The sequence below is a fragment of the Paenibacillus sp. MBLB1832 genome, from assembly GCF_032271945.1.
Lineage (GTDB): Bacteria > Bacillota > Bacilli > Paenibacillales > NBRC-103111 > Paenibacillus_E > Paenibacillus_E roseopurpureus.
This window is the reverse complement of record NZ_CP130319.1, coordinates 3,845,563-4,076,248: the sequence shown is the minus strand read 5'-3', so window position 1 is coordinate 4,076,248 and position 230,686 is coordinate 3,845,563. Positions and strand designations below refer to the sequence as shown.

At 45.3% G+C, this 230,686-nt stretch carries 174 protein-coding genes and 4 pseudogenes (2 of these 178 running past the window's edge); 150 read left to right on the top strand and 28 right to left on the bottom strand.

The window, feature by feature from the left end; translation table 11 throughout:
• From MJB10_RS18195 to MJB10_RS18030, 34 genes and pseudogenes are all read left to right on the top strand, one after another.
• Nucleotides 1-594 carry the final stretch of an alginate lyase family protein gene (locus MJB10_RS18195; RefSeq protein ID WP_314796966.1) on the top strand. It extends 1,365 nt beyond the left edge of the window, so the window shows 594 of its 1,959 coding nt (coding positions 1,366-1,959); its start codon lies beyond the left edge, outside the window; it ends in the stop codon at nucleotides 592-594.
• A gap of 1,644 nt (nucleotides 595-2,238) precedes the next feature.
• The gene (locus tag MJB10_RS18190) at nucleotides 2,239-6,963 is read left to right on the top strand and encodes a CBM96 family carbohydrate-binding protein (RefSeq protein ID WP_314796964.1); all 4,725 of its coding nucleotides are present in this window, start codon (nucleotides 2,239-2,241) and stop codon (nucleotides 6,961-6,963) included.
• Between the two features lie 252 nt (nucleotides 6,964-7,215).
• Nucleotides 7,216-8,349 (top strand): annotated as a pseudogene (locus tag MJB10_RS18185) (glycoside hydrolase family 88 protein).
• A 111-nt stretch (nucleotides 8,350-8,460) separates the two neighbouring features.
• Entirely contained in the window at nucleotides 8,461-10,818 is a 2,358-nt protein-coding gene (locus MJB10_RS18180; protein ID WP_314796962.1) for a helix-turn-helix domain-containing protein, read from the top strand.
• A gap of 220 nt (nucleotides 10,819-11,038) precedes the next feature.
• On the top strand, nucleotides 11,039-12,673 hold the full coding sequence (locus MJB10_RS18175) for a type 2 periplasmic-binding domain-containing protein (protein WP_314796960.1): 1,635 nt from the start codon (nucleotides 11,039-11,041) through the stop codon (nucleotides 12,671-12,673).
• A 144-nt stretch (nucleotides 12,674-12,817) separates the two neighbouring features.
• The gene (locus MJB10_RS18170; protein ID WP_314805715.1) at nucleotides 12,818-13,708 is read left to right on the top strand and encodes an ABC transporter permease; all 891 of its coding nucleotides are present in this window, start codon (nucleotides 12,818-12,820) and stop codon (nucleotides 13,706-13,708) included.
• Between the two features lie 15 nt (nucleotides 13,709-13,723).
• Nucleotides 13,724-14,605 (top strand): carbohydrate ABC transporter permease, encoded by an 882-nt coding sequence (locus MJB10_RS18165; RefSeq protein WP_314796958.1) that lies wholly within the window; start codon nucleotides 13,724-13,726, stop codon nucleotides 14,603-14,605.
• A 13-nt stretch (nucleotides 14,606-14,618) separates the two neighbouring features.
• Nucleotides 14,619-16,514, top strand: coding sequence for a heparinase II/III family protein (locus MJB10_RS18160; protein ID WP_314796957.1), 1,896 nt, complete (start codon nucleotides 14,619-14,621; stop codon nucleotides 16,512-16,514).
• A 604-nt stretch (nucleotides 16,515-17,118) separates the two neighbouring features.
• Nucleotides 17,119-17,340: a hypothetical protein gene (locus tag MJB10_RS18155; protein WP_314796955.1), complete on the top strand. Its 222-nt coding sequence runs from the start codon at nucleotides 17,119-17,121 to the stop codon at nucleotides 17,338-17,340.
• 64 nt (nucleotides 17,341-17,404) lie between these two features.
• Nucleotides 17,405-17,629 carry a hypothetical protein gene (locus MJB10_RS18150; RefSeq protein WP_314796953.1) on the top strand — a complete coding sequence of 75 codons (225 nt, stop codon included), beginning with the start codon at nucleotides 17,405-17,407 and terminating at the stop codon, nucleotides 17,627-17,629.
• A 12-nt stretch (nucleotides 17,630-17,641) separates the two neighbouring features.
• Nucleotides 17,642-18,112: an extracellular solute-binding protein gene (locus MJB10_RS18145; RefSeq protein ID WP_397386642.1), complete on the top strand. Its 471-nt coding sequence runs from the start codon at nucleotides 17,642-17,644 to the stop codon at nucleotides 18,110-18,112.
• Between the two features lie 306 nt (nucleotides 18,113-18,418).
• Nucleotides 18,419-20,263, top strand: coding sequence for a CBM96 family carbohydrate-binding protein (locus MJB10_RS18140; protein WP_314796949.1), 1,845 nt, complete (start codon nucleotides 18,419-18,421; stop codon nucleotides 20,261-20,263).
• Nucleotides 20,264-20,345: 82 nt separating this feature from the next.
• Nucleotides 20,346-20,597, top strand: coding sequence for a hypothetical protein (locus MJB10_RS18135; RefSeq protein WP_314796947.1), 252 nt, complete (start codon nucleotides 20,346-20,348; stop codon nucleotides 20,595-20,597).
• An 886-nt stretch (nucleotides 20,598-21,483) separates the two neighbouring features.
• Nucleotides 21,484-23,040, top strand: a complete 1,557-nt coding sequence (locus MJB10_RS18130; RefSeq protein WP_314796945.1) for a type 2 periplasmic-binding domain-containing protein — start codon at nucleotides 21,484-21,486, stop codon at nucleotides 23,038-23,040.
• Between the two features lie 138 nt (nucleotides 23,041-23,178).
• Nucleotides 23,179-24,192, top strand: a complete 1,014-nt coding sequence (locus MJB10_RS18125) for a response regulator transcription factor (RefSeq protein ID WP_314796943.1) — start codon at nucleotides 23,179-23,181, stop codon at nucleotides 24,190-24,192.
• Nucleotides 24,189-26,006: a sensor histidine kinase gene (locus tag MJB10_RS18120; protein ID WP_314796942.1), complete on the top strand. Its 1,818-nt coding sequence runs from the start codon at nucleotides 24,189-24,191 to the stop codon at nucleotides 26,004-26,006. The genes MJB10_RS18125 and MJB10_RS18120 overlap by 4 nt, the downstream gene beginning before the upstream one ends.
• A gap of 97 nt (nucleotides 26,007-26,103) precedes the next feature.
• Nucleotides 26,104-27,060 carry an ABC transporter permease gene (locus MJB10_RS18115; protein WP_314796940.1) on the top strand — a complete coding sequence of 319 codons (957 nt, stop codon included), beginning with the start codon at nucleotides 26,104-26,106 and terminating at the stop codon, nucleotides 27,058-27,060.
• Between the two features lies 1 nt (nucleotide 27,061).
• Nucleotides 27,062-27,931: a carbohydrate ABC transporter permease gene (locus tag MJB10_RS18110; protein ID WP_314796938.1), complete on the top strand. Its 870-nt coding sequence runs from the start codon at nucleotides 27,062-27,064 to the stop codon at nucleotides 27,929-27,931.
• Nucleotides 27,932-27,941: 10 nt separating this feature from the next.
• A complete protein-coding gene (locus tag MJB10_RS18105; protein ID WP_314796936.1) occupies nucleotides 27,942-29,144 on the top strand; it encodes a Gfo/Idh/MocA family protein in 1,203 nt (400 codons plus the stop codon).
• Entirely contained in the window at nucleotides 29,141-30,166 is a 1,026-nt protein-coding gene (locus MJB10_RS18100; protein ID WP_314796935.1) for a sugar phosphate isomerase/epimerase family protein, read from the top strand. The genes MJB10_RS18105 and MJB10_RS18100 overlap by 4 nt, the downstream gene beginning before the upstream one ends.
• Nucleotides 30,167-30,287: 121 nt before the next feature.
• Nucleotides 30,288-30,515, top strand: coding sequence for a hypothetical protein (locus MJB10_RS18095; protein ID WP_314796934.1), 228 nt, complete (start codon nucleotides 30,288-30,290; stop codon nucleotides 30,513-30,515).
• Between the two features lie 1,364 nt (nucleotides 30,516-31,879).
• The gene (locus MJB10_RS18090) at nucleotides 31,880-32,518 is read left to right on the top strand and encodes a TnsA endonuclease N-terminal domain-containing protein (protein WP_314796933.1); all 639 of its coding nucleotides are present in this window, start codon (nucleotides 31,880-31,882) and stop codon (nucleotides 32,516-32,518) included.
• An 11-nt stretch (nucleotides 32,519-32,529) separates the two neighbouring features.
• The gene (locus MJB10_RS18085; RefSeq protein ID WP_314796931.1) at nucleotides 32,530-34,659 is read left to right on the top strand and encodes a Mu transposase C-terminal domain-containing protein; all 2,130 of its coding nucleotides are present in this window, start codon (nucleotides 32,530-32,532) and stop codon (nucleotides 34,657-34,659) included.
• An 11-nt stretch (nucleotides 34,660-34,670) separates the two neighbouring features.
• Nucleotides 34,671-35,654: a TniB family NTP-binding protein gene (locus tag MJB10_RS18080; protein WP_314796929.1), complete on the top strand. Its 984-nt coding sequence runs from the start codon at nucleotides 34,671-34,673 to the stop codon at nucleotides 35,652-35,654.
• A gap of 48 nt (nucleotides 35,655-35,702) precedes the next feature.
• Nucleotides 35,703-36,554 (top strand): TniQ family protein, encoded by an 852-nt coding sequence (locus MJB10_RS18075; RefSeq protein ID WP_314796927.1) that lies wholly within the window; start codon nucleotides 35,703-35,705, stop codon nucleotides 36,552-36,554.
• 451 nt (nucleotides 36,555-37,005) lie between these two features.
• Entirely contained in the window at nucleotides 37,006-38,760 is a 1,755-nt protein-coding gene (locus tag MJB10_RS18070; RefSeq protein ID WP_314796925.1) for an AAA family ATPase, read from the top strand.
• Nucleotides 38,757-40,154 (top strand): UvrD-helicase domain-containing protein, encoded by a 1,398-nt coding sequence (locus MJB10_RS18065; RefSeq protein WP_314796924.1) that lies wholly within the window; start codon nucleotides 38,757-38,759, stop codon nucleotides 40,152-40,154. Before MJB10_RS18070 ends, MJB10_RS18065 begins: the two co-directional genes overlap by 4 nt.
• 759 nt (nucleotides 40,155-40,913) lie before the next feature.
• A complete protein-coding gene (locus MJB10_RS18060; protein ID WP_314796922.1) occupies nucleotides 40,914-42,695 on the top strand; it encodes an ATP-dependent nuclease in 1,782 nt (593 codons plus the stop codon).
• On the top strand, nucleotides 42,676-44,205 hold the full coding sequence (locus MJB10_RS18055; RefSeq protein WP_314796921.1) for a UvrD-helicase domain-containing protein: 1,530 nt from the start codon (nucleotides 42,676-42,678) through the stop codon (nucleotides 44,203-44,205). Before MJB10_RS18060 ends, MJB10_RS18055 begins: the two co-directional genes overlap by 20 nt.
• Before the next feature lie 249 nt (nucleotides 44,206-44,454).
• Complete coding sequence (locus MJB10_RS18050) at nucleotides 44,455-45,435, top strand: TniQ family protein (RefSeq protein ID WP_314796919.1); 981 nt, start codon at nucleotides 44,455-44,457, stop codon at nucleotides 45,433-45,435.
• A gap of 56 nt (nucleotides 45,436-45,491) precedes the next feature.
• Nucleotides 45,492-46,463: a site-specific integrase gene (locus tag MJB10_RS18045; RefSeq protein ID WP_314796917.1), complete on the top strand. Its 972-nt coding sequence runs from the start codon at nucleotides 45,492-45,494 to the stop codon at nucleotides 46,461-46,463.
• Nucleotides 46,464-46,704: 241 nt separating this feature from the next.
• Nucleotides 46,705-47,265, top strand: coding sequence for a TnsA endonuclease N-terminal domain-containing protein (locus MJB10_RS18040; RefSeq protein WP_314796915.1), 561 nt, complete (start codon nucleotides 46,705-46,707; stop codon nucleotides 47,263-47,265).
• Between the two features lie 88 nt (nucleotides 47,266-47,353).
• Nucleotides 47,354-49,420: a hypothetical protein gene (locus MJB10_RS18035; protein ID WP_314796913.1), complete on the top strand. Its 2,067-nt coding sequence runs from the start codon at nucleotides 47,354-47,356 to the stop codon at nucleotides 49,418-49,420.
• Nucleotides 49,421-50,470 carry a TniB family NTP-binding protein gene (locus MJB10_RS18030; RefSeq protein WP_314796910.1) on the top strand — a complete coding sequence of 350 codons (1,050 nt, stop codon included), beginning with the start codon at nucleotides 49,421-49,423 and terminating at the stop codon, nucleotides 50,468-50,470. It abuts the gene before it with no gap.
• Between the two features lie 37 nt (nucleotides 50,471-50,507).
• Here MJB10_RS18030 and MJB10_RS18025 read toward each other — a convergent pair whose 3' ends face one another.
• Entirely contained in the window at nucleotides 50,508-50,849 is a 342-nt protein-coding gene (locus MJB10_RS18025) for a helix-turn-helix domain-containing protein (RefSeq protein ID WP_314796909.1), read from the bottom strand.
• A 150-nt stretch (nucleotides 50,850-50,999) separates the two neighbouring features.
• Between MJB10_RS18025 and MJB10_RS18020 the strand changes: the two genes are divergently transcribed.
• Genes MJB10_RS18020 through MJB10_RS18010 form a run of 3 tightly spaced genes read left to right on the top strand, consistent with a single transcriptional unit; the run spans nucleotide 51,000 to nucleotide 53,903 of the window.
• A complete protein-coding gene (locus MJB10_RS18020) occupies nucleotides 51,000-51,329 on the top strand; it encodes a hypothetical protein (protein ID WP_314796908.1) in 330 nt (109 codons plus the stop codon).
• Nucleotides 51,319-53,085, top strand: coding sequence for a TniQ family protein (locus tag MJB10_RS18015; protein ID WP_314796906.1), 1,767 nt, complete (start codon nucleotides 51,319-51,321; stop codon nucleotides 53,083-53,085). The genes MJB10_RS18020 and MJB10_RS18015 overlap by 11 nt, the downstream gene beginning before the upstream one ends.
• 5 nt (nucleotides 53,086-53,090) lie before the next feature.
• On the top strand, nucleotides 53,091-53,903 hold the full coding sequence (locus tag MJB10_RS18010; protein WP_314796904.1) for a hypothetical protein: 813 nt from the start codon (nucleotides 53,091-53,093) through the stop codon (nucleotides 53,901-53,903).
• Nucleotides 53,904-54,022: 119 nt separating this feature from the next.
• On the opposite strand, the pseudogene MJB10_RS26740 reads toward MJB10_RS18010, so the two are convergent.
• Nucleotides 54,023-54,130 (bottom strand): annotated as a pseudogene (locus tag MJB10_RS26740) (transposase domain-containing protein); the annotation flags it as partial.
• A gap of 361 nt (nucleotides 54,131-54,491) precedes the next feature.
• Here MJB10_RS26740 and MJB10_RS18005 point away from each other — a divergent pair.
• The 4 genes from MJB10_RS18005 to MJB10_RS17990 all read left to right on the top strand — a co-directional run bounded on the left by MJB10_RS18005 (nucleotide 54,492) and on the right by MJB10_RS17990 (nucleotide 57,138).
• Nucleotides 54,492-54,794, top strand: coding sequence for a hypothetical protein (locus tag MJB10_RS18005; protein ID WP_314796902.1), 303 nt, complete (start codon nucleotides 54,492-54,494; stop codon nucleotides 54,792-54,794).
• A gap of 188 nt (nucleotides 54,795-54,982) precedes the next feature.
• Entirely contained in the window at nucleotides 54,983-55,636 is a 654-nt protein-coding gene (gene lepB, locus MJB10_RS18000) for a signal peptidase I (RefSeq protein WP_314796900.1), read from the top strand.
• Nucleotides 55,633-56,406: a hypothetical protein gene (locus tag MJB10_RS17995; protein ID WP_314796898.1), complete on the top strand. Its 774-nt coding sequence runs from the start codon at nucleotides 55,633-55,635 to the stop codon at nucleotides 56,404-56,406. Before lepB ends, MJB10_RS17995 begins: the two co-directional genes overlap by 4 nt.
• A gap of 354 nt (nucleotides 56,407-56,760) precedes the next feature.
• Entirely contained in the window at nucleotides 56,761-57,138 is a 378-nt protein-coding gene (locus MJB10_RS17990; RefSeq protein ID WP_314796896.1) for a hypothetical protein, read from the top strand.
• Here MJB10_RS17990 and MJB10_RS17985 read toward each other — a convergent pair.
• From MJB10_RS17985 to MJB10_RS17965, 5 genes are all read right to left on the bottom strand, one after another.
• Nucleotides 57,122-58,663, bottom strand: coding sequence for a response regulator (locus tag MJB10_RS17985; protein ID WP_314796895.1), 1,542 nt, complete (start codon nucleotides 58,661-58,663; stop codon nucleotides 57,122-57,124). The two genes, MJB10_RS17990 and MJB10_RS17985, sit on opposite strands and share 17 nt — an antisense overlap.
• Nucleotides 58,660-60,423: a sensor histidine kinase gene (locus MJB10_RS17980; RefSeq protein ID WP_314796894.1), complete on the bottom strand. Its 1,764-nt coding sequence runs from the start codon at nucleotides 60,421-60,423 to the stop codon at nucleotides 58,660-58,662. The genes MJB10_RS17985 and MJB10_RS17980 overlap by 4 nt, the downstream gene beginning before the upstream one ends.
• 105 nt (nucleotides 60,424-60,528) lie before the next feature.
• Nucleotides 60,529-61,881, bottom strand: a complete 1,353-nt coding sequence (locus MJB10_RS17975; protein WP_314796893.1) for an ABC transporter substrate-binding protein — start codon at nucleotides 61,879-61,881, stop codon at nucleotides 60,529-60,531.
• A 142-nt stretch (nucleotides 61,882-62,023) separates the two neighbouring features.
• Complete coding sequence (locus MJB10_RS17970) at nucleotides 62,024-62,812, bottom strand: carbohydrate ABC transporter permease (protein ID WP_314805712.1); 789 nt, start codon at nucleotides 62,810-62,812, stop codon at nucleotides 62,024-62,026.
• Nucleotides 62,813-62,863: 51 nt separating this feature from the next.
• Complete coding sequence (locus tag MJB10_RS17965) at nucleotides 62,864-63,808, bottom strand: carbohydrate ABC transporter permease (protein ID WP_314796892.1); 945 nt, start codon at nucleotides 63,806-63,808, stop codon at nucleotides 62,864-62,866.
• Between the two features lie 292 nt (nucleotides 63,809-64,100).
• Here MJB10_RS17965 and MJB10_RS17960 point away from each other — a divergent pair, with 292 nt between their 5' ends.
• From MJB10_RS17960 to MJB10_RS17950, 3 genes are all read left to right on the top strand, one after another.
• Nucleotides 64,101-65,969: a heparinase II/III domain-containing protein gene (locus tag MJB10_RS17960; protein ID WP_314796891.1), complete on the top strand. Its 1,869-nt coding sequence runs from the start codon at nucleotides 64,101-64,103 to the stop codon at nucleotides 65,967-65,969.
• 238 nt (nucleotides 65,970-66,207) lie between these two features.
• A complete protein-coding gene (locus MJB10_RS17955; protein ID WP_314796889.1) occupies nucleotides 66,208-67,668 on the top strand; it encodes a hypothetical protein in 1,461 nt (486 codons plus the stop codon).
• 16 nt (nucleotides 67,669-67,684) lie between these two features.
• Nucleotides 67,685-69,670, top strand: coding sequence for a sialate O-acetylesterase (locus MJB10_RS17950; protein WP_314796888.1), 1,986 nt, complete (start codon nucleotides 67,685-67,687; stop codon nucleotides 69,668-69,670).
• Between the two features lie 368 nt (nucleotides 69,671-70,038).
• On the opposite strand, the gene MJB10_RS17945 is transcribed toward MJB10_RS17950, so the two are convergent.
• On the bottom strand, nucleotides 70,039-71,112 hold the full coding sequence (locus MJB10_RS17945; protein WP_314796887.1) for an ABC transporter substrate-binding protein: 1,074 nt from the start codon (nucleotides 71,110-71,112) through the stop codon (nucleotides 70,039-70,041).
• 525 nt (nucleotides 71,113-71,637) lie between these two features.
• Nucleotides 71,638-72,855: an IS110 family RNA-guided transposase gene (locus tag MJB10_RS17940; protein WP_314796885.1), complete on the bottom strand. Its 1,218-nt coding sequence runs from the start codon at nucleotides 72,853-72,855 to the stop codon at nucleotides 71,638-71,640.
• Between the two features lie 309 nt (nucleotides 72,856-73,164).
• Between MJB10_RS17940 and MJB10_RS17935 the strand changes: the two genes are divergently transcribed.
• The 4 genes from MJB10_RS17935 to argC all read left to right on the top strand — a co-directional run bounded on the left by MJB10_RS17935 (nucleotide 73,165) and on the right by argC (nucleotide 75,629).
• Nucleotides 73,165-73,329, top strand: a complete 165-nt coding sequence (locus tag MJB10_RS17935) for a hypothetical protein (RefSeq protein ID WP_314796883.1) — start codon at nucleotides 73,165-73,167, stop codon at nucleotides 73,327-73,329.
• 178 nt (nucleotides 73,330-73,507) lie between these two features.
• Nucleotides 73,508-73,885, top strand: a complete 378-nt coding sequence (locus MJB10_RS17930; protein ID WP_314796882.1) for a hypothetical protein — start codon at nucleotides 73,508-73,510, stop codon at nucleotides 73,883-73,885.
• A 120-nt stretch (nucleotides 73,886-74,005) separates the two neighbouring features.
• On the top strand, nucleotides 74,006-74,521 hold the full coding sequence (locus MJB10_RS17925) for an SMI1/KNR4 family protein (protein WP_314796880.1): 516 nt from the start codon (nucleotides 74,006-74,008) through the stop codon (nucleotides 74,519-74,521).
• 163 nt (nucleotides 74,522-74,684) lie between these two features.
• Nucleotides 74,685-75,629 carry an N-acetyl-gamma-glutamyl-phosphate reductase gene (argC, locus tag MJB10_RS17920; protein WP_314796878.1) on the top strand — a complete coding sequence of 315 codons (945 nt, stop codon included), beginning with the start codon at nucleotides 74,685-74,687 and terminating at the stop codon, nucleotides 75,627-75,629.
• A 136-nt stretch (nucleotides 75,630-75,765) separates the two neighbouring features.
• Here the strand turns inward: argC and MJB10_RS17915 are convergent, their stop codons facing one another.
• Nucleotides 75,766-76,983 carry an IS110 family RNA-guided transposase gene (locus MJB10_RS17915; protein WP_314796876.1) on the bottom strand — a complete coding sequence of 406 codons (1,218 nt, stop codon included), beginning with the start codon at nucleotides 76,981-76,983 and terminating at the stop codon, nucleotides 75,766-75,768.
• A 1,015-nt stretch (nucleotides 76,984-77,998) separates the two neighbouring features.
• On the opposite strand from MJB10_RS17915, the gene MJB10_RS17910 reads away from it, so the two are divergent.
• A complete protein-coding gene (locus MJB10_RS17910; RefSeq protein ID WP_397386641.1) occupies nucleotides 77,999-78,706 on the top strand; it encodes a reverse transcriptase domain-containing protein in 708 nt (235 codons plus the stop codon).
• Here MJB10_RS17910 and MJB10_RS17905 read toward each other — a convergent pair.
• Nucleotides 78,598-79,422 (bottom strand): phytanoyl-CoA dioxygenase family protein, encoded by an 825-nt coding sequence (locus MJB10_RS17905; protein ID WP_314796874.1) that lies wholly within the window; start codon nucleotides 79,420-79,422, stop codon nucleotides 78,598-78,600. The two genes, MJB10_RS17910 and MJB10_RS17905, sit on opposite strands and share 109 nt — an antisense overlap.
• A 419-nt stretch (nucleotides 79,423-79,841) precedes the next feature.
• A complete protein-coding gene (locus MJB10_RS17900; RefSeq protein ID WP_314796872.1) occupies nucleotides 79,842-80,720 on the bottom strand; it encodes a helix-turn-helix transcriptional regulator in 879 nt (292 codons plus the stop codon).
• Between the two features lie 114 nt (nucleotides 80,721-80,834).
• On the opposite strand from MJB10_RS17900, the gene MJB10_RS17895 reads away from it, so the two are divergent.
• Nucleotides 80,835-81,620 (top strand): hypothetical protein, encoded by a 786-nt coding sequence (locus MJB10_RS17895; protein WP_314796870.1) that lies wholly within the window; start codon nucleotides 80,835-80,837, stop codon nucleotides 81,618-81,620.
• Complete coding sequence (locus MJB10_RS17890; protein ID WP_314796869.1) at nucleotides 81,523-82,938, top strand: alpha-galactosidase; 1,416 nt, start codon at nucleotides 81,523-81,525, stop codon at nucleotides 82,936-82,938. The genes MJB10_RS17895 and MJB10_RS17890 overlap by 98 nt, the downstream gene beginning before the upstream one ends.
• A 164-nt stretch (nucleotides 82,939-83,102) precedes the next feature.
• On the opposite strand, the gene MJB10_RS17885 is transcribed toward MJB10_RS17890, so the two are convergent.
• Nucleotides 83,103-83,939, bottom strand: coding sequence for a helix-turn-helix domain-containing protein (locus MJB10_RS17885; protein WP_314796866.1), 837 nt, complete (start codon nucleotides 83,937-83,939; stop codon nucleotides 83,103-83,105).
• 153 nt (nucleotides 83,940-84,092) lie between these two features.
• On the opposite strand from MJB10_RS17885, the gene MJB10_RS17880 reads away from it, so the two are divergent.
• From MJB10_RS17880 to MJB10_RS17755, 26 genes are all read left to right on the top strand, one after another.
• Nucleotides 84,093-84,854 (top strand): phytanoyl-CoA dioxygenase family protein, encoded by a 762-nt coding sequence (locus tag MJB10_RS17880; protein ID WP_314796864.1) that lies wholly within the window; start codon nucleotides 84,093-84,095, stop codon nucleotides 84,852-84,854.
• A complete protein-coding gene (locus tag MJB10_RS17875) occupies nucleotides 84,841-85,821 on the top strand; it encodes an aldo/keto reductase (RefSeq protein ID WP_314796862.1) in 981 nt (326 codons plus the stop codon). The genes MJB10_RS17880 and MJB10_RS17875 overlap by 14 nt, the downstream gene beginning before the upstream one ends.
• 72 nt (nucleotides 85,822-85,893) lie before the next feature.
• On the top strand, nucleotides 85,894-86,763 hold the full coding sequence (locus MJB10_RS17870) for a creatininase family protein (protein ID WP_314796860.1): 870 nt from the start codon (nucleotides 85,894-85,896) through the stop codon (nucleotides 86,761-86,763).
• Nucleotides 86,764-87,423: 660 nt separating this feature from the next.
• Complete coding sequence (locus MJB10_RS17865) at nucleotides 87,424-88,101, top strand: GntR family transcriptional regulator (RefSeq protein ID WP_314796858.1); 678 nt, start codon at nucleotides 87,424-87,426, stop codon at nucleotides 88,099-88,101.
• A gap of 15 nt (nucleotides 88,102-88,116) precedes the next feature.
• Complete coding sequence (locus MJB10_RS17860; protein WP_314796856.1) at nucleotides 88,117-89,067, top strand: ABC transporter permease; 951 nt, start codon at nucleotides 88,117-88,119, stop codon at nucleotides 89,065-89,067.
• 11 nt (nucleotides 89,068-89,078) lie between these two features.
• Complete coding sequence (locus MJB10_RS17855) at nucleotides 89,079-89,957, top strand: carbohydrate ABC transporter permease (protein ID WP_314796854.1); 879 nt, start codon at nucleotides 89,079-89,081, stop codon at nucleotides 89,955-89,957.
• 67 nt (nucleotides 89,958-90,024) lie between these two features.
• Nucleotides 90,025-91,542, top strand: a complete 1,518-nt coding sequence (locus MJB10_RS17850; RefSeq protein WP_314796852.1) for an extracellular solute-binding protein — start codon at nucleotides 90,025-90,027, stop codon at nucleotides 91,540-91,542.
• 79 nt (nucleotides 91,543-91,621) lie between these two features.
• Nucleotides 91,622-92,650, top strand: a complete 1,029-nt coding sequence (locus MJB10_RS17845) for a mannonate dehydratase (protein WP_314796850.1) — start codon at nucleotides 91,622-91,624, stop codon at nucleotides 92,648-92,650.
• Between the two features lie 9 nt (nucleotides 92,651-92,659).
• Nucleotides 92,660-94,753: a right-handed parallel beta-helix repeat-containing protein gene (locus MJB10_RS17840; protein WP_314796848.1), complete on the top strand. Its 2,094-nt coding sequence runs from the start codon at nucleotides 92,660-92,662 to the stop codon at nucleotides 94,751-94,753.
• A complete protein-coding gene (locus MJB10_RS17835) occupies nucleotides 94,740-95,501 on the top strand; it encodes an SDR family NAD(P)-dependent oxidoreductase (protein WP_314796846.1) in 762 nt (253 codons plus the stop codon). The genes MJB10_RS17840 and MJB10_RS17835 overlap by 14 nt, the downstream gene beginning before the upstream one ends.
• A 36-nt stretch (nucleotides 95,502-95,537) precedes the next feature.
• Nucleotides 95,538-96,440, top strand: a complete 903-nt coding sequence (locus tag MJB10_RS17830; RefSeq protein WP_397386540.1) for an SMP-30/gluconolactonase/LRE family protein — start codon at nucleotides 95,538-95,540, stop codon at nucleotides 96,438-96,440.
• Nucleotides 96,433-97,935, top strand: coding sequence for an extracellular solute-binding protein (locus tag MJB10_RS17825; protein ID WP_314796844.1), 1,503 nt, complete (start codon nucleotides 96,433-96,435; stop codon nucleotides 97,933-97,935). Before MJB10_RS17830 ends, MJB10_RS17825 begins: the two co-directional genes overlap by 8 nt.
• A gap of 62 nt (nucleotides 97,936-97,997) precedes the next feature.
• The gene (locus MJB10_RS17820; RefSeq protein WP_314796841.1) at nucleotides 97,998-98,876 is read left to right on the top strand and encodes a fumarylacetoacetate hydrolase family protein; all 879 of its coding nucleotides are present in this window, start codon (nucleotides 97,998-98,000) and stop codon (nucleotides 98,874-98,876) included.
• A 37-nt stretch (nucleotides 98,877-98,913) separates the two neighbouring features.
• On the top strand, nucleotides 98,914-100,380 hold the full coding sequence (gene gucD, locus MJB10_RS17815) for an alpha-ketoglutaric semialdehyde dehydrogenase GucD (RefSeq protein WP_314796839.1): 1,467 nt from the start codon (nucleotides 98,914-98,916) through the stop codon (nucleotides 100,378-100,380).
• A gap of 75 nt (nucleotides 100,381-100,455) precedes the next feature.
• A complete protein-coding gene (locus MJB10_RS17810; protein ID WP_314796837.1) occupies nucleotides 100,456-102,378 on the top strand; it encodes a hypothetical protein in 1,923 nt (640 codons plus the stop codon).
• A 231-nt stretch (nucleotides 102,379-102,609) separates the two neighbouring features.
• Nucleotides 102,610-103,671, top strand: coding sequence for an alpha/beta hydrolase family protein (locus MJB10_RS17805; protein WP_314796836.1), 1,062 nt, complete (start codon nucleotides 102,610-102,612; stop codon nucleotides 103,669-103,671).
• A gap of 61 nt (nucleotides 103,672-103,732) precedes the next feature.
• Entirely contained in the window at nucleotides 103,733-104,893 is a 1,161-nt protein-coding gene (gene dgoD, locus MJB10_RS17800; RefSeq protein WP_314796834.1) for a galactonate dehydratase, read from the top strand.
• A gap of 28 nt (nucleotides 104,894-104,921) precedes the next feature.
• Nucleotides 104,922-105,674, top strand: a complete 753-nt coding sequence (locus MJB10_RS17795; RefSeq protein WP_314796832.1) for an SDR family NAD(P)-dependent oxidoreductase — start codon at nucleotides 104,922-104,924, stop codon at nucleotides 105,672-105,674.
• A 20-nt stretch (nucleotides 105,675-105,694) separates the two neighbouring features.
• A complete protein-coding gene (locus MJB10_RS17790; protein ID WP_314796830.1) occupies nucleotides 105,695-107,779 on the top strand; it encodes a DUF6259 domain-containing protein in 2,085 nt (694 codons plus the stop codon).
• Nucleotides 107,780-107,863: 84 nt separating this feature from the next.
• A complete protein-coding gene (locus tag MJB10_RS17785; RefSeq protein WP_314796828.1) occupies nucleotides 107,864-108,526 on the top strand; it encodes a GntR family transcriptional regulator in 663 nt (220 codons plus the stop codon).
• Between the two features lie 349 nt (nucleotides 108,527-108,875).
• On the top strand, nucleotides 108,876-109,019 hold the full coding sequence (locus MJB10_RS17780; protein ID WP_314796827.1) for an SDR family oxidoreductase: 144 nt from the start codon (nucleotides 108,876-108,878) through the stop codon (nucleotides 109,017-109,019).
• 56 nt (nucleotides 109,020-109,075) lie between these two features.
• On the top strand, nucleotides 109,076-110,692 hold the full coding sequence (locus MJB10_RS17775; protein ID WP_314796825.1) for a family 43 glycosylhydrolase: 1,617 nt from the start codon (nucleotides 109,076-109,078) through the stop codon (nucleotides 110,690-110,692).
• 435 nt (nucleotides 110,693-111,127) lie between these two features.
• The gene (locus MJB10_RS17770; RefSeq protein WP_314796823.1) at nucleotides 111,128-111,763 is read left to right on the top strand and encodes a hypothetical protein; all 636 of its coding nucleotides are present in this window, start codon (nucleotides 111,128-111,130) and stop codon (nucleotides 111,761-111,763) included.
• Between the two features lie 12 nt (nucleotides 111,764-111,775).
• Nucleotides 111,776-112,687 (top strand): aldo/keto reductase, encoded by a 912-nt coding sequence (locus MJB10_RS17765; RefSeq protein WP_314796821.1) that lies wholly within the window; start codon nucleotides 111,776-111,778, stop codon nucleotides 112,685-112,687.
• A 12-nt stretch (nucleotides 112,688-112,699) separates the two neighbouring features.
• Nucleotides 112,700-114,631: a hypothetical protein gene (locus tag MJB10_RS17760; RefSeq protein ID WP_314796819.1), complete on the top strand. Its 1,932-nt coding sequence runs from the start codon at nucleotides 112,700-112,702 to the stop codon at nucleotides 114,629-114,631.
• A 16-nt stretch (nucleotides 114,632-114,647) separates the two neighbouring features.
• Nucleotides 114,648-115,478: an amidohydrolase family protein gene (locus tag MJB10_RS17755; protein WP_314796817.1), complete on the top strand. Its 831-nt coding sequence runs from the start codon at nucleotides 114,648-114,650 to the stop codon at nucleotides 115,476-115,478.
• A 142-nt stretch (nucleotides 115,479-115,620) separates the two neighbouring features.
• On the opposite strand, the gene MJB10_RS17750 is transcribed toward MJB10_RS17755, so the two are convergent.
• The 3 genes from MJB10_RS17750 to MJB10_RS17740 are packed head-to-tail and all read right to left on the bottom strand — an operon-like array spanning nucleotide 115,621 to nucleotide 119,041.
• Nucleotides 115,621-117,021, bottom strand: a complete 1,401-nt coding sequence (locus tag MJB10_RS17750; protein ID WP_314796815.1) for a family 43 glycosylhydrolase — start codon at nucleotides 117,019-117,021, stop codon at nucleotides 115,621-115,623.
• A gap of 46 nt (nucleotides 117,022-117,067) precedes the next feature.
• Nucleotides 117,068-118,018 carry an aldo/keto reductase gene (locus MJB10_RS17745; protein ID WP_314796813.1) on the bottom strand — a complete coding sequence of 317 codons (951 nt, stop codon included), beginning with the start codon at nucleotides 118,016-118,018 and terminating at the stop codon, nucleotides 117,068-117,070.
• Between the two features lie 27 nt (nucleotides 118,019-118,045).
• On the bottom strand, nucleotides 118,046-119,041 hold the full coding sequence (locus MJB10_RS17740) for a Gfo/Idh/MocA family protein (protein ID WP_314796811.1): 996 nt from the start codon (nucleotides 119,039-119,041) through the stop codon (nucleotides 118,046-118,048).
• A gap of 125 nt (nucleotides 119,042-119,166) precedes the next feature.
• Between MJB10_RS17740 and MJB10_RS17735 the strand changes: the two genes are divergently transcribed.
• Entirely contained in the window at nucleotides 119,167-120,000 is an 834-nt protein-coding gene (locus tag MJB10_RS17735) for a helix-turn-helix transcriptional regulator (RefSeq protein ID WP_314796809.1), read from the top strand.
• Nucleotides 120,001-120,216: 216 nt separating this feature from the next.
• Nucleotides 120,217-123,918 (top strand): polysaccharide lyase 8 family protein, encoded by a 3,702-nt coding sequence (locus tag MJB10_RS17730; RefSeq protein WP_314796807.1) that lies wholly within the window; start codon nucleotides 120,217-120,219, stop codon nucleotides 123,916-123,918.
• 59 nt (nucleotides 123,919-123,977) lie between these two features.
• Here the strand turns inward: MJB10_RS17730 and MJB10_RS17725 are convergent, their stop codons facing one another.
• Nucleotides 123,978-124,859, bottom strand: coding sequence for a helix-turn-helix domain-containing protein (locus tag MJB10_RS17725; protein WP_314796805.1), 882 nt, complete (start codon nucleotides 124,857-124,859; stop codon nucleotides 123,978-123,980).
• Between the two features lie 140 nt (nucleotides 124,860-124,999).
• On the opposite strand from MJB10_RS17725, the gene MJB10_RS17720 reads away from it, so the two are divergent.
• From MJB10_RS17720 to MJB10_RS17675, 10 genes are all read left to right on the top strand, one after another.
• On the top strand, nucleotides 125,000-125,644 hold the full coding sequence (locus MJB10_RS17720) for a cupin domain-containing protein (protein ID WP_314796804.1): 645 nt from the start codon (nucleotides 125,000-125,002) through the stop codon (nucleotides 125,642-125,644).
• A 4-nt stretch (nucleotides 125,645-125,648) separates the two neighbouring features.
• A complete protein-coding gene (locus tag MJB10_RS17715; RefSeq protein ID WP_314796803.1) occupies nucleotides 125,649-126,722 on the top strand; it encodes a Gfo/Idh/MocA family protein in 1,074 nt (357 codons plus the stop codon).
• A 207-nt stretch (nucleotides 126,723-126,929) separates the two neighbouring features.
• The gene (locus MJB10_RS17710; protein WP_314796801.1) at nucleotides 126,930-129,548 is read left to right on the top strand and encodes a glycoside hydrolase family 95 protein; all 2,619 of its coding nucleotides are present in this window, start codon (nucleotides 126,930-126,932) and stop codon (nucleotides 129,546-129,548) included.
• Between the two features lie 13 nt (nucleotides 129,549-129,561).
• Nucleotides 129,562-131,757 (top strand): right-handed parallel beta-helix repeat-containing protein, encoded by a 2,196-nt coding sequence (locus tag MJB10_RS17705; RefSeq protein WP_314796799.1) that lies wholly within the window; start codon nucleotides 129,562-129,564, stop codon nucleotides 131,755-131,757.
• Nucleotides 131,758-131,932: 175 nt separating this feature from the next.
• Nucleotides 131,933-134,296 (top strand): helix-turn-helix domain-containing protein, encoded by a 2,364-nt coding sequence (locus tag MJB10_RS17700; protein ID WP_314796797.1) that lies wholly within the window; start codon nucleotides 131,933-131,935, stop codon nucleotides 134,294-134,296.
• A 185-nt stretch (nucleotides 134,297-134,481) separates the two neighbouring features.
• Nucleotides 134,482-136,107 (top strand): type 2 periplasmic-binding domain-containing protein, encoded by a 1,626-nt coding sequence (locus MJB10_RS17695; RefSeq protein WP_314796796.1) that lies wholly within the window; start codon nucleotides 134,482-134,484, stop codon nucleotides 136,105-136,107.
• Between the two features lie 127 nt (nucleotides 136,108-136,234).
• The gene (locus MJB10_RS17690; protein WP_314805707.1) at nucleotides 136,235-137,146 is read left to right on the top strand and encodes an ABC transporter permease; all 912 of its coding nucleotides are present in this window, start codon (nucleotides 136,235-136,237) and stop codon (nucleotides 137,144-137,146) included.
• A gap of 10 nt (nucleotides 137,147-137,156) precedes the next feature.
• Nucleotides 137,157-138,032 (top strand): carbohydrate ABC transporter permease, encoded by an 876-nt coding sequence (locus MJB10_RS17685; protein WP_314796795.1) that lies wholly within the window; start codon nucleotides 137,157-137,159, stop codon nucleotides 138,030-138,032.
• 6 nt (nucleotides 138,033-138,038) lie between these two features.
• Nucleotides 138,039-139,166 (top strand): glycoside hydrolase family 88 protein, encoded by a 1,128-nt coding sequence (locus tag MJB10_RS17680; protein ID WP_314796793.1) that lies wholly within the window; start codon nucleotides 138,039-138,041, stop codon nucleotides 139,164-139,166.
• A 113-nt stretch (nucleotides 139,167-139,279) separates the two neighbouring features.
• Complete coding sequence (locus MJB10_RS17675) at nucleotides 139,280-144,478, top strand: OmpL47-type beta-barrel domain-containing protein (RefSeq protein WP_314796791.1); 5,199 nt, start codon at nucleotides 139,280-139,282, stop codon at nucleotides 144,476-144,478.
• A gap of 444 nt (nucleotides 144,479-144,922) precedes the next feature.
• On the opposite strand, the gene MJB10_RS17670 is transcribed toward MJB10_RS17675, so the two are convergent.
• Nucleotides 144,923-145,264 (bottom strand): helix-turn-helix domain-containing protein, encoded by a 342-nt coding sequence (locus MJB10_RS17670; RefSeq protein ID WP_314796789.1) that lies wholly within the window; start codon nucleotides 145,262-145,264, stop codon nucleotides 144,923-144,925.
• Nucleotides 145,265-145,426: 162 nt separating this feature from the next.
• On the opposite strand from MJB10_RS17670, the gene MJB10_RS17665 reads away from it, so the two are divergent.
• From MJB10_RS17665 to MJB10_RS17585, 17 genes are all read left to right on the top strand, one after another.
• Complete coding sequence (locus MJB10_RS17665) at nucleotides 145,427-146,050, top strand: phosphotransferase (protein ID WP_314796788.1); 624 nt, start codon at nucleotides 145,427-145,429, stop codon at nucleotides 146,048-146,050.
• A gap of 190 nt (nucleotides 146,051-146,240) precedes the next feature.
• Complete coding sequence (locus tag MJB10_RS17660) at nucleotides 146,241-146,690, top strand: VOC family protein (RefSeq protein ID WP_056834367.1); 450 nt, start codon at nucleotides 146,241-146,243, stop codon at nucleotides 146,688-146,690.
• 162 nt (nucleotides 146,691-146,852) lie between these two features.
• The gene (locus tag MJB10_RS17655; protein ID WP_314796786.1) at nucleotides 146,853-147,293 is read left to right on the top strand and encodes a hypothetical protein; all 441 of its coding nucleotides are present in this window, start codon (nucleotides 146,853-146,855) and stop codon (nucleotides 147,291-147,293) included.
• 213 nt (nucleotides 147,294-147,506) lie between these two features.
• Complete coding sequence (locus tag MJB10_RS17650) at nucleotides 147,507-147,839, top strand: SMI1/KNR4 family protein (protein WP_314796785.1); 333 nt, start codon at nucleotides 147,507-147,509, stop codon at nucleotides 147,837-147,839.
• A gap of 464 nt (nucleotides 147,840-148,303) precedes the next feature.
• Entirely contained in the window at nucleotides 148,304-149,221 is a 918-nt protein-coding gene (locus MJB10_RS17645; RefSeq protein WP_314796784.1) for a DUF2167 domain-containing protein, read from the top strand.
• Nucleotides 149,222-149,458: 237 nt separating this feature from the next.
• A complete protein-coding gene (locus MJB10_RS17640; protein ID WP_314796783.1) occupies nucleotides 149,459-150,415 on the top strand; it encodes a prenyltransferase/squalene oxidase repeat-containing protein in 957 nt (318 codons plus the stop codon).
• 217 nt (nucleotides 150,416-150,632) lie between these two features.
• Nucleotides 150,633-151,103 (top strand): SMI1/KNR4 family protein, encoded by a 471-nt coding sequence (locus MJB10_RS17635; protein WP_314796781.1) that lies wholly within the window; start codon nucleotides 150,633-150,635, stop codon nucleotides 151,101-151,103.
• A 125-nt stretch (nucleotides 151,104-151,228) separates the two neighbouring features.
• Nucleotides 151,229-151,879 (top strand): SMI1/KNR4 family protein, encoded by a 651-nt coding sequence (locus MJB10_RS17630; RefSeq protein WP_314796780.1) that lies wholly within the window; start codon nucleotides 151,229-151,231, stop codon nucleotides 151,877-151,879.
• Nucleotides 151,880-152,022: 143 nt separating this feature from the next.
• Nucleotides 152,023-152,370 carry a hypothetical protein gene (locus MJB10_RS17625; RefSeq protein ID WP_314796778.1) on the top strand — a complete coding sequence of 116 codons (348 nt, stop codon included), beginning with the start codon at nucleotides 152,023-152,025 and terminating at the stop codon, nucleotides 152,368-152,370.
• A gap of 97 nt (nucleotides 152,371-152,467) precedes the next feature.
• A complete protein-coding gene (locus tag MJB10_RS17620; protein ID WP_314796776.1) occupies nucleotides 152,468-153,043 on the top strand; it encodes a histidine phosphatase family protein in 576 nt (191 codons plus the stop codon).
• Between the two features lie 245 nt (nucleotides 153,044-153,288).
• Nucleotides 153,289-153,579, top strand: coding sequence for a hypothetical protein (locus MJB10_RS17615; protein ID WP_314796775.1), 291 nt, complete (start codon nucleotides 153,289-153,291; stop codon nucleotides 153,577-153,579).
• Nucleotides 153,580-153,734: 155 nt separating this feature from the next.
• Nucleotides 153,735-154,250 carry a hypothetical protein gene (locus MJB10_RS17610; RefSeq protein ID WP_314796773.1) on the top strand — a complete coding sequence of 172 codons (516 nt, stop codon included), beginning with the start codon at nucleotides 153,735-153,737 and terminating at the stop codon, nucleotides 154,248-154,250.
• A gap of 127 nt (nucleotides 154,251-154,377) precedes the next feature.
• Nucleotides 154,378-154,674: a hypothetical protein gene (locus MJB10_RS17605; protein WP_314796771.1), complete on the top strand. Its 297-nt coding sequence runs from the start codon at nucleotides 154,378-154,380 to the stop codon at nucleotides 154,672-154,674.
• Nucleotides 154,675-154,868: 194 nt separating this feature from the next.
• Nucleotides 154,869-155,147, top strand: coding sequence for a hypothetical protein (locus tag MJB10_RS17600; RefSeq protein WP_314796769.1), 279 nt, complete (start codon nucleotides 154,869-154,871; stop codon nucleotides 155,145-155,147).
• Between the two features lie 170 nt (nucleotides 155,148-155,317).
• Nucleotides 155,318-157,327, top strand: coding sequence for a hypothetical protein (locus tag MJB10_RS17595; protein ID WP_314796767.1), 2,010 nt, complete (start codon nucleotides 155,318-155,320; stop codon nucleotides 157,325-157,327).
• 199 nt (nucleotides 157,328-157,526) lie between these two features.
• The gene (locus MJB10_RS17590; RefSeq protein ID WP_314796766.1) at nucleotides 157,527-158,453 is read left to right on the top strand and encodes a TolB family protein; all 927 of its coding nucleotides are present in this window, start codon (nucleotides 157,527-157,529) and stop codon (nucleotides 158,451-158,453) included.
• A gap of 109 nt (nucleotides 158,454-158,562) precedes the next feature.
• Nucleotides 158,563-158,946, top strand: coding sequence for a hypothetical protein (locus MJB10_RS17585; protein ID WP_314796765.1), 384 nt, complete (start codon nucleotides 158,563-158,565; stop codon nucleotides 158,944-158,946).
• A 278-nt stretch (nucleotides 158,947-159,224) separates the two neighbouring features.
• Here the strand turns inward: MJB10_RS17585 and MJB10_RS17580 are convergent, their stop codons facing one another.
• Complete coding sequence (locus MJB10_RS17580) at nucleotides 159,225-159,497, bottom strand: hypothetical protein (RefSeq protein ID WP_314796764.1); 273 nt, start codon at nucleotides 159,495-159,497, stop codon at nucleotides 159,225-159,227.
• Between the two features lie 211 nt (nucleotides 159,498-159,708).
• Between MJB10_RS17580 and MJB10_RS17575 the strand changes: the two genes are divergently transcribed.
• The 20 genes and pseudogenes from MJB10_RS17575 to MJB10_RS17480 all read left to right on the top strand — a co-directional run bounded on the left by MJB10_RS17575 (nucleotide 159,709) and on the right by MJB10_RS17480 (nucleotide 187,448).
• Nucleotides 159,709-160,026, top strand: coding sequence for an Imm32 family immunity protein (locus MJB10_RS17575; protein ID WP_314796762.1), 318 nt, complete (start codon nucleotides 159,709-159,711; stop codon nucleotides 160,024-160,026).
• 30 nt (nucleotides 160,027-160,056) lie between these two features.
• Nucleotides 160,057-160,497, top strand: a complete 441-nt coding sequence (locus MJB10_RS17570; RefSeq protein ID WP_314796761.1) for a hypothetical protein — start codon at nucleotides 160,057-160,059, stop codon at nucleotides 160,495-160,497.
• Nucleotides 160,498-160,567: 70 nt separating this feature from the next.
• Complete coding sequence (locus MJB10_RS17565) at nucleotides 160,568-161,044, top strand: UPF0158 family protein (RefSeq protein ID WP_314796760.1); 477 nt, start codon at nucleotides 160,568-160,570, stop codon at nucleotides 161,042-161,044.
• Nucleotides 161,045-161,322: 278 nt separating this feature from the next.
• Nucleotides 161,323-161,469, top strand: a pseudogene (locus MJB10_RS17560) (glyoxalase); the annotation flags it as partial.
• Between the two features lie 583 nt (nucleotides 161,470-162,052).
• Nucleotides 162,053-163,612: a hypothetical protein gene (locus MJB10_RS17555; RefSeq protein WP_314796759.1), complete on the top strand. Its 1,560-nt coding sequence runs from the start codon at nucleotides 162,053-162,055 to the stop codon at nucleotides 163,610-163,612.
• 15 nt (nucleotides 163,613-163,627) lie between these two features.
• Entirely contained in the window at nucleotides 163,628-168,907 is a 5,280-nt protein-coding gene (locus MJB10_RS17550; RefSeq protein WP_314796758.1) for a hypothetical protein, read from the top strand.
• Nucleotides 168,908-169,029: 122 nt separating this feature from the next.
• Nucleotides 169,030-169,158, top strand: a complete 129-nt coding sequence (locus MJB10_RS17545) for a hypothetical protein (RefSeq protein ID WP_314805879.1) — start codon at nucleotides 169,030-169,032, stop codon at nucleotides 169,156-169,158.
• Nucleotides 169,128-169,841, top strand: a complete 714-nt coding sequence (locus tag MJB10_RS17540; RefSeq protein WP_314796756.1) for a polysaccharide deacetylase family protein — start codon at nucleotides 169,128-169,130, stop codon at nucleotides 169,839-169,841. Before MJB10_RS17545 ends, MJB10_RS17540 begins: the two co-directional genes overlap by 31 nt.
• A gap of 244 nt (nucleotides 169,842-170,085) precedes the next feature.
• The gene (locus tag MJB10_RS17535; RefSeq protein WP_314796754.1) at nucleotides 170,086-173,232 is read left to right on the top strand and encodes a PA14 domain-containing protein; all 3,147 of its coding nucleotides are present in this window, start codon (nucleotides 170,086-170,088) and stop codon (nucleotides 173,230-173,232) included.
• A 256-nt stretch (nucleotides 173,233-173,488) separates the two neighbouring features.
• The gene (locus tag MJB10_RS17530) at nucleotides 173,489-175,501 is read left to right on the top strand and encodes an alginate lyase family protein (RefSeq protein WP_314796752.1); all 2,013 of its coding nucleotides are present in this window, start codon (nucleotides 173,489-173,491) and stop codon (nucleotides 175,499-175,501) included.
• 66 nt (nucleotides 175,502-175,567) lie between these two features.
• On the top strand, nucleotides 175,568-176,947 hold the full coding sequence (locus tag MJB10_RS17525; RefSeq protein ID WP_314796750.1) for a DUF4832 domain-containing protein: 1,380 nt from the start codon (nucleotides 175,568-175,570) through the stop codon (nucleotides 176,945-176,947).
• A 39-nt stretch (nucleotides 176,948-176,986) separates the two neighbouring features.
• Nucleotides 176,987-177,595: an SGNH/GDSL hydrolase family protein gene (locus tag MJB10_RS17520; protein WP_314796748.1), complete on the top strand. Its 609-nt coding sequence runs from the start codon at nucleotides 176,987-176,989 to the stop codon at nucleotides 177,593-177,595.
• A gap of 18 nt (nucleotides 177,596-177,613) precedes the next feature.
• Nucleotides 177,614-179,761: a Sip1-related alpha-galactosidase gene (locus MJB10_RS17515; RefSeq protein WP_314796746.1), complete on the top strand. Its 2,148-nt coding sequence runs from the start codon at nucleotides 177,614-177,616 to the stop codon at nucleotides 179,759-179,761.
• A 108-nt stretch (nucleotides 179,762-179,869) separates the two neighbouring features.
• On the top strand, nucleotides 179,870-180,826 hold the full coding sequence (locus tag MJB10_RS17510) for an ABC transporter permease (protein WP_314796744.1): 957 nt from the start codon (nucleotides 179,870-179,872) through the stop codon (nucleotides 180,824-180,826).
• Nucleotides 180,827-180,841: 15 nt separating this feature from the next.
• Nucleotides 180,842-181,720, top strand: coding sequence for a carbohydrate ABC transporter permease (locus MJB10_RS17505; protein ID WP_314796742.1), 879 nt, complete (start codon nucleotides 180,842-180,844; stop codon nucleotides 181,718-181,720).
• Between the two features lie 69 nt (nucleotides 181,721-181,789).
• Nucleotides 181,790-183,418 (top strand): type 2 periplasmic-binding domain-containing protein, encoded by a 1,629-nt coding sequence (locus tag MJB10_RS17500; RefSeq protein WP_314796741.1) that lies wholly within the window; start codon nucleotides 181,790-181,792, stop codon nucleotides 183,416-183,418.
• Between the two features lie 76 nt (nucleotides 183,419-183,494).
• Nucleotides 183,495-185,255, top strand: coding sequence for a sensor histidine kinase (locus MJB10_RS17495; protein WP_314796739.1), 1,761 nt, complete (start codon nucleotides 183,495-183,497; stop codon nucleotides 185,253-185,255).
• A complete protein-coding gene (locus tag MJB10_RS17490; RefSeq protein ID WP_314796737.1) occupies nucleotides 185,248-186,831 on the top strand; it encodes a response regulator transcription factor in 1,584 nt (527 codons plus the stop codon). Before MJB10_RS17495 ends, MJB10_RS17490 begins: the two co-directional genes overlap by 8 nt.
• A 22-nt stretch (nucleotides 186,832-186,853) precedes the next feature.
• Nucleotides 186,854-186,991: a hypothetical protein gene (locus tag MJB10_RS17485; RefSeq protein ID WP_314796735.1), complete on the top strand. Its 138-nt coding sequence runs from the start codon at nucleotides 186,854-186,856 to the stop codon at nucleotides 186,989-186,991.
• Nucleotides 186,992-187,193: 202 nt separating this feature from the next.
• Nucleotides 187,194-187,448, top strand: coding sequence for a hypothetical protein (locus tag MJB10_RS17480; protein ID WP_314796733.1), 255 nt, complete (start codon nucleotides 187,194-187,196; stop codon nucleotides 187,446-187,448).
• A 32-nt stretch (nucleotides 187,449-187,480) separates the two neighbouring features.
• Here the strand turns inward: MJB10_RS17480 and MJB10_RS17475 are convergent, their stop codons facing one another.
• The gene (locus tag MJB10_RS17475; RefSeq protein WP_314796732.1) at nucleotides 187,481-188,314 is read right to left on the bottom strand and encodes a helix-turn-helix transcriptional regulator; all 834 of its coding nucleotides are present in this window, start codon (nucleotides 188,312-188,314) and stop codon (nucleotides 187,481-187,483) included.
• Between the two features lie 157 nt (nucleotides 188,315-188,471).
• Here MJB10_RS17475 and MJB10_RS17470 point away from each other — a divergent pair, with 157 nt between their 5' ends.
• Genes MJB10_RS17470 through MJB10_RS17460 form a run of 3 tightly spaced genes read left to right on the top strand, consistent with a single transcriptional unit; the run spans nucleotide 188,472 to nucleotide 193,632 of the window.
• Nucleotides 188,472-190,508: a beta-galactosidase gene (locus tag MJB10_RS17470; RefSeq protein WP_314796730.1), complete on the top strand. Its 2,037-nt coding sequence runs from the start codon at nucleotides 188,472-188,474 to the stop codon at nucleotides 190,506-190,508.
• Entirely contained in the window at nucleotides 190,505-191,506 is a 1,002-nt protein-coding gene (locus MJB10_RS17465) for a glycoside hydrolase family protein (RefSeq protein WP_314796728.1), read from the top strand. Before MJB10_RS17470 ends, MJB10_RS17465 begins: the two co-directional genes overlap by 4 nt.
• Entirely contained in the window at nucleotides 191,503-193,632 is a 2,130-nt protein-coding gene (locus MJB10_RS17460) for a glycoside hydrolase family 36 protein (RefSeq protein ID WP_314796726.1), read from the top strand. Before MJB10_RS17465 ends, MJB10_RS17460 begins: the two co-directional genes overlap by 4 nt.
• Before the next feature lie 58 nt (nucleotides 193,633-193,690).
• Here the strand turns inward: MJB10_RS17460 and MJB10_RS17455 are convergent, their stop codons facing one another.
• Together MJB10_RS17455 and MJB10_RS17450 are read right to left on the bottom strand one after the other, a co-directional pair.
• Nucleotides 193,691-195,427 carry a cache domain-containing sensor histidine kinase gene (locus MJB10_RS17455; RefSeq protein WP_314796725.1) on the bottom strand — a complete coding sequence of 579 codons (1,737 nt, stop codon included), beginning with the start codon at nucleotides 195,425-195,427 and terminating at the stop codon, nucleotides 193,691-193,693.
• Nucleotides 195,427-197,028, bottom strand: coding sequence for a response regulator (locus MJB10_RS17450; protein ID WP_314796723.1), 1,602 nt, complete (start codon nucleotides 197,026-197,028; stop codon nucleotides 195,427-195,429). The genes MJB10_RS17455 and MJB10_RS17450 overlap by 1 nt, the downstream gene beginning before the upstream one ends.
• 184 nt (nucleotides 197,029-197,212) lie before the next feature.
• On the opposite strand from MJB10_RS17450, the gene MJB10_RS17445 reads away from it, so the two are divergent.
• The 7 genes and pseudogenes from MJB10_RS17445 (at nucleotide 197,213) to MJB10_RS17415 (ending at nucleotide 205,720) form a co-directional block, all read left to right on the top strand.
• The gene (locus MJB10_RS17445) at nucleotides 197,213-198,139 is read left to right on the top strand and encodes an ABC transporter permease (RefSeq protein ID WP_314796722.1); all 927 of its coding nucleotides are present in this window, start codon (nucleotides 197,213-197,215) and stop codon (nucleotides 198,137-198,139) included.
• Between the two features lie 91 nt (nucleotides 198,140-198,230).
• Nucleotides 198,231-199,037 carry a carbohydrate ABC transporter permease gene (locus MJB10_RS17440; RefSeq protein WP_314796720.1) on the top strand — a complete coding sequence of 269 codons (807 nt, stop codon included), beginning with the start codon at nucleotides 198,231-198,233 and terminating at the stop codon, nucleotides 199,035-199,037.
• Nucleotides 199,038-199,100: 63 nt separating this feature from the next.
• The gene (locus MJB10_RS17435; protein ID WP_314796719.1) at nucleotides 199,101-200,684 is read left to right on the top strand and encodes a DUF3502 domain-containing protein; all 1,584 of its coding nucleotides are present in this window, start codon (nucleotides 199,101-199,103) and stop codon (nucleotides 200,682-200,684) included.
• 110 nt (nucleotides 200,685-200,794) lie between these two features.
• Nucleotides 200,795-203,353: a carbohydrate binding domain-containing protein gene (locus tag MJB10_RS17430; RefSeq protein ID WP_314796717.1), complete on the top strand. Its 2,559-nt coding sequence runs from the start codon at nucleotides 200,795-200,797 to the stop codon at nucleotides 203,351-203,353.
• A gap of 82 nt (nucleotides 203,354-203,435) precedes the next feature.
• A pseudogene (locus tag MJB10_RS17425) lies at nucleotides 203,436-203,642 on the top strand (LPD1 domain-containing protein); the annotation flags it as partial.
• Nucleotides 203,643-203,666: 24 nt separating this feature from the next.
• Nucleotides 203,667-203,843 (top strand): aspartyl-phosphate phosphatase Spo0E family protein, encoded by a 177-nt coding sequence (locus MJB10_RS17420; protein ID WP_314796715.1) that lies wholly within the window; start codon nucleotides 203,667-203,669, stop codon nucleotides 203,841-203,843.
• Between the two features lie 200 nt (nucleotides 203,844-204,043).
• On the top strand, nucleotides 204,044-205,720 hold the full coding sequence (locus tag MJB10_RS17415) for a type 2 periplasmic-binding domain-containing protein (protein WP_314796713.1): 1,677 nt from the start codon (nucleotides 204,044-204,046) through the stop codon (nucleotides 205,718-205,720).
• A gap of 57 nt (nucleotides 205,721-205,777) precedes the next feature.
• On the opposite strand, the gene MJB10_RS17410 is transcribed toward MJB10_RS17415, so the two are convergent.
• The gene (locus MJB10_RS17410; RefSeq protein WP_314796710.1) at nucleotides 205,778-207,394 is read right to left on the bottom strand and encodes a response regulator; all 1,617 of its coding nucleotides are present in this window, start codon (nucleotides 207,392-207,394) and stop codon (nucleotides 205,778-205,780) included.
• A 17-nt stretch (nucleotides 207,395-207,411) separates the two neighbouring features.
• On the bottom strand, nucleotides 207,412-209,145 hold the full coding sequence (locus MJB10_RS17405; RefSeq protein ID WP_314796708.1) for a cache domain-containing sensor histidine kinase: 1,734 nt from the start codon (nucleotides 209,143-209,145) through the stop codon (nucleotides 207,412-207,414).
• Between the two features lie 158 nt (nucleotides 209,146-209,303).
• On the opposite strand from MJB10_RS17405, the gene MJB10_RS17400 reads away from it, so the two are divergent.
• The 4 genes from MJB10_RS17400 to MJB10_RS17385 all read left to right on the top strand — a co-directional run bounded on the left by MJB10_RS17400 (nucleotide 209,304) and on the right by MJB10_RS17385 (nucleotide 214,782).
• A complete protein-coding gene (locus tag MJB10_RS17400; RefSeq protein WP_314796706.1) occupies nucleotides 209,304-210,260 on the top strand; it encodes an ABC transporter permease in 957 nt (318 codons plus the stop codon).
• Between the two features lie 21 nt (nucleotides 210,261-210,281).
• Nucleotides 210,282-211,160: a carbohydrate ABC transporter permease gene (locus tag MJB10_RS17395; protein WP_314796704.1), complete on the top strand. Its 879-nt coding sequence runs from the start codon at nucleotides 210,282-210,284 to the stop codon at nucleotides 211,158-211,160.
• A gap of 169 nt (nucleotides 211,161-211,329) precedes the next feature.
• Nucleotides 211,330-213,762, top strand: coding sequence for a CBM96 family carbohydrate-binding protein (locus MJB10_RS17390; protein WP_314796702.1), 2,433 nt, complete (start codon nucleotides 211,330-211,332; stop codon nucleotides 213,760-213,762).
• A gap of 84 nt (nucleotides 213,763-213,846) precedes the next feature.
• A complete protein-coding gene (locus MJB10_RS17385) occupies nucleotides 213,847-214,782 on the top strand; it encodes a peptidylprolyl isomerase (protein ID WP_314796700.1) in 936 nt (311 codons plus the stop codon).
• Between the two features lie 220 nt (nucleotides 214,783-215,002).
• Here MJB10_RS17385 and MJB10_RS17380 read toward each other — a convergent pair whose 3' ends face one another.
• From MJB10_RS17380 to pdxR, 4 genes are all read right to left on the bottom strand, one after another.
• Nucleotides 215,003-216,055 (bottom strand): Ger(x)C family spore germination protein, encoded by a 1,053-nt coding sequence (locus MJB10_RS17380; RefSeq protein WP_314796698.1) that lies wholly within the window; start codon nucleotides 216,053-216,055, stop codon nucleotides 215,003-215,005.
• Entirely contained in the window at nucleotides 216,042-217,124 is a 1,083-nt protein-coding gene (locus MJB10_RS17375) for a GerAB/ArcD/ProY family transporter (protein ID WP_314796696.1), read from the bottom strand. Before MJB10_RS17375 ends, MJB10_RS17380 begins: the two co-directional genes overlap by 14 nt.
• Nucleotides 217,121-218,434 (bottom strand): spore germination protein, encoded by a 1,314-nt coding sequence (locus tag MJB10_RS17370; protein WP_314796694.1) that lies wholly within the window; start codon nucleotides 218,432-218,434, stop codon nucleotides 217,121-217,123. The genes MJB10_RS17375 and MJB10_RS17370 overlap by 4 nt, the downstream gene beginning before the upstream one ends.
• Nucleotides 218,435-218,955: 521 nt before the next feature.
• Nucleotides 218,956-220,392, bottom strand: a complete 1,437-nt coding sequence (gene pdxR, locus MJB10_RS17365; RefSeq protein WP_314796691.1) for a MocR-like pyridoxine biosynthesis transcription factor PdxR — start codon at nucleotides 220,390-220,392, stop codon at nucleotides 218,956-218,958.
• Nucleotides 220,393-220,975: 583 nt separating this feature from the next.
• On the opposite strand from pdxR, the gene MJB10_RS17360 reads away from it, so the two are divergent.
• The 10 genes from MJB10_RS17360 to MJB10_RS17315 form a co-directional block, all read left to right on the top strand.
• On the top strand, nucleotides 220,976-221,176 hold the full coding sequence (locus tag MJB10_RS17360; RefSeq protein ID WP_314796689.1) for a hypothetical protein: 201 nt from the start codon (nucleotides 220,976-220,978) through the stop codon (nucleotides 221,174-221,176).
• Between the two features lie 362 nt (nucleotides 221,177-221,538).
• Complete coding sequence (locus MJB10_RS17355) at nucleotides 221,539-221,757, top strand: hypothetical protein (RefSeq protein WP_314796687.1); 219 nt, start codon at nucleotides 221,539-221,541, stop codon at nucleotides 221,755-221,757.
• A 574-nt stretch (nucleotides 221,758-222,331) separates the two neighbouring features.
• A complete protein-coding gene (locus MJB10_RS17350) occupies nucleotides 222,332-222,583 on the top strand; it encodes a hypothetical protein (RefSeq protein ID WP_314796685.1) in 252 nt (83 codons plus the stop codon).
• 306 nt (nucleotides 222,584-222,889) lie between these two features.
• Nucleotides 222,890-224,488 (top strand): sensor histidine kinase, encoded by a 1,599-nt coding sequence (locus tag MJB10_RS17345; protein ID WP_314796683.1) that lies wholly within the window; start codon nucleotides 222,890-222,892, stop codon nucleotides 224,486-224,488.
• A complete protein-coding gene (locus MJB10_RS17340; RefSeq protein ID WP_314796681.1) occupies nucleotides 224,481-225,224 on the top strand; it encodes a response regulator transcription factor in 744 nt (247 codons plus the stop codon). The genes MJB10_RS17345 and MJB10_RS17340 overlap by 8 nt, the downstream gene beginning before the upstream one ends.
• Before the next feature lie 694 nt (nucleotides 225,225-225,918).
• The gene (locus tag MJB10_RS17335) at nucleotides 225,919-226,347 is read left to right on the top strand and encodes a glycoside hydrolase family protein (RefSeq protein ID WP_314796678.1); all 429 of its coding nucleotides are present in this window, start codon (nucleotides 225,919-225,921) and stop codon (nucleotides 226,345-226,347) included.
• Nucleotides 226,348-226,488: 141 nt separating this feature from the next.
• Nucleotides 226,489-227,799 carry an ABC transporter substrate-binding protein gene (locus MJB10_RS17330; protein ID WP_314796676.1) on the top strand — a complete coding sequence of 437 codons (1,311 nt, stop codon included), beginning with the start codon at nucleotides 226,489-226,491 and terminating at the stop codon, nucleotides 227,797-227,799.
• A 62-nt stretch (nucleotides 227,800-227,861) separates the two neighbouring features.
• On the top strand, nucleotides 227,862-228,761 hold the full coding sequence (locus tag MJB10_RS17325) for a carbohydrate ABC transporter permease (RefSeq protein WP_314796674.1): 900 nt from the start codon (nucleotides 227,862-227,864) through the stop codon (nucleotides 228,759-228,761).
• Entirely contained in the window at nucleotides 228,751-229,590 is an 840-nt protein-coding gene (locus MJB10_RS17320) for a carbohydrate ABC transporter permease (RefSeq protein ID WP_314796671.1), read from the top strand. Before MJB10_RS17325 ends, MJB10_RS17320 begins: the two co-directional genes overlap by 11 nt.
• A gap of 15 nt (nucleotides 229,591-229,605) precedes the next feature.
• Nucleotides 229,606-230,686, top strand: the 5' portion of a protein-coding gene (locus MJB10_RS17315; RefSeq protein ID WP_314796669.1) for an FAD-dependent oxidoreductase. It continues 299 nt past the right edge of the window; 1,081 of the gene's 1,380 nt are visible here — the first part of the coding sequence; its start codon is at nucleotides 229,606-229,608; its stop codon lies beyond the right edge, outside the window.

Genomic DNA, 230,686 nt, shown 5'->3' with positions numbered 1-230,686 from the left:
TATCATTCCACACTCCTAATTGATGAAAGAGACCATTTCGAATACCTAAGCTCGTGGGAATACGGTCCGCAAAAAACAGGGGAAATTTATAACGTGGAACACAGAGGCTTTTATCAAATTGCAAGCGCCTTTCATCTGAACTATGAGCCGGCCGTCCATTATCGCCACATCGCTCTTGTAGACGACAAGATGTTGGTCATTGTGGATCGGGTTAAGGGCCTGGATGACCAGGAAGTGGAGCGGTACTTTCATTTGGATTATACGGAAGTAGCAGCATACCCTGATGTAGTCTTAGCCACAAGCCATATGGCCAACCTTGCTATCTATTCGTATCCCTGGGAGGCCGTTGATCTGCTACCGGGAAGGCTATCCGACGAACACGATGTGGCTAGAGCCGCCACCAGAGTAAGGTTCCGTGGCAAGCAGAGCGGCACCGCCGTCTATTTGACGGTACTGGTTCCTTATCAAGGCGATCAAAGGCCTGTGGTCGACATTCGTCCAATGGGCGATGCCAGCTTTGAATTGAGCTGCTCCGAGAATTACCAAGTCATTGTCAACGACAGGGATATGACCATTAGCTGCGGACGGGAATAGCTTCAGCCGGCATCCACTCGCTGAAGATCATGAATTTGTGGGGCTTAGAAGCCGTGTGGAAGCAAGGAAATACACGGGATAGGGGTTCAACTCCCGAACACCAGCGCCAAAAGCCGGTGCTGGTTCTAAGAATCACATCGTATTTCTACACAAAATGTTGACGGTTAGATCTTCTGGAATAATGTACAGTGATCTCAGTTGTACCAGCAGCCCCATGAGGGGATTAACCCGGGGCAATACCGAAGTAGGGAAAGCGGAGACGCATGATATCCACCTGATCTGTTCGTTATGTTCAAGCCCTCTTTTATGGAAACTGAAAAAAAACCTAGGGTACAAACTAACGCCGTTATTCTTTAATACTTCATACAAATCGAGAAGTCGATAGTCTTTCAATTTGACTTAGCAAGTTATGCTTAGGAAAAACCAAGTTGTAGATCTCCATGTAAGGGCTTAAATGAGCGGGGACATTGTGATTTACTGTTAACTTGACGAGTACTTCCAGGTAAGTCGTTTTTTATTTTGTTTCTAGTGACTATTCAAATAAATATGCGTTTCAAGATACAGAAAAGCAAGTCAGAAATCTGATCTTCATTAGAAGAAAGAATTCTAGATTTGCTAAATAGATTGGTGTTACTGATAAACCATATTCCGCAAATTAATGGCGTATGCTGTCCTAATCCTGGCGGACAAGTTGCCCAGACGATGGTCTGAAAAAAGCAAGAATCGAGAAAATTCTCCCTGGGGAACCAGTTTGACCATAAAGAAACGATTCTTAATGTTCCTACAGGGATGATTAAAAAGGGGAGTCAAGGTTTGTAAAAAGTCTTCTAAACATACTTATAATTCAACTTTTCACCCCGAAAACATCACTTCCAAACTTAATTTGTAAATCGATTTTATAAGACAATAAAGTACTGAAGTAACAAACAAAGTTCTGAAGTAACAACAAACAAAGTTCTGAAGTAACAACAAACAAAGTTCTGAAGTAACAACAAACAAAGTTTTGAAGTATAGAAACTAACCCATGTGGTATTAATAACAAAATGTTTAGGACATTTGTCCTTAGTTAGCAGCTGCGTTCACTCCAATAGATGAACGCATTATATATTTTGGGGGAAAGTGGTTTTCCCTGTGTAGTATATTATCGAGCTGTCTGTATTGTCACATTCTCTCCTTTTCCGAGCTCCGGCACTCCGCCCTCCCGTATACTCTTGGTGCTTCACACCAAACAATTAAGAGATGTTATTCGTTAACGCTGTAAATTCTTTTGTACAAATTGATAAAAATATCCCATTATGTAAAAGGTTATTTTGGCCTTATGATCAATTTTTAGAGTTTTCATCGATGATTTTGGATAATTAATTCATATACTTTTGGGATCAAAATGACCAATATTAAGATAAGCAACTAGAATTTAACTCAACAAGATAAAAACTCTAATAAGGAGGTAATAAAGAGTTTTATTATAGTCTGTTAACTAAGAAAAGAATGAGAGCGGCAACAAAATCGTTCTGAATGACTGCAATTGGAATAACGATTTTTCAATGGTCTTACTTATTTGTGGGAGCGTTCGTAGAATATCTTTTCCGAATAGCAAAAAATGTTTCTGCAGAAGCGAATTTCTTAAAAAGGGGAGTGACTGTGATGAATAAACGAAGCAAGTGGAAAAGAAAACTACTTGCCGCAGCGGCTGCGCTGCTGTTAACTCCATCTTTGCTGCCGCAAATTGCTAACGCTTACAAAGATGAAAGCAATATAAGCGATTGGCAGTTTTTCGGTCATTGGAATGGTACAAATTGGGATGTTCCTGCAGCGTTAGATTACGGATATACCTTTGGTGGCTCACAGGTGTTGACAACTGTAAAGAACGACGTAATGGCAAACAACTACACGCAAGCGCAACAGGACCTTTTGACGTATTTCAAGACTCGTTCAAATCGCCAATCACTTACTATTACTTACAGAACTAGTGATACAACGGCAGCCGAATTTGCGATTGACGATATCTTCTCAGGCGCGAGTGGTGAAGCTCCAATCGGCACCTTCAATCTTAATCAAACCGCTGGACCTGCGCAAATTGATGTGACAACTGCGCTTCAGAATGCATCCAATGATATTTCATTCATGTTCATGGGGCGCTATAAGGGCATCGATACTGCTGTGATTAATAGTAAGGAGGCTACCACTGCTACACTTCGCCCATATTTACAGTACACTTTGGTTGGTGATCCTATAACCTATCAATTGTATCCGTCCGCAGATACATATATTCGTCCGGGAACATTGTACGCCGATCAGAACTATGGCAGTTCCCAAACTCTGAACATTCGAGGCTCGGGGCTTCCTTACGATGAGAATGAGCAGCGCGCTTATATCGTCTTTCCTGCTTCTAGTATAACAGGGAACATTCAGTCAGCATCCCTGGTGGTGAATGGTAATTTTATACCTGGCACGGGTTCGACGAGTACGCAGATGGCCATCGCTGTCTACAATGCAAGTCCCGTAATTGAAACGAGTGCCACTTGGAAGAATACACTGATGAACACGGTATCGTGGCAAGGGGCACCTAGCGGCATCAATTGGGAGTCTCCTGGTGGATTAAATGAAAGCATTATCAGCCGTTTTAACTACGCACCGAAAGTGGCGTCCGCCTATAACACTAGTTCACCACATGACGAGAGATACGCGAACAACTTGCTTCGCCAGATTACAGGCTTTATTAAATACTTCGGTAATGATCCGATCATTCAAACGCCATACAATCAAGAAAATCTTGATATTACGACTAGGGTGAACAATTGGTTGCAAGCTTATGATATCATTCGCGGTAGCAGTTCCATTGATGCTGGAGCCAACACATCCATTCTAAAGTATCTCTGGAAAGCTGGAAGCAATTTCTATACAGATGCAAATTATAGGGCAGATATTAACTGGGGCACCTTCGAATCCCAGAGTCTGTTTAATCTCGGCGTCTACTTCCCGGAATTCGTGGCTTCAGCGGATTGGACCACTGCGGCGAAGACTAGACTGGAGAGTCAAGTGCAGGCCCTTTCTCTGTATGACGGTACGTACGCTGAAAATTCTACTTTCTATACAGCCGGAGAACTAAGTACATTTATTGATATTAAGAATATGGCTAAATTGAATGGCATCAGTTTGTCAGGAAAACTGGATACCTTTATTCAGCAGTTAGCTAAATATGTTATGGATTCGAGCTATCCCGATCACACGGACATTCAGCAGGGAGATGGGGACAGAGCGGATCGAACTACTCTCGTACAACAAGTGGGTAACTTTTACAGCATTCCGGATTTTCAGAACTACCAATCCTCCTCGTATACCTCTGTTCTCGATGCAGGCAGCAAGCAGGCCTATATGCGTACCGGATGGACGGCAAATGATAAGTTCATGAGCTTTTCTGTCAAAGAGGGCAATCACGGCAATCCCGACCTGCTCTCTGTAACGGCGTACGTGTATGGTAAGCCTCTTATTGCCAACATGGGGCGCTACAGCTACAACAATGATATTATTTCCAACTGGCTGCGACTTGATACCGAATCGAGAAATACGATCAAGGTAGATAGCATCTCGCAGACTGTGGATAACAAGGCACTTAATCTTCACGGGGATATGAACAAATGGGCGAGCAATGCAAGCTTCGACTTTGTTGAAGGAACGTCGAACGCTTATGCTTCAGTACCTCATACTCGAAATATTTTGTTCATCCGCGACGGTTATTGGATCGTGTCAGATCTACTCAAGCCGACGAGCGGATCACACAGCTACAATCAGACATGGCACATGCTGCCGGATGCCAATCCGACGATCGATGCCACAACGAAGATGATTAAATCAAATTCCGGTAATGGGGATATTGAGATCGTTCCATTTGATGGGTCCTCATTATCAAGCGCAACCCTTGAGAATGGTTATTATTCGCCCAAGTCAGGTATTGTTTCGTCGGCTGTATACGGTTCATACAAACAGAATACGGTATCTGGTAATGTCACATTTGATACTGTGCTCTACCCTACATTATCGACAAGTACACTAAGCAAGGATATAACCGTTTCCCGATTATCGACCGGTGTTGGAAGTGAAACCGCAACGGCTGCCCAAATCAACCTTCCTGATGGAGCTACCGGCGTGTATTACCTCTCTCATGAAACGGCACCTACAGTTTCAAGAACTTACGGTTCTAGCGGCAACGATTATACCTTTAACGGGAAGATTGCGTATGCAGAAAAATTGTCGAACGGGTTACTATCAAAGGCACTTCTGGCTAGTGGTAGTTCCCTGAAACAGGGAGCTCTGGATGTCATTGTATCGTCTGCATCAGTACCGGAGATCGGGGTCAAGTGGAATGGAACTACGCTGGAGGTCAACGGAGCTTCTCTTCAGTCGGACACAAACCCCACTACAGCAATCAAGATATATGCTCCAACTTTCATTACGAATGTCATGCTCAACGGCACTACAGTAGCGTCTCCTACCAGGATAGGAGATTATATATATGCTGTGGGAATCAAGAGTCCAGGCATCCCAATTGTGACAGGAGCTACAAGTACGAGCAACGGCCAACTTACGCTGAACTGGAAGCCAGTGGACGGCGCAACGGGATATAACGTCTACATTGGTACGAGTAGTGGCATCTACGGCAGTCCGGTTGCTGCTGGAAATAGTAGCAGTTTTACTTTTAACAATAAAACCAATGGAACTATCTATTATATGGCCGTTACCGCCACCAACAGTAGTGGAGAAAGCAATAAATCCGAACAGGCTGTCGCACAACCTATGCCTGCTCCCTCTACGCCTGTTATTGTCTCTACAGCTTCAGGTGATCAGCAGGTCACAATAAATATCAAGAATGTTCCATCTGCCGAAAAGTACTATTTCTATTACGGCACATCGCCTACGAATCTTCAAAACGTTAGTAATCGTTACACGTCCTGCACAGATTCCATACTTAATCCTTCTTGTACGATCAAGAGTCTTACCAACGGAACGACGTATTATTTTGCCGTCTCCGCTTGGAATGATTCGGGAGAAAGCGCGATCACATCTGTGCAGTCTGTGGTTCCGACAAAAATTATCGATACACCTACGATTTCGGGGATAAAAGTAGCGAACAACACAGCCACAGTAATGTGGAAGACAGTAACAGGAGCAACCGGATACACCCTTCAGTACGGAAACTCGACCGGTAGATATTACCACATGAAAGATCTAGGTAATGCCACAAGCTTCTCGCTTCCGATGAATGGGGCGCCGTTTTACTTTGTTGTGGCCGCTTATAATTCTAGTGGCACCAGCTTGTATAGCAAAGAGGTAGCAGCACCGCTGACCGACAGTCCATTTATAACGCTGTATGCGGATGCAGATGCGTATGTGCAAAATGGGTCTGCTGCCAGTACGAACTATGGCAGTGATACGAAGATGTATGTTCAGAAGACAAGCACAACGAGAAGTGAGAGCTTATTACGGTTCGATTTATCGGCGGTGAGTTCATCAATCTTGAGCGCACAAATGCAGCTAATGCCAACGACAGCTAACAATGCCTCTAGTGCTGCACAAACTGCAGTGGTGGTGAACGACAATAGTTGGAATGAGTCGACAGTTACTTGGAATACGAAGCCTGCACAGGGGGCAACAGCTGCATCATGGACAGGACCAGTGGTGAATACTCCGAAGACGATTGATATAACTTCTGCAGTAACGAATGCGCTGTCGGGTGACAAAAAGCTTTCGCTCAGTATCTACAACCCTAATACTGACAACTCATATATTGCTTACGGAACAAAGGAGAACGGCAAAGCTATTAACGTACCGATGCTGACGATTATGCTTCAACCGCAGCAAACTTCACTGACATCGACTGCAGACTCTTTTGTTCGAGACGGTTCTTATGCCTCAACCAACTATGGCTCATTTGTTTACGGAGATGTGAAGAAATCAAGTTCCGGGTTCAATAGGGAGGTATACATTCAATTCGATACTTCGTCTATTACAGGACCCATATCCAAGGCGACAGTCATCTTGACACCGACAACTGTAGCCAGCCATAATTTGATAAACAACATTGAGTTTGTCGACAACAGTTGGAGCGAAACAGGTACCAGTGGCATCACCTGGAATAATAAGCCATCTAGCTCAAGTGTTCCCTTTACAACATGGGTTTCGCCTTCACAATTTCAACCGCTACCTATCGACGTGACCTCGCAGGTGATTGCAGCGATGGCCAATTCTGATCATAGAATTTCACTGCGTATTTATTCGCCAGTTGATCAGGGCAGCAATGGCAGTATTTCGTATGGCATGAAGGAGAACACGATTTCCGATTTTCAGCCTAAGCTGATTATTATTAAGTAAATGAGGAAAAAACAGACGAGAGCAGAGAGTCTCACGTCTGTTTTTGCTATTTCAAGGATTCAAATTTTCTACACATCATAAAAGTACATTCAACTTCTAAAAAACAACTAGATATCTAATATTTTACATTAAACCATATTAAAGTGAATCTCATAAAGGAATTATCAATAAAAATGTAGATATATATGATTTTTTTTTATTAAACATTAACAGATAATTATATTAAACAAATGAATAAGAGGAGTAATCTAAATGAAATCTGAAGAAGTACAACAAATTTGGGAACGACTCATAGTAAAAGTTACTGATATGGCAAGAAGTATGAAGGAAAGATCTCCTCATCGTGCGGATAAGACCGGTATTTATGATTCAATGCCGACCTAGTGGTGGACATCCGGCTTTTGGCCGGGAATGTTGTGGATTTTATTTGATATGACGCAGGAAACCTACTTTAAGGAGGAGGCATGGAAATGGGATACAGAGATCGAGAAGTGGCTGCATGAGGGAGAATTAGGTGAGCTGCATCACGATGTGGGTTTTCAATTTCTTCCGACTGCCGTAATCAAATACATGCTTACCGGGGATCGAGAAGGTAAACGAATTGGTCTTGCTGCTGCAAATTTTATGGCAGGGCGTTATAATCCGGTTGGACAATTTATTCGTGCCTGGAATGATGGAACTTGGGAGAAGGATAATACAACCGGATGGGCTATTATTGATTGCTCCTTAAATTTATCGCTTCTCTTCTGGGCCGCAAAGGAAACAGCGGATCCTAGATTTAAACATATAGCAGTTGCACATGCAGACACCGTATTGCAGCACTTTATCCGTCCAGACGGATCCGTTAATCATATTGTAAGCTTTGATCCTGAGTCGGGGGCGTTTATTGAATCGCTTGGAGGACAAGGCTATAGTCCACAATCTTCCTGGAGTAGAGGGCAAGCATGGGCTCTTTATGGAATGGCTAATACGTATCGCTATACAAAAGAAAAGAGATTTCTAGATGCCGCAAAACGAGTTGCCCATTACTTTATTGCCTGCCTACCGGAGGATGGAGTGCCTTATTGGGATTTTCGTACAAAAAGTCTTGCGGATGAGCCAAGAGATTCATCTGCAGGAGCTATTGCTGCTTCAGGCTTACTCGAAATCGCTCAGTTAACTGAATCAGCGGAATCGAGAGTATATCAGAACGCGGCTGGGCGAATCCTTGATTCGCTGACTAAAAAATGCGGGACTTGGGATATACCTGGACACGAGGGGATACTACTGAACGCGACAGGGCATAAGCCTGCAAATCAAAATATCGATATTTCGTTGATATACGGAGATTATTTTTATGTTGAAGCCATGGCAAAGTTAAATGGCTGGCGTCATCGGATTTTTTAAATTAGGTTGGGCAGGCGGGAGATCCCTCTGCCTTTTATTTCTTAATCTGTACATAAGGTTCGGAAGCACTTAAAATGATGGTATTCATTCTTAATTAAGAGGGTCATTTACATGAAGAGAATATTTTATCAGCGACGAAGTGTTGCCCTTACATGGCTCATCTCTTACTTGACAGTTCTACTGCTGCCAATATTGTGCAGTATCTTTGTTTATTTAATTTCTAATCGTACCTTAGAGACCCAAATTGAAACAGCGAACCAATCACTTCTTAGTCAAGTGCAGGAGGTTTCGGATAATTATTTTAATGCAATGGAGCGTCTTAATCTTGAATTGACTTGGAATGTAAATATGCAGAACCTGCTGAATTCAAGTAATTACGAGATACATCCAGAGGAGTTCAACGTTGATGCCTATTTTATATCTAAAGAAATGGAGAACTACAAGACAGCATACAGTTTTGTGGATCAGTTTTATAGTTATTTAAAGGACTATAACAAGGTGATTGCACCATCTCGTATTTATGATGGAAAATACGCTTACGAAATTTATTACTCGGATAAGATGCCATTTTTTGAGCAATGGTTCGAGACAGTAAATATGAATAACTTGCGAAGCTTTATGCCGATGGTGCGCAGAGATGAAAATGGTAAGATGCAAAAAACAGTTGCTTATGTTAGTTCCTTTACATTCGGCAACACGAATTCTCCAGCGACAAATGTGATTATGATGGATCAGAAGCACGTTTTGGGCGCGATCTCGAATGTGGAATTATTCAGCAAAGGACATGTGTTAATTTTAAATGATCAGAATGAGATTATTGTCTCCAATTCAAATACCAATGAGGATGTAGTGGGTGTGCTTGACATACCAAAAAAATCTTTGAATGCTACATCCAGTGTTGCTTTCTTTGAACTAGAAGGTATTCGTTATCAAGTTCTATATATGAAGTCCCAGCGATCAGGTCTTATGTACGTATCAATGGTGCCAAGCAACCTTTATTGGGAAAAAGCTAAATTGGTTCGTAACTTTATTATTGCAAGTTGCACAGTAAGCTTGCTATTTTTTGTTCGAAGGAATTACAATCCTATCAATCGTCTCGTACAAACGTTATCAGGAAGAGCTGAAAGTGGATACGGGGCATGGGTTAACGAATTTCAATACATTCAACAAGCTTTCGACCAGTCACAGACCAAGATGGATTCAATGGAATTACAGATGGAGCGGCAGAACCAGATGCTGCGGAATCATTTTTTAGTAAGGTTATTAAAGGGTAGGCTAGATGGTAACGTCCCGGTAGAAGAATCCATGGCTGCTTTTCAAATACGCATCTCCACGCAGAACTTCGCTGTCATTCTGATATATGTTGAAAATGTGGAAGAGTTTTACGATAAATACGAGAAGATAGATTCTGTAAGAAAGCATATGTTGCTAAATTTTATTATTACTAACGTATTTGAAGAGATTGCTGCTCAGTTTAATGATGGATATGTCTTAGAAATTGATGACGGACTTGCGCTTTTAATTAATTTCCGTGAGACTTCTGCAAAGGAGCAGGCATCCGAACTAGAGCGAATCGCAAGAGATGCCCAACGTTTCCTTGCAGAAAAATATGCCATTCATTTGACACTTTCGATTAGTAGGGTTCACAACCAATTAGAAAGCATTCCGCAAGCATACCAGGATGCTATGGATGCCATGGAGTACAAGCTTGTAATGGGTAGCAAGGAGATTTTGTTATATGAGTCCGTTCATCAGGAGCCAAATCAGTTGGGATATAACTATCCACTCCAAATTGAACAGCAATTAATTAATTTCTTAAAACTTGGTGAATTTGAGAAGGCAAAAGAAACGCTGGATGAAATTATACAGAACAACTTTGAATTATCTGTGGTATCTGTTGATTTAGCGCGCTGCTTAATCTTGAATTTAGCAAGTACAATGATCAAGGCCGTTAGTGAAACGGGCAGCCTAAGTGAAAGCTTTTTGGTCCGGAATCCAAAGCAAATCAAGCAGCTTATGGCTTGTGAAACAATCCACGAGATTCGTGAAGAGATGACTTTGTTTATGAAGGAGGTTTGCGATCACAACGCTGTCTTGCGCCAGCGTCAATTGCAGGCGAACCGTCAGAAAGCCATGGACGGACGTATTGGGCTGGTGAATGATTTCATTCTTGCGAATTATAACGATCCGAACTTAAACATTTCGTTAATAGGCCAACACTTTGATATGAAGCCGACTTATCTATCAAAATTATTTAAAGATCATACTGGAGAAGGGCTGCTCGAATTTATTAATAAGACACGAATTGATAATGCTAAGAAGTTAATATATGAGACGGACAAGAATATGAGTGATGTTGCGGGGAGTGTAGGATTTAATGATGTAACGGTATTTATTCGTACATTTAAAAAGTACGAAGGCATTACGCCAGGGAAATATAAAGAGATGGCTTCGGAATTAGAAAAATAAACGAGTAAATTGTATATTTTACAAATGAACAATAAGAAACAAGAGATTCAATTGGCAACATTGCCAAGGGAGTCTCTTTTTTGTCAATCGTTTTGGATGTTTATTGAATTGCATGGGGGTAACAACTGTTATAGGGTAGTAGTAGGAGGTCGGTCAACTCGAGAGGCTGGCGCTCATATATACCGGCTAATAACCGGAACATCTCAGGAGGTCGTAAATCATGAAAAAAAGTTTCGTATCCGTTATAGCGACAACTTTGGTGCTGAGTAGTTTTGTTGTTGGCTGTTCATCATCCAAGTCTAATTCGTCTGATAAAGCAGGAGGTACTTCAACTTCGAGTCCAGAAGCAAGCCAAACCACAACATATCCAATTAAAACGGATAAAAAGCTTTCTTACTGGGCAACTCTTCAAGGTAACATCGTTGGCGTCAAGTCATCCTTAGATGAAGTTCCTTTTTTCCAAGAGTGGCCAAAGAAAACCGGGGTACCTCTGGTGTATACTACAGCAGCTAATAATGCTAGCGATCGTCAGTTTAATGTTATGTTGGCATCTGGGGATTTACCCGATATGATCGAATATAACTGGACAAATGGTTACCCAGGCGGGCCAGAAAAAGCAATCAAAGATGGCTATATTTTAAAGTTAAATGACTTGATTGATAAATATGCACCTAATTTGAAGAAGTATTTAAAAGAGCATCCGGAAGTCGATAAAATGGTGAAGACAGACAATGGAAGCTACTATGTATTCCCATTTATTCGTGGCGACAATTATCTTCAAGTTTACCATGGACCAATTGTCCGCAAAGATTGGCTGGATGAACTAGGATTACCCGTACCAACGACAATTGACGAATGGTACACAACACTGAAAGCGTTCAAGGATAAAAAAGGAGCGGCTGCGCCAATCGCATTAGTTGGACAACCGAATCCGCTAAATGACACCGCAACAGGCGACTTCGTAGGTGCCTTCGGTGTGACGAAAGGATTCTATCTCGATAATGGGAAAATTAAGTTCGGTCCTATGGAGCAAGGCTTCAAAGACTTTTTAGCAACCTTCCGGAAATGGTATACAGAGGGCCTGATTGATAAAAACATGGCAACAACGGATGTGAAGGCCATTGATGCTAACTTCGCAAACGGATCGACGGGGGCGACAGTCGGTAATGCTGGGGGCGGAATTGGTCGTTGGCAGCCAATAGTAGAAGCTAAATATCCAAAAGCAGTTCTGGTTGGAACTCCATATCCAACTTTGAAGAAGGGCGACATGCCTCAGTTCGGACAACTGGATGTGCCGTTTACCCCTGCAGGTTCTGTTGCTATCTCAGCTAAGTCCAAAAATGCTGAGCTCGCTGTTAAAATGCTGGACTATGGCTATAGTGAAGAAGGAAGAATGTTCTTTAACTTCGGAACTGAGAATACGAGCTACAAAATGGATAATGGCTATCCTCGCTATACGGACCTTGTTATGAAGAACCCGGATAAATTGGCAGTAGCTCAAGCAATGTCGCTTTATACCCGTGGTAATTATACCGGACCGTTTATTCAAGATAAAAGATATGCTGAACAATTTTTTGCTCTTCAAACACAACGTGATGCTGTTACAGTTTGGCAGAAGACGGATATGGCTAAACATCAACTGCCACCAATTACGCCAACACCTGAAGAAAGCTCTGAGTTTGCAAAAATCATGAATGACACAAACACACTTGTCAATGAGATGATCTTAAAAATTATTCTGGGTGCGGAGCCTGTTGATAGTTTCGATAAATTTGTAGAGAAAATGAAATCGATGAAAATCGATCGTGCACTGGAAATTCAACAAGCGGCATTAGATAGATACAATAAACGCTAATTATCAACAATTTTCTTGGGGGGCCTTAGCTCCCCTTATTTTCTAATAGTAGGAGATGGAGAGATGACCAGAATTGCAGCTACAACTAAGGCAATTCCAATAAATGATCACCCTCGCAGCAAAAATGGGCTTGGCGCGAATATTATGCGTGACTTCGCTATAAACAAATACCTATATTTGATGATGCTGCCGGTTATTGCCTACTACGTAATTTTCCATTACGCGCCTCTATATGGCACATTATTGGCATTTAAAGATTATTCACCCGCTAAAGGTATTGCCGGAAGTGAGTGGATAGGTCTAGCTAATTTTAAAGATTTTTTTACTTCATTTTATTTTTGGAGAATTCTTAAAAATACCGTCATTATTAGTTTGTATACTTTGATCTTCGAATTTCCTGCTCCAATCTTACTCGCCCTACTGCTCAATGAGGTCCGGAGTAAGTACTTTAAACGTGTTGCTCAAACCGTTACCTATATGCCTTATTTCATCTCACTTGTTGTAATCTGTGGCATGATTGTTAGCTTCACTAACGCAGACGGAGTCATCAATAATGTATTCACATATTTGGGTTATGATGGACAAGCGATGCTGCAAAAGGCTGGTTTATTTCGTCCAATCTATGTATTATCTGAAATTTGGCAAAGAATTGGTTGGGAATCGATTATATATATGGCAGCTTTAACTGGTATTGATCAAGAACAATATGAGGCTGCACGGATGGATGGTGCAAGCCGATTTAAGATGATTACCCATATTACAGTGCCAGGCATTATGCCGACGATATCGATTATGTTCATCTTAAGAATCGGTAATATGTTGAATGTAGGATTCGAAAAAATCATCCTGTTGTATAACTCGTTAACTTACGAAACGGCAGATGTGATTGCGTCATTCGTTTACCGAAAAGGGTTACTTGAATTTAACTGGAGCTACAGCACCGCGGTGGGGATATTCAATTCTATTGTCAACCTGGCATTGCTGATAATTGCGAATCGAATTACACGCAAAATTAGCGAAAGTAGTCTTTGGTAGGGAGGCATCATGTTCATGGATAAAAATTATGGCATATCAGAAAAGTCGCTTGATATTTTTGTATACGCGGTATTATCCCTTCTTATATTAGTTACTCTGTATCCACTGCTATATGTTGCATTTGCATCAGTGAGTGAAGCAAGCAAGCTTGTTGCACATCGTGGCTTTCTGTATACGCCACTCGGGTTTAGTTTGGAAGCTTACAAAGGTGTATTCAAAAATCCGGGCATTCTAAGAGGTTACCAAAACACTTTTTTTATTCTCATTTTTGGGGTCACTTTAAATCTATTTTTGACCGGGCTCGGTGCATATGTACTCTCACGAAAAAATGTTTTTTGGAACAAAATGTTTATGATTGTAATTGTTTTGACGATGTTTTTTAACGGCGGGTTAATTCCCCTTTATTTAGTGGTCAAAGGCGTTGGTCTCATTGATTCATTATGGTCAGTCATCTTCCCTTTTGCGATCAGCACGTTTAATCTGATTATTATGAGAACTGCTTTTCAGTCCATTCCAGATAGTCTGGAAGAATCCGCCAAAATTGACGGTGCAAATCATTTCACCATATTCTTTCGAATCATCGTACCGTTATCAATGCCCGTTATCGCGGTAATGATTCTCTATTATACTGTAGACAAATGGAACGGATGGTTTTATGCTTCCATTTTTCTTAAAGATACTAAACTATATCCTCTGCAGCTCGTGCTGCGCGAGATTCTAATTGCCAATTCGACGGAGAGTATGGCGTCAGCTGCTTCCAATCAAGATAAATTTCAGATTGGCGAAACAATAAAGTATGCAACCATTATGGTTGCCACGGTACCCGTTCTGTGCGTGTATCCATTTGTACAAAAATATTTTGTAAAGGGTGCAATGGTTGGATCTCTTAAGGGGTAGGAAGGAATGCGCCATGATAAGTCTATATAAACTTTACTCAGAGTCGAACTTAGACGATTATTTGTTATCCCAGACAAAGTATCGTCCCTTTCCCGACGTTAGTCAAAGAAGAGAGTGGGAAAAACTAAATGATAACATTCGAAAATCTGTCATTGCTGAAGGTGAGAAATACTTAAATTTTAACTGGCCTTCTTTAACTGCATCAATGTATATGGAATTTTCACATAATGGCAACCGCACAAGGTACGACAATCCTTATCACGCGAGAAGGAGAGCTGTTACTAGTCTTGCTCTTGCTGAATGTGTGGAGAATGTGGGACGTTTTATCAAAGATCTTATCGATGGTGTGTGGTTGATAAGTGAAGAATCGAATTGGGTCATTTCAGCTCACAACAAAATGTCACAGGAAAAGCATCCTAATTTACCAGATATCTTAAACCAGCCTGGGATCGACTTGTTTGCGGCCGAAACAGGAAATTTGTTATCATGGGTACATTATTTGTTACGTTCTGTATTGGATGAAATCAATCCTCTGATTGCTGAAAGGATCCGTTACGAAGTGCATCGACGAATCCTTGAACCATACTTAGAGCGTGTAGATTTTTGGTGGATGGGGTTACGAGATGAAGATCAACATCTAAATAATTGGACGCCTTGGTGCACCTCCAATTGTTTAAGTGTTGTTTTGCTAATGGAGGAAGATACGGATCGCAGACGGATTGCAGTACGTAAAGCGTTGCTAGGTATCGATCGGTATGTGGGTAACCAACCAACAGATGGCGGATGTGATGAGGGGCCAGGATATTGGAACAAAGCGGGGGCTTCACTATTTGATTGTTTGGAAATGCTATACGAAGCAACAAATGGAAAATTCAACGTATATAATGAATCATGGATTCATCAAGTAGGGCAGTATATTTATAAAGCATATATTAATGATAGATATTTTCTTAACTTTGCAGATGGATTTCATCAGATTTTTGTAGAAGCAGATTTGGTATATCGGTATGGAACTCGAATAGCAGATAACAATATGATCGCTCTAGGCATAGAGGCCAACCGTATGTTTGGTAGTGAAGGCTGGAAAAACATGAAATTCTTATCTTTTTTGCGCGTATTACCAGCTCTTTTTAATTACCGGCGAATCGAGAATGATAGAAAGCTATTAACATTCAGTAAATCGATATGGATGGAACAAATCCAAGTTATGGCGGCACGCGAGACAGGCAAATCAAATCAAGGGTTGTACCTCGCCATGAAAGGCGGGCACAACAACGAAAGACATAATCATAATGATGTTGGACACTTTGTCGTTTATGCAGATGGGAATCCTTTTCTAATTGATGTTGGAGTGGAAGAGTATACCGCGAAAACCTTTAGTTCTGATCGATATGAGATCTGGACAATGCAATCTGGCTATCATAGCTTACCGACAATCAATGAATGCATGCAACAGGATGGAAGCAACTTCCGTGCCTTATATCTTCACTATGAGGAAAGTGACGAAAAAACAGGACTAATGCTTGAGTTAGCGGGAACTTATCCGGAGGAAGCCGGCATAATCTCATGGACGCGCAGCTGCCGAATGGTGCGATGGCCGAAAGCTATGGTGGAGTTAGAGGAGCACTACATATTTTCAAGTGAGGCGGAGAACCAGTTTACTCTGAACTTCATGACTTGCTACGAACCCGTGATTGTGGTCGAAGGAACAATAAATTTGCTAGGAAATCAAAAAACTGTGTTATCCATGAATTATGCCGGTGATCAATTTACTGCCGAAATAGAGACGATTGTGCTTGAGGACAATAAACTAAGTAATGCTTGGGGAAAATGTCTTTACAGGGTTGTTCTTAAGCCGATTACTCTCAACCGGTCAGGAAGTCATACCATTCGGTTTTGGCAGTTATAACTTTACCAGGAACTCTATTGTGCAATAACCGAATTATTGTGCTTACCAAGATCAATAATACAATTTAACGAATCGCGCTTCCCATCCTGCGAAATGTATCGCGCAGGACTTTAGGGTTTAGCGCGTTTTTTACTAAAGAAACGGAGAAATAAAAACTCAAGAGGTAATACTTTAAGGGAGAGGAAGTTAATTGAATTCGTGTGATAAATGATTAAACTATTGGTGAACGATAGTCTTGCTGCGAATCCGTGAGCAATTAGACGAAATTTCAGCCAATGTTGACGAGCATTACGGAAAGGGAGAGAGAATCACTGGGCATCTCGAATGTTCACCCAAGGCTTGTACTCAAATACGGCAGTAAATACGGGGTGACACTCACATCCTTTGCAGGGAGAGGTACCGTGGTATCGCTGCGATTGCTCTAGCCCCATACGGGTCGAAGTGAAGAAGATTGAAGAAGGAATGATAAGATCTGATCATCACGTGCAAGCCTGATTTCGCTATACTTATTCTATCAAGCAGGAGGAAAGGAAGCGCGCTATATGGAATCAACAGGCCTAACAACGCAAGTGGCTAACGTGTTACCACCGGCCAAGAAGAATAAGTGAAGAAGATGGATGTGCTGTATGCTTTGGGGGATACGTTCGACATCTTCTCATTGAACTCCACGCCGGCCTTCGCTCAGCGTGCTTCCAATGGAATGCTCGAGCCGCTCGATGAGTATCTCAAGAAAAAAGGGGTCAAGTACGAGGATCTCTATAAGGCGGAGCAGATTAAAATTGGCGGAAAACGATATTTGCTGCCTGGTAAGTTCGGCCACTGGTAGATTCTGTCAAACAAAGCGAAGTTCGATGCTGCCGGGCTTCCTGTACCTAAGAGCTGGACATGGGATGAATTCCGTTGAATATGCCAAGAAGCTTACCAAGGGTGAGGGACCATACAAGCAATACGGGACCTTCTTCCATACCTGGAAGGACTACCTGCTGTTGAAGAAATACAGCTCTCCAGTGAATCAGAATATTCTCACCGATGATGGGTCGAAGTTCGACGCGGACAACCCGCTCTTGAAGTCTTCCTTGGAGCTTCTTTACAACATGGAGCAAGTGAACCGCTAGGCTCATCCGTACATTGATGTCGTATCGCAGAAAATTCCTTACCACGATCAGTACTTCCAAGGGAAGGCAGCTATGCTTCCGACGGGTCCGTGGATGATCACCGAGGCAGGAGGCACGGACAAGATACCGGCTACATTCGTATCGGCCTTCGCTCCATGGCCGACTAATAATAAAGGCGAAGAGGTCAATTCCTTCGGAGGTGCCGACCCGCTGGTCATCTCCTCCAATTCCAAGCATAAGCAGGAAGCGTTTCCTGTCAACGTAGGGGAAGGGATTAACGGGCCAGCTCTCGGCATGGAAGAACGCGGATGTTGCGAAGGAGCTGGTGGAGATCATCAAGACGACGAAGTCGCCGGACAAAATCGACAAGGCTCTCTCATCCATGTACATAACGTATGGAAGCTCCCAAACCGGTTGTGCCTCCATCTTACAGCGGTGATGTCGAGAAAGCCTTCATTTCCCAAGAGGAGAATTACCTGCTAGGTGAAGCGAGACGCTGGATGCAACGATCGACGCCATCAAATCCAAAATCAGCAAGATCATCGAATCAAATAAAAAATAAGCGAATGCGAGGTACTGTTGGGGATTGCCCTTGTTAGGGCATCTCCTGCAGATTGCTCGTTGAGGGACGACGGGGTGGAAGATGACGATAGGAAAGGAGGCGATAGCACCAGCGAAGAACATAAGCTTGGTGAAGGCTGTTGAATTCATCCATTAAATGTAAGCGGATTCAAAGTCAAAATGCTTTAAACGCACCAAACTCATTTTATTTTATCGGAGGAATTCAGGATGAATGGAAAAGCATGGTCAAAGAAGCTCACCCGAGCTCTCGTAGCTTCGATTCTGGCGATCACACTGGCAGCACCCATAACCGGTGGCACGAAACAAGTAAGCGCAGCGCCTGCAGCCATCTCCGCTGCGGAGATGATGACCTTCATGGGCAGGGGGACCAATCTTGGAAATACCTTCGAAATGTTCACTCCCGGTGCTGCACAGCCTAGGGACTATGTGTCTGCCAAGTCGGTCATTGATGCGTTCATCGGGGCTGGCTACACGACGATTCGTATGCCGATTCGCTGGGAGGTGCCTAAGGACGTGGACGCGAACGGCAATCGGCTCTATCCCGACCGGATCACCTCCACCGGTACCATCATCCAGACCAGCCCTGATGTGGTGACCTACAAGAATCTGGTGAATTATATCCTTCATACCGTGAACCCTCAGCGGGCCAGCCAGGGCTTGAAGGAAATCGTCGTCATCGTGAATTCGCACCATGAAAATTGGTTCTATGATGATGCGACAGATCTGATCAACGGCTCCAGCTATACCGCGAATATCAACAAGCTGAAGACCATGTGGCAGGGCATTACTGATATGTTCGCCGATGCGCCGAGCACCCTTGTATTCGAGGTTCTCAACGAGCCCCATAACATCATGAACGGTAATACGAAGTGCGTCAGCGGCCAACAAAATTGTGCCTGCCCGGCACCTCAGAGTGAATTCGACGCGGAGGCGGCGAGAGAAAGCTTGGCCATCCAGACGGTTGTTGATATGAATAAACAGGTGTATAACACCATCCGCAGCTACACGAATAGCTCCGGTCAAGCTGTGCATGAGAAGCGTGTCATTATGTTCGGTGGTATTCACTACAATGCAGGCGAATTTCTGGCAAAGACCTACGCCTCGGCCTCTGACCTGCCGGATGGCTCAGGTACCGATAAGTATTTGATGGGAACGTACCACCTCTATCAATCTCTTACGAAAAAAACAAAAGCATTGGTTAACGGACAATGTGTTGTTCAAAGCTACGACAGCTATGATTGGAGAGCTGCAATTACCGATAAGATGCAGCAAGTATACGAGGAGTTCTCTCAGAAGTACAACATTCCAGTATTCCTCGGCGAATTCGGGCAAACCTACTGGTACGAATTGAAGGGTGTAGCGGGCTCTGGATTCTCTACGAACAAGAATGAGCCGATTGACCCGGAACGACAGGATCTGTACCGCTTCATCTCGGATGAGTCTGTCAAACGGAACATGGCTATAGCGGTATGGGACGATAATGGGGACTATACGGTATACAAGCGGTCTGCGGGAACCTTTAACAGCCTGCTGGATGATGTGTTCGGCGACGGTACGGTCTCTAAGGTCTGCCTCAACCCGTCCAACGATGCATCCATTCGCGGGGGCAGCAATGGGAACGGCAACTATGGCTCTGATTTGAAGCTTGAGGTAAAGAACGATCCGAACGCAGATTATGATCGAGAAATCTTCTTGAAGTTTCCTGTCGGAGAGCTGAACAAGAGCCTTATTACCAATGCGAAGCTAAGATTGTATGGTAAGAATGTCACCAGCAGCAGTGATGTGACACTGTCCGTATTCGGCGCTTACAGTAACTGGGGCGAGGGGACGATCACTTGGAACAACCAGCCTTATGTGAATCCTGCCGTGTTCGGCTCGTTTACTGTCAATGGAACAGAAAGATATTACGAGTTTGATGTAACGAATTATGTGAAATCTCAAGGTACTAGCGCTTCCGTTGCAATCAGGAAGCCAGTGACTGATGCCAATCGTGTCGAATTCCAAAGCAAGGAAAGTGCTTCACTTAGACCGCAGCTGATCATTACTCATTAATCTGCCTAAGCATTGAATCAATCATGATGCATAGCCTCCCGGAGCTAAGGATTTACTTGGCGAATGCCGGGGGGCTATACCTATGGAGATGGCCGTAAACACATTTGAACTAAAGGGATTACAGAATAGTGAATATACAGCGGTTAAGAAGGAAGTGGACGATATGGTCGCCGCGGGATATACCAATCTAAGAATTCCGATCAACTGGGGGAACAACTCCAGGTATCCGGGGCGAACGGATGCTAGCGGCAATGTGAATCCAAATGTTCCGGATATTCTAACGTACAAAAGTATCTTGGATTATATTGTTAACACAGTGAATCCTCAGCGTTAGGCTGAGGGAAAGCGTTCTATTATTGTAGTTGTCAATACGCATCATGAAGATTGGCTATGGGATGAGCAGGCGACGCGAATTTCAGAGCTACCCTACTACTTACGGCTTGGTAAGAGTGTTACCGCACCATTCATTATCTTGGAAAAGGCTAAATCGTCCACGGAGCTGGTATTAAGCGTAGCGGACCCTGACCTCCGAATGGGCCGGACTCCAACCTATGCTAACCGTGCAATTACCCCGTTTGAGGTAATTCCGAGCAAGATGCAGAAAATGGAGGTACGAATTAAGGGCAGATAGACTGGGCGGAGACGGAAGCTGAAGAGGTGAGAATACTTTCATACAATTAATTAGGAGACGGATATAACAATTGTACAGTTTGATGCTGTAGACGGAAAGACATTTGAAGTTGAGTTGCGCTCGTACTGAAATAAGGCTAAGGATAGCCCCAATCGAGGAATCCGGGGGGATGACCCAGATTCCTCGAAATGGTGCATCGGTTTGATGACCAGAGTTGAAGTTTCGGTGCTCATCTAATGATTGTGACAATGGGTTGTACTCAGACCAGAGTGAACAGTTTTTGTTGCTTTATTCCACCATTTAAACCCTTGTGTTTCTTCTGTCTCTCATAGCTAGGATGCACAGAGAGAAATTAGATTAAGACGTAAAATTATTTTTGAAAAATGTTGTTAGCATGAGCTATAAAAGTTTTTCGTTTTTATGGTAAGATCCAGTACTGCCGCTCTTTTTTGATTTTCAGAGGATCTTTCTCCCCCGGGGCTCAAACTAAATAAGATTGGAGAGGAAATTAGAAGATCTGATCATGCAAAAGTGAATTTATTCTGATACCTTAATAAGAGAAAACAATTATTCTTTGGGGGGAAACGGTATGAAGAAATGGATTAAATCTACCGCAGCCATGGTACTGACGGCTAGTATGTTTGCCGGATGCTCATCACCAGGAGCGATATCAACGCAGTCAGGCGGTAATTCTTCGTCAGCGCCGCAAGCGACGTCAGGGGCTGCAGATAAATTCAAAGAGAAGCTGAGCCTTAATCTGATGAGTATCACCTACGAAGGCGGAGGCTGGCCTGACAAACATCCGATGATTGACTTTTTGAATAAAAAGTTCAATGTCGATCTGAAATTCCAATGGGTTCCATCGGATACCTACAAGGAGAAGTTGGGTGTTCTTGCCGCCTCCAACTCATTTCCTGACGCTTTCTTTATCGACATGAACGATTTTCTAAAGTGGCGCGATAAAGGCGTGTTCTTGGATGTCAAGCCGCTGCTGGCCAATTATCCTAATCTCACCAAGGATATTAAGCCGGAAACGTTCGCTCTCGGCAATCCGAGCGGCAAAGCGTTGGGTGTTCCTCTCTACACGCCTGAAACTCGCGATACATTGGTTATCCGTAAGGATTGGCTCGATAAGCTGGGTCTCAAATACCCTACAAACACCGATGAGCTGTACAATGTGGCCAAGGCCTTTACCAAAAACGATCCGGACGGGAACGGCAAAGACGATACGATCGGCTTCTCGACCGCGATCACCGGGGGTACGAGCTTCAGCAGATTGGATTACCTGAAGTTTGCTTTTGGCCTCGCGAATGGCTGGAAAGAGGTTAACGGCGCCTTGGTTTCATGGCAAACACAGAACAAGGAATTGAAGGATTTCCTAGGCTATTTGCGTAAGGCCTATGCCGAAGGTATTCTGGATAAAGATTTTGCCGTCAATAAGGAAACCGATCCCAGCGTCAAGGCGGAAGCCAATAAATTGGGAATCCATCAGCTGGTGGCCACCGCGATTTACGCCGAAGGCTCCGCCGGCTCGGAGCTCAACGTCAAGAAGACGGCGCCGAATGCGCAGTGGATGACAGGTGCTCCTCCTAAAGGGCCGACCGGTCTCCAAGGCGTTGGAACGGGAGCCTCTTCAAGCAAGGTCGTCATCAATGCCAAGATTGACAAGAACAAGCAGGAACGAATCCTCGCCATTCTGGATTATTTGAGTACCGATGAAGGCGATATTTTGAACAAGAGCGGAGTAGAGGGAATTCATTACAAGAAAACTACAGACAATAAATACGAGAAGCTGGAGGCATTTGATAAAGACCGTCCTTTCATTGTGGGCTTCTGGTTTTTCCGCAAATCCAATCCGTTAACGACCTATCGGTTATGGGATGACCCGGCTTATGCGAAAAGGATCAATGGTATTTTTGAAGAAAATGCGAAGTATGCCAATCCTAATAAAGGAGTAGGCGTGTATTCGGAGACCGCGGCCAAATCCGGAAATTCCCTGGATCAAAAATTGATGAGCGAAATGGTCAAATACATCATCGGTGAGATCCCTGCGGAAGGGATCGATAAAGCGATTGACGATTGGAAGAAGAATGGCGGCGACAAGATTATAGAAGAAATGAACACGGCTTACAAAGCGATGAAATAATGAAGCCAGACGGTTCGGAATAAGCAAGGGATCACCAAGTGCAGCAAGGGCCGGGTGGTTCTTTTGCTTTTAGGCAAGACATGTTACAGTATATCTACGATTTGCTTAACGCATGGATGGATGAGGAGGAACGTTGAAATGTTTCAAGTACTGGTGGCCGAGGATGAGCTGTGGATTCGCGATGCCGTCGTCGAGATGGTCGAGAGCATGCATCCCCAATTCCATGTTGTTGGAGAGGCAAGCAACGGGGAAGAGGCCTGGAACTTTATCAATGAGCATTGGCCCAGCATTGTAATTACGGACATTATGATGCCCAAAAAAACAGGACTGTGGCTCATCGAACAAATTTATGAATTGAATTTACCTGTTGTTGTGATTGTTGTAAGCGGTTACGACAATTTTCAGTATGCAAAGCAGGCGATGCGCTACGGTATCACGGAATATTTGCTGAAACCGGTGGATGAAGTCGAGCTTCAAAGCGCTTTGAATCGCTCGACCAAACGGCTTGAGCAGATGACAGAACTGCATGAGGGGTATTTGACCATTCAATCTTTTATTGAACAGCTGCCGGAAATGAGCCCCAAAACGCTGTCTCAGCAGATTAATTCGTTGTTGACTCTCATTCTAAAGCAGAGGGCGGTATCACCCAGCAAGGTCAAGAGTCTATTGACTATCCTCAGTATGAAGCTCAATGAACTGTTTCAAGCGATGATTCCGGAGTTCGCCCCGACCCCTCTCACGGAGGAGGACGAGCAGGGGATCCGCAAGCACTTTACGGGGTTATTGGATATGTGGCTGATCGCATCTCCTAAATACGAAGCCCAGCAGTATAAAAACTCGATTAAACAAGTATGCGACTATATCGATTCGCATTATTATGAGAATTTTACGCTCGCCCGTCTCGCGGACATGTCGCATATGAGCGTTTCCTACTTCAGCTTGCTGTTTAAGAAAACAACCGGACAAACCTTTTTGAATTATCTTAATGAAGTTCGTCTGCAGAAAGCCAAGGAGCTGCTGCAGGAGCCGGATTTGAAAATTTACGAGATCGCGGATATGGTAGGCTACACCTCGCTGCCTTATTTCAATCGGATATTCAAACAAATCATCACGATTACCCCCGTGGAGTATAGAAAGCGTCTAGGATTATGAAGACAGCCATCGGCTATATCTCCCGATGGAAAATTTCGATCAAGGTGAAGATGGTTCTTGCTTTTCTCGCGGTGAGTGTACTCTCCGTGTTGATGGTAGGCGGGTTCTCCAATTATATCTACAGCGATGCGGTAGAGAAAGAGTTCTACAGCATTTCCAACGAAGCCACCGTTCGCTTGAATTATCATCTGGATTATTACTATCGGCAGCTGCAGCAGTCGACGCATTCGTTGATTTCGAGCGAGCGTATCCAGAATTGGCTGACCAGTCCTAATTATACCAATGAGGATATTCAGAACGTGGAGAAGGAGCTTAGGAGCTACCTTGCGCTCAATTATTCCGAAACGCAGGGGATGTTTCTGATCTCCAGATCCCAACCGGTCGTATCGATGGCTCAATCGTTCGCCAAGCTGGACCATTTGATGAACGAGCCGTGGTACAGCATGCCGTTATCCGGTAATTTGGAAATCCTGCCTACGCATATTGCCAAATATCAAATTGCCAATGGAAGACCCGTGGTTTCCATCTTTTTGCCGATTTTTGATAAGAGCACATTGGATCTAATCGGAAGGCTGGTAGTGGACGTCTCCTTGCAGGAAATCAAGCGCTCTTTCCAAAGCTCCAGACTGGGCAGCACAGGAACTTTTTTTATCGTGTCCCAGCAAAATACTATCGTGTACCACCCCAATGAGGAGTGGGATGGACTTCCGATGGCGCAGACGCCGCTTTCTTCCTTGCGGATACCGGACGATCAGTCGGCCGCCAAGCAGCGGTATCAGGGCAAGAATTATTTAGTAGCCAGCTCCCGTTCCGCGGTTACCGGCTGGCGAATCGTTTCCATGGTGCCCTTCGATGAAGTGGCGGTTGGCCTTAGCGCGGCGCGAATTTCGATGTTAGTCGTGCTGCTTCTTATCACCATGCTCGTGCTTATCGTCGTTCCTTTGGTGACGAATCGTTTCATCAAGCCGATTCTGACCTTGCGCAGCTTGATGAGGCAGGTGGGACAGGGAGATCTTACTGTGCAGACAGAATCGGTTACCGGTCAAGATGAAATCCAGCAGCTGTCTCACAGCTTCAACCAGATGGTTAAGCGGCTGGATCAATTGATTATTACCAATACGGGACTTCAGCTCAAGGAAATGAAGGCGCAGCTTATGCAGAAGGAGGCGTTCATCAAGGCGCTGCAGAATCAGATCAATCCCCACCTGCTCTATAACACGCTAGGCATCATTAAAGGGATGGCTTATTTGGAGAAGGTTCCCGTCATCGAGCGGATGGCGCGTAATTTAGCGGATGTGTACCGGTATACGACCAAGTTTACGGAGATGGAGGTTAGGCTGGAGGAAGAGCTTGGCCATTTGACTAAATACCTTGAAATTATACACACCCGATTTCCGAAGCATTTTCAGAGCCAATGTTTTTTCAATGAGAAGTTTTTACAGCTTCGGGTCGTTAAATTTATACTGCAGCCGATCGTGGAGAACGCGGTGAAGTATGCCATTGAACCCAGAGGCGGAGAAGGCGCGGTTATCGTCAGCGCTTATGACGAGGGTCCGGATCTCATCATCGAGATAGCGGATAACGGGCCGGGGATTGAAGAGGAGGTCTTGCTGCGAATCCGCGAGCAATTGGACGAAATTTCAGCCAATGTTGACGAGCATTACGGAAAGGGAGAATCACTGGGCATCTCGAATGTTCACGCCCGGCTTGTACTCAAATACGGCAGTAAATACGGCGTGACACTCACATCCTTTGCCGGGAGAGGTACCGTGGTATCGCTGCGATTGCCTCTAGCCCCATTCGGGTCGAAGTGAAGAAGATTGAAGAAGGAATGATAAGATCTGATCATCACGTGCGAGCCTGATTTCGCTATACTTATCCTATCAAGCAGGAGGAAAGGAAGCGCTCTATATGGAATCAACAGGCTTAACAACGCAAGTGGCTAACGTGTTACCGCCGGCCAAGACGACTAAGTTGTCGAGCTGGCAAAGAGGAATTCCGCTCTATTTCATGATTTTGCCAGGGTTTTTGTTTTTTTCGATTTTTAAATACATTCCGATGGCAGGGGTCCTTCTTGCCTTTAAGGATTATGATCCGTTCATAGGACTTTGGGGCAGCAAATGGGTAGGACTAGAGCACTTTCAAAGACTGTTCACCTCCGCCGATTTCCTCACTCTCATGTGGAATACACTCGCGCTCAGCGCGGTCAACTTGTTTTTCTTTTTCCCGGCGCCGATCATTTTGGCAATTTTGCTCAATGAAATCCGGCTGGCCTGGTTTCGAAAAAGCATCCAGACGATTGTGTACATTCCCCACTTTCTATCTTGGGTTATTGTCATCAGTGTTACTTTTATCTTGTTTGCTACGCAGGAAGGCGGCGTGAACAAACTGCTTGTCGACTGGGGCTTTCCCCGTTTCGAGCTGCTGACTAGTCCCGACTACTTCCGGCCGCTTTATTTGTCCCAAAATATTTGGAAGGAGACGGGCTGGAACGCGGTGATCTTCTTCGCTGCGCTGGCCTCCATCGATCCGACCTTATATGAAGCGTCCGTTGTGGACGGAGCCTCCCGGATGAGGCAATTATGGCACATTACGCTGCCTGCCTTGAAGCAGATCATTATTATTCTGTTTATTCTCCGCGTGGGCTACGTGATGAATACCGGCTTCGAGCATATCCTACTTATGCAAAATCCACTGAACCTCGGTGTAGCGGATGTATTTGATACCTATGTGTACCGGGAAGGGATTCTGCAGGGACAGTTCAGCTTTACGACCGCTGTTGGTCTTTTCAAGTCGGTCATAGGATTGGCCTTAATTGTGGTGGCGAATTGGGTTGCCAAAAAGCTGGGCGAGGAGGGCGTTTATTGAGATGAATACGTACAATTTTCGGGGGAAAGCCCCATTCTATCTGGCCTTCGTCTATGCCCTGCTCATTCTTATTTTATGTATCGAGGTTTTCCCGGTTCTCTATATCATTATGATGTCTCTTGCCAGCAAACAGGAAATCGTCACTCGGGGATTTTTTCTGATTCCCAGAGAATGGAGCTTAAACGCCTATGCTTATCTGATCGACAACTCCAACTTTATGCAGGCTTTTCGCAGCTCCTTGACGATCACCTCTGTAGGGACGGTCTTCAGTATGGCGATGACGACTCTCATGGCGTATGGTTTGTCCAAGCCCTGGCTGAAGGGCCGAACGGCGCTGAATTTCATGGTGCTGTTCACCATGCTGTTCAGCGGCGGCATCATCCCTTTGTATTTGCTCGTGATGAACCTGCATTTATTAAACAGCTATTGGTCCTTGTTTCTGACCGGAGCGATTATCCCGTTTAATCTGATTGTGATCCGCAGCTTCTTTCAGGGCTTCCCCACCGAGGTGGAGGAATCTGCCCGGATCGACGGATGCTCCGAGCTCGGACTGTTATGGCGTATTGTGTTGCCGCTGTCCCTGCCAGTCATTGCCACGTTCTCCCTCTTCTATGCGGTGGATTATTGGAACACCTACTTTAATGCGATCTTGTACTTAAGTGACGGGTCCAAGCTGCCGCTGCAAGTGTTCCTGCGGCAGATGATGAACGTGTCGGACGGAAGTCAGGTAGCGACGGAAAGCGGGATCGAATTTAGTCCGGCCGTCCGGATGGCGGCGGTTATTTTTACAGCGGTTCCGCTGCTTATTGTTTATCCTTTTTTACAGAAGTATTTTAATCAAGGGGCGCTGCTGGGCTCCGTGAAGGGGTGAGCCTTTACCAATGAAAACTATTAATGTCGGGATAATCGGCAGCGGATTTTCCGCAGCCTGGCATGTGGAGGCCTACCGCAAGGTGACCGGCCTGAACGTATGCATTAAAGCCATTGCGGGCGGCAGACGGGAGCGGGCGGAGGCTTTCGCCGGTAAGCATCATATTCCCGTTGTGTACAACGATTACAAGGAGCTGCTGGCCGACCCGGAGATCGACGTCGTCGACTTGTGTATTCCGAACGTCATGCACGCCGGTGTGGCTATTGAGGCGGCGCAGGCCGGGAAGCATATTATTTGCGAAAAGCCGATGACCGGCTACTTTGGCTCTCCCGGATCGGCAGCGGACGGTCCTATCTTCGCCAAGGAGGCGCTGACGCAGGCGCTTAGCTCGGCGGACGAGATCCTGCAGGCTGTCAAGGATAACCAGGTTAAATTCATGTACGCCGAGAACTGGATTTACGCTCCCTCTGTGACCAAGGCAAAACGGCTGCTGCAGGCCGGCGACAGCTCGATCCTGGATATCCGTGCCGAGGAGAGCCACAGCGGCTCTCACGCGGCGGCGTCGAAGCGCTGGGAAACCGCCGGCGGCGGCTCCCTGATGATTCTCGGCTCCCATCCGATTGCGGCGGCAATTCATCTCAAAAACTATGAGGGCCGTTTGAAATACGGCGAGCCGATCCGTGTTCAATCGGTTGTTGCAGATATGACGCCCATGTCGAAAAGCTCCGCGTATCAGGCGGTAAAGGAGCATTGGATGGTGACGGATTGGGTCAATGTGGAAACGTGGGCCAGCGTCATTCTCACGTTTACCGACGGGACCAAGGCGGTTATTTTGGCCTCATTCGCCGTATTGGGCGGCACCCGCAACGTCATGGATATCTATACCTCCAACTCCGTCATCAAATGCAATATGACGCCGAATGACGGGGTTATGGTCTATGCGCCAAGCCCCGATGTCTTCGCAAAGGAGTACATAGCCGAGAAGCTTGAAACCAAAGCGGGCTGGAACTTCGCCTCCTCCGATGAGGATTGGGTTCGGGGCTATAATCAGGAAATGCAGGACTTTATGGAATGTATCGCTGAGGATCGGCCGCCTGTGTCCGACGGGCAGCTGGCCCGGGATGTGCTGGAAGTGATTTACTCCGCGTACCTGTCGTATGAGACGGGGCGTAGGATTGACATTATACAGAACAGAGAGGGGATCGAACAATGACTCAAGCAGAGATTAACGAGCTTTCACTCGCTCAGGTGTACAAGCAGATTCCCACCAAGCACTATTTGGAAAAACAGCCCAGAGGGGAGTATTATACAGGGGACTATAAACTGGGTGTGAACCTGTACAGCTTCAGCCATAATTTGTTCTCCTGGCTTAAGGGCGGCGGCCCTGTCCCTCCGGCGGATACGTTGTCCCTCATCCGATTCTGCAAGGAAATCGGCTGTGACTGCGTGGATATTACCAGCTATTTCATTCCTGGCTACGAGAACTTTACCATGCCCTCCAAGCCGGACCAGGAAATTTACGCTTATGCCGAAAGCATTAGAAAGCTAAGCGAGGAGCTGGGCATCGAAATCAGCGGTACGGGAGTCAAGAACGACTTTGCCGACCCCGACGCGGAAAGACGCGCCCTCGACGTGAAGCGCATCAAATATTGGATCGACGTCGCTGCTGCGATGGGGGCCCCCGTGATGCGCGTATTTAACGGCGAGATCCCTAAAGATATTTTAACGACCGATTGGGAAACGATCGCTAAGGAACGTATCGTTCCCGCCCTAATGGAATGTGCGGACTACGGCGCCAGCAAAGGGATCCGCATCGGCATGCAAAATCATGCGGATATCACTTCGACGGCGGATCAGGTCATTCGCATTCTGGAATGGGCCAATCACCCGAACCTTGGTGTCGTGAACGATACCGGCTGCTACAAAACGTTCGGCGCTAAAACCGGCGATGGTTATGCTTGGTACGATGACATTGAGGCGGTGCTCCCGTACACCTATAACTTCCAAATCAAGAGGTTGCCCGCCGGTCTGAATACGGAAGCCTTGACGGAACTGGATGAGCTGTTTACTCGAATCCGGTACAGCAATTACAGAGGGTACGTTCCACTCGAGACGATCTGGTCGAACTCGGACCCTCTTCATCCGGGGAAGCTTTCGGAGCCTCCTTACGAGCAGGTTCGCGTGTTTTTTGATGAGATTAAAGAGGCCATGCTGCGTACGATGGTGCAGAACTAGCCGCTGGCGTGCAAAAGGGATATTCCAGAACCAATGATATTTGGCTCTGGAATATCCTCTTTTAATAATGGCCTAGTTTTCATCCTTTTGAGCAATTGCTTGCGAAAACGTAGTATAAAGGATGCTGTCTATTTGGAATTTCATGATCGATTCGCCTGGTGTCGTACCTGTAGATTACCACGAAAACTCCATTCTGAACATGATGAATACGAGTTATATAGTTGTTGTCGTATTCATTATGCTCTCCCTTAAATTGTCAGTGGAAATCTTGTTCAATAGTAGAGAAGACAATCAAGAAGATTACTTCCCGACGGTCTTGTGTGTGTTTTATAATTCTAAAGGGTATTAAAAAAATGCCTTCTATTCGGTTGAAAAGGCACGGAAGTATAGTTCTGATCTGGACAAGTTTTTTCAGTGCCAAGCTGACGAATATTTCCGACATAAAGTCCGAGCAACGGAGCATGTCAATCAGCAGCTATTGAGCCTAGTTAATCGTATGAAGCATTTATGAATATGCATTTCGTGTATAAATATACATTTCGCTTTTTGCGGATTTTCTCATCAATTATGAAAAATAGGCATACCCAGCATCATTCAGGGAATGGCGTTCTCATGAATTTTGAAAATGTCCCTTGGTAAATCAGTGTTGTTATGCCTTCATTTCTCACTATTTATGATACCACACAAGTTATTATAATTCTGTCTGTTGTTGTTAAAAGATGGATATGTGTGTTGATCTTCCATACCAGGCGAAGCACCAGTTGGCAATGAATTTCATGTAACAAAATGAATAGAGGTGTCGTGCAGTGCTTAATAAGATTGTGAACATTTACCACCGTGAAGTGCCGGGCAATAAGAGCACTTTCCATCTTTTTTAACAAGAAACACTAGAGCAAGACTTGAGTCCTTTCCGACTTTTATTTTTCTTGTTAAATTTTCAAGGTCAAAAAAGCTAATGAAATCAAGCGAATTACTTTCCGAGTTTTTTACATATGGACATCGGGTCTTTGTATTGCTCCGTTCGAGTCTTTTCTGACTGGGTTAATATCGGCATCCACCGGTCAGGAGGAGCCTCTTTCGCAGTTACCAGAAAAGAACCTACCACAGCATAATGAAATCATGGACAAGATGAGTAATCTTTCCCAAGAACGGTTGCTCTTTATGTCAAAACGATTGAACGAGCTCAAATCTAAAAGATTGTAGCTGGCGAATGTCATGAATGTTGTAAGAGGGTAAGGTGGACAGGAGAAAGTCTCCAAGACTTCACCTGTCCTTTTGTAATCGAAGAGATCAGAATAGCAAACTCACGTTGGTAAGAGTGATTTTTTAGGAAACAAAAAAGTACGAGTTCAAACTACAAACTCAGAAAAATTATTTGGTGAGCGCTATAAGAAGAAACAATATAAGCTGACGAGCAACTTTTTTTCTGACCGATCGTTTTTAACGCTTTAACCCATTACTTCGCAAAATGCTCATTCGGCAATCTGATCTGGTGTCCGCTGCAATTGCTTGCCAAACGATAATACGAACTCAGGGGTTAGGCAATTTTTGCTGCGGCATGGCAGATGAAGACGGTTAAGCAGGACAAATACGGCAGTTGAAACAAAGAAAACACGGACCAATATGGTTCCGTGTTTTCTTTGTTTAGGTCTAATTTAATCAATTCATGGCAAAACTAATTCTAAGTAATTCAGGAACAGGGGGATTTTTTTTATGGTTCAACTTGTTGCACGTCGGATCAGGCCAACTCGAGGAAGAAATTATCGTAGTAAAATTAGTAGATCTAAAAGCCTTAGAATAATACACACGGAAAGCTTGCTAGAAAGGGATTATGTCCGATTAGCAAATTTCGATAATAAGGTATTAAAGATATCCTTTCAGCCAATAGGGATAAGATTTCATTATAAAGGCAGGAGAAGAAGATATTTTCCTGATTTCCTGATTGTGACTAAGGACGGGCAACACTTTTTAATTGAGGTTAAATTAACTAAATATGTGAATTCAAATCTGAATAAAGCTAAATTTGAAGCAGCACGACTTCTCTGTCTAGAAAAAAACTGGACTTTTCATGTTATAACCGAGGAACAAATTCGAATTGGTTATCTTCAAAGTAATTTGAAGTTGTTGCTTGAAGTAAAAGCGCATAAAACTACGCCAGCTGTAACTGAATTTATTAAGACGGTTCTAATATGTTATGGTCCTTTAACTATTGCGGAATTACTCAAGCAATGTGAAATTGTTGAAGCATCAATGATGATGCTAAATCTACATAAACTCATCTATGCTCATGAAGTTAAGGCTGAAGTAGTTAAAGAGCGTCTTTCACAAAAATCTTATGTATGGGTTGTATAGGAGATGAGAAGATGGCTAGAAACAAGTTTTCATCAGGAACGCTTTTTCTTATGGATGGCATGGAGTATGTCATTATTCGGAAAGAAAAACAAGATATTATTGTTGATTTAATACAATATAAGCAACGAAAAACTTACTCTATTTTTGAATTGGAAGTTGCATTTTATGAGGAACGTTTAACATTTAAAGATACTGGAGAACGTGCCAATCAAATAAAAATGGATCTTGAATTTTCAGAAGATGAGGAAACTGAGATCAATATGAAGCTTGAGGTTCTTCACCCTGTGATCAAAGGTTATTTTCATAAGATTAAATTGGATGATTATTTAAAAACACTAAAAGATGAGAAAAATATTGTTGTAAGCAAAGCAAGTTTCTATAATTGGAAGAAATTATGGGAGCAATATGGTGATGCGAGGTACCTGTTAAAAAGAAAGCCTGGCCCTAACAAGAGAAGAACATTAGGGGAGGTCATTGAATCCCTAGAAAGAATAATGGGGGAAAAACTATATACAGGTGAAGAGATTAGATACAGGGACATTCATCGGATGTATAAAGGTGGTATTAATGAAATTAATGAGACGAGAGATGAAGATGATAAAGCAATCATTAGATCAGTTCAAACAATTTGGCGTATTGTTAAAGAAAAGCGGGACTATTATCGGCAGCAAGCGGCAAGAGAAGGTGCTGTAGCAGCTAAGCTTGAAAGGGACGGCTCTAAGCCAATGGTTGAAAAACCAACCCGTCCTCTTGAACGTGTTGAATTGGATTGGACACCGATTGATCTATTTATGGTTGATCCAAAAACAATGGATAGAAAAAAAGCTTGGTTGGTTTACGCAATTGATGTGTTTTCAGGAAATCCATTAGGTTTCTATATAACATTCGAAGCACCGGATTCGTTCGCAATTAGACAATGTTTGCTTCATTGTTTTTTACCTAAGGTTTACCTAAAGAAGCTATACCCAGACGTAATCAATGAATGGACCGCGTATGGAATTCCCAAAGAACTTGTTATTGATAATGCTTCATCCAACAATTCATATAACATTGAAGATATTTGTGAGAATTTTGGGATAGATCTTTTATTCCCAGAGGTTTCAGCGGGGCATAAAAAAGGAACAGTGGAGCGAGGGCAAAAGACGTTTAATGATATTGTCCATACCTTAAAAGGTACAACATTTTCTAATATCTATAAGAGAAAAATGTATGACTCTAAAGGGAAAGCATGCATTACATTGCAAGCTTTTTACTATATTGCCCACATTATTTTTGTTGATTTAATCTCTCACAACTGGAGTCATAGCCGGATAGGTGGTACACCACACCAAATATGGGAAAGAGCATTTGCAGAAGATCCTAGTTTAATTAAGGAACTACCTTTTACAAAAAAAGAAATCAAATTAGCTCTTTGTGGTGGAAGCAAAAAGAGAAAAATTCAATCTGAAGGAGTTACACTCTCAGAAACATGGTTTTGGAGTGAAGAGTTGATGCAGCTTAAGAACAAAATGAAACAAGAAGGAGATGAAGATTTAGAAGTATTGGTTAGGTTTGATTTTGCTGATGTCAAAAAGGTATATGTTCAAAACCCATATGATTACAGTTATATTGAAGCTGAAATTGATCCGAATAGAATAAATGAGTATGAGAAGCATTATGATTTGGAGCCTTCACTTCCAATACCTTATCAGCAAATTAAAGCAATTTGTTTATCAGAAGGGCGAAAACGACGTAAATTTGATGATACTCATATAATTCAAGCAATTGATAATATCCAATCTGTTGTTAAGCAGCAAGATAAGGATAAACGTAGAGGCTACACGCAAACGCTTCAAGAGGAAGCGAGTATCATAGAGGGTCTTGCACTTGGAGCATATGATTATGCAATGCTTGGAGCACCAGAAGAACCAGAGACTTTTCACTATGTAGGACAACTTACAGAAGACGAATTGAAAGTGAAAAGAGGGAATAAAGCAAAAGTTACAAATGAACCAAAAGAAACAAAAAATGGACAGGAGTCTACGGTGGTAGGAACCCCAAAAGTAAATGTAGAACAAATGGAAATAGTGCACAATGATGCTCAGAGAAGGCAAGATAATGATGATGATTTGCCAACATATGAGACTTCAATGTTAGCATAGGAGGTGGAGAAATGGACGGAAATAAAGTGTATAAGCGCCTTAACGGAATGAGGATCGATGAGAAGGACCTTCAACAACGGTTACTTGATATTGAAAATAACGTTGTTCATCATAAGCGATTTACTGAACTCTACAATATGATACATGACTGCCATCATCTAAATGATGGTTTAGTCATCATGGGAGATACAGGTGCGGGAAAATCAACTTTGTTCAAAAAATATGAATCAGCATACCCAAGGGAAAAGAAAATGCGAATAAGGAATAACCATACAGAGAGATATGAATCTGTTCCTGTACTTAGAGTGGAATTAGATTCTAATTCATCTCCTTTAAACGTAGCGTCAAAAATGTTGGAGCGTTTGGGTGATCCATTTACAAATGGAACTGAAAAAGTATTAACCGCAAGGCTTAAAAAATTAATACCTGATTCTGATGTAAAAGTAATACTCATCGATGAAGTGCAGCATATTGTCGCATCAGATACTCAAAAAGTGATATATAAAGCAGCAGACTGGATAAAGCAATTTGCTAATGATGTTAAAATACCAATTGTTTTTGGTGGAATTAAGGAAAAAGCGAAGAAAATTTTTGCATCTAATGCACAACTGGATGAAAGATTCCCTAATAAACAAGAGTTTAATGTATTTCCGTATTCTACGTATGATGAACAAATAGAATTTCGTGGATACCTTAAAGGGATCGAGGCAAAGTTGCCATTTGCAGATCGAAGCAGTTCAAAAATTTCTGATCCATATCTTGCTGATAAGATTTATTATGCAAGTTTGGGTACGCCTAGGACAATTTATCACTTAATAAGGCATGCTTCATCAAAAGCATTGAGAGCTGGAAGTGACATGTTAGAAGAGAAGCATTTATATGAAGGTTTTGATTTGTTATCTTTTGAAACAAGGCCGAAAGTGATTAATCCTTTTGATGGGAAAGTGTTTAATCTAGATGTTGCATTGGAGAAAGAAAATATTAAAAAGTCATAATGGAATACATTTTGAATTGATACAGGTTTGGGAGATAAGTGGTTTCGAGTGTCAAATATAAAAAATCAATTGTTTATTTATGAGGATGAGTCGATTGAGGGTTACATGTTTAGATCAGCATGTAGTAACTATGTTACTTTAGATAAAATAAAAGAGCATGTTTCACTATACTTCAAAAAAGGAGTAGGTGATTTGAAAAGTGCTTTACTTCTTTTAAATGAAGAAAATGAATTCTTTTATAGTAGGAATTCAATCTATTATATTTACCATTGCGGTTTACTTCGATATCATATTTCCCAAAAACAGAAATATAGCAAATTTTGTCCAGCTTGCCTGTTGGAAAAATCATATCACCGTATTCATTGGATGATTGCTCCTATCATTGCCTGCAGAAAGCATAATTTATTATTGATAAATTACTGTGCAAGCTGCTTTCAGCTTACAACTTTCACGGATGTTACGATTAATAAGTGTAGTAAATGTAAAAGGGAACTTTCATTGTGTAAAAGCAAATGTATCAATGTAATGAATAGAGATTCCTCAATGCTTATGTTTGATAATATTCGCTACGAAAGTGAAGTTTGGAAAGGATTAGTTTTAACTGATTTTTATTTAGTTCTTAAGAGACTAAGATGGTTTCTAAACTATCATTCAAAAGGAGAAATTGGTTTTACTGATTTAACCTATGATGAAGGAAAAGATAATAAATTCTGGTTTATTGGTGATGAAAATTGTTTTCGCTGGAATATATTGCAAGCGTACGAGTTGGCTGATGACTGGCCCAATAATATTTTAAAGATATATTGTCCAAGTGATCTGGAAGTTCTTGCAGGTTACATAATGGGTTTTGGTAAAGTTAACCTTTTTTTTAGAGAGTTCATTAAACAGATCCAGCAGTAACTTTAAGTTTACTGTATAGAGATAGTGTATAGATGTAATTTTCAACTACCAGTTTGTAGTGAAAATAAGAATGAAAAGTAAAATGGCTACCGAAAATTTAGCGGTAGCCTCTTTTGTTCACCCTGTAGTACATAATCTTTTAGTTGCCGCGGCAGATAAAAGATTAGAGATTACTATTCTCCCGTCAGTAAATTACAGGTGTCAGTTTTTTGTGTTTTTAGTCTTTTATAAATGATTGAAATAAACCTTTAGCCGTGCACAGATTTTCCAATACTCTTTATAAAGATTAAAACTTCCTTATTGATTTTGGAAACAGGAGGAAATACCTAGTATTTGTCGAAAATTGAATGTTAAACATTGGGAGTAAAGGAAGAAAGGTAGTATTAGTTCCTAGTTTACGATAATGAGTTCAGATTATTACTCAAAGTATAAGTATGAAAGGAATTCAGGAATGAAAATTTCAAAAATACATATCCAAAATTTTAGAAATTTAAAAGATATAAACATCGAGTTGAATAGACTCACTATCTTTATAGGTGAAAATAATAGTGGCAAAAGTAACTTGCTTAAGGCGATTACATTACCTTTTTTCAATGATGAAATTGGCAGTATAAACAAAAATTTAGGATGGCATGACATCAATAATTCAACTAAAACGAAATATTTTGAGTTCATTATTGAAAATATAGATCAATTTAAGAATGGCACCGTAGACGTAAATGAATTTATTAAAGTTATACCATTTGTAAAAGTTGAAGTTAGTTTTACCCCTGAGGGAACTGATGAATACTATGTCCGAAAGTGGATAAACTCAATCAATCAAGAAGCACCACAATATACGATAAAATACCAATATGATATAGACAATCCTATAAAATTATTTGCACATGTATCAAAAATATTAAGTGAAAATGATTCAATAGATAAAATAAAGATGAATTTACTTCCTATTGAACTTTTCAAATACTCAATTTTAATTCCTTTGACTAATGAGCCTGTTACATTCAATGATTTAGCTAATTTTAGGTATAATGCTTTAGCTGCCGAGCGAGATGAATTTTCTAATAAAAATACTCAACTAGGCTCAAAAGCATTAGTAAACCTTCTACACAATAAACTTTCAGAGGTACAGAAAGTAGAAGTAGAGAAATCATATGAAACTTTTTTTGAAGAACTAAAAAAAATTAGTAATTTAGAAAATGTATTTAATTGGCAGGATTATTCGAAATTGGAGAATGCAAAGGAGTTTTTTGAAAAAATCAATTTACTTCCGAATATGCCGAGTATGAGTTCACTTTTAAATAATGTACGACTTGGTTTTGGAGAGGAATATTTAAATACACAAGGATTAGGATATAGAAATTTAATTTATCTATTGGTGATGATGAATTCACTAGAACTTAAGTCAGACATTGCGCTGAATATATTAACTATTGAAGAACCAGAGGCACATTTATGTAAAAGTAATGAGCATCTTCTTGCTAGTTTCATTAACTCCATTCTCAGTTCTACTAAACAATTACAATTATTTATTTCAACTCATAGTTCAGAGTTTTTAAATAAATTAGAATTGGAAAATGTAACGGTTGTTTCAGAGGGGAATGGCTTTTCTCTTAAATCCGAGCTCGATGAAGAACAACTGGGTTATTTGGCTAAAAAGCCTAATTTAGATTTTCTAAAATTTTTATTTTCTCGAAGATGTATACTAGTGGAAGGTACATCAGAGGAAATGTTAATAAAATCATATTTGAGTTCACAAGCTAATGTTTTAAATGATATCGAGGTTATTTCCTTACATAAAGGTTTTACAAAAATGTTAGATATTTGGTTGAAGGTAAATGAAAATTTATCCAACCGAATTGGAATTATAAGAGATTACGATAATGAGCCGAATGCTCAAAAAACACATGAAGCCTATAATAAGTATAGTAATATTTATGTAACTACAACAACTGAGTATACGCTAGAACCTGAGTTTGTAAGTACTTCAGATAATTTTGAAAAACTAAAAGAATATTTTATAAATAATCATGGATGGCCAGACTTCAAAACGGCAGAGGAACTCTCTGATAAGTGGAGAAATTCTAAAGCGAATACAATGCTTCAATTTTGTAAAGATTTTGGAAAGGGAGAATTGGCGAGTGTTGAATTGCCTCAGCACATTAGTAAAGTAATAAAATTCCTTCGGGATGGGGAGAAGGAATGAAAATTGTAGTAGCTGGTGCAGGCGCAGGTAAGACAACTTCAATGGCTCAAAAAGTATTAGATAGGCTAAAAGAGAGAAATAATGGAAAAGTAATTTATGTAATCACATACACAAATAGCGCTAGAAACCGGATTAGGGAGAAGATTACCGAATTGTATGGTAGTCTTCCTAGGAAGGTTTTTGTAGAAACATCTCATGCTTTCTTATTAAGGGAATTAATTTTCCCGTTTTATCATTTGCTTTACGGACAACAGTTTAACAAAGTATCACAAATTAAATTATCTGATAATCCAGGTTACAGAGCTATGAAAATAAAAGAACTGGTAGATAATAAAATAATCCATGTAGAAAAGATCACTGAAGCTGCTAAATGGGTCGTTTCTAGAAAAACAGGAGATCGAAGTGAGACGATTAAAAAACGCGAGAGAATTTTACAAATTATTTTGAAATATCTAGACTCTGTTTTTATAGATGAAGCACAGGACATAGACAATCATTTTGGAAAGATTATTGAAGTATTACATAGTAAAGGTATTAATACATATCTTGTAGGGGATCCGAAGCAAGATTTACGGGGGAGGAATGCATTAAATGAATTAGTTAATAAGTATCAAGAACATGTTGAATATAAGCCTGAAAATAATAGATGCCCAATTTCACATGTTAATTTAGCAAATACATATATTCCAATAATGCAGAGGCAGTTGCCTCAAAAAGCAGACTTTGGAACTTTAAGCTATGTTTATGAAAGTGAGATAGTAAAGGAAGAGATCCATGACTTTGTAAAAGAGTCTGATTGGGATTATGTATATATTTCAAAGAAAAATGACAGATTTATAACTCATGCAAATGATAGAAATGAAACTCTAAGTAATTTAACTTATGAAATACGGCAAATAGTAAAAAGAACTACTACTGTTGATACTGATATAGATAAATTGGTATTTATTTTAGTAAAGAATGTTTTGAAAGATTTAAATAAAGAAAGTAACAGTGCAATTTTTTCAAAACTGCAAAAATCATTATCAATTGAATTGACTCGTCAAGATATGGGGAAATTGGGGGAACAACTAAAAATAAATCGTGAAGCTCATTTAAACATAGGAATACTTGTGAACTCAATTGATAGCATTAAAGGATTAGAGGGGGGCAAATGTTTATTTATACTTACAACGGACTTAGCAGAATATCTGTTTCAGATAAAAAAAGATCAGAATAAAACCCTTAATTACTTATATGTAGCTCTGACAAGATCCAAGAAAGAATTAGTGTTTCTTATTACTCATGAAGTTGAGAATAAATATGGAAGAATTATTGTCGATGAGAAGCTTGAGGGGTTAAATATTAGAATGATGTCTTTTGATAAACCCAAAGAAGTACTAGCTTTAAGTTAAATCCTTTGTGGATTTTTCAGCATCGCCAGCTGCTGCGCAGTCTGAATGGTCTCACAACATATAAATAGAACCAAATAAGGAAGATAACGTTATATTAAAATATGCCATACAACGAATAATTACCAGCAATATTGTGGATTGTATATTGTTGTATATGCAATAATATTACGTCAATATTTTTTCCAACTAATTCTGGAACAAAACATAGTTTTTGCTTCGCCTAAGTTTAATTTCTAACAAATTACGGAACAACAAAAACGGAACGCCGCGGGTTTGCGGGCTCCGTTTTCTAATTAATTATGGAATACCACATTCTTCTTGTTGTGTGGTGTCATAATTACTGAGAAAGTTTTTCAGGTTATTGAGAAATATATTTCGTAATTAGTGATAAATGTATAATTATGCTTGGATATACACCGAATTGTGCCCTAATAATCAAAAGATTTAACGAATAACATGTAGGCATTACCTAGTCATACAACTTGGATGTCTTTATTAATCCACATATTGGTTACTAAATAGCAGCGATGAACGGTATCGCTGTTTTTGTTTTCTCTTGATATAAGGTAAGTGGTGGGGCGTGATAGGTTTGAATTGCTTTATAATAAACTTCTTGTATCCAACATTCTTAGATTATTACTTTAAAAAACTAGTTCTAAGGCACTGATTCTTGTTTTTCTTAATTAAACTTTGTAGGAATATGATACTATTTGTAGGAAAGTGTTGGGATTTTGAGGGAAAATTGTGGGGGGAAGTTATTTGAAATTAATAAGCCTTGAGATAGAAAATTTCCGGAATTTTGAAAGAGTAGAAGTGAATTTGACCAATCAAAATGTTATTTTTGGTATGAATGATGTAGGGAAAACCAATTTTATGTTTGCACTAAGATTTTTACTAGATAAAGAGATACGCAAAAATGGATTCAAGGCATCGGATTATTATAAAAATAACACAGATGAGACCATCAAGATAACATTAGGTGTAGACTTATCAGATAGAGCTAACAATGATGATTCTAAACATATTATCTCTAAAGTTGGCGGTGCTAGGTCAACTGATGATTTAGATAATTTCTATTTTCAAATTCAAGGTGAATACGATAAAAGTGAAGAGGTTGGGATACCTAAAATTTATTGGGGAAATAATTTGATGGATTTAATTGAAATTAGTCAGAATGGGATTTTTAGTAGTCTTGATAATCTATTTAAAATTGTATATGTCGATCCAACAATAGATCTAGAAAAAACTTTTTCGAAAAACCGTAATAGGCTATTTAATCAAACAAAACTTGACGAATCGGATATCGCTATTTCCAATGATATAAAAGAACTAGCTGCCAAATTAAACCTTAAGATTAGTAGTATGAATGTAATACAAAGTTTCCAGAAGACTATTACAGATGAATATAAGAAGTTAAAAAACGAGGATATAAATATTGAAATGAAGTCTGAATTATCAATTAACGGATATTTTGGAAATCTAATTCCTTATATTAAAAGAGATAATGATGATAATATTTATCCAACTTCCGGCGACGGAAGAAAAAAAATATTAGCATATTCGTTATTAAATCACTTAATACAACTGCAAGAAGGAAACAAGATTATTATTTATTTAATTGAGGAACCGGAAAATAGTTTACATAGATCAATGCAAATTGCCCTATCAAAGCAATTGTTTAGTTCAAAAGTTTATAATTATTTCTTCTTATCAACACATTCATCAGAATTACTTTACGAGATGGATAATGCCTCTCTAATAAGGGTGTATTCACAAAGTGGTACAACATGTGAATCTTATATTTATCGAGTAGATGATGAATATAAAAATGTTAAAAAGGAACTTAATCGTTCTCTATCAACAGCTTTATTTGCAGATAAAGTTTTGTTAGTAGAAGGTCCTTCAGAAAAAGTACTGTTTGAAAAAGTATTAGAGGAAGTAAATCCCACCTATGAGTTAGATGGCGGATTTTTATTAGACGTTAGTGGAATTAAATTTAAGCCGTATGTAAAAGTGTTGCAGGGATTGAATATTTCCGTAATAGTAAAAACGGACAACGATTTAAAATCCAAAAGAAATCAGCCTACAACATTTGATTTAATAGGTATTCAGAGATGTTTGAATCTTTTGAAATGTAATATAGAAAATGAAGTCTCCTTAGAAGCAGTTGAAATAGATTACTTCAAAGTAAATGATGAAGGGAAAAAAGCATTTAAAGAACGTGAAAAAGAGCGGATGATCAAAGAGAAAAAGCTGGAACTATTTCAACAGTATAAACCTCAAATTGAGTTATTAAATGAAAATGATATCTACTTATCAAAAATCGATTTAGAACATGACTTATATGAGGCTATTGGTGGAACAATGGAGACTGTCTTGGGCGCTGAATCAATAAAATACCTACAGGATCATAAACTGATTAATATGATCGAACTAACAAACCAATTATCAAAAGAAGATTGCTTAAATGTTATTAGGCATCCTTTGTTTAAAGCATTAAGAAAGTTGGTGATGGCAGATGATGAGATTGGAATTGGTTGACCAAGAAGCTAGGAATAACATTCTAGAAGACGATAAAAGTATTTTGGTTTCGGCAAGCGCTGGTTCTGGAAAAACTACAATAATGGTAAAGAAAATGGGCATTGAAATAAATAAAATAACGGATCATAGAACAATTGCAGCAATTACTTTTACTATTAGAGCAACTGAGGAAATTAAAAAGAAAGCTCAGCAGTCTATAAAAAAGCCATTTGTTGTTATGACAAATGACTCCTTTGTTGAAAATGAAATCACTAGACCCTTTATAAGAGACGCGTTTGGCCCAGAATGTTTAGGTGATTACTCTGTTGAATATGGAACTCAATATAAATTCACAACTGCTAATCAAGGATTGGAGCAACTCAAAAGAAAAAATATTCTTGGGACTTTTGAAGATAACAAACAGAACTTTAAATTTAAACTTGCGCTAGCAATAATAAAAAAATCAGTACCCGCGCAGGAATACCTCACATCAAAATATAGAACTATCTTTATTGATGAATATCAAGATTCGGATCAAGACATGCATCGATTTTTTATGTTTTTGAAAAATGAACTGAATTTAAAAATCTTTATCGTTGGTGATTCCAAACAGGCAATTTATATGTGGCGCGGGGCAATGAGTAACATTTTTGAATTGTTAGCGAAAGAGAAATTCAGTAGTTATGAATTGGTCACAAACTTTAGATGTCATAAAGATATTGAGAACTACGCAAATTTGTTTCATAATCCGCCATACTTTGAGAATCAAAATGATATAGTGAGTAATGTCATCTTAAAAGAATATCAAAATAGACATTTTACTCATTTCCCCATTTCATTTTCTCAATTAATTGATGACAATACTATTGATCTTAATAAAGAAATAACTATCATCTCAAATGTTAATAATGATGCAAAGAGAATAGCCGAATTCTTAAATAGCAACGGTTACGATTTTGTATTTATTCCGAGGACTCCTATTGATGAAGGGTTGCCAAATGGATTTCTTTTAAAAGAGCTTGCTATGTTCACTAAAAACGCAGCATACACAATTTATGACTTCTTGGAGAAAATAGGTAATGACGAAAGAACCCAGACAAAAGCTGAGGTTAATAGAATCATTAGTGGCTTAAAGAAATCAGAAAATTTAGTTGTCGGAAAAATAGTTGAAATAATAAGTAGTTTGGCAAGTTACTTGGGAGTTAAAATTGGTGCAGAGGAAATAACAAAGTTTTGCCAAAGTGTATGCGATCCACAATTTGAAATGGCTTTTCAAATGTTGGACAAAAAACATAAAGTAATGACGGTTTTTGCATCAAAAGGATTAGAGTTTGATCAGGTGATTAGTTTTGCTCGTTATTATGATATTCAAAATAATGAGAATATGCAAAATCATTATGTCTGTGTAACAAGAGCGAAAGAAAAATTCATCATGTTTATCGATAAGGTAGAGTATTACAACCATGTATTAAGTACAGCCAGTAAAAATGGACTTAATGATGCGGGGAAGTTATTTAGGTATATTGGGTAGTAAAGATAAATACCTCAAACTGACCATGAATATTCCATTATATTTATGCTTCATCCAGATCGAACAGCAGTTTGCTTACCTGGATTCATTAAAGGTAAGCTTTTTTTATTAGTAAGCGTATTGCAAATGAAAATTTTATAAATATGCGCTGTGGTATGCTTTTGTTGATAGCTTTATTTAAGATTGTGAATAAAAATGAAAAAAAGTGTAATAATGGTATTTTAATTTAAAAATATTCGAGGTAAAAATATGAATAAATTTTTAAATATACCTTGTCCTATTATAGACGAGACTCTTGGTAGTTATTTAAGCAGATTACTAAAAAGTAATTATTACCAATCAAAAGCTGTTATAAAAAAAATGAGTTGTAACTTTGAGAATAAATTACTTCTGAATCAAAAAAAATCAATTGATCTATCACATAGAGTTTCTAAAGAGTATATTGCGAAGCTATATCATAATCAAAAAATAATGAATATTTGTATGAATAATCCATTTGTTAGTAAGTATGGATTTCTTAAAGATTCAATACGTATTTGCCCAAAATGTTTGGAAGATAATCCGTTCCACAGGAATGTATGGAGATTTGTAGGTTATACAATCTGCCAAGAACATAACAGTTATATGCTTAGTCATTGTACATGCGGTAGGGAAATTAGGAGCTTAAGTACAGATTTACTTTTCTGTGATTGTGGTAAAGATTATCGTTCAATTAACGCAGTTAAGAGAGTGCAACATAAAAACAACCATAATTATTTCATTTACTCTAAAATAATGAATAATAATTTATCTAACGAGCCGGAGTCTAATTTCTTGAGTTCATTAGAGGTACAGGATTCAATCGAAATATTGCTTCGCCTCTCGAAATATTTATTATATAGGGGGAAGGTTAGAACTAGTTGTTGGGCATTCTTACAAGATATCATACTGATGGACAGCTTGATGAATGAAAGTTGGAGTTATTTTTTAGATTGGCCTATTAAATTTAATTGTCTTATGGTCAATTTAGATGATGGTTTGTTTAATAATAAACTAATAAGTCTAAAGAATGAATTAAACAGAGATCCGTATATTATTTTAACTCAAGAGGTTTTAAACTTTTTGAACCTGAAAACTAAACATGTCGAACCTATATTAAATGGGCTTGAAAAGGAAATTACTTCATTTTTAACAAAATCCATGAATGCAGTAGGGGATAAATTTGGATTTAAAATTGGACTACATGAGTAGTTTGCTGCATTAGTTTAGTGATTTATTCTTAAAAATAGTGGTTAGGAGGTTTGATTATGAAGAAAAACATTGATATTAAGGATTTTGAACTTTTGAATAAAAGTACAAAAAATATTATAAATGATATCTTAGATAGCACAAAAAAGAGAATATCTCGTGAAAAATCAACTAATACAATAAGGGCATATAGTGCCGATTTAGATCATTTTACAACATGGTGCACTGAAAAAGGTGTTAACTCTGTACCAGTTGATGATGAGATATTTGCAATATATCTAACTAGTTTAGCAATTAGTGGGTATAAAACAAGCACTATTTATAGGAAAATGAGTGCAATTTCACATGCTCATATAGTAAATGGATTTAAAAGACCAAAGACTGTGTCAATCCGGAAAATTATTCTGGGTATTGAAGATGTTTACGGCAATGAAGAAGTAATTAAGACACCGGTACCTGTTGATTTACTAAAAGTTATGTTAAGCAAGGTGCAATTAAAACTTAAGGGGACACGCGATAAGGCGATTTTACTTATTGGTTTTTCGGGAGCATTGAGAAGGAGTGAGTTAGTCGCAATTAATGTAGAGGATATTAGTTTCAATGATAAAGGCATTGAAGTGATAATTCGAAAATCTAATAACAATCAAAATAAAAGCTGCGAGAAACTCGTAATACATTATGGTAATTGCATCGATACATGCCCTGCTAGGGCCGTTCAAGACCTGATTACTCTGTCCGGTATTAAAAGTGGTCCTTTGTTCCGTTGTAATTATCGAATCGGTTCAAATAGACTTAATGATAGAGCAGTTACCTTAATGTTGAAGAGATATGTAAAAGCAGCTGGTTTTGATGAGAAGCTTTTCTCGTCTCAGAGTCTCAGGTCAGGATTTATTATTACTGCAACCAAAGCAGGATATAATGACCAGTCAATAATGGTTCGATCAAGATATAATACATCGGTTATGATCCGTAAGTACACAGCACTGGCTGAAGCGCTACATGAGACCGAAGTAAAAAATATTGGATTATGAATTCTGTGTTAATGACTATGTTCTTCAGAAATAAATAGTTTTCACAGGAATATGGGAATAGAAGAATATGCTGATAAGTAAAAGGCTTCCGATTTATTATCGTAAGTCTTTTACGTATTTTATCTAGTTTATTGGAAAAAGGATTGTTCATAGAAGTTCGCGATGACCGATGAGGTTTTAAATAAAACGTTGTAGTCAATACTTTTATCATAAATTATGAAACTAACTGAGGTGATATGAGTTGCCATACAAACCGGCTCGAGGAATTAAGCCGAAAAGAAAAGGTTACCGCGGGAAAGAACCATTTCTTAAAACTGGCGAAATGATTCATTGGGAAAGTTTCCTTGAAAGGAACTTCATTAGATTAGCTGACTTCGATCAGCAAGTTGATGAGATTTTTTATCAACCAGTCTGTATCCGTTATTCATTGAATGGTAAGAAGCATAAGTATTTTCCGGATTTCAAATTAATCCTGAAAGATGGTCGAGTATTCATTATTGAGGTGAAAGCTCTTCGATTTAAGAATTCCCCTAAAAATGTAATTAAGTATGAAGTTGGACGTAAATTTTGCGAAGCTCAGGGGTGGAATTATGAGGTATTCACAGAGGTAGAAATAAACCCAAGACACTTGCAAACCAATCTTTCATTGCTTCGTCACCTAGGTACTCAAGAAGTAACGGACAATATTATGGACCTTGTTTTGGAGCAATTACAGTTAAAAACAGAAATGTATCTTTTTGAATTGAGGGAATCTTGTCGGAAATTGATGAAGAGAGCTTCTATAAAGCTGTTTATCAATTGATCTACCTAAAAGAGATTTCAACAGATTTAGTTAATGTAAAGCTATCTGACGATTCAATTTTACGTTTTTCGGTTGAGGAGGGAAGTTTGTGCTCATAAATTTCAAATACGGAACGCAGTTTCGAATTGGAACTAACATTTATGAAGTTCTCCGGCACAGAGATGATGATATTGAATTACTTAATATAACACACGACACAAAGGAATTACTGTCTCTTGATGAGGTCTTGAGTGCTTACAATGAGAAACGGTTAATGATTCTGCATGAAGGACAAGATTCTGACGTAATTGAATACAGTACAAAAGATTATTCTGTGAATCAAGTCGATATTATGGAGAAACGTTATAAGGCAATTTTGCCTATTATTGAACGAAAAATAAGGCCATCGCAAATAAAAGAGTATGCTGAAAACTATCCAGAGGAGTTAAAACCAAATGGTTCAATCTCACCCGCGTCCATATATAGATGGTTAGATTTATGGTATAAGCGTGAGAACAAATTTGACTTAATTCCACAAGTAAGGGGACCAAAAGATCATCGAGTATCTAAAGATGTAATGATTGAAGCTTCTCGCATCATTTTAAAATATGGAAGTAAAGCGGAATACGTTTCTATTAAAGAAGAATATAATGTGCTTGAAGCTGAAATAAAAAATATGAATTTGACCAGAGAAATTCAACTGGAGATTTTTTCAGAATCTACATATCGAAGAATACGGAAGGCAACAGTGGATACATATGAGCGAGATAAAGAACACATGGGTAAAAATCAAGCTGATTTAAAGCATAATGGTGTACATTCAAATGCAAGAGCAACACGGCCACTTGAATGCATGGAATGTGATTGGACACCAATTGATTGTTTAATTGTCGACTTTGAACTTGACGAGTTATATCGTCCATGCCTTATGTATGGAATTGATCAGGCTACGGGTGAACCGATGGGATTTAATATCATCTTTAAAAAGGAGCCTAATGCTGGTGATTGGAAACAATTAATTTTACATTGCATACTACCAAAGACTGGATTTAAAGAGTTGTACCCACGAGTTGAGAAAAATTGGACGGCTTATGGTGTCCCTCAATCCATACTTTTGGATAATGCAAAGGTTAACGACGCGAAAGAAGTAGAAGAGGTGTGTTCGGCTCTTCGTATCGGCTTAAGATATTGTGAAATAGCATCCGGTCATCAGAAGGGTACTGTTGAACAAGCACTAGGAAATCTAAATCATAAAGCATTTCAAGGATTAGTCGGTTCCCTTTTTTCAAATCCCTCAGAAAAAGGACAATATGACTCTGTAGCGAAAGCGGTGGTCGATATTAAAGGACTATATCATATCGCACACATAGCAATTGTTGACATGGTAGCTAACAATTTTAATAGAGGGCAAAACATTCAAGGGGTTCCAGCGCATTTATGGGCTAAAGGATTAAAAGATATGAAGGTCCATCCTCAATTACCTACGAATCGTCAGTATTTGGAATTACTCTTCTCTTCAAACAGTGATACACGTACCGTCGGTCCTCGAGGAATATTACTTATGGGTCATCACTTTTTTAGCGAAGAATTAAATGAGCTTAGAAAGCGATTGGAACGTGAAGGTAGAAGTCGTGAAGTACTGATTCGTTATGGCTCTGATTTAAGGGTTATATATGTAAAAGACGAATTTAATAAACGTTATATTGAAGCATTTATTAAAAGTGGGGGTTTGGAACGGAAAAAGTTGGACAAGAATCACCTGATCCATGCAGAACTGCTGGAATATCTGACAAACAAGGATGGAAGTGCATATAACGAGTACGATTCTTCGCTGCAAGGTAGGGCTAGACTAAAAATAGAAGAAATACAAGAAGAATGCAAATTAGAATATCAAGGGATTCGTAGAAGAAAAAGTAGGGAAGCGGCAGCCAATGAGACTGTAGCAAGTGCAATCAAAGGTGTACCAGTTGAGCAAATTCCTGGACTTGCAGAATCTATGAATATTTCAATTTTAAGTCCTGAGGAGAGTCGCGAAGGTATAAAACCATCCAAATCTGATAATAATCAGGATGAATCTATTATTGAGCGACCTAAACCTGGTGCCTTGCATGTTGACATCGTAGATCTAGATAAAATTGCAGACAGTTGGGGGAGTGGTCGAAAGGAGATAATTTAATTGGAGTTTGAGCGATTAGCAGGAAAAGTACCTGATTCGAAGGAGTTGAAGAGACGGGTTGAACATGTAAGACAGATTATTGTCCACCACCCAAAGTATGAAAATCTTCTAGAAGAGTTAGAAACGCTCCTAAATTTGTCGGAAGGCTCAGTGAGTCCGGATGGCCTATTCATTATTGGGCCAACTGGAGCAGGTAAAAGTACTGTAACCAAGGAGTTTACGGCAAGATATCCTCGAGAAATTAAAGAAACGGATGATCGAGTATACACTCATATTCCAGTATTAAGGGTAGTCGTTCCCCCAAAAGCTACACCGAGAATGCTTGCTTCGAAAATACTTGAAGATATGGGAGATCCCTTCAGCCATAAAGGGTCCGAATCTGAGTTGACCAGTCGTATTCATCACTTTGCTAAGGAACTTGGGATAAAAGGATTTATTTTTGACGAGTTTCAGCATCTAATTGATGCAGACACCGAATATGTGCTAGCGACAGCATCAAACTGGGTCAAAACATTTACTGAAGAAATTGGCATTGCTGTTATTCTCTGTGGAATGCCAGAATCAGTAAAAGTTTTTATTAGTAATCCCCAATTAGATCGAAGATTTTGCAACAAAGTTGCGTTAGAAGCTTTCGCATATGGTACCGTTGAGGAGATTCTTACTTTCAGGGTATTTCTTCAAAAAGTTGATAAGATGCTCCCTTTTGCTGAATTGGCGAATCTAGCTGATCCGCGAATGGCAGATAAACTGTATTTTATTTCGATGGGGATACCTTTTTATGTCATGAAGTTACTTGAATATGCAACCTATATTGCAGCTAAGGCGGGCGCTGATAAAATAACTGAAGCACATTTGGAGAAGGCGCTTATGAAAGTAAAACAAGTGGCTAGACCATTTGTTGCAAATCCCTTCGCTGATCCAAATTTTGATTTAGAAGCAGCGCTTGGTACTGAGAATGATGCGATGAACAAGTACAAAGAGAAACTGATGATTAAAAGGAAAAAGGGAAGAAACTCACAGAAAGCTCAAGGACCTTCGCTAAATGTATAGAGGTCAAAAATCAAACGGCGGCCACTCAGGCCGCCGTTTAATTTTTATCAAAAACTTCCATCAATATGTTCTTCGCTTTTTTCACTTCTTTAGGACTGATTGAAAGAAGAAGCTCAATGATTTGTTCTAAATCAGAAGATCTCCCTTTTGTTTGGTTGTTTATCCTAGTATAAGAGAAGAGTTCAATTACCCCAACATTTAATGCATGTGCAATTTTTGTAAGATTAAGGACAGATATATTGGTTTCCGCTCGCTCGACTCCCCCAATATAGGTGTAGTTTAAGTTCGCCAACTCACCTAATTGCTCCTGTGACAATCCTTTTTCTTTTCGTAAGTCCCGTATCCGTTTACCAATTAATTTTAAAATTGATTCAGACATTAGCTACACCTCTAATTGAAGTGTAGTCAACAAGAATATAGATAAACACGAGAGAAAAATGGTATTTATTAATTAATACTATATATATGTATGATAAATCTATCATTTGGAAATAATAGGACTACTAGAATAATAGGAGGTGTAACTAGTGTGGAAAAATTAATTGATTTATTTCCAACTGATCAAGCTAAGATAACGGAGAAAGGAATACTATTTAATGGAACAACTTATAGTTGCAGTATTGCAATACGTGAACAATGGTATGGGAAACTCTCAGGAGATATACCTATTTTCGTTGATAATTACGACGAAAGTTACATTTTGGTCTTGTTGAAAGATGGAAGTTTAGCAATAGCTTTACTTGTTTCCAATTATGTGGATGCGAGTGAACAGAATATCGAAAGTTATCAAGAACGAATTCGTTCACTTAAAGACCAACTAAAGAGTCGTAAGAAAAGACGTTGGAAACATGAAAAATGAATTTCATAAACAATTGCTAATCCGACCCTTTATCTTAAGTGATGAGAGTATATCAGGCTTTCTTTACCGAGTATCTAAAATGAATAGATACCGATTTTCATACCTTTATAATTATATGCACTTATCAATCTATGAGGCACATAATAACGAATTCAATCAAGAATCATTACAGATGTTGGAAGCATTAGTTGATAGCGAAAATGGTTTTATTAATGAAAGGAATGGATACAATTTAAAAAGCTTTTTAGGAGCAGATCTATATACCAAAATTATTATGAAAAATAAAGTCAAATATTGTCCTGTATGTATCAAAGATAATTACTATCATCGAACATCCTGGTGTTTAACTCCATTTCATGTATGTATTGTTCATAATGTAATGTTGGTTGATCAATGCCCACAGTGCAGGCAAATGATTAGTTTGTCAGCTTTTATGAATCGTAAATGTGGAGAGTGTTCCTTAAATTTCAAAAAGATAGAGCCAGAGATGAAAGATAATGTGTTGTTATTGTTGGAATCCCAAAAACAAATACAAAATGCCTTATGGGAAAAAGATAGAATTACAATTGAGAATTTTAATTTTAATTTTAAAAATTTTTTCCAATTGGCGTACTGTAGCTTTCACTTACTTATTGGTGGGATTGATTATACCGAGATGTCTACAGAAAATTTATCGTTTTTTCATAATCAGTCCGAAGGTGTGAAAAGTGGGCTAAAATTAGCAATTGGAATAGCCAATGTGTATTGGATGTATTTAGATTTTCCTAATAACTTCTACAGGGTTCTGAATGATTTTTTAAAGCGAAATCCAGGAAGTCAGCGATATGAACGACTTAGTGCTTTTCAAAAAATACTTGAGGAACTCGAATGTTATAAGATTGCTGAGGCATATAACGCTTATTTTTTGAAACAAATTGATGATGGGAATGTACGGAAAGATTTTTCTGTATTCAAAAGATATCCTAATTTACTTGAGCATAGAGGTAGGGTTCGAAGGGAAGAAGTAAGACAGAAAACAGGAATTGCCTATGAAAAATTACATGAATTAAACGATTATAACGAGTTAAACATCGAAACGAAGTATACAAACGGCCAGCAAAGATATTTAGTTGAAAAGTCAAAGTTAGATAGCTACTTGTGCAGCAAGCAAACTCTGATTTCAAAGAAAGAAGTAGGATTAATTATTGAAATTATACCAGATTCTGTTCAAAAAATAGTTGATGCAGGCTATTTAACTGCAATGCGTGTGGCAAATTCACCAAATGCAATGTATCAAATTGAAGAGGTAAATAAGCTAGTTGAGGATTGTCTTGGGGTGATTGTGGAGGATATAAGTGCCTCAATGATTAGTTTCCATCATGTTTTATCTAAATATGCTAAGCACTCATTTACAATTCTAGAGATTATTGCTTTTACCCTATCTGGACAACTTAAGCCATACCGAGTAAGTGAAAGTAGAACGTTGGCAGATAACTATTATAATGATGCACAGCTAAAAGTATGTATGGGAATCATAAAAAAAAGAAAACAAGAAGAAAATGGATTTAGCTTTAATGATGTAATGAAAAGCCTGAAAGTTGGGGAGAAGAGGTTATGGAAAGTGTTGAGAGAGCAAGGTATTGAGGCAGATTACACTTTGATTTGGAAGGATGGTAGGAAAAGGTATTACTTCAAAGAGGAGACTATTCTAAGAATTAAAGCATACATAAGCAAGTCAACCGAGATTAATGAATTAAATGCTATAGAAGGGATCTGAAGTACTTGAGCATAGAAGAGGTGAAGAATTTCATTGCAGATGGTTCATATGCGAGACTTAAGCATGAAGAAGAGAAGCTTAAATTGCTAAAAAGTTTTATACGTAATGAGCAAGATATGCTAAACAAGAAGAGGATGATGTGGAGAGAGCATGGTGTTATCGGGGAATTTATTACGAATAAAGACTATGATTACAATCATTTGGAGTTAAATGAGCTTCTTTATGATTTGGGAATTCTACCTTTCATTTCTCAATTAGATAGAAACTTATTATCCGCGGAGGAGCTTAAATTACTTAAACCAATTCAAATTTGTGGAGAGAAGTACATACGTTATTCACCGAATAAATTTGGTAAGTTAAATGGATTCAATCAAATAGCTTTTTCGGAAAATATAATTAAACTACCATTATCTAATAAAGTAGGACTATGGAGAAAATCATTTCTTGAAGCAGAGTTCCTAAAGAGAGCCTGGGACAAAAAAAGAAAATTGGCAGTTAAATCATGCGGTTCGTATTCTTCAATCGCTTTTGAGATGGGAACCCTCTCATTTATAGAAGCACCAGCTTGTTATATGACTAAGGAAGCAGTTGAATTTTTAACTAAAGAGACACTTTTAAAGTGTGCTACTGTGGACCTTCAGAGCATAGTTGAATTTACTTCAAAAGGTATTTTAAAGGTATCAGATTTGAATAAAACTAGAAAGACTACTGATATTCAAAGAAAATATTATTTAATAACTTTAGAAAAAGAAATTAGAAAAAGAATGTTTTGGCAGTCTAGGTTGGAAAGGATGTCTAAATTAAACATTGTAGAGTAATCTATTGTAAGCGTCTAATAACTAGGTGTATTGAAACATAAAAGCCCATGGTTCATGGAGATCCAAAGGCTCTGCGTATGTACTATGTTGCCCAGCTGCCGGACTCCATGAAAGTACGCATCTAGTATCGCCGGCTGCTGACGAAATGCAACCGCTGGTAGTTGTTGCAACAGATAGACTAGGTATTTGTATGGGTTCAATCCATTCGCCTTTGCTGTTGTGACAATAACATTACCTCATAAAGAGCCGCGTGAATCGAGGCTTTTGTGTGTTATGACATCAGGTTCTTGTCACGAGCCAATGACAAGAACTTGACCTCATTCCCGACAGAGCCATTCAAACGTTCTGGTTAAAGCTCTTACAAAGCTTTAGTTCAAACAAACTTTTAGTTCCAATTGGCTGTAATCGCTAAACTAACGGGCAGATTACGATAGCACAATAACCCACATTATGAGGCTGCCGCGAGAACAACGGCAGCCTTTCTGTGCTAACGGGCAGCATTCTTCAACAATATATGCTATACTCCTTAATTAAAATTTGATGCTCATAATGGAGTAAGACCATTAATGATTTGAGGTGATGTGGATAATGGAAAAAAGTCAGCTTGAGGAATTAACAAAGGAATTTCAAAAGATACCAATTACATCATTGCAGGAACTGAGCAAAGCAATATTTAATAACGGGATTATTTGCTATATACAAGAAATAGAAAACAAGATTAATTCTATTTCAAGTGATGATTTGAAACTTAAGTGGCTCGATATTAAAAGACATATTACTTTGGAAGATACAGCATATCTCGATGATTTCCCTGATGGTTACTTTTATTTTGCCGACTTATGGAGTAACGATTCTGGCGAGCTATTGCTTATACTCAAAAAGCATCATTAAGCTAAAGGGCATAGCGTGGGGCACTTTGGAAACAACGTCTTTTCAACGATTAGGATTGACAGACTAACATTTTACGCTAAAGGATATCATTTATTTAATGCAGGTGTTCGTAAATTTTTCACAAAATATGGAAGTTTAACTATCCTTTTGAAGTATAATATTTATAGGATACTTTTGGAGGTGAGCTAATGAAATTAAGCGTATTTCTTATGTTAATTACTGTTTTACTAACAGCTTGCACCGTAGAGCCGCTACAAGATAATGTAACAAAACAGGATATTAATATAATTAACTCCGTTGAAGGTAAGAATGTATACAATCACCGTTATGACAACATGGATCGGGGTCATCATGAGTTCGATGGCTTCGAAATTGTAGTCGATCAAACGTATTACAAATCAAATGACGTTCAAAGAGGGGAAATCGTATTTTATAAAATTCCAAAATTGGAGAACTCCAAAATTAATTTGAGCGAGAATGAAATTGCAAGAATTGTCGCCTTGCCTGGAGAGAATATCCGCATTGATAAAGGTCAGATTTATATAAACGGAAGAAAACTTGATACCTTTTACGGGCAAGCACACAGACTTGGAATGAACATTGAAGAATTGCAAGAGGCAGCAAATCTATCTGATTTAGCTGATAACATTCGCGAAAATTTTAAAGGGAATGTAAAATTTATTCAGGAAAGTGACGAAACCAATAAGATAGAATTAAAAGTACCTGAGGGTCAGTATTACATTATTGGAGACGATTGGTTTCGTAGTGCGGACAGCAGACATTTTGGAACAATCCCAAAAAATAATATACTGGGTAAGGTTCTTGGTGTGGTGAAGAAATGAAGACGGACATTCTTCGCGTACAACGAGTAGTACCTTACCTTTTTTCGAAGTTATCTGGAGCAGGCATCGCAACTTTTCTTTTCATTTTATTCATGTTCATGAACACGGGATTTGATATGTATAAGACTGTTGAGGTTATGTTTCAGTTGAAACTTTTGCACATTTTCTATATGTATGGGATCGCCTGTTCCTTAGTGATTGACCTATTCGCACGGCTCATTCCGAGGATGGGCAAATTAGGAAAAGCATTGCTCTATGTCATTGCAGGATATGCCTTTTATATGGTTAATGGGTTCAATATATATATGATATTTGCAGGTACTGTTGGGGCACTGTCTGCTCTCATTTTTTATGTTGGGACACAATGGTCGAAGCTGAAATCATCTGTTAAATACGCATTCTCCATCGCTTTTCCGCTGCTGCTTGTCGTCGTTCTCAACATCGATTTTACTGTGAAAAATGGATGGACCGATAAAACAACTAGTACATCTTTCGAAGCTAACTTTACTTATTTCAATGGAAAACATGAGATTCCAGTGGTAGTTCGAGAGGGTGAGACCTTGTCATACTCAGTGGAGATTACGAATGTAGAACGAGGCGGCTACGGATATTCTCTTATTGATGAAAACGGAAAAAATATCGGAGTACGAGAGAACATCAATGGTAGGCTAAAGTACAATGTGACTATAAAAAAGACTGCGGAATATCGGTTCGTTGTGGAAGGAAACGGTCTGCAAGGCGCGATAAAGGTGGAGTGGGCGATAGAGTAAAAAAATTCTTATCGGGGCACGGGCACTGAGCTAACGGAGAAACGATAGTTAAACAGTGAATGGCTGCCGCGTGGCAGCCATTCGCCGCGCTAACAGGCAGGCTAGTTGCAATATGTGGTAAAATGAATTGTGAGGTATCAAGTTCAGTAAAATATATGAAGAATGCTTAAAGCCATTTGCATTTAAAAATAAAATAGAAGTAGTTAAACTCGACTATTTACATCAGGAATATGGCACCTTCAAAGCATGGTAAAATAAAGCAGCCTACCCCAAAAGGAATAGGCTGCTCATTTTTGCATCTTCAATTTCCTCTTTCGCCCGTTCCAAAAACTTCTGTACTATGTTCCTCCCGACATGCAGCTCCGGCGGCGCCCAAGTATCCCTGCGACCACTTTATCCATGCGTCCTTACCGAACACCAACAACCTACAATATTGAAAAAATGAATGTATTTAGCAGAGAAAAAGAAGTACTGTTTGAAAATCAACCTGACAATGTTTCACCTGATTTTTATAGGCCAGGCTGGTTGAATGATAAAAAAGATAAGATTGTTATAAACAGCTTCAAGGAGGGAATTACATGGGTGTTCAATCTTCTAAATCATAGTGTCGCTAAGCCTGAAAAGAGGTTTAATAACACTTGGCCCCAATGGGCAATATTCAATTCAGAGTGCGAAACCTTTTTCAGTAATTTAGATTTAAACCTTTGGGTATTCGTTATTTATAATCCTTAGGGCTAACGCCCATGTACTTCTTGAACAGCTTCGAGAAGTAGGTGCGATCCGAGTAGCCCAGATGATAGGCCGTGAAGGAGACATTCTCCTCGCCGCTTCTTAGCATGCGCGCCGCTTCCTGCATCTTGAACTGATGCACATAATCCGAGAAATTAGTGCCGGTGCGCTTCTTAAAATCTCGCGAAAAATAGCTCGGGTTCAGGTACAAGTGACTCGCCATATCGACGAGCGTGATATCTTCGCTGATATGCTCCGCGATGTAACGGTCGACCGCCTGCAACTTGAGTTCCTGCGTGGTCGCGGGCAGCCGCGAGGCGCCGAGGCGCAGCAGGTGCTTGTACAGCACCGCGACTGCTTCCCGTAGCGTGCGGGCCTGCTGGAGCAGTGTGTGGAAGGGGCGGTGATTAAGCTCCTTGTGCTGAATCTCCACGCCTTGCACCCACTGCGAGCAGGCCGCGAGAAGCAGCGCCGGCGTTGTACGCCTGGCTAGCGCCTCCCGCTGCAATCGCTCCAGCGCATCGGCCACGCCATCGTGGGTCCTGCCGGCGAAGGCTCTGCCGAGCGCGTCCCAGACGTCGGCTGGGAGCGTTGCGTTCGCCGCTAAGCCGCTGGCCTCCTCGCGGGCGCTGGGGGCAGCGGCGCCGTAGAAGCGCTCCGCGGTGACGGCTCGCAGGTGCCGCAGCTCTTGCGGCACGGCGTCCAGCCCTTTCAGCAGCCCACTGCGCGCGAACGTCAGCCCAATCTTTAGGTAGCCGGCCGCATGGCGCTGCAGCTGCGCTTCAAAGGCGTCCAGCTGCGGCGCGACTGTGCCTTGCAGCCCGGCGATGTTCAGCACTTGGACGAGCGTGCCGTCTTCGAGCACAAAGGTTGTGGCGTTAAAGCTCATCGTCTGTGCCGTCTCTACGGCAATGTTGTACAAGCCATAGTAGATAGCCTCGTAGTCTTCAAACCGGTACTGTGGAGGAAACGACGCCAAGTCGGGAAAAGCGACATGCAGCAAGAAGTGCGGATGCGGCCAGTGAATGCCCAGCCGGGCAGCGTAGGGCAGCAGATAAGAGGGGTTTACTGTGCTCTGCAGCTCATTGAAGAAGTTGCGCCGCAGCGTGTCCTGGTGCCGTACCAGCGGCTCACGGTTTGCGGCCTCCAGCGCGTCCATGCGGGAGAGCGACTTGCGCACGCTCGCTTCCAGCGTCTCGGCAGTCAAGTCATGCTTCGTCAAATAGTCATCGGCTTGCAGCTCGACGGCTCGCTTGGCAAAATGAAAGTCAGCGTGGCAGGTCAGGAAAATGACCCGCGTCTGCGGCTTGATCGCATGAATGCGAGCGCATAGCTCCATGCCGTCCATCTGAGGCATATCAATGTCAAGGATGACCAGCTCCGGCTGCAGCAGCTCGAATTGCTGCAGCGCCTTGATGCTGGCGTTAATGGCGCCGCACACAGTCAAGCCGAGCTGTTCCCATGGAATCAACTGCCGAATGTAATGGAGCATCGGTAAATCATCGTCAATGAGCATGACGTTTCTCATAATGGGGCTTCCTCTCTCTTAACATGACGTAAATGCGGAGTGTCGCCGCTAAGCGGGATGCGCAGTTCGACAATGAGCCCAATACCTACACCAGGGATGACGGTCATGTTGACCGCTGCCCCGTAAGCCAGCCTCAGCCGCTGATACGTATTTACAAGGCCGATGTGGCGGCTCCCGGGCACTTCCTCTCTGCCAGTCAGCCGAGTGTTTAAGCTGTCCAGCACATCCCCTGTCATGCCTGCACCGTTATCCGCAACCTGCACGACCCACTGTCCGTCCTCAACCGTTGACGTAACTCGAATCTCAGGATCTTCCTGCAAATCTACCGTTCCGCCAAAACCGTGAATAAGCGCATTCTCGACCAATGGCTGAAGCAGAAGGCGAGGGACCTGCCAATCGGCGCTAGCTTCGTCCAGAGCAAGCACCAGCTGAACCTCCAGCCCGCTGCGCATTTGCATAATCTGGATATAGTGTGTCAGCAGTGTGCATTCTTCGCTAAGCGTCGTTAGCTCACGAATATTCATATTCGCCCAGAGTAGGCGCATTAGTGCATCTAACTGACGGCTATGTATCGTGTCACCGGTTAGCAGCAGATTGCACTTAATCGAATTGAGCGTGTTCATTAGAAAATGCGGCCGAATCTGCGCGGTGAGCGCCTGGAGCTCCAGCACGCGCTTATCCTCCTGCTCCTGGCGGATGTCATGGATGAAGCCGCTGATTTGCGTCAGCATACTGTTAAAGGCATACCCGAGCTGGGCGATTTCGTCATTGCCCTCCACAGGAAATCGCACGGACTGATTGCCGCCGGAAAACAGGTTCACGATCGATTTCATTTGGAAAATCGGGCGGTACAAGCCGCGTGCATAGACAACGGCCGCCAGCATTAGGACCATGCCGGCGAGTAGCACCAGAGCCGCATAGAACAGAAAGGTCCGCTTGACTTCTCCCGTTACCGTCCCAGTGCTGATCGTGTATGTGAGTGTCCAGCCGGTTTCGGGCAGGACGTAGCTTTGCGAAATCGTTCCCTCACCTGCCTGGTTGGGAAATGCACCGCCACCCAACGGATAAATCACAGCGCCTCCGGCGTCTGTCAAGTGAAATGTGCCGCTCACCTGATGGCCAAGCAACTGATCGAAGTATCCATATGGCAACCCGTAATACAAGGTCCCGAGCAGCTCGCCAGTACTGCGGTTCTTCATGACGCGCGACACATAATAGCTCGGAGCCGTTTCGCGGGAAGGTGTTTCCGCACCCTTCGGATAGCCGAGCCAATAGACGCGGCTGGCATCCACACCCTCGCTTGCGGGCAGTCGGCTGAGCTCTTTGCGTAGATCGGCATAGAGCTGTTCGCTCTGAATGCCATACAGCAGTAATCCTTTGGGATTCATAATGCTTACACTTGTACTTAAATGCATGGTGCGTGTAGTGAGCAGCGTAAAGTACTCACTGATATTGTTCATTGCTTTGTAAGTTGCATACGTTTGAATCGTCGATGCTTCCTTGAGCACGCTGAGCTCCTTGAGCAGCTCGGCGTCATGCAGCAAGAAGTTCGAGTTGTTAACCACTTCGTCCGTCGTCTTCGTGATGTCCTTAGCGACAAGCTCGATGAACTGTTTATTGGAGAGATTAATTTTGTCCGTCACTGTCTGCTTAATCGTCCAATAGGAGATAATGAGTCCCGCCAAAATGGGCAGCAGGAGGAAGCCGAGCAGGGAGAACAGAATTTTTTGGTAAAAGGTCAGTCGTCGTGTCCAAAGCATAGCCGGTTCCTCCTGCATTGCTAGCGCCATTGTTGTCCTCTAAGTATACAAAAATAATGTCGAAATGACGAGAACAGGCGCCAAAAGGGCACCTGTCCGAACATCTTATTTTTTGTTTTGATCCATGATTTTTTTGCCCTCATCCAACATCATTTTTTGCGTGTCTTCGAACGAACCGCCGTCGAGAATGAACTTGCTGAAGCCGTCCTCTACCACTTTTTTGAGCTGAGACCCGTACGAGATGTTGACTTCGGAAGCGCCGGCTGTTTTTAGGCGTTTGTCGTAAACTGCTTGTACAAGCGAATCGACATTAAACAGATTAGCTTTGTCGCCGATCACGTTCAGAATCGCTGCCTTGCCGTCCGCTTTTTTATAGCCGGGCAATCCGCGGTTGATGTTGCCTTTGGTCGTCAAGTAACGAATGAGTTCAAAGGCTTCGGTTTTGTGCTTGCTGCTATTCGCCGCTGCCCAATAGTCGCCGTTTAGGTAGGACAGACCGAACTCGGCTGTCTTGGAAGAGCGCGGAATCGGAGCGAACGCGACCTTGAACGTGTGCGGGTTCTTGACCGTATCAGCCATGGAGCTAATCGTCCAGCTGCCGGTGAGCAGCATGGCGGCTTTGCCGTTAGCAAATTCGGACGTGTAGTTCAGCTTGGCCCCGACGACATCCGCGTAAGGTCTAGCGGACTTATCCTCTTTTTCCATCGCACGGCGAAGGTTGAAAAAGTACTTATAGGACGGATCGGTGAACTGCAAAGTACCGTCTTCTTTCAGATACGGATTTTTGAAATCGGTATAGGCAACCGGGTTGGCGTATTCGCCCCAGGAGTGAAAGTACGCACCGTAGCGCTTGTCAGCGCCTTCACCCTTGGTTAACTTCTTGGCGATGTCTCTGAAGTCGTCCCAAGTCCAGTCTTCCTTCGGCAGCGGCACACCGGCTTCCTCAAAAGCGTTCTGATTGAGCAGCACGTACCAGGAACTCAGGGTGTCCATGGCCGCATACGTTTTTCCTTTGTATTTCGGATTAACGAAATAGTCTTCTTCCGGTTTTACATTGTTTTTCGTGTAAAATTCATCTAGTGGTGCCAAAACCCCGCCAGCTGCGCGGGCCAGTACTTCATCGCTGTTGGGCATCATGACAACGTCGACATCATTGCCAGATGCAGTCAACACATCGAGCTTCTTGAGATTGTCGAGAGAGCTTCCGCCTGGCACGAGCACTGTGCTTTCGACAGTTACATTCGGATGTTCGCTTTCAAATTTCTTAATGTCAGCGTTCAACATCTCACCTCGCTTGTCGAGTGCGTAGTGGTATACCTTGAGCGTAATTTTCTGCTGCGGAGTAGCAGTGGTGGAAGCTCCCCCTGTGGCTGCTGGCTGCTGGCTCTGACCGCCGCATCCGGCTAGGAGGGATAAACCGACAATCGCGGTGACGGCTGTTGTGAGCATTTTTTTCATTGAACAAACCCCTTTCGTCTCTTAGGCAAGTTTCTGTTGCTTGTCTTCATCTTAATTGATTATGTAAAGCGGTATGTGTAAACCGTTGCGCATTATGTGCCACTTCTTTACCTAGGTTGTGCCAATCTCATGGGGTTGTCAACTATCCCTTGACCCCGCCTAGCGTGATACCGTTGATGACTTGGCGCTGCATGACAATAAACACGATGACGAGCGGAATGATTGCGGAGAGCGAAGCCATCATCATCACAGCATAATTGTCCGCGTATTGATCCTTGAACATCTGCATGCCGAGCGTAATCGGATACAGCTTCTGATTGAAAATGAAAATGAGCGGTCCCTGGTAATCGTTCCACGTCCAAATGAACTTGATAATCGCCACGGTTGCGAGAATTGGCTTGGATAGGGGCAGAATGATTTGCAGGAACGACCGGACATAGCCGGATCCATCAATTTTGGCTGCTTCCATATATTCTTGGTTGATGCCCAGCATGAACTGCCGCAGCAGGAACGTGAAGTAGACGGCAAACATATTCATAATGACAATCCCAGCATGGGAGTCGATCAGATGGAACCACTTCATGAGAATGTAGCGCGGGACGAGTGTCGCCTCGGGTGGAATGATCATGAACGCCAGCAGTACGCCGAAGGCTGTGTCTCGCCCTTTGAATTCCAGCTTCGTGAAGGCGTAGGCAGCCATGGCTGAGATGAACAGTGTAATGAGAGTGGACAGAATAGCAAGCTTCAGCGAGTTAAAATAAAACAGGGCGAACGGCACTTTGCTCATCCATACGGTTTTGAAATTGCCGACCCAGTTCCATTGCTGCGGAATCCACTGAATAGGAAATACCATCACATCTTTCTCGACCTTAGCCGAGGTGGAGACCATCCAGAATAGCGGAATGAGAAACAGCAGGGAGAACACGCCCATGATGGCGGTTGTGATAGATTTTATTAACGTACGATTCAAGGTTATCACCTCCTAGTAATGGGTTGTCTTGTTCTGGATTTTCCATGTGAGGAACGTCACGCAAGCCACGATAAGGAACAGCAGCCAGGAGATTGCCGAGGCATAGCCCATGCGGAAGTTTTGAAAGCCTTCCTCATAAATTCGGTACACAAGTACGGTGGAGGATTGATTCGGTCCTCCTTGTGTCAGGAACGCGATCGGATCGAACACCTTAAAAGATGACATGATGAGCGTGATGACCAAGAAGGAGATTGTGGGACCGAGCAGCGGCAGCGTGATACGGATAAATTTCTGCCTCTCGTTCGCGCCGTCGATGTCAGCGGCTTCGTACAGATCCTGGGGAATGTTGCTCAGACCAGCCAGGAAAATAATGATTTGGTACCCGATTCCCGCCCAAATCATGATGATGATAATTGAAGTAAGCGAGTAGTGGGTGTCCGCTAGCCACTTAGGCGGGTTCGCTACGCCGATCGCGGTGAGCAGCCGATTGACAGGGCCTAGCGACGGATGGAATAGTGCGCTCCATACAGCGCTCAGAGCGATGATAGAGGAGATGTAAGGGATGAAGAACGTTACCTTAAAGTAGCTTTGGAAATATACTTTGGAATGAATGATGACCGCAGCGAGCAGTGCGAGCGCCATGCTGATCGGAACTGTATACAGCGTGTACAAGACGTTGTTTTTGAGTCCGGCGATGACCTTGCTGTCATGCAGCATGGCTTTAAAATTGTCCAGGCCGCTATAATGGATCGCGGACAGGCCGCCGACCATATTCCAGTCGCAGAAGCTAAGGAATAAGGAGAATAGCAGCGGGAACAAGCCGAAGACGGCGACGCCGACGAATTCCGGGACGAGAAAGAGCCAGCCGACGAGGGCTTCGCGGTTACGTGGCGGGCGGCGGCGCTGTGTAGTGCTGATAGGGGCAGCGGTACCCGCATTAATCGATGATGGTTGCATACAAAAAGTTCCTCCTTGATGAATGTGCTTGCCATAGTTCTATGTTAGAAGGAAAAATTGGGTAAGGTGTGGGACGCCTTGACTAATGTGTGCAATTTCTTTACCTCCTGCGACAAGGCATACGCTAAGAGGAGGAGTGCGACGGAAACAGGTGGATTATTCGCACATAAAGGTAAACTAATTTCACGTGCACACCCTGGAGGAGGGCTATAATGTAGGATGCGTAAGAATCCGCTCAATTAGCGTTATAAGATCTACAGATAAGCAAATCATCAGGAAAGGATTGTCGGCTATGAAAATCAGTATGCATCCATTGTTCGCCGAATTGCCCCAGTTGTTAATTTCTAAGGAGCATCTGAAGCCATTCCCACGCTATGAAGATCGCGATGCCTGGCAAGGTCTTCCTCTTGTCATCCAACAGACTTATTTGCAGCTGGGAGAGCAAGCCTTAGGAAAAGAATGGCCGGTCCTTCGGGCTTCTTCTTTCATGGACTATGTTCGTACAGGTGACAGAAAGCGCTATGAGACTGTTTTGAATGAACGACGAAAAAGACTATTCGACCTGTTAATTGCCGAATGCATAGAAGGCGAGGGTCGGTTCTTAGTCGAAATCGCAGATGGAATCTGGACATTTTGTGAACAATCAACCTGGTTGCATCCTGCACATCAATATGTGAACGGCCGCGAGGGCAAATTGCTGCCAGACATCAACGATCAGGCGATTTGCCATGTAACAGGCGAAATTGCAGGCTTGCTCGCGGTTACGTACTGGATATTGCAGCGCCCTCTGGATAGGCTGTCGCAGGATCTTGGCGGTCGGCTCTGGGTGGAGTTGCAGACACGGGTTATCGATGTGTACGAGCAACGCTCGGATTTCTGGTGGATGGGGTTTACGCCAAATGTGCGTGCGGTGAATAACTGGAATCCATGGATCTATTCGAATTTGCTGCCTGTATGTCTGCTCTTTATGAAAAATGAGGAGCGTCTCGCCCAAGTGGTAGCACGTATCGTGAAGAGTTTAGATGCCTTTATCGCCAACTACGCGCCAGATGGAGGCTGCGACGAAGGAGCTACGTATTGGAACGTGGCGGGTGGTTCGATGCTTGATTGTTTGGAATGGCTGCATTTGGCGACGGCTGGACGCCTGCAGGTATACGAACAGCCGCTTATACAGGAGATCGGTCGATACGTGCTGTACAGTCATATTGCAGATGACTGGTTTGTGAATTTTGCGGATGGCAGTGCTCGCCCCTATGTCTCCCCACATCTGGTGAGCCGTTATGGCGCCGCCATCAAGGACGAACGTTTAATGGCGTTAGGGGATTCTTTGCGCAAGGAAGTGGTGTCGGCGTTGGACTACCTTCATCCGATTCGCACGCTTTGGAGTTGGTTTCGGCCGATGAGTTCACAGCTTCCCAAGAGCGCTCCGCTACTGCGCGATGTGTGGTTGCCGGACATCCAGTTCATGGCTGCACGCGAATATGCAGGAAGCGCAGAAGGGCTGTACGTTGCTGCCAAGGGCGGGCATAACGGCGAGAGCCACAACCACAACGACATTGGTCAATTTATCGTCTATGCGGACGGACAGCCATTCCTAATTGACATAGGTGTCGAGGTGTACTCCGCTCGTACGTTCGGTCCTGAACGTTACCAAATTTGGACGATGCAGTCAGCGTACCATAACCTGCCGACCATCAGAGGCATGCAGCAGCATGCGGGACAGGCCTACCGTGCAGAGGATGTACAATACATTTGTACAGACTCGGAAGCTTCGTTCTCGCTGGAACTGGCAGCAGCATACCCAGATGAAGCAGGCATCGCTTCGTTGAAGCGCCGTGTTGCCTTGAATAGGGCATCCCAGAAGGAAGTAATCGTCATCGACGCCATTACGCTCACCACTCCGACTGCCGATGTGCGGCTAAACCTTATGACACCTGTTGAGCCATTAATAGATGGCAACACCATTTTGCTCAAGGCGGAATGTGGCAAAGTGCTGCAAATTCAGTTTGACAAGAATCAGTTCAGTGTTAAGGTGAAACGAATTGATTTCCAAGATGCCAAGCTTAACCACGCGTGGGGAAATACATTGTATCGCATGCAGCTTATTGCTTTCGAAGCCGTGAGACAAGCGGAATGGAAGCTGCAGATTCGGCAAGTTTAAACGCTAATTGATTGAGAGAGATCATATTGTAGTTAAACAAGTTGGGGGATGCTTTTGAGTGGCATCTCTTTACCTCTTGCGACAAGAACCCTTTGCAAAGGTATAGAGCCGACGAAACAGGTAGATTATTGGCACACAAGAGTAAAATAAGTTCACATGCACATTCCGCTTTACGGCTACAATAAATGTGTAAGCGTTTACTACCATCACAAACCCACTTACCAAGGAGGCATCAGTAATGAAAAAATGGTTTAAATGCGGGGCAGGACTCACGGCACTCGTCGCCATCTCGTCGACAATCCTGCCGCTAAGCGCACTAGCTGCGCAGAATGCGACAATCGATAAGTCCGCCAAGGCGGAGACGTATTTCCAGGGCATTGGCACCAACATCTCGAACGCCACCATCATTGCCAACTGGCCGACAGACAAGCTCGCCAAAGTGCAGGCGCGTATCGACGCGATGGATCTGCCGTTAGTCCGCTTTTGGAGCCCGAGCGATGCGCACAAGTCGGACGTGAACAACCTGAACAGCGCCGATGACTGGACCAAGCCACAGTGGACCAAAGTGGTCAGCTGGGCGAACTTTTTGGAGAGTGTGAATACGAAAATCTTACTTACGCCTGGGGATAAAAATACGTTCACAACCCCTTCGGCCAAACCGGCCTACAGCACACCGGAGTGGTCCCTCGAGCTGGTTAAGCAGTTGGACCGGCTGACCTATACGGAAGGCTTGAGCAATATTGCATCCGTTGATGTGGCGAATGAACCTTCCGATGCCACGGCGTGGCATTCGGGCATCACCAATCTGAAGAACGCGCTCAGCGCCAACACGCACGGATTGTCTACACTGCCCATCGATGGTCCTGGCTACTATAACAACACGGCGCTGATGAACGACAATTACTGGGACAGCAAGGTCAGTACATGGTCGCATCATTTGTACTTTGGTCTGGATACGTGGAATTATGAGACCGGTGGACTTGAAGGTCAGCTGCGCTCTGTCAACAACTGGCTGCGTGGCAAAACGCCGATCCAGTCCTTGTATTTGACGGAGTTCGGCGACGGCCGGGCGAAGGCGGCAATCCCCGGCGACAGCAACAGCAACGCCGATTCGCAGCTCAACATCCGCAAGCATAAATACGGGCTTGAAGTGGCGGATATGTCCATTCAGGCGATGAACGGCGGCGTGAAGTATTTATCCACCTGGATGTTGGACGAATCCGGGCGTTATGATTCCAGCAAAACCGGCAGCGTGAAGCGCTGGGGATTATGGGAACCGTACGAGCTTGACGCTAATATGACGCTCCGCCCTTGGTTCTATGTGCATTACTTGCTATCCAAGTATGTCTGGGCGAACTCGACCGTGTATGATGTGGCTTCGTCTGATCCAGGTGTCCGCATTACAGCTGTGAACAAGAACGGTACGAACCAGTGGTCCATTCTCATTCTGAACAAAACGAATACAGTCAAAGACATTAACGTAACCATCACCGGCGGTGGCACCGGCAACTTTACCCGCTACAAGTACCATAATAACGCAACCGATGTGCAAAATAATGAGGATTACAGCCAGTACATTCAGGACTCGAATGGCTATCCAAGCCCGATTGCGACACATACCGGGGTAAATATGTCCACAGGGTTGTCGATCGGCTACTCGCCATACTCGTTTACTGTGCTGACAGGCACGATTCAATAAGAAGGAGGATGGTCTAGTGAGATTGCGATTCATCTACGTGTCGCTCATGGCTGCTGCAATACTGGCGCTTGGCGCCCTGCTGCAGGTGGCTCCTGTGGCCTTGGCGGCAGATACCATCTCCATCTCGACGCCGGGGTCGTACACGGTCATCCAGCGGGATGACACAAACAGCGCCTCGGTTGTTATCAAGGGCAATTACAGCGCCGGCACGTATACGGCGATACAGGCACAGGCAGTGCTGATGTCCGGCGGCAATGGGGTCCCAGTGGGATGGACGACGATTGTCGCCAATCCCGCAAGCGCTGGCGGCAATTATTCGGGCAGCCTCAAGCTGTCTGCAGGTGGTTGGTATCAGCTTCAGGTGCAGCTGCTTAGTGGGTCTTCCGTGGTTGCTACAGCTACCGTGAATAAAATCGGCGTGGGTGAAGTGTTTCTGGCTGCCGGGCAGTCCAATTCGGCGAACTGCGGCGAGACGAAAGTGACGCCTGCGGACGACCGGGTAGCGGCAATGAATTACAACACCGGTGGGTGGGCATTCGGTGCCGACCCGCTGCCAGGCGCAGATTGCTCAGGTGGTTCGCCGTGGACTGGCATGGCCGAGCTGTTGCACGAAACGCTGCAAGTGCCGATCGGGCTCATCTCCACAGGCAAAGGCTCCACCTCCGTACTCGACTGGCAGCCTGGCGGCACCCTGTATCCGCGCATCTCAGCGGCACTCTCCAAAGTTGGACCTAAGGGCATCCGCGCAGCCTTGTGGCATCAAGGCGAGGGGGATTTGTCCACGGACCCTGCAGTCTATGAAGCGAAGCTAACCAATGTCATCAACCAGTCCCGCACAGATGGCGGCTGGTCTATACCGTGGGGCATCGCCCAGACGGGCGACGCTTTTGACAAAAATAATCAGTCTCTCCGGGATCCTGCTCAAGTGGCCGCCATTGCGGCTAGCCAGCAGAAGACTTTCACCGATGTGGCAAACACGTTCCTAGGGCCGAACACGAATCTGCTGGATGCTGCATGGCGTTATAAAAATGTGGACAGCAATCATCCCGATGGCATTTGGATACATTTTAATGAGAACGGGCTTCGTGAGCATGGCCGACAGTGGTACGCTATTCTGATGAACAAATACTGGCCCGGATTTGTATTGAATGATCTAGCCGTACGCAAGACAGCTTCCGCCTCGAGTGAACTCGACAGCTCCAGAACCGCGTACAAGGCTATTGACGGTTATACAACTAGCACAGGCTGGAGTGCGGCATCCGGTAAGGGTGCGGGGGAATGGCTTCAGATCGATTTCGGAGCACCCACAACGATCAATAGAACTGCGGTGACTGAAGGGGCAACGAACATAACCGATTACAAAATCCAGACATGGAACGGCTCGTCCTGGATTGATGCGGTTTCAGGCACAACGCTGGGCATAGGAGAACAATTGGATACGTTTAATCCAGTCACTACAAGCAAAGTGCGTCTTTATGTAACTGGGGTTGTATCCGGCAAGACAGCGGCAATCCGAGCGTTCAAAGTGTTCAACAGCGCCACATCTGCGGCGAATCTCGTGCAGAATGCCGGCTTGGAAAGCGGCTCGCTCAGTAGTTGGAGCGTCTGGGTGCCTGCCGGCGGCAGCACGACCAGCGCCAAGGTGGAGGCCGGAGGGCATAGCGGCACTTATCGCGGTGTACATTACGCATCTGGCGCACCTTACCGCGTATCCACTTATCAGAACTTCACGGGTCTTGGCAGCGGGTTGTACACCGTCAAAGCCTGGGTCATGAGTACAGACAACCAGACGGTTTCACCTATTCTCATTGTGCGTGACAAGTCAGGCGGAAATGTATTGGCCCAGACGGATATCAACACCGTAGCGAATTCGTCCACATGGACACAAATTACGATATCCAATGTTAATGTGACTGGTACAACGGCCGAGGTGGAATTCTATTCGAATGGTGATGCCGGACAGTGGATTCGTTTCGATGATGTTGTCTTTTACCGGCAATAAGAGGGCAAAGAGCGGCCTAGTACAGTCCTGGGGGAGCTGATCGTGAAGGCGTTTGGCTCCTGCGGGGCAAAATAGCCATTGCTCAGTGTCATAACGTTGAACCCTACGACCATAGCCGCATCGCCTACGTGTCCCAGATTCCCTGTATCTGAGAATTGACTGTTAAATACCCCGTCAAATTTGGCGAGACTATGTTTCTCTAAACTTGCTTTGGTATGAGTCGAAGCAGAAAACTGTTTTAATTGTCGGTAGGCTTTCTCTTGCCCACAATGTGCTTAAGAAAAGCAGCTATGGATCAAACACAAGGAGCTAAGCAGGTGTAGCAGCTTAGCTCCTTTTTCATGCCAATATTCATCTTTTCTAACGATTTATTTTAAATTTGCCAGATAAGCATCTAATTGTTTTTGATACTCTTGCAAGTAGGTGTCGACGCCTGCTGTCTTTAATTTAGCGACAACATTGTTGTTCCAGTCTTGTTCAACGGTACTGGAGGTAACGCCAAAATTCAGCGGCCCCACGTACTGGGAAATAATACTGTCTAGGTTAGCCTTTTGTGATTTAACGGTTGTGTTGTCAAAGACAAAATTGTTAATAGGCGTGGCTATGAGGTTTTTTCGCGCATTATCCAAAATTTGATTGTAGTTCGGCAGTCCACCGTTAGCTGTTAAATAGAAGCGGTCATCCCGCCATCCCCACGGGCAAGCTCCATCTGCAGGGAAATTTTGTGCATCTGGCAGCGCGATCAGTTTGCCTTCTGGTGAGAGGTCGTAATGTTTGCCCTTAATCCCATATGTCGTGAGCAAGTTATATTCTTTATCATTGCGGAGCAAATCAAGGAACATGAGTGCACGTTCAGCATTTTTCGATTTGGCATTAATGGCCATGCCATTATTAATGTATGGATTAGCCGTATACGGAACATTGGGGTTAAAGGGATAGTATTTGACATCCCACTCCGGATGAGCGACGTTCAGCTTCATATAGGCAGCGTTTGCAGCAAGCAAGTTCTCAACGAAAGAGGCACTCTTCCCGGCTGAGAAAGAATCTTTAGCAGTTTCTTTCTTTACAAGCGCGTTCTTAGACCAATAGCCATTTTCATTCCAGGTATGCATGAGGTTAAAAAATTCCAACTTGGGTTTTTGTTCAAATACATCAAAAGCTTTCTTAAAATCTTTCGTAGTCACATTGGCTACAGGATCGAAATTTCCTAAATACCCTGTAGCTCTGGAATGTACGGTTGACAAACGATTTCCATCGGCACCAGCATCGTAGGGAACCATATTCGGCTCATTTTTCTTAATCGCATCTAGGTATTTGCCATAATCCTCCAATGTTTTGATATCCCCAATGGCATACTTTTTCATTAGATCGCCACGAACAACGGCACCGTTTATCGTAATCTCATGGAAGTTCATCGGAACATTGTACAGTTTCCCATTCACCAATGCGGAATCCCACAAGCTCCATCATTCGATGGTGCTTTTTAAACTAACATTAGAACGATAGCACATATATATATATATTTCTACTACTAGTGCTTGCTTGTAAGAGGACAAGAACATATATCCTTAAAAATCCGCTATTTGAGCGGATTTTTAATTTTATGGATACAACTTCTTGTCTTATCTAAAAGACAAGAAGTTGTATCCATTTCCGATAAAGGACACGAAGAAGATAACTTCCCCGTAGTTGCTAAACATTATAGCTTGAGGTTCTATTTAACATTGTACAATACATCTTTGAGTCCTAAAATCCGGATTTCTATACATGTTCATATTGAAACAAAAAGTATGCGATAACAGGCTTCACGCAGACTCATTGGGTCTCGGTCAAAAACGGCTGTCGTTGTTCAACTACCATGAAAATTAAAAAGCGGGCAGTAGAAGGAAAAGGACAGCATGAAAGAAGACGCAGTTCATTAATTTTTTAAAATGTGCAGCGCCTAGGATATATTGGTAAACGGTAGATCAGGAGACTTCCGAAATCGTAACGTTGTAGCCTAAAGTTTCAAGCCTTCGAACCGAATTCCGTACAATTGCTCCAAGTTTTTGCTTATCAAAATAATCTTCACCTAGATCAACATACATTTCTTTTCTTGTAAGCAGATAATAAGCGATTCTTAGCATGGCATGGGCCACTACAATAGCAGCTCTTTTCCTACCTTTTCGTGCTAAAGTTCGTCTATACATAGCACCAAGATAATTTTTAGAGGAACCTACGGAATGTGCCGCCTCTGTTAGGGCAGATTTCAAATATTTGTTTCCTTTCTTACCTTTAGAAGACTTCCTTTTGCCTGCGCTCTCATTATGTCCGGGTACAACTGCTGCCCAAGAACACAAGTGAGCCGCACTTGGAAATTGCTCTTTAATGTTTGTTCCAATTTCAGCTAAGATTTGTTCAGCCATTCGAGTGGCAATTCCAGGGATAGAATCTAATCGATCAATATCTTCTTGATCTGAAATAACTCTCTGGGCAACTTCTTGATCTAACATCTCAATTTGTTCTGAAAGGAAATCAATGTGACCTAGAATGGTTTTAAGCATCAAGCGTTGATGAGGATTAACGTAACCTCGAAGAGCAAGTTCGAGTTCATCTTTTTTCTTTTTCATAGATCGTCGAGCGAGGCCTGCTAGTTTTTCAGGATCTTCTTCGCCGTTTGCAATAGCGTTGAGCATGTCCTTAGATGAGACCCCCATAATATCTGAAACCACAGAACCAAGCTTGATGTTTGCTCCTTCTAACACTTTTTGAATACGATTATGTTGTCTGGCTCGTTCTTCAATAATGCTGCGGCGGTACCGAACTAGTTCCCGCAGTTCCCTTTGGTTACGGTTCGGAATGAAGCTCGCCGTTAGCAGTCCATGACGAAGGAGTTGGGCAATCCATTCCGCATCTTTCACATCAGTTTTACGTCCTGGGAGAGATTTCATATGTTGAGCATTTACAACTAAAAATTTAATGTCTTCAGCCTCTAATAGGTTCACAATTGGCTTCCAGAAGACACCTGTACACTCCATAGCTACGTGAGTACAACCATGCTTTTTAATCCAGTCAATTAACTGGAGTAGAAATACGGTTTTAGTAGAGAACGTTTGAATCTCCTTTCCTTCGGGTGTCATTGTACATGCAGTAATGGAATCTTTATGAACATCCATGCCACATGCGCGCTCAATGAGTATATCCATTGAAATTGTCCTTTCTCCGGCTTTGAATTGGGGCTGGTGCAACAACCAAAATAGGATTAATCTACCATGAGTGCTTCCCGAAGGAGCGACATTCTGTGATGCACCGTGGTCGGTGGAGTCAGACTAACGGATGGGCTCTAACGCACCATAGTTGATCGACCTTCCTCACCCAGCCGTAGTAGAAGTATTGACAGATTTTATCCATTTTCATCTTCTGTGGTGCAGCGCTGATCTTGCGCTGCATGAACGGCTAACGGGCAGATTAATGGAATAATATGTATGATATAATGGTGTTCTGGAGGTGTATTCATGCAAAAGGCATTTGTAGTTCATTATTATAACGATAAAAAGAATAACTTAAGTGATTTAAATCAGCTTTTACAAGAGGGATGGAAGGTTGTATCTCAGAGTGCTATGTCAGGTGGTGAGATGGGTGCAACAGTTTATTCACTTGTTATATTAGAGAAAAATTAGGAAACAATGCTTCGGGATTCATTGAAGAAACTGGGAACGATAGTATAATAAGCAGGGAGTAGCCCGCCACGCGGCAGCTGCCCCCTGCTTTCATTAATGTAACGGGAGGTTAGTTGAAATGTTTAACTTTACGATATAACATCATAATTAACAAAACTCGTATTAAAAGTGGGGGAATGTGTATGGAGAATTACAGATTGTTTTCAAATTGGTTAAATCAAATTTAAAGCAAGACATCCCTGTAGGAATTAAAGCATTCAATTTTAACTTATATGAAGGTTCAGATGATACATACGATATACAATTAATTGGTTCAGATGAATTCGATGAGAATGACTCAGATTGGACTTGTACCGACTATTTTAATTCGGAAGAAGATATTTGCTGCATAAAAAGAACAGAAGATATTCAACATTGGGAACAAGGATTAAATCACATTACGATGTTAGTAGAACGTTATCTTAAAGAAGGAGAGTATGCAAACATCCTAAAAAGTGTGTCTGCAATTGGAATTGGATTTGTAGATGGGGATATTGATATTCTATTTCGTGCTTAATTAACAGGTGTCGTTTCTAAACTAACGAGGAACGATAGCTCAATAAAGAAACGACGGCAGCCGTCCAAACGATCGGTTGCCGTTTTCTCAACTAAAGGGCAGATTACGCTAACGAAGGAATTGAATAAGGTCATCCCGAATAATGAATTATCCCTTGAGGAAGTAGGTTTGTATGTGAAAAGTGATCATTTATTAAAGCTCCTGCATGAGAAGGAATTGCATACTGACCGTCCATTTGATGGATGTATCGAAGCAGAGATAAAGCTACTGGAGCAAGAAATGGGAATCAAGTTACCCGAGTCTTATCGCCAATACTTAGTTGCTGTCGGCCATTATTCAGGAAGATTATTTCAAGGTACAGATACTAATTTCTCACAACTAAAGGAACTTCAGGATGAGGCAAAAGAATTACTAAAAGCAAATAATAACCCGGTAGTGTTGCCCGATAGAACTTTTGTATTCTCAATGCATCAGGGTTATGAAATTAGATTTTTCAAATTAAATGAAGGTGATAATCCTCCTGTCATGGAATGGTACGAGGGGAGTACAAAGGGGATAATAATGCTCTATGATACATTTGAAGAGTTTCTTTTAGATTCAATTTATCAGCATGCAACCATAAGATGGCTGGATTAATCTAAAGGGAAAGTTGGCTCTGAAAGTACGAAGGCAGCCGGTTAGACTGATCGGCTGCCTTCTCCACGCTAACGGGCAGAATAATTTAATAACAAGATTGAATATATATGCATTTAATTGTATAATTATTCAAACACTAAACATTAAGGGGTGCAAAAGTGAAGTGAAATATAAAATATTTGTGGATGGTCAAGAAGGTACAACAGGTTTAAAAATACATGATTACTTATCTAAGATTCCTAACATAGAAGTAATCAAAATTGATTCTGAAAATCGAAAAGATTTCGAAGCTCGTAAGGCATTTATAAATGAAGCTGATGTCGTATTTCTTTGTCTTCCAGATTCTGCTTCAAAGGATTCCGTTTCTATGATAAGTAATAATAAGACGAAAATAATTGATGCAAGTACAGCGTTTAGAACTAACCAGGACTGGACATATGGATTACCAGAATTAAATAAAAATCAAAGAAATAAAATTCAAAATTCATCTAGGGTATCTGTCCCAGGATGTCATGCGACAGGGTTTATTTTAGCTATCCACCCTTTGGTGGCAGAAGGAATTATCCCTAGTGATTACCCTACGACTTGTTATTCACTTACTGGCTATAGTGGTGGAGGAAAGAGACTTATCTCTGAATATCAGAACTCAAATAATCAACAGCTTTTCGCGCCAAGACAATATGCACTTAACCTTAATCACAAGCATCTTCCAGAAATGAAACTTTATTCTGGGTTAAACTCATCACCACTTTTCACTCCAATAGTCGGAAACTATTATCAAGGTGATGCAGTTACTATTCCACTCTTTCCTAGAATGTTTAATAAGAAAGTGACGGCAAGAGATATTCAAGAACTGCTTGCTTTGTACTATAAAGATGAACGTTTTATTCGAGTTATGCCATATGACTCTGAGGTAAATCTTGAAGACGGTTTCTTAAATCTTATGCAATGCAATAATACTAATTATTTGGACATTTTTGTTTTTGGTCATCAAGATGAAATATTACTTGTCTCTCGATTTGATAATTTGGGAAAAGGTGCCTCGGGGGCAGCCATTCAGAATATGAACATTATGCTTGGATTTGACGAATGTACAGGGCTAGAGTAAGAGAAATAAGATCTTCGTTCAACTACCATGAAAATTAAAAAGCGGGCAGTAGAAGGAAAAGGACAGCATGAAAGAAGACGCAGTTCATTAATTTTTTAAAATGTGCAGCGCCTAGGATATATTGGTAAACGGTAGATCAGGAGACTTCCGAAATCGTAACGTTGTAGCCTAAAGTTTCAAGCCTTCGAACCGAATTCCGTACAATTGCTCTAAGTTTTTGCTTATCAAAATAATCTTCACCTAGATCAACATACATTTCTTTTCTTGTAAGCAGATAATAAGCGATTCTTAGCATGGCATGGGCCACTACAATAGCAGCTCTTTTCCTACCTTTTCGTGCTAAAGTTCGTCTATACATAGCACCAAGATAATTTTTAGAGGAACCTACGGAATGTGCCGCCTCTGTTAGGGCAGATTTCAAATATTTGTTTCCTTTCTTACCTTTAGAAGACTTCCTTTTGCCTGCGCTCTCATTATGTCCGGGTACAACTGCTGCCCAAGAACACAAGTGAGCCGCACTTGGAAATTGCTCTTTAATGTTTGTTCCAATTTCAGCTAAGATTTGTTCAGCCATTCGAGTGGCAATTCCAGGGATAGAATCTAATCGATCAATATCTTCTTGATCTGAAATAACTCTCTGGGCAACTTCTTGATCTAACATCTCAATTTGTTCTGAAAGGAAATCAATGTGACCTAGAATGGTTTTAAGCATCAAGCGTTGATGAGGATTAACGTAACCTCGAAGAGCAAGTTCGAGTTCATCTTTTTTCTTTTTCATAGATCGTCGAGCGAGGCCTGCTAGTTTTTCAGGATCTTCTTCGCCGTTTGCAATAGCGTTGAGCATGTCCTTAGATGAGACCCCCATAATATCTGAAACCACAGAACCAAGCTTGATGTTTGCTCCTTCTAACACTTTTTGAATACGATTATGTTGTCTGGCTCGTTCTTCAATAATGCTGCGGCGGTACCGAACTAGTTCCCGCAGTTCCCTTTGGTTACGGTTCGGAATGAAGCTCGCCGTTAGCAGTCCATGACGAAGGAGTTGGGCAATCCATTCCGCATCTTTCACATCAGTTTTACGTCCTGGGAGAGATTTCATATGTTGAGCATTTACAACTAAAAATTTAATGTCTTCAGCCTCTAATAGGTTCACAATTGGCTTCCAGAAGACACCTGTACTCTCCATAGCTACGTGAGTACAACCATGCTTTTTAATCCAGTCAATTAACTGGAGTAGAAATACGGTTTTAGTAGAGAACGTTTGAATCTCCTTTCCTTCGGGTGTCATTGTACATGCAGTAATGGAATCTTTATGAACATCCATGCCACATGCGCGCTCAATGAGTATATCCATTGAAATTGTCCTTTCTCCGGCTTTGAATTGGGGCTGGTGCAACAACCAAAATAGGATTAATCTACCATGAGTGCTTCCCGAAGGAGCGACATTCTGTGATGCACCGTGGTCGGTGGAGTCAGACTAACGGATGGGCTCTAACGCACCATAGTTGATCGACCTTCCTCACCCAGCCGTAGTAGAAGTATTGACAGATTTTATCCATTTTCATCTTCTGTGGTGCAGCGCTGATCTTGCGCTGCATGAACGGCTAACGGGTAAGTACGACAAGTTCTGCTATAAGCACTAAATAGTGCGAAAAGCAGGAGATTACACGAGTAATCTTAACTTTACAACCAAGGATGGGAATGACGGAACCATGTATCCCGAAACCATCCCGCCAATACTCCTGCGTGCGTTATGTTTAACAGAACATGAGGTGCGAAGTACAGGTAGATTCGACAGAACGAAGGCTAGAGCCATTTTGAGAAAAAAAAAAAGAGGTATGCCAACGGATATGTCGCGCGGCTGAAAAACTGGATATGGTGAGAATGCTCGCATAGAAGCGAACTGACGAACTTCCGAATGTACAGGTCTAAAGTTAGAGCATGCGGAAACGTATGTACCATCAGACGATGGGGTGAGTGGCGTAAAGTAAAAATTTTCTCTATGAAATACGCTATGCCGAACAATGGTGGCATCAATCTCACAGGCTTAGAGGAAGCACCTAAGTTCAGAAAAAAAAAAAAAAAAGCTAGGCTGTAAGGGACTTGGAAAGCAAGGGACGTTGCTAGAAGGGCTGTTACCCGAAACGGTTGCAATAAGGCATTTGCCGAAATGAATTTATCCTTGTGAGGGCAGGGGCACGACCGAAGAAACCTCTGTAATGGAGGCGGAGGAACAGCCCCAAGTCTAATTGAAAAGAACGATCATTTTCCATACGTGAATTGCACCGATCAGGTAGGAATGTGGGGACATCGCTTCATTTAGGAGGGGTGCCACAGTGCAAACTTTACGAAATTGGGAGTATTACGGCATGACGGAATCCTTTACAGATTTGTACGAAAGATCAGCAAACAAAGAAAACTTCTCACATCTTTATGAGATCGTCACATCGAGGGAAAATATTTTGCTGGCTTACCGCACGATGAAGTCTAATAAAGGATCAAAGACACCAGGAACAGATGGACTAACCATCAAAGACATCGAACAACGACCCGAATATGAATTAGTGAGTGAAATCCAAAACAGACTGCAAAACTATCGCCCCAAGAATGTCAGACGAAAGTTTATCGAGAAAGATAACGGTAAAATGAGACCGCTTGGCATCCCATGCATCCTCGACCGCATCATTCAACAGTGCTTCAAGCAAGTCCTTGAGCCCATAGCTGAAGCCCAATTTTACAACCATAGCTATGGTTTCAGACCCCTTCGATCGACACACCATGCCATGGCAAGAGTTCAATTTCTCATCAATCAGGCGTCGATGCATTATGTAGTAGACATCGACATTTTGGGTTTTTTTGACAATGTCAATCATACGTTGCTTATGAAGCAACTTTGGAACATGGGCATCCAAGATAGAATGGTACTAGCCTGCATTTCTAAAATGCTAAAAGCTGAAATCGATGTATTTTATTGTCTATACAGTACTGGGAAAAATTCGTTATCGAACTTCTGTCCAAATTGCGGACGTGGCCCAAGTAGTCGAACATTATCATGCCGTGCTCTGCCTTCTTTGTAAAACGTATTTCCAGGCATTAGATGCGCAACAACTGATAACCGAGGCTGATCTGTGAAGTTCGTTGACGATCCATGGAATGTTAGCGCATGGTGGAAGCTCGCTTGTCCAGCTTTTAGGATACAAGGCTCCTCTATCCAATCACGCGTTGCAAAACGCTGCTTCAGCTTCGCCATATCCTGTTCGAAAAATGTATCGCTACCCTCGACTGAGCCCCACTTATGTGAACCTAAGATCGTCATCATGCCGCCATTATTCAAGTCTGTGTCCTGCAAAGCAATCCAAACTGTCACCATATTCGTAGTGCTGCTTGATTTCCAATACCCGTAATCTTGATGCCAGCCTACATTTCCAGCTGTTGTTTCTTGCCCTGAAGTACCTGGCTTATAAATCACTTGATCATGCCATAGACGAATCTCATCTTCGTTCAATAGCTTCGCAGCCATTTCACCTAAGTTCGGATCAGTTACGACACTCCGAACTTCATCATTAATCCACCAGCCATTATCGAATTTACGCAGAGCATGTGGATTCTCCGAAAGTTTAAAAGCGTGAAGTGGCATCCCAGCTCCATCATAATCTTTGTTCCAAATGCGATCATGTGCTCCGCGAAGCCGCTCGATTGTCTCGTCACTCAATAATTTTGGGCTGATCCAATAACCGTCTTGATCAAACCTTTTTTTATCAGCAAAAGTAATGTTATAAGGAATTACTCCCATGACTGACACCTCATCTTTTCTTAGTCCTAGTTGCTTACATCCTTTATTATAGGCCATTAAGAGGAGTACTGACTTTCCAAAACCTATTAAATAGGATTAGAAACATAAGAGATCATTAGAAACAATAAAGGGCATGATTGTGCTGCCGGGTATTGATGGGGAGCGTTTGCTGCAGAGGGCAGAGTGAATACTTGGTGGAAAAGTGAATAAAACAAATAGGCAGCCAAGTTGGTTGCCTATTTGTTTTGGTGTATTCTGAATTGAGTCAGATTCCTATGATACCGTTTCTATACTTTCTCTTGCATGTAGCCTAAAGATGAGGTTAATTCTAAAACAAGGGACCATTTAGCCCTGCACATTGCCTTAATTGCTTGTTGAAGGGCTGTTTCATGGTCTCTTTCGATTCCTTTAGGAACTAATCAGATTAAATAGATCCGATCACTATACTCGGTGGAGACCGAATTCACGCTTCGTCTTCGGAATTCAGCCGGTGCCAGGCCCATCTGCTTATGAAACACCTTGCCAAAATATCCTGAATTGTCGAACCCAGTGGTAATTGCTATATCCTTAACACTTAGACTGCTGTGCTTAAGCAGCTTGACGGCCTCCTCGAGGCGCTTTCGCAGCAAATAAGTCATCGGCGAAATGCCGGTTGCTTCAAGGAAGACCTTACAGAAATATGTTTTCGACAGTCCCGCAGCCTCTGCAAGATCCTCTAGGGCAAGCCGATCCCGAAACTGGCTGTTCATGAGTTCCTTAGCCCTCTCTATGGCATCCTCCCATACCTTGCTTCGCGTGCCCCTCTCCAAATACTCGAATAAGGACGTGCACCAACGGTAAGTGTCCCTTGTCAACTCGTATTTATTCGGATACCCTTTTTCCCGTGCCCTGGCATACATTTCCTTCAAGAGACGAATAGGCCAAGACCCGTCTGGCAGTTGCATCACTGGGCTGCCGGACCGAGTCCACTCCTGCCAGCAATAATCAGCAAGCGAACCGCTAACCTGCAGCCACAGAAATTCCCAGTGTTCTGAAGCGGCAGGATCGAAATAGTAACGATAGTCCCCATTCAATTGGATCAGAAAAGCATGTCCTTGAGGAAGTGAATGAAGAATTCCGTCCTTATGCAGTTTTCCTACACCAGTAATCGTATATTGGAAAAGAAAGCGGTTGTCTGGGCGGTTCTGTCCATCCCAGGTGTAGGAGGGTTCTGTGACCTCAGACCAACCGATAAATTCGGGGAATATCAAGCTATGTGGCACTTGGCCAATTTGAAAGCTTAGTGTTGTCTTAATCATAATATTTTACCACTCCTCATCCTACAACTTTACCATTGATGAGCAGTATTTGTCATGGGTATAGTCGTAGTAGGAGAAGATTTTACACATAATATGTAAAGGTAGTGGAAGTCAATGACAATCGAATGGTCTACTGGTGGAATCAAAGTAAACGTTAACGGGTTAGCCGAGGACTTTTGGAGCTATGAGATGGCAGACGGTGGGGGGAGACTTACTTTTCATGCGCCTGTATTGGAAATTGATGGGCGAAGTACTAGGGTCGAGCTAGAACAAATGGCCTTGGTCGGTGAATCTGTTGAGCTACGGAATGGTACCCGTGAAACCGTGGTGGAAGGTACCCTCCGTAGTGACAGCTATATCCGTATGAAGCTGGTGTTTCGTATAGCTCCAGACAATCCCGTTGTCCGCTTTCGTTACAGGTGGTCGAGTAGGTCGGACCGTCGGCTGACCAAAGCTTCAGGATGTGACACTTTGAGCTATGGTCGAATTAATCTGAACTCTGGTCTGACAGCCAAAGAGGTTCGTCTCTCCGACTATAACGAGCTGGCGCATAGTTATGTGCCAACAGAGGTAAAGGCGGGGGCCTCCGCATTCTTGAGCGAGCAGCTACTCATGGGACCCATCCTTGCATGGGGCACGGAAGAGGGGATTTCGGCGTTGCTTGCCTACGAGCACGGCTCTCAATACCCTGATATATATACAGGATTTCGGTTGCACAAGGACGGGTCTGCTGAAGTGACAGCGGTCAAGGGCAATTATTATCGGGGGCAAACCTTGCGGAAACGGGTTCGACACGCTATGGATGCAGACGGCTGCTGTCCGTGGAGGGGAAGAGAAGCTGGCAGAAACCTACCGTACTTTTATATTGCGGCACTTCAGCTTGAATGCGGAATCGCGTAAGCCCTATGTTTATTATAATACATGGAACTATCAGGAGAGAGTTCGCCACTGGCAGGACAAACCCTATTTGAGCAGTATGAATCTGCAACGAATGCTGTTGGAAATCGAACAGGCACATAAAATGGGCATCGATGTATTCGTAATCGACACGGGCTGGTATAGCAAGACAGGGGATTGGCAGGTTAATCGGGAAAGGTTTCCAGACGGGTTGCGTCAAGTGAAAGCTAAGCTCGATGAATACGGGATGAAGCTGGGACTTTGGTTCGGCCCGACCTCAGCAGCAATGTCAAGTAATATGCTTGGGCAGAATCTGACGAATCAGAGTAGCATGGATGGCAAGAATCGGGATCCTCATTCAGTATGGGAGACAGAGGAAAGTGCTGAATTATGCTTGGTCAGCGGATACGCGGATGATTTTGCGGATGAACTGATCCGATTGTCTCAGGAGCTTGGCGTTACATATTTTAAATGGGATGCCATCTGCCAATACGGCTGCAACGACCCTCACCATCATCATGGCGATGAAGGGGCTCTGGCACAGGAACGCGAGGAATGTTATTCCTTTCTTCAGCCTCTCTACATGGTACGTATTATCGAGAAGCTAACGGAAGCCTGCCCGGAAGCTATTGTCGATTTTGATGTAACGGAAGGATATCGGTGTGTAGGACTCAGTTTCCTGTCAGCAGGTAAATATTTCTTGCTCAACAACGGTCCGTATTATGCTAACTTTAACATTCCCAAGGACAAGGATATTACATGGAAAAACAACAATATGTTCTTCTATCCGGGCGCCGCCCGGGGATGGGTATGTCGGACGCCACTTGCCTATGATAAATGGATCCCTACGGTCTTGTTTCTGACCCACTATTTGCCGGATGATCCTGTAGACTTCCAGGATATGGCGGTTGGTTCCTTGATTCTGGGGCAGAATGGAATCTGGGGGGATCTGCTGGGGGTAAGTTTTGAGGGGACAGACCGGATTGGCAAACTTATCGGGCTTTACAAGCAAATTAGGGACGACATCACGGAGAACGCTCTTCGGCGGACAGGTATTCCCGGTGGCAACCCGGAGGTGTACGAGAAGATATCTTCACGGTCGGGTAAAGGCACTGTTGTTCTGTTCGCCAATGCTTTCGGCGTTCCGTTTCATTCTCCTCGACCAGCAAGCTTTACCTATATCACTCACTGTAAGCCGGATCGGAAGGTATGGTATACAGAGGGGGTAACGGTTCGGTATGATACGGAAGGCTACGCGGTTATCACTGCTGATTTCGAGAAGCCTGGGGCCAAGATTGTATACTTTGGAGTAAAGGATTAATGTGATTTTGCAAAGGTGTAGACCACGGCAAAGAGGCGCAAATCATAGCTGTAAAGAAAAAAAGACTTAGAACGTATTATCCTAAGTCTTTTTTCTATACGCAAATTCTACATTTGCTGATAATCAACCGGCAGCGTCAGCCACACTTCCGGTCTTAACGGTACTTAATACATCCTCTTTGATATCTTCATCCTTGTGCGGTATTGACCAGGCGTCTCACGGCACTGTTTTTTGAACCACTTGGCAAAATAGGCCGCATCTACTAAGCCGCATTCACCAGCGATTTGCTCCAGGGTAATATCGCTTGTTTCAAGTAGTGATTGTGCTTTGCGAAGTCGAAGCATGCGAAGCATATGCATAGGGGTTTGATGAAAGTGTTTATAGAACAGTTTGTCGAAATAATTTGGATGCAAATGTAAAAGACTCGATAACTCTTCCCGTGATATTTTTCGGCGTAAATGCGTTTGCATATACTGGATGACCTCCATAAATCGGTCTTCTGTTGAATTCAGCTGTTCAGGGCGAGAAGGAAACCCGTCCGACTCCCACGAGTTTAGAAGGAGCTTGATAAGCTCTAGGATTCCTGCTCCGATATAGACGTTTCGAAAAGCTTTATCGGGTTGATTCCAATAGGAGTTCAGTTCTTGAAAGCAGCGTGTGAAGCTCGCTTCATCGACAAGTGTAATAACAGGTGGAATCGGATACATTCGAAATAAATCCAGATGCTCGGATAAGGTGACGTCGAGAAACAGTACCTGGTGGATGCCGCTTGAAGGATTATATTCACTGAATTCAATATGCGGAGGATGAACCATCACTTGTCCTGCCCTAACGTTATAGGATATTCCCCCAGTCTCCATGGTAAGTTGACCTTTCACAACGTGGCTGAGAACCCACTGATTCTTCTTGATGTCGCGGATCTTTAATCGCGTATAGGAAGAACGAACAATATTTACAATGGATAGACCGAACTGCTCTTTCATGCTTGCGTTATTATTCATCTGTTTCCCCCCTGCAACCAGCTACTTACACAAGTATAACATGACGCAGAGAAAATGCGTAAATAGTACAATAATTGCTTACACAAGAGCATAGATAAGGTGTTTATAGCCACTTATAATAGGGGGATAACACAAGAGGAGATGATCATCGCTATGAAAGATGAACAATTGAAGCAGTTCGATGAGGAAGGTTTTTTTATTCTAGAGGATTTGTTTACTGGGGAAGAAATGGACGAGTTGACTTCTCAAGTTGATTATTATGTGGATGAGCATAGTGCGAAGCTGAAGCAAGAAGAACAAGGTGGCGTGGGCGTCAGTCGTGCCAATGAAATTACTTTCACCGCACATCTAGTAAAGAAGAACGCCTACTTTCAACAATTTTGTGCTCACCCTAAATTTGTTGAGATTACTACGGCAATTCTTGGAGGAGATGTTTCCCTGTACTGGGATCAAGCGGTTTATAAGCGCCCAGAAACGGCAAAGGATTTCCCGTGGCACCAGGATAATGGTTATGGTCTTGTTTTATCAGATGAGTATGTGACCTGCTGGTTGGCGATGGAAGATGCCACGATCGAAAATGGCTGTATTTGGGTAAAGCCGAGAACGCACAAGGACGGCATTATTGAGCACCAGAAAACACCAATAGGTTGGCAATGTTACTTCGGGGAAGATCCAGGAATTCCTGTAGAGTTAAAAAAGGGAAGTATGGTTGTCTTTTCATCGCTCTTGTTCCACCGCAGCGGTCCAAACGTAAGCGATAACATTCGGAAGGGGTATATTCTGCAGTACATTCCGACACATACGAAAAACATCAAGACAGGAAAAGTCTTCAAGAAGATGGTAATTGCCAAAGAGGGCAAAGCCTATCTCGATACGTCGTACATTGAGGAGCAGGATCATAATGCTGCCAAGTAATTCATTCGGAAAATCGAACATTTCCATATCTCGTTTGGGGTATGGGGCGATGGGTTTGTCTGGTTCGTTCGGAAGTATGGAAGAATCCGAATTCATACAATCCATTCACCGGTCATTGGAGTTAGGTGTCAATTTTATTGATACCGCAAGAGCGTATGGACCATCGGAGGAAACGATTGGCAAAGCCTTAAAGACGTGGGATGGACCGCAGCCGTTCATTGCTACCAAAGTAAAACCTTGCGGCAAAGGCGGTTGGGGCAGCCCAATTCCGGTGATCGAAGCTTACCCGCCGGGATCGATTCAAGCTAGTGTGGATGCTTCATTGCAAGCACTTGGTGTGGAAGCGCTGGATTTGATTCAAATGCACCAATACTGGTCTGCATGGGATGATGAACCTTACTGGCTGGAAGAAATGGTTAAATTAAAGGAAGCGGGCAAGGTGAAGTATATTGGAATTTCCATTCCAGATCACCGTCATGATATGGCGCTCTCGCTGGTGAAATCCGGTAAGATCGATTCGGTGCAATCGATTCTAAATATCTTCGACCCAATTGCCCTAGATAATTTGGTTCCCTTGTGCGAAAAGCACGGAGTTGCTTTTATCGCTCGATGTGTGCTGGACGAAGGAGGATTGACCGGGCTCTTGTCAAGTGATACCACTTTCACTGAGCGGGACTTCCGTAATGGCTATTTTGATGCGGGCCCAAGAAGTGAATACATCGCTCGTGTAGAACGGCTTCGGTCCTTCATCCCGCAGTATGCAAGCTCACTTGCCGCATTGGCGATCAAGTATGCGCTGCATGCCCCAGGCGTCACCACATCAATTATTTCGATGCATATTAAAGAATATGCGGAGCAGAATGCGGCAGCGCTCCAAGAAGATCCGCTGCCTGATGAAGTCGTAGATGAGCTCTATAAGCGTCACCGTTGGATAAGGAATTTTTACGAAAGAAAATATTGGAAATAGCGATAAAAGGTGAGAGCTGACAGTGCTAGCTGTCTCAGCTCTTTCCTTTATTTCATAAGGAGAGAATGAGTGATGTCATCCGAGGTTCTATGGGCCAAATTGTATCCTAAGGAATGGAGGGAACGGTTTCAAGCGGCTCCAATTGTATATCTTCCTTTGGGGCTATGCGAGCCGCATGGCCAAATCGCTGTTTTTGGCTTGGATTTGATCAAGGCTGAATACATCTGCGAGAAAGCAGCACGAGGAGCAGGAGGCATTGTGGCGCCATCGCTTGGGTATCACATTCATGAAAGCGGATATCATGCCAGGTGGCTAGAGGAGCAGATTGGGGAAGAGAATCCCCGCATGACGGGGATGCCACCTCATGTGATGCTCTATTTTTTCTTATATCAGCTAAGGGCTTTCGTCAATGCAGGCTTTAAGGCAATTGTGGTGCTTTCCGGTCATGGCGGTGGCAATCAAGCCGATTTTCAGCGGGCAGCAGGGATATTTATGGCGCAATTTCCAGTTCGAATCTGGGTAGGTACGGATGGTGATTTGGTCAAGGGACACTTCAAAGCAGATCATGCGGGACAATTTGAGATTTCACAGTTGATGAACATTGACCCTACACTTGTGAATATGGGGCGCACCCAGTTAGAGGGGGAGCCGAATAGTGGCGCAAAGTTCGCTAGAGCTGACAATGCTTTTGAGGCTTCCGAAATGTTGGGCGCATCTATTAACGAAGCGTGTATTACTAGACTGCGTCAAGTAGCTGAGGATCTGCTCGTGCAAGCCAGAGATATCTCAACGGATTCGATTACCTATGATGAAATAGAACATTTATGGCGTGCTTTGCAGAAAAGCAAGTCTGAGTGGGTGACGTCCAGACCGAGGGAAGGACAAAAGAGTGTATCCCAATCCTCACAGTGGAAAAGACACGAATATCCATATACGTATTAGAATGATGGAGGTTGTCAATTATGAACCGATACATGTATATCTCGTTGTTAAAATCGGTAATCACGACGGGGCAGCAGGATAAGTTTTTAAGCCTTTAATGCCCGTTGTTATTGGAAGAAAGAACTTTCTTTTCAGTAACACGCCTCGAGGAGCTAAAGCGAGCGCAATTATTTACAGTGTTGTGGAGAAAGCCAAAGCAAATTCGCCTAGGCTTTCTCCCGATTACGGATAGTTCTCCTGGACAAGAAGGACAGGGGATGATCTCCGTACTCCTAACGAAAAACACCCGTTCTGGCCTCCTTTTCAACAAGCGAATAATCTGCTACACCAATAGCCTACCGCAAACAACAACGTCAGCCTTAAGGTTAAGCCACTTGTATCTGTGATGAATTGTTCACTTCCTATATATTTTTCGATCTTCGAAAACTAAATTTGTAAATCATTTTTAAAGCCAGCAAACCCTAGCGTAGCGTTTGCTGGCTTTTTGCACTTCATAACTTATATGTCATCCAATAGCTAATGCTCATGCGGCAACTATTGGATAAACGATTCTTTTTCACCAATTATATAAATTAATAAAACATTGATATAATATTAAAAATGTGATACATTATTTTCGAGCGTAATTTATATACATTATATAAATCAGGATGTGAGGCAATGGAATATGAACTTAGTTCTCCAAACGTGCTATACGTGACAACCTATTCCCGTATACGAGATCAGATACGGCAAGATATTTTGAACAGTGTGTTTAAGCCGGGAGTTCGTTTGCGTATTAGTGAACTTACGAATCGTTATGGCGTATCTCAAATGCCCATTCGGGAAGCGCTCCAGCAGCTGCAGGGAGAGGGGCTCGTTACATTGCTCCCACAGAAGGGTGCTAGCGTACGAAAGATTGACGAGAATTTTTTAAGCAATATGTATGACATTCGCTATGCAATTGAAACCATGCTCGTGCGTACTGGCGTTGAACATATGACAGACCGTGATCTCAAAGAAATTGACTTGCTGCAAGAAGAATATGAAGCTTATGTCAGCAACAGAAACCGGGAGGCTGCCTTGCTTGTAAACGAAGCCTTTCATCGCAAGATCAATGGGCTGGCGAACAATTATGAAGCTATTGAGATTATTGATCGGCATTGGGGGCTGATCGATGTGCTTAGGAGGCAGTTTGGCTTCAGCGAGGGTCGTATTCATAGCATTATTGATGATCATCGAAAAATTGTAAACGCTTTAAAGCGACGGGATCGTGATCTTTCCGTTAGGCTTACAGGCGAGCATGTGATGAAGGCAAAGATAGATTTGATTGAAAGATTTAAGCAAAGTCAAAGATAAGAGGGGGGCAATCGCATGTTCACTGCAACAGAAGCTGTTGTTAGAAGAAGGAAGGCGTGGGGGGCGAAACTCGGTCAGTTTCGCAAGGACAAATTTTTATATTTACTTGCCTTGCCGGGTATTCTATTCTTTATACTCTTTCATTACATACCTATGTATGGCGTATTAATCGCTTTTAAGAAATACAGCGTTTACAAAGGGTTTATGGGTAGTGAATGGATCGGATTGGATAATTTCAAGACGTTGTTCAGCACATTTGGTTTTGAGAGGGCATTGCGAAATACGATAATTATCAGCTTATATCAACTCATATTTGCTTTTCCTGTCCCAATCATTTTGTCCATTCTATTAAACGAGTTGCGTCATGCGTTATTTAAGAAGTTTGTACAAACTGTTGTTTATTTGCCGCACTTTGTATCCTGGGTAGTAATCGCGGGAATTATGTTTGCAATTTTATCGCCCAATACGGGTATTTTGAATGAAATAGCTAGGTTTTTCGGTTTCGAAACGCCGAACCTTATGGTAAGTAAGGCGTATTTCCGAGGTTTGCTTGTGGTTTCAAATATATGGAAAGAAGCTGGCTTCGGTACAGTTCTTTATTTGGCCACCTTAGTGACCATCGATGACCAGCTATATGAAGCGTCAAAGATGGATGGTGCCAATAAATGGCGACAAATCTGGCATATTACACTTCCTGGTCTGCGGACCACCGTTGTGATCCTGCTGATTTTCCGCGTGGGAAGCATTCTGAATGCGGGTCTTGATCAGGTATTTGCCTTATATAACCCTCAGGTGTATGAGGTTTCGGAAATTCTGGATACCTTCATCTACAAGATCGCATTCGAGAATGCGAGATACGATCTTGCCACAGCTTCGGGCGTGTTTAAATCCATTGTGGGCTTGGTGCTAGTGATCTGCGTAAATTGGATTGCCAAAAAAATAGATTCCGAGTCCGGTATAATCTAGGAGGGTATTAAATGAAGCCAACGAAAGGCGAGAATATATTTCACTTCTTAGTTGTAATCTTTTTCATCATCGCATCGTTCTGTACCTTGTATCCCTTCTGGCATGTTCTGATGTACGCGATCAGTGACCCTAAGGCATCTATGGGCGGGGGACTGTTCTTTCTACCCAGAGGCTTTTCCTTATATTCGTTCGAGCTTATGCTTCAAACAAAAGGTATTTTTCAATCTTACGTCAACTCGTTATTCCGTCTGATTGTCGGTACCTTTATCGCTTTACTCTTCACAGCTATGCTGGCTTATCCGTTGTCGGTGAGACGTTTCGCTGGACGCAATACCATCACGATGCTGATCTTTTTCACAATGCTGTTCAACGGCGGCCTGATTCCGAACTACCTGCTCATTAAACAACTGGGTATGCTGAATACGTTATGGGCCCTGATCATACCTGGGGCGATCAGCGCGTGGAACTTGTTTATCATGAAAAACTTTTTCCAAAGCATCCCGCCCGAGTTGGAGGAATCTGCGAATATAGATGGTGCGAGCCCAGCTCGTACGTTGTTCAGTATCATTTTACCGATATCGATGCCTGTGATGGCGGCAGTTGCTCTCTTCTATGGCGTTGCCCATTGGAATTCCTATTTTGATGCCATTGTTTACATTAGTGATCCGAAGAAGCAAGTGCTGCAGGTATTTCTTCGGGGGATGATGAACGTTGGGTCACTTAGCGAAGTGAAAGACGTAGACTCGATGGCTGCCAGCTCTGGTACTGTGACGGAGGAGTCCATTAAGATGGCGACAATTGTCATGTCGGTGCTTCCCATGCTGATCGTCTATCCGTTCTTGCAAAAGTATTATGTCAAAGGTGTTCTTGTCGGCTCCGTTAAGGGGTAAAACCTTATCGAATTTTACGGTTCCTATGGCCGTGGAATTATAAAAACAAATTTAGGGAGGTCTTTTCATGAATCGAACAAAACTGCTTTCCGTACTGCTTGGCACTGCATTGACCCTAACAGCTTGCTCAGGCAGTAAAAGCGGTGGTGAATCCACATCAGCAGCCCCCAGCTCGAAGCCGAAGGAAACACCAACGGTAACGATTATGATGGTCGGCGATATTAGTTATCCGGATGACAATATCATCAATAAAGAGATTATGAAACGAACGGGTGTCAATGTGAAATGGATGTTTGTTCCCGTAGGTGATTTCACTACCAAGCTTAATACGTTGATCGCGAGCAACGATCTGCCAGATATCATTCACAATCAGGACCCTAAGAAAGTTAAGGAATTAGCAACAAATAAAATGATTGTCCCGCTAGATGACCTCTTAGCAAAGTACGGAAAGAATATCAAGGAGAATAAAAGTGATGTGCTGAAAGGGGTGAATATGATCAACGGGAAAGTATATTCAATCCCGCAGGCCAGAGACTTGGGTGGAGAGTCTGTCGCCATTAGGAAGGATTGGCTGGATAAATTAGGACTTAAGGTCCCTACTAATTTAGATGAATACTATACCGCTCTGAAGGCCTTTAAGGAAAAGGATCCGGACGGCAACGGCAAGAATGATACAGTTCCGTTGGGTGTCACAATGGATTATATCAAAACAATGAATCATATCTTCGGCGCCTACGGGGTTCCCTTTGATGCTGCCAAGGAAAGAGGCCGATATATCGATGGAAAGGTGCTTCCGGCTTTCCTGCAACCAGGATTCCTTGATGCTATCAAATATTACAACAAGCTGTATAAAGAAGGTCTAATGGAGCCGGATTTCTCCACAATTAAAGCGATTCCGACGTATACGAAGCTATGGACCGGCAACGTAGGTACATTCAACTTTCAGCCGCCAGGCACAACGCAAAATTGGATCACTCGTTACACGGAAAACCCGAAACCTACTTTTGCTTACACTGTGATCAAAGGACCTAACGGCGTCGGTGGCCAAACGAAGAGCTACAAGGAGGATGGCGGGCCTTTCGTCACGCTATCAGCTAACTCGAAGAATCCAGAAGCGGCGATGAAGGTCATGGACTTTTTGATCTCTGACGAAGGTGACAAGCTTACCTTCTGCGGCATCGAGGGAACACACTATAAATCCGTCAACAACCAGTGCCAATACATGGACCCGTTTACGGATGCTGTGAAGCAAAGAAATGATGGGGTTCAAGTTTATTATGGCTTGATGTACCGTGTAAACGGCGCTGAACTTAGAAACTTTAACGAACTGACTAAGCAAGGGATTCAAATTGCACGGGATGCCCAACTCACAGATGCTCACTTAAGCGAAATTCCTGAGGTTGAAATCGCACAAGGTAAGATCATGTTGGATATTGTTAAAGAGTTTATCGCTGGCGGTATCGTTTCCAAAGGAAATCTGGATCAGGAATATGAAACTTATAAGAAAAAGTATCTCGATGCCGGCGGTACGAAATGGATCGATCAGGCAACAGCCATCTACAAAAAGGATAACAATATCAAGTAGGGGCGATGGTCATAGAGAATCACAGGCGAAGGCCTGTGATTCTTGCTTCATTTTTTTTGAAAGAGAGAGGAGTTTTGACATGAAGGTAGCACATAGAGTATTCGACCATAACATCGGAAGAACGACATATATGCAATTTCTCAGGCAGATCGGGGTGACGCATATCATAGGCAGCATGCCGGATGTGAGCATCCTTCCCTCTGCGAAAGAGGGGTACTGGTCCGAGGATGACTTGTGCCGCTGGGTGAAGCACATTAACGAGAATGGGCTCAAGGTCGAGGCGATTGAAAATTTTATCCCCCGTCATTGGTATAAGATCCTGATGGATCTTCCCGGTAAAGAGCAGCAGATGGAGAATATCAAAAGAACGATCCGGGCTATGGGCAAAGCCAAGATTCCCATTATGGGCTATAATTTCTCCGCTGGAGGCGTGTACGGGCAGGCCATGGTTTACGAGGGGCGGGGAGAAGCGAAGATCATGGTGTTTGATCCGGAGCGTTATCCGTATGATGATACGCCCATTCCGAAGAGCATGGCCTGGGGGATGGTGGTTGATCCTGAGGCGGAGGGCAGGCACGGCCTGATTTCACGGGAGGAAATGAAAGGCAGGCTGCATGCATTTCTAGAGGAAATTTTACCGGTAGCTGAAGAAGCCAATGTGGTTATGGCCGTTCATCCGGAGGATCCACCCGTTTCTATGATCCGACAAGCTGGCCGGGTATTGATCTCTCCGCAGGACTTCGACGAGCTCTTCGCTAGATTCGATACGCCTTACTGTGCGATGGAGTTTTGCCAAGGTACCTTTACAGAAATGCCTTATGACATCTATGAATCCATTGAGCATTTTGCCAAGAGCGGCCGAATCGCTTATGCCCATGTCCGCAATGTCAACGGAAAGGTTCCCTCTTACAGGGAAGCACTCTTGGATGAGGGGGATGTGGATATTCCAAGAGCGCTTAAGCTGTACGATCAGCACGGATTTAAGGGCGCTGTCATTCCTGACCATTACCCGAAGTTGGTCGACATTGAAGGGGAGCATGCATCCGTAGCCTATTCCATTGCCTATTTGCGTGCGGCTATGAAGTTTAGTCAAATTCCTATCGAATAAGGAGGGTATATGAACAGTCAAATAGCGCTATTTGTTTCGCCAAAGGGTAACGACCATTGGTCAGGAACACTGTCCGAGCCGAATGAAAATCAAACGGATGGCCCGCTTGCTTCCGTATACAAGGCCAAGGCAAGAGCAGCGGAGATTCGCTGCAATACCAGCCCAACCGATGAAATCACGGTCTACCTGCGGGAGGGCAGGTACTCCTTCCGTCATACCCTTGCTTTCACAGAACAGGATGCAGGCGGCGTCAGCTTCCAAGCCTATCCAGGAGAAACGCCTATTATTGATGGCGGCAAACGAATTCAAGGGTGGCAAAAGGAGACATTGAATGGGAAGGAGGTGTGGGTGACCTATGTTCTCGAGGTGAAATATGAGGGTTGGCAGCTTAAGCAGCTGTTCGTTAATGGATCCAGAAGGGAACGCCCGCGTCTTCCGAAGCAGGGATATTATTGGATCGAGGATGTGCCGGGATTCGATGAGACGGTCGGATTGTTCGATGGAACCTGGGGATTCATCTGTAAGGAAGGGGATTTTCAGAACTGGTCCAATGCAGAGGATATCGAGGCTGTTGTTCTGCATCACTGGATCGAAGAACGCTTGCCGGTTCGTTCCTTCCAGGAGGAAGAGCGATATGTCAGCTGCAGCAAGAAAAGTATATTTGCCCTAAAGCATGAAGATAATCATCGCTTCGCCAAGTATTATGTTGAGAATGTATTCGAAGCATTGACGGAGCCTGGCGAGTGGTATGTGAACAGTAAGACAGGGAAGCTTTATTATTTGCCTATGGAGGGGGAGCAGTTGGATCAGCTGGAGGTATATGCCCCCTATGTGGAAACGCTAATCAGTCTAAAGGGAGATGCGGCTGAAAGGAAATATATAAAGCGTATTACATTCCAAGGCTTGGTCTTCGAGCATGCCGCTCACCGTCATGGCATCGTCAATTTGCAGGATCTCACCCCACCGCAGCGATCCTTCTTAAGTCCGGACATTGATTATGCCGGATCGGTTCAGGGGGCGCACATGGTCTCTGCTGCCTTACACTTTGAGGGTACGATAGATTGTGGTCTCATCGATTGCGAGGTTCGCCACTGTGGCGGCTATGCGATAGAGCTTGGACAGGGCTGCTTCGAAACACAGGTAGTCGGCAACAGGTTGTATGACTTGGGAGGCGGGGGTGTAAAAGTCGGAGGAACAGATGCGTATGGTGCTGTGTCGCTTAGGAATGGCAGGCACCAAATTACCGATAATCACATCCATCATTGCGGCCTCATCTATATGAGCAGTATTGGGATCTTGCTTAAGCATTCTTATGGAAACCGAGTCGCTCATAACCATATCCATGATCTGTACTATTCAGGTATTTCCTGCGGCTGGGTATGGTCTTTCTCGGAGAGCGTATCGAAGGAAAACTTCATCGAGAAGAATCATATCCATCATTTGGGCCAAAAGGTGCTGAGTGACATGGGTGGGATTTACCTGCTAGGCGTTCAGCCAGGGACCTACGTGCGCGGAAATGTGATCCATGATATCGAATGTGAACATTATGGAGGCTGGGCTATTTATTTGGATGCCGGCAGCTCCTATATCATCATAGAGAACAATATTGCCTATCGCTGTAACGACACCATCTTCCATCAGCATTACGGCAAGGAAAATATCGTTCGCAACAATATTATGTATTCGGGAGGCAACGCCGTTGTAGCGCTGAGCAATGCTTATCCGCATAACAACTTGACCTTCGAGCGCAATATCGTGCTGTCGCAAGGCAAGCATTACTTCGCTGGAGGCTATGCATGTGATTACAGCAAGCACAATCTGTATGCCGACTTGAACCTATTCTGGCATACGGAGGACGCCACCGGCAGCCTTAAGGAAGGAAAGCACGGTGTGCCTGTCTTCACACTGGATGCATGGCAGAGTCTGGGCTATGATCGAAATTCCATCGTGGCTGATCCTGGATTTAAGGATTTGGTTAACGGCGAGTATGAGCTTACGGACGACTCGCCCGCGATCCGGATAGGATTTCGTCCCTTTGACCTAAGCGATGCTGGTCCTCGCAGCCGAGTCCCGAAGGGAGTGCTTCAGGATGTCCGTGGATAGGCCGGTTGCTCTAGTCACTGGGGCAACTAGCGGAATCGGGAAGGCCGCCGCCCTAAAGCTCGCGGAGCATGGAATCAGGTTAGCATTAACGGGGCTTGACAGCGAGCAAGGAATGCTCATGGTTCAAGCTATCCAGGAATTAGGTGGGGAGGCTATGTTCCTGCCTGCTGATTTATCGGATCCTTCTGCTCCTGGACAGATCATCAGCCGTGTACAGAACAGATGGAATCGGCTGGACATTCTTGTAAACTGTGCGGCTGCGATATGCAATAAACACATAGATAAGATCGTACCCGAGGACTGGGATCATTTATTTGCAGTCAACGTAAAAGCTCCTTTTTTTCTTACGCAGCAGGCTCTGCCCATGCTTAGAATAAGTAAGGGGACTGTGATCAACGTTAGTTCGATGAATGCCATTAGGAATGCAGCTAACAATCTGGTATACGATTCCCTTAAGGCAGCGCTAAATCATATGACTCGGGGACTGGCTAAGGAATTGCGCGAAGATGGTATCCGCGTGAATGCTGTTATGCCCGGAGGTACGAGAACACCTCTGCTGCAGGAATGGTTCATTCAGAAGGAAGGTAATGAAGCTCAAGGGGCAGTTCGATTTAGGCAAACGGAGTTTGATGGCAAAACGGCACAGCCCGAGCAAATTGCGGAAGTCATCTATTTCCTTACAACTGCTCAAGCATCATGGATCAATGGTGCAGATATACCAGTAGATGGCGGCGTATTCCTTGGGTAACACCCAGCAAAGTTGAAGAAAAGGCGGATGGGTCTTGTGAAACTCGAGGTTGTGCTGAAAGAAAAAGCAATTGTTGGAGAAGGTCCCAGCTGGGATGCTGAAAACGGACTGCTGAATTGGGTGGACATTCTAGGGCAGAAGGTGCACAGCTTCCATCCGGCCTCAGGGCGCAACGATACCCTGCAGTTCGATCAGTACGTGGGCACTGTCGTTTCCCGTGATTGCGGCGGCTTGGTTGTTGCGCTTCAGGATGGGATTTATGCTGTTGATGAACACGGTCAATTGATGTCAAGGCTGGCGGCTCCCGAGGCGCACCTGCCCCGCAACCGATTCAATGACGGCAAGTGTGACCCGGCAGGGAGGCTCTGGGCAGGAACTATGTCGATGGACCAATCACCGAGGGCAGGCGCACTGTACCGGTTAGATCCCGACCTGAGCATTCATCGCATGCTTACTGAGGTTACGATTTCCAACGGACTTGGCTGGAGCCCGGACGGGTCGGTGATGTATTTTATCGACACTCCGACCATGAAAGTTGTTGCCTATGAGTATGAGCTATTAACGGGCAGCTTGGGGAAGGTTGTCACGGAGATTGTCATTCCTGAGCCTGGCGCTCCGGATGGCATGACCGTCGATGAGGAAGGGATGTTGTGGATTGCTCATTGGGGCGGTTCCCGTGTATCCCGATGGAACCCCTATAAGGGAGAATGCTTGGAAGAGGTGCAACTGCCTGTGCAGCTGTGTACGTCTTGTGTGTTTGGCGGTCCCGAGTTGAATGAGCTGTATATTACGACCGCAAGAGGAAGGCAAACAGAGTTGGAACTGAAGGATCAGCCGCATGCGGGAAACCTATTCCGACTTCAGATGAACGTCAAGGGACAGCCTAGCTACAAGTTTAAGGAAATAAATAATCATTTAGGGGGCAATGGCAATGAGTAAATTGAAATTACTGAGCACGGCATTGAGTATGATGATAGTAGGATTAACGGGTTGTTCAGCTGCAAATACAGCTAATACAGACGCCTCGGCGTCAAAAGAAACGCCAACCGTCACCATCATGTCCATTCGTGATATCAACTATGAGGACAATAATCCGATCAATCAAGAGTTGGCTAAACGCACAGGAATCCAAGCCAAGTGGATTTGGGTACCAAGCAGTGAATACCAAACCAAGCTGAATACGATGATTGCCAGCAACGACCTACCTGACATCATTTATTATGACAGCCCATCCAAGCTTGTGGAAATGGCAAATAACAATGTGATCATTCCATTAGACGACTTATTGAAGCAGCACGGCAAACACATTCTTGAGAATAAAGGTGACTATTTGAAGGGTGCAGCTACGGTGAATGGGAAGGTGTTCGGTATTCCGCAGGCCAGAGACATCGGTGGAGAATCCCTAGCGATACGTAAAGACTGGATGGATAAGCTCGGATTGAAGACGCCTGGTACTCTGGAGGAATATTACATCGCTCTTAAAGCGTTTAAGGAAAAGGACCCTGACGGCAACGGGAAACAGGATACGATTCCACTTGGTTTAACACTGGATTATCCAAACACCTTCAATCATATTTTCGGTGCCTTTGGTATCTCTATGGATTGGAACCGGGAGAGAGGACAATATATCGATGGAAAAGTATTGCCAGCGATACTACAGCCCGGGTTTCTAGATGCCATTAAGTATTATAACAAGCTTTATAATGAAGGGCTTGTCGAACCAGAGTTTTCAACGATCAAAGGTGTTCCTGAGTACACGAAGCTCTGGACGGGAAATATGGGAAGCTTCAATTTCCAGCCGCCGGGTACGACCCAGAACTGGCTGGCACGCTATACCGAGAATCCTAAGCCAGTATTCGCTTATACTGTTATTAAAGGAACAGGCGGCATCGGTGGTCAAATCAAGAAATACAATGAAGATGGACCATTTGTTTCCATTACTTCCAAATCCAAAAATCCGACTGCAGCCATGAAGCTAATGGACTACCTGATTTCTCCTGAGGGCGACCAATTGATCTTCTGCGGATTGGAAGGTACGCATTATAAAATGGTGAATGGACAGTGTCAGAAGCTGGAGCCTTACACGGATCCCGCGAAGATTGCAGATCAAGGTGTAGCCATCTATTATGGCCTGATGTATCGTGTGAAGGGAATGGAGTTCCAGAACTTTAATGACGTGACCAAGGAAGGGATCCAAGTCGCCCTGAACAATACACTAAAAGACCCACATTTGCGCCAAATTCCAGAAGTTGAGCTGAATCAAGGGAAGATCATGACGGACATTGTAAAAGAGTTCGTTGCCAGTGCCGTCACCTCAAAAGGTAATTTAGACCAGATGTATGAAAGTTATAAGAAAAAATATATGGATGCCGGCGGTACGAAGTGGATCGAACAGGCAACGGAGATATATAAGAAAGAAAATAATATCAAGTAGTAGTTACCCTAGTTTTTTATATTAAGAAAGCTTATAAAACAATGTAAGGAGTCGCAATCACTATGAGAATCATCGCTTATTTGAACGGAGCAGGCGAAAGGAAAATGGCCGCCGTACCAGGAGAAACAGAGGCTTATCCGCTTCAAGGCCTTAACTTTCTTGATCTTGTGAAAGCTGCAGAGGAGCAAGGGATCACCTTGCTTGCACTTACCCAGAAGCAGATTCAAGGGCAAGGTCCCGTAGCAGCAGATTGGACACAGCTGAGATTGGAGCAGCCGGTGCAAGCGCCTGAGGTCTGGGCGGCTGGCGTGACCTATGAGCGAAGCAAAGAAGCACGTAACTATGAGGCAACTGAGGGCAGGATGGATATGACCACGTTTTATGACAAGGTGTATGATGCGGTCCGTCCTGAGATCTTTCTGAAATCAACACCAGCCCGTACCGTAGGTCCTAATGGTTATGTTTCCCTTCGAAGTGACTCCTTTTGGCAAATTCCGGAGCCAGAGCTCGGATTGGTTCTGAACCGCCATGGGCATGTGATAGGCTATATCGTTGGCAATGACATGAGCTGTCGCGATATTGAAGGAGAGAATCCGCTGTATTTGCCTCAGGCAAAGATTTGGCGGCGGTCCTGCTCCATCGGACCTGCGATTCGATTGGCAGACACAGTGGAGGACCCATACGCATTTCAAATTAGTTGCCGGATTTTCCGTAACGATAAATTAGTGACGGAGGGCCATGCCACAACAGGGCAGTTGAAGCGTAGATTGGATGAGCTTGTGACCTTTCTTACGCGTGACAACGAAATTATGGATGGAACCATATTGCTTACAGGCACGTGTATCGTTCCGCCAAATGAATTTAGTCTTGCCGAGGGTGATCGAATCGAAATTGCGATTTCCGGTATCGGAACGCTTGTTAATATTGTGAAATCCGCATAGCAGTGCAAGATAATAAATAGAGGGGACTGTCAGATTAATGGCTATTGAGCTTGGAAAAACATATCTTAACTATATTGATGGGGGCTGGGGGCCCTCTAGGTCGGGGAACACGGCAGCAAGCCTGAACCCAGCGAATATTAATGAGATCGTGGGATACGTTCAGCTATCGACTAAGGAGGATCTGGACCGTGCGGTAGCTTCTGCCAAAGATGCCTCCAAGTCTTGGCGTCGATTGGCAGGAAGTGCTAGAGGGGAGTTGCTGATCAAGGCGGCAGCGGTTCTAGAGTCACGACTAGAAGAAATTGCGGAGACAATGACGCGTGAAATGGGCAAAACATTTGCCGAGGCAAAGGGAGAGACAGCACGCGGAATTGCTATTCTACGCTACTACGCAGGAGAAGGCATGCGCAGGATCGGCGATGTCATTCCTTCCACGGATAGTGAAGCGCTAATGTTGACGACTCGTGTGCCGCTTGGCGTCGTGGGAGTGATCTCGCCATGGAATTTTCCTGTAGCGATTCCGGTTTGGAAAATGGCGCCGGCGCTGATCTATGGCAATACTGTTGTGCTTAAGCCTGCACAAGAGACGGCCGTCACTGCAGCGAAGCTGGTCGAATGCTTCGCAGAAGCAGGCCTTCCTGCCGGTGTAGTCAATCTGGTTACCGGAAGTGGTGCATTGGTCGGCCAAGGCTTGGCGGAGCATCCCGATGTGAACGGAATTACCTTCACAGGCTCCAACCAGGTAGGCAAGCGTGTAGCGCAGGCAGCCTTAGCTAGGGGGGCCAAGTATCAGCTGGAAATGGGCGGCAAAAATCCGATCATCATTGCGGCGGATGCGGACCTGGATCTAGCTGTTGATGCGACCATTAGCGGAGGACTTCGCTCTTCAGGCCAGAAATGTACAGCGACAAGCAGAGTCATTATTGTGAACGAGGTATATGAGGCGTTTAAGAAAAGGCTGCTTGCTAAGCTTGAAGGCATTACCATAGGCAACGGAATGGACGCCGGAACCTGGATGGGGCCTTGTGCCAATGAACAGCAGTTAACAACAGTACTCTCTTACATCCAGCAAGGCCTAGAAGAGGGGGCTGAGCTGATGTTTGGCTCAATATCTCGTGCCGAGGGGCCGCAACTAACGAAAGGGTACTTTGTCAAACCAGCCGTCTTCGGAAATGTTAGCTCACGGATGAGGATTGCACAGGAGGAGATTTTCGGTCCAGTGCTTGCATTGATTCGCGCCGAGTCTTTCGAGGAGGCCATCGCTCTAGCCAACGACACCGAATTTGGTCTCAGTGCATCCGTATTCACACAGAACATCGGAAACATGCTTACCTTCATCCAGGACCTGGATGCCGGCTTAGTTCGTGTTAATTCGGAGACCGCTGGGGTGGAACTTCAGGCTCCATTCGGCGGTACGAAGCAGTCCAGCTCGCACTCAAGAGAGCAGGGTCAAGCGGCAATCGAATTCTTTACATCGATTAAGACTGTATTTATCAAGGGATGACACCGATAGCGCGATGCTTCCACAGAGCATTCGACTAACCATTTGTTCACATGAAATTAAGGGAGGGATATCCTGGTGAGTAAGTTCGTCTTAGCAGAAACGATTACAGTGGAGCAGCGTTGGTCGCCTCCGAGTTGGGCACTGATGGAGCGACAGCTCTTTGACACATTAAACCGTGCAGCTATCGAATATGTCCAGCGATACACAAGGGAGGATGGAACGCTGATCTGGCGTGAGGATTGGCCGGGCATGGATGGATCTGACGATCCGTACGAGGCCTTCATGAATTTGTCCTTACTGTATGCATTAGGTGGGAGCGAAGAGGTGCTGCGCTTATCACGACTGATGTTCGAAGCGGTGACATGGCAGTGGACGCAATATGGCCAGATTCATGAGGAATTTGATGCGTATTACGATTGGATGCATCATGGAGAGGGCAGTTTGTATTTCTACTTCCAAGGGTTATCTGATCCGCATGCACTGAAAAATCGTCAACGTGCTGTACGCTTTGCCAATCTGTATACGGGACGTAACGCAGAGGTTGGTAATTATGATCAGGAGCTGGAGCTGATTCGATCACCAATCACTGGCAGCAAGGGTCCGCGCTTCGAAATGACAGAGGAGGACTGGTGTACACATCGGGGCGTACTGGATAACTATCTCGCGCCATTCGAGGATATTCCTGGAGTTGAATTTGCAAGCGGGCAGTGTCCTTGGTCCAACGACGAGGTGTACGCGGAAATTATCAAGCGTATGAATGAACGGAAGGCTAAGGGGGATGTGCCGCTAAATCTGAATGCGACGGGTCTAGTTACTAACGCTTACCTATACACGGGCGACGAGCATTACGCGAGGTGGGTTCTTGATTATCTGCAGGCTTGGGAAGAGAGAACTCAGCAGAACGGCGGGATTACACCTGATAATATCGGTCTTACCGGTAAGATTGGCGAGTATAACGATGGCAAATGGTGGGGCGGTTACTATGGCTGGCGCTGGCCGCATGGCTTCATGACGATCATAGAGCCGATATTGAATGCTTCGATGAATGCCGTGCTGCTGACTGGGGATAAGCAAAAGCTTGACCTGGCCCGTCAACAGCTTGATCGCAACTGGGAATTAGGGTGTGAAATCGAAGGCAGGTGGCATACACCGCATAAGCATTTTGATGCCGGATGGACGGACTACCGCGTTCCGCGTCCCACGTACCCGGTTTTCCTCTGGACAATTTCGATGGCTGAGGAGGATGCGGCCCGAGTAGATCGTATTCCCTATAACGAGATTTATTCGAATATCGAAATACCTATCATTTCTGGTGGTAACCGGAAGACGGGCAAGGATACAAAGCATTATATTGCTAATACGATCCCATGGTATTTGTTCATGCGAGGCCGTAACACAGGATACCCTGAGCAAATTTTGCAGCAAAATCTGGAGTTAATCGCCAAACAATTGGAAAAAATGCGTTCTCCAAAAGGCGATCCATTCAGTTGGGATTGGAATCACCCAAACAGTATTCACCAATGGCAGGAATACTGTCCGCTTTATTATGAAGGACTGCTGCAGATGACATTAGGCGCCCCTATGCACATATCTCATGGGGGACTTCAGCACGCAAGGGTGCGTTATTATGACAGTATCGTGAGGCGTCCGGGACTTCCACAGGATGTCGCTGCATTGGTAGATGCTTTGTCAGATGATAACATGACGCTGACAGTGATCAATGTATCGGAGTTTGAGTCCAGGGAAATCATCATTCAGGCAGGCAGCTTCGGGGAGCACCAGTTTACCGGATATGAGATGTACAATGCCCAAGGCGATCTGTGTGGACAGGGCGTCTTAGACAGCAAATGGCTGCATGTGAAATTGGCCAGCGGCAGCGGTGCCAAGCTGAAGCTTTCGATGCGAAGATACGTGAATACGCCATCTTACGAGACTCCTTGGACTGGCGAGTATCGTAAGAGCGACCCTACTGGCGTCCTGCGAGGCCGTACCAACTAAATGAAGCGTTCTTATGCCCGAGTATTCAATTAATGATGAGTGCAGACGAAGTTTTGATCAATCACTGCAAGTCTTGTTTACTTATGAAGGTTTAAAATGATAAAGGTTCGGGGATTATCCTGATCCTTTTTCTTTATATAAACAGGCAGGGGAAAACAAACATTTAACAGCAGCGAAAGACCGTAACAAATCAGGAACGGAGAAAATTTCTGTAGGGAGGTTTAATGGAGCATGAGCTATTATTCGGAAGACTATAGAGTGTCCAGAGAAATCCGCGAAGAGCAGTACGATCAACTAAAGCGATATATCGCCGGCAAGCTGACTCTGGAGGTTGAGAGAAATGCGGATTTGTTCCTCCCCGACACTTCAAGCCTCTCCGGCTATATGACCTCTCTAACTGATTACCGGTTATATTATGAGCGAGTGATGGGCTACGACGTACTGACCGCCTCGCCTCTTCCTCCAGTGATTGCTCGTGAGGAATACGTTGCGGAAGACTCCGTAAGTAGCATCTATCGCCTCTATATCGAGGTGGAAGATGGGCTTGAGTGTTACGGCCTTTATTTGCTCCCTCGCACCATTGCCAAGAAGTATCCTCTGATGGTGCACCTGCATGGTGGCGGGGGCTGCCCAGAGATGATCTGCAGCTTCGGGAAACCGAACAATTATAACGAAGCCTCTCGGCGCATGGTACAGGCGGGATTTGCCGTATTCTGTCCGCTATATTCATTCCGCAGCTTCGCGGATGAGGAGGATACGGCGATTCCACCAGAATCCCGCGTGCTACTTGAGAACAAAGCACGCGAATGGAATACTTCTTTGACTGCTATCGAGCTGTTTAAGCTGCGAAGATCACTCGATCATCTGCTTGCCCGGCCGGAGATCCAGTCCAGAGAGGTAGGCGTCGCCGGGCTTTCCTATGGAGGCTATCATTCATTGATCAGTGCGGCGCTCGAGCCGAGGTTCCAATTCTGCATCTGCTCTTGCGGACTTGTGGTAGAGAACCCAAACGATTATTCCCATCTCCACGCGCGTCTTGGCAGCCGAATTGTGCTCCACCAGTTGATTGCCATGATCGCCCCTCGCTTATGTATCATTGAAGCTGGACTTTTCGACGAGGGCAAGCCGCTCGAGCCAGGAAGGTGGGTGATCTCTCAAGCCGCCAGGTACTTTGAGGAGCTGGGTATACCGGAGAAGCTTCACTATATCGAGTTCGACGGCACTCACGAATTTCATCTGAGCAGATCGCTTACTTATTTGCTCGGTAGTCTTAGTTGGTTAGACAATAATTGATATTTTTTAAAAAATATGATACATTTTATGTATAATTATTTTTTATTGGGGGAAGAAGACGATGAAAATTACGGATATTCAGACGTATGTGGTAGACTGCTATCGTACAAATTTTGTTTTTGTAAAAATATTCACGGATGAGGGAATCCACGGAGTAGGGGAAGCTACCCTTGAATATAAGGAGCATGCTGTGCAAGGGGCGATTGAGGAACTGAAAAGATACTTGATTGGCAAAAGTCCCTTGGATATTGAAGCTCACTATCATAACATCTATCGTGATGCTTATTGGCGTGGTGGAGCAGTGCTTATGTCTGCGTTAAGTTCTGTGGAGATGGCCATGTGGGATATCTCGGCCAAGGCACTAGGGGTGCCGGTGTATCGTATGCTTGGCGGCAAAGTTCATGAGAAGGTCAAAGTATATGCCAACGGCTGGTTCGCTGGAGCGAAGACACCGGAGCAATTCGCTGAAAAGGCGAAAGAAACCGTTGCCCGTGGCTTTAAGGGGATGAAGTGGGACCCGTTCGGTCATTCCTATTTGACGATTACTCATGAAGAGTTGGATCTAGCCCTGCAATGCATTAGCGCCGTACGGGAAGCCGTAGGCTTCGGCGTTGATCTGTTTATTGAAGGTCATGGTCGCTTCAATGTACCAACGGCCATCCAGATCGTACAAGAGATCGCACCGTTCAAACCGGTCTGGTTTGAAGAGCCGGTACCACCAGATAATGTGGATGCGCTAGTGCAGGTAAGAGCGAAATCCAAGGTTGCAATAGCAGGCGGAGAGCGATTATACACACGTTATGGCTTCAAAGATGTATTCGAGAAACGGGCATTGGATTATGTGCAGCCAGACGTTAGTCATGCTGGCGGGATCCTCGAGATGCGCAAAATTGCTTCGATCGCCGAGTCGCATCATATCCCGTTTGCACCGCACAATCCAAGTGGTCCAATCGCCAATGCGGCTACGCTTCAGATCGCCGCTTGTAGTCCGAATTTCTTTTATCTCGAAATTATGGCCACGGATGTACCTTGGCGCAAGGACATTACGAATGAGAATCTGCGTTTCGAGGATGGGTATATGTACATACCTGATGAACCAGGTCTAGGAATCGATTTGAACGTGGAAGCGTTGAAGGAGCATCCTTACATTCAGCACGATTTACGACATTATACAGGTCAACTGACACAAATACGACCGCCGGGTGCAATTCATTATTTTTAATTGAGGAATCTTAGTTAGGAGGCATAGCATGTTTGATTTACAAGGAAAGATCGCACTGGTTACGGGGTCGTCAAGAGGCATTGGTAAAGCCATTGCGCTGCAATTGGCAAAGGCTGGAGCAACAGTGGTTATTAATTCCAATGAGCATTATGACTCTATGAAAGCAGTTGTGGAGGAAATTAAGCAATTAGGAGGGGAAGCAAGAGCCATTCAAGCCGATGTTTCCAACGAGGATGAAGTCAAGCGACTGTTTGCTGAGATTACCGATTCCTATGGCAGATTGGACATTCTTGTGAATAATGCAGGCACTAGCCGTAATGAAACGATCGATGAAATTACCTTGGAAGGTTGGAAGTCGCTCCTTGATATCAACTTGACAAGCTGCTTTTTATGTTCACAGCTGGCCATGGAACTGATGAAGCGGCATCAATTCGGTCGTATTATACAGATCTCTTCCGTGGTGGCTCATCAAGGAGCATTGTACGGTCATGTCCATTATTCGGCTAGCAAAAGTGCACAGCTGGGTTTTACGAAGACGCTTGCGAGAACAGCCGCACCCCATGGCATCACGGTCAATGCGGTAGCTCCGGGCATTATTCTTACCGAGCTGTTGGAGCAGACGCTGGGTGAAGATAAGATCAGCACGTTATCTGCTTCCATTCCAATGGGCATGGGTGAGCCGATAGACGTCGCTAATGCCGTTGTTTTTCTGGCAAGTGAGGAGGCTAAGTATGTAACGGGAATTACGCTGGATGTGAATGGCGGGCAATATATGAGGTGAGGGAGAATGGGGGGCTCGGCATGAAGCTGGAAGTGGGAAGCATAGTTTTATCGGTATCAGAGAATGGGCGACTGAATGCAAGATCAACAAGAGAGATGCTTCAGGACCTTGTCCTTGATGGGTATTTGTCGTGGAAGCTTGTCCTTCAACAGCCTTCTAAGCCTTGGTTGGCAGGCAAGAGTTTGACGATTACGAGCACGAGTGCAGCACCATTGCTGGAAAATATTAAAAATGGGATCTCCATGACCTATGCCAATTTGGGCTCTGAAGAGCCTTTATCTATGCTATTTCTCCAGATAGAAATTACCATTGCCGATGGTGACGGGCTAAATATCCAAACTCGATTGCGCTGTGACCATCCGGAGTGGTACGTAAAGGAGCTAAGAGGTCCCATTTTAAATGGCGTTAATTTTCCTCGCGGATCAGTAATCCTATTGCCGAATGGGTTGGGTCAGCGATTTGATGACTTGAAGAGCTTGGGAAGTCAAACCCTGCTGTATCCAAGTGGAAGAGCGACTATGCCATGGTTCACGTTGACAGCGTCGCAGGGGGGGATTTATTTCGGATCACATGATCCGGAAATGAGTGCTAGGGAGTTGACGATAACCAGTGAGGAAATTGCGGGAAAAGTTGCCTGTGGGGTCCATTATTATATCTACAGCCATCAAGGGGTCACATGGAGCTCTCCACCCCTAATCGTCAGATGGTATGAGGGAAGTTGGCATACGGCTTCCCGCTATTATCGTTCGTGGTACGATTCCGTCGCGTCCATCCTTGACACCCCAGCCTGGGTCAAGCAATCATCGGGCTGGCTGCTGGCCGTGCTTAAGCAGCAGAACGGGGATGTCATGTGGGACTACCGCAATGGTATTGATCAGCTTTGCGAAATTGCTGCAGCTCGCGGCTTGGATACGCTTGGACTTTTTGGCTGGGCGCACGGCGGACATGATTATCTATATCCGAATTACATACCAGACCCTCTGATGGGGGGCGTCCCTGAGATTCGTGCAGCATTGGTGAGAGCTAGGAAGCGTGGTTTGCGCACCATCCTTTATGCAAACGGTGTTATTATGGATTCGTCCACCGAGTTTTACCGTTATCAAGGCAACGATACCGTACTGCTTAAAGAAAACAAAGAGCCTCAAGTGAGCTCCATCCGTAAGTTTAATAGCTCTACGCCAGTCACTTTCGCCCAAGCTTGTCCTGGATCTGAAACATGGCGCAAGCAGATGATGTCACTAGCGATCCAAGCGAATGAACTTGGGGCGGATGGTATTTTGTACGATCAAATTGGCGTATATGGTCCCGCTTTCTGTTCGAGCCACCAGCATCGGCACATTTCTCCAACCACGGCATTTACGCAGGAGCGCAGAAGTATGATCGAGGAAATAGCCGCCCATATGCGTAGCATAAACCCGGAATTCATTGTAATGACAGAAGGCATCCACGACACATTGCATAACGGTATTACCTATGTGCATGGTTGGGGTTCGGGCTTTTCCCCTTCGGAGGCCAAGCATAACATGTTCAGTGGAGCCGCCAGTTTTCCTAAGTTGTACCGCTACACGTTTCCTGAGTTGCCGATGCTTCAGCGACACTCGACACCAATGCTCGATCGATACTATGCGAATTACGCTTGTTTTTACGGTCTTCGTTTTGAGATTGAAACTCGGTATCAGCCGGATGTAAAGTATTTATGTCATGACCAAATTCCGCAACAAGCAGATTATGAAGATGTGGCTTATTACCCGCCCGACCTGGCGTTGATGCAAAGCGTCTCTCCAGAGTTCGCAAAACTTAACTTAAGAACGATGATTTTCTTTACCGAAAAGTACGCAGCGTTTTTGCGAAGTGGCCGATTCACGGATGCGGAAGGTTTCTTTATAGAAGGTGATGGACTTTTGGCAAATTCGTTCATTTCGGAAGGAAAGCAACTGGCTGTTCTTGTCTGGAATCCTGATGTAGTTGCAAAGAATTGCAAGGTGTGGGCTGAAGGTATGGTGATTCAGGTTTGTGCCGAAGCGGATTCTGGTGATGTGGATTGTTCACAGCCGATTCCGCCGCAAACCCTTCGGATATACCTGTTTCAACACCAGCTCGCATAAAATGTTTGGAACCCGTTTCTTGATTTGATACAATAACCTATAGGAATATCACAAACATGTGCTAAGGGAACGGAGGATTACGTTTTGAATGCAATAAATGGATCTAATGAAGCGACGTATTCGAGGGTAAGAGATCAGCTTCGACAGGATATCATTACTGGTGTGTTCGAACCCGGTGTAAGACTTCGGATACAGGAATTATCCAACCGCTATGAGGTTTCGCAAATGCCGATTCGTGAGGCACTGCAGCAGCTGCAAGGGGAGGGACTCATTACCCTGCTTCCGCAGAAAGGAGCCAGTGTTAGGAAAATTGATCAGAAGTTCGTTGAGAATATGTACGATATTCGCATTGCCATTGAGACTATGTTGGTTTCTCGAGGTATCGATAATCTCTCCAATCGTGAGTTGGGTCTCATTGAGGAGCATCAAGCACAATATGAGGCATACGCTACAGCAGGAAATATGGAGGGAGCACTGACTGCGAACACGCTGATGCATCATCGCATCAATCAATTGGCAGAAAACCCTGAAGCCTTGGATATCATTAACCGCCATTGGGGTCTAATTGCTAGCTTGCGCAGTAAATTCGGCTTCAGCCAGCAACGTGTGCAATCCATTATTGAAGATCATCGCGGAATCCTTGAAGCACTTCGCAATCGTGACAAGGAACAAGCCGTTCGTTTAACGAGAGATCACGCTACGAAAGCCAAGATCGATTTGCTGGAGCAAATGAGTAATCAAACATGATGAAGCCAAATAGCCGTTTACCTTGAAGGGTAGCCGGCTATTTGTTTTCTTTGTTGGATTTCTGCCCTACAACATAACATGCCCATTACAACGAGCCTGCAGGTGAAACTCCCGCGACATGAATATGTACCCTTCCAAACAGAGCCGCAAGAACCATGCCGAAATTCAAGACGTGTTTAAAATCTTGAGTGTCGGCATGGTTTTCTTAATTTTTGCAAGACGTTCTGAATATTGATAATTGATCATAACAAGGTTTGCCTCTACAATGCAGACATCGGATCCGATTACCGTATGCCTTTGATTTCTGGTACTGCTTGAGGAATGTAAGGATAGAGCGGGAGAAGAGATTATGAAAAAGCTTTCTGCCTATATTCCGCTGGGGCTTGGCGCACCGGGGGATGTAGCGAACGCGGTGCTTTACTTATGCAGTGACGAAGCTAGGTACATCACGGGAATAACACTAGATGTGAATGACGGGCAATATATGCGATAAGTATACAGGCGCAGGCGGTTTACCTTGGAGAACGATGAACGGAGGTTATATTCGAAGTGGAGAAAAAACATATTACGGTAGAAAACCCGATCCTGCCCGGCGACCATCCCGACCCGTCCGTTGTTCGGGTTGGCGACGATTATTACATGGTGTGCTCAACGTTTCAATTTTTTCCGGCAGTCAATGTACTTCATTCCAGGGATCTGGTGTACTGGCGGACGATCGGACATGTCGTCACTCGGAAGGAGCAGCTTGATCTGACTGCGGTCCCCGATTCCTTCGGTGTGTATGCGCCCGACATTTCTTACTATGAGGGCAGATTCTGGGTCGTGGTGCCATTTTACCACGGCCAACCCCGCTGCACGAATATCTTGTTTAGCTCGGAAAAGCCAGAGGGGCCCTATGACAACGGGACCATACTCAACCATCATTTCATTGATCCATCGATTTTTAACGATGAGGACGGGAGGAGGTATCTGGCTTTTGGTGGAGGATGGATCCATGAACTGGCCAAAGACGGTTCCCGTCTCCTAGGAGAAGCAAAGCAGGTTTGGCCAGGTACTGGGGGAGCAGCCCCGGAGGCCCCGCATGTGCTCAAGCGAAACGGGTGGTATTACCTTCTCCTTGCGGAGGGCGGCACGTTCTTCGAGCATAGGGTGACGATTGCTCGAAGTCGCTCTATCTGGGGGCCTTACGAGCCCTGCCCGTGTAATCCGATTCTGATGCAGACCGACCCGAATAAGTTAATCCAGAAAACCGGACATGGCAAGCTTATCCAGGACCCCCAAGGTCGGTGGTGGTTTCCTCATCTCGGAGGACGAACGCTCGAGCCTGTTGGTTCAACACCGCTTGGAAGGGAAACGTTCCTGCAGCCGGTTTCCTGGACGGAGGACGAGTGGCCTGTGATTGGGGATGGTGGAAAGCCCCTTGAAAGATTTGACATTATCGACGAAGATCCTACACCCTCGCACCTCACATTTGACTTCGTGGATACCTTTCAATCAGGGGAGCTTGATCCTACCTGGGAGTGGGTACGTCTACCGGTGGAGAGAGGGTTCCGACTTACCAACAAGGGATTGGAGATTGATTGTAAGCCCTACATGCTGTTGACACCTCAACCAACCTTGGTTCTTACCAGGCGTTGGCAGCATTTTCGATTCACTGCAGAAACAGAATTGCGGTTTCATCCGCTCAGTCTCGGCGAGGAAGCAGGGATGCTCTTATATCGAGATTTAGACGGCTTTCTGATGATGTCCGTTAGAAATGGGCTCGGCCAGACAACCGGTCTTCCTTTCGATGTTAAGCGGCTGAATGAGAATCAGGAGGAGGAAGGGCTATTTCTTCAGATCGATCGGTTCGAGCACGCCAAGCGTAGAACGCTGCTTCAGAAGAAGCTTGAACGATCGTCGGGAGATCCAATTCGGCTTCGCTTCCAAGTAGATGCATTATCGGACTATTGTATGTTCCAATGGGCGAAAGGAGAAGGGGGCAGTCTGGAGACACTTGATTTGAATTTACCTGTATCCTTCCTCTTTCCAGAGAGTGCGATTCGTTTCTTATGCTTTACAGCACCGCGAATAGCTCTCTTTGCACGGGGCGTATTTGGGATGAATCAGGGGCATGCATTGTTTACAAATTTTATATATCGCGGGTTGCCGCATCCCATTGAATAGAACAACAAGTAGCTGTCAATCACGATTCATATCTCTTAAAGGAGCTTCACGAGATCCAAAACATCAGAGAAAATATGAAGGTTCCGAAGAGCTGACTCAGGTTGTTCCTTCATGCTGGCATCCGAATGACTTTGCATGGCTTGCCTCTTATAAATAGTGATTGATGAGTGCCAGTATATCATGCGAGCATGGGCGCCTTAAAGACGTAAAAAGTACAATAACAGGTTAAAAGAGTTCATAGAACAGCGCGATTCAACTTGATATGATGTCAATATATGACTAGCTGGGAGGCATGGATATGAATGCACAGCAATTAAATCAGTTTTACAATGAAGGATTTGTCCCATGCTAGAGGAACAGGACCATAATGCTGCAGGATAATGAATTCGGCCGTTCTACAGACGATAAGTATGTTTTTTATTACGAGGTGTGATCATGGATCGTCAAATGTATATTTCATATTTGAAGAATGCTCTAGATGAAAATTCTCAACTTAAACTGATCCATGGGATCAAAAAGGCGTCCAACCAATGGTTCGGAGAGGGGCTGCTCAGCTTCTCACTGTTTCTCCGAGATCGGGTGCTATGCGTTTATGTGGAAATGGTAGTACACAATCCCGCTTTCGATTGGGCGATTGTGGTGAATACGGATGTGGAGCCGTGGCCCTATCTGAAGGGTCCGCGCTATTCTGCTTTGATGCCGGATATTTTTCATGACGGGGTACCTGTAGATCCCGATTCCTGGAGGTCGGGGAGGACCATCGAGCGTCGGTCGGGCTCGCTTGCGCGATTAAAGCCGGACATGGTAGCAAGCTATGTATTCTATCATTATCAGGCGCAGGAGGAGAAGCCCGAGCATTTCAACAAGACCTATGTAATAGGTCTTCATGGTACATGGATATTCTCTTACGGTGAATCACCTGCTGTAGTGAGTGAGAATAAGCCTCTTGGCAAGCTCGCCACCAGGCAGACACCGGATAATTGGCATGAAGTGATGGACCCGCACTTTGACAAATGGCCGAACGATGTCATCTGGAGCCCAATGCAGCACTTAATTACACTCGAACGATAGGAGGAACAAGACATGCAATATACAGAGTTTGGACGTACCGGTCTGCGGGTCTCGCGTCTCGGTCTCGGAGGCGCTCCGCTTGCGGGCGATTTCGGCCCAGTTGATGAGCGGGAGATCGAGCTGATGATTCATGAAGCGATTGACGAAGGCATTAACTTTATTGATACGGCTGTAAGATATGGAAACGGGGAATCAGAACGAAGAATCGGGAGGGCGCTGCGCGAAGGCAGACGCAATCAGATTGTGCTCACGACGAAGGCAGTAGGGATTGATGGCGATTTCAGCTACAGAAGCACGATTGAGTCGGTCGAGGGAAGCTTGCAGCGGCTGCAGACCGACTGGGTCGATCTGCTGCAAATTCACGACGCTGAGCGAACATCGTTTGAGGTCGTGATGGAGGAGACGCTGCCCGCGCTCGAGAAGTTGCGGGAACAAGGAAAGCTTCGCTTCATCGGCATCTCTACCCGTCGATTACCTCTGCTCATGCAGTATGTGCGAAGCGGTCGCTTTGACAGTATTCAATTTTATGTGCGGTATATGCTAATCGATCATTCGGCGAAGGACGAACTGCTGCCGCTAACGCAAGAGCATGGAATTGGCGTTATCAACGGCAGTGTGCTGGGCATGGGGCTGCTCGCCGATACGCCGGCAAAGTTTCTCAAGCCGGATATCATTCAGGCGGCGGAGGAGCGCAAGGTGAAGCTTCGCTTCCTGCGGCGCACAGAGCCGCACGGATTAGTCGAGCCGGGGATGCGGTTTAGCCTGACGCAGCCGGCGATTCATGTCACGCTAAGCGGCGCCTCTACGAGAGAGATGCTGCGCACGAATATGGCGTACTGTGATGGACAAGGCCTGGCACCGGACGATCAGGCGCGCGTATTTGAGCTTTTTGAAGGACAGAAGCTATTATTTCCCGATGAATAGGAGGATGCGGCAATGCGTGAAGAGTGGAAAGGATTACCGCAAATCGAAGCGAAGGAACGAATCGTAGCACCCACTTGGGCACTTCAGCAGCAATGGATGTTTGACACGTTGAACAAAGCAGCCAAGGAGTTTGTGCAGCGGTACACGCACCCGGATGGGACGCTCATCTGGCGCAAGGACTGGCCGGGCATGGACGGCTCCGACGACCCGTATGAAGGCTTTATGAATCTGGCATTGCTATACGTGCTGGGAGGCAGCGATGAACTGCATGATTTATCGCGCAAAATTTGGGAAGCCATAACTTGGCAATGGACCGAATACGGCCAGATTGAGCGGGAGTTTGACGCCTACTACGACTGGATGCACCACGGAGAAGGGTATCTGTATGTGTATTTCCTTGGGCTTGCTGGCCCAACAACGCTGAAGGACCGGCAGCGTGCCGTCCGATTCGCGAAGATGTATACGGGCGACGATCCGCTGACGCCTAACTATGATAAGGAGAAGCGCCTGATCCGTTCACCACTTACCGGAAGCCGGGGGCCTCGCTTCGAGGTGAACGAGGAAGATTGGAGCACGCATCGTGGCATTCTCGACAACTACCTGGCTCCGTACGAGGATATTCCAGGTGTGGATTTTGCAAGCGGCAAATGCGCATGGTCGAACGACGATATTTATGCTCATATTCTCGATTATATGAACAAAAGGATGAACCGCGGCGATGTGCCGCTCAATCTGAATGCGACGGGCCTCGTGACCAATGCGTTTATGCATACGGGGGATCAGGCGTTACGGGACTGGGTGCTCGAGTACCTCCAAGCATGGGAGGAACGGACCAGCCGTAACGGCGGAATCATTCCGGATAACGTCGGCTTGTCCGGCGAGATCGGGGAGTACAACGACGGCAAGTGGTGGGGAGGCTATTACGGCTGGAGATGGCCGCATGGCTTCAAAACCATTATCGAGGGTGTTACGAATGCATGTATGAATGCCGTCCTTTTGACCGGAGATTTCAAGAAACTGGATCTGGCTCGTTCCCAGCTTGACATGAACTGGAGCTTGCGACGCGAGGAGAACGGCAAGTGGGTTGTGCCGAATAAGCGATTCGATGCGGGCTGGACGGACTGGAAGGGCGCGCAGCCGCGATTCTCAATCTATCTGTGGACGACGTCCATGGCGGATGAGGATCTGGAGCGAATCGAACGGATTCCGAAGGATCACGATTGGGATGAAGTGATCGTTCCGACCGTATCCGGCAAAGATCATAAAACGGGTCGCGAGACGAAGCATTACATCGGCAATACGCAGCCGTGGTACCGTTATATTCGTGGTGAGAATCCGAACTATCCGGAGCAAATTCTGTCCGCTAATATGGAGCTGATCGCTCAGCAACTTGAACGGATGCGCTCGGAAGAGGGCGACCCGCGCAACTGGAGCAATCTGTACAGCGAAGGCAACTTCTCGAGCATTCATGCATGGCAGGAAGTGTGTCCGATTTATTTCGAAGGACTCGTCCAGCTCACCCTCGGCGGTCCGATGCATATTTCGCACGGAGGTTTGCAGCACGGTCGGGTACGCTATTACGATGGCGCGAAGCGGCGTCCCGGCTTGCCGAGCGGAGTGTCCGCGCTTGTTGAACGGCTGGAAGCAGACAGTGTGACTCTTCAGCTCGTGAACACGAACCAGTTCGAAGAGAAAAACGTCATCGTGCAAGCGGGCACGTTCGGGGAGCACCAGTTCACGACGGCTGAAATAATTAGCGCAAGCGGTCAAGTCGAAGTGGAAGAGCGGGTTTCGGTTGAGGGCAAATGGCTGGCTGTCCGTCTGCCGGCCGGTCGTTCGATCAAGCTACGCATCGGGATGGAGCGCTATGTGAATCCGCCGAGCTATGACATGCCTTGGCCGAATCTGTCTGCGACTGATCCGCTGTTGAGCGGCAGGCAGTAGTAGGGGGGACGATCCGGTGACATATATCGATACCCATGTTCACTTCTGGAAGCCGTCTCGCGGCGACTACGGCTGGCTGAAGCCAAGCAATGAGCGGCTGTATCGGGATTATTTGCCCGAGCAGCTGCTCCCTGAGCTTCAGGCGCAAGGTGTTGAAGGGGTCATAGCCGTCCAAGCGGCCTTCACGGTGGAGGAGGCGGAGTTTCTGCTCGGGCTAGCCGACCGGAACCCGTGTATCGTAGGGGTTGTCGGCGGTATTGATCCGCTAGCGGCGGACTTCACTGACAAGCTGGAGCGACTGAGCACTCACGAATGCTTCGTAGGTCTGCGATTTAACGGCGATACATTCGCAATGTCGGAGGTAGAGGAGTCTCTTCGCCGGTTGCAGCAGGCGGGACTAACCCTGGATGTATTGGCTGGGTCAGAGCAGTTGGAGGCGGTCTATGAGAGATTGCGCCGCGTTCCGGAGCTAAAGGCAGTAGTGAACCATCTGGGGAATCCCTTACGAGGGGAAGCTGACTTGTGGCGCCAGGGGATTGGGCGGCTTGCCGAGCTGCCGGAGGTTAGGGTGAAGCTATCGGGAATGATTACCCAAGCGGGAGGCGACTCCTCCCCGGCGGAGCAGGTCGAGCGTCTGAAGCCGTACATAGATGACTTGCTGCATTCATTCGGTGCGAAGCGGCTGCTGTTCGGAAGCGATTGGCCTGTGGCTTTGCTCGGAGGCGGCTATGAGCATGTTGTGCGTCTGTTCGAATCACTATTGGACAGGGCCGTCTCCAAGCAGGATCAGCAGGCCATTCGCAGTGGCAATGCGCGAGAGGTTTATAAGGTAAGGCTGTCTTCTTAAAAAAGCAGAAGATAATGTTGATCCAGAAACAATTATGGTTAAGTGATGGGCCGCTGTCTCGATGGAAACCCGAGGCAGCGGCTTCTGTTGTTGTCAACCGGCACATGAAAGAAGTACTACACGGCATGATCTGCGAGTTTGCTTATTCCGATCTTCCGAAAACCGTAAAACTTATCACGCCAGGTTCAATCCCGATAGGGCTCGATACGATCTTAAGCCGCACTTTTTTGGTGACAAAAGGCTCAAACATCCGGTAATCGATCAGGTAATCTATAGCGTTGTTGGAGCAATCAAGAACCAAGGTCCACGCCTCATTCGCTGTATTCCATGCCTCGATCCGGTAGCCAAAAGGTCCCGGACAACGGCCAGATTCGTAGTGTAGCCCCACGTCTCTCCAGATGATCCGACTTGCATGGATGTGGAAATCGCTCTCAAGGTTGACTTCCAGAAACTTGTCGGGATCATTCTCCAACGGCTGCCACCAGCTGAGCATGCTGTCATCCAAAGCATAGATCGGATTTCTTCCTTCCCTATAACTGGATCCTGTATGATTACGGGTGAAAGTGAGAGGCAACAAACCGGCTCCGTTACCAAGTTCGGGCTTCTGCAGGTAACCTGGCGCCCATTGCGGAATTTCCGTAGCTTCCTTCACGAATAAATTCCCGTTTTCATCAATTCCTACCGCATCGAAGCCAATCCGCCTCTCGAAACCATGCTCATAGCCGGTGCAGCACGTGTAGAAGGCCCATATCGTATCGTTAGGTCCTTCCACAACACAGCCATGTCCAGTGCCTCGTACCAAACCGTAGCGCTTCATTAAGAAAGGATTATTTTCCTGCGCAACAAAACCTTCAAGCGGACTTTGGCTGCGGAACGCACCCATCGCATAAGTTCCGAATTGGGTTCCGGGGGCAGCATAGGTGAGGTAATAGGTGCCTTGTTTTTTAAACATAAACACGCCCTCCAGCCATCGTTTATTCCGGTCCTCGTTCCATTCCCCGAATCGCTGCCACTCCTGGTCAGGGTCGAAGCCACCCAGCAATACAGGCTCGGAAATGAGCTTCCAGGGCTCCTGTTGATCCAATTCCGCTCCCCAAAAGCCCGGGTCAAAATAATCGATAATGCCCCAATACGCATATAACTTTCCATCATCGTCCGAAAAAAGCATCGGGTCTTTCATTTTCACTTGAGTGCCATCGGGCTTGATGAAGGTTCCAACCTCGTGAAAAGGGCCTAAGGGATGGTCTGCCATCCATAGAGGCCTATCCATCGCGGTTAACAGAAATTTGTCCTTGTGTTTAACCACGGTCGGGGCATAGCCGATGTCTTCCGGTGAGAGCCGATGGTGCTCCCATGTTACAAAATCCTTGGACACGTATGCCATACCGCAAGAAGGGTACAAGTACCACTGGTTATCATGGAAAATAACGGTTGGGTCAGCCAACTCGCGAAAATCACTGCCGTATCTTCCTTGGTTATAGCCCTTGGGGTAGTTCGGTATGGCGATTGGATTGCAATACGTTGTTTGGGATCTAGGGCACATGATTGTCCTACTTTCTAAAGGGATGGTTATGAAGTCGTGTTCGTACTCAATTAGGGTGCTCAGTCTTCAGATCCAGCCAAAGCATTTCTTTAGGGGAAAGAGAGACGGTGAGCGCTTCCATACTGGAGGAAAGCTCATCTAGATTGTTGGGACCAATCAATGCACACGTTGGGAATGGCTGGCGAAGGACGTAAGCGAGAGCTATATGGTTAGCATTCACTCCGCGCTCGTCAGCAAGCGTGGCGGCTCGGCGATAACGTTCCCAATTCTCTTCACTGTAATAGACGCGGACGATATCAGATTCGTCCCGGAGATCTGGGGAGTAGCGCCCGGTAAAGAATCCAATCGCTTGAGAAGTCCAAGAAAGGAGCGGGAGTTGGGTTTGTTCATGCCAATTGGCATAGGCATCATCGACGGAAACGCAGCCAAGCCACCGGGGTTCTTTGGCTCTTGCCAGACTGAGATTAGGGCTATTGCAGACGAAGCCTCTCAACCCATGGGCAGCCGAATAGTCATTCGCTTCCTGAATACGTGCTGTAGACCAATTGGAAACCCCGATTGCCCTGCAGAGCCCAGCCTCCAGAAGCGCCTCCAATGATTCCAGGATGTAACCGACGGACGTGTTCGGATCGTCCCGATGCAGCATAAAGATGTCGAAATAATCCGAATCAAGCCAACCTAGCTGAAGATTTAGGTCTTCCTCCATGTGCTCCAGTTTCATACGAGGGCCGTTTGCGTCATGATGTGCGCCCTTGCCTATTAATATCATCCTATCTCTGTTTCCACGCACTTTCATCCATTCACCCACAGCACGGGTGGGCTTCGGTCCGTAAACCTTGGCCAAGTCAATGGCATTGCCCCCATTCGCATAATACGCATCAAGGAGCCCAAAGGAGTAATCGTAATTTTCAATATTAAGCATCATAGAGCCCAGTATTAATTGTGGGACAGGCAAGTGAATTCCTTCTATTTGAATGTAACTCATCGTTGGTGCCATTGTAACAACCCCTTTCATTCTGATTTCTCATAAAATAATCCGTTTACGTTCCCTGGCTGAGCGTAGACAGGCTTCAAGCAGCCTCATATTTAAAATCGCATCCTGCGGAGGGAAACGAGGCGTTTGCAGCTTGGCTACGTTTCGGGCAAAATCATCAACTTCCAACAAATAAGGGTTGCATGGATCAGGTTGCTCCTCTCGTTGTTCTTTACCGGTAATAACTAAGAAGTTGTGGGCTGTGTCCCCAGCCAGGAAGGCTTGAGGCAGCACGATCCGGCCTTTCGTACCGAGAATTTCGAGTGTGTGGCGGAATTCTGCCCACATCCCGCAATCGAAGGTAAGAGCGACTCCCCCCGGGAATTCTACTAGGCCGGAAGCCATCATATCGACATCTCCATGATTAGGAGAGAACAAGGCGTGGCAGGTCACTGCTTCCGGCTCCTGCCCCAGGATCAGTCTCGCTGCACTAAGGGGATAACAGCCAACATCATATAACCCGCCCCCGCCCCAATCGGCATGGAACCGGATGTCACTTTCTTTGGCTGCATTATTAAAAGTGAAGCTTCCGTGCATAGCACGGATCTCACCGATCTCGCCGGATCGAATAATCTCTTGGATTCGTTCAATACGGGGATGGAATCGGTACATAAAGGCTTCCGACAACCGAACGCCTGCTTCCTCGCAGGCAGCCACCATTTTCCCGGCTTGGGTGGAATTCAGTGCTAGGGGCTTCTCGCAAAGGATATGCTTACCCGCCTGAGCGGACCGGATGGTCCATTCGTAGTGGAGATGGTTGGGCAGCGGAATATAGACGGCATCAATTTCTGGATCTGCAAGCAGTTCTTCATAACTTCCATAGTAAAAAGGAATTTCGAATTTTTCTGCGGTCTGCTTTGCCTTTTCTTCTGAACGGCTGGCGACGGCTCTCACAATACCCGTTTCGGAAGCTTGAATAGCCGGGATCACCGCTATTCTGGCTATCATGGAGCTGCCAAGTATTCCCCAGCGCAACTTGGTTTCCATCTAATCACCTTCGATCTTTAATAGGATGAATATATTTATATTGTCATTATAATAATGGCTTATATAATTGTATATGAGAGTATTTTGACTTGGGATATAACAATTTTGAACATAGAGGGGTAAAGATGAGAATAGAACTAGCGGTACCCAATATGGGCTTGAAGCCTGTTTTTTGCTTCCCAGATATTATGGGACGTTACTATGACTTTCCGGAGCATGCCGTGGTTCGCCCACAAGGCGCTTTGCTCAAATTTAACCTGCATCTCGTAACGGCAGGACGCGGATATGCCAAAGTGGATGGGAAGACCTATGTGTTGAGACCTGGGGATGCGTTTTTATATTTTCCAGGTCAGCCACAGGTTTACGGATCAAGCAAGGATGAACCATGGGAGGTGTATTGGGTTCATTTCTACGGCTCTCAGCTTGCAGAGCATTTAACGGAGTTGGGATTTGCACAATTCCCTCTGTGGACCAATCGCAACTATTATAGGATGAAGAGTGCTTTTGATGACTTGATCGATGAGGGGGACAAGGGTGGTGTGATTCATCCGGCACGTATGGCTATGTTAACCTATGGCGTGCTCGCTGAATTTACAATGCATTCCCAATCATTAGCGGCTAGCAGGGGAAGCGATGCGGTGCATCAGATTCTGGGACTGCTACAGGCTATGCAGGATGAGGCATGCAAGCCGTTCGTACTTGAAGAGTGGGCGAATCGCGTAGGTATGGGTACCCATTACTTCTGTCGAATGTTTCGAAAGGCGACTCAAAGAACTCCCATGGATTTCATAACTTTGTGCCGGCTCCGGTTCGCCAAGCAGCTTCTGCTGGAGGGGAAAGACCTTCCTGTCGGAGAGATTGCGATACAGTGCGGTTATATGAGCACAAGCTATTTTATTAAGCGCTTTCGGATGCAGGAAGGGATGACTCCTCATGAATATAGGCGGCAATTTATATAGATTGAAGCGTATACAGTATACGACCGAAGCAATAAATCATCGTTTTTTGAATTCTGTTACACGATCTTTAATTTTGGCATATGGACGATCTGATAAGTCAGGGTTAGAATTCGAAATGTAATTAGACTGTAAGCGTTATCAAGAAGGAGGGTAGAAGGTCTATTTGAAGGTCACAGTACTTTTAATTACCATCTTAAGAAAAGTGGTGAATGATGAATGCAAGCTTTCAAGAAACGAATTTTTACAGCAATGTTGGCACTATTGGTAGGGCTGTCCTGCTTGACTACCGTATTTCCTATGCCTCAAGCAGTGGCCGCGGCGACGACCCTGTTCTCTGACAACTTTGATTCGGGAATTAGTTCGACGGTTTGGACAAATTCCGGCGCTAGTTACAGCTCGACTAACCAGGCTGCATTTCTAGGAGCCAACAATGCTTCTCTGAAGACGTCCATCAATACGCGCGGCTACAAGGACGTGATCGTGCAATATGATCGATATACGTACAATGACATGCCAGCTAACAGTGCGTTCTATGCGGAGTGGTCGATCGACGGGCAGAATTGGACGCAATTGGAGCAAATAACCACATCTGAGCCCGCGATCACAACCGTACAGTTCCTGCTGCCGGCCTTTGCAGCCAACCAAAGTGCGTTGCTGCTCCGTTTTCGCGCTACGGGAAGTTCCCTTACTAGCACGTACCGTTTCAATGTCGACAATGTTGTCGTAACGGGGACCGCGATCACATCCGTAACGCTGTTTAACGATACGTTTGCGACGAATACGCTGTCTTCCAATTGGGGCTCCACGACTGCAGGGTATTCAACCGGAGGTTACGCTTTCCTGGGCGCGAACAATGCCACGATGACCCATACCTTGACTACGACCGGGTATGAATATGTTGCCATTAGTTTCAAAGCTTGGACATATAGCAGTATGCCTAGCGGCACACAGATGACAGCATCGTATTCGATTGACGGGGGAGCACATTGGACTGACTTCTATCAGCTCGCCACCTCACAATCGTCGATTACAACGACTAATGTTGCTTTTCCTGACTCAGTATCCAACCAATCCAACGTGCTTCTCCGATTTATGGCTACCGGCACCGGGTTGACCAGTATGTATCGATTCAATCTGGATGATGTGAAGGTTACTGGAGTGGCGCTTCCTTCCTCCGCTAGCTACGATTCGATTCGTACGAAATGGTATAACTCCGTAGTGGGGAACGGCTATGACACCTCGGATGCCAATGTCCAAACGTTGATAGCGAGCCGTGATTCATCTGCATTAACCTGGTGGAACGCAATGGATAAGTCGGCGACCCGTACGTATATTTTCTCGGACTATCCGAACGATACGTACAGCGAGAACGTGACGAACACGTATTCAAGATTATTGAAAATGGCTGTAGCCTATCAAACCGTCGGCGGGACTTATTATCACAATACACAGCTGCGTTCTGACATCATTTCAGCTATGGATTGGCTGCAGAGCCATGGTTGGTATAACGATCAACGGCCTTTCGCTCCGAAGACGACCGATAACAACTGGTTCTCGTGGGAGCTTGGTGTGCCCCTCTACCTTACAGATCTGCTCGTTCTGATGTATAACGATCTGACTAGCAATCAAATCGCGAGCAATGTTTCGGCGATCCTCCATTTCTTGCCGACCCCGCAAAGCTTGGGTTTCAGTGTGAATGCAACCTATGTATCGGATGGCGCTAACCTTGCAATGGCAGCCAAAATAACTTCCAAATGTGGAATATTGATCAAAGATCATGCGCGAATCAAGCTGGGGACAGGTGCGCTTGCTTCCCTGTATCTGTATGTTGATTCGAGTAAGAACGGCTTCGCGGAAGACGGATCGTTCCTGTTCCACGACGGCGTACCTTACACGTTCGGTTATGGCACCGCCTCTCTCGACGATCCTGTTAGTGGGACCTTCTTATTCGAGGGCTCTCCATGGGAGATTGTGGATCCGAACAAGTATGCTCCGGTGAGCTGGATTAAGAATGCCTTCGAGCCCTTTCTCTATCATGCACGATACGACGATAACTTGACCGGGCGGTACATTTCTCGACCCACGTCCACTGACCAAGCGAGATTCTTGATCACAACGGCACTAAACGCTATACAATTTGCGAAGGCTTCAGATCAGGTATACCTGAAAAGTCTGATCAAATATATCGCTTCGCAATATAGCGACTATCTCCCGCCGCTGTCTCAGTATGCGGACTATAAGCAGATCATGAATGATACGTCTGTAACAACATTGCAACCGAGCAGCTTCTTTAACGTGTTTAGCGGCATGGATCGAGCGGTTCAACGTCAATCGACCTATAGCTTTGATATCGCGATGCATTCGGACCGAACGAAAAACTATGAATCCATCAACAATGAGAATATATCGGCATGGCATACTTCGGATGGCCGGACTTCGCTTCATAACGCAGACGATAGCCAGTTCGAGGGTGGATACTGGGCGACAATCGATCCGACTCGCTTGCCAGGGACAACGGTTCAGCAGCATAAGAGTGACGATAGCTATTCGCCACAAATTGGCAATGTGTCGATTACTGGCACTAGCGGTACGTTCGTAGATCCCCTCAACGACACATCGAAAATCTATAATTTGACATCGTCCCGGTTCACAATCGATACGCAGAACGCTGCGAACATGAACAACGATGCGGCTCGACTAGTCAGAACGACGGACTCCAACGAGACAATTACGTATAATGTAAACGGAATGACGGACTTCTCGATCGATTTCTACTACACCGGTTTCAGCAATTACAACCGGATTCGATTGTATGGAGGCTCTACGTTCGGCTCCGCGACGAACATTCCGTACAAAATAACAAATGCAGGGACAACCAACGGCTGGACGCACGCCGTGTTTACGCCGCTAAATTCCATTTCAAGCTCAGGCTTTAATTATTTGAAAATTACACTGCTCCCGAGTGACAGAAGTGGATACGGTACCCAGAGCTGGGCGGGCGGAGCCGAAGTGGATCAAGTGTATGGTGCTGTCGGGATGGATTTGAAGACGAACAGCCAGTCGCTTGCTGCCAAGAAGTCGTGGTTCTTGTTCGATAACGAGATTGTAGCAATGGGCACCGGGATCACGGCTACTGATAATCGGACCGTGGAGACCATCGTGGAGAACCGCAAACTCAGCAGTGCGGGAACCGAGCAATTCCTAGTCGATAATGTAGCCAAGGTGGGGACACTTGGAGCGACCGGTTCGGTAACGGGAGCAAGCTGGGCACACTTGTCCAACTCAAACTCCGGTGCGCAGATTGGCTACTTTTTCCCGGGAGGGGCTAACTTGAATCTCAAGCGGGAAGCTCGTACCGGTAAATTTAGTGATATCGGATCAGGCACTGACGCTAGCTACACAACCTCGTATACGAATAAATTCTTGACCATATGGTTCGATCATGGCGTCAATCCGACTGCAGGAAGTTATCAATATGTGCTCCTTCCTGGACGCACGTCTGCTCAAGTGAGCAGCTACGCAGTAAGTCCGGATATTACGATTCTGCAACAGGATGCAACCATTCATGCCGTCAAGGAAACAACACAGAATGTAGTCGGGGCTAACTTCTGGACGGATAACACCGCGACCCTTCAGGTGAGTGGAGCGAACTTCTTGACTTCTACCAAAAAAGCGTCCGTCGTCACCCACGAGACGTCCACGGGCATCTCGGTCGGCATAAGCGATCCGACTCAGGATAACGTCAAGAACGGTGCGGCCAGCGATGGCTATATTACGCTGACGATTAACAGGGCGGCTACTTCTGTAATCTCATCCGATGCCCGTATTCAGGTTCTGCAGATGAGTCCAACGATTCAGCTGAAAGTGAACGTGGACGGGACATTCGGGCAAACTTTGCAAGCTAGTTTCGGGTATTAAGATGATGCAATAAATAGAGACCTTCAGGGTTCGTTATGAACCTTGAAGGTCTTTTTCAATCAAGAGCGATAAATTTCTACAAGGTATTGCGAAGGGCTAAGCCCGCACGTCTTCTTGAACATGTGGCTGAAATGGTAGGGGCTGGAGAATCCAAGTTGGAAACTTACTTCCGATATATTGTAGGCTGGCTGCTTGAGCAGCTCCATCGCTTGATGAATGCGCATTCGAGTGAAATAGGTGTGGATGCTGACCCCGACTTTCTTGGTGAAGAGAGTGCTTAAGTAACCGTAATTCATGTTCATATGCTCGGCTAACGCTTGGGCATTGAATTTGCTGCTTAGGTTACAGGCTTCAAGATAAGCAAGAATCTTGCTAACCGTCGCCGTGGCTTTCGATGCGTGCTCTGCTTGACCCGATTCCTGATATAGCTCGATGAACAATTCAGCCGTTCGAAGCGATAGCAGCAACGGTCTGCAGCTTGCCGGCGAATGATACAGCTCAAGCAGCAGCTTTAGCTTGCTGCGAATGTGCATGGGAGAGGAGGGCTGCAGCCGCTTGGGTAACAGGATCCGTTCCTTGTATTGCTCAGGCATAAGCGGGGTGCCCGCATGTTCGCAGCTGAAAGCGCTCTTCTCTTGTTGGAATGATTGTAGGGGATCGATCTCGTCCCTGAAATGAATCCAATACCAAGACGTTCCAGGCAGCGTTACGCCGGGAGTCCCCCAATGATGCAGTCCCTTATGCAGGAAAAAGGTATCCCCTTCGTTCAGAACGTACTCCACACCATCCTCTATCACCTGAAATCGACCGCTTGTGATATATAGAAAAACATGAAAATCAAGCAAACGGTCAGGATGGGTCCAGGCAACCGTCGACTTGCCGTATCCGATGTCCTTAACCATCAGTAGGCTATCGAAGGGCATGATCACTTGATTCCGCATCGTCCTCGCTCCTCTCTGGATCCAGTATACATGATCTTCAATAACCTGAAAATCATGTATGGAAATTACGATTCGACGTATTCAAACGGAATTAGGGATTCCCTATACTCAATACAGGAAGTGATTACACTGTAGAGGAGATGAAAGGTTTGCCAACGTTTCGAAGCGGTCCCGGGCAATCGCCGGCCTGGTGTGAATTGGAGCAGTTCGAGATTATTCGGCTCAAGCCGGGTCAGGAGCATTCGGCGGAGCGTGTATCCCCGAAGGAAAAGCTCATCGTGACATCCGGCCAATGTGTTGTCGTTGCCTGCGAGAGAAAGATGGATGCGGGAGAGCGGTCGCAGTTCGAACTGAACCTGGGGGAAGATAGCTGGAAGGTGGAGAAAGTCCTACAGCCTACCACTATAGTTCGCCTGTGCGGACATTGGGGAGAAGAGCTTGGCGGCAGCGGTGTATTCCGTGCAATCCGGGCTCAAGAGCCGAGGGACCAAGGCGACACCGTGACGTATCCTAAGGAAACCAGCTTCGATCGTCATTACCACGATTGCGATGAGTATTGGATTGTGGTAGAGGGGCACGGAATCGCAGTATCCGAAGACATTCACTATGGGGTTCAAGTAGGAGATTGCATAGCGACGGGTCGCGGTTTTCATCACGATTTTCCGATCGTGCTCGAGCCCGTTACTGCCGTTTATTTCGAGACGACCCTGGAAGGCTTGAAGCGCAAAGGTCATCTGTGGGAGCATACGCACGGAAAAGCTGAACCGGTAATCGAGAGGAGATAACGAAATGACGTACAAGGTAATCCAGGTTGGGGCGGGAGGGTTCGGAAAGCAGTGGTGTACAAGCTTCCTGCCGGCCAATGTGAAAGACGGGTTGATTGAGGTGGTTGCTGCAGTTGACCTGAATCCGGACGCCTTGCAGAACGCAAAGTCGGGTCTGGGGCTGCGCGACGATCAATGCTATGCGGATATCAAGAAGGCATTTGCGGAGACGAAGGCGGATTTCTGCACGATTGTCGTGCCGCCGGCTTTCCATGAACAAGTCGTAGACTTGGCCTTGCAACACGATATGCATATCTTGTCGGAGAAGCCGATCGCCGACACACTGGAGGGTTCCATTCGAATCGTAGAGAAAGTGCGAAGCGCCGGGAAGAAAATGGGCGTAACCATGAGCCACCGCTTCGCTCAGGACAAGACGACGCTGCGCCATGAACTGCAATCGGGACGGCACGGTCGGCTTGATTACCTGATGTGCCGATTCACAGTGGACTGTCGCCGTTTCGGCTCCTGGGGTAAATTCCGTCACGAAATTCCGGATACGCTCATGGTGGAAGGGGCCGTTCATCACCTGGATATATTGGCCGATCTGACGGGCTATGTCTGCGATACGATCTACGCGCAAACCTGGAATCCGCCCTGGGGGGAGTTCGCTGGCGATTCCCAGGGACTCGTGCATATGACGATGACAAACGGAACCAAGGCTGTATACGAGGGAGCCAAATCGAACGCGGTCACGCTGAACGGCTGGAGCAACGAATATATTCGCGCGGAGTGCGAGCATTCGACGCTGATCATGAGTCACAAGGAGATCGAGAAATACGCCTACGGTGGCGGAGGCCAGGCAGAGCAGATCCCCCTTCTCCAACAAAACAAGTGGGGCCATGCTTGGTTGATCGAACAGTTTGTGGAATGGCTGGACGGCGGACCGCCAATGGCGACGAATGTCGAGGATAACTTGCAATCGGTTGCCCTCATTTTCGCCGCCATCGAGAGCAGCAGAACAGGCTCGCCAGTGAAGGTACAGGAGATGCTCGAGCGAGCTAGATCAGCAGTATCCACGAACTGGACTCCCGGAAGGTAAGCATTTGTAAGTTACGGCAAGCAGTTCTTGACCAACCAACGATAGTTCCAATTTACTCAGTAGCCAGGGCGAGCAGCCCTGGCTATTTGGTTTATTCAGTGGATTCTCAAAATTGCTAACTTTTCTGCAAAACTGTTCGTTTCTCAAGGGTCATAAGCTATGTATCCTAAATGAGTAGAACCTGGAAGAAAGGAAGTCGAAGCTGCAATGAAAAACCTGGTACTTTCCTATCTCACGCCGGCAGAGGATTCCACTGAGGGCTGGGAGAAAGAATCGTTGCCCATCGGCAACGGCTATATGGGAGCCAATGTGTTCGGTATTCCTCGTCGTGAGCGTATCCAGATTACCGATAATACGCTAGTCAACCCGGGTAATCTTGGCGGGTTGAACAATTTTGCCGAGTTGTATCTGGAATTCGGTCATGAAGACGCATCGGATTATGAACGGGGCTTGTCCCTGAACGATGCTATCGCCTACTGTCGATACCAGCATAATGGCGTCCGGTATGAACGGGAATATTTCGCCTCATATCCCGACCAGATCATCGTGATGAAGCTATCGGCTTCGAAGCCTGGCGCCCTATCGTTCGTCGTGCGGCCTGAGATTCCTTATTGCAAGGATTACGCCAAGACACCGGGGGACGGCGGCGGCAAGTCGGGAGAAGTCATCGCGCAAGACGATACGCTGATATTACGCGGCCGTATGCACTACTACAACACCCGGTTTGAGGGGCAGATCAAAGTAATTGCACCGTCGGGCGCCATGCTTGAAGAACAAGGGGCCATTCGGGTAATCGGTGCCGATACCGCACTTTTATTGGTAGCTGTCGGAACGAATTATAAGCTCGATAGCCATATTTTTCTGGAAGAGGATCCGAAGAAGAAGATTCCCGATATCGATCCACATCGCGAAGTTGCCCGTATCCTGGAGCAGGCTGACTTGATTGGGTATAAGCAGCTCCGTTCGAGACATATCGCCGACTATCGGGAATTGTTCGACCGAGTCGCCTTCTCAATTGAAGGCGCTGCGCCGCAAGAGCCGACGGATGTGCTGCTGCAGCGATACAGACGAGGAGAGTCAATCCCGTACCTGGAGGAGCTATATTTTCAGTACGGTCGCTATCTGCTCATCAGTTGTTCCCGACCAGGGACGCTTCCTGCTAATCTGCAAGGCGTCTGGAATGTGCATGATATTTCGCCATGGGGAAGTGGATATTGGCACAATATTAATGTTCAGATGAACTATTGGCATGCCTTCAGCACGAACCTGAAGGAGACCTTTCAGGCTTATGTGGACTTTAACGCTGCGTTCCGACCGAAAGCAGAACAATTGGCAAGCAGGTACATCCACGAGCACAATCCGGAAAATGCCACCGATGAGCCGGGCGCTTGCGGCTGGACAATCGGAACGGCAAGCTATGCTTACATGATCACCGGTCCTGGTGGGCATTCGGGTCCGGGAACTGGGGGACTTACCACGAAGTTGTTCTGGGATTATTACGATTTTACCCGGGACGAGCAAGTGCTTCGGAAGGTCACGTACCCCGCTCTGCTAAGCATGAGCCGGTTCCTTACCAAGACGGCACGGGATTATGACGGTCAGTACCTGGCATCATTCTCCGCCTCTCCGGAGCAGCTGATCTTCGGCAGGTGGAGAACGGAAAAGCCACACCAATACTATCACACGGTCGGCTGCGCCTTCGATCAGCAAATGATTCATGAGAATGGAGCCGACTTGCTCCGAGCAGCTGAGCGGCTCGGCCTCACGGAGGATCCTGCGCTTGATGTACAGAGCAAGCAGCTAGGACGGTACAACCCCGTTGAGATCGGCTGGTCCGGTCAGGTGAAGGAATATTCGGAGGAAAACTTGTATGGGGAATTCGGCGAATATCGCCATCGCCACATCTCTCAGCTCGTCGCGCTTTACCCGGGAACGTTGATCTCGCACGATACCCCGGCCTGGTTGGATGCCGCCCGCATCACGCTAAATGAGCGGGGGGATGAGTCGACCGGCTGGGCGCTTGCCCATCGGTTGAACCTATGGGCCCGAACTGGAGATGGGGATCGCGCCTATCGTTTATTCCGCAATCTGCTCGAACAGCAGACATTGCCCAATTTGTGGGATGCGCACCCGCCTTTTCAGATCGACGGTAATTTCGGAGGAACTGCCGGTGTAGCGGAGATGCTGCTGCAGAGCCACGAGACATATATCGCTGTGCTTCCCTCACTTCCGCAAGCGTGGAGCAGCGGAGCATTTCGCGGGCTCGTTGCCCGCGGAAACTTCGAAGTTTCGGTTGAATGGAGAAGCGGGACCGCAACACGGATTGAGATTGTGTCTGGCAGCGGAGGGATTTGCCGTCTTGCTTACCCCGGTATTGATAACGCACAGTTGATCGCGGAGGAACATCTCCCGATTGCCTATACGGTAGATTCCCCGGGAAATATCACGTTCGACACGGAGGCAGGCGGCCACTATACCTTAACTGGAATGGCCCTCTTTCGCCGAGCGCCTGCTCCCAAGGAGTTGCAGGTGGACCGTCATACGCTGGGGCTCGAATGGAGCGGAGAAGCGGGATGCCTCTACAACATATACCGTGCAGTGGATCAAATGCCACATTACGAGCTTATCGCTGCGAATGTAACGGACACCTCGTTCCAGGATTCGCTGTTTGACTTCTCGAGCTGCGAACGTGCGACGTACAAGGTTACCGCACTGTTCCCGGACGGCACGGGAGAAAGCGATGGAGTGCTGTGCGCCATCCATCACGCTTCAGAGCTCTATATGGAGCGGTACCGCTATCAAATCGCACAGATTAATCTGACTTAGAAGGAGAATACCAATGACAACGATACTACAAAACAAGTTGACGCTTCATGTTCAGCCAAACGGCAACGATCACTCCGCAGAGGGGCCGCTGGCCAGCCTTGCTGGAGCACGAAACCGAATCCGGGATCTGCGAGCTTCCGGAGCGGTAACTGGGCCGATCGAGGTCATCCTCCATGCGGGAAGGTACGAAGTGCGGGAGACGATTCATTTTGACCAACAAGACTTGGCAATGGAAGATTCTCCTGTGACCTTCCGTGCGGCAGGTGACGGGGAAGTCGTGCTTGTCGGCGGCTGTTTGCTTCACGAACCTCAGATCGGTGAGAACGGCATGCTCGAATATGATCTGAGTAAACTTGGACTCGACCACATCGCGTTCGATCAATTATTCTGTAACGGCGAGCGGATGCGCAAAGCGCGTTATCCCAAATTCGATGCGGATAATCCATATGGAGGCGGCTGGCTATACGTAGATGGGCCTGTTACGGAGCCTCATCAAAAGGGAATGGGCGCGAAGGATCGCTTCATCTGCAAGGATCCTCGCTTGCAAGGCTGGAGCCAGCTTGAGGAGGTCGAGCTATTCATCTTCCCGCGGCATAACTGGTATAACAGCATCGTGAAGCTGAAGAGTTACGATCCGGAGACGGGAGAAGTTGTTCTCCAGAAACCGGTGATTTATGAGATTTACCCTGGGGATCGGTTCTACTTCCAGAGCGTCAAGGAGGAGCTCAGCACACCCGGCGAATGGTACCTGGATGAAGAGAAGCAGCGTGTCATGTTCATTCCTCCAGCGCATATACCGCTGGATCAGCTTGCGGTTTCGATTCCGCTTGTCAAGAATATCATCGAAATCCGCAGCGAGTTCGATCAAGAAGAGGACATCTATGTGGAAAAAATTGATTGGCAGGATCGCGGCGGCTATCTGATGAAATCCCGCCAACAATTTTCGGTCCAGGAAGGTTATCTAAGCTTCAAGGGACTTACCCTGGAGGGCTGCGACGGCACGGCGCTGTTCGTCAAACGCGCCAAAGGTATTCGATTGGAAGGCTGCGTCGTTCGTGGCACAGGTGGTCCAGGTGTTACGGTGCTGCAAGGCGTTCAGTGTCAGGTGCTGGGCTGTGATATTTATGAAACGGGAAGTCATGGGGTTTATATTTCTGGCGGCTATATTACCACTTTTGCAATAACTAAGGCGTCATCCGATAATGTCGTAGAAAATAATTACATTCATCATGTCGGCGTCATTCACAAAGGAGTAGCCGGTGTTGCTGCCATCGGAATCGGTATCCGGGTTGCCCATAACTATATCCACGACGGTCCTAGGTGGGGGATCTGGAGCCGTGGCAATGATAATCAGATCGAATATAACCATATTCGTCACGTAAATGTCGAAACATGTGATACAGGCGCCATCAACACGTGCGACCGCGACTGGACGATGAACGGGACGAAGATCGAATACAACCTGATCCACGATGTAATCGGTTATCAGCGAGTCCGAGGTGTATGGCGTTCTCCCGCCTTCGCGTTCGGTATTTATCTGGACGATTATACGAGCGGTATCGAGGTGCGTGGAAATATTACATTCCGGACGCCGGGAGCTGGTATGTACGTGCATTCGGGCAAGGATAATGTGATTGAGAACAATATGTTCCTCGAGACGAGGGAGGAGTCCGTCTTCGTGCTCGGCTGGAAGCCGGACGATGAATATCGGACACATGGAACTACGGGACTTTCCTTGACCAATACCCAATATGTTCGGAATATTATCGGCTCGAAGCAAGCAAGTTCCTCCGTCTACAAGTTCTGCATTCGCGATTACGACAACTTGATGGACAAGGGGAATGTGTTCGACCACAACGTGGTTTACGGAACTGAAACAGCTGCAACCGATGGAGCGGAACCGTTCATCAAAATTTTAGCTCGGGATGAAGACTACTCCACGCGGGCTGATCACAACTCCTGGCAAGCATGGAAGTCCATGGGACACGATGCCAATAGTGTTGTAGCGGACCCCGGGTTTGTAAATGCAGAACAGGATGACTACCGACTACTAGAGGGAAGCCCAGCACTCGAACTCGGCTTCATACCGATTCCGGTCGAGAAGATCGGCCTGTATGCGAGCGAAAATCGGGCAAGTTGGCCTATTTTAGAAGCTATGGGAGTAAGGGAGAAGCCGATGGAACGGGAAAAACGTGTACAAGTAGAATAGCAATATTAGCCATCCGGTCTCTACCGGGTGGTTTTCTTTATGTCTCCTGAAATATTGTTCATCGATTTAAGAAACTGTTCATGAAGAAGAGCGTTGACAGATCATTGTTGTCATCTATAGAGTAAGAATTAACCTTATTTCGTAACCCAAATTTCTTACTTTGGAGCTGTGGACGATGAAAATAGTATTCAACTTTGTAATGCGCTTACATAGTTCCTTACACCTGCTGTTCAACAAAAACAGCGTGGCGAGAAAATGGCTAGCATCCTATTATGTCATCCTGTTGCTGCCGATTGCCATCAGTATCGTGGTTTCCCTCTATGCGATTGATCTGTTGAAGACCGAAACCAACCGAGCCAACGATGCGATCGCGACTCAAGTTCGGGAAGCGGTGGAAGCGCGACTCAAGGATATGGATCAGATTAGTGGGGAAATTGCAAAACGAAGTACGGTGTCTTATTTGCGCAATGCGAAGACAGAGCTGAATGCAGAGGAGCGCGTCAATCTGATAACAACGGCTAAAGATCTCGGGGCCTTTGAAGCCGGAAGAACGTACATTGATGCGATTTATTTGTATTTTCCGAATAATGGGTATGTCGTCAAGCAAACTGAAATTTATACGAAGACGGATATTACCCGAACAATGGACAATTACGACGGATTATTACCCGCACAATGGGAAAAGATGCTCTCCTCTGTAAAGTTCCGCGCGTTGTATAACTTCGAGGTGAAGAATACAGCCGGTAGCCCCATGATTTATTATGCGAGAACGGTTTCAACAGCCGGTGTTAATCGGCCGGATACCATCGCGATCTTCAGAATCAATACGAATGCCCTGCTGAACAATGTCCAGAGTAGCAAGATTCTTCAGGATTCAAGGCTCCTCCTGACAGACCCTTCTCAGTCCTTCGTACTGTCATTCGGCGCTGGTGACAATCAAGCATTGCCGCCTGAAGAGAAACTGACCGGGCAGCAAGGGATGACGACGTTTCAAGACAAGATGGGCAGCTACGTGATCGCTTACCAGAAGTCTTCGGTATTTGAGGATCTCACTTACTCGATGCTCACTCGAACGGATTTGTTTTATCAAAAGACCCGATTTATACAGGTGTTAAACCTACTTAGCATTGTTATCTGCTTGTTAGGAGGGGGCATTCTTTCCATCTATTTGATGAAGCGCAATTATTCCTCCATCGATCAGCTGATCAAATTCTTAACATCACGGCAGAAGATTGAGAATACGGGGGATCGGGACGAATACGCGATGATCCGCGATGCGATGACGCATATCATGAATGAGCACGACGAGGCAAATCATCTGGTATTTCGGCAGAAACAAGTGCTTCGCTCGAATTATTTAAGCAAAGTGCTGAAGGGCTTGCCGGGTAAAGGGATCCATCTCTATGAGGGTATGCGCGAGTTCGGCATCGAGTTTCCTTCCGATACGTTCGGGATTATCCTGTACGGTTTGGACGACGGAGACGGCGCTGAAGAGCATGACGCCAAGCGGCCAAGTCCTGAACTTCTTCAGTTTGTGATCCAGAATATCTCAGAGGAGTTGGCAGGCCAGAAGCACATCGGCTATGCTGCAGCCATTGATGGGATGGTCGCTTGTCTGATTAATTTCAAGGAGGGCACCAACGACGTTCGCAAAGAAGAGATGTACGCCATCAGTTCGCGGACAAGAGATATTCTGAGACTAAAATTTAAAACGGAGCTTTCGATTGCCATCAGCGGAATTCACCAGGGCTTCGACCAAATTCCGACGTGCTATCAGGAAACGCTGGATGCTCTTGAATATCGGATCGTTACCGGGAAAAACGAGATTGTCGAGTATAATGAGGTTAACGATTCCAATAAGTTTGGTCTGCATTATAAATACTATTTTCCCTTATACGTGGAGCAGCAGATCATCAATTCCATCCAGGCTACGGATATTCCGGGCTTGCACAGCATTATCGAGGATTTGTTTCAGCGCAATGAAGGAGAAGGGCTAGGCTCCGTAAGCATCTCTAAATTTTTGCGTTATAATCTGATCGGCACAGTCGTACGAGCTGTGACGGAAGCTGGCAGCACGAAAGCAAACGACTTTATCGATGAGCTCATTGCAAGTAAGCCATTGGATCTACTTCAGGATCGTAACAGGATGAAGCAGGACACGCTCGAAATGCTGGAGAAGGCTGCGAGCTTCATTCAGACAACCAAGGACACGACACATTCGAAGCTAGTAGGGGAGTTAAAGCTTTTTATTGAAGGGGAATATACGAATCCGAATATTACGATTACGCTTATCGGAGATAAGTTTGAATTGTCCCCCTACTACTTGTCCGGAATTTTCAAGAACGAAACGGGGCAAGGTATATTGGATTTCATTGGCACGCTGCGACTCGAACATGCGAAACGTTTATTGCTTGAGACGAATGAAACCATCCAAGACATTTCAACCATGGTAGGCTTCGCTGACGTAAGAAGCTTCATCCGAAGCTTTAAGAAAATGGAGAACATCCCGCCTGGAAAGTACCGGACAGTCAAGCAATAATCTGTGATTAACCACGTTCATTTCAGAAATGGATCATCCTTTTTTGATTTTGAACGTGGTTTTTTGCAATAGTATGAACTCATTTGAAAATCTGTACATTGTTGAAACGTATGGTTTCCTGCAAAATAAGGGCATCGGGTCATCACACTCGATCACAATATGAAGAGCAAAGGGAGTCGAACGCAATGAGTAAAACAATGAAGCGAGTTTTAATGACGACGCTTACAGCAGTTCTTGCGACCGGGGTCATGGCTGGTTGCAGCCAGAAAGAAAACCCTGCGGGCAGCAGCAGCCCCTCACCATTGGCATCGACGGCGGAAACGAAGTATCCGCTTCAAACGAACGCAAAGCTGAAGGTTTTTATGGGGGCGAATAAAGACATTGCCCAGCTGGTCTCGAACATGGGCGAAACCCCGTTCATGAAGGAACTGGAGAAAAGAACCGGCGTAAAGCTGGAATTTATTCACCCAACAGTTGGTGCCGAGAAGGACTTCTTCAATACGCTGATCGCATCGGGCGATCTTCCAGATATCTTCATCGGCAATATGGGTGACTATCCAGGCGGCGCTTCGGCAGCCGAGAAAGACGGTGTTATCCTTAGCCTAAACGACATCCTTCCTAAGTATGCACCGAACGCATGGAATTTGATCAGTAAGGACAAAGAGATGGATAAGATGGTTAAAACGGATACCGGCAAATACTTGATGTTCCCGTCTGTGCGAAGCGAGCTGGGTAAAGTATTCGCGGGTCCCCTTCTCCGAGCCGATTGGCTGAAGGAACTGAACCTGCCGGTACCGGAAACGATCGATGAATGGTATACCGTGCTGAAGACATTTAAGGAGAAGAAAGGAGCAACTGCTGCGTTTGGCTATGAAGGAAAATCGACGCCTGCACTTCTGCGTGATGTATTCTTAGGCGCCTATAAAACGGATTATGCCTTCTACGTAGACGACAAGGGCAAAGTACAATTTGGTGCCGCAACACAAGAATACAAGAGTTTCTTGACGACGTTCCACAAATGGTATGAGGAGGGGCTAATCGACAAAGATTTCCCACTCACCGATGCCAACAAGCTGAAAAGCTTGATCGACCAGAACAAAACAGGTGCATTCATCGGTCAGTCGGGCGGTTATATCCGTTCCTTATTGGACAAGTACAAGACTTCAAATCCAACATTTGATTTAGTTGGAGCCAAATATCCTGTACTTAAAAAGGGAGACACTCCGTTCAGCGGCCAAAAGGATCAGAAGTTTAATGCGCCTTTCAGTGCGGTCATTACAGCGAAGAGCAAGAATGTCGAAATTGCAGCCAAATTCCTAGATTATTTCTTTACGCCGGAGGGCATTCAATTCTCCAACTTCGGTATCGAGAACACGACATATAAGCTAGAGAACGGCAAGCCGAAGTTCACGGAATTCGTAACGAGTAATCCGAACAAATGGACGTCGACTCAGGTTCAAGCCATGTACAGCTCCTTTAACGGCTTCCCTGCAGTAGAGCTTCCTGAGAAAATCGAACAGTTGAATATCTACAAGCAGCAAACAGAAGCGCTCAAAGTATGGGCACAAACGGATGCAGACAAGCATGCTTTCCGGGATTCGGTAATCTCTCACACAGAAGAAGAATCAAAAATTGTCGCTAAATATAACGAAGATGTTTACAAGTACGCGGAGCAAATGTTCACTAAGTTCGTATTCGGCAGCGAATCGCTCGACAACTATCAGAAATATCTTGATCAACTGAAGGCACTTGGCGTGGATCAATTGATTAAAGCCAAGCAAGATGCATACGACCGTTACATGAAGCGTTAAAGGTTTATAGAGGCAGGGGTAGAAGGAATTCCTTCTACCCCAACCTTCGGAAGGGAGAAGGGTGGGAACCATGCACGAAATACTGGCAGAGAAAGGCACGGTCATAGACAGCAGAAGAAATCATGAGATGAGATTCCTAAGTAGATTGGCGAAAGATCTAAAGAAATATCGGGTTTATTATATGCTGGCTCTTCCGGCAATCATTTATTACTTTATTTTTAGTTACAAACCGATGTATGGAGCAATTATTGCATTTAAGGATTTTAAGCCTATGAAGGGAATTTGGGGCAGTCCTTGGGTCGGACTGGAACACTTTCAAACCTTGTTCCACTCTGCTTTCTTCTGGGATATATTGTTAAATACTCTTAAAATTAGTTTGTATAGTATCTTATTTGGTTTTCCTGCACCTATCATTTTGGCCTTGCTGCTTAATGAGGTGCGCCATACTTTCGTTAAAAGGACCGTACAATCGTTAACGTATATTCCGCACTTTATTTCCTTGGTCGTCATTTGCGGCTTAATCAAAGCGTTCTCGGGAAGCGATGGCTTGATTAATGACTTGATCGCATGGTTTGGCGGAGAGCGCGTAAGTATGCTCCTATGGCCGGAATACTTCCGAACGCTTTATGTATCCTCCGGCATTTGGCAGGAAGTGGGCTGGGGCTCCATCATTTACATCGCGGCATTGGCAGCGATTGACGTAGAGCAGTATGAAGCGGCTCGCATCGACGGTGCTGGTCGATTCAAGCAGCTGCTTCATATTACACTGCCTGGCATCAAGACGACCATCATCATCATGCTGATTTTGCGCTTGGGGCATGTGATGGGGGTCGGTTATGAAAAAATTATTTTGCTATACAACCCGAATACGTACTCTACTGCAGATGTCATTTCCACTTATGTCTATCGTAAGGGGGTCTTGGAATTCAACTATTCCTTCAGCGCAGCAGTCGGAATCTTTAATTCCGTCATTGACTTTACGATATTGATTCTGGCCAACCGGCTTGCGAAGCGCTGGAACGAAACCAGCTTATGGTAGGAGGTTCACAATGAATAAGCGAACGCTTGGGGAGAAGATTTTCGATAGTTGCAATATCCTCTTCTTGCTCTTGTTATCCTTTAGTACGGTTTACCCGCTCATCCATGTTGCTTTTGCTTCTTTCAGTGATGGAAATATGCTGATGACGCATTTCGGTTTCCTGTTTCACCCGCTTAACCCTACCCTAGACGGGTATATTGCCGTTTTCAAGAACAAGTTTGTCCTGACAGGGTACAGGAATACGTTGTTTATTATTGTGGTTGGCGTAGCGCTTAACTTGTTCATGACTGCCATCTCCGCGTATGCCTTGACGCGCGAAGGGATGATGCTGAAAAAGCCGATCCTGCTGTTTATTATTTTCACCATGTATTTTAGCGGCGGCCTCATTCCGGGGTATTTGAACATTAAGTCGCTCGGATTGATCGATAATCTGTTTGTGCTTATTATTCCGGCAGCCATGAGCGCGTTCAACTTTCTAATTCTAAAGACGTTCTTTGAGAGTATTCCTTCCAGTCTGGAAGAATCAGCACGAATCGACGGTGCGAACGAACTAGTTGTTCTATTCCGCATCATTATCCCTTTGTCACTTCCGGCTATGGCCGTGATTGCGCTGTATTATGGGGTCGCTCATTGGAACTCCTATTTCAGCGCCATGCTTTATATTCGGACGAAGAGCTTGTATCCACTACAGCTTGTCCTTCGCGAGCTGTTATTAACTAGTGAATCAAATGCGATGGCAACCGGAGATACCGGTGCTGCTAACAATTTGTATGAGACCTTAAAGTATGCACTCATTATGGTCGCAACGGTTCCGATTCTCGTTGTTTATCCATTTTTACAGCGATATTTTGTGAAGGGCGCCTTGATCGGCGCGGTGAAAGGATGAGTTAATTTGCAACAGCATCACACGTCTTTCATTGAGAATACGTGGAGTAAGATCGAGAGAAAGCTTTCTGTTACGTCAAGGCGTATCAAGGACGGTATGCCGTTTAAGACCATTGACGGCGTTTACGACGATTGGCAAGATTTGATGGATTGGTGGACGAACACGTTCTGGGCTGGCATCCTGTGGCATATGTACCGGGAGACGAAAGAGGAGATCTACCGCACGTATGCCCAGAGCATTGAGGAGAAAATGGATCAGGTGTTGCACGAGTATGACAAGCTGCACCATGATGTCGGCTTCATGTGGCTGTTGTCCAGCGTCATGAATCATGAGCTGACCGGCGACGATCGTGCTCGTCAGCGAGGATTGCTCGCAGCGAACGTGCTGTCCGGCAGAGCCAATATTGCAGGCGGCTATATTCGCGCCTGGAACGGGGATAACAAGGCAGGGTGGGCGATCATCGACTGCATGATGAACATACCGCTGTTGTTCTGGGCCAGCGAGAAGAGCAAGGATGCACGCTTCACGCATATCGGGACGATGCATGCGGATAAAGTCATGCGTGACTTCGTTCGTCCGGACGGATCAGTGCATCACATCGTTATCTATGACGAGACGAATGGCGAAGTGCTGGAAACACCCCGGGGTCAAGGCTATGAAGTCGGGTCGTCTTGGTCACGCGGTCAGAGCTGGGCGCTCTATGGATTCGCCCAGTCCTATCATTGGACAGGGAAGCAGGAATATCTCGATACGGCCAAGCGGATTGCCCATTATGTCATGACCTGCTTACCGCTTCATGGCTACGTTCCGCCTTGCGATTATCGTCAGCCGGAAGATTCGGAGTTGCTCGACAGTAGTGCAGGGGCGATAACGGCTTGCGGCCTGATCGAGATTGCCAAGGCTGTCCCTCCAGCGGAGCAGCGTGTGTATCTGGAATCGGCCATTGCTATTCTTCGTGCTCTCGATGAGAAGTGCGCGATTTGGGATCATACGAACGAAGGCTTATTGGACTATGGTACAGGTGCTTTCCATAAGGGCATTTATACGAGAGCGGAAGTATTTAACGGTCCAATGATTTATGGTGATTATTACTACGTTGAAGCAATATGTAAATTAAAGAAGATGTTGGGTTAAAGGTGGGCAGGCTTTGGGGGGCAACAACAATGCCCCTTTTTTCTTGAAAGGTGGTGGTGCATCAAGAAGAAGGGTAGGAACTCAATCATAAAATGTAAAGTAGGAGGCAGAAAATGGATAGCGCTTACAAAGGAAAAGTAGTTAGAAAATGGGTTAGTTCAACACTCGCGCTCGCCCTTACGGCATCCGGACTATTCTTAGGCCCTGCTCCATCAAGTGCAGCGGCTGTCACTATGGTCTCAGACAACTTCAACGCGCAGTTCGCAGGAACAACACCGGATACGACCAAGTGGAAGTATACGTCCACAGTGAGTTCCGCAGGTGTAGGCACGACTTCCGCAACCGTCGCGGAAGAGTCAAGCGGTGGCAACAAGGTTCTTGAATTTAACTCCACGTTAACAGCCGGAAGTTCTCGCAGCGTCAATTCGACGATCGCCTTCCCCTTGACGGGTAGTCGAAACGATGCCTTGATCGATTTGAGAGTGCGCTATAATTTTAAGGATTGGGCGAAGGTTACGGGAACTCCGGTGTTCCAAGCCTATTCCGGATCGAAGAGACTGGATTCAACAAATGTGGCATGGCAAGATCTGCTGAAATTTTATACCGATTCAGCAGGTAAAGGCTTCCTTAAGTTCGAATTCGATAAGACGAATCCGGTAACGGTCATCACCGACGTCGTCAAAGGGCAATGGTACGACATCCGGATCCTGGCCCGGGCAGCCGACAATAACGGCTCCAAGATGACGACTGCGGACCTTTATATCAACGGCAATCATCTAGCAACCTCTACGATTCCTTCCTCTTCTGTATACGGCTTCACCGCGTATCAGATTACCGACACCATTAATCAAAGTCAGACGAATTTCTCCGCAGGCAGCTTGAAGTTCTGGGTCGATGACGTATCTTTCGTTCAGAATCCGGACGTTGTTAATCCTGACAACGGTATCGACTTGGCGGCAGCTGTGTCAGGCGACGTCGACTTGACTCAGCCGATGGCGATTAAATTCACAAGAGCGATGGACGCCAAGACGCTGACTACCGCTGGCAATGTGAAAGTCAACGATCAAGCTGTTCTTGTGAAGTCGGTTGCGCTTGATGCAAACGACTCTAGCAAGGTGCTTGTTACCTTTAACATTACACCGGGGCTCCCTGCGGATTACACTTTATCCTTCACAGGTATCAAGGATTTCTACGGAAACACAATGCCAACTCGCACACTCCCCTTCCATTCGAAGAAGCAGCAAGGCTTCTTTACTGGAGATTTCTACTTCTACAAGAACGATCGAACATTGTACGAGCTGGAGACAGGATCCCTACTGGCAAGGACGAATGTCCAAAATTTTACGGATGAATCGCGCCCTGTTAAGCTGGTCGTCTCGAAATATAACGGTACAACGCTAGAGGGTACCGAGCAACAGATCGTCACGCTTGCCCCGCAAACGGTGCAGAATGTAGAACTGCCATTTACGATCTCCGATATTTCGGGTGATCGGTATATCGAAGTCGCGTTGCTGGATGCACGCGACGGTGTTACGAATTTTCGAAGTAAGGTCAAGCTAGACCGTTATTCCGCTTATTGGCATAGCGAAGATTACGATTATTACCTTCTGTCCACGATCGACCGTTCCCAACTGAAGACGCCAACAGGCAAATTCGAGGTGACGCCGACAGGCGATCTCGGAATCTATGAGCGTCCGAACAGCTTCCAGATCGTGAATGCCGTTCGCTCACACAGCAACGGGGCGCATCCACGGATTTTGGCTACGGCGGATACCTTCGCCACGATCAAGGCGAATCTCGCAACGGACAAATATGTGAAGACAGGACACCTTGGAGCGATCCAGGCAGCTGATGGACTCCTCAACACGCCTGTTATCCCGTTTGCAATGAGCAACAATGTGGTCGTTTCTCAACGGAATCTGGTAGACGACTACAAAATACCGGATTATATCATGAAGCTGGGCTACGCCTACCAGATGACCGGCGACGTGAAATACGCCGAACGCGCATGGAAAGAGATGGAGAACGTCATCAACTTCCCTCACTGGGGCAACAAGGAGCAAGGCCAATTCCTTGGTACCGGCCAAGTCCTGTTCGGAATGGCGATCGGGTACGACTGGTTCTTCGATTACCTGACAGCGGATCAGAAGAAAAGGGTGCGCAACGCCATTATTGAGAAGGGTATTAAACCGGGCATGCTGCTCTTCTCGCTGAATAACCCGGGTGGTTATACGCCGGGTACGGCATCGATGTGGATGTCGATGGAATCCAATTGGAACCAAGTTGGCAATGGGGGTCTTGTTACCGCATCTCTCGCCATTCTTGACGAGGAACCGGATCTGGCAGGGCGTATGCTAGAGAACACGATTCGTTCTCTTGAATGGGGAACAGCTATTTATAAGCCTGACGGCGCGTACGAAGAAGGTGTCGGCTATTGGGCATACGGTACAGGGTTTATGATTAATGCTTTCTCCTCCTTGGAGAATGCGGCCGGAACCATCTTTGGTCTCGACAAGGCACAAGGGCTTCAAGAGACGCCATTGTTCCTCGTCTATCTTCGCGGACCGGGCGGTTCGTTTAACTATCATGACGCTGGGGAAGATCCGAAGTCTTCACCGGTCGACGCGGAGATGCACTGGTTCGCTACGCATTACAACAGCCAAACCATCTACTCCGCCAGAATGTATACAGCGCAACAGCAAGCAACAGCTACGATTAAGGATATCCTGTATTATCGCCCGGGCAAGTTCCAGGTTGACTTCAACTTCCCGTTAGATGCGTACTATGAGGGTCATGACAATGTAGTGGGCACCTCAACCTTCCGCAGTTCTTGGGTCGATGCAGATGCCACGTTCTTCGGGATGCATGCTGGTACGAATAATATGTCAGGTCACCAACAATATGACACCGGGCATTTCATTCTCGATTCGCTGGGCCAACGTTGGGCGATAGATGTCGGTGATGGGCGGAACGACGGTCCGAACTATTTTGCACCAGGCGGTAACTATTTCTACCGCAAACGGACAGAAGGGCATAATACAATTTTGATGAATCCGGATTCCTCCGTCGGTCAGGATATGTATGATACGGCGAAGCTTGTCAAATATGAATCGAAGCCTAAAGGCGGCATGATGATTACGGACATGACTACGCTGTATGATTCGACCATTTCTTCAACAGGCTCCGGCAATTTGCCGAATGTAGGCACGTCGGTTGTCCGAGGCATTATGTACGACCGTGTAAATAACCTGTCGACAGTGCAAGATGAGATCAAGACAAGCGCACCATCCACGCTGTATTGGTTTATGCACACGAGAGCATCAATTCAGATTGCGCAAGACGGCCGATCCGCGATTCTTACGCAAGGCGGACGACAATTGCAGGCGATCATTAGCGGTGGAAACGGAGCGACCTTCTCTATTATGGATCCGGTCATGTTCCCGATTACCAATCCGCAATACCCGCTAGTCAATATGCCAACAGATCCGAATCTGAAGAAGCTGACGATCAAATTTACGAACTCAACGGAAGTGAACGTAGCCGTTACCTTCAAGCCGCTGCCAGCGGGCGAGCAGCCGCTTGCGCAAGCGCCTGCGCTTAAGAAGCTGAGCGAATGGTCGATTTCGGACGGTCAGATCAACAAGCTGACGCTCGATTCTTTGACTCTTGATGGTCAGCTGATTAAGAATTTTACGAATGAGGGCAAGTACTATGACATCATATTGAATCCGAATGCAGATACTGCGCCCGTCGTGGCGGCTACTTCGCAGTTCCGGATGACGATCTCGCAGAGCACAGGCGTACCGGGGCAAGCAACGGTTACCTTGACTGATCCGGAAACGCCAGGCAGGACGGCTACGGTAACGATCAATTTCCGAAAGTTCAAGAAATTTGAGGGCTTCCTGGATTTCTACGGGGTGGAGGCGAGCCTTATTCAAGAAGCGGCCAACACTCCGGAGAAAAGTATTGACGGTGACTTGAGCACACCGTGGACGGCCGAAGGGGATCAGTGGATCAAGTATGATCTGGGCAGCGTCAAGCGAGTAGCCGGGATAGCCGTAGCATGGGGGAGCGGCAACGTTCGTTCAGCCAAGTTCGACCTGGAGACATCGGAGGACGGTGTGACTTGGAAGAACGTGTATAGCGGCTACAGCAGCGGCACAACGCTTGATTTGGAGATGTACTCGTTCCCGACTGTATCGGCGCAATTCGTGCGGATTTATGGTCACGGGAACACCCTAAGCGCATGGAACAACGTAAGGGAAGTTCGCGTTCTAGAAGGGGATGTTCAACCACCGGTGACGGTTGCTACGATTAATCCCGCTCAGCCGGATGGACAGAACGGGTGGTATCGCACGCCTGTATCCATCGATTTAAGCGCTGTCGATTCGGTTTCCGGTGTGGCGGGTACGGAGTATACACTGAACGGAGGGGCTACCTGGACACCTTACGCCGGCACGATTGTGATCGGACAGGAAGGACAGACAACCGTAGGTTACCGCTCTACGGACATTGCTGGGAATCAGGAGGCAACTCGTTCCGTGAATGTGTCGGTTGATTCGACTGCGCCTAGTACTACTGCAGCGGTAACATCGACGCAGGGTGGGGGGAACGGGTGGTATTCGCACCCCGTCACGGTGATGCTTAATGCGGTTGATAGTGGGAGCAGTGTCGCGCAGACCGTGTACAGTCTCGATGGCGGAACGCATTGGAATGTCTACACCGGAACGTTCCAGGTTAGCCAAGACGGCTCTTACACGATTCAATACCGCTCCAAGGATAAGGCAGGCAATGAAGAATCGGTCAAGACGATCTTATTCGATCTCGATGCAACCGCACCTGTTATTGCGGTCGGTATACCGACTGAGGGTGGACGTTACCGGGATTCCGAAACCCTGACGCTTCAATTCTCTGTTACCGAGTCGGGCGGCTCGGGACTGGCAACGGGAACAACCACCGCAACTTTGGATGGAAGGTCTGTTCAGAACGGTCAATCGATCGACCTCACAGGCTTGTCGCTCGGTAACCATACTTTAATCGTTAGCTCAAGCGATGAGGCAGGTAACGTCAACACGGTAACTATCACGTTCATGGTGTATGCGGATCGCAATTCGCTCATCGAATTGATCAATCGTTTGTCCAATTCGGGTGCTATCGATAGTAAAGGCATTGCAAATAGCTTGCTCGCTAAGATAAAGGCAGGCAGCTACAACGATCTGATTGCTGAACTGCAGTCACAGTCTGGCAAGCACATCAACGCAAATGCAGTTGCGCTGCTGATTCGCGGTGCCCAATACGTTCTGAGTCAGTAAGCATTTAAACCAACACCGCCCCCTACCTGGGTTGATGCGGTGTTGGTTTAATGTGTAGTTCTGGGCTTATGTCTGAATTTCGTCATATGGGTTTGGCGCCGGCTGCAAGCTGAAATACGTGGATTTTCACATATTTTGGATGACGGCGAGAAGGAGGTCGTCGTTGGTCGGTTTGGACTCGAGCTCTGCGTTACCTTTACCAGGAATAAAAAATTAACATACTGAATTACTAAGATCCTTATTGATAATATAATCCATTAATTCCTCTGAAGAATTCACTTTTTCCATTGCATTCACTCCATCTTAAGATTGAATTTAGCACAAATCCTAACTTTTTGATTCTACCTTGCTTGTTGTTCACAACCTCAAGAGGTTGTGAACAACAAGCAACAAAGTTAGAAATAGTGAAAAATAACCCCGTTCTCAAATTTGAGAATGGGGTTATTAATCTTTAAATACCTCTTTAATGATAACTTTAGCCTTCTTCACATCTCGTATATTATGCCTCAGGAGTATGTCTACAATTTCCTGTATTTCCTCTTCTTTTTCGCTTAATTTCGTTTTGATATTTTTTGAATAACTGAATAAATCGTGAACCTCAATATCCAATGCTTCAGCAATTTTGGCTAAATTAAGCATGGAAATGTTTTTCTCAGCTCTTTCAATACCACCGATATAAGAAAAATGAAATCCAGCTTTTTCACCTAACTGCTCTTGGGAAAGTCCCTTTTCCTTACGGTAATCCCGTATCCGAGATCCTATATATTTCAAAATATGATCAGACATGTCTACACCTCTTATATAAAGTGTAGACAAAGGAAAAAAGAAGAGACATACGCCGTTTGATATCAAATCTTATTTTAATTATTATATGTATCAATTCTAGTAGTTGAGTCAATAATGTTACTAAGATAGTTTACTAGATTTAAGAGAAGGAGGTGATGAATAGTGATATTAACAAATTTACTGCCGTTGGATATTGCTAAGATAACTAGTGAGGGTATTAATTATAACGGTCATTTTTACACGACTCCAATTGCATTTATTCCTTCAAGCCGTGAGGAGCGTTTAGAACATTGGAACTCAGTTTGGGAAAAGACAAAGGAAGCTGGTAAAACTCAGTTGCTTGCTGACATTGAAACTCAACGTAAAGCAACTGAAGATATAAATATAGAAATACTCGAATTACTTCAATTAGGCTGGGCTCATCGTGACCTTTGGGTCGATAATTTATTATTCGATGATAAACGATTAACTGCAATTCTAGATTTTGATCGACTAAAATATGACTATCCGCAACTTGATGTTGCTCGTGCTGTTATGTCATGTGCCTTAGATGTTAATTTAGATGTCTCCCTTGCTTCAGCGTTCATTGAAGGTTACAGCGAGGAACGCACCGTGGTGGAGGGTTACTTAACAAATTCATTACAGTTGTTGTGGTATATGGAAAGTACATGGTGGATAAATACTAACATGGATCAACATAGTATACCTCCAGCTCGTTTCGCAAAGGAAATGATTTGGCTTGCTGAAAATCAAAAGAATATGTCCGCTCTGTTAGGAAATATTTAGATAATGCAAAACAATGATGAGGAAAAGGATGCCCGTGATTAACCATTTTTCGTTAAGCTAACGAGTACGTTAGCTGAATAAGACCCTGCAGCAACTGAATAACTTTATGACAGAGACGCTTAGACATAAACTTAATTGAGGACAGCTTTAAATAGAGATGATGACTTTTAATTCACAAGGAGATAAAACTATGACAAAAAATAAATTACTTCGAATGGACAACGTCCTTATCGTCGTTGACGATCTCGAAGCCGTTAAAGCCTTCTTTCTCCAGCTCGGATTCGAGTTGGAGGGCGAAACGACCGTCGAGGGCTCCTCCGTAGATCGTCTCATTGGCCTTCAGAACGTCCATGCTACCCTCGTGTTTATGCGCACTCCGGACGGCCACGGACGGATCGAGCTGGACAAGTTCCACACGCCGGATGCGATCAGAACTGGGCCGGAGAAGGCTCCGGTGAACGAACTCGGGATCCGCCGCATCATGTTCGCCGTCGATGACATCGATGACGTGGTCGCGCGCCTGCTAGCCCATGGCGCCGAACTGGTCGGCGAAGTGGTGCAATACGGGGACACGAATCGACTCGCCTACATCCGCGGTCCCGAAGGCATCATCGTCGGATTGAGCGAGCAGCTCAAGTAATAAATCGGTATCTGTTACGCTAACGAAAGAACTATAGTTTAAGGGGGTGCTTCGAGCAGCTCCTCTTTTGTTTGTTAAAGTAAAGTAAGGGGCCGTAGAAATGATAAATATGAACGAAACAAATACAAGGCATGAACGTCAGATAATGTAGGTGGTGAATCAGTGAAAAAAATACTATTTATCGTGGCGGGACCTGTTGTTATCGTCTCATGCATTTTGCTATTAATAATAATTGGATGCTATAAAGACCCAAAAATTGAAGAGGCAAATAAGATTAGTCAAATGGAAAGAATTTCAACATCAGAGAAGATATTTAAACAGAACAAAGACGCGGACATTCTATGTGTCTATGGTGCACGTTTTTATAAACGTGTCGAAGATCAGGAGAAATATAAACAAATGGATTTGAAAATTAATCATGAGTTAGGCAAGGTAAGAAAAGAGTACAAAGATGGAAATACTTTCGAAGATTACATGGCAACTAAACTCCAAGTTGGGACAAAGATATTTACGATTCAAGGTCAAATGCAATCTGAATTACTTCTTGTACAACTGGGAGAAAAATACGTAGTTTATGTGTATCTGAATTCAAAGGATTTGTAACAGACCCCTTGTGTGTAGCGATTATTGAAACTAACGAGAAACTTTAGCTTAATACTGACTGTAACGAGGCAGCCAACATCATGCGGCTGCCTTTTCGCCGTTAAAGGGCAGGATAACTCAATGTAATGTACAGTAATCGGTGAAAATTTATAAACAATAACATATAAAAATGGTAATATCATTGGTAAAAGCTATAAGAAAGGGGCTCTTACTTTGGAATTTTGGAGTCAGGAAAGTGATTACTTCAAGTTACACCCCCTTACAAAAGAAATGGTGGCAAATGCAGAAAAAGAATTAAAGGTCAAACTACCTGAATCCTTATTAGCCTTACTTAAGTGGCAAAACGGAGGATACATAAATTTTGATGCATATCCTACTACGATTCCAACTGAATGGGCAGATGACCATATTAAGGTTGACCACATATATTGTATAGCTCCTACTACAAAGTTCTTACTTAATCAGAGAATGGGGACTACCAGAGAAACTTATCATCATATCAGGCGAGGGTCATTGGTGGATTGCTTTAGATTAGCGCAATTGTGACAATGAACCTCCAGTAATATATATTGAGAGCGATAGCGGATTCAATATTGAATTGGCTAATAACTTCAATTCATTTCTAACGGGTTTATGTAATTGGGATTATGAAGATTAAAACATTATTTTATTGCGTTAACGAAAGAACGATAGTTCAAATTGAGCCAGCAGCAGTCTAAGACTTTATTTTTCAAGTCTTGGTTCGCTGCTGTTTCTTTTTATAGATCAGTCTAACAATTATTTATTATATGCTTGCGATTTCTACCTGGGAAACCACGTTAAATCAACAACTGCAGTCTAACCTTTATTTACTTCAAACAACTGAAATAGTGGGTTTATACATATCTACCATAAATAATTAAACAGTAGGAGGAAAATGGAAAAAAATATCGAAAATGTATGATTGAAATTACAAATACTGGGGGAATATTTCGATGTGTAAGACTCTCGCTGGAAAAAGGAAATATAATATGCTAAAAAGAATTTTCGTGCTAAGTTTGATCTTGATATTCGTCTTGCCATGGATTGTAATTGCAGCGGAAACTCCTGCACCCACAACACCTAAAGTGAATTGGATCAAAGGCGGGGTTGTTGTCGATCTCGGCTCAACTAGCACGCTGGATCTGGGTAAAGAATTTGTGTTTTTGAATGGGGAAGACACTAAAACCATTATGAAATCATACCAAGATATTCCCTCAGGAAATGAAATCGGCAGCGTTTATCCGGTAGATCCTAACCAGAAGTGGGCACTTTATTTGGAATATACCGAATCCGGTCACATCAAAGATGATGAAAAAACAAAGATTGATGCTAACAATCTACTTGATAGTTATCGTAAGGGGACGGAAAATCAGAATTCCCACCTGCCTATAGATCGACAGCTAGAGGTAACAGGATGGGACGTAAAGCCCTTTTATGATGAAAAGCTCCATAGTCTTACTTGGTCGCTTGCGGCACGAGAGAAGCAGTCAGGTCATGAGTTGGTCAACTATGATGAACGAATCCTAACCCGAACTGGTTATATTTCAGCTATATTGGTGACGGATCCTACCCATCGTAATCAGGATCAGCAATTGGTGGCAAGCGGAGTGTTACCAAAAATTACACAAAAAACAGGGCAGCGATATGAAGATTTTAATCCATCTACCGACAAAGTATCGAAATTTGGTCTCACCGCATTAATTCTGGGCGGAGTAGGACTCGCTGTTGCCAAAAAAGTCGGATTACTCGCAGTAATACTCCTGATTTTCAAAAAGTTTTGGATCCTGATCCTAGCAATATTGGGTGGAGGCTGGAGATGGTTGAAGTGGAAATTGTTCCGAAAGAAAGAGATAAATGCAAGTCATGAAACTATGATACAGACGCAACACAACGATATAAATCAATAGGAGAAGACTAAAAGGCGGCCCATGCCGATTTACTGCCGTGTTCCACGCTAAATGACAGAACGAAAGCTCATTGAACAAAAAGTGCGCGGTTGCCAGTAAAAACGGTCAGCCGCGTTAAGCTATTGGGCAGGATTGTTTAGTCGCATCAAGAATATAAAAGATAATTAGTTAACGATAGTCGAAAGCAGCTAAAGAAGATACGGAGTATGTACGTGACCAAAGTAAGGAGGAATCAAGATGACAATAAATCCCGAATGGCAAATCCAGAAACCAAAGAAATCGGTACTAGAGTGGCTGCTTAACGGGGATCCTGCAATTCGTTGGCAGGTAATGCGTGACCTAACCGAAGAGACCGATGACCGTGTTGCTGCAGAGCGGTCGCGGATTGCCACGGAAGGTTGGGGCGCCCGAGTCCTCGAACTGCAATCTTCCAAGGGCAATTGGGGCGGTGACGCCGACGCCAGGAACTGGCTATGCACAAGCTACACCTTGCTGCTATTGAAGGATCTAGGCCTGGATCCCTTGGGTGAGGAAGCACGCAGATCGATCGGCCTTGTGCGTGATCATATCATCTGGCCGCAGCAAATGGGCGGCCTACCCTACTTCGACGGCGAGACCGAGCCCTGTGTCAATGGTTGGATCCTCGGAGTGGGAGCCTACTTCGGAGAGGCAAGTGATCGGCTGGTCGATCGACTCCTCGGTGAGCAGCTTGAGGACGGAGGCTGGAATTGCGACGCTCCGAAAAGTAGACGATCTTCGTTTCACAGCACCATCTGTATCTTGGAAGGGCTATTAGAGTACGAGAAGGCTAAGGGTGAAACTGTTGCGGTGACCGAAGCTCGCATTCGGGGACAAGAGTACCTTCTGGAGCGTCGCATGTTGAGGTCCCTGTCATCCGGCGAAGTGATCGATCCAAATTGGACAAGTTTCTCGTTCCCGACCACGTGGCATTACGACTTGTTGCGGGGGTTGGATTACTTACGCAGCGCTGGTGTCGAACCCGATGAACGGGTCGCCGAGGCTGTCGGTATGGTGGCTAAGAAACAAGACCAGAACGGGAGATGGCCACTGGAGAATCCTCACTCCGATCGAGTTCACTTCGACATGGAAGGTGTGGAAGTCGAGCCTAGTCGCTGGAACACTCTCCGCGCCTTACGAGTGTTGGCTTGGTATTCAACACGTGCTAATGCTTAAACAAAATAACAATACTATGGATTAAGCTAACGGGAAACTATAGTTAAACATCTGAAGGGCTGTCGCCTCAGCCCTTCACTCCTTCACTCCTTCACTCCTTCACTCCATTAAACGGGCAGGATAGTTTAATCATTTCGCAAATACCTACATGCTTAGAAAATTCACGAAATTATGCATTCGGCATGTAGATCTTCCATAGAGACGGGAGCAAATAATCATGTCCAACGAAATAATTTTTGAAGCTCAGAGTTTAGTTGAAAGGATCAAAACTAAATTTCCAAAGTTTGTCGGGCAAATAGCAAGTAAAGCCGACATTATTGAGTTAGAACGCAAATTAAAAACGAAATTACCTGAGTGGTTTTATGAATTATATACAACCGTCCCAATAATAGATGCTGAATTCGGAGTCCAAGAAAACGAACCAGATGATGATTATGATGGAATTTCATATATGATGTGGGGGGATGTAAATAGCATAATTCAAGAATGTACTGAGTATGAGCCTGGGATTTCAGTATTACAAGACGGTTATATTTATATAGCGACTTGCTCACATGGCAGCGGCGACCCTATTTTTATCAATCTAACTACAGAAGAACCAAAGGTATTTCGAATATACCATGATGATTTTAGTAATGTTCTGTTAGCTGAGAGCTTAGCTGATTTATTAAAGAATGCAATCATATAACTTTTCAAAGGGGAACGAAAGTTCGATAACAACATGAGAATTACATCTTGTTTATATGACGTTAAAGAAACATACGATAGCTTAAGGTTGTCTCAATTCTGCTTAGTTGGTTAGGAGTGTCATCATTGAAGTATTATGAGTTGAATCAACGCATCGAACTAATTGCTCAACGAATTAGAGAAATTGGTGGAGATGTCCAAGAAATACTGATAGAAGAGCCTGCAACCGAAATTCAAGTTTCAGAGGTAGAAAGAACATTAGGAGTACCACTACCCACAAGTTTTAGAAAGACATTATTGGAATTCTCTTCAAATTTCAGTTTTCGTTGGTTTCTGCCCGACGATTTCAAGTTACCTGAAAAATTCCGCGGAATATTTTGTGGTACTCCACACTGGGGGATTAAGCTAATACAGGAATTTGACGATGACAGAAAAGGTTGGATTGAAAATGTCTTTCCTAATTCAGAAGATGAATATGACGTTGTTTGGCACAATAAATTAGCATTTCTTGCTGTAGGAAATGGTGATTACATAGCGTTTGAATTAAATGGAAGCGAAGACCCTCCAGTAGTATATTTGAGTCACGATGATGGAGAAGGTCATGGTTATAAAATTGGAGATAATTTTCTTGATTTCCTTGAGAAATGGTCAAAAATAGCTTTTGTTGGTGCTGAAGACTGGCAATGGCTGCCTTTTACAACCAATAAAAACAGTGGCATTATTTCCGATGGTCATGCAGCCATCGAATTCAGGTCTATTATGAAACTAGATTTATAGCTAAAAACGAGCTTGTTTTTTCTAGCTCGTTTTTGGTTCCGAAAATCAACATTAATCTTTAACTGAGCCTTTATTAAAGTAACTAGGAACGATAGCTGAATCATCCCAGATTATCGAAGTGCCTTGATAGTAAGGAGGAACGAATGAAGTTTATTTACAAATGCGTCTCGTGTGATGTTGAACTGTTCCTAAATGACCGAAATACAGTGGTAAGATTTTATGATAAAAAAAGTGAACAACATGAAGATGAAATTATTAATTTAGTTCATGTTCATCCTGGTCACGGGTACCTATGTTTGAAGTATAAGGGTAAAGATACGGCATTGCTAAGCGGATTTTTAGATGAAAGTTTCTTTAAAAATGATGAAATAGTGCAAGCAGCAATTGATTTCATCGAAAATATACTACCAGATGTAAAGAATCGCTATGTACCTTATCATATTTCTCTCATTAAAAAAACGAGTTTTGTTGAATACAATGGCGAATATTAATAGCGTGGGAACCATTTGCGCTAACGAGAAACGATAGTTGCAATATATGGTACTATAGAAATGGGTATTTAACGGGATTCAATAAGGGGCGGCAGAAATGGCAAACACAGTAGGGCTTATCAGGCACGGAGTGACCGAATGGAATAATCTTGGCAAGGCTCAAGGTGTTTCTGATATACCTTTGAACGAAGAAGGAATAAAGCAAGCTACTGCATTGGCTAATAGGCTTTCAAGAGAAGAATGGGATATTATTTTCTCCAGTAATCTGACGAGAGCTAGGCAAACGGCTGAAATCATAAGGCAATCTTTAGTAGTAGAATCTGTATTCATTGACGATCGTATTAGAGAAATTAATTGTGGTCTAATTGAAGGTACCACCGAGGAAGAACGCATCGCTCGTTGGGGAGTTAATTGGCGTGAGCAAAATCTTGGTATGGAAGATTTCCGAATGGTCGCCAAGCGTGGACTAAGTTTTCTTGAAGAAAAGATTTCCAAACATACTGATAAAAGAATTTTAATTGTAAGTCATGGAGCATTGATTGGTTTGTCATTGCAACATCTTTTGCCGCAACGATTCAAAGAAACATATATAGATAATACCTCTTTAACTATACTTACGCACACTAACAACGATTGGGCATGTCAATTATACAACTGTACCAAGCATCTTTAGCAAGTGTGGATTAAGCTCACGCAGAACGAGAGTTCACTGACAAAACATGAGAAGGCTGCCGACGATCAATGATCAGCAGCCTTCTCAGCTAACGGGCAGTTTTCTTCAAAAGTACGGATTATTTTATCCAAATAATTAAGGGTAATTGATATCACAAATTTGCAACTAATAGGGATAATAATGAAATTAATTCCAGAGTTATCATATAATTAAATATAAGTACATCTAGGAGAGGAGCGCTAAACATGCTGCAACAAATATCAGATTATGTTTTTATCGGCTCGCTAGGTTTTTTGGTGATTACTGTCATGATATTTTTTTCAGGTAGCGGTGGAGAGTCTAACTATATCAATGCCGCAAATTCCACAGGGGTACAAGCAATAACAGGGTCTACTTTAACAGACTTACAAATGAATCATGACCACACAAAAATGGCAAATACACCTCCATATCGTATAAAAAAACTTCTGAGATCATATCTGTTTTGGATTTCAGTCACTGGAATAATTGTTTCTGTTGTACTCTCTAAAATTTAGAAATAATCAAAAAGCCTAAACTACCGTAAAGAACTATAGTTCGAGGGTTTGAGAAGATAGTTAAACATTGAAGGGCTGCCACGTAGCAGCCCTTCACCCCGTGAACGAGCAGTTATCTTCAAGGATGTTTTTTGTTTTATATAGGGAGGACTGACATGGGGAATTATATTTTCAATCGCTCTAATAACCTAGATTTCAAAATGAGCAATGGAGGATTGACCGTCTTTCTTACCGTATTGGGATTGAGTGGCACATTATTAGCTAATACGAAGAAAGAGAAAGAATTAATATTGTGGCTTATGGAACACGATATTGAAGTGAGAGGTCTTGGAAATGGTGGGTTTGATGTCGAGGATATGCCTTGGGATGAAACTAATTTTGAAATGGAGAAAGAGTTCTTAATGAAAGTCGTTATGGGGGCAAAATCAAGAGTTGGATGGGATTCATTAGACTATGCTCCAAATGAAGAATTAGTCAGGGCAAACCTAGATAATTTTATCGAACTAGTTAGAATTCTAGAGCCTGAGAATATTAATAAAAATGCATATGATGAGTGGATTAACGAAGAGAATGTAGACCCCAGGTTTAAAAATCCAAAGGGATATCCGAAATGTGAGAAGCACGGAATTTTTCTATATTGGAATGGTTGCATAGCATGTAATGATATATAATAAACAGTCGATTCAACTAACGCAGAACTTTAGTGCAACAACACCCTCCCTGACGCGTATCTTTTTATAAGCTAATATTCCCCTTTATTTTCTTTCCGTTGCATAAAATCTTAGAGGGAGGGACGTAATGAAGAAAAGGTTTATTATCCTACCCATTATTTCGTTACTTATTATACTGGTAGCTACAAAGCCAAGCTCAAAAGACTATCATGCATATCTTCAAGTAGAACATGGATTGAATTGTGAAAGGGTTAGCAATAAATGCATTCATACAAACCTCGATTTAATGTCTGAACGTATTCGTTCCTTGCCATTTTTCATGATGGCAAAAACCCAAATCTTTGGAGACGAGAACAATAAAATAAGAGTAATTGGAGTCTTTAATCATTTCTTTGTTATTGAAAACAAACTTAAACCACAATAACTGGAAACACTTATAAAGTGCTTTGTTGCGTTCCGCTAACGGGTAACGATAGCTCAATAAACATCAGGAGAAGGCTGCCGACAGCAATGATTGGCAGCCTTTATTACGTTAACGGGCAGATTAGTTTATTAGTTCCTTCCTGTCACATATAAAAAATGTTATAATATGGATAGTGAAATTTGAGGAGGTCTAAAATGAAAAATACTTCCTATAATCCATTTAATGACAAGACGCTTCATCTTACTGAGAATAAAACCGAAACGAGTTCCCTTGAAGATAGGGCTCCCTTTAACGATGTAATCAAACATGTCGATATTGTTTCGGGTTTCCAAATACCCAAAAGGATCGACCATTTTCCAAAGTGGTATAAAAATCCTCAGAGAATATTTGCTACTATTTCTGTCCTTGTATTCGCCTCATTTATGATATATCAAGTTATTCGAATTATTACTGCTATTGCTTCGGGGAAGTAGCGCCCACCCCGTGTTAAGTTAACGGCGAACGATAGTTCGATAAGCATTTAAACAGGTTGCCGCAGAAACTAATCGCGGCAGCCTGTTTCGTGTAGTGAAGAAACATTTTCCAAAATTGTACGTATATAGTAGGTGCGCTGTTTCATTATATATCTGAGGATGTGTCTGATATGAAGAATAAGAGAATGCTCCCCATCTACTTATTAACTACAGTTACATTAGCTGCAGCGATGTGGGTTGGAGCCTTGCCACAGTCGGCAAAGGCGGCCGAGATTTCGTTAGTCAATATGGCCAATTGGACTGTATACTCGGGGTTGCAAGCTCCTGAAGGTCTCCGAATTCCTGAATCGATCGAACTTCTGAAAGACACTCCATATTATGCGAACCCGGATGATCCCAACGAGAAAGCTGAGGGTGTCTTTGCTCCACAGACAGTACGTGTGTTAAAGGGAGAGGCCTCTTGGTCGGTCAATAGTGCATCCCAGTGGCAAATAGACACGATGTATGGACCCCGCTGGGTGCGTCCTTTTATGTGGGACATCGCTATTACCAAACCAGACACGATTATGCTGACGGAGGAGACCCCGCTTTATCAGAGCCAAAATGACCAATTAGAGTCAGTTGCTTCTTTGTCTCCTCAGGAAGTGCAAGTAGTTAAGATCGAGGATAAATGGTTTGTCGGCGATAGCCGGATAGGTAAAGCTTGGGTTCAAATTCACACTACATGGCTTGGCGATTTGTGGATTCACATTCCGATCAATAGGATAGGCACTGTTCAGCCAATATTTCAACGTGCACACTACAACAATGAGCCTTACTACCTTGAGGTCGGCACTGCGCTGCAAGATAATGACCACACCGGCGTCAATCAGCTTGCCGATGGAAGACTAAGAAATGGCGATTACAAGATTATTGCTGAATTAACGACGGTCTATGATCGTAGCTATCTTGTACAAACGGCAGATGGAGACAAATGGGTGCGGGGCGCTGGGACAATTATTTCGGAAACGAATGAAACAGTGGATCTGAAGGTGGAAACCCCGCTCTTGTCCGATGTGTGGTCAACAGATAACCAAGAATTGGCCGTATTGAAAGCCGTCACCGTTACGGCATTTGAAACTATACAGGATCCGTTCAACGGGACCTGGGATCATGTCCGTACTTCGCAAGGAACAACCGGCTGGGTGAATAAGCACAGAGCTGAGCCTGAGAACGCAATTCCTGTGCAATGGAAGATCAGGCTAATGGGAGAAAAAATGCAGTTCCGCTATCCCGGAGTCAATTTTTCAGTGCAAAAGCCCAACTTGTTGGCTCAGACAGTAACTGCTCTTGCTTATTGGGATGAACCGTCAGGTGAAAAATGGGTTAAAATCCACACAGCCGAAGGTAGCGTCTGGGTGACATTTTCGAACAAGGACAGGATTCAGGTCCCTGAAGCGACTCTTCAAATCGAATATAATGAACGGCATCTCGGCTATGTAACGATTATCCCTCAAGGTCAGGATCTGACACTTTTCGGACAGCGAAATATTGGTTACCGTTCCGATGACGGCACCGATTTCCTTTCAGTGGTCCAGCTTGCGAGTGCGTTTCGTTACCGGTCGAAGCAAGATGACTATACTCATTCACTTTCCATTGATAAGGGTGATTACATGTTTGTGCTCCAGGCAGGTCACCGTGAAGCCCGTATTTACTGGCACGATGTCCCAGAGCGAACTGTACAGCTATCCCAACCACCCATTGATTCGAGTGGTAAATGGTACTTGAGCCTTCACGATTTGAGCAGCCTTTTCGGATTGTCGCAAGACAATTGGCAAAATCCTGATTATTACTCGCTACTAGAAAAAGACTACACTGTGGAGCTCGGCAATTTCCCGACTAAGGTCGACGCTAACGAGCGATTCGAATTGCAGGCGTGGCTTTACGAGCAATGGAGCACGCGCAAAGGCAATTTACGTATGCCGGCGCTGCTATCAATTGAAGAGGAAGGTGCGGTGCCTTCAAGTAGCCCGAACTCTCTGCAAGAGAAATTTGGTTCCGAGGAGCAAGCAAACACGGTTTGGTACCGGCTTTATGCCTCTCGCACCTTGGTACCTGGGCTGCACCGGCTGAACGCTGTGCTCCGTGTTGGTGAGCGGATCGTCTGGAAGCAAGCTTTCTCTGTGGAAGTGCCAAAATGAATAAAGCTGCAGCCGGGGCTCGAGTACTATTTCGCGTCTGTCAATTATTCAACAAACGGAAAACGATAGAGAGGGAGCTTGCCACGCGGCAGCTCTCTTTTTATTCATTGAAGTAAAGAGCAGTTTTCTACAATGGATTATGCTAAAATATGGATGATAATTAGAGTTTGATTTTTACTGAGTGTAAAGAGGGATCTTTTTGAAACAAAGAACATTTTGCGTTATTATTTTGATACTTGTACTTATAATGGGGTGCGAAAGCAACAAAAAAGCGATAGAATTACAGCCTACATCTCAGCAGACCTCGCAAACACCTTTAGAAAGTCAATTAGTAAAACCACCTCAGTCAGTCAATCCATTAGCTCCTACGGAATCTACAAAAGTTGCTACAGAGCCTTTAAAATCGGAATTAGATATTTCTACCGTATCAAAGGACAATACAAACTCAATAGCTTTAAACCCATATTCACTGGATAAAATTGAAGAAATCTTAAAAAAAGACAAGTCTGTTTTCGATATTATCGAATCTCCCAATAAAAAAGCAATTGCTTATATGGTGAGTAAAACTGGTACGCCTACGCCTTATGACGACATGACCCTCCAAATTTGGAACGTAGGGGATGAGAAGCCACGATCTGCAATAGGAAACTTAGAATTTACAGCTGGAGATGTGTATTGGTCACCGAACAATGATTATGTATTTGTCGATACTGGCACTTACGTTATTCACGAAGGAAGCCTGTACTCGGCTACAACGCTTGATCTAGTGGGAGTTTTTGAATACTTTAATCATGCGTATTTTTCGCCAAACGGCAAGTATATTGTTTATTCAAGTGGGAATGACCAGCATTCCGCCATAAAAACGGTGAAGGGCGAATTTATTAAACCTGAACAACCCTTCGATCTAGTACTCTACAACATGGAGACCCACCAAAACACGGTCCTGTTGAAGGGAACAGAAACAAAGGACTACTTCGCAATTGGTTGGTTGGACTCCAAAACGATTGGTTACCGAGTGTCTACGTATAGTGCAGAGAATAACAAGCTTCATTGGCAGGATATACAATTCGCGTATGATTTAAGCAACCAACAAACCAAAGCCAAAGCCGATCCAATACGTAAATAGCCCGACAACTGATGATCATGAGTTATATGCACCGATTATAAATGCGTATGCAGCACTTGAACGGAGCGGCTATACTTCTTTCGATAAGGATCTCATTGGAGATTCCCTGTTGGAGTTAAAAAAAGGGAGTACATATAACTTTGGTTGGAACACCAAACCGACACTAATGTATACCTCCTATGATATAAACGGCGATGGTTCACCGGAATTATTAATTGGAGCAGATAAGTCTATTTCCGGGATTTATGCTTTGCAAAATGGAAAGCCTGTTTCAATCAATCAAGTAGAAGACCGGCACAATCTTCGTTTGTTAAAAGGTATCGATGGTAACGGTGTAATAGAAGATGCGTGGGGACACATGGGCCATGCTACTGAATTTTTCTACAAGATTGATAAGGATGGAAAATTAGTTACAATAGACAAGCTTTTCACGAATGGCGATGACAAAAAAGATGATAAAACATCAGTCATTTTCGTGCTAAAGATGTCCTAGGTAAAGAAGTCAGTATTACCGAGGAAGAATACAGCTCTTTAATTCGAAAATATGGCTCAACAGGTTATGAACCGCTTGGAGATGTAGGAAAAGAAAGAGCGATTGATGTTACATGGAAACCAGTCGATACTAAACAATAAGATTATGAAAGATACCACGCAAAATATGAGATATAGTTTAATAATATCATAGTAAGGCAGCCAACCCAGGTGGATTGGTTGCCTTTTATTATGAAACGCTCTGGTTAGTTCAAAAGAAATGTAAATGTTTTCTGTTTGCTACCCCCCAAATAGCCTTTTCCAAATTGATTTCTTTGACGTATGAATGATTTTCAGTTCTTTTTCTGCTTCTTTAAAATTCATCCATGAACCCAAGGTGTCAGGAAACAATTCCAATGTGGTAGGACTGACTTTTCTGTATTTGATTTGTGCAGTCCCTTTGTAATGCTGAAATCCTATCACTTTGTATAAATAGCGTTCTTCGTTTCCGTAACTAACCAACGTTACAATATCGCCGATTTTTGCGAAGCCGTTTAATAATTTGCATTTCATTTTCAACACAGTTCCTTTCCGGTTTAACGGACATTATAGATTTCTTATTCGCTAAAACGTTCTCAATTTCCTTGCGGAGTAGGTAGTCAGCCTTGGTTAAAGATAATAGTGATCGTGGACGGTACTTCGCACCTAACGGGCAGCTTAGTTCAACGCTCATTTGTGGTAAAATGAGATCGTTGGCTTATTCTCGTTAATAGGGGTGAAGAGCATGGATTCCGTTGTGGTTAATTTAAATATTGATGATGACACTCCTGAGTTTACTAACAAAGATAACGTAGGACAGGTTGAAATTTTAAAAAATAATGGAGTGATGATCACTTTAAGTAAAAATGGATTAATTGGTTTTGCACAGGAATTACTAAGACTGGCTCATAATGATTTTACAAACGGCTATCATGTACACGTCGATCCCAGTGAGAAAGGATATGTTTCCCAAACAATGGGCTTCTACTCACTGCCCAATAGTGCTGAGCTAATAATTTCTTGCGGAGATTTTGGTCCCATTGATTCTTATCTGGAAGAGTAAATAAATATGGCGAGGAACAGTTGGAAAGTCATGTTAAAAATAGATAACAATGAACATTATATTACACCAAGTTATTTAACGGATTCCCTTGGCGATTTTGTAGATGCAATCATTCGTTTAAAACCTGAGTTTGTCGATGCTGATGAGGTGAAGGGGTATAGCTGTTTTGAATGGGATTGTGAACCTGCCATATATAAGTGGTTTTTATATAATGAACCTGATAATAAAGTAAGAATTAAAATACTGGTATATGCTGATGAATTTCAGGCATCAGCAAAAGAAACGATTAATGGAATATGTGATTTTGATAATCTCGTTTCAAAGATCGTCAGTGGTTACATTCAATTAAAAGAGTACATAACGAAGAGAAGGAATATTGAAGTAAAGGTATTTAATCAAGATGAATGGAATGAGTATTACCATTCGAGTTTTGATGAAGAATTAAGTCTGCTTAAAAAGGCGCTAAACTAAAGAGACACTATAGTTTGATGAACGTTTTTTGGGAAATGATGTTTATATATATCGAAAGGGGTAATATCAATTGAAGAATAACAGACCAGTAAAGTTGGATGATCTAATTAGTGAGATTGAGCTTCAAATTGATGATACTTTTACTTTTATACACACTAATACAGGTGAAGTTATTACATTAATGAGAGAAGAAATGAGAGCTGCAGAAGATGAAGAACCACTTGAAAAATATCCTGACTGGCAAACAGAGAACATTGAGAAAGCTATCAGTATAATTGAGGATGAAGACGGGGCTTACGTGGAATTCACTTTAAGAAACCATTTCAATGAATATGAAATCATGGAGGAGTTTATTATAAGTCATAAAGATCAAAAAAATAGAGAAGAACTTTATGACACCATACAAGGAAGAGGAGCTTTTCGAAGATTTAAAGATAAAATTATAGAACTTGGCGTTGACAATCAATGGTACAAATACAAAGAGAGTAAGATAAGAAAAATAGTAATTGAATGGTGTAAGGAGCACAAGATAGAAGTCCTGGATTAAGAACAGTTATATAGTTTCAGCTGCCGCGATATAAGTCGGCAGCTTCGTTACGTTAACGGGCAGATATCTTCAATAGATTGTGGTAATATGGATAAAATGAAATTCTGAAAGTTTATAGGTGAAGGTGGAATAACTAGGGCATTATTTGCTGTAGGACCAGATGACATTGAACTAGTAGAGTTTGAAAATATTGGTGGATTTTAAGTAGAGATTAATGTAAAATTTGTTTTATAATATGAAACAAGATTTCATTGAATGAAACAATATGAGGTGGGAATATGTCTTTTAGTTTTTTAGGGATTGATCACGTTCAATTGGCTGCTCCTGAAGGTTGCGAATCAACTGCGAAAATGTTCTTTGCTGACTTGCTTGGTTGGAGAGAAATTCCTAAGCCTGAAAGCTTGAGAAAGCGTGGTGGAGTTTGGGCTTCTAGTGTTCAGATAAAATGGATTGGATTATTTATGCTTCTCATGAAAGTACAATTACTTTTGGAGGAGAATGGCTTGTTAGCAAACTAAAACCTAACTGGGCTGATTGGAGAGACCACATAGATTGGGATTCAAAGAACTAAATAAAAGAGAAGTTTAATGGGGTTATCGCTGCAGAGATGTAGCGATTTTTTGCGTTTATTTGGTGGGTAATCGTAAATGAGATAGATAGGTGAGTGATTTTGTCATTTACAGAACATTAACTGATTATTAATCTGCTAACCTACCAATGGGCAGTAGTGCATGTGTTCAACTCATTAGCCTGGGAAAAATTAAAAAAGACGCTGAAGAGGTCTGTACGTCGCGATGGAAATCCATATTGCATGCCTCCGTGCTTGTATTGTAGTACAAATAGCAGAATCCTGCGTGTTTTTACCAAGTATGTTTGTTTTATAATCACAATGAATCTTACACATAGGAGGATGACATGAATTTAGAAAGCGATTTCATGAAGTCGTAGCGGATTTGCACGGAGATGTGTTAATGAAATCAAGAGATGCTTTAGAAGGAGGGAATTCGATTGATAACATTCGGCGTGAAGAGATCAATGGTATGGCTAAGCTTTTCTATTCTCACAGTATTAAGTCTTGCAGGATCTGTCCCGTCAGCTTCGGCAGAAGCCAATACAGTCAGCTTGCCCGTTCAGACCCATTCGCAGCAGTTTGTGGAAGTTAAGATAAAAGGGGAACAAGTTAGCGGCCTCTACGCTGTCCAATTTCACCTTGACTATGATCCCGACGTTCTTCAGCTCATGGCAACAAGCGGTCAAAACCAAGCGATCGTGCCTCAATATTTTGATCATGACAGCAATGGTTTGATCGAAGGTACGAGCACGGAGTGGCAGAACGCTCAAGGGAACGTCACCGGGTTCCAAAGCTACCGGGAGACTGTACCTGGGCAGCTGGATTATGTTGCAACCCAAGTGGGAGTGGGGGAAGCGGTTGAAGCGGAAGCGGATTTGGTTAAATTGACGTTCCTAGTCCGCGATCCTTCGCTTCTTACATTGACCCAGCTGGTGTATTCGGAGGGAAATTATTGGGGGGAAGTGGGCGGTCAGCTTGGCCCCATAAACCCGAATATTCAGCTGATACAGCATCTCCCGCCAGTTACAACCGATGATGCTCCCCAAGGCTGGGTTAATGAAGATGTTACGATTCATCTGCAGCCTACGGGCCGAGGCTCCGCTGTCGCTTCGACGTTCTACATAATGGATGGCGGCGAGCCATTAACAGGAACTGAGGTCGCGGTCTCAGGGGAAGGCACTCATCTTATTCATTATTGGAGTGTGGATGAAAGTGGTCTGCGGGAGCAGGTGAAATCGGCGACTGTGAAAATCGACAAAGCGGCTCCAATCACAACTGCCGTTGTCGCCCCTGCGGCTGCGGATGGAACAAACGGCTGGTATCGTACGAAGCCAGTCGTTACATTGAACGTCTATGATGCCTTTTCGGGTGCCGTGCAAACGGAACTGCAGCTGAATAACGGCGAGTGGTCGACAGTTACGGCGCCTCTTGAGCTTGGAGATGGCAAGCAGACTATCGGGTATCGCTCCAAAGATGCGGCAGGCAATGTGGGCAGCACGGAAACGATCAACGTCAATGTAGATACGATTGCACCTGACACCAACATCAGTCTTTCACCGGACGGTGTGTATTGGATCGATCAGGATATGGTCATAAACGTATCGGTGATGGACGCAGGCTCGGGCATAGATGTGACGAAAACAAGCGTACTTCTCGATGGGCGTCCTGTCCAGCAGGGGGAGACGATAGCCGTGTACAAGCTGCCTCTCGGTCAGCATACGTTAATCGTCAGTGCGACGGACCTGGCAGGACATACACAATCCAAGTCGTCCACTTTTGAAACGAAAGTTAACCTGGAATCGCTTAAAGCTTTATTAAAGCGGTTGATCAGGGAGAGGCTGATAACGAATGAAGGCGTTGCCAATAGCTTGAGCGATAAATTGGCGCGAGGTCAGCTTAAATCCTTTGTAGACGAAATTCGTACCCGGAAGGGCAATCAGATCTCGGAGGATTTGGCTAACTTGCTTTTACGTCAAATGGATAACTTGCGTGATTAAAGGGAGGTGCTGATCGTGAATAAACATTTAGGTGCGTTCTGGCTGCTGCTGGTCCTGTTGTTGACAACAGCTGTTCCGGTATGGGCGGAGCAGTGGGAGCAGGTGCCGCTGGTGACGGAGGAGAGCCTGGATCGCGGCAATAGCGGCGGCGAAGGCTTTCAGTGGATGCAGGGCCTTGCCATTGATAGCGATAACGGGCAGTTTCTAGTCGCGGTATCGGACGTCGGCGGCATTATACGTACGGAGAACGGCGGCAAGCAGTGGGAGCCGTCCAGCATTGGCTTCACACCGCGGGGAGGCAACATGATTGCCATTGACCCGAAGAATAGCAATCGGGTACTTATTGTGGGGGCGAATGGAACAGCTCATCCAAAGAATGGGTTGTATCTGTCAACAGATAAGGCGAAGAGCTGGAAGCCTGTTTTCACGCATAATATTTCGGGCAACCGTGACTTTCGTGATTCGGTGGCTTACGATCCTTCTAGCTACGATGCTGCGTTAGGCTACACAAAGGTTGTGTATTACAGCAGAATCTACGAGCCCAAAGCATCCGGTTCCCCGGAGCAGCATCCTGCGCTGTATAAATCCGTGGACGGCGGGGAGACGTGGACGGAAATTCCGAACTCCTCAGCATTCGGGCAAAGCATCATCAAGGTCCATCCACTGAATGGCTATGTTTATGCTGCGAATGCGAATGGTTTATTCAAGAGTACGGACGGCGGCATGACGTTTACGTTAAAAGAAGCAGGGCCTGTCCTTAGCACAGAGGTCATCGCTTCAAGACCTGATGAGGTCTATATCGTTAAATCTGACGGGGTATACCGGTCAACTGACAGCGGGGAAGCTTTCGTGAAAGTTTCCGAGGACTTTCCGCTTATAAATCCGATTAATTTACGCATTTCTCCGGTGAATCCGAATCAGATGGTCATTAGTGACAATGCGATGAGCAAGGTATCGGGTGCATACAAGCAAACGCATCCCTACTATTCGACAGACGGCGGCAGAACCTGGTTGTCCAGTCTGAAGGATAATACGGAATCGTTCGGACCACCGAATGTCAGACAGGATAAATTCGTTTGGAGTCCGGTGCAAGCGGATACAGTCTGGGGCTTTGGCGGGGATTGGATTGTTAAAAGCACAGACGGCGGCGTTCATTTCGACTGGGCGAACAACGGCTATAACGGAATCATGGTGGGCGGGGCATTCCAGTTCAATGAGAAGGACCCGGATCTTCTGTATATCGGCAGCCAGGATTATAATGGTGCTTTTACCCAGGATGGGGGCGCAACCTGGCGCAATATTAACCCGACCGGAACGCCTTACGGCGGTTACGTATACGGAGCGGTGGCGGTGAATCCGCAGCTGCTGATCTCCGCCTCGGCTGCAGGTTGGGGAGCCCCGCGTACGATCCGGGTAAGCCGGGATGGCGGGATCACCTTCACAGCAATTGATTTAGGTACAGACGCCAATGGCGCTAAGATCATGGTGAACGGGGCACAAACCGTGTTTGCAGACCCGACAGATGATCATTACTTGTTCGTCGGTGAGTACCGCAGCTCGGATCAGGGCTATACGTGGTACAAAATGGATGATGTCAGCGGCGTGTATACCTCCAGCTTTACAGGCCAGAAGGAGCTGTACGGTGGAAAAGGCAGCAATGTCCTTGTTTCTTACGATCATGGAGCCACTTGGACAAAGTTAACGGCGGTGAGTGGTTCCGTCAAAGACATTGCGGTGGACCATGTCCGCAAATCGCTCTATGTTGCAACGGAAGGCAAGCTATACCAGTATAACCTCACGGCGAAAACGTTAACGGACATCACATCCCGTGTACCTGCCGACCAATTAGGCGGAAAACGTATTGAATCGGTTGCGATTGATCCGATCGATCCAAGTATCGTCTACGCGGTAGGCTCAGCGGATACGTATGCCAGTGATGCCGCCGTGGCTCGGTCTACGGATGCCGGCCAAACCTGGTCCGTTATTATGCGGAATGATCGGAACAGTGCGATTCAAACCGGTCTAATTGGCGCGAGGGAGGCTTCATGGGTACGAGTGAATCCCAAGACGCGATTCGCATTTGTGGCCGGACAGTGCCATGGCCTATGGAAAATTGCGCCGCCTGGCGTGAACAACAGCACAAAGGCAGTGCTCAAGGCGGCTGAGGGCAACGGCCAGGTCAAGCTTCAGTGGTACGGCAACGGTCGCATGACGCTGGGCAATGTGGCTGAGATGGCGACCAATTACATGAATAACGGGAATAAAGAAGCACTCTTGCGTTATGACATGACGGGGGATGAGATCACAGGGCTTCGGCAAATCGACACCGCCGATTTGAGTCTATGGACGCGTCACTTGTTTGACGATGCACACAAAGCATATAAGTCATTTGAGGTATATCGCGGATTGTCGGCAGCGGGTCCTTATCAGAAAATTGCAGGTCCAGTCACTTCCACTACGCTGGTGGATACCGAAGTGACGAATGGTACGATCTACTACTATAAAGTGGTGAATCTGACCGATCAGACGGAGTCTGCGATTGTGCAGGCGAAGCCGAATGCGCAAGGGCCGGAACCTCTCTATGTAATGGAGCAGCCAACCTCGATTCGTCTGCTATGGAAGGGCGGTTACGGAACTTACAGCGTATATCGCAGCGACACAGTGCTTTGGTCGGATGCCGTTCAGCTGGCTTCGGGTTTGACGCAAACTGATTATACGGACAGCACGGTGGTCAAGGACAAACCGTATGTTTACTTCGTAACACGCACCGGTACGGCTGGAGAGAGTGAGCCAACGGCCGGCTACCCGGCCAAAACGTACGTGCCCGGCACACCGCCGCCACCGAAACCGCCACTGGTGATTACGCAAGGGCATCTATATAATCAAAATTTTGATACCAACTTTGCCCCGAAATGGTTGTTCACGAATGCTTCCGTCAGCAATAAGCAGTTTCATACGTCTTGGGAGGCCAGCTCAAAAGCACTTTATGACGGAGAAACCTACAAGGGTGATTACACCTATCAAGTGGATGCCAAAGTCAATGGTGGAGGGCTCTATAATCGCGCACAGATCGTTTTCAACTATTTGGACAGTGATAATTATTATTTCCTTGACATTGGCTCGTGGGACACAGCAACAAGTTCCAATACGATTACGTTGAACGCACGGGTTGAAGGTGGAAACGGTAAAATTGCAGGTTCGGCAACGATTAGCAATTTTAATATGAGTGATAAGAAGACGACGATTCAGGTCAAATATGAAGATGGCGGCTTCATAACCGTTACTGCGATCAAGGATGGAATACCCACTGTTCTGTATAATAGGGTGAAAGATCTGCGCTTACCAGGGGGCAAGGTCGGCATTCAAACTACCTATAGTGATTCTGAATTCGATAATGTCCTGATCACCCCGCTGACCAATGTGCCAGACCCCATTCCGTCCATGATGGGGTATCAGGAGGATTTTAGTGATGAGCAAGCGCAAGGCTGGAGTCTTGGTACGATGACGGTAAGCGGGGGGGCGATGGGGAATCCTGCCTACTCCGTCACACAAGCTGTTTATGATAATGGTGTGATGCCGACAAGCTTTACCATGACGACGGATGTCACATTAGGAGGTTCGGCGGACAGCAACCGTGCTTATGTGTATTTTGATGATGTGGATGATCAGAATTACTACATGCTTGAGATTCGTCCAACTTCGTTAGACTTGATTAAAAAGGTAAATAACGTCGTATCCAATGCGGGTTCCAAGGCGATTCAACATGGCAATGGACAGACGATCCGCTATGTGATTGCTCGGAACACCGATGGTTCGGTTAGCGTGGCAGCGGTTAAGAACGGCGTAAGTGAAACCCTCTTTTATAACAAAATCGGGTATAGTCCGTTCGGAGGTAAGCTGAGTGTCGGTACCTTGTACAGCGCCTCGCGGTTCGATAATTTCAATATTGGCGCTTATGCAGCACTCCCGGCGCCAACTGCGCCAGTTCCGATACTCAACAGCTATTCCGAAGATTTCTCTGACGGTCAGGCGCAGGGCTGGAGTCTGGGGGGGATGAATGTAAGCAGCGGTGCGCTGGTTAACCCGTCTTTCACTTCAGTCAATGCCATCTATCCGGATGTCAAGCTGCCGGTCGCTTACAGCTATCAGATCGATGTTAACCGTCTTGGTGATGGCGATGTCAATCGCGCACGGATTTATTTCGACTACGTGGACAGTAGTAATTATTATTATTTGGCGATTAAGCCGACAGCAGTTTCTATATTAAAAAGAATCAATGGCACGGAATCAACCGTTGGCACTGTGAGCTATACGAACCAATCTGATGCGAAAATCCAGTACAAGATTGTCCGTAATTTTGACGGATCAGTCTCCGTCTCTGCGGATCGGACGGGTGAAGTGACCGCGCTGTTTACAGGACTCAACGGAATCGCTACACTTCGTGGAACCATTGGAGCAGGAACAGAATACAGTGCCTCCAAATTCGATAACGTGGCCGTTAGTGAACTCATTCCTTCTACAGCTCCTGCCTCTCCGGCACTTAATGGTGTGCTTGTGCAGAACCTGGCTGAGCTGAATTGGAATGCGGTGACGGCAGCTGCCGGGTACAATCTGTATCTAGGCTCAAGCAGCGGCGTATATGGGGCTCCGCTCAATCTGGGGAATGTGACAGCCTATACGGTCACTGGGATTACGTATGGGACTCCCACTTATGTCAAAGTGAGCGCCTACAATTTGGCTGGAGAAGGTACGCCGTCAAATGAAGTTGTACTTTCATCGAGCGCTGTGCTGTATGCCAATAGCTTCGATACAACGTCACTGGCCAATTGGTCGCTGAGCGGCGGGACTTGGACGGTTTCGCAAGCTACGTACGCTTTGGTTCAATCGGACAAGGAAGCGTTGGCTTTTGCCTTCACTGGTTTGGGGAGCTGGACGAATGTTGTGGCTTCTGCGAAAGTCACCCCGACGGCCTTTGGTACCAGCGGTGCACCAACGTTTGGAATTTTGGCACGGGTGGCAGACGCGAATAATCGCTACAGCTTCTTGTATGTAAACGGGAACCTTGAAATCAGCAAGTCAGTTGGTGGGACCAAAACGGTGCTAGCGACGAAAGCTTTCACTGCAGCTCTAGGTACCACCTATACCTTCCAGGCTGTTGTTAATGGCAACCGTTTGGACTTCTATGTAGACGGTATCAAGCAATTGACCGCTTCGGATTCAACCTTTGCTTCAGGGAAGTTCGGACTTGTGACAAACCGGACAGCTGTGCGTGTGGATGACGTTGTAATCAAGTAAAATGAGCGCAGGTACAAGATTACTGTTATAAAGCCATTGGAGCGGGCGAATCTGCCCGGCTTCAATGGTTTTCCTGCTATAATTGGCATATGTATCAATTATATGTATTCGGGAGGTTACTCATGGAAGTGAAAGTGAAAGTAGCTCTGGACCGATTTCCAGGCGGAACATCAAAGATCGTCACGTTTAATACGATGACGGCAAAATTCAGGATAGACAATTGGTTGGCCTATTTAATCAATATGGGGTAAAAGGGACGTTTCATTTAAACTCAGGAGCTTTGGGGCGAGAGAATGTTGTTACGAGAGAAGAAGTGAAGTCACTTTATAATGGTCATGAGGTATCGGTTCATACCGTAGGCCACCCTCATCTGGCACAGGTGCCCCGCGAGAGACTGATTGCGGAGATCATGGAGGACCGCAAGGAATTAGAGAGGCTAGTAGGCTATCCCATACGAGGCATGTCCTATCCATTTGGGACACATACCAGCGAGGTGGCGGACACTCTCGCAGAGCTTGGTATGGTCTATGCGCGTACCACAGCATCGCATTCCTCCTACCACCTGCCAGAACGATTCCTGACCTGGCATCCCACTACTCACCATAATAACAGCTTACTGGAACGCGCGGAGTACTTCCTGAAGCTGCCGTATTGGCAGGGCATCGGGTTATTTTATGTTTGGGGACACAGCTATGAGTTTGACCATGACAAGAACTGGGGAATGATGGAGTCAATCTGTGAAAAGCTCGCTACAGACAGCGAGATCTGGTTCGCCACCAATATCGAGATTTATAATTATCTTCAATCGATTCGTCAGCTGCAATTTACTTCGGATTATACTATTGTTCACAACCCTTGCGCCCAGCCAGTTTGGATTAACGTGAATGGGGATACAGTTAAAATTGAAGGCGGTACTACACAGAAGCTAGCTTAGAGAAAAACCGTTAATCCTAATGGGGTTAGCGGTTTTTGCGTAATTCCTGCACAAAATAGCAGAGTAGCGTGTGGCAATTGCCTTGTTCTGTTAGTAAAGTAAGAATTGTTCCAAATAGTTGGTTGCGCTTACAATTATGATCGGGAGGGTGATGGTTGTCCTTCTTAAGAAGGAAGCACAAACATTTCAAGAGATGCCGTGTTGATTGGACCCGTAAATGATTTGAATGAGAGAGGAGCAACTTATGAAAAAACGATGGTGGTTAATGCTCATAATTGGGGTGATTTCATTTGCCCAGGCAGGTGCGGCTTCTGCGGAGTCATGGACCCCGGTGCCGCTGGTGAATCAGACGATTATAGATGCGGGGTACACGGGAGGCGAAGGTGGCCAGTGGCTGGCAGGTATCGCGATTGCTGAAAGCGAGCCTTCCTTTCTAATGGCGGGCACAGATGTTGGCGGATTATTTCGCAGCGTAGACGGAGGCTTGAATTGGCAGCCTGCCAATAATGGGTACGATGCTACGGGGAACTCCGGTATTGTAATCGATCCTAGGAATGCGAACCGCGCGATAGCTGTAGGAGCGAATGGTGGGGCACATGCCTGGAATGGTCTTTATCTAACAATCGATAAGGGTCTTACTTGGAACGGCGTAAGCTTACAAAACATTTCCAGTCATCACGATTTTCGCGATGCACAAATTGCCTATGATCCCAGCTCTTATGATGGGGCAGCAGGCTATACCAAAACGGTGTATTGGTCCAGGATTGGTGGCGAATCGGCCGATAAGAACGCAACGGATCATCCCGCCCTTTACAAAAGTCTTGATGGCGGAGCATCGTGGGCCGAAATTCCGAATACATCCGCATATGGCAGCTCCCGCATTAAGGTGAGTCCCACGGGTGGCATTGTCTATGCGGCCAACAGCACCGGTTTCTACAGAAGCTTAGATGGCGGGAGCCATTTTACACCCATAGAAACAACCGCTGTGAAATCCTTGGACGTTATTCCTTCTGAGCCGAACTCAGTTTGGATCACGAAAAGTGATGGCGTCTACAAATCGATCGACCAGGGTCAGCATTTTACCAAAATGGTTACGAGCAGTACGGGTCCGTTTCAAAATAATGGGCCTTACAATCTGAAGGTAAGTCCGGCTAATCCTAGCTATATGCTGCTCTCTCAGGATACGGGTGTCTGGTACAACCAGCAGCGTTATTACAGCAAGGATGGCGGATTGACCTGGACGAAGCCAACCTTCGATAACAGCCTGGCTTTTCTGAAATACGGTGATAAGAACGGGATCTTTGCGTGGCATCCAACCGATGCGAATACGGTCTATTCGTTCGGCGGCGACTGGGTGACGAAAAGCACGGATGGGGGAAGTACCTTCCGCTGGTCTGGAAACGGTGACAACGGTGTGATGATAGGCGGCCTGTTCAACTGGAACGTATTCGATTCAAATCTATTGCTGCTTGGCTTTCAGGATTACAATGCAGCGGTAACGACGGACCGTGCAGCTACGTGGAAATACCTAAATATGAGCGGCTTCGGCAGCTATGGATATGTATATGGTGCTTATGCAGCTACTTCTCAAATCCTGTATGGCGGAAATGCTGCGGGTTGGACCGATCCACGATTTTTGAAGATTACACGAAATGGCGGAACCGATTATACGGATACGGGTATCGAGCTCAGAGGACAGCAAGTTTCCCTGGGGGACCCGACAGACAGCAATGTGTTATTTGCTTATGAATACCGGAGTACGGATCAGGGACTAACGTGGAAGCCGATGTCTAACGTCCGTGGTGTACTGACTTACAGCCCTGTTGGGGCAAAGGAGCTTTACGGCTCCAATGGCAGCAGCGTGGTTCGCTCCTTCGACAAAGGTGCAACCTGGGGGACAGTTGTCACAATGCCAAATCAGGGCAGCGTCGGGGATGTCGCCTTTGATCATGCTCGTAACAGAGTGTGGATCGCAGCTTCCAACGCGAAGTTGTATCTCTATGATGTGGCTGCAGAAACCTTAACGGAGAAAACCTCGAGTCTGCCGCTGGATCAATTCGGTAATCGCGTCATTTGGTCTGTGGCGGTTGACCCTGGGAATACCAACATTGTGTATGCAGCAGGTGCAGCGAATATTTATAATTCGGATGCTGCCGTGTTCCGTTCGACAGATGGAGGCACAACGTGGACCACCTTAACGCGCAGCACGAGAAACAACAACCCGCAATTCGGCATGGATGGCGGGCGCTCTGCTGCAGTGGTGCGGGTTAACCCGGCAAGCCATGAAGCGTATTTTGGAAGCATCTGCTTTGGCATGTGGAAGATCGGAGCCCCGGCCAACGTGCCTGTTCCGGCTCAAGGGCCCTTCGCTTCCCCGACACCGACTTATTCGACGCTGTACGCGGAGGATTTTAACAATGGCACAGCGTCCGGCTGGACACTCACGAATGCCGCTGTCAGCGGCAAAGTATTGAGCGTGGCGAATTTCCCTGCATCGGCTCAAGGTATTTATGACGGGGCTGTGTACAGCGGGACGTACACCTACTCCGTTGGCATCAAGCCGTCTGGCACGGCGGCGGGTAACACAACACGGGTGATTTTCAATTACTCGGACAGCAGCAACTATTATGCGTTGGAGCTTGGCGGAGGCGCAAGCAACACCGTTAAACTGTTGAAGGTGGTGGGAGGAATTGCTTCAACAATTGCCACCTATCCATCCAGCTATGCGGTTAGCGGTAAGTACACCACGATCAATGTGACTTATGAGCTGGGAGGATACATCTCGGTAGTAGCTGTGAAAGGGAGCGCTTCCCAGGTATTATTTAACCGGGTTCAAGACACCTCGCTAAGCTCCGGTAAAATCGGAGTCGGCAGCGCCTACAATGCGGTGTCTTTCGATTCAGTCTTTGTGACGTCTCCTACAGGAACGATTACACGGGACTATTGGACGGTGATATCCGGAGGGGCAGCTTATTCCGTCCCTGTAAGTACGCCTCCTGCGGGAACGGAAATGCTGACGAAGCTCGAAGGGCCCGTGAACTGGGCGGATAACTACGGTGACCGGATTCGCGGATACCTTCATCCTGCGGTTTCGGGGTCGTATACCTTCAGCGTGGCGGGGGATGATTCCGCTGATTTGTATCTGAGCACGAGCAGCAATCCTGCGAATAAGCTGAAAATTGCGTATACCAACGCATGGACCGGCGTGAGGGAATGGACGAAGTATGCTACGCAAACCTCATCACCCGTTAATCTGGTTGCGGGCCAATCGTATTATATTGAAGTTGTACACAAGGAAAATACGGTCGGCGATCATGTAGCAGTTGGCTGGAGCGGACCGGGGTTGGCTGCGACAACGGTCATTGATGGACAGTATCTTTCCCCGTACTAAGAGGAATAACCAATAAGTCAGTATCCAAACTGAGCAAAGAAGCTTCAACTCACCTTTAGTAAGGGAGGGAAGCTTCTTTGTATATACGATTTGTGTGATTGCAAAATAAGCACCCCCTTCGTTCCGGCTCCGCCTGGTTTTCCCGTTTTTACCCCGCTTCCCCATGTGCGGAAATTCTGCACAAAATAGCAGAGTAGTGTGCTGAATTCATTATGTTCAGGAAGTAGAATGAAACTCATAAAGGGGTGAGAGCAGGTTGTCTTTAAACGAAATATTAGCAGTCCCGTTATCGGTTCAACAACTGTTCGAACAAGCAACGCAGCGCTGGAAGCTTCAGATGGAGCAGCGAATGGGAGGACTCCAAGCGAAGGCTGACTATCTCTGGAAGGAACACCCAGGCTATGCAGAGCAGTTAGTCGATCAAGCCAACGATACATTAAACGGAAGGCTAGTGTTATCTGGTACGATGAAAAAGCGTTTCTTCGTGGGCAATCCGCCACTCTGGCATGAGAACCCCGTAGGTGACCCCCAGTACGAAGCTGAGCTCAATCGCAAATACCATTGGAAGCACCTCATCTATGGCTATTCGTTGACAGGCAAGTCGGTTTTCTTGGATAAAATTCTTCAAGAGTGGCAGGATTGGGTGGAGCAATGTCCTAGGGAGGAGATTCTCCTAGAAGATTGTTCCAGACTCTATGAGCGGTATGACGGCGTAGGACCTTGGAGTGTCTTGAACTGTGGAATCCGCATGTTTGAGGTGTACCCTTTATGCTTGCACGCGCTTCTTGACGCCGACAGCTTGTCCCCTCAGTTCGTTGCTATGCTGTACCATTCTGCTTATGAGCAAGGGCAATTTCTGTCCTCTGTTAGTCCTCTTCTATGGCCAAGTGGAGATCATAACCATCTGTTGATGGAAATGCTTGGTCTGCTGACGCTCTGTACGCTTTTTCCGGAGTTGAAGGATGCAGAGGCCTGGAAGGAGCTGGCATGCCTGCAATTAGAGCGCTGTGCCGAGAAACAGATCACTGAGGATGGGGGACACATCGAGGGATGTCCAGGCTATCACAATGGCTCCATGCACTGGTTCTCACTTGCTTATAAGACCTCGCAGGAAGCAGGCAGGCCACTGTCTTCATCCTATGAGCAGCAAATCCTGCAAGCGCTGGACTACTCGATACATAGCAGCAGGCCGACCGGTACGAATGTTCCGTGGGGTGATTCCGATGCGGTGCCTTCCCCTGTCCGCGCAGCGGTATTTGGATATGCTGCTTTCGGTCATACAGACCTCTTACACCGTCTCCGTAGATTTATGAATCAACAAGAGATTTCAGAAGCGTCCCTGCCGTACTTGTGGCAAATTCGGGGACTGGAAACATTATTCTCATCATTAAAGGAGATGCAAGCTACCGATCAGGGAGATCTTCCGTTGATGAATTGGCAACGGGAGCTAAGTCAAGTGATGATGCGTTCGAATTGGAGTCGCGAGGGGCTGAGTCTCTTTTTCGCTTGCCGAACCCCCGTTCAGAACGGGCATGCTCACATCGATCCGGGAGGCTTCGACTTCACTGCCTACGGCAAGCCGCTGATCGTCGATCCGGGCCGGTATTGCTACAGGGAAGGCGAAGACCGAAGGAAATTCAAATCAGCAGCTTGGCATAACACGCTTACGATTAATCATCAGGAACCGTTCGAGTATGTGTCGAACTGGGAGTTTACCCCCCAGAAGCCCGGACGAGTGACATGGGTGTGGCAAGAAGCTACCTTTCTAGCGGCTGAAGCCTTACATGCTAACTATGAGCCAGTGATTCATAAGCGGCTACTTATACTGATGGAAGGCCGATTTGTCATTGTGCTCGATGAACTAAACCATATTGAACCGGACAGCTCCGTACAGATGTATTACCACCTAAATGCTCAGCAAACCTATTGGGACGCATTCCGTCGTTGTGCGATTACGCTTGATGAAGGGACTGCTGTGCACATCTATCCTTCTCAGGGCTTGCAAGCTAGCTTTCTATCTGGGCAAATCTCTGATGTCATCGACAAATTGCGGCCCTCAACGAGGGTCAAACTGGAATCCGATCGAGTGGACGGCAAGGGGACATGCAGATATGGCACTTTGATCGTGCCGCTCCGGGCAGGAGAGCAACCGCCACAGGTAAGTTGGGTTACTCTAGGGGCTGGGCAGATGGGTGATGAAGTTGTTTTTTATGTCGGTGAGGAATTATACCTTTTCAGATGGAATAAGGAAGGGCTAAAGAGAGTCTAGGACGGTTGAACACTACTAAAGTAGAAGAATGAAACCCATAAACCAACAGAATGCGAGGAGGCTCCAATGTCCATAACTACGTTTACCCTTGATCTCCGTCCATACGCTGACGAGCAGAAGGTTTGCTCTAATCCCGGCAAAGGCTGGTACGTCCACTACTTCGATAATGGACTTCATAAATACGGAAGCAGCCTGGCTGCTGACGATTACCTGGAAGATTTTCCAGGGCTCGATCATATCTACTTGCGGCTTGCCTGGTGCTATCTGGAGCCTGAAGAAGGCCGGTTCGATTGGGAAATGATCGATAAGGAAATTCGCCGCTGGACGGAGCGAGGCTATGGCATGTCATTCCGTGTCTCCTGCAAGGAGACAGGCGCAGATCAATGCTTTGCAACCCCCAGGTGGGTTATGGAGGCGGGCGCACAGGGGACTTTTTTTCCATGCCGCAGCGGCGGGGAAACGTGGGAGCCTGATTATGGAGACCCGATATTCCTTGAGAAACTGGAAGCTTTTCACCGGGCCTTCGCAGAGCGCTATGATGGCGAGCCGTGGCTACGCTATGTCGATATTGGCAGCTATGGGGATTGGGGCGAGGGGCATACGGCGGCTTCCAGTTTGAAAGACTGGCCAATTGACGTCATTAAGGCTCATATTGACATTCATTGCAAGTATTACAAGCGAAGCCAATTGGTCATCAGTGACGATATTGTGGGCAGCCGCAAGGTCATGGATGGCACGCGCGAACTCATCTTCCAATATGTGTTGGATCAAGGCATTACACTTAGGGACGACGGGATTAGCGTGAAATGGTTCGCGGATCGCTTCGGACTCAGCACGCTGCGCAATCCGGAGTTTTTCGAGCCCTTCTGGCGGACGAAGCCAATTAATATGGAGCTTGATCATTATCACGATACCATTACGAACGATACATGGAAAGAAGGCGTGCCGCTGACTGCTGCCGTTGAAGAGAGCCATGCAACCTATGTAGGCTTTCATGGCAATCCAAGGCAGTGGCTCACGGAAAACCCAAAGCTGGCCAGAACACTGGCTAACCGCTCAGGCTACTGGTACTTTCTACAGGAAGCGGAGCTGCCTACCCAAGTCAAGTCGGGAAGTGCGGTCGAGCTGGGCTTACTATGGCTGAACCGGGGTACAGCGCCTTCCTACCGAACCTTTAAGCTGATAGTCGAGTTGCAAAAAGAGGGCGAGACATCACACCGAATCGAGGCTGCCAGCTCAGATAACAGAGACTGGATGCCAGATCAAGCTGTCCGTGAGCAAGCAGTCTGGACGGTTCCCGAGCAGCTGGCGGAAGGCCGATACGCACTTGCAGTCGGACTGGTCGATGACTCCGAAGGGAAGTCCCGTCCCATCGAGTTGGCGTTGAGCGATCGTATTCGAACAGCGACAGGCTTGTATTACTTAGGCGAAATCGTCATTGCTTAACATCGCGAGGAAAGGGTCGAGGGACAAGTGAAGAACGACATGCTGATTCGAAACGGCGCAGCCGTTGATTATGTATTCATCGGCGATTCGATTACCCAAGGCTGTGAGTTGTACGCCTACTTCGGCGACAAAGCGCAGGTGCTGATTAACAGGGGAATCGGCGGGGACAAAAGCAAGTCACTGCGCCAGCGATTTGAAGCCGATGCCCTGCAGCTAAAGCCGAGGCATATTGTACTTTGTGTCGGCATTAACGATACGTGGGTGTTGGATGATTTTACGTGTGAAGAGGAAAAGCTTGTACAGTGCATCACCCGCAATGTGGTGACCCAAGTGACAGCACTTGCCGAGCTGTGCGAACGACAGGGGCAATCGTTAATCCTTTGCTCGATTCTTCCGACGAACCTGCCACAGCACCAGACGGATCGGACACGAAATCTCATGCTCGTGCAGATTAATGCAGCCATTCGTGAGCTGGCAGGGGAGCTCGGCTTCGTGTATGTGGACTATCATAGCGAGCTTACGGGAGAAGATGGCATCACCTTGCGGCACGAGTTGGCTGGGGATGGCATTCATCCCAATGTGAGCGGCTATGACATCATGGCACGGATCCTGAGAAACACGTTGGCGCTGCATGACATCGTGATTTGAATAGCGGAGGGTAAATCCATGTTAAAAGTTAGCAATGAACAGAGCGGACTTCGGTTACTGAATGGTTCGGGGCGATCCGTACTGGAGGGACTTCGCCCACAGCTTGGCTTGGACCGAGATGAAGAGCCGGAACTGGAACTCTCTGACACCAAGTCGAGCAAAGGCGTTGACAGCCAAGGCGGCTATGAAGAAACCATAATGGTCTACTCCGGGCTCAAAGGTGCCATCGAATTCACGATTCGAGTGAAAAGCTATGAAGGCTGGTCAGCTATCTATGTTGGATTCCAATCCACGTGGGAGATGGTAGGAGGGAAGAGTCATACCCTGCTGGCGGAAAAGGGGATTCGTTTGCTGGCAGCCGAGCTTCCTGAAGCCAATGGCTTGATGGCCATTCATTTGTATAAGGATTGGTGGACACGCCCAGCCTTCATAAAGCCGGCTTCTGAGCTGCCCACTCGGACGCAGGCTCTGCTTTGGCAGACAAGCGACACCTACAACTATCTCCTGCCTGTGTGCGCGGACGCATTCAAGACGGCGCTAAGTGGAAACGCAGAGGGCTTTGACATCACGATTTCGGCTTATGAGGGTGGCTACAGTAATGTGGAGACACTGGCTTTTATATTGGCAGAAGGGGACAATCCCTTCTTGCTGTCGGATAACGCTGCGTCAGCCGGCCTACGTCTGCTCGGGCGGGGCGGCGGAACGCGTGAGAACCGCAAGTTCCCGGAGGTGCTGAACAAGCTGGGCTGGTGCAGTTGGGATGCGTTCTATTACGAAGTATCCGCCGAGGGCCTGCTGGCCAAAGCGGAGGAAATGAAGCAGCTGGGGCTTCCGATCGGCTGGTTTATTATCGACGCAGGCTGGTCGGATGACCACGACTATGCGCTGCGTTCCTTTGAAGCTCAGCCCGCGAAGTTTCCACAAGGATTAGAGCCTGTTATCCGCAAGCTCAAGACGGAGTTCGGTATTAAGGAAGTCGGCGTCTGGCATACGCTTATCGGATATTGGAACGGCATTGAACCCGGGAGCAGGCTTGCGCTGGAAATGGCAGCCTCCCTTCGCAAGACGAACTGCGGGAAGCTGATCCCGAAGCCAGATGCCCAGTTCGCTTTTCGTTTCTGGGACAAGTGGCATGCGCAATTAAAGACGCAAGGCGTCGATTTCGTTAAGGTGGATTATCAAAGTGTATTGATCAACCTACTTGCTTACCAAGGTAGTATTGGACATGCAGCATCTGAAGCGCATAAAGCGCTGGAGGCTTCTGTCGGCCTTCATTTCGGAGGTCAGCTGATCAACTGCATGGGGATGGCTTCGGAAAACGTATGGTCACGCCCATCCTCTGGGTTGTCAAGAAATAGCGAAGATTTCTTTCCCAAAGACTCGAAAGGCTTTCACGAGCATGCGCTCCAAAATGCGTACAATGCCTTCTTTCACGGCGCTTTCTACTGGACCGATTGGGACATGTTCTGGTCGCACCATACGCATGCGGTGCATAATGCGGTCCTGCGTGCCGTCAGCGGCGGTCCCGTCTATGTCAGTGATGCCGTTGGCGCCACGAAGGCTCAGACGCTGTGGCCGCTCATCCTGTCCAGCGGACGTATCCTCCGCTGCGATCAGCCGGGACTGCCGACGAGGGACTGTCTGCTCGCCAATCCCCATGAAGACAAGATTCCGTTAAAGGTATGGAACCGAAGCGGACAATCCGGCGTGCTTGCTGCTTTTAATATCCATCTGGCTGGAGAAGATGTGAGAGGGACGGTCTCCGTGAATGATATCTCGGGACTCGAGGGTGACAAGTTTGCTGTATATGAGCATTTCAGCCAGGAGCTTCGAATCCTAACAAGGGATGATGGGATAGCTATCCATCTCCAGGAAGGCGAGCTGCAGCTCTACATCGTTACCCCACTGTTACATGGCTTCGCAGCAATTGGACTTGCTGATAAATATATCTCTTCTGCGGCCGTTTTATCCATGACACACAGCGCTGACCGATCAACTGTCGTGTTGGAGGAGGGGGGGCCTTTCGTGTTCGCCTCCGAGAGAGCGCCCAAGCAGGTAACGGTTAATCATACACCTGTTGAAATTACGTATACAAGAGGTGCATACAGGCTTGCAGGCACGGTGGAGTCTGCACACGACAGATCACTGATTACGATTGCGTGGTAAAAAGCATGCGTGAATAGTGCGGAAAACAGCAGAGTAGTGTAGATGAATCAAGCTGCTTTTCTTCTATAATGAGACTTGTAAGGAAGACAATTGAAGTAGGTGATAGGAATGAAAGCGCTTGTAGAAGAAACGGTGCTGCCTTCGACCCGACCAAAGGTGAGAAGCGACTTCTGGAGATATGTCAATCGATACAAATTTTATTATTTGATGCTTCTTCCCGGCATCGTTCTCATCGCAATTTTTCGAATAGCGCCATTTTACGGGATTACGGTTGCCTTCAAGGACTACAACATTTTTAAAGGGATTAACGGAAGTCCCTGGGTGGGACTGGACTGGTTCAAGGTGCTGTTTCATCATCCGGATTTTTTCAGGATTTTGAAAAACTCTCTCACCATCAACCTGCTGGAGCTAATCTTCGTTTTCCCGGCTCCCATCGTGCTGGCTCTGCTGTTGAATGAGCTGCGCATGGAATGGTTCAAACGTGTAACCCAGTCCATCGTGTATATCCCGCATTTTTTCTCCTGGGTCATCGTAGGGGGCTTTATTATCCGGCTTCTTTCACCTAGTACAGGCCCGATCCGCATCGTTTTCGAGTGGCTGGGAGTTGAGCCGTTCATGCTGCTGCTTCAGCAATCCTGGTTTTATCCCATTCTCGTTTCAGGTGAAATCTGGAAGAGTGCAGGATGGGGAACCATCCTGTATATGGCGGCTATAACGGGGATTGAGCAAGAACAGTACGAGGCGGCGATTATGGACGGAGCAAGCCGCTTGCGTCGCATGCTGCATATTACGCTGCCCGGCATGGCGTTCGTCATTGTATTGAACCTTGTACTGCAAATGGGGCATATGCTGGATGTCGGATTTGAAAAAATATTCATTTTATCCAATCCTTCTGTTCAGCAAATCTCTGAGGTATTCAGTACTTATAATTACAATGTCGGGATTGTGCAGCAGCGTTACAGCTTCTCCGTGGCGCTTGGATTGTTTCAATCCGTCATAGGCTTTGGATTAGTTATTCTAGCTAATCGCATTGCCAAGTGGCTGCGTAATGAAGCTGTATTCTAGAGAGGAGGGCTCCAATTGCTAATCAAGCCGACGACAGGAGAACGCATGTTTAACATCTGTAATATTAGCTTTATGATTTTCCTCATTCTGGTGATGCTGTACCCGCTGGTGAATACCATTGCTGTATCGTTCAGCAGCTCCATTGATGTCATTTCTGGACGTGTGAACCTGTGGCCTGTTAACTTTCAAACGGACACGTATACGTACGTGATGGGCGACAAACGCTTCATCAACTCTTTTCTTCAAACGATTTATTTCACAGCGTTCATCACCGTTATTCAAACCGTCATGAGCATGGCCTTCGCTTATCCCTTGTCCAAATCCTTTCTCAAGGGACGCGGCCTTATCATGAACGTGCTGGTCTTTCTTATGCTCTTCGGAGGCGGGGGCTTTATCCCTTCGTATTTGCTTATTAAAAGCCTGGGTTTAATTAATTCCTATTGGGCTCTGTGGCTGCCAGCGGCCATTAATATATGGCATGTTATTATTTTTCGAAACTTTTTCAGTCAGCTTCCGGAGGGGCTGGAGGAAGCAGCTTCTATTGACGGTGCGTCACCCTTTCGTACTTTTTTTCAAATTGTGGTTCCTCTTTCCATGCCGGTCATCGCGGCACTTGCCTTGTTTAATGCGGTAGGAGGCTGGAATACCTTCTTCAACTCGATCATCTATTTGGATGAGAAAAAGCAGCTGCTTCAAGTGTATTTGAGAGAGATCATTCAGGTCGGCACGATTACCTCCTCGACTGGACAAACGATTGAGCGAGAAGTCGATGCCATCGCACCCGATCAAGTCAAGGCGGCTACGCTCATGTTGACAACGCTTCCTATTCTACTTGTGTATCCATTCGTACAGAAGTATTTTGTCAAAGGGATGATGGTCGGTTCTATTAAGTAATTAGTGTGTTCTCTCCGCTTCGCGGATGGACGATAAAAATGTACAATATAAAAGGGAGGAAAAAGACAGATGAAAACTCGATTCAAAAAGCTGCTGCTCGTCAGCACAGGACTTACCTTGCTTGCTTCTACACTGATAGGGTGCTCCAAAGGTGGGGAGGGTGCTTCCAATACTGTGGCGCCAAGCGACAATAAGCCCAAGGTAACGTGGGAAACCGCACCCAAAATTACCGTAGCCATGAATATGGTTGCATCTGCACAGTCCGCTTTCGGTAAGACCGGGGATGATCAACAGGACAATCCGTACACGCGTTACATTTTTGAGAAAACGGGTATAAGACTTGTTCCAATTTATTACCCTGGCACAGGGGACGAGTTTAAACAGAAGCTCGCTGTGGAACTCGCCGGCGGTAAGCAAATCGATATGTTTCAATATTTTGACGTCCAGCAGGAATGGATGGATAATGGCACCATCGTTCCCATTAACGATAAGCTGAAGCAGTATAAGGACAAAATGCCGAACATGACCGCTAATGTTCCACAAGCAGTATGGGAGGGCTCCTCTCGGAATAACGGGCAGAACTATGGCTTCCCAACGAGGCCGGCACTCGGGAATCCGAACCTAAGTTATTTCTGGGTGCGCAAGGATTGGGTCGATAAGCTGGGTCTGCAGATGCCGAAGACAACCGATGATTTGACCAGCTTGATGAAAGCTTTCGTGAAGAATGATCCGGATGGCAATGGCAAAAATGACACTTTCGGTATGGTGCCAAGAAAGAACTTCGGGCAAATGAACGAATGGATGACCTTCCTGGGCGCCAATCCATGGTCGGATGTTGTGATTGACGGCAAGCGTATGAACCCGTATGCGACTGAGAACGGACGCTATGCGTTCAAGACAGTGCAGTCCTGGTTTAAGGATGGCTTGATTGACCAAGAAGGCATTACGGACGATAAAGCACAGGAGACCAAGATCGTTAACAACAAGGTAGGCATTGTTGAGACCAATGGAACCATCGTGCTTGATTACGCACGCAAGTTGCTGCAAAATGGATTTAAAGACGCAAAATGGGCGATGGTTGAGAATCCAATTGTCAATTCAAAGGACGGCAAGTTTTACGCAAATGCACCTGGAAGCAAGCATCAATCGATAACATTTGTAACGTCAATTGCCAAGGATTGGGATAGCATTACGAAATTGATGGATTGGTTTTATTCACCGGAAGGCACGTTCTTTACGGAAATGGGGCTTCCAGGCAAAGAGCATACCGTTGAAGGCGGCAAGCCGGTATATAATAACGCTTATGTGACAGATGGTAAATCGTATTTGGGCATGTATGGCTTTGGTCGTTCGTATAATCATGTGAATTCAGAAGCCTTCCTGGCCAAATATAAGGATGAGCCTTCCTTGCTGGAGTTGGCGAACAAATATGCGAGCATACTGGCTAAGGATTACGACAAATATGTAGTGCCTACGGATCGGAGCTCCCTGCTTTTCCCTGGGCTTGCTGTGTTCAAGCAGTATCCAGACTATCGCAAAGGCATCGATACCTATCAAGCGAAATTCTTCCTTGGCAATCTAGATCCTTTAGACGATGCCGCATGGAAAGCGTTCCTCGATGAAAACAACAAATATGGAATGGATAAAGTTTATGAAGCCGTTCAGAAGGAAGTCGAGAAGTCAACAGCGAAGAAATAGGGACTATGAAACGGAAAGAGGCGCATGCTGCTAGCATGTGCCTTCTGACCATTTCAGGAATGGAGGACGATGTGAGGTGAAATTCAATCTAGAGTCGATGGCACTGGGCAAATTGTCCCCTCGCTTCGGCCTTTCGTTAAAGCTATTTATTATGCTGCTCGTGCTTGTTACCGTGATCATTTTGCTGGTGGGTCTGCTCACTCAGCGCTATATGGGCGATCTGTACGAAAGGCAGCAGATTGAACGAGTGTCTGATACGGCGGATAAAATGGCTGATTACATGGACCTCATGGCCCAGAATGTACGCCAAACGATGCAAGCCTTAAGTAAATCACCAGCGTTATATGGAGAGTCGGACAAAGCAATCTGGTCGATGTTTCAGGACTTTGTCGCAAGCAACACAGAGCTTGTGTATACGGCTTACTTCATATGGCCAGACGGTCATGTGGCTGGATACCCATACGGATATTGGGAAGTTCATAAGGAGCCGATGATTGCACAGTTATTGCAAGAAAGTAAAGACAAGTACAGTATTTGGCAAACGATTCCCTACAATTCTCAGCTATCCGGACCGACCCTTACCTTTGCTATGAACGTGGATGATCCCGTGACACAGAAGAACAAAGGAATTCTTGCTTTCAATATCAATTTACGCTCGCTTGAGCAGAAGCTGGACTATCTGACACGCAGCAGCAAAATAGACGTTGCTTTATATACAAGGGAGTACTTTCCTCTCGCGTTTAAAGCAGGCTCACCTTGGATGAAGGCGCAGCAGGATCGGTATATACCGAACGAAGCGCTTGCCGCTTCCTGGGAGCGTGAGAAAGATCAATATCAAACGATTGCGTCTGGTCTCGTATTCAAAAGAGAAATCGCCTCTCTCAAATGGAATATGCTTTTGACCGTCGATAACAAGGATCTGTTCTCCGCCCTGCAGGATGTACGATTCACGTTAATTTATATTTTTCTGGGAGCGTTTATTTGGGCCCTAGGTGTGGCTCTTTATATATCAAGATACTTTTCCAAGCCGATTACATCGCTGGTTCGTCATATGGGCAAGGATCCTACGTCACTTATCGAGTCCCCTCGAATGCTGGAGCGGTATGATGAAATTGGCCGTCTCTCTTCGGCATACAATCGGATGATTCAACGTATTAACGATACGACGCTAAGTTTGCTGAAGGGAGAACAGGAGAAAAAAGAGTTGGAAATGAGAGCGCTTGCGGCTCAAATGAATCCTCACTTTCTTCAAAATACGCTAACCTCCATTCTTTGGTCCGTCAAGCTAGGGAAGGTTAGAGAATCGGAGGAGATGATCGTAGCCCTGTCCGATATTTTAACGTTCAGCATGGATAAAGTGGATGCTATTATCTGTTTGCGGGATGAGTTGATAATTGCTAAGGCGTATATCCATCTTCAGCAAATTCGTTATCCTAAGGTATTCGAGTGGAAAATCGATGTCAACGAGGAACTGCAGGATATTCGGATGCCCAAAATGACCCTTCAGCCGTTAATAGAAAATGCCATTTTCCATGGGCTTATGCCTAGACAAACAGGAGGGAACCTACGCATTTCGGCAGAGCGGTGTGGTACTATCCTCCAGGTAACCGTATCGGATAATGGTGTTGGAATGACCCCCAAGCAGCAGCAAGGGCTCTTTGAGAAATCAGCCAAGTCGCACGTAAGAGGTTTAAACAAGCTTGGCGTTTATAATGTGGATGAACGATTGAAGCTGGAGTACGGATTTGCGTTCGGATTACAGGTGAGCAGCGAAATGGGTGCAGGCACCCAGATGAAAATTCTGATCCCCATGGAGGTTGAAGCGAAGGATGCCTAGACAACACGTGCATGAAACCGAACCGTTGAAGGTAATTTTGGTCGAAGATGACCCCTTCTTTCTGGAAGGAATCTGTCAGTTATTCCCTTGGGCAAAATGGGGTTTTGAGGTTGTAGGGAAGGCCGTTAACGGGCAAATCGGCGGTGAGCTCTGTGAGCAGCTGGTTCCCGATATTGTGATTACGGACATTACGATGCCTGTCCAGGACGGATTAGAACTGACGCAGATGATTCGTTCCCGTTTTCCCCAGATCAAAGTCGTGCTGCTGACTTCACACGCCAATTTTTCCTTCGCCCAGCAGGCACTTCAGTTGCGCGTTGACGATTATTTGCTGAAAAACGATTTGAAATTGGAAGAAAAGCTGTATGAAGCTCTTGATCAGAAGCGGCGTGAAATTGTAGCAGAACGCAGTGAGCAAGGCGTGAAGCAAGAGCTGCTGGGATTCGTTCATGAAAATCTGGACTGGGTACAAAGTCGATTTTACTTGCAATTGCTCGGGGGACATGGGGACGCGTCGAACGTCTGGGAGCAAGCGTCGAAGAAAAGACTGGCCATTCAGCGAGGTGCCATTGCTTATATGGAAGTGGAGTGCTACTTCGAGACGATTGAAGTAGATCTGGACGGAAACAGTCCAGTTCTTCGTCTGAAAGAGCGGATGCGGGAAATGGATAGGCATGTGGATGTTTTTGAGCGGAGCCCGGGCCGATTCGGCATCATCTATAACGCAGATTCCCGTATTCATGCGGACATCAGCATGGCCCAGATGCAGTTGACGGCAGGTAAATTGCTTACATTTTTGCGCGTTGAGATGAAGGTGGAAGCATGTGCGTATATTGCGGGTATCCTTCCTAGTTTGGAAGCACTCTCCAAAGGGGGGGCCGTGTGTGATCGGCTAAGATTGTTAGCCTTTTATGAGAAAAAAGGTGAGATACTGAATGCCTATCATATTGGGGAAAACGTCCCATTTCGGTCAGAGGCTCGCAAGCAAATGGAGCAGGAGCTGGAGGCCGCAGTTTCGGGTATGGAAACGCCTGATAAGGTGATGCAAGCGTTAGCCGTACACATGAGATCACAACGATTTAATCCTGAGGAGCTGAGAAGTTGGGCGGCACAGTGGATAAAGAAGAAAGCCGAGGACGCTGGCGTCCCTCAACTTAAGCTGGAGAAGCAGGCAGCCGCCGCCAGCAAGCTTGAGGAGCTGACAGATTGCTTAAGTCAAACGCTGACGCTCATCCAGCAGCCCAGTCAGTCCGCTTTGCGCTGGGAGATCAAAACGGCCCTGACCTATACACATGAGTGCTATCATGAGCAGCTTTCTTCCTCCATGGTAGCTGACTATGTAGGGCTGAGCCCCAGTCAGTTTACTCGTGAGTTTAAGAAAGCCATGCGGGAAAATTATACGGATTATTTGCTCCGGTATCGCGTGGAGAAAGCGAAAGAGCTCATTTTAACAGGCAATGTGAAGGTGTATGAGATTGCCGAGAAGGTGGGCATTTCTCACACAGGGCATTTCTCGAAAATTTTCCAAAGATATACAGGTCAGACGCCGAAGGATTTCAAGAACGGTAAGAGATAGGACATCTTGTGGACAGCATTGCATGTTAGGGTTAAGCTTAATTAAAATCAAGGGGGTCCGTACGAGCATCTCGTTTATAATTGCCATGGATCGCAATCAGGCGATCGATCTGAAGAATGTGCTGCCTTGGCATTTGCCGGGGGGTCAAAAGACTATTTAGGTAATCAATAAACCTTCCAACCTGAATTCTCTAACTGCATTCATTGTGAGCAAAGCTGAAGCGAAGTCATACAGCTTGGAAGAAAAATATCTCCACGTTAAACGGTGTCATTCAAGCTTGGATCATGGCCTATGTCTGTTCTAATCCAAACTGCGCATACCCAAAGACATACTACAAATCAGCAGAAGCAGCATTGCTTGCTATGATGCATACTTCATATGGTTTTGACGTGCTTGCTTTAGTTGGGCAGCTTCGCTTTAAGCAGCATATGATCATAGCAGAGATTACGGAAGAGTTTGCGGAGCGCGGTGTATCCACTTCAGAACGAAACTCGCAAGGAGTGTATGAACGCTATCTAACACTGTTACGCTCGAGTGTAACTGAATTTGTGAAAGATATATTGAACCCAGCTGAAGACCAAAGCAGTGTGTGTATTAGGGTCGGACCGTCAGGATGAAACTTTCCTGACGGTTTTTCTTATTTCGTTCTTCAACCTCTATATTGCCGGAAGTGCTCTGGCGTCATTCCTTGTTGCTCGCGGAACTTACGGATAAAATATGAACTTTGCGAGAAGCCCACTCGCTCCGATATGAGACGGACGCTAAGTTCGGTCGTGGATAGCAATTGTTTGGAACGGACGATCCGACTCTCCAGTAAGAAGCCCATCGGTGTCTTCCCTACCACTTCATGGAATTGTCTACTGAAATAGTATGGGCTGTAGCCGGCCACTTCGGCCATCTGGTCCAAGGTAATCGATTCGTGGCAATGAGCCCTGATCCAGTCTGCCGCATTTAGTATCCTTGTACGAAGTCCAGCCGCAGGTGAGCCAATCAGGTTTTCGCCGTTCTGAATGAGTTCAACCAAAATTTCGTAGAAGAGCGCCGAGAAGTGGGCCTCTTCTTCCTGTTTGATCGTATCCCCATACGTAAGCAACTCGTCGAATAGGGTAATCAGCCGCGGGGCTCCCTTCCAAGAAAAAAGCCATACCCCATCCACTCTGCACCTGCTCTCTAAGACAGAAGTGAAGGAGGTGCTGTAAAAGTGAACCCATCTGACGGACCACTGTTTCATCTTGTCGGTGCTGTACATCTGGGCGGTTCCCGGAGCGTACAGGAATCCGGTACCTTCTTGCAGTTCCACCCACCGCCCCCTGTAATGAATCGTACCAGCGCCCTTAAAGAGTAAATGTAAGTTGAACATGGGGAAAACTTGTGCGTCTCTGCGTTCCCCATGCGTGGGATCATCGTATATGTGCCCGAAGGATTCCGGGTAACAGACGTATTCTCCGTAACGGGGCGGAGCCAGAAAATGTCCTACTCTCATATTCCAAATCCCTTCTCAACCTAATCGCAAAAAAGTAATATCCAACGCAAATACATATGATTTACGATAGTTAATTGCAAGTAATATAATGATGCCATGCATCTATTATACCAACAAAATAATGATGTTCCTACTACAAAGACAAGGATGGATGAGCATGTATTTTGGTGTCGATTATTACCCTGAGCATTGGCCTAAGGAACGCTGGCCTCAAGATGCCAAGATGATGAAGGAGGCCCATATCAATGTAGTTCGTCTCGCGGAGTTCGCTTGGGCTAAGATGGAGCCAGAGGAAGGAAGATACGATTTCGCTTGGCTGGACGAAGCGATCGAGGTACTTACCGCTGAGGGAATTCAGATCATTCTCGGAACGCCTACAGCCGCACCGCCTAAATGGCTGATGGATCTATATCCCGACGCTTATCCTTCCGACGTATTCGGGCTGACCAAGGGGTTCGGCACGCGACGCCATTATTGCCCTAACCATAAGGTGTATAGGGACTACTCTCGAACCATTGCCCACCGAATGGCGGAGCACTTCAAGGATCACCCGCATGTGATTGCCTGGCAAATCGACAACGAGTTCGGCGGGCCATGCTATTGCCACAGCTGCCTCAAAGCGTTCCGGTTATGGCTGCGAAACCGGTATAAGGATATCGGTAACCTGAACAGGGAGTGGGGGACAGTCTTCTGGAGTCAAACCTACCGCGACTGGGAAGAAGTCATCGTACCAACGTACTCCGCGTCCGACGGCTTTAGCCAGAATGCGGCCTCAGGGGTATTCGTGTCTGCGCCCTATAATCATAACCCGGGCCTTGTGCTAGATTATTTCCGCTTCTACACGGATGCCGTTACCGAGTATCAGCGCATACAGATTGATGAAATCCGAGCATGCACGGACAAGCCGATTACCCATAACCTAATGGGGCATTATAGCGAACTGGACTATTTCAAGCTGGGCAAGGATCTGGACTTTATCTGCTGGGACAACTACCCGAACAACATGTGGGGCAAATCATCCTGGAGTAATGTGTCCATGGCCCATGATCTGATGCGAGGGATTAAGAATCAGAATTTCTGGATGATGGAAGAACAGAGCGGTCCTTGCGGCTGGCAAATGCTTGGGGACACCCCGGAACCCGGTCAGGTTCGGCTGTGGACGTACCAAGCGATCGCGCACGGGGCGGAGGCCATGGTGTATTTCCGCTGGCGGGCCTGCACGGTCGGCATTGAGCAGTATTGGTACGGCATTCTGGATCATGACGGAATCGGGCGCCGCAGGTACAGGGAAATTCAACAGATTGGCGCAGAGATGGAGCAGCTATCCCAATTGTTCGTAGGTTCGGAGAATGTGAGCTCGGTTGCTTTGATCAAATCCTACGACAATTTCTGGAGTCACCGTGGGCAGCCCCACAATGTAAAGTTTCAGTATAACGGATTGCTGAGCGATTACTATCAAGCGGTTGCTGCGCATCATGTGAATCTGGATGTAACCGCTGTCGAGAGCGATTTCTCTTCATATAAGCTGGTGATGATGCCAGCCTTTAATCTGGTAACGGAAGAAATCGCAGACAAGTGCAAGGCCTATGTGGAAGGCGGCGGCACACTGCTTTTAACGTTCCGGAGCGGTACCAAGACCTGGAGCAACCGGATGACAGAACTTACAGTTCCCGGGTTATTCCGGGAACTGGCCGGGGTGGAGTTGGAAGAGTTCGACTCGCTGAACAACGGAAGAACGGTTCTCGTTCAAGGAGACTTTGGCCAAGGAACGGCATCGATATGGTGCGATGTGCTTACCTTAACGGGAGCACAGGTGCTTGCAACCTATGGAAGTCACTTTTATAAAGGTCAGCCAGCCATAACGGTGAACAACTACGGCAAGGGTAGGGTGATCTATGTTGGCTGCGACCTGGATGAGAAGGCGATGGAGCTGCTGATGAAGCAAATTCTCCAGGAGGAAGGGATCGCTCCCCTGCTTCAGGAGAAGACAGACGGCGTAGAGGCTGTTGCCAAAATGAATGACGGCGTATCCTACCTCATGCTGCTGAACCATCTGGGTCAACAAGCCATTACCAGGTTGGACGGAGCGTACACTGATGCATTTACGGGAGCAGCCATGGAGGAGAATGTTAACATTCCTCCGTATGGAGTTCGCGTGTTAATTAAAGGCGAGACGAGGAGGTCATTTACATGACGGATGTAATTTTCAAAGTAAGTTCGGTTCACTCTACACCCGTTATTACCGACGGGAAGCCGGGTACGGAAGGGAACGGCTATGGCTTCGAGGGAGGTCGAGTGCTCAAGCTGAACGGCGCATATCATTTGTTTACGACGGAGATGTCGGGGCTTCCCATCTGGACACGCACGAAGCTCGCTTATTGGCGAAGTAAGGATTCGGTGCACTGGGAACGTGTAAGCACCTTAATGGAGTCCAGCGGCAACTTTGACGGAACGGACACCCATGCTTGCCTGTGGTCTCCCATGCCAACCTACGATGCGATCAACGAACGTTGGGTGCTCACCTATGTTTGTTATCGGTCAAAGCCCAATACGAGGGAAAGCTGGTACCGGAATTACGATGGACGCATTGCAATGGCTGTATCGCAGGTGAAAGGTCCTGAAGGAATGGCAGGACCTTACGAAGAGACCGGATTCCTGATGGAGCCGGGAGCGGATTCGGCGTCGTGGGAAGGTCTTATGGGGGTGAACTCGTTCTACCCATACTTGACGGATTCTGGCTGGTACGCCTGGTATGGCAGCTCCATTGAAGTAAACGGCCTGGCGAAGGCCCCCGAGTTATCTGGTCCGTGGCATCGCGTCAGTCTCAGGGAGCCAGCGAGCAGGCACACCGAGAATCCCATTGTATCGCGGCTGGAGGACGGTCGGTTCGTCGCCTTTTTCGATGGCTGCGGCCATCATCAGAAGATGGGCTATATGGTGTCTAGCGACGGGATCACCTGGTCCGAGCCGATCCTTCTGGAGGCGAATGATCACCCTAATCGGTGGTGGGGCCTAACTAGAACGCCGCTCGGGCTCGTCAGCGAAGGAAATGGGAAGTATGCCTTACCATTTACGGCCTATAACCGAAATTTCTATGATATTCCCGGCATATGGTCGGCGGAGAGTGACTCGGTATTTGACGGATATTTCGCCAGCGTCGGGTGGATGGAACTGGAACTGGAGAAAGGATGAGCACCATGACAGCGCAGTTGTTGACGATAGAAGAGAATGGCCTGGTTGTCGTCTACGAAGTCGATGAACAGCAAGATGTGAGACTTCTTCATTTTGCAGCGGAGGCGTTCGATCCTTCCGGTGTTCCGGATAAGCATCGACCCCGTTGCCGAGCGTTACAGCTTCACATCACCGGGGAAAATCAAAATGACCACCATGGCAGCAAGCATACGGGAACGATGCCCGGAGGACGTCTTACTTACGCGGGTCATCGTGATGTCCGCAATGAGGCAGGGCGTAAATTCGAGATGGATTTACGCAGTGACGGGGTGGAGGTTACTTTGCATCTTCAGTTTTACACCGGGGCGAGCGTCGTTCGCTCCTGGACGGAGGTCCTGAACACCGGAAACGTGCCCAGAGGGCTCGAGTATGTGACTTCCTTTGCCTTCACAGGCTTTGGGAACAACGGTGTTGTACCTTGGGATCGTAAATGCCGTCTATACATTCCGCACAATACTTGGGTGGGAGAGCTTCAGTGGAGATCGTATACCCTCCCTGAATTGGGCTTGTCCCGCACCTCGCCCTTCTCCACGAAGCCTCTGGCTTACCAAAGTACAGGAAGCTGGTCTTCCTCGGTCTACTTGCCCTTGGGGGTGCTCACCGATGAGGAAACAGGGAGCAGCTTATTTTGGCAGATTGAGCATAACGGCTCTTGGCACTGGGAAATTGGAGACGGGGCGGAAGGATTCGATGCTGGCGTGAAGGAGTCGCTGCTTTATGTGCAGCTTAGCGGTCCGACGGAGACGGAGAATCACTGGTGGAAACGGTTGGAGCCCGGGGAGCGGTTCGTATCGGTACCGGTATCGGTAGGATCGGTGAGAGGGAGCTATGAGGAAGCGTTCCGGCAGTTAACGCTGTATCGCAGAGCCATCCGTAGGCCGAATGAAGATAACGAGAAGCTGCCTATTATTTTCAACGACTATATGAACTGCTTGTTTGGCGACCCTACGACAGAGAAGCTGCTCCCCCTCATTGATGCCGCGGCTGAGGCAGGTTGCGAATATTTCTGCATCGATGCCGGCTGGTATGCGGATGGAGAGTGGTGGGATGGGGTAGGAGAATGGCTGCCTTCCCTCCAGCGCTTTCCGGGAGGCATCCGCGAGCCCCTTGATCGGATCCGTTCCAAAGGAATGGTGCCCGGCTTGTGGCTTGAAATCGAGGTCATGGGCATTCAGTGTCCCATGGTAAAGCGTGTATCCAAGGATTGGTTCTTTCAACGTCATGGCGTGCCAATTATTGACCGTGGACGTTACCAGCTCGATTTTCGAAACCCAGAGGTCATCGCCCATGCCGATCAGGTCATAGACCGGTTGGTCAACGAGTACGGCGTCGGGTATATCAAAATGGACTACAATATCAATGCGGGGATCGGGACGGAACGGGACGCGAACAGCTTCGGCGATGGACTGCTGGCTCATAACCGCGCCTATCTGGCTTGGCTTGACCGTATATTCGCTGCCTATCCAACACTCGTGATCGAGAACTGTGGAAGCGGTGGGATGCGCATGGATTATGCGCTTCTGCAGCGCCACAGCGTCCAATCTACCAGTGATCAGTGCGATTACCGGGTATTCTCAGCCATTGCTGCGGCCAGCCCAACTGCCGTTACCCCAGAGCAGGCAGCGGTTTGGTCTTATCCGCTCCTAGACGGAGACCGGGAGGAGACGATCTTTAACGTCGTGAATTCCGTCCTGTTGCGGGTTCACCAAAGCGGACACCTCGGGCGGCTGTCGGAAGAGCGGAAGGAGCTTATACGCGAAGGTCTTCAGGTGTATAAGATGATCCGTAACGACATTCGACAAGGGTTGCCCTTCTGGCCGCTCGGCTTGCCTGCGTACGAAGATGGATGGATCAGCATGGGCCTAACGTGTGGGGCTAAAACTTACGTCGCCATATGGCGCCTCGATTCCTCTACGGAGACCATCTTACTGCCCATTCGAGCAGGGGGAATGAAGGCGCCTGCGGTACGGGTGCTGTACCCTTCGCACCATGACGCCGCCTATTCTTGGAATGAGGGAGGCGCATCATTGAGCGTGAAGCTGCCTAATCCTTTTACGGCCCGACTGTTCGAGCTGGACTGGAGCTAAGTCAATCTACCAAGCAAAGAGCCGAGACCCTGGTGAGGATCTCGGCTCTTCAACGTCGTTAAGGCTCCCTGATTACGGGGAATAGTATCGTAACGGTAGTCCCTTGACCAGGTAAACTGGCATAGCGGATGCCGTAACCGTCCCCGAAATGCAGCTGAATGCGGTTATGCACATTACGGGATCCATAACCTTGCTTAGTTGAAGGCGAAGCCGCGCCGATTAAACCTTCGTCTCCTGCAGCAACGTCCATGCCGACCCCATCGTCCGTGATGCTCATGACCACAGAGCCGGCGCTGATGGTACCGCTGATGGTTATCGTGCCTGATTTCTCTGACTTGCACAGAATGCCATGAAGGATGGCATTCTCCACCAATGGCTGCAGAATGCTTTTTAGGGTGTAAAGCGGGAGAAGCTCCGAATCCACAGCAATGACCAATCGAAGCTGCTGATCAAAGCGCATGTTCTGAATATCGAAGTAGAAGCTTACATGTTGAATTTCTTCCTCAATAGTAATGATATCTTTGCCGCCGCTCAAGCTAAGTCTATAATACTTGGCGAGACCTTCGACAATCCGCTGAACATCCTCGCCGCGGTTTTTCCATGATAGCCAATTAATCATTTCGAGCGTGTTATAAAGAAAGTGCGGGTTGATCTGAGCCTGAAGGGTTCGCAGTTCTGCCGTTTTCAGCGCTTGACCTGCCTGGTATTTTTCCTCCACGAGCCGATCCATTCGGTGCAGCATCGTATTGTAGTCCTCAATAAGCTGATCGATTTCGTCCGTACCGTTAGATCGTCTCAAGGGGGTTACGTTGGTACTGTTGAAGGAGCGCATCTTGCGCGCTAACCGGGTAATGCGGCCTGTAATGGATTTGGAGATGAAATAGGCAACGAAATAAGCCAACGTTCCAATGACCAGCAACAAAACAAAGATCAGGTTGCGGATATAGGAACTCCCTGCAATTAAGTCATCGAAGGAGATGGCGGTGACCATCCTCCAGTCAGTCCCTTCCAATTGCTTCACAGCTACGAGCATATCCTGGTTATTATCCATATGGCGGGCCCAGGGGTCCTGCTGCTTAGAAAGCTCCTGAACAATGGCATCTCCAACTTTATATTTGGCGAGTAGGGTGTCATTGGAGGAGGCCACAATGTCTCTTCGTTCATTCTGCAAATACGTCACACTGTTGGACGTGGAACTGGCTTTGGCCAGAAGCCGTATAATGTCCGGCAAGGAAAAATCAAAACAGATCATACCCAACCGGTTGCTGTAAGACCCGGGATCGATAATGTTCTTGATGTAGGACAACTGGTCCCTGGCATCCTTCGGAAGATACGAGGGAGGAGACCAAAAATTGTTGAGATTCTCTTCCTGCATGGTTTGATACCACTTGTCTTGCTTGGCTAGTTCCATGTTGAATATATTCTCATTCTCATCCGAATACAGGAGTCCACTCCGAACATAGAGTCGAACTTTAGTAATGTTGGTTCCATCCTGCAGAGGAATCAAGTAGTTGCGCAGCTCATAGAGCTGGCTCACTTGAGCAACAAGATCCTCACGATCCACGGTTCGGAGCAAATGGATAATCTCAGGATTTTTCAAGATGATGTTTGACGTTTCTTTGATATTGTACATTTTGTAATTCAAGAATGTATAAGCCTGGTCAAAGGACTGTTTAGCGGAGTAGGTCACCAGCTTCTCCATCAGACGGGACGTATTGCTATATAGCAGCAGTGACATGATTGCAAGTGGGATTAGGATGAGCAGCGCGTAGGACCAAAGTAATTTTCTTAACATCAGGGAACGAGCCTCTTTCGAAATGCCGAAGGGGGCTGTCCAGTCTGTTTACGAAAGACGCGGGAAAAATAATTGGCGTCCTTAAGACCAACGGCCTCTGCGATCTCGGCAATTGATTTGTCCGTGCTGCGAAGCATTACAATGGCATGCTCAATACGAACCTCAGAGATGTATTGCGTGAGCGTTCGACCTGTCTTCTGTTTGAATATCGAGCTTAGGTATGCGGGGGCGAGAAACACAAAGCTGCTAATTTGCGGTAAGGACAAATCCTCATCCCGATAGTGTGCATCGATATAACGACGTGCCTGCTGAATGATATCAACGGGTTCTGACATCCTTTGATTAGTCCGCCATTGCTCGATGACTGCTTCTAGCATCCTATGTGAATCCTCCAAGGATTCACATAGGACAAGGCTTTCCCAAAGCGCCGTTTCCTCGTTAGGATACGGTTGTAGCCCGATTCCTTGCTTACGAGCATAAATAAGCAGCTTGCTCGCCAGTCTTGCATAGACCCGTTTCACTTCATCCACCGGAAGAAACTCGTGTTCCCGGCAGTACCACGTCGTGTGCTGAAGGAAGCGGGACAGGGGATCAGGAGCAGAATCTGTCATCAAGTCCTCAAACTCACGGATCCACCCCTCGGCCATAGCTTCCTCCAGCCTTGGACGAATAGATGTAGTCGGGAACACGCAGCGTTTTCTGCCTCTATAGAAGGAATAGGAGAGCCCCTCTTGCCCAGCTTTGGCAGACGAAGGAAGAAGGGTCCAAGTTGGTACGGAATGGCCGAAGGAAAGGAAAGCCTCATACTCTGCCGACAGGGCGCTAAATAACGCTTGGGAGAGGCTGCGGAGATATGGCTCTTCAAGAAGCGCCGGATCAGGATTTGGAACCCGCAGATGAACAACAACGGTATCGTGGTCATGGAAAGCAGCCAACGCCTCATAGTGGAATTCGCTGCAAACTTTCTCAATCATAAATATGCAAGCTGATTTAGATAGAGGAGGAAGTCTATAGTCGCTGACCGATCTCGGGTACAGACTCATAAAAGCGCAGAGGTAAGTGGCGCCTTCCATAAAACCAAGCAGGCCGGCCTCAACTAACAGCTGGGCGGTTTGTTCCAAAGTTCCCGTACCTGCCATCCCGAGGGCTGCTTCCGCCCTTATTAGGGGCAGTGCGGCTTGAAGACGATGAGCCAGTTGGGTCTGAGCCACCTTGCTTCGCCGTTCCTCTTGGCATTGTGTTACAGCCAGTTTGAGCGTCTTCAACATCTCTTGAAAGTTAATCGGCTTATCAATGTACGATAACGCTTTCAATTCAATAGCAGACCGCAAATACTCCTTATCCGAATAACCGCTCATAAAGATGAGTTTACTTTCTGGAAAACGTCTCATAAGCTCAAATGACATCTCCACACCATCCATCCGGGGCATCCGCACATCTGTCAAGATAATATCCGGGGTGAAGTTCTTGCAACGTTCTATGGCATTCTTGCCATCATCGGCCTCCACAACCTTGCCGATCCCCAGCTCCTGCCATGGCACTCTCTCAAGCAAACCCTCCCTGGTTAACTTCTCATCATCCACCAGCAGTACTTGTAGCATAGGTCTTCCCCCTTGATGTTTATCTCTATTTATGAATTTGGGTACACTCAGTATACTATGGATTGGATAGACCGTGAATTAGGTCCGCAAAAAAATGCTTAAATCTATTAAATGTCCAGATAGGAGGACTCCGATGACCTGCTATGATGAATTCATACAGAGATAAAGAGAGGAGAGAGGCAACATGCCAGCTTCAGAGAAAACAACCCTTGCCAAACTTGTGAAATATCGAACCTTGCTGTTCATGCTATTACCGGGATTCGTGTTTTTCTTTCTGTTCAGCTACATACCCATGTCAGGGGCTATTATTGCCTTTAAAAAAATGAATTACACAGACGGAATATGGGGCAGCCCTTGGGCTGGATTCGAGAATTTCAAATTTCTGTTCATGTCGGGGAATCTCAGCCAAATTATCCGCAATACAGCATTGTATAATCTGGCGTTTATCTTTATAGGCAATGCGCTTGCCATTACCATCGGTATTATGCTGGCGGAAGTATCGAGCAAGCTCTTTCGTAAATGGACGCAATCGCTGCTCTTCGTTCCGTATTTTATTTCTTGGGTTGTAGTGGGTGCCTTCATCTACAGCATTTTCAACTTTGAATTCGGTTTCATGAATAGTATACTGGCCAAGTTTCATTTGGAGCCCATCAACGTTTATGACCGACCTATGGCATGGGTAGGTATCATCATTTCTTCGTACTTATGGAAAAATGTAGGGTATTTTACGGTCATCTACCTCGCCGCAATCATGGGGATTGATCAGGGGATGTACGAAGCGGCCGAGATTGACGGGGCTAATGTGTTTCAGCGAATCCGTTACATTATTGTTCCATCGTTGATGCCGACTACCATCGTTTTGGTATTACTGGCACTGGGCAACGTTTTCCGTGGTGATTTCAATATGTTCTTCCAGATCGTCGGAGACAACGCGGTCGTCTATAATTATACGGATGTCATCGATACGTTCGTAACAAGATCCCTCATGAAAACCAGAGAGTTTGGCATGTCATCCGCAGCCGGCCTGCTGCAATCGGTACTTTGCTTCTTCCTGATTTCTACCGTGAATTCCATCGTAAGGCGGGTGAATAAAGATCATGCTCTCTACTAAGACGCTACCCATAGTGAGAAGGAAGAGCTTGGACGAGAGACTATTTCAGTGTTTCTCGTACGTGGGGCTTGCGGCATTAGCTCTACTATGCTTGCTGCCCTTGGTCCTCATTATCTCGGGCTCTTTCTCGAATGAAGAAGCCATTCTGTCGAAAGGGTACAGCCTGTTGCCAAGACAATTTGATACGCGAGCTTACAAGTTCATCTTTATGAATGCTAGTCAACTTTTCTCTTCCTACCGAGTCACGATCTTCACGACATTGACGGGGACCTTGCTTGGATTGTTCATTACCGCTATGACAGCTTACGTGCTCTCACGGCGTGATTTTGAGTGGAGAAACAAGTTCGCTCTGTATTTCTTCTTTACAACCTTGTTTAGCGGCGGCATTGTTCCTTGGTACATTCTCTGCGTCCAGTACTTACATCTGAACGATACGTTTGCGGGGCTAGTTGTGCCGATGCTGCTCAATGTATTTAACATTATCATCATGAAAAGCTTCATGAGTGAAATTCCCGATGCGATTACTGAATCCGCAAAAATTGACGGGGCTGGAGACTTTCTGATTTTCCGTACATTGATCCTGCCGCTATCCAAGCCTGTCTTAGCTACTATTGGGTTCTTCATCGCTCTGGCCTACTGGAATGATTGGTTTCTTAGCTACATTTTTATGCAAAATGAGAAGTATTTCACCTTGCAGTTTACCCTATACCGAGTTCTCTCCATTGCGCAAGCACTGAAGAATACGTCAACTTCCGTTGTGACGGGCCAGTCTGTACTTCCTTCTGAAACGCTGAAACTGGCCATGACTGTTGTAGCGACAGGACCGATCCTGCTGGTATATCCATTCTTGCAAAAATACTTCATCCGTGGTTTGACGATTGGCGCGGTGAAAGGGTAATCTCGCTTAGGCGGTTAACCATATATTCTCAAACAACACAAACAAAGTAGGGGAGATGAACGTATGAAGATGATGTCCAACACAGTCAAGTTCTATACCGCAGCCTTGTTAACAGCAACCTTATTGTTGTCTGGCTGCAGCGCCAAAAATGATGGGGGAGGCTCAAAGGCTACAACGCCGGCGGCGCCATCCACACAGAGCGCAGGGGGTGATAAACTCGACATTTCGAAGGAGCAAAAATTAAGCATTTATTTGGTTGGCGATCCTCAGCCAGATGCGGGGCTTGTCTACGACGAAGTGAATAAGAAACTAAAGAAGGATTTAAACGCCACGCTGGATGTTAAGTATATTCCTTGGACTGACATGCAGAATAAATATAATCTCGTGTTCGCTGCTGGAGAGGACTTCGACGGTATCTACACAGGAAGCTGGACAGGCTATACGGAGCAGGTCACCAAAGGCGGCTTCAAGGAAATTACCGAAGACATGTTGAAGAAATATGCACCTGATTATTACAAGCAATTAATGGAGAAATACCCTAATGCTCTGAACGAAACGAAGATTAATGGCAAGAGTTACATGCTTCCCGCCTTCGACGTCTGGGCAGACAGCACATTGGTAACGGTTCGCGGGGACTTGAGAGAGAAGTACAACCTGCCTCCGGTTAAAACGATCGACGATTTTGACAACTACCTGATTACGGTAGCCAAGAATGATAAGAACATCATTGCCTTGAATAGTACAGGGCAGGATATGTTCGAAGAATATATGAACCTCGCCTATTATGTTCCGAACAATGTCATTCCCGTGAGCAAGTCCATGCCATACTTGGTCTATAAGCTGGACGACAAGAAGGGGAAGGTGCTGAACGTACTGGATGATCCAGCGTATAAGGCTGTCCTGGAGCGAGTGAAGAAGCTGGATGAGGCCGGCGTCCTCCCGAAGAGCGTGTTGACGAACAAGACACCGATGCGGGACCTGTGGAAAAGCGGTAAAACAGCAGCTGTAGTAGGTAATGCGGCAGTTGCAAACGGGCGCCAGAACGAAGGGGATACCGATCATCCGGAATGGAAGGCCGAAACTGTGGATCTGTGGCCTAACGCAATCAAGGTTGTGGGCCCGGGCAACGGATCTGGATTTGCTATCCACTCCACCTCCAAGAACTGGGAACGCCTACTTATGATGTACAACGCCTTCATCACGAACAGGGATTACCAAGATCTTACGGAAATGGGTATCAAGGATAAGCACTATACGGTTCAAGACGGCGTGTACGTGAAAGGTCCGGATGGGGATAAATTCCCGTTCTCCAGCAACTGTCCTTGGGGCTGGCAAAATAAAGACATGATGCTGAAGCCAACGAAGGGCACCTGGGTACGGATGGACTATGACCAGAAGTGGCGTAAGGATAACAAGGCCATTTCTCCGTTGCTTAACGCCATGAACTTTAACGATGCCGATGTGAAGAATGAAATGTCCGCTTTCAATAACTCGATTCAAACCAGAGGTTACATCCTTGCAACTGGCAAATATACGAACCTGGATGGCGACATTGCCACGCTTAAGAATGAGCTAAACAAGGCTGGTTTAGAGAAGGTCATGACAACTATGCAGAAGCAGGTTGATGAGTTTCTTAAGAATCGATAAGACATAAGCAAGTTATCTGCAATGAGTCGGGGCCTTAAGTACAAAGTTGGAGTTCCATCCACTTTCCTTAGGGTCCTTCCCATAATTCACTTTCAAGGAGGATCATGATGATGAAGAATTTGAAGAGTAAGTTTGCTGCAGGGTTGACCGCACTATTGATGTTGAGCTCTACCTCTGTAGTCTCGGTATTTACCGGACCGATGCAGACCATCTCGGCAGCCAGTGAAGGCGGGGTGCTGCTGTCCGATAATCCTGGGTTTGAAACTGGTGACTCGACCGGTTATTCTACTTGGGGTACTGTTCAGTTAAACAGCACGAACGCCTACAAAGGAAGCAACGCTGCGAAGATCGGGTCCTATTCCGGCGTGTACCAGGTCGTAGAAGGATTAAGCCCTAACACGACGTATTCTGTAAGCGTTTACGGAAAAAAGTCAAGCACGGCGACCAGCGATGGCGGCTTATATGTAAAAAATTATGATGCCACTACCGGCAAGACAGCAGCGTTTACGACAACCAGTTACACCAATTACTCCCTTACGTTCACTACAGCTTCCGACAAGACTAGCGCAGAAATCGGGGTTTGGAGCAATAACGCTGCGGGAGGCCCCGATTTGTATGCTGACGAATTGACTCTTGTGTTAACGGCAACTAATTTGCTGCAGAATGCTGGTTTCGAGTCCGGGGATACGAGTTGGACAGCGTCGCAGAATGCCGGCTATGAGGCCAACAACGCCAACTCCGGCACGAACAGCATGAGAGTCGGCGAAGGAACTGGCTTACGGTACCAAACCATTACTAGCGGTTTCACCGCCGGAAAGACGTATACCCTAAGCGGCTGGGGCAAAGTGAGTAAGCAGGGGACTATAGGCTATCTAAAGGTGGGGGCCTATGACAGCGCTAATACGAAGTTAACCGAGACGATGGTGCCTTTCTACAACTGGAAGAATTACGCCCAGAACTCGGGAACAATCATTGTTCCAACCGGTACCTCCTACCTGAAAGTTCAAATTGGCAATAATAACGTGGGCTATGGCTACGCCTATTTTGATGATTTGATTTTGAAGGAAAACACAGGACCTACCTACTACGTGGATCCAGCCGGGGATGACAACAACAATACCGGCACATCGGCATCATCGGCGTGGAAGACCATTGGCAAAATTAACAATACAACCTTTGCCCCAGGATCAACCATCCTGTTCAAAGGCGGTCAAATTTTTAGCGGTAATGTGACCTTTACGAATTCGGATTTTGGAACCATTGCTAATCCCATTACCATTGCTTCTTATGGAACAGGGAAGGCGACCATCTCCGCGGGCACAGGAACGGCCATTTCCCTCGCAGACACTTACGGGTACGCCATCACCAACTTGAAGTTAGATGGTACGAATCGATCGACAAACACTGGCTACGGCATTTATGTCAACAACAACAGCATCGCCAAGAAGCTGAAGTTGCTTTATGTTGGGGATAACGTCATTACTAACTTCCGAACGGGGGTGATGAACCGCACGCTTCTGGATACATCCACCTACCACAGAAAGCTGGAAGCTGTCAATTTTGTCGGCAATGATGTGCATACGGTATACGATTATGCCATTACTTCGCAGGAGTTAACCTCAACTGGGGCTGATCGCGGATCAGATGGCTTTGCCATCGGAACGAACGGTGACACCGTCAGCAACTTGTACGCTGGGTACAATACGATGTATGACTCCATTAAACCAACTGATAGCAGTTGCTGGGGGCTCTTCTATGGCGGTAAGGCTCAAATGCTGATGGTCGAAAACAATACGGCCTATAATGGCGGAGCGAAGGAAGGACTGTGGAACTGGGGCGGCATCTATAGCGTATATCAATTTAACACCGTCCATGACATTACGACAAGCGGCGCAGACGGAGATGGCATCAATCCTGGCGCATCTAGCGAGGTGTTAGTACAGTACAATTATATTTATAACACAGACGGGGCAGGCATTCTTCTAGACGAAGGTTACGGCGAGAACTTTACTGCTCAGAATACAGTTATCCGTTACAATATTATCCATGACACGTACAAAAAGTGGACCTCCAGCTTAAACGAATGGGGAGAGTTGTACGGCGGCATTGCAATCAATGGTAAGGGCAATAATCATACCATCTATAACAACACCATCTCCACAAGCAACGGTTCGGCGGCCATTACCATTCAAGGTGCCCACAATAATTGGCAGCCAAACAGCACGGACATCCTGGGAACCAATAATTTCAAAGTTTATAACAACATCCTGAACGCTTCTAACGGCAGTATTTTGATTGCAACCAGTGTTTGCGGCACTTGTACGGGCCAAATTAAAGGCAACCTGTACTACACCAATGGTGGAGTATTCAAGATGATTAACCGATATGGCAGCGGAACCACCTATACGAGCATGTCTTCCTGGAGATCAGCGTTGGGCTACGAAACGGAAAACAGTGCAGACACCTCCGTTATCGGCAATCCGGCGCTCGTTAACCCGACGGTAGGGGGTAACCCAAACAACTTCAAGATTGGTTCCACCTCGGCAGCCAAGGATACGGGACGGAATTTATCCAGCTTGTACGGTCTAGATGTGGGTAAGATCGACTATTTCCAAAACAGCACGCCGTACAATACCAACTATGACATTGGCGCCCATGAGTTCCGATAAGTAAGTTTTTATTCCTACTTAGTTCAGATCATTTTTTCTCGATGCAAAAGCGAATGGTGCTTACTAGAAAAGAGATCATGAACTATACGCATGTGCGTTCGAAGCCTGGATTGAAGACGAGCCCATAGATTCTGGGAGGACCAATATTTATCTGGTCTGTGGTACCCGATTCGGTGGTCCTTATCCGCAAGGAGACGAAAGACTAGCCATCACTGAGGCATTTCGAACATGGTGGTGTTTTCCGGTCTACTCCATGACGAGCAGATATGGAAAAGAGTTTTGTATCTGAAATTCATCTTGGAGGTTTATTTGTGTGAAAAGATTAACTCAAATTCGTCGAGAGATAGAACGCAAAAGGGCCGAAATGTATAACATTTGCCAGCAGTACGGTTATACGTCACTAAAGGCTTTGAAAAAGTCACAGGAACTAGATCAACTGTTAAATATATTTCAGCAGGAACATATCATGAAACAAAGTGATGTTGGATAGGGGGAGCGGTGTTGCTCAAGGGCGACACCGTTTTTTTAGAATTTGATGGTCTCGTTGGGCTCTCGCTTAAGGGGCCGTTTTTCGCATTGATCTTAATGGGTGGGAATTGGGGCTATGGATGTTTATCTTGGGGCATATACTACTTTTTTTCTGCATGCTACTATTTCCTTGTAGGATTTAATACGAGGGGGGAATATCAAATGAGAAAGAACAAAGGGGTCGCACTTGCCTTGATGGCTTCCATGATCGGGGTTGTAGGATGCAGTTCCAACAGTGTATCAAATTCCAACTCACCGGCGGCGTCCGCTTACACAGGTTCGTCCAGTCCCAAGGCCCAGGAAAACATCACCATTACCACCGCACGAACCTTAGGCTCGGATTATGTGTTTATGAATGGCGAAGACATTAATAACAACGTCCATACCAAGTGGGCGAAAGAGAAGCTGGGCATCACGCTGAAGGAACTCTGGGATGTCCCGACCGCCGATGCGTATACGACTAAGCTGCGCCTCACCCTTACTACCAACGATCAACTACCGGACGTCTTTGTGCTCACGGACGAAAATTTGATCGCAAATTTGATGGAGTCCGGCAAGGTGAAGGACATCAGCGCTGACTTCGAGAAATACGCAAGTGAACGTATTAAGAAGCTGTATGCTGACAACAACTCGGTGTTTAACCAAGTGAAGAAGGGCAATCAAGTGCTGGCGCTTCCGCTGTTAGCTGGAGGGGACAGCACGAACCCGGTGCTTTGGGTACGCCAGGACTGGTTGGACAAGCTCAACTTGAAAGCACCGAAGACGTTAGACGAGTTTGAGAAGGTCATGGATGCTTTTACGAACAATGATCCGGATGGTAACGGTAAAAAGGATACATTCGGCTTCGCGGTGTCCGGCAAGAACGGGTACTCGAACTGGATGTCGGATGCCAGCTTCATTTTTGGAGCATCCTCAGGTAAATTTATCCCGAATATGTGGTACAAAGGGGACGACGGCACGCTGAAATACGGCTCCGTTCAACCTGAGATGAAACAAGGCCTCGCGAAGCTTCAAGACTGGTTCAAGAAGGGGTATCTGGACCCGGAACTCGCAGCGAATGATGAAGTGAAGGCAACGGAAGCGTTTGTTCAGGGCAAAGCCGGCATGGTTGCCGCTCCGAATTATTCCAAGACATGGCCGCTTGGCGATGTGAAGAAGGCAAGTCCGAACGCCAAGCTTGGTGTGTACCCTCTTCCGACAGGAGTTGACGGCAAATCCGCTCGCTACCAGGGGCCGGTCAATGAGAAGAGAGTCATGATGTTCAACAAAGATTTCAAATACATGGATGCTTTCTTCAAGTATTTGGACCGCATTTACGACTTTCAGTATGAAACTGGCGACTTCAAGCTCGGCTGGTACGAAAACTACGATTACGCGATGGTAGATGGGAAGCCCGTTTATGACGGCAAAAAGTTCCCTACTCCGGTGGATAAATTGCCTACGCCTGCCAAGTACACGTTGTTCGGCAACTCGCCAGATATTCCGTTCAAGCTATCGACTGACGCGGATTACATTGCGAAGGGCGGAGAGCCGAAAACAAGGCAACAAATTTCTCTTGCTCAATCAGGCAAAGATGATGTAGGGGTTATCGCAAAGGCAATCAACTTCCAGCTAAAGAACACCAACGCTCCAAGCCTATTTAATGGTTCTCCCACCGAAACCATGAAGAACAAGGGTGATAGCTTGAAGACTATGGAACTGGAAGCCTATACGAAAATTATTTACGGCAAAGACCCTCTGGATAAGTTCGATTCTTTCGTGGCTGATTGGAAGAGCAAGGGCGGCGATCAGGTAACGAAGGAAGTCAATGACTGGTATAAAAGCATTGGCGGCAAATAAAGTTCATGCTATGTTAACAAAACACGCTTACCCTGCCGGGTGAGCGTGTTTTGCATGTTATCGATTCCGAAAAACTTGAGGGGTGCAACCGTAGGAATCCTTGAAGATATGAATAAAATATTGCGTCTTCTGATACCCGACTTCCGTTGCGATGTCGGCTACCCGCATATTGGTCGTAGTCAGAAGCTGAGCCGCCTTTTCCATACGGCAACGCAGGATGTAAGCGGATAAGCTCTCCCCGGTTTTTTTCTTGTACAGGCGCGAGAGATAGACTGGATGTAGATACACATGTCCGCCAAGGCGATTTAACGAGACGTCATCGTGTAAATGTTGTTCTACAAAATCTTGAATTTGTTTCACGATATGATTCTGGTTGATCGTAACGTCGCGAAGGGAGCGCTGAAATTGATCAATCAGCGGCATTCCCCATTCCTTGATGTTCTCGGGCGACTGGAACATTAAGGAGCCGTTCTCGAGCACCGGGACGCTCACCATGTCCGCGAAGGAATCACCTTGCTTATGGGCGATGTAAGAAAAGCACCCGAACAGATAGTAGGCCACCTCCAGAAGGTGGTGTTGGGTATGAAAGTCCGGCAGAATCAATTCGTCCAGTATAAAATCGAGCCTTTCTGGAATTTCATTCCAGTTAGCTGTATCCATCAACTGTTGAATAGTAGGCGATAGGTGTAAACGGCTCAGGGGCTTTAGCGACTTCTCCGCACGCTTCTCCTGTGACTGATCGGCGGTATGCAACACGTCCCTCTGCGTGCCAATAGAGAGCCAGAAATCATTTACCGCTTCGGTATAGCGTTGGTGAATACCTTGTCCAAAAGGAAAGATGGATGTCAAGAAGATGGATACCGTTCGGTTTTGTTTAAAAAAGTGGCGAACCTCTCGCTGCAGTCTCTCCCACTTGCGAACGAAGGCTTCATAGTCTTGACTGGTTTGGACAGGAAGGAGTGCTACGATAAAACGGTGAGGGTCCTTGCAGGACCAGAGGGAGGGGTCTTGCCCGACACGCTCATTAATAATTTCTTCCGTCATATTCAGAAGCGCATAGCTGAACAACTCATAGTCCTCTCTGGCCATCTCTTCGAGACCGGTTTCGATGCGCAGCAAAGCGAGAAAGCACAAGTCATTCTCCTCTACCTTGATATTCAGCGCATTCAAGTGACGGCGTTGTTCCTTTTGAGTAAGCTTCTTGCCTAACAGTAAATCCAGTAAAACATGCTCTCGCATGCGGGATGCTCCCAGTTGAAGTACTTCCCTTGCTACAATAAGATTCTCCTTCTGCTGCTTCTCTTCTTGGAATTGCTCTATGACCTTACTCAGGCAATCGGTGATTTCCTCTACTGTCGCCGGCTTTAGCAAATAATCGGAAGCCCCTAATTTGAGAGCTTGTTTAGCATACTCGAAATCAGAGTGGCCGGATAACAGAATGACCTTAACGGCCGAGTCCCGTTCAAGAATTTCCGTTATCAACTCGATTCCGTCACGTTCAGGCATGCGGATGTCACTGATCACAATAGGAATGGGATACAGGGAGATGTGCTGCAGCGCTTCGTCTGCGGACTGAGCTCGAAACACCTGCTTCACTCCTAGACTGCCCCAAGGAATATCCGACTCCAGAAAGTCCAACACGTACTCTTCATCGTCAACGATCAACACATTCATTAGCAGAAAACCTCCGTTTAGGAAAGATGGGAAAAAGGAATTTGAAACCGCACCCGGAGACCCTGCCATTCATTGCGTTCGAATAATAAGCCAGAGCGGGGACCGAAGCGATGGATCAACCGGTGGTTCACATTGCGAAGACCGCATCCCATCTCTTCGGATGGCTGGTAAGAGCTTTGAATGCGTTCCGTCAGAAGGATGATTTCTTCATTGGACAAGCCTGCTCCGTCGTCGTCAATACACAGTTGGTATCGATCCGCGAGAACGGCTCCCGTTATGCTGACCTTGCCGGATTTTTGCTTTTGCTCGATCCCGTGTACAATGGCGTTCTCAACGATCGGTTGGAGCAGAAGGGTCGGCATAGAGAGACGCAGGATCTCTTCAGGTATAGCGATTGTATAAGACAGTCTTCTGTTCCGCAGAGCCTGGACCTCCAGGTAGCTCTGCATTAATCGAATTTCGTCCTCCAAGGTTGTTTGCTCCCCCGCTCTGCGGGTAATGTAGCGATAGAAGGCGGCCAAATTCTTCGCCATGGAGATGACGGCTTCCGGAGACTTGTTAGCCATACTCACGATAAAGAACAGACAATTGTATAGAAAATGCGGGTTGATTTGGGATTGGAGGTGTTTATATTCGGCTTCCCGTGTACGCACTTTTTCTTCGTACACATTCTCAATTAAGGACTGAGTGCGTGCAGCCATCTCATTGAACCGATCGAACAAATAGTCAAATTCCGTCCTAGTCTTAAGAGTTGCGCGAATGGTGTAGTCCCCTTCGCCCAGCTTCTCGATTTTGCGGACAAGATACGCGAAGGGGGTGCGGAAGTGCTTGTAAAACATATACGAAAAGCCGATACCGAAGACAACTAGGAACAGTAAGCTTACGTTAATCAAGACGTTCACCTTATGAAGCGGAAGAAGAAACGCGTCGGATCGGATATAGCTGACCAAGCTGCAGTCCAGCGTGGGACTCCGCATGATTTGGATCAAGTACTCCGTTCCGTCGATCTTCACTGAAGCGTGGTTTGTCACGTCTGTGGAAATGTCGTTACGGAGCAGAGGGGTTTGCATAAGATGGGCCCTTACGTTCGAGTCGATCGCTTCGGTGCTTGTGATGTTTCCATTCCGAAAATAAAAAAAGGAGGTACCGTTCCCCGTCTTGTTTAACCCTTCCAACACGGAAGCAATGTATCGATTAGAGATGGTGACTTCCACCATGACGGTGGCGTTGGTAAGGTCCTTTTCCATGAACGGGCTGTTGCTAAGAAGCAAATGAAAAAATACTTGGTCGTTTATAAACTCTGCGTACCAACGGTTCTTCGGCTTCATCATCAACTCTTCCTTGCTGGCCATGCTCTTGCCAGCACCCGCTGCAGAGATGCGTTCTTCAAGCTGAGGCCAATAGACCGTAAGGTCTCCGATCAGGGGGTCCGCTTGAGCCTGAATATCGAGCTTCTCCTCAATGATATTGCGAATGAAGAGATGATCCAACAGATCGTCGGAGTTCGAATAATTGGCATAGGAGCGGACCGAAGAATCGTTGGTCAGAACAAGGGCCTGCTTTTCCAGATGGCGAAGCGTTTGCTCGATTTGGTCCAACGTGTATTCCATTTGGCGGGATGAGGAGTTGACCAACGTATGGGTGACAAGCTCCTTGCTGGTATGGTTGGCATAGTAAAATAGGATTGCGGTCGGGACGAATAAGGCTCCGAACATGAATAACAGCTTCTGGAACACTTTATATTTAATCAATGGTCAGTCCTCCTGATCCAACTCGGGATTCGAATTTGGTTATGAAAGGGGCTATAGATGTTTAGACCTTGTCATAGGGAGCCAAAAACCAAGGTGTTATAATAATAGTAACAGAAAATAGCTTTCTAGTATGCACCGATATGAAGGGAGACTTATGAATGGAAAGAAATCTAGAAGCCACGACTTCAAAAGGTGTGGTTCGACCATATGCAAGCTGGAGAAGAGGGCTTCGAAAAACATGGCCTCTGCACATCCTGCTCTTCCCAGCCTTTCTGTTGGCGTTTGTTTTTCACTACCTGCCACTGGCGGGCATCGTGATGGCTTTCCAGAATTATAAGCCATGGCTAGGCTTTTTCCACTCGGATTGGGTAGGGTTGGAGCAATTTCGCAACCTCTTCCTGTTTGATGAATCCAAGCAGGTGATCTGGAACACGCTTATCATCTCGGTTCTGAAAATTCTCTTCGGACTATTTATCCCGATCGTCATTGCCCTTCTTCTGAACGAGGTTCGGAGGGAAAGCATGAAGAGGGGAATTCAAACCTTGGTTTATTTGCCTCACTTCCTGTCATGGGTCATTCTCGGAGGGATCCTGCTCGATCTGCTCTCTGTCAAGGGCGGTATGGTCAATCGGGTGTTATCGGATGCCTTCGGAGTTGAGCCGATTTTCTTTCTGGGCGACGACAATTGGTTCCGTGTTGTCGTCGTAGCGAGCGACGTCTGGAAGGAATTCGGCTTCTCCATGATCGTCTACCTTGCAGCGATTTCCGGCGTAAATCCAGCTTTGTATGAAGCAGCATGCGTGGACGGAGCGACACGTTTGGAACAGACATGGAACGTCACGCTTCCGGCCATGCTGCCGATCGTTATCGTGGTTGGGACGCTGCAGCTGGGGAACATACTGAATGCGGGGTTTGATCAGATTTTCAACTTGTACAGTCCGATCGTCTACCACTCCGGGGATGTGATCGATACGTTCGTGTATCGGACGGCCATGATGAAGGGAGATTACAGCTTTGCGACGGCTGTTGGCTTGTTTAAGTCGGTTATCAGCTTTTTTCTGATCGCCGCATCTTATCGATTCGCCTACAAATTCGGCAATTACAGAATCTTTTAAAGAAGGAGGAAGCATGACACCATGTATCACAAAACATTCGGGTACCGCTTTTTCAGCGCGGGTAATCACCTGTTTCTCATCGTCCTTTCCGTGCTTTGTATCTTGCCTCTCATCCATGTCCTCGCCGTGTCCTTCAGCGGAAGTTCAGCGGCGAATGCCAACCTGGTCAATTTGTGGCCGATCGACTTTACGCTGGAATCTTACAGCAAAACCGTGAACAATCCGGCCTTCTCCAGAGCGTTGTTCTATTCCGTTTACCGCACGCTGCTCGGAACGGCGATTGGCATGGCGGTCATGACGCTTGCGGGGTATGCCCTGTCCAAGCAATTTGCGGAATTCAAGTCCCGCAACGCGTACATGTGGTTCTTCGTGTTTGCCATGCTGTTCTCTGGTGGACTCGTGCCGAACTATATTCTAATGACGAATTTGCACTTGATTAACTCCATGTGGGCCTTAATCCTGCCTCCAGCGCTAAGCATATACAACACGATTCTCCTTATGAACTTTTTCCGTTCGCTGCCTTCTGAATTGGAGGAGGCGGCGCACATGGACGGAGCGGGCGTATTCCGAATTCTGTTCAGCATCGTCCTGCCGATTTCATTACCCGCTCTGGCAACCATAACGTTATTTACCTTGGTATGGCACTGGAACTCCTGGTTTGACGGTCTCATCTATATGGTGGATTCTAAAAAATATCCGTTGGCCACCTTCCTTCAAACGATCGTTGTTCAGCAGGATTTCAGTAAGCTCAGTCTGGACCCCAAGGATTTGGAAAATTTAAATCAACAGACCGTCAAATCGGCTCAAATTTTTATTGGAGCGCTTCCGATCCTGCTGGTGTATCCGTTCCTGCAGAAGTATTTCGTGAAGGGCATTGTGGTGGGGGCTGTGAAGGAGTAATGAGAAGGTAACGTCATTGCCTTGAAAGCGAATATACGAATACTCGATTTCCTTCAAGGCGATGTTACATTAGATTTTCATTTTGTAAGACGGAAAGGGGGAGAATGTTTCTTTGCAAGATCTGATTGGAGTATAAAATGCTTAGCCTGGAAAGGCGGAGGTAATGTTAATGACAAAAATTAATTTTCTTAAATTTGTAAGCGCTTTATCATTCATGTTCGGAATCTTTTTATTCGTTGCCGTCGTCCATGCCCATGCTCAGGACTATTATGTGAACAGCGTGACAGGGAGCAATGCCAATGCGGGTACCTCGACGGGGAGCGCTTGGGCCGACTTTACGAATGTAAACAATACTACTTTTCTCCCGGGAGACCGCATTCTTCTGGCCCGCGGCAGCTCTTGGAACAGCATGTTGAACCCGAAGGGCTCTGGAAACAGCACCTCGCGTATCATCATCGACGCCTACGGCAGCGGAGCAGCTCCCAAAGTGAATGGAAACGCTGCAACCGCAGGCGTTTATCTGAAAAATCAACAATATTGGACGGTCCAAAATTTAGAGGTTACAAACACGAGCGGTTACAAATCAAACCGTCGCGGAATTCTTGTGGAGAATACGGACGCAGGAACGCTCAATTCGATCTATATCTTGAACAACAACGTTCATGACATCGCGGGAGATAATAGCAAGGACTTAAACTCGAGCGAAGGCATCTTCTTCGTTGTGAAAGGCAGCACGGTTCAATCGAATTACAACGATATCCTGATTGACGGCAATACGGTAGGACCAGCAGTCGATCGCGGCGGGATCTCGATCAGTTCCAGCTGGTATTGCCGCGCCGATGCGCACTGTACCGGTACCACGAACTGGTATCCGAGCACCAATGTGAAAATCTCCAACAACTATTTGTCCGATATCGGTGGGGATGGCATCGTCCCATGCGAGACTGTTGGAGCCGTAGTGGAATATAATGTCGTAAACGGCTTCAACATTCGTTCCGGACAAGCCAATGCGGGGATCTGGACTTGGGATGCGGATGATACGATTATTCAATACAATGAGGCAAGCGGCGGGAAAACGACTTTTGACTCGGAAGGGTATGATTTGGATTACGGCCAAACCGGTACCATCATTCAATATAACTACAGTCATGATAATGAAGGCGGCTTCCTGCTGGAATGCAACTGCAGCTATCCTTCCGTAGGCAAGAACGAGATCGTCCGCTACAACATCAGCCAGAATGATCAGACTCGTCTGTTCATGTTTTCCGGCGGCTCTAGCAATTTGCAGGTGTATAATAACACCCTTTACCTGAAGAGCGGTATGACGACCAACCCCTTCGCCGGTTCCGCATATGAAGGAACGGCATACTTCAAGAACAATATCTTCTATTTGCTTGGGGCAGGAGACTGGGTCGGTCCGTCCACCTTTGCAACCTTGGTCTTTGACTCTAACACCTTCTACGGTGTCCATACAACTGGAGAGCCAAGCGACGCCCACAAGTCAACTGCAGATCCGAAGCTGACAGGTCCAGGATTGGGCGTAAGCCGTACGAATGTGGACGGCTACAAGCTTATGGCTGGATCTCCCGCACTAAACTCCGGTGTGACAATCAGCAACAATAACGGCAAAGACTATTATGGCAATGCTGTTTCTAACGTGGCTGTGCCGAACCGGGGAGCCTACAATGGGATGGGGAATATTGTCCTAAATCCGGGCTTCGAATCGGGCTCTGCATCCTGGTCTCTGTGGGGCGGCGGCAGTTTGGCAAGCATCGGTGCCAATAGCGGTGCCAATGCAGTGAAGGTCGCAGGGTCCGATGGCGGGGCCGAGCAGACGATCACGGTGGCTCCCAATAAGACCTATAGACTGCTCGCACGCGGTCGGGTGGATATTGCGGGGGACTCGATAAAAGCAGGTGTGAAGAATTATGGGGGAACGGAGAAAGCGGTTGCCTTCACTTCACAATCGTATGTTCAAGGGGGGCTGACCTTCACCACAGGCTCCAGCAACACGACGGCCATCGTTTACTTCTATAAACCGGCCGGATCGGGAATTGGATACGGGGATGATCTGTACGTGGAAGAAGTACCGGCCGTTACCCAAAGCTGGACCGCCAGCGATGACTCGACCGTAAGGGACGGTTCTTATGCGGACACCAACATGTCGGGTACCAGTGCAACCTCACTTGAAACCAAGCTGGATATCCCTGGGTGGGATCGGGACAGTTATCTTAAATTTGACTTCAGCGCCTACACGGGGACGATCTCGAAGGCTGTCATTACGTTGAATCCCTTGACGGCCGATACTGCGGGTGTACAGAACCAAGTCGCCATTGTGAGTGATACTTCTTGGTCGGAAGGGACGATTACATGGAACACGAAGCCGTCCTCCGGCACCATCTTAGGCACATACACCATTGCAGCGGGAACGCCTGTTGTGGTTGATGTCACCTCACAAGTGCAGGCGGCGATGCAGACCGGCAAGAAGATTTCCATTCGTGTCTATACGTCGTCCGCCGGTGGAAGCGGTACGAATGTAACCTATGCTTCCAGCGAGAATGCTTCAATTAATTTGCGTCCGACGATGACGATTACGCCATAAACGAAAGCAATCGGCCTTAAACGAATAGGGGCACACGCGAACATGCATGTGCTCCTGTTTTTTAAGCAGCAGGGGGAGATTGGTATGAAAAGAAGAAACGTCGTGTTCCTGTTCTTTTCATTGGTACTGTTGGTAAGCTTGAGCACGGGCTTCTACTTCGGTCATTCCGACAAAGAGGCGCCCGGTACCGTCATGACCATAAACGGCAGTCCGGTTTCAAAGTTTGATTTCTTCCTGATTACCGGAAGGGATCTGGGGGATGCGCCGGCACCTATTACCGACCAGGAACGAAATGCAGTCATACGAACGAGATTAACGCAATTGGAAGCGAGCGCGCGCGGGATCCAGATGCCTGTTGACTATAATACATTCATGCAGCAGTTGAAGGCAGAAAACGAACGAAGACGGATCGCGCTGGAGAAGCATGAGCCGATTTACGGTCCCAAGCAGTTCAAGGAACGGGATTATTTCGATTATTTATTATCCAATGCGAAGCGGGAATTGCGCGACAAGCTTCAAGGGAATCCGATTGATGTCAGCGAGACTAAGCTCCTCTCATACTATGAGTCCAACACGGAGAAGCTGGCCAGGAAGCTAGATACTTATGTGTTTCACGAAATCGTGATTCCCGGTACAGATGAAGACGCCAGGGCGGAAGCGGAGGCGATAATGGGAAAGATAAAGACTGCGGATAAGTTCGAGACAGCCTACCAAAAACGTTTGCTGTCACCGGGCCTTGCCTTGGAAGAGACAATGAATCAGGAAAACCGCCGTAATTTTGATAAATATCACAATAATTTCTTTGCTCTTGCCAAGGATCTAAAAGAAGGACAACTAGGAAAAGAGATTGTAGCGGACCAAGAAAATTTCAAGCTGATCCTGTGCACCAAGCGAGAAGCGGGAGGTTATTTTTCTTACGAGGAGATCAAGAACGAAGTCCTGCAAAGGTATTTGGATGCAACGATTGCTGATTACACGGAACAACTCGTTGCAAAGGCGAAAGTGCGGGTGATGGATTGATTAATAAAGCGTTCGATGCCTCTTCGAGTCTATAGACTCGTATTTCAATCCTGTTAGGCAATCTGGCTGAGTGCAGATCGTTGTCTAACGTACAATTCGCATAACAGGACGAGGTGGATAAGGCTTACCTGCGAGGTTTAGGCCTCGATGAAGAGACGTTGCTGGACCTTGCTTTATGCAGAAGAGGATGGAGTCGGATTTTATCTTGATGTTCTTTCAGTTACTCTATTATTACATGGACCTGAAAATTCACTTTTAAATTAGGATAATATTCTTCTCGCCAGTTTTTTAATTCATGAAAAGGAATTTGATTACGGAAATGTTGGCCAAAGCCGAAAATATCCGTTTTATTTTTTTGGGCTTTGTCTAACATATCGTAAAATTGCTTTTTGAACTGCTTTTCTAGTTTGCTTTGTATCTGGTCATTCGTGACGCCTTCTTTTCTTTCTAAAATGTCTATTTTTAAAGATAAATTGCTTGACACTATCGGCTCACTAGTCAGCATTGATGGTTTAATTTTTAATGAGGAGTTTGTGACCATGATGCTGGCATTGCCCAGATTTTCTATTATTCCATTTGCATTATGGTTTTTGAACAAAATTACGAACTGATTTTCACTAGGGTTAATTTTTTCCGTTATTTTACCATTTTTCAAAATAGCGGCACCCTCATAGTTTAATATAGTATCTTTTCCGGAATTAACAACCGGAATGGCTATATCTTTCGTATATGAAAATAAACTTCGATAAACTTCCCAAATGCGGGTGGTCGAAATCTCAGGCGCCCAATCGGCCCCTTTATAAAAATAGTCGATTATAGAGGTTGTATGGGAAAAATGTTTTCCGTTTATATTTGAAAACATTTTTTCGATATTTTCTTCTGTAATGGCTATCAATGCTATTGACGGTAATTCCTTTGATTTCATTAAAAACTTAATCAATTCACTCAAATCTTCTTTGTCATTTGCCAACTTGTTTTGGATAATAATTAACCGTACTTGTTTGTAGTACACAGCGTCTTCAATATTTGTTCTCAGTTGTCCCAGAATACTAGAAACGTTTGTACCTTTTTGGGATACTGTTCTTGACATTTTTCCACCTTTCTCCGATGTTGGAATATGTAATGATACTTTATACTCTTCTTTATTCTCCTTGGAAATCCCGATGATTAAAGGAAAGTTACGCTTATCTATTTCTTTAATATCCCAACAACCGCTGAGAAGTATTAAAGATATAAGAGCAACAATAATCCTAACATAACTATTTATTTTCATAACCCGTCATCCCCCTATTAGCAATGACTCCATAGATAAAAATGGTAAATGGAATAATAACTATAAAATAAGCATGAACACCTGCACTCCACAAAGACAATTTTTCAATCCAGGCCAGATTTGGAACTGATACAGCAAATATAAATGCGATAAGTGAAAAGGCGCATATCCAATACGAAGGTTTGTTTCTCTGCCAATTAAACAATTTCCGAATGATTTGTCCTATTATCCATAGTAAAACAGCATTTAGTAGAATTGTGAGCCCAACCATTGACATACCGAAAAAGATTGTTTGCTGGTTGAATATAAACCAATTTATGTCAACGGAATCCACCGCGTCTTTTGCAGGAAAATGAAATGTGACAACTGTTTCTTGACCAAAAATGAAAAGCGGTAGATATACAACAGCTAGATAGAAAAAAATCACGTAAGTCCATTCCGCAAAAAGTTGGCCGAATTTCAATTTAGTTTCAGGAGGTACAAATCCCAAAAATAATATAGAAGAGAATCCCATAAGATAGAAAAAATCTTTTTTCGTTAAGAAATCGAGAGATGACGGGTAAGCCGGCAAAGCGTTCTTAAAATCAACATTCACGATTGAGGAAATAACAACAAAAAGCACTAGAAAATTAACGATAAAAAAAATGAAAAAGGAAGAACGTAATATCGTGCCTAAACCTTTTATAGCAGTAAATGTTGAAATGAAAAGGAGAAGGATTAATATTGACCAATCAGGTGTTCGACTCAAAAAAATTGAACCAATGTTTTCAGCATGCTGGCGTAGACTCATAGCAACCAGCGCCGTCAGATTGAGTACATATGGGATTAGAAAAATGAATGCAACCCATCTTCCCATTTTCAAATAAATATCAATAATATCTTGTTTCGGAAAATAATTTAACCCTTTCTTGTAAATAATCATTAAAAACATTTGCAGCAATCCGTAAGAAAGAACCACTACAAAATGACCGGTTTTCGTTATTTTAAATATGAGATTAGGATACTGCAAAAAACCAAATCCCATAGACATGGTTATAAAAACTAATCCAATTTGTAACCTTTGAGTCATATTGTGTCGCCCTTTCCTTCAATGCGAAATGTCATATATGCAATATCGCATGACGTTAAACTCGCCAAATATATACATACAAAAGTTAAACCAGTAAATAAACCCAAGATACCGTAAACAGATGCCAAAATTAAAATGGGGTATTTCAGAGCGCGGATGTACAAGGAATTTTGCACTCCTACTACTGATGAATTTGCTATTAGCATCGCGGTGACCACAATGACTAATAAATTACTGACTAATTTCGCATCAACCATCGCCTGGCCAAGTATAATTCCTCCAACCATTGTAATCGTAGGACCTACGCTTTTTGGGAGTCTCAAAATAGCTTCAATTATTAAATCAACTAACACAACCATTGTGAGGGTTTCAACAATGGGTGTTAGTGGAATGCCTTCTCTGCTTTTTGAGATAAACAAGGCGAGATCGATTTTTAATACATCAGGGTTAACCGACGTTAATGCAACATATAAAGCGGGAAGTATAAGTGTGGCCAAAGCACCTAATCCCCTTAGAGCTCGTATCAATAGTGACAGCCCAATAGGGAAATTGCGGTCGTTTACAGTAGTCAACATATCCAGAAAAAGATGAGGAAAAACAAGCGCGCAGGGATAATTGTCTAAAAAAAGAACGACTCTGTTCTTTTTTAGCGAATCGATGGCTTGAATCGGAATTTCAGTTGAGAATAGATAACTAATAGGATTAAACTTATGCTGACCAAAATGCTTATTCAGGTCATCAATCGTCACAATATCCGATTCAATTTGTTTTAAGAGCCGGTCAACTTTTTCAATAAGAGCAATTGGAGCTTTTCCTTTTATATAAAGCATTGAAATCCTTCTTTTAGTCAGTTGTCCAATTTGATGAGAACAATGGCACAGACGTTCTGTGCCCAACCACTTTCGAATCATCCCTAAGTTAATATCAATATCCTCTCCAAACGCATTCAAAGGACCTTGAATAATACTTTCATTTTTGGGCTCATCAATGCTTCGACTTAGTTTTCTGGAGATTGGTACCAGTAAGGCATTGCGATTGCATTCAGATAAGAGTACTAATTTGCCATCTAATATAGCTTTTATAATTTGTTCTAAATCAACATCAAGCTGATCACTAAGGTTAGTGAATAGTTCATTAACTGAAGCAGACATCTTCGCCATTTGTCGAATATATAAATTTGAATGGGTGAAATCTATCATCGTATTAAATCCTATAAGAAAAATTGCTGTTTGTTTAAAATGTTCTTCCTGAATGAAAAAATCATCATGATTGGCAAAAATGGATTTAATTTCTTGGACTAATTTTTGCATAAATTAAACCCCTAATGTTAGACGTGATACTAGTTTAAGCAGCGAAAGGGATTTTTATACAGAAAATACAGGCTTTGATGAAATCTGGATTTGTGATGTGTACCGGCATGAGTTTGCATTAGAGGTAATCGGAGGGAAGGAGTTGGGGTTGATCATATAGCTATCATCAGGCTCATAGTAATCTGCATTGTATGCACCGCTGGAATTGAATCGCTAATTGAATAAAAACTTCAAAGAAAGCTGCTGAGAATAATCGTTCAGCAGCTTTATCTAGCGTATCAAACGTAAAAAGGAATTAAGGCTTTACATATGATAAGGAAAAACCGATTTGACTAACCTGGATTTTTGAGTACGAACCTCTAGCACTCATAACCATACACCCAGTAACGTCGTCTCCACTTTGATAGAATAGTCTCCGGTAGGCCGTACTTATTAGTTTCTTACAGTAACAGGTCTTTATTATTTCACCTGTCAATATAAGAGATAACCCATTTCATTTCTCATGCACCATGGTTGCTTTTTTAACACAGTACGCCTCGAAGAGCTGCCGCAAATTTCGAAATTCCGGACCTGATTTCATCAGCCCTAGCCCTTGCAAAAGTGAATCGTACATAACCGGAGTCCGAACCATAAACACTGCCGGGTACAAAGATAACTCCCCTTCGGATGGATTCTTCCAACAGCTTGTTATCATTTACTTCTGGTATAATCTTGCACCACAGGTGCAAGCCTCCTTGTGGAATCGTAAAGCTGACTAGATCGGGCAGTTCATGTTGAAGAGCTTCAATCAACAAATCCCGTTTATAGAGCAGATGCGTGCGCAAACGGCCCAAATGAGGCTGGAAATAGTGGGACTTTAAAAACTGTGCAGCTACTCTTTGCGGTACAACGCTAAGTCCGAAATCCATCTGTTGTCTTGCATCGGCAAGCCGCTCGACAACGGAATGGGGAGCGACCATCCATCCAATTCGCAACCCAGATGCTGCGATTTTAGAGAAAGAGCCTATGTAGAGGACCGAGCCGATAGGATCAATTGACTTGAGTGGCTGCGGCGGTGACCCGTCGTAAGCAGTAAGGCTAAAGGGATCATCTTCAACTATCGGAAGTCCCAACTCGCTTGCAACATCAAGTAGTTCAATGCGACGATCAGCATCGAGTACAGCACCTGTGGGGTTCTGGAAATTTGGATTAATAAATATCATCTTGATGCGGTGTTTTTTATACAGTGAGCGAATATCTTCGGGCCGGACTCCTTTATCATCTACGGGAAGACGGAACAACCGAAGTCCGGCCGATTGAAACATGGGCAATGAGTAGCAATAAGAAGGATCTTCAATCGCAACCGCATCTCCCGGGGTTAACAAACACTGGGTAATTAAAAATAAGGATTGCTGAGAGCCAGATGTAATGAGTATCGAGGATTCTGTGGTTCGGATGTCCCGATATTGACTAAGATATGAGACAAGCTCTTCCCTGAGCGGGACAAATCCTTGCGGATTGTCATATCCTAAATATTCTGTATAGTGATTTTCGCCCATAAGAATATTTATCTCCTCCACAGGGGAGAGATCAGATGCCAGCTCGCCGCTTGCAAAATCAATCATAGATTTGTCTTGTTGAAGAACTTCCCGGATACGTCGCAAGAAAGGCAAGTTAGGTAAGAAACTCCCACCTTCAACATACCGATGCCAGTTCGGTGTATGTGTCGGTGTAACTCCCCATTTATATTTACTTACTCTCGTACCGCTTCCCGTATGGCTTTCGATGATTCCGAGCGCACGTAATTCAGCATAAGCAAGGATGACGGTGCTTCTATTTACACCCAATTGTTCGGCTAATTTTCGTTCGGAAGGCAGCAAGCTGCCAGGGGGAAACTCGCCGTATGAAATTCTTCGTTCAAGATCATCAGCAATTTGTTGATAAAGAGATTTGGAGCTAGAACGATCAGGTTTCCACATGTCATCACCTTCTATCTAGAGTGGCAAGATGGATAGATATTTATCGCAGATTTAGTTTCATCATAACATTTTGTTCAAAATAAAGAGCCTTTCTTTTTATCTATAAAATGACGAAATAATATCAATCTGTTGAACATGGATGGTGGTTCTGGTTTTGAATTGGATGGTACTCTTGTTAGTATACTTCCCCAAATTTGCATTTTTACTAATATGCGGATATGAAATGAGCTTCGACAGCTTCTTTGACTGTTGTGTTTGTTGGGGAAAGAACAATAGAGAATGAAGAAATTGCAAGATTCAGTCCATTCTCAAAATGATAAAAGGAAGACTAGGCACTTGGATGGGGTAATTTGGACTTAATTGGGTGGTGGGCGTTCAGTTGAATGTTGAACCTCAGCCTTTATTAATTCAGTTATTTGAGGACAAGGGGGCAAATGTCATTCAAATTTTACCCTATCGTCAAAATAGAGCCCGAGACCTTTATATTGAAAATGTTATGTTCTGAAATTACAATGAATTCGATTGACGCTGTTTGCTTCACTACTGCGGTAAAAGTGAAATATTTTTTTGATTACGTAAAATAATGACAATTTGGACCGGGTCAATAAATGCAATATTAAATACAAAATCCAGACAAACAAATGTATCTCTTCCTATAGCTGGATTACTTGGTTCAAATGAGTTTGAAGTTAGGTATCCATACGTAGACGAAGAAGGATTTATAGTGTTTGGTAAAGGAATTCATACCCATCTTGATGAGATTTCAAAGATGAACAACTATTAGAGCATGAGAGGCATGGATCAACATAAGTGTGAAATTGGACTGTAAAAAAAACAGTAAATTGGATGGGGAAAGTGTTCCTATTCAATTATATAATGCTAATGATAGAAATTACGTTAGTAGTCCGAATGAACGAACATTGAAGGGAGATAATAATAATGAATAATTCACATAGAAACAACTACGACCAAACGATGGATGGTCTTCTCAAAATAACAGTAATATTCTTCTTGTCAATTTTCTCAGGGTTATTTTACTTTTTGATTAACCACTTTTTATGAAGTAATGGTATAAAGAGTAGGTTTTGGTTCAAAGGTTGACAATAAAATACATTTGAAAATATCGCTGTAAAAGGAGGCTACTGAATGAATATGAATAGCTATTATCTGATATTTACGATCATTTTATTGATTGGTTTAATTTCTACTATTATGATTGGTTTTTCGCGAAAAAACCGTGAAGGGGATAAATCATATTTCCAAAAGACAAGGGTTAAATGGGTGAGACTTACGGCTTTCTATGTTATTGCAATTACTGCTGGTTTGTTAGCCTTGTTAGCATTCATAATTTCTTCAATAAAATAAAAAAGACGATGAGGATTCATGGCGTTGGTTCTTACAAGTGTAACTTTATATAGTATTGACGCCGCGATAGACGGTACAGTGCCGCAGGTTATTGTATGGACGTACAATGTAATCAACACCGTTTGTACCTTTCTGTTTGTTTCAAATTTTCATGAGGGTGGATTCATTGGATACAAATGGACCTATAATATTTGAGGTTTTAGAATTAAATATTTAATATCAAACTTATGAAGAAAAATAATAGTATAAAATATAAATGATGATAATTCAATTGTTTTATGAGTTAATGGAGAAATCAATTACAAAGGGCACGGAACCCAATACGGAGTTCGTGTTCTTTTTGCTTTTTGAGAACGGTGTGATCTTAGGATTTTCACTCATTTTTTCATACATTTCAATCGAAAATTAATCCCACAGCGGATACCTCTTTCAAACTGTTAAGTTTATTATGATTAGTCACCTAACGTTGTGTCCACTTTTTATTCTAGATCCACTTTTCATTTTTACTGTATTCATAAGTTGGAAAAAGTGCTGATCAGACTACCCTCGATATGTACCTCGAAGAAGAGAAGAAATGGATAACAAAAAAGAAGCCGCGCTTATCCTTGGTATTATCTGTATTCCACGTAGGAATTGGTACGATAATCTATCGGGTGCAGTCGTTCACATTGAGAATTATGGCAAGCGCCAGCACACAGAGGGCTTTCAACGCTTTAGCGCTCACTACCGAAAATTAAAGCAATGTTCTGCAACCCGTACAGCCGTCAAGAGAAGGGAAACGTTGAGAGCAAGTGCGGTTACCCCAAGAGCTAGTGAACTCAGTTAACTAAGTAGCCATAAAGTACTGCCCAAAATTTATAAATGGTGATACACTCGAGAAAATAGATTCAATTACTATGGGGAGATGCTCGTTATGGCTATTTTTGGGTTTGTACCCATTCGGTTTAAACTAATTTTATTCTACGTTCTTGTAACACTCATTCCTTTTACCATGAGCGGTAGTTTAATTTACTATGCTTTTTCTGACTCATCTAAGACGAATGCCCAGCATTATTCGATTCAGATCATGGAGCAAATTCGCATTCATCTTGAAGATTATTATAGCGAAATTCGCCGATTAACCATATCGCCGTTGTATGATCAGCAGGTGATGGATCTTCTGAATAAATACAACAGTGACTACACAATTCCCAATTTCCCATCGACTTCAGAGCAGAGCAGAATCAATCTTTATTTATCTTCCTTCTCCTTTGATCGTCCAGAAGTGAGAGGGGTATTTCTATTTGCTAATAATGGCATTCTTTTCAGTAATCTAAGTGTTGAAAGTGTATTGCCTTACTGGGAGCGGCAACGAAATGAGGTTTGGATGAAAAGTGTTGTAGAAGCGGATGGAAAAGCCATTCTAATAGCCCCCCATGTAGGGAATTATTATCGTAACCGTTCAGACCAAGTTTTTTCTATCGCACGCTTAATTAAAGAACCATACAGCCAGCGTTCCATTGGAATGATTAAAATTGATCTCTCTCCACAGGTTTTTGAACGAATTCTTTCTAGTGTTAGCTTAACGACGAATAGTAAACTCATTGTTGTCAACAACGAGGATGAACAATTTTACCCCATAACCAGCCCGTCTAACAACCATGTTTTATCTGAGAACAAAGAGGTTGCTCTTCAGGGGGCGGACTACATTCGTCAGGAGCAGGTATCTCATTTGACGGGTCTAAAATTTATAGGATTGCTATCATTAAATGATCTTCAGGAGGAAGCTAACATTGTAGTACGATTTATTTTGTATACATTGGGAATTTCCATTCTCTTGTCCATGATTTTATCTTTTGTATTCTCTAAACGACTGACAACAGCCATTAAACATTTGCATGCCAAAATGAAACGTGTACAAAATGGTGATTTTGAAGGGAAAGCAGAGTTCATAACCAATGATGAGATCGGATATCTGGCTAGGGGGTTTAATTCGATGGTGACCGAGATCAATAGGCTTGTAAATGAGGTGTTCGAAACCAAAGTTCGAGAGCGCGAAGCGGAGTTAACAGCCCTGCAAAGTCAAATCAATCCCCATTTTCTTTATAATACATTGGAGTTAATTAGCATGATGGCGATTGAAAATAAGCAATATGATATTAGTGATGTTGCCGCCAGCTTGGGTAAGCAGCTTCGTTATACCGTGGATAAACAACAGCGGCCTGTAAAGCTTCGAGAAGAATTTCATTTTGTAGAGGCGTTTCTCCGTATTCATGAAGTGCGAAGGGGGGAAAGGTTGCAAGTCTGCGTGCAAGCGGATGAAGCCGTATTAGAGGTTCTTGTACCTAAGCTAATCATACAACCGTTAGTAGAAAATGCGCTAGAGCATGGATTACAAGATGGGGGAGGCAGGATCGAAGTTAAAGCTGCTCTTATTGGCGAGGTTGTCAACATATGGGTTACGGATAATGGTGTAGGTATGACCAGTGAAAAGTTGGATCAGATGATGAAATCTCTTCATAACGATACGAATACAGGGCAGGGAGACTTAGAGGGAGAGAAGTTTGGACAAATTCGAAAAGGCTTTGCTCTTCGAAATGTTCATCAACGCTTACGTCTCCTGTATGGCAAAGCGTATGGGTTAGACATCGTTTCTAAGGACGCCAGAGGGTCTACATTTAGATTAACGCTTCCATATGAAAAGACGTCTAGCTTCCTTGATGCTCATGAAAGGGGATCAGACTATGAGTGAATTTACGGTTATGCTTGTAGAGGATGAAGAGCGAATCCGAAGGGGGCTAAAATCACTTCTTGAGGATGTATTTACCGGCTACAAAGTCATCCATGAAGCTGGAAATGGCAAAGAGGCGATTGACATGTTAACGACTCGTGTTCCTGATTTCATAGTTGCTGATATTCGTATGCCCGTAATGAATGGATTTGAGTTCTCTGAGAAGGTGCGGATGATTCACGCTCAGATGCCGATTATATTTTTGTCTGGTTATGCCGAATTTGACTACGTACGCAAGGCTTTGAGAACAGGCGTTACAGATTATTTATTAAAACCGGTGGATCGTGTTGAATTAAAGAAAACCTTGGAGAGGCTCGTTCCAACACTTCTCCTTCATCGTCAATCCCAACAAGTGAATGTGGAGAATGAGCAGGAAGAAGGTCATCAGATCATTAGGAAAGTGAAAGACATGTTATCTCAAAGGTTTCATGAAGACATTACTTTACAAACAGCGGCAGATGAAGTTGGGCTCAGTTATCAATATATGTCTCAACTGTTTAAGTCGAAAACGGGGATGTCATACTCCGACTATGTATTAACTTTGAGGATGAATAAGGCCAAACAACTGCTAAGAGAGACACGCATGAGAATTTATGAAATTTCGGAATTGTGCGGATATGCCAATCCCAAATATTTTATGAATGCGTTCAAACAATCCGAAGGAATAACCCCTAAGGAATATCGGAATCATATGTGATTGTTCGAATTTGGCACGATGTCTAGAATAATTGTACCAAAACCATAATCATAGACATTTTTTAAAAGAAGCCTCTTTCTTATACTAGTAGGAAGGAGGCGATTTAGGTTTGTTAACGAGTACTATGATGAGGCAGGCCCCTATAAATGGGGGATTTCGAATGGATAAATATTGGGTATGGTGCGGGTCAGTCATTAAAGGAGAGGATGATCGCTATCATATGTTCGCTTCTCGATGGTCAATGGAATACCCCATGCACCCCGGTTGGGTATTTCGCTCTGAAATTGTAAGGGCTTCATCTGACTCGCGAGAAGGTCCATACGCATTTGAGGAAGTTGTATTGCCTGCGAGAGGCGCCGCTTATTGGGATGGTCAGGCTACACACAATCCCTCGATTGTTCGCTATAAGGATCAATATGTACTATTTTATACGGGGATAACGTATCCTTTCGATGTCACACCTGATTCCATAGCTGGCGAAGATGAGAGGTATTTTACAGCTCAAGCCCATAAGCGTATTGGAATTGCAACAGCCACAAGCGTAAATGGTCCTTGGGTTAGATGGGATGAACCCCTATTACAGACAAGGCCGCAAGCATTTGATAGCTTTTTGACATCAAATCCGGCGCCATGCGTATCCGATGATGGGTCGGTTCTCCTTTTGTATAAGGCAAGAGCTTACGTTGGTAATCGAATGGGGCCTATGACCATAGGTGCAGCGAAAGCAAACAGGATCGATGGACCTTATGAACGCGTGAGCGATCCTATATTTTCTGTTGATACGGGTGGGGAAATTGAAGATCCTTTCGTATGGCAAGGGGAAGACGGCGTTTACCATATGATAGCCAAGGATATGACGGGGAAAATTTGTGGCGAGAAGCATGCTGGTATGTACGCGAACTCCAATAATGGTCTGAAATGGGATATCGTGCAGGGGCATAAAGCATACTCTAGACATGTTGTTTGGGAAAATGGTGTTTCACAAGTAATGGGCAGCTTTGAACGACCATTTTTGTTAATTGAAAATGGAAAAGCCACCTGTCTATTTGCTGCTACTGGAATGGGTCCTGGAGGGTTTAGTCGCAATTCCATAACTTGGAATATGTCTGTGCCATTAGGTTGATATTGAAAGGAAATTCATTAAATATGAAACCTTTTCTTAAATGTTATGCGTTTTTAGCACAACCAAGCTAAGGTTATAATTCTCTTGTAAGCGTTTTAAGTAAACGCTTAAAGAAAATAATAAAAAGGGAGCTTACCTACCATGAAAAAATTAACCGTCCTAACACTAGGGATGACGTTCTTGCTCTCGGCATGTTCAAGCGGAACCAGTACCAGTACAAGTACAAGTGTACCAACCTCCTCGATGAAGCCGTCTGAGCAGCCGAAAAGCCCAATCAAGCTGACAATGAGCATTTGGGGAAATGATGCACACAAGAAAATGTATGAGGATATGGCTGCAAAGTACAAAGAAACCCATCCTAATGTGACAGTTGAAATGTCAGTCATTCCATTTGCTGATTATCAGCAAAAATTATCCATTATGCTTGCCTCCAAAACAGCGCCGGACATCGCATGGCTGTCCGAACGAATGGTTCCGCAACTGTTAGAGACGAACCAGCTCGAAGAGATTACCGACATTACCAAAGATACGGCTTATGATTTTGCAGACGTGTATCCCTCAACAATGCCATTGCTAACCAAAGAGGGCAAGGTATACGGCATTCCATTCTCCACACCACCAAGTTTAATGTTTTATAACAAAACGATGTTCAAGGACAAAGGCCAGAAGACGCCGATGGAACTTTACAAAAATGGGCAATGGACCTATGACGAGTTCGTAAAGACAGCTAAAACCATGACCAATAAAGCACAAGGTGTTTATGGCGTTAAATTGTTTGGAGACTGGAAAGCTTGGCTTGACACTTATATTAGCTACATTTGGGGCTATGGCGGGGATGTATTTAGCAAAGATGGTACGAAGCTCACCATAAATTCCCCAGAGAGTGAGAAGGCGTTTCAAATGGTATACGATATGATTTTCAAAGATCAATCGACGCCAAAGCCTGGTGATGTTCCTGCATTTGAAGCTGGTAAATTAGCAATGGCTGGGGCTCCTCTCAGTTATGTAGGTGTAGCCAAAAATATTAAGGACTTTGAATGGGATATCGTACCGATGCCTGTTGGTCCTACAAATGGACCTATTCTTGGGGGCTTTGCAGGGTATACCATTCCCAAGGGGACTGAGAACGCTGCTGTAGCAAAGGATTTCCTGAAGTTTATTTCTAACAAAGATCAAATGGCTGTGACTGCACAGTACTTTGTGCCTTCCCGGAAGTCCGTATTGGAATCAGAGGCTTATCGGAAAATCGTCCCGCTGCCTTCGGACGAAAGTATGAAGATTGGCGTTTTAGATCAAATGAAGCGTACGAGGACGTTCCCCGTTCATAAAAATTGGCCGGCTATTGATGCCAAAGCAAAAACGATTATTGATTATTTATATACACAATCTACAACAGTCAAGGAAGTACTGAATAAGTTTGATCAAGAAGTAGGTCCACTAGTCAAACAATAGATATATCTGGACGAGCCCCTACGGAGGGGCTCGTCAGTTCTTAGAGGAGGGGTGAGAACAGCATGAACGTCACAATTCGCAAAAGCAACGCTTGGAGAGAAGCTCTCTACGGATATACCTTTATTGCTCCAATGATGCTTGGTTATATCATTTTTCTGTTGGGTCCCATTCTTATGGCATTCATGATGAGTTTCACCAATTGGTCATTATTTGAATCAGCTTCCTATGTGGGATTAGCTAATTACCGACAAGCGATTATGGGAGAAGAATTATTCTGGTCGACGGTTAAGAATACGTTGTATTTCTCAGCGGGCTTGGTTCCACTTAACATAATGATTTCGCTTTCACTTGCACTCTTACTTCAGAAGAAAGTAAAGGGAATTGGTCTCTTTCGCACCATTGTGTTTACACCTGTTGTAACGTCATTAGTTGCTTGGGGAATTGTTTGGAAATATATTTTCAATACGGATGGTGGCTTAGTCAATCAGCTCCTGCACCTCTTTGGTATGACCGGACCAGCGTGGTTATATGATTTTCAACTAGCCATGCCGGTTGTCATTCTTGTCAGCGTTCTTAAAAACGTTGGTATGAATATGGTAATATTCTTAGCTGCGCTTCAAGATGTGCCTGTTATGTATTATGAAGCGGCAAAGATCGATGGAGCATCCCCATGGAAACGATTTGTACATGTCACGCTGCCTTTGATAGCCCCGTCACTGTTTTTAACCATGGTCATAACGACAATAGGTTCCTTAAAGGTATTTGGACAGATTTACGTCATGACAGGCGGGGGACCAGGGGATAGTACGAAGGTACTTGTGTATTACATATACGAGCAAGCCTTTAAGCTTTATCAGTTCGGCTATGCGTCAGCTGTTGCTTTCTTATTATTTGGCATAATTCTGTTGCTGACTGTACTTCAATGGGTCGTTCGAAAGAGGTGGATCTACCATGAGCAATAAAGTTACCAATCGGATCTCTACCGCAGGGACTTATGTCTTGTTACTCGTTGTGTCGGGACTCATAGCAGGCCCCTTTTACTGGATGCTGGCAACCTCTTTCAAGGATAAAACCAAGGTACTGCAATTTCCGCCCCAATGGTTTCCGCATCCAATTGTATTGGAGAATTACCATGAACTATTTAAGGCGCAGCCTTTTCAATTATATTTTGTAAATTCCCTGTACATTGCAATTATAGTAACGATTGGAACTTGCCTATTGGCTGCGTTGGCAGGCTATTCATTTGCCAAAATCGCCTTTCCATTTAAAAATGGCATCTTCCTTTTACTGCTAAGCAGCATGATGATTCCTACGGAAGTGACAGCGATCCCTCTTTTTGTTTGGATGACGAAGTTGAAAGCAGTTGACACGCATTTTCCACTCATTGTTCCACCGATGCTTGGGGCGGGCGGTATGTTTGGCGTTTTTCTATTAAGGCAATTTTATATTACGCTGCCGAAAGATTTGGATGATGCTGCTAAAATAGATGGCTGCTCGCCATGGACGGGGTTTCTTCGAATCATGCTTCCCATGGCATCACCGGCATTAGCAACGCTTGCTATACTTACCTTTTTGAGTAGTTGGAATGAGTTCTTTGAACCTCTTATTTATTTGAATTCGTCGAAATTGTTTACATTGCCCATAGCCCTTTCCCTATTTACAGATCAAAGCGGTACACAATGGCACCTGATTATGGCTGCTTCGGTTATTTCTACACTGCCGCTATTAATCGTTTTCTTTTTTGCACAACGTAAATTTATTGAAGGTATCGCGATGTCTGGCGTGAAGTAAAGGGAGGAATAACAGATGATAAATAACATAAACGCAGATGTAGTGGTTATTGGTGGAGGCCCTGCTGGTTTAAATGCCGCTATAGCTGCTGGCCGAACTGGAGCCAAAACGGTTCTAATTGAACGCTATGGTTTTCTTGGAGGCATGTCCACAATCGCACTTGTTTATCCGTGGATGACGTTTCATGCCGAGGATGGGCGGCAAGTGATTCGAGGAATTGCTCAGGAAATCATAGATCGACTTATGGCTTTGGGAGCGTCTCCTGGACACTTACGAGATACAGTGGGATTTGTACGTACAGTAACACCTTATGATCCTGAGATATATAAAGTTCTAGCCATGGATATGCTTCACGAAGCTGGTGTAAAGCTTCTACTGCATAGCTTTGTTGATGAGGTGCAGACGGAAGATAATCGTATCATTTCCATCACGCTGACAGGTAAATCGGGAAGGTTTCAAGTATCTGGTCGAGTGTTCGTTGATACGACTGGTGATGCAGATGTCGCTCATTTGGCCGGGGCCCCATGTGAGCTGGGTCGTATGGGAGATGGTCTGACACAACCTATGACGATGAAGTTCCGGATGAAGGGTGTGAATGTACCGGCGGTTAAACAGTATATGATCGATCATCCGGATGAATTTTATTATAAAACGCCGTTTCAAGAGTTAGCCCAATTGCCACTAACTGCCGTAGGGGGATTTAGTCGTCATTGGAAAGAGTGGGGACCAGCGATTCCCCGCAGTGATGTTCTCTTCTTTATTGGGCCTGCGGATGATGAAGTATTAGTAAATACAACTAGAGTTCAAGGTCTTGACGGCACACAGGTCGAGGATCTAACCAAAGCAGAGGAAATAAGCAGAAAACAGGTATTGCAGGTAGCTGAGTTTATGAAGAAGTATTTACCTGGTTTTGAAAAAGCGACAATCTCGCAGGTTGGAGCACAAATTGGTGTCCGTGAAACTAGACGGATTAAAGGTCAGTACATGCTGACCATGGATGATGTTATTGAAGGTAAAAAGTTTCCTGATGTCATTGGACGTAGTGGGTATCCTATAGACCTTCATGATCCTAAAGGAAATGGTGTTAAGGCAGCAT

What these genes read in the sequence shown, in the direction of transcription:
- MJB10_RS18025 (WP_314796909.1), bottom strand. Translation starts at nt 50,849, where the DNA reads ATGTCTGAATCAATTTTAAAATTAATTGGTAAACGGATACGGGACTTA.
- MJB10_RS17670 (WP_314796789.1), bottom strand. Translation starts at nt 145,264, where the DNA reads ATGTCTGATCATATTTTGAAATATATAGGATCTCGGATACGGGATTAC.
- MJB10_RS17880 (WP_314796864.1), top strand. Translation starts at nt 84,093, where the DNA reads ATGAAAGATGAACAATTGAAGCAGTTCGATGAGGAAGGTTTTTTTATT.
- MJB10_RS17875 (WP_314796862.1), top strand. Translation starts at nt 84,841, where the DNA reads ATGCTGCCAAGTAATTCATTCGGAAAATCGAACATTTCCATATCTCGT.
- MJB10_RS18150 (WP_314796953.1), top strand. Translation starts at nt 17,405, where the DNA reads ATGAATTCCGTTGAATATGCCAAGAAGCTTACCAAGGGTGAGGGACCA.
- MJB10_RS18085 (WP_314796931.1), top strand. Translation starts at nt 32,530, where the DNA reads ATGGCTAGAAACAAGTTTTCATCAGGAACGCTTTTTCTTATGGATGGC.
- MJB10_RS18045 (WP_314796917.1), top strand. Translation starts at nt 45,492, where the DNA reads ATGAAGAAAAACATTGATATTAAGGATTTTGAACTTTTGAATAAAAGT.
- MJB10_RS17795 (WP_314796832.1), top strand. Translation starts at nt 104,922, where the DNA reads ATGTTTGATTTACAAGGAAAGATCGCACTGGTTACGGGGTCGTCAAGA.
- MJB10_RS17740 (WP_314796811.1), bottom strand. Translation starts at nt 119,041, where the DNA reads ATGGAAACCAAGTTGCGCTGGGGAATACTTGGCAGCTCCATGATAGCC.
- MJB10_RS17330 (WP_314796676.1), top strand. Translation starts at nt 226,489, where the DNA reads ATGAAAAAATTAACCGTCCTAACACTAGGGATGACGTTCTTGCTCTCG.
- MJB10_RS18065 (WP_314796924.1), top strand. Translation starts at nt 38,757, where the DNA reads ATGAAAATTGTAGTAGCTGGTGCAGGCGCAGGTAAGACAACTTCAATG.
- MJB10_RS17620 (WP_314796776.1), top strand. Translation starts at nt 152,468, where the DNA reads ATGGCAAACACAGTAGGGCTTATCAGGCACGGAGTGACCGAATGGAAT.
- MJB10_RS17545 (WP_314805879.1), top strand. Translation starts at nt 169,030, where the DNA reads ATGGAAGTGAAAGTGAAAGTAGCTCTGGACCGATTTCCAGGCGGAACA.
- MJB10_RS17735 (WP_314796809.1), top strand. Translation starts at nt 119,167, where the DNA reads ATGAGAATAGAACTAGCGGTACCCAATATGGGCTTGAAGCCTGTTTTT.
- MJB10_RS17350 (WP_314796685.1), top strand. Translation starts at nt 222,332, where the DNA reads ATGGATAACAAAAAAGAAGCCGCGCTTATCCTTGGTATTATCTGTATT.
- MJB10_RS18135 (WP_314796947.1), top strand. Translation starts at nt 20,346, where the DNA reads ATGGAGATGGCCGTAAACACATTTGAACTAAAGGGATTACAGAATAGT.
- lepB (WP_314796900.1), top strand. Translation starts at nt 54,983, where the DNA reads ATGAAATTAAGCGTATTTCTTATGTTAATTACTGTTTTACTAACAGCT.
- MJB10_RS17890 (WP_314796869.1), top strand. Translation starts at nt 81,523, where the DNA reads ATGCAGACGGCTGCTGTCCGTGGAGGGGAAGAGAAGCTGGCAGAAACC.
- MJB10_RS17710 (WP_314796801.1), top strand. Translation starts at nt 126,930, where the DNA reads ATGAAAAACCTGGTACTTTCCTATCTCACGCCGGCAGAGGATTCCACT.
- MJB10_RS18190 (WP_314796964.1), top strand. Translation starts at nt 2,239, where the DNA reads ATGAATAAACGAAGCAAGTGGAAAAGAAAACTACTTGCCGCAGCGGCT.
- MJB10_RS17915 (WP_314796876.1), bottom strand. Translation starts at nt 76,983, where the DNA reads ATGGATATACTCATTGAGCGCGCATGTGGCATGGATGTTCATAAAGAT.
- dgoD (WP_314796834.1), top strand. Translation starts at nt 103,733, where the DNA reads ATGAAAATTACGGATATTCAGACGTATGTGGTAGACTGCTATCGTACA.
- MJB10_RS17905 (WP_314796874.1), bottom strand. Translation starts at nt 79,422, where the DNA reads ATGGGAGTAATTCCTTATAACATTACTTTTGCTGATAAAAAAAGGTTT.
- MJB10_RS18175 (WP_314796960.1), top strand. Translation starts at nt 11,039, where the DNA reads ATGAAAAAAAGTTTCGTATCCGTTATAGCGACAACTTTGGTGCTGAGT.
- MJB10_RS18120 (WP_314796942.1), top strand. Translation starts at nt 24,189, where the DNA reads ATGAAGACAGCCATCGGCTATATCTCCCGATGGAAAATTTCGATCAAG.
- MJB10_RS18160 (WP_314796957.1), top strand. Translation starts at nt 14,619, where the DNA reads ATGATAAGTCTATATAAACTTTACTCAGAGTCGAACTTAGACGATTAT.
- MJB10_RS17960 (WP_314796891.1), top strand. Translation starts at nt 64,101, where the DNA reads ATGAAAATCAGTATGCATCCATTGTTCGCCGAATTGCCCCAGTTGTTA.
- MJB10_RS17940 (WP_314796885.1), bottom strand. Translation starts at nt 72,855, where the DNA reads ATGGATATACTCATTGAGCGCGCATGTGGCATGGATGTTCATAAAGAT.
- MJB10_RS17360 (WP_314796689.1), top strand. Translation starts at nt 220,976, where the DNA reads ATGACAATTTGGACCGGGTCAATAAATGCAATATTAAATACAAAATCC.
- MJB10_RS17995 (WP_314796898.1), top strand. Translation starts at nt 55,633, where the DNA reads ATGAAGACGGACATTCTTCGCGTACAACGAGTAGTACCTTACCTTTTT.
- MJB10_RS17850 (WP_314796852.1), top strand. Translation starts at nt 90,025, where the DNA reads ATGAATCGAACAAAACTGCTTTCCGTACTGCTTGGCACTGCATTGACC.
- MJB10_RS17975 (WP_314796893.1), bottom strand. Translation starts at nt 61,881, where the DNA reads ATGAAAAAAATGCTCACAACAGCCGTCACCGCGATTGTCGGTTTATCC.
- MJB10_RS18105 (WP_314796936.1), top strand. Translation starts at nt 27,942, where the DNA reads ATGAAAACTATTAATGTCGGGATAATCGGCAGCGGATTTTCCGCAGCC.
- MJB10_RS17745 (WP_314796813.1), bottom strand. Translation starts at nt 118,018, where the DNA reads ATGGCACCAACGATGAGTTACATTCAAATAGAAGGAATTCACTTGCCT.
- MJB10_RS17370 (WP_314796694.1), bottom strand. Translation starts at nt 218,434, where the DNA reads ATGCAAAAATTAGTCCAAGAAATTAAATCCATTTTTGCCAATCATGAT.
- MJB10_RS17385 (WP_314796700.1), top strand. Translation starts at nt 213,847, where the DNA reads ATGAAAAGAAGAAACGTCGTGTTCCTGTTCTTTTCATTGGTACTGTTG.
- MJB10_RS18015 (WP_314796906.1), top strand. Translation starts at nt 51,319, where the DNA reads ATGAAAAATGAATTTCATAAACAATTGCTAATCCGACCCTTTATCTTA.
- MJB10_RS18110 (WP_314796938.1), top strand. Translation starts at nt 27,062, where the DNA reads ATGAATACGTACAATTTTCGGGGGAAAGCCCCATTCTATCTGGCCTTC.
- MJB10_RS17380 (WP_314796698.1), bottom strand. Translation starts at nt 216,055, where the DNA reads ATGAAAATAAATAGTTATGTTAGGATTATTGTTGCTCTTATATCTTTA.
- MJB10_RS17675 (WP_314796791.1), top strand. Translation starts at nt 139,280, where the DNA reads ATGGATAGCGCTTACAAAGGAAAAGTAGTTAGAAAATGGGTTAGTTCA.
- MJB10_RS17720 (WP_314796804.1), top strand. Translation starts at nt 125,000, where the DNA reads ATGAAAGGTTTGCCAACGTTTCGAAGCGGTCCCGGGCAATCGCCGGCC.
- MJB10_RS17610 (WP_314796773.1), top strand. Translation starts at nt 153,735, where the DNA reads ATGGGGAATTATATTTTCAATCGCTCTAATAACCTAGATTTCAAAATG.
- MJB10_RS17780 (WP_314796827.1), top strand. Translation starts at nt 108,876, where the DNA reads ATGAAAAAGCTTTCTGCCTATATTCCGCTGGGGCTTGGCGCACCGGGG.
- MJB10_RS17605 (WP_314796771.1), top strand. Translation starts at nt 154,378, where the DNA reads ATGAAGAAAAGGTTTATTATCCTACCCATTATTTCGTTACTTATTATA.
- MJB10_RS17400 (WP_314796706.1), top strand. Translation starts at nt 209,304, where the DNA reads ATGGAAAGAAATCTAGAAGCCACGACTTCAAAAGGTGTGGTTCGACCA.
- MJB10_RS18165 (WP_314796958.1), top strand. Translation starts at nt 13,724, where the DNA reads ATGGATAAAAATTATGGCATATCAGAAAAGTCGCTTGATATTTTTGTA.
- MJB10_RS17635 (WP_314796781.1), top strand. Translation starts at nt 150,633, where the DNA reads ATGTCCAACGAAATAATTTTTGAAGCTCAGAGTTTAGTTGAAAGGATC.
- MJB10_RS17855 (WP_314796854.1), top strand. Translation starts at nt 89,079, where the DNA reads ATGAAGCCAACGAAAGGCGAGAATATATTTCACTTCTTAGTTGTAATC.
- MJB10_RS17660 (WP_056834367.1), top strand. Translation starts at nt 146,241, where the DNA reads ATGACAAAAAATAAATTACTTCGAATGGACAACGTCCTTATCGTCGTT.
- MJB10_RS17325 (WP_314796674.1), top strand. Translation starts at nt 227,862, where the DNA reads ATGAACGTCACAATTCGCAAAAGCAACGCTTGGAGAGAAGCTCTCTAC.
- MJB10_RS17860 (WP_314796856.1), top strand. Translation starts at nt 88,117, where the DNA reads ATGTTCACTGCAACAGAAGCTGTTGTTAGAAGAAGGAAGGCGTGGGGG.
- MJB10_RS17600 (WP_314796769.1), top strand. Translation starts at nt 154,869, where the DNA reads ATGAAAAATACTTCCTATAATCCATTTAATGACAAGACGCTTCATCTT.
- MJB10_RS18170 (WP_314805715.1), top strand. Translation starts at nt 12,818, where the DNA reads ATGCGTGACTTCGCTATAAACAAATACCTATATTTGATGATGCTGCCG.
- MJB10_RS17465 (WP_314796728.1), top strand. Translation starts at nt 190,505, where the DNA reads ATGACGGATGTAATTTTCAAAGTAAGTTCGGTTCACTCTACACCCGTT.
- MJB10_RS17525 (WP_314796750.1), top strand. Translation starts at nt 175,568, where the DNA reads ATGTCCATAACTACGTTTACCCTTGATCTCCGTCCATACGCTGACGAG.
- MJB10_RS17790 (WP_314796830.1), top strand. Translation starts at nt 105,695, where the DNA reads ATGAAGCTGGAAGTGGGAAGCATAGTTTTATCGGTATCAGAGAATGGG.
- MJB10_RS17885 (WP_314796866.1), bottom strand. Translation starts at nt 83,939, where the DNA reads ATGAATAATAACGCAAGCATGAAAGAGCAGTTCGGTCTATCCATTGTA.
- MJB10_RS17865 (WP_314796858.1), top strand. Translation starts at nt 87,424, where the DNA reads ATGGAATATGAACTTAGTTCTCCAAACGTGCTATACGTGACAACCTAT.
- MJB10_RS17645 (WP_314796784.1), top strand. Translation starts at nt 148,304, where the DNA reads ATGCTAAAAAGAATTTTCGTGCTAAGTTTGATCTTGATATTCGTCTTG.
- MJB10_RS17455 (WP_314796725.1), bottom strand. Translation starts at nt 195,427, where the DNA reads ATGTTAAGAAAATTACTTTGGTCCTACGCGCTGCTCATCCTAATCCCA.
- MJB10_RS17825 (WP_314796844.1), top strand. Translation starts at nt 96,433, where the DNA reads ATGAGTAAATTGAAATTACTGAGCACGGCATTGAGTATGATGATAGTA.
- MJB10_RS17835 (WP_314796846.1), top strand. Translation starts at nt 94,740, where the DNA reads ATGTCCGTGGATAGGCCGGTTGCTCTAGTCACTGGGGCAACTAGCGGA.
- MJB10_RS17375 (WP_314796696.1), bottom strand. Translation starts at nt 217,124, where the DNA reads ATGACTCAAAGGTTACAAATTGGATTAGTTTTTATAACCATGTCTATG.
- MJB10_RS17980 (WP_314796894.1), bottom strand. Translation starts at nt 60,423, where the DNA reads ATGCTTTGGACACGACGACTGACCTTTTACCAAAAAATTCTGTTCTCC.
- MJB10_RS18095 (WP_314796934.1), top strand. Translation starts at nt 30,288, where the DNA reads ATGCTGTCTATTTGGAATTTCATGATCGATTCGCCTGGTGTCGTACCT.
- MJB10_RS17895 (WP_314796870.1), top strand. Translation starts at nt 80,835, where the DNA reads ATGACAATCGAATGGTCTACTGGTGGAATCAAAGTAAACGTTAACGGG.
- MJB10_RS17615 (WP_314796775.1), top strand. Translation starts at nt 153,289, where the DNA reads ATGCTGCAACAAATATCAGATTATGTTTTTATCGGCTCGCTAGGTTTT.
- MJB10_RS17990 (WP_314796896.1), top strand. Translation starts at nt 56,761, where the DNA reads ATGCAGCTCCGGCGGCGCCCAAGTATCCCTGCGACCACTTTATCCATG.
- MJB10_RS17395 (WP_314796704.1), top strand. Translation starts at nt 210,282, where the DNA reads ATGTATCACAAAACATTCGGGTACCGCTTTTTCAGCGCGGGTAATCAC.
- MJB10_RS17460 (WP_314796726.1), top strand. Translation starts at nt 191,503, where the DNA reads ATGAGCACCATGACAGCGCAGTTGTTGACGATAGAAGAGAATGGCCTG.
- MJB10_RS17820 (WP_314796841.1), top strand. Translation starts at nt 97,998, where the DNA reads ATGAGAATCATCGCTTATTTGAACGGAGCAGGCGAAAGGAAAATGGCC.
- MJB10_RS17520 (WP_314796748.1), top strand. Translation starts at nt 176,987, where the DNA reads ATGCTGATTCGAAACGGCGCAGCCGTTGATTATGTATTCATCGGCGAT.
- MJB10_RS17355 (WP_314796687.1), top strand. Translation starts at nt 221,539, where the DNA reads ATGAATATGAATAGCTATTATCTGATATTTACGATCATTTTATTGATT.
- MJB10_RS18080 (WP_314796929.1), top strand. Translation starts at nt 34,671, where the DNA reads ATGGACGGAAATAAAGTGTATAAGCGCCTTAACGGAATGAGGATCGAT.
- MJB10_RS17845 (WP_314796850.1), top strand. Translation starts at nt 91,622, where the DNA reads ATGAAGGTAGCACATAGAGTATTCGACCATAACATCGGAAGAACGACA.
- MJB10_RS18090 (WP_314796933.1), top strand. Translation starts at nt 31,880, where the DNA reads ATGGTTCAACTTGTTGCACGTCGGATCAGGCCAACTCGAGGAAGAAAT.
- MJB10_RS17715 (WP_314796803.1), top strand. Translation starts at nt 125,649, where the DNA reads ATGACGTACAAGGTAATCCAGGTTGGGGCGGGAGGGTTCGGAAAGCAG.
- MJB10_RS17900 (WP_314796872.1), bottom strand. Translation starts at nt 80,720, where the DNA reads ATGATTAAGACAACACTAAGCTTTCAAATTGGCCAAGTGCCACATAGC.
- MJB10_RS18070 (WP_314796925.1), top strand. Translation starts at nt 37,006, where the DNA reads ATGAAAATTTCAAAAATACATATCCAAAATTTTAGAAATTTAAAAGAT.
- MJB10_RS17870 (WP_314796860.1), top strand. Translation starts at nt 85,894, where the DNA reads ATGTCATCCGAGGTTCTATGGGCCAAATTGTATCCTAAGGAATGGAGG.
- MJB10_RS17510 (WP_314796744.1), top strand. Translation starts at nt 179,870, where the DNA reads ATGAAAGCGCTTGTAGAAGAAACGGTGCTGCCTTCGACCCGACCAAAG.
- MJB10_RS17955 (WP_314796889.1), top strand. Translation starts at nt 66,208, where the DNA reads ATGAAAAAATGGTTTAAATGCGGGGCAGGACTCACGGCACTCGTCGCC.
- MJB10_RS17765 (WP_314796821.1), top strand. Translation starts at nt 111,776, where the DNA reads ATGCAATATACAGAGTTTGGACGTACCGGTCTGCGGGTCTCGCGTCTC.
- MJB10_RS17760 (WP_314796819.1), top strand. Translation starts at nt 112,700, where the DNA reads ATGCGTGAAGAGTGGAAAGGATTACCGCAAATCGAAGCGAAGGAACGA.
- MJB10_RS17435 (WP_314796719.1), top strand. Translation starts at nt 199,101, where the DNA reads ATGAAGATGATGTCCAACACAGTCAAGTTCTATACCGCAGCCTTGTTA.
- gucD (WP_314796839.1), top strand. Translation starts at nt 98,914, where the DNA reads ATGGCTATTGAGCTTGGAAAAACATATCTTAACTATATTGATGGGGGC.
- MJB10_RS17480 (WP_314796733.1), top strand. Translation starts at nt 187,194, where the DNA reads ATGATGCATACTTCATATGGTTTTGACGTGCTTGCTTTAGTTGGGCAG.
- MJB10_RS18005 (WP_314796902.1), top strand. Translation starts at nt 54,492, where the DNA reads ATGGAAAAAAGTCAGCTTGAGGAATTAACAAAGGAATTTCAAAAGATA.
- MJB10_RS17485 (WP_314796735.1), top strand. Translation starts at nt 186,854, where the DNA reads ATGTTAGGGTTAAGCTTAATTAAAATCAAGGGGGTCCGTACGAGCATC.
- MJB10_RS17390 (WP_314796702.1), top strand. Translation starts at nt 211,330, where the DNA reads ATGACAAAAATTAATTTTCTTAAATTTGTAAGCGCTTTATCATTCATG.
- MJB10_RS17700 (WP_314796797.1), top strand. Translation starts at nt 131,933, where the DNA reads ATGAAAATAGTATTCAACTTTGTAATGCGCTTACATAGTTCCTTACAC.
- MJB10_RS17805 (WP_314796836.1), top strand. Translation starts at nt 102,610, where the DNA reads ATGAGCTATTATTCGGAAGACTATAGAGTGTCCAGAGAAATCCGCGAA.
- MJB10_RS17335 (WP_314796678.1), top strand. Translation starts at nt 225,919, where the DNA reads ATGGGGCCTATGACCATAGGTGCAGCGAAAGCAAACAGGATCGATGGA.
- MJB10_RS17340 (WP_314796681.1), top strand. Translation starts at nt 224,481, where the DNA reads ATGAGTGAATTTACGGTTATGCTTGTAGAGGATGAAGAGCGAATCCGA.
- MJB10_RS17970 (WP_314805712.1), bottom strand. Translation starts at nt 62,812, where the DNA reads ATGGGCGTGTTCTCCCTGCTGTTTCTCATTCCGCTATTCTGGATGGTC.
- MJB10_RS17445 (WP_314796722.1), top strand. Translation starts at nt 197,213, where the DNA reads ATGCCAGCTTCAGAGAAAACAACCCTTGCCAAACTTGTGAAATATCGA.
- MJB10_RS17320 (WP_314796671.1), top strand. Translation starts at nt 228,751, where the DNA reads ATGAGCAATAAAGTTACCAATCGGATCTCTACCGCAGGGACTTATGTC.
- MJB10_RS17475 (WP_314796732.1), bottom strand. Translation starts at nt 188,314, where the DNA reads ATGAGAGTAGGACATTTTCTGGCTCCGCCCCGTTACGGAGAATACGTC.
- MJB10_RS17725 (WP_314796805.1), bottom strand. Translation starts at nt 124,859, where the DNA reads ATGCGGAATCAAGTGATCATGCCCTTCGATAGCCTACTGATGGTTAAG.
- pdxR (WP_314796691.1), bottom strand. Translation starts at nt 220,392, where the DNA reads ATGTGGAAACCTGATCGTTCTAGCTCCAAATCTCTTTATCAACAAATT.
- MJB10_RS18130 (WP_314796945.1), top strand. Translation starts at nt 21,484, where the DNA reads ATGAAGAAATGGATTAAATCTACCGCAGCCATGGTACTGACGGCTAGT.
- MJB10_RS17410 (WP_314796710.1), bottom strand. Translation starts at nt 207,394, where the DNA reads ATGAATGTGTTGATCGTTGACGATGAAGAGTACGTGTTGGACTTTCTG.
- MJB10_RS17535 (WP_314796754.1), top strand. Translation starts at nt 170,086, where the DNA reads ATGAAAAAACGATGGTGGTTAATGCTCATAATTGGGGTGATTTCATTT.
- MJB10_RS17595 (WP_314796767.1), top strand. Translation starts at nt 155,318, where the DNA reads ATGAAGAATAAGAGAATGCTCCCCATCTACTTATTAACTACAGTTACA.
- MJB10_RS17685 (WP_314796795.1), top strand. Translation starts at nt 137,157, where the DNA reads ATGAATAAGCGAACGCTTGGGGAGAAGATTTTCGATAGTTGCAATATC.
- MJB10_RS17575 (WP_314796762.1), top strand. Translation starts at nt 159,709, where the DNA reads ATGGATTCCGTTGTGGTTAATTTAAATATTGATGATGACACTCCTGAG.
- MJB10_RS18140 (WP_314796949.1), top strand. Translation starts at nt 18,419, where the DNA reads ATGAATGGAAAAGCATGGTCAAAGAAGCTCACCCGAGCTCTCGTAGCT.
- MJB10_RS17515 (WP_314796746.1), top strand. Translation starts at nt 177,614, where the DNA reads ATGTTAAAAGTTAGCAATGAACAGAGCGGACTTCGGTTACTGAATGGT.
- MJB10_RS17705 (WP_314796799.1), top strand. Translation starts at nt 129,562, where the DNA reads ATGACAACGATACTACAAAACAAGTTGACGCTTCATGTTCAGCCAAAC.
- MJB10_RS17450 (WP_314796723.1), bottom strand. Translation starts at nt 197,028, where the DNA reads ATGCTACAAGTACTGCTGGTGGATGATGAGAAGTTAACCAGGGAGGGT.
- MJB10_RS17690 (WP_314805707.1), top strand. Translation starts at nt 136,235, where the DNA reads ATGAGATTCCTAAGTAGATTGGCGAAAGATCTAAAGAAATATCGGGTT.
- MJB10_RS17910 (WP_397386641.1), top strand. Translation starts at nt 77,999, where the DNA reads ATGACGGAATCCTTTACAGATTTGTACGAAAGATCAGCAAACAAAGAA.
- MJB10_RS17965 (WP_314796892.1), bottom strand. Translation starts at nt 63,808, where the DNA reads ATGCAACCATCATCGATTAATGCGGGTACCGCTGCCCCTATCAGCACT.
- MJB10_RS18115 (WP_314796940.1), top strand. Translation starts at nt 26,104, where the DNA reads ATGGAATCAACAGGCTTAACAACGCAAGTGGCTAACGTGTTACCGCCG.
- MJB10_RS17580 (WP_314796764.1), bottom strand. Translation starts at nt 159,497, where the DNA reads ATGAAATGCAAATTATTAAACGGCTTCGCAAAAATCGGCGATATTGTA.
- MJB10_RS17695 (WP_314796796.1), top strand. Translation starts at nt 134,482, where the DNA reads ATGAGTAAAACAATGAAGCGAGTTTTAATGACGACGCTTACAGCAGTT.
- MJB10_RS17570 (WP_314796761.1), top strand. Translation starts at nt 160,057, where the DNA reads ATGTTAAAAATAGATAACAATGAACATTATATTACACCAAGTTATTTA.
- MJB10_RS18055 (WP_314796921.1), top strand. Translation starts at nt 42,676, where the DNA reads ATGAGATTGGAATTGGTTGACCAAGAAGCTAGGAATAACATTCTAGAA.
- MJB10_RS17750 (WP_314796815.1), bottom strand. Translation starts at nt 117,021, where the DNA reads ATGTGCCCTAGATCCCAAACAACGTATTGCAATCCAATCGCCATACCG.
- MJB10_RS18100 (WP_314796935.1), top strand. Translation starts at nt 29,141, where the DNA reads ATGACTCAAGCAGAGATTAACGAGCTTTCACTCGCTCAGGTGTACAAG.
- MJB10_RS17430 (WP_314796717.1), top strand. Translation starts at nt 200,795, where the DNA reads ATGAAGAATTTGAAGAGTAAGTTTGCTGCAGGGTTGACCGCACTATTG.
- MJB10_RS17625 (WP_314796778.1), top strand. Translation starts at nt 152,023, where the DNA reads ATGAAGTTTATTTACAAATGCGTCTCGTGTGATGTTGAACTGTTCCTA.
- MJB10_RS17770 (WP_314796823.1), top strand. Translation starts at nt 111,128, where the DNA reads ATGGATCGTCAAATGTATATTTCATATTTGAAGAATGCTCTAGATGAA.
- MJB10_RS17500 (WP_314796741.1), top strand. Translation starts at nt 181,790, where the DNA reads ATGAAAACTCGATTCAAAAAGCTGCTGCTCGTCAGCACAGGACTTACC.
- MJB10_RS17415 (WP_314796713.1), top strand. Translation starts at nt 204,044, where the DNA reads ATGAGAAAGAACAAAGGGGTCGCACTTGCCTTGATGGCTTCCATGATC.
- MJB10_RS17640 (WP_314796783.1), top strand. Translation starts at nt 149,459, where the DNA reads ATGACAATAAATCCCGAATGGCAAATCCAGAAACCAAAGAAATCGGTA.
- MJB10_RS17935 (WP_314796883.1), top strand. Translation starts at nt 73,165, where the DNA reads ATGCAAAAGGCATTTGTAGTTCATTATTATAACGATAAAAAGAATAAC.
- MJB10_RS17470 (WP_314796730.1), top strand. Translation starts at nt 188,472, where the DNA reads ATGTATTTTGGTGTCGATTATTACCCTGAGCATTGGCCTAAGGAACGC.
- MJB10_RS17840 (WP_314796848.1), top strand. Translation starts at nt 92,660, where the DNA reads ATGAACAGTCAAATAGCGCTATTTGTTTCGCCAAAGGGTAACGACCAT.
- MJB10_RS17730 (WP_314796807.1), top strand. Translation starts at nt 120,217, where the DNA reads ATGCAAGCTTTCAAGAAACGAATTTTTACAGCAATGTTGGCACTATTG.
- MJB10_RS18050 (WP_314796919.1), top strand. Translation starts at nt 44,455, where the DNA reads ATGAATAAATTTTTAAATATACCTTGTCCTATTATAGACGAGACTCTT.
- MJB10_RS18180 (WP_314796962.1), top strand. Translation starts at nt 8,461, where the DNA reads ATGAAGAGAATATTTTATCAGCGACGAAGTGTTGCCCTTACATGGCTC.
- MJB10_RS17985 (WP_314796895.1), bottom strand. Translation starts at nt 58,663, where the DNA reads ATGAGAAACGTCATGCTCATTGACGATGATTTACCGATGCTCCATTAC.
- MJB10_RS18125 (WP_314796943.1), top strand. Translation starts at nt 23,179, where the DNA reads ATGTTTCAAGTACTGGTGGCCGAGGATGAGCTGTGGATTCGCGATGCC.
- MJB10_RS17490 (WP_314796737.1), top strand. Translation starts at nt 185,248, where the DNA reads ATGCCTAGACAACACGTGCATGAAACCGAACCGTTGAAGGTAATTTTG.